Source organism: Paenibacillus sacheonensis (genome assembly GCF_009909195.1).
In the GTDB taxonomy this organism is placed as follows: Bacteria; Bacillota; Bacilli; order Paenibacillales; family Paenibacillaceae; genus Paenibacillus_Z; species Paenibacillus_Z sacheonensis.
Genome location: NZ_JAAAMU010000004.1, coordinates 1 through 230686 on the forward strand (window position 1 = coordinate 1; position 230686 = coordinate 230686).

Annotated in this window: 247 protein-coding genes, 1 tRNA gene, 1 pseudogene and 1 riboswitch (1 of these 250 cut by a window edge); of the genes and pseudogenes, 224 read left to right on the forward strand and 25 right to left on the reverse strand. The window is 55.9% G+C overall.

Annotation, left to right across the window (positions count from 1 at the left end; all coding sequences use genetic code 11):
* Positions 1-90: 90 nt before the first annotated feature.
* Entirely contained in the window at positions 91-1059 is a 969-nt protein-coding gene (locus tag GT003_RS07895; protein ID WP_161696243.1) for a helix-turn-helix transcriptional regulator, read from the reverse strand.
* A gap of 36 nt (positions 1060-1095) precedes the next feature.
* Positions 1096-2088: a Gfo/Idh/MocA family protein gene (locus GT003_RS07900; protein ID WP_161696245.1), complete on the reverse strand. Its 993-nt coding sequence runs from the start codon at positions 2086-2088 to the stop codon at positions 1096-1098.
* A gap of 280 nt (positions 2089-2368) precedes the next feature.
* On the opposite strand from GT003_RS07900, the gene yidD reads away from it, so the two are divergent.
* The 6 genes from yidD (at position 2369) to GT003_RS07930 (ending at position 8510) form a co-directional block, all read left to right on the forward strand.
* The gene (yidD, locus tag GT003_RS07905) at positions 2369-2644 is read left to right on the forward strand and encodes a membrane protein insertion efficiency factor YidD (RefSeq protein WP_161696247.1); all 276 of its coding nucleotides are present in this window, start codon (positions 2369-2371) and stop codon (positions 2642-2644) included.
* Positions 2645-3037: 393 nt separating this feature from the next.
* The gene (metG, locus tag GT003_RS07910) at positions 3038-5065 is read left to right on the forward strand and encodes a methionine--tRNA ligase (protein WP_161696249.1); all 2028 of its coding nucleotides are present in this window, start codon (positions 3038-3040) and stop codon (positions 5063-5065) included.
* 168 nt (positions 5066-5233) lie between these two features.
* The gene (locus GT003_RS07915) at positions 5234-6130 is read left to right on the forward strand and encodes a metal ABC transporter solute-binding protein, Zn/Mn family (RefSeq protein ID WP_239565724.1); all 897 of its coding nucleotides are present in this window, start codon (positions 5234-5236) and stop codon (positions 6128-6130) included.
* Positions 6131-6161: 31 nt separating this feature from the next.
* Entirely contained in the window at positions 6162-6968 is an 807-nt protein-coding gene (locus GT003_RS07920; RefSeq protein ID WP_239565725.1) for a metal ABC transporter ATP-binding protein, read from the forward strand.
* 3 nt (positions 6969-6971) lie between these two features.
* Complete coding sequence (locus GT003_RS07925; protein WP_161696253.1) at positions 6972-7778, forward strand: metal ABC transporter permease; 807 nt, start codon at positions 6972-6974, stop codon at positions 7776-7778.
* Between the two features lie 18 nt (positions 7779-7796).
* The gene (locus GT003_RS07930; RefSeq protein WP_161696255.1) at positions 7797-8510 is read left to right on the forward strand and encodes a cytochrome c biogenesis CcdA family protein; all 714 of its coding nucleotides are present in this window, start codon (positions 7797-7799) and stop codon (positions 8508-8510) included.
* 157 nt (positions 8511-8667) lie between these two features.
* Here GT003_RS07930 and splB read toward each other — a convergent pair whose 3' ends face one another.
* Positions 8668-9738, reverse strand: coding sequence for a spore photoproduct lyase (splB, locus tag GT003_RS07935; RefSeq protein WP_161696257.1), 1071 nt, complete (start codon positions 9736-9738; stop codon positions 8668-8670).
* Positions 9739-9952: 214 nt separating this feature from the next.
* Between splB and mntR the strand changes: the two genes are divergently transcribed.
* Positions 9953-10381 (forward strand): transcriptional regulator MntR, encoded by a 429-nt coding sequence (gene mntR, locus GT003_RS07940; RefSeq protein WP_161696259.1) that lies wholly within the window; start codon positions 9953-9955, stop codon positions 10379-10381.
* Positions 10382-10516: 135 nt separating this feature from the next.
* Here the strand turns inward: mntR and GT003_RS07945 are convergent, their stop codons facing one another.
* Positions 10517-10822 carry a hypothetical protein gene (locus tag GT003_RS07945; RefSeq protein ID WP_239565726.1) on the reverse strand — a complete coding sequence of 102 codons (306 nt, stop codon included), beginning with the start codon at positions 10820-10822 and terminating at the stop codon, positions 10517-10519.
* A gap of 45 nt (positions 10823-10867) precedes the next feature.
* Positions 10868-11845, reverse strand: a complete 978-nt coding sequence (locus GT003_RS07950) for a DUF1385 domain-containing protein (RefSeq protein WP_204798882.1) — start codon at positions 11843-11845, stop codon at positions 10868-10870.
* Between the two features lie 160 nt (positions 11846-12005).
* On the opposite strand from GT003_RS07950, the gene GT003_RS07955 reads away from it, so the two are divergent.
* The 5 genes from GT003_RS07955 to GT003_RS07975 all read left to right on the forward strand — a co-directional run bounded on the left by GT003_RS07955 (position 12006) and on the right by GT003_RS07975 (position 16279).
* Complete coding sequence (locus tag GT003_RS07955) at positions 12006-12536, forward strand: YqhR family membrane protein (RefSeq protein WP_161696263.1); 531 nt, start codon at positions 12006-12008, stop codon at positions 12534-12536.
* A gap of 82 nt (positions 12537-12618) precedes the next feature.
* The gene (aroQ, locus tag GT003_RS07960) at positions 12619-13071 is read left to right on the forward strand and encodes a type II 3-dehydroquinate dehydratase (protein WP_161696265.1); all 453 of its coding nucleotides are present in this window, start codon (positions 12619-12621) and stop codon (positions 13069-13071) included.
* 92 nt (positions 13072-13163) lie between these two features.
* Positions 13164-14240, forward strand: coding sequence for a M24 family metallopeptidase (locus GT003_RS07965; RefSeq protein WP_161696267.1), 1077 nt, complete (start codon positions 13164-13166; stop codon positions 14238-14240).
* A gap of 68 nt (positions 14241-14308) precedes the next feature.
* Positions 14309-14866: an elongation factor P gene (efp, locus tag GT003_RS07970; RefSeq protein WP_161696269.1), complete on the forward strand. Its 558-nt coding sequence runs from the start codon at positions 14309-14311 to the stop codon at positions 14864-14866.
* Positions 14867-15025: 159 nt separating this feature from the next.
* The gene (locus GT003_RS07975) at positions 15026-16279 is read left to right on the forward strand and encodes an aspartate kinase (RefSeq protein WP_161696271.1); all 1254 of its coding nucleotides are present in this window, start codon (positions 15026-15028) and stop codon (positions 16277-16279) included.
* A 243-nt stretch (positions 16280-16522) separates the two neighbouring features.
* Here the strand turns inward: GT003_RS07975 and GT003_RS07980 are convergent, their stop codons facing one another.
* The 3 genes from GT003_RS07980 to comA form a co-directional block, all read right to left on the reverse strand.
* Positions 16523-16987 carry a DUF441 domain-containing protein gene (locus GT003_RS07980; RefSeq protein ID WP_161696273.1) on the reverse strand — a complete coding sequence of 155 codons (465 nt, stop codon included), beginning with the start codon at positions 16985-16987 and terminating at the stop codon, positions 16523-16525.
* Between the two features lie 84 nt (positions 16988-17071).
* On the reverse strand, positions 17072-17782 hold the full coding sequence (locus GT003_RS07985) for a 2-phosphosulfolactate phosphatase (protein ID WP_161696275.1): 711 nt from the start codon (positions 17780-17782) through the stop codon (positions 17072-17074).
* Between the two features lie 212 nt (positions 17783-17994).
* A complete protein-coding gene (gene comA / locus GT003_RS07990) occupies positions 17995-18846 on the reverse strand; it encodes a phosphosulfolactate synthase (RefSeq protein ID WP_161696277.1) in 852 nt (283 codons plus the stop codon).
* Between the two features lie 200 nt (positions 18847-19046).
* Between comA and GT003_RS07995 the strand changes: the two genes are divergently transcribed.
* The 34 genes from GT003_RS07995 (at position 19047) to clpP (ending at position 50020) form a co-directional block, all read left to right on the forward strand.
* A complete protein-coding gene (locus GT003_RS07995) occupies positions 19047-19313 on the forward strand; it encodes a YqhV family protein (RefSeq protein ID WP_161696279.1) in 267 nt (88 codons plus the stop codon).
* A gap of 122 nt (positions 19314-19435) precedes the next feature.
* Positions 19436-20446, forward strand: a complete 1011-nt coding sequence (gene spoIIIAA / locus GT003_RS08000) for a stage III sporulation protein AA (RefSeq protein WP_161696281.1) — start codon at positions 19436-19438, stop codon at positions 20444-20446.
* Entirely contained in the window at positions 20439-20957 is a 519-nt protein-coding gene (gene spoIIIAB / locus GT003_RS08005; RefSeq protein ID WP_161696283.1) for a stage III sporulation protein SpoIIIAB, read from the forward strand. The genes spoIIIAA and spoIIIAB overlap by 8 nt, the downstream gene beginning before the upstream one ends.
* A 15-nt stretch (positions 20958-20972) precedes the next feature.
* Positions 20973-21176, forward strand: a complete 204-nt coding sequence (spoIIIAC, locus tag GT003_RS08010) for a stage III sporulation protein AC (RefSeq protein ID WP_161696286.1) — start codon at positions 20973-20975, stop codon at positions 21174-21176.
* Between the two features lie 97 nt (positions 21177-21273).
* Positions 21274-21669, forward strand: a complete 396-nt coding sequence (gene spoIIIAD, locus GT003_RS08015; RefSeq protein WP_161696288.1) for a stage III sporulation protein AD — start codon at positions 21274-21276, stop codon at positions 21667-21669.
* 5 nt (positions 21670-21674) lie between these two features.
* Positions 21675-22943, forward strand: coding sequence for a stage III sporulation protein AE (gene spoIIIAE / locus GT003_RS08020; RefSeq protein WP_239565727.1), 1269 nt, complete (start codon positions 21675-21677; stop codon positions 22941-22943).
* Positions 22944-22956: 13 nt separating this feature from the next.
* The gene (gene spoIIIAF / locus GT003_RS08025; protein ID WP_161696290.1) at positions 22957-23688 is read left to right on the forward strand and encodes a stage III sporulation protein AF; all 732 of its coding nucleotides are present in this window, start codon (positions 22957-22959) and stop codon (positions 23686-23688) included.
* Between the two features lie 17 nt (positions 23689-23705).
* Positions 23706-24344: a stage III sporulation protein AG gene (gene spoIIIAG / locus GT003_RS08030; protein WP_161696292.1), complete on the forward strand. Its 639-nt coding sequence runs from the start codon at positions 23706-23708 to the stop codon at positions 24342-24344.
* 36 nt (positions 24345-24380) lie between these two features.
* Positions 24381-25115, forward strand: a complete 735-nt coding sequence (locus tag GT003_RS08035; protein WP_161696294.1) for a SpoIIIAH-like family protein — start codon at positions 24381-24383, stop codon at positions 25113-25115.
* Between the two features lie 220 nt (positions 25116-25335).
* Positions 25336-25815 (forward strand): acetyl-CoA carboxylase biotin carboxyl carrier protein, encoded by a 480-nt coding sequence (accB, locus tag GT003_RS08040; protein WP_161696296.1) that lies wholly within the window; start codon positions 25336-25338, stop codon positions 25813-25815.
* A 62-nt stretch (positions 25816-25877) separates the two neighbouring features.
* Positions 25878-27248, forward strand: a complete 1371-nt coding sequence (gene accC, locus GT003_RS08045; protein WP_161696298.1) for an acetyl-CoA carboxylase biotin carboxylase subunit — start codon at positions 25878-25880, stop codon at positions 27246-27248.
* Positions 27249-27375: 127 nt separating this feature from the next.
* Entirely contained in the window at positions 27376-27783 is a 408-nt protein-coding gene (locus GT003_RS08050) for an Asp23/Gls24 family envelope stress response protein (RefSeq protein ID WP_161696300.1), read from the forward strand.
* Positions 27784-27890: 107 nt separating this feature from the next.
* On the forward strand, positions 27891-28454 hold the full coding sequence (gene amaP / locus GT003_RS08055) for an alkaline shock response membrane anchor protein AmaP (protein ID WP_161696302.1): 564 nt from the start codon (positions 27891-27893) through the stop codon (positions 28452-28454).
* 11 nt (positions 28455-28465) lie between these two features.
* On the forward strand, positions 28466-28699 hold the full coding sequence (locus tag GT003_RS08060; protein WP_161696304.1) for a DUF2273 domain-containing protein: 234 nt from the start codon (positions 28466-28468) through the stop codon (positions 28697-28699).
* A 103-nt stretch (positions 28700-28802) separates the two neighbouring features.
* Positions 28803-29255, forward strand: coding sequence for a transcription antitermination factor NusB (nusB, locus tag GT003_RS08065; RefSeq protein ID WP_161696306.1), 453 nt, complete (start codon positions 28803-28805; stop codon positions 29253-29255).
* 116 nt (positions 29256-29371) lie between these two features.
* Entirely contained in the window at positions 29372-30232 is an 861-nt protein-coding gene (gene folD / locus GT003_RS08070; RefSeq protein ID WP_161696308.1) for a bifunctional methylenetetrahydrofolate dehydrogenase/methenyltetrahydrofolate cyclohydrolase FolD, read from the forward strand.
* Between the two features lie 8 nt (positions 30233-30240).
* Positions 30241-31593 (forward strand): exodeoxyribonuclease VII large subunit, encoded by a 1353-nt coding sequence (gene xseA, locus GT003_RS08075; RefSeq protein ID WP_161696310.1) that lies wholly within the window; start codon positions 30241-30243, stop codon positions 31591-31593.
* Between the two features lie 2 nt (positions 31594-31595).
* Positions 31596-31868: an exodeoxyribonuclease VII small subunit gene (gene xseB / locus GT003_RS08080; RefSeq protein WP_161696312.1), complete on the forward strand. Its 273-nt coding sequence runs from the start codon at positions 31596-31598 to the stop codon at positions 31866-31868.
* 2 nt (positions 31869-31870) lie between these two features.
* Positions 31871-32782, forward strand: coding sequence for a polyprenyl synthetase family protein (locus GT003_RS08085; RefSeq protein WP_420831418.1), 912 nt, complete (start codon positions 31871-31873; stop codon positions 32780-32782).
* A 103-nt stretch (positions 32783-32885) separates the two neighbouring features.
* Positions 32886-34784, forward strand: a complete 1899-nt coding sequence (dxs, locus tag GT003_RS08090) for a 1-deoxy-D-xylulose-5-phosphate synthase (RefSeq protein WP_161696314.1) — start codon at positions 32886-32888, stop codon at positions 34782-34784.
* Positions 34785-34805: 21 nt separating this feature from the next.
* Entirely contained in the window at positions 34806-35624 is an 819-nt protein-coding gene (locus tag GT003_RS08095) for a TlyA family RNA methyltransferase (protein ID WP_161696316.1), read from the forward strand.
* A 232-nt stretch (positions 35625-35856) separates the two neighbouring features.
* Positions 35857-36318 carry a hypothetical protein gene (locus GT003_RS08100; protein WP_161696318.1) on the forward strand — a complete coding sequence of 154 codons (462 nt, stop codon included), beginning with the start codon at positions 35857-35859 and terminating at the stop codon, positions 36316-36318.
* A gap of 15 nt (positions 36319-36333) precedes the next feature.
* Positions 36334-36783, forward strand: a complete 450-nt coding sequence (ahrC, locus tag GT003_RS08105; protein WP_161696320.1) for a transcriptional regulator AhrC/ArgR — start codon at positions 36334-36336, stop codon at positions 36781-36783.
* A 60-nt stretch (positions 36784-36843) separates the two neighbouring features.
* A complete protein-coding gene (gene recN / locus GT003_RS08110; RefSeq protein WP_161696322.1) occupies positions 36844-38544 on the forward strand; it encodes a DNA repair protein RecN in 1701 nt (566 codons plus the stop codon).
* Positions 38545-38667: 123 nt separating this feature from the next.
* Positions 38668-39993, forward strand: coding sequence for a SpoIVB peptidase (gene spoIVB, locus GT003_RS08115; RefSeq protein WP_170312181.1), 1326 nt, complete (start codon positions 38668-38670; stop codon positions 39991-39993).
* Between the two features lie 290 nt (positions 39994-40283).
* Positions 40284-41102 (forward strand): sporulation transcription factor Spo0A, encoded by an 819-nt coding sequence (gene spo0A, locus GT003_RS08120; RefSeq protein WP_161696326.1) that lies wholly within the window; start codon positions 40284-40286, stop codon positions 41100-41102.
* A gap of 204 nt (positions 41103-41306) precedes the next feature.
* Positions 41307-41903, forward strand: a complete 597-nt coding sequence (locus GT003_RS08125; protein ID WP_161696328.1) for a TetR/AcrR family transcriptional regulator — start codon at positions 41307-41309, stop codon at positions 41901-41903.
* An 80-nt stretch (positions 41904-41983) separates the two neighbouring features.
* Positions 41984-43693, forward strand: a complete 1710-nt coding sequence (locus tag GT003_RS08130) for an ABC transporter ATP-binding protein (RefSeq protein ID WP_338045886.1) — start codon at positions 41984-41986, stop codon at positions 43691-43693.
* Between the two features lie 76 nt (positions 43694-43769).
* A complete protein-coding gene (locus tag GT003_RS08135) occupies positions 43770-45470 on the forward strand; it encodes an ABC transporter ATP-binding protein (RefSeq protein ID WP_161696332.1) in 1701 nt (566 codons plus the stop codon).
* A 141-nt stretch (positions 45471-45611) separates the two neighbouring features.
* On the forward strand, positions 45612-46130 hold the full coding sequence (gene msrA / locus GT003_RS08140) for a peptide-methionine (S)-S-oxide reductase MsrA (protein WP_161696334.1): 519 nt from the start codon (positions 45612-45614) through the stop codon (positions 46128-46130).
* A 178-nt stretch (positions 46131-46308) separates the two neighbouring features.
* Positions 46309-47142, forward strand: a complete 834-nt coding sequence (locus GT003_RS08145) for a sugar phosphate isomerase/epimerase family protein (protein WP_161696336.1) — start codon at positions 46309-46311, stop codon at positions 47140-47142.
* Positions 47143-47412: 270 nt separating this feature from the next.
* The gene (locus GT003_RS08150; protein WP_204798883.1) at positions 47413-48615 is read left to right on the forward strand and encodes an MFS transporter; all 1203 of its coding nucleotides are present in this window, start codon (positions 47413-47415) and stop codon (positions 48613-48615) included.
* An 81-nt stretch (positions 48616-48696) separates the two neighbouring features.
* Positions 48697-49416, forward strand: coding sequence for an RNA polymerase sigma factor (locus tag GT003_RS08155; protein ID WP_161696339.1), 720 nt, complete (start codon positions 48697-48699; stop codon positions 49414-49416).
* Positions 49409-50020, forward strand: coding sequence for an ATP-dependent Clp endopeptidase proteolytic subunit ClpP (gene clpP, locus GT003_RS08160; protein ID WP_275589147.1), 612 nt, complete (start codon positions 49409-49411; stop codon positions 50018-50020). The genes GT003_RS08155 and clpP overlap by 8 nt, the downstream gene beginning before the upstream one ends.
* 200 nt (positions 50021-50220) lie before the next feature.
* On the opposite strand, the gene GT003_RS08165 is transcribed toward clpP, so the two are convergent.
* Entirely contained in the window at positions 50221-50514 is a 294-nt protein-coding gene (locus GT003_RS08165; RefSeq protein ID WP_161696343.1) for a DUF2627 domain-containing protein, read from the reverse strand.
* A 167-nt stretch (positions 50515-50681) separates the two neighbouring features.
* Between GT003_RS08165 and lpdA the strand changes: the two genes are divergently transcribed.
* The 5 genes from lpdA (at position 50682) to lipB (ending at position 56443) form a co-directional block, all read left to right on the forward strand.
* Complete coding sequence (lpdA, locus tag GT003_RS08170) at positions 50682-52106, forward strand: dihydrolipoyl dehydrogenase (RefSeq protein WP_161696345.1); 1425 nt, start codon at positions 50682-50684, stop codon at positions 52104-52106.
* A gap of 129 nt (positions 52107-52235) precedes the next feature.
* On the forward strand, positions 52236-53270 hold the full coding sequence (locus GT003_RS08175) for a thiamine pyrophosphate-dependent dehydrogenase E1 component subunit alpha (RefSeq protein WP_161696347.1): 1035 nt from the start codon (positions 52236-52238) through the stop codon (positions 53268-53270).
* 1 nt (position 53271) lies between these two features.
* Positions 53272-54255, forward strand: a complete 984-nt coding sequence (locus GT003_RS08180) for an alpha-ketoacid dehydrogenase subunit beta (RefSeq protein ID WP_161696349.1) — start codon at positions 53272-53274, stop codon at positions 54253-54255.
* Positions 54256-54344: 89 nt separating this feature from the next.
* Positions 54345-55730 carry a dihydrolipoamide acetyltransferase family protein gene (locus tag GT003_RS08185; protein ID WP_204798884.1) on the forward strand — a complete coding sequence of 462 codons (1386 nt, stop codon included), beginning with the start codon at positions 54345-54347 and terminating at the stop codon, positions 55728-55730.
* 17 nt (positions 55731-55747) lie between these two features.
* Positions 55748-56443: a lipoyl(octanoyl) transferase LipB gene (gene lipB, locus GT003_RS08190; RefSeq protein ID WP_161696352.1), complete on the forward strand. Its 696-nt coding sequence runs from the start codon at positions 55748-55750 to the stop codon at positions 56441-56443.
* A 2-nt stretch (positions 56444-56445) separates the two neighbouring features.
* On the opposite strand, the gene prli42 is transcribed toward lipB, so the two are convergent.
* A complete protein-coding gene (prli42, locus tag GT003_RS08195) occupies positions 56446-56544 on the reverse strand; it encodes a stressosome-associated protein Prli42 (protein ID WP_161696354.1) in 99 nt (32 codons plus the stop codon).
* 72 nt (positions 56545-56616) lie between these two features.
* Between prli42 and GT003_RS08200 the strand changes: the two genes are divergently transcribed.
* On the forward strand, positions 56617-57753 hold the full coding sequence (locus GT003_RS08200) for a M20/M25/M40 family metallo-hydrolase (RefSeq protein WP_161696356.1): 1137 nt from the start codon (positions 56617-56619) through the stop codon (positions 57751-57753).
* Between the two features lie 108 nt (positions 57754-57861).
* Here GT003_RS08200 and mciZ read toward each other — a convergent pair whose 3' ends face one another.
* Complete coding sequence (gene mciZ / locus GT003_RS08205) at positions 57862-58020, reverse strand: Z-ring formation inhibitor MciZ (RefSeq protein WP_161696358.1); 159 nt, start codon at positions 58018-58020, stop codon at positions 57862-57864.
* A 160-nt stretch (positions 58021-58180) separates the two neighbouring features.
* On the opposite strand from mciZ, the gene GT003_RS08210 reads away from it, so the two are divergent.
* The 4 genes from GT003_RS08210 to fur all read left to right on the forward strand — a co-directional run bounded on the left by GT003_RS08210 (position 58181) and on the right by fur (position 61304).
* The gene (locus GT003_RS08210; RefSeq protein WP_161696360.1) at positions 58181-58738 is read left to right on the forward strand and encodes an NUDIX domain-containing protein; all 558 of its coding nucleotides are present in this window, start codon (positions 58181-58183) and stop codon (positions 58736-58738) included.
* A gap of 4 nt (positions 58739-58742) precedes the next feature.
* Positions 58743-60005, forward strand: coding sequence for an endonuclease Q family protein (locus GT003_RS08215; protein ID WP_239565728.1), 1263 nt, complete (start codon positions 58743-58745; stop codon positions 60003-60005).
* A 77-nt stretch (positions 60006-60082) separates the two neighbouring features.
* On the forward strand, positions 60083-60736 hold the full coding sequence (gene spoIIM / locus GT003_RS08220; RefSeq protein ID WP_161696362.1) for a stage II sporulation protein M: 654 nt from the start codon (positions 60083-60085) through the stop codon (positions 60734-60736).
* A 91-nt stretch (positions 60737-60827) separates the two neighbouring features.
* Entirely contained in the window at positions 60828-61304 is a 477-nt protein-coding gene (gene fur, locus GT003_RS08225) for a ferric iron uptake transcriptional regulator (RefSeq protein ID WP_161696364.1), read from the forward strand.
* 64 nt (positions 61305-61368) lie between these two features.
* On the opposite strand, the gene GT003_RS08230 is transcribed toward fur, so the two are convergent.
* Positions 61369-62781, reverse strand: a complete 1413-nt coding sequence (locus tag GT003_RS08230; protein WP_338045887.1) for a S8 family peptidase — start codon at positions 62779-62781, stop codon at positions 61369-61371.
* Positions 62782-62999: 218 nt separating this feature from the next.
* Here GT003_RS08230 and ald point away from each other — a divergent pair, with 218 nt between their 5' ends.
* The 37 genes and pseudogenes from ald (at position 63000) to GT003_RS08415 (ending at position 98128) form a co-directional block, all read left to right on the forward strand.
* A complete protein-coding gene (gene ald / locus GT003_RS08235; protein ID WP_161697261.1) occupies positions 63000-64142 on the forward strand; it encodes an alanine dehydrogenase in 1143 nt (380 codons plus the stop codon).
* A gap of 182 nt (positions 64143-64324) precedes the next feature.
* A complete protein-coding gene (locus GT003_RS08240) occupies positions 64325-64561 on the forward strand; it encodes a DUF4227 family protein (protein ID WP_161696368.1) in 237 nt (78 codons plus the stop codon).
* 129 nt (positions 64562-64690) lie between these two features.
* Positions 64691-65590, forward strand: a complete 900-nt coding sequence (locus tag GT003_RS08245) for a site-specific tyrosine recombinase (protein WP_161696383.1) — start codon at positions 64691-64693, stop codon at positions 65588-65590.
* A gap of 38 nt (positions 65591-65628) precedes the next feature.
* Positions 65629-66804: a phosphopentomutase gene (locus GT003_RS08250; RefSeq protein ID WP_161696385.1), complete on the forward strand. Its 1176-nt coding sequence runs from the start codon at positions 65629-65631 to the stop codon at positions 66802-66804.
* A gap of 76 nt (positions 66805-66880) precedes the next feature.
* The gene (locus tag GT003_RS08255; RefSeq protein WP_161696387.1) at positions 66881-67702 is read left to right on the forward strand and encodes a purine-nucleoside phosphorylase; all 822 of its coding nucleotides are present in this window, start codon (positions 66881-66883) and stop codon (positions 67700-67702) included.
* Positions 67703-67820: 118 nt separating this feature from the next.
* Complete coding sequence (locus tag GT003_RS08260; RefSeq protein ID WP_161696389.1) at positions 67821-67997, forward strand: aspartyl-phosphate phosphatase Spo0E family protein; 177 nt, start codon at positions 67821-67823, stop codon at positions 67995-67997.
* 48 nt (positions 67998-68045) lie between these two features.
* A complete protein-coding gene (locus GT003_RS08265; RefSeq protein ID WP_161696391.1) occupies positions 68046-69374 on the forward strand; it encodes a pyrimidine-nucleoside phosphorylase in 1329 nt (442 codons plus the stop codon).
* A 324-nt stretch (positions 69375-69698) separates the two neighbouring features.
* On the forward strand, positions 69699-70850 hold the full coding sequence (locus GT003_RS08270) for a D-alanyl-D-alanine carboxypeptidase family protein (RefSeq protein ID WP_420831428.1): 1152 nt from the start codon (positions 69699-69701) through the stop codon (positions 70848-70850).
* Between the two features lie 206 nt (positions 70851-71056).
* On the forward strand, positions 71057-71410 hold the full coding sequence (gene spoIIAA / locus GT003_RS08275; RefSeq protein ID WP_161696395.1) for an anti-sigma F factor antagonist: 354 nt from the start codon (positions 71057-71059) through the stop codon (positions 71408-71410).
* A complete protein-coding gene (spoIIAB, locus tag GT003_RS08280) occupies positions 71407-71853 on the forward strand; it encodes an anti-sigma F factor (protein WP_161696397.1) in 447 nt (148 codons plus the stop codon). Before spoIIAA ends, spoIIAB begins: the two co-directional genes overlap by 4 nt.
* 20 nt (positions 71854-71873) lie before the next feature.
* Positions 71874-72629 carry an RNA polymerase sporulation sigma factor SigF gene (gene sigF / locus GT003_RS08285; protein ID WP_161696399.1) on the forward strand — a complete coding sequence of 252 codons (756 nt, stop codon included), beginning with the start codon at positions 71874-71876 and terminating at the stop codon, positions 72627-72629.
* Between the two features lie 214 nt (positions 72630-72843).
* The gene (locus tag GT003_RS08290) at positions 72844-73530 is read left to right on the forward strand and encodes a stage V sporulation protein AA (RefSeq protein WP_161696401.1); all 687 of its coding nucleotides are present in this window, start codon (positions 72844-72846) and stop codon (positions 73528-73530) included.
* Complete coding sequence (locus tag GT003_RS08295) at positions 73523-73960, forward strand: stage V sporulation protein AB (RefSeq protein WP_161696403.1); 438 nt, start codon at positions 73523-73525, stop codon at positions 73958-73960. Before GT003_RS08290 ends, GT003_RS08295 begins: the two co-directional genes overlap by 8 nt.
* A 37-nt stretch (positions 73961-73997) precedes the next feature.
* Entirely contained in the window at positions 73998-75686 is a 1689-nt protein-coding gene (locus tag GT003_RS08300) for a spore germination protein (RefSeq protein WP_161696405.1), read from the forward strand.
* A 131-nt stretch (positions 75687-75817) separates the two neighbouring features.
* Entirely contained in the window at positions 75818-77146 is a 1329-nt protein-coding gene (lysA, locus tag GT003_RS08305) for a diaminopimelate decarboxylase (protein ID WP_161696407.1), read from the forward strand.
* Positions 77147-77172: 26 nt separating this feature from the next.
* The gene (locus GT003_RS08310) at positions 77173-77604 is read left to right on the forward strand and encodes a peptidylprolyl isomerase (protein WP_161696409.1); all 432 of its coding nucleotides are present in this window, start codon (positions 77173-77175) and stop codon (positions 77602-77604) included.
* Between the two features lie 137 nt (positions 77605-77741).
* The gene (locus tag GT003_RS33010; protein ID WP_204798885.1) at positions 77742-78455 is read left to right on the forward strand and encodes a response regulator; all 714 of its coding nucleotides are present in this window, start codon (positions 77742-77744) and stop codon (positions 78453-78455) included.
* Positions 78449-79861 carry an ATP-binding protein gene (locus GT003_RS08320; RefSeq protein WP_161696411.1) on the forward strand — a complete coding sequence of 471 codons (1413 nt, stop codon included), beginning with the start codon at positions 78449-78451 and terminating at the stop codon, positions 79859-79861. Before GT003_RS33010 ends, GT003_RS08320 begins: the two co-directional genes overlap by 7 nt.
* A 59-nt stretch (positions 79862-79920) precedes the next feature.
* Positions 79921-80469 (forward strand): hypothetical protein, encoded by a 549-nt coding sequence (locus GT003_RS08325; RefSeq protein ID WP_161696413.1) that lies wholly within the window; start codon positions 79921-79923, stop codon positions 80467-80469.
* A 230-nt stretch (positions 80470-80699) separates the two neighbouring features.
* A complete protein-coding gene (locus tag GT003_RS08330; protein WP_161696415.1) occupies positions 80700-81197 on the forward strand; it encodes a hypothetical protein in 498 nt (165 codons plus the stop codon).
* Positions 81198-81742: 545 nt separating this feature from the next.
* Positions 81743-81944, forward strand: a riboswitch (FMN riboswitch).
* Positions 81945-82134: 190 nt separating this feature from the next.
* Positions 82135-83250: a bifunctional diaminohydroxyphosphoribosylaminopyrimidine deaminase/5-amino-6-(5-phosphoribosylamino)uracil reductase RibD gene (gene ribD / locus GT003_RS08335; protein WP_161697266.1), complete on the forward strand. Its 1116-nt coding sequence runs from the start codon at positions 82135-82137 to the stop codon at positions 83248-83250.
* A gap of 41 nt (positions 83251-83291) precedes the next feature.
* Positions 83292-83975: a riboflavin synthase gene (ribE, locus tag GT003_RS08340; RefSeq protein WP_161696417.1), complete on the forward strand. Its 684-nt coding sequence runs from the start codon at positions 83292-83294 to the stop codon at positions 83973-83975.
* A gap of 44 nt (positions 83976-84019) precedes the next feature.
* A complete protein-coding gene (locus GT003_RS08345) occupies positions 84020-85276 on the forward strand; it encodes a bifunctional 3,4-dihydroxy-2-butanone-4-phosphate synthase/GTP cyclohydrolase II (protein ID WP_161696419.1) in 1257 nt (418 codons plus the stop codon).
* Positions 85277-85377: 101 nt separating this feature from the next.
* Complete coding sequence (ribH, locus tag GT003_RS08350) at positions 85378-85848, forward strand: 6,7-dimethyl-8-ribityllumazine synthase (protein WP_161696421.1); 471 nt, start codon at positions 85378-85380, stop codon at positions 85846-85848.
* A 69-nt stretch (positions 85849-85917) separates the two neighbouring features.
* Positions 85918-86697, forward strand: coding sequence for a segregation and condensation protein A (locus GT003_RS08355; protein WP_161696423.1), 780 nt, complete (start codon positions 85918-85920; stop codon positions 86695-86697).
* Positions 86663-87259 (forward strand): annotated as a pseudogene (gene scpB, locus GT003_RS08360) (SMC-Scp complex subunit ScpB); the annotation flags it as partial. The gene GT003_RS08355 and the pseudogene scpB, both read left to right, overlap by 35 nt.
* Positions 87260-87530: 271 nt before the next feature.
* Entirely contained in the window at positions 87531-88229 is a 699-nt protein-coding gene (locus tag GT003_RS08365; protein WP_161696427.1) for a DUF2953 domain-containing protein, read from the forward strand.
* An 86-nt stretch (positions 88230-88315) separates the two neighbouring features.
* Positions 88316-88768: a GerW family sporulation protein gene (gene ytfJ / locus GT003_RS08370; RefSeq protein WP_161696429.1), complete on the forward strand. Its 453-nt coding sequence runs from the start codon at positions 88316-88318 to the stop codon at positions 88766-88768.
* Positions 88769-89069: 301 nt separating this feature from the next.
* The gene (locus GT003_RS08375; RefSeq protein WP_239565756.1) at positions 89070-90134 is read left to right on the forward strand and encodes a D-alanyl-D-alanine carboxypeptidase family protein; all 1065 of its coding nucleotides are present in this window, start codon (positions 89070-89072) and stop codon (positions 90132-90134) included.
* An 87-nt stretch (positions 90135-90221) separates the two neighbouring features.
* Positions 90222-90902: a nucleoside recognition domain-containing protein gene (locus tag GT003_RS08380; protein WP_161696433.1), complete on the forward strand. Its 681-nt coding sequence runs from the start codon at positions 90222-90224 to the stop codon at positions 90900-90902.
* Positions 90903-90912: 10 nt separating this feature from the next.
* On the forward strand, positions 90913-91431 hold the full coding sequence (locus tag GT003_RS08385) for a spore maturation protein (RefSeq protein ID WP_204798891.1): 519 nt from the start codon (positions 90913-90915) through the stop codon (positions 91429-91431).
* Between the two features lie 153 nt (positions 91432-91584).
* Positions 91585-92325 carry a pseudouridine synthase gene (locus tag GT003_RS08390; protein ID WP_161696437.1) on the forward strand — a complete coding sequence of 247 codons (741 nt, stop codon included), beginning with the start codon at positions 91585-91587 and terminating at the stop codon, positions 92323-92325.
* Between the two features lie 95 nt (positions 92326-92420).
* Positions 92421-92948, forward strand: a complete 528-nt coding sequence (locus GT003_RS08395; RefSeq protein WP_161696439.1) for a redoxin family protein — start codon at positions 92421-92423, stop codon at positions 92946-92948.
* Positions 92949-92967: 19 nt separating this feature from the next.
* Positions 92968-94632, forward strand: coding sequence for a cytochrome c biogenesis protein ResB (gene resB, locus GT003_RS08400; protein WP_161696441.1), 1665 nt, complete (start codon positions 92968-92970; stop codon positions 94630-94632).
* Positions 94629-95888 carry a cytochrome c biogenesis protein CcsA gene (ccsA, locus tag GT003_RS08405; RefSeq protein ID WP_161696443.1) on the forward strand — a complete coding sequence of 420 codons (1260 nt, stop codon included), beginning with the start codon at positions 94629-94631 and terminating at the stop codon, positions 95886-95888. Before resB ends, ccsA begins: the two co-directional genes overlap by 4 nt.
* A gap of 92 nt (positions 95889-95980) precedes the next feature.
* Positions 95981-96697 (forward strand): response regulator transcription factor, encoded by a 717-nt coding sequence (locus GT003_RS08410; RefSeq protein ID WP_161696445.1) that lies wholly within the window; start codon positions 95981-95983, stop codon positions 96695-96697.
* Entirely contained in the window at positions 96698-98128 is a 1431-nt protein-coding gene (locus tag GT003_RS08415; RefSeq protein WP_161696447.1) for an ATP-binding protein, read from the forward strand.
* Between the two features lie 220 nt (positions 98129-98348).
* Here GT003_RS08415 and serA read toward each other — a convergent pair whose 3' ends face one another.
* A complete protein-coding gene (serA, locus tag GT003_RS08420) occupies positions 98349-99941 on the reverse strand; it encodes a phosphoglycerate dehydrogenase (RefSeq protein WP_161696449.1) in 1593 nt (530 codons plus the stop codon).
* A 268-nt stretch (positions 99942-100209) separates the two neighbouring features.
* Here serA and GT003_RS08425 point away from each other — a divergent pair, with 268 nt between their 5' ends.
* Complete coding sequence (locus tag GT003_RS08425) at positions 100210-100536, forward strand: rhodanese-like domain-containing protein (RefSeq protein WP_239565729.1); 327 nt, start codon at positions 100210-100212, stop codon at positions 100534-100536.
* Here the strand turns inward: GT003_RS08425 and GT003_RS08430 are convergent, their stop codons facing one another.
* Positions 100537-101460 (reverse strand): hypothetical protein, encoded by a 924-nt coding sequence (locus GT003_RS08430; RefSeq protein WP_161696451.1) that lies wholly within the window; start codon positions 101458-101460, stop codon positions 100537-100539.
* Between the two features lie 106 nt (positions 101461-101566).
* Here GT003_RS08430 and GT003_RS08435 point away from each other — a divergent pair, with 106 nt between their 5' ends.
* From GT003_RS08435 to GT003_RS08445, 3 genes are read left to right on the forward strand one after another with little or no spacing between them, the layout of a single operon-like run.
* Positions 101567-102160: a CPBP family intramembrane glutamic endopeptidase gene (locus tag GT003_RS08435; protein WP_161696453.1), complete on the forward strand. Its 594-nt coding sequence runs from the start codon at positions 101567-101569 to the stop codon at positions 102158-102160.
* Positions 102157-102423 (forward strand): hypothetical protein, encoded by a 267-nt coding sequence (locus GT003_RS08440; RefSeq protein WP_239565730.1) that lies wholly within the window; start codon positions 102157-102159, stop codon positions 102421-102423. The genes GT003_RS08435 and GT003_RS08440 overlap by 4 nt, the downstream gene beginning before the upstream one ends.
* A 30-nt stretch (positions 102424-102453) precedes the next feature.
* Positions 102454-103293, forward strand: coding sequence for a metallophosphoesterase (locus GT003_RS08445; RefSeq protein WP_161696455.1), 840 nt, complete (start codon positions 102454-102456; stop codon positions 103291-103293).
* On the opposite strand, the gene GT003_RS08450 is transcribed toward GT003_RS08445, so the two are convergent.
* Entirely contained in the window at positions 103259-104233 is a 975-nt protein-coding gene (locus tag GT003_RS08450) for a polysaccharide deacetylase family protein (protein ID WP_161696457.1), read from the reverse strand. The genes GT003_RS08445 and GT003_RS08450 overlap by 35 nt on opposite strands.
* Before the next feature lie 186 nt (positions 104234-104419).
* On the opposite strand from GT003_RS08450, the gene GT003_RS08455 reads away from it, so the two are divergent.
* From GT003_RS08455 to GT003_RS08735, 59 genes are all read left to right on the forward strand, one after another.
* Positions 104420-104737: a hypothetical protein gene (locus GT003_RS08455; RefSeq protein WP_161696459.1), complete on the forward strand. Its 318-nt coding sequence runs from the start codon at positions 104420-104422 to the stop codon at positions 104735-104737.
* A gap of 258 nt (positions 104738-104995) precedes the next feature.
* A complete protein-coding gene (locus tag GT003_RS08460) occupies positions 104996-105601 on the forward strand; it encodes a genetic competence negative regulator (protein WP_161696461.1) in 606 nt (201 codons plus the stop codon).
* A gap of 153 nt (positions 105602-105754) precedes the next feature.
* A complete protein-coding gene (locus tag GT003_RS08465; RefSeq protein WP_161697272.1) occupies positions 105755-106996 on the forward strand; it encodes a Glu/Leu/Phe/Val family dehydrogenase in 1242 nt (413 codons plus the stop codon).
* A gap of 65 nt (positions 106997-107061) precedes the next feature.
* Entirely contained in the window at positions 107062-107760 is a 699-nt protein-coding gene (prsW, locus tag GT003_RS08470) for a glutamic-type intramembrane protease PrsW (RefSeq protein ID WP_161696463.1), read from the forward strand.
* A gap of 109 nt (positions 107761-107869) precedes the next feature.
* Positions 107870-108031, forward strand: a complete 162-nt coding sequence (locus tag GT003_RS32115) for a hypothetical protein (protein WP_170312166.1) — start codon at positions 107870-107872, stop codon at positions 108029-108031.
* Between the two features lie 99 nt (positions 108032-108130).
* Positions 108131-109471 (forward strand): germination protein YpeB, encoded by a 1341-nt coding sequence (gene ypeB, locus GT003_RS08475; protein ID WP_161696465.1) that lies wholly within the window; start codon positions 108131-108133, stop codon positions 109469-109471.
* Between the two features lie 294 nt (positions 109472-109765).
* Entirely contained in the window at positions 109766-110419 is a 654-nt protein-coding gene (locus GT003_RS08480) for a flagellar brake protein (RefSeq protein WP_161696468.1), read from the forward strand.
* 127 nt (positions 110420-110546) lie between these two features.
* On the forward strand, positions 110547-110720 hold the full coding sequence (locus tag GT003_RS08485; RefSeq protein ID WP_161696470.1) for a hypothetical protein: 174 nt from the start codon (positions 110547-110549) through the stop codon (positions 110718-110720).
* A 236-nt stretch (positions 110721-110956) separates the two neighbouring features.
* Positions 110957-111652 carry a (d)CMP kinase gene (gene cmk, locus GT003_RS08490; RefSeq protein WP_161697274.1) on the forward strand — a complete coding sequence of 232 codons (696 nt, stop codon included), beginning with the start codon at positions 110957-110959 and terminating at the stop codon, positions 111650-111652.
* 3 nt (positions 111653-111655) lie between these two features.
* Positions 111656-112231: a lysophospholipid acyltransferase family protein gene (locus GT003_RS08495; RefSeq protein ID WP_161696472.1), complete on the forward strand. Its 576-nt coding sequence runs from the start codon at positions 111656-111658 to the stop codon at positions 112229-112231.
* 108 nt (positions 112232-112339) lie between these two features.
* Positions 112340-113599, forward strand: coding sequence for a 30S ribosomal protein S1 (gene rpsA, locus GT003_RS08500; protein ID WP_161696474.1), 1260 nt, complete (start codon positions 112340-112342; stop codon positions 113597-113599).
* A 163-nt stretch (positions 113600-113762) separates the two neighbouring features.
* Positions 113763-114392: a YphA family membrane protein gene (locus tag GT003_RS08505; RefSeq protein ID WP_161696476.1), complete on the forward strand. Its 630-nt coding sequence runs from the start codon at positions 113763-113765 to the stop codon at positions 114390-114392.
* A gap of 2 nt (positions 114393-114394) precedes the next feature.
* A complete protein-coding gene (locus GT003_RS08510; RefSeq protein WP_161696478.1) occupies positions 114395-115333 on the forward strand; it encodes a YIEGIA family protein in 939 nt (312 codons plus the stop codon).
* A complete protein-coding gene (locus GT003_RS08515; protein WP_161696480.1) occupies positions 115326-115511 on the forward strand; it encodes a capping complex subunit for YIEGIA in 186 nt (61 codons plus the stop codon). Before GT003_RS08510 ends, GT003_RS08515 begins: the two co-directional genes overlap by 8 nt.
* 149 nt (positions 115512-115660) lie before the next feature.
* Complete coding sequence (gene der / locus GT003_RS08520; RefSeq protein WP_161696482.1) at positions 115661-116983, forward strand: ribosome biogenesis GTPase Der; 1323 nt, start codon at positions 115661-115663, stop codon at positions 116981-116983.
* Between the two features lie 161 nt (positions 116984-117144).
* Complete coding sequence (plsY, locus tag GT003_RS08525) at positions 117145-117741, forward strand: glycerol-3-phosphate 1-O-acyltransferase PlsY (RefSeq protein WP_161696484.1); 597 nt, start codon at positions 117145-117147, stop codon at positions 117739-117741.
* A gap of 13 nt (positions 117742-117754) precedes the next feature.
* The gene (locus GT003_RS08530; RefSeq protein ID WP_161696486.1) at positions 117755-118777 is read left to right on the forward strand and encodes an NAD(P)H-dependent glycerol-3-phosphate dehydrogenase; all 1023 of its coding nucleotides are present in this window, start codon (positions 117755-117757) and stop codon (positions 118775-118777) included.
* A gap of 161 nt (positions 118778-118938) precedes the next feature.
* A complete protein-coding gene (locus GT003_RS08535) occupies positions 118939-119220 on the forward strand; it encodes a stage VI sporulation protein F (protein ID WP_161696488.1) in 282 nt (93 codons plus the stop codon).
* A 288-nt stretch (positions 119221-119508) separates the two neighbouring features.
* A complete protein-coding gene (locus tag GT003_RS08540; protein WP_161696490.1) occupies positions 119509-119688 on the forward strand; it encodes a DUF2768 family protein in 180 nt (59 codons plus the stop codon).
* 42 nt (positions 119689-119730) lie between these two features.
* Positions 119731-120027: a 2Fe-2S iron-sulfur cluster-binding protein gene (locus GT003_RS08545; RefSeq protein ID WP_161696492.1), complete on the forward strand. Its 297-nt coding sequence runs from the start codon at positions 119731-119733 to the stop codon at positions 120025-120027.
* Between the two features lie 17 nt (positions 120028-120044).
* The gene (locus tag GT003_RS08550; protein ID WP_161696494.1) at positions 120045-120626 is read left to right on the forward strand and encodes a nucleotidyltransferase family protein; all 582 of its coding nucleotides are present in this window, start codon (positions 120045-120047) and stop codon (positions 120624-120626) included.
* 25 nt (positions 120627-120651) lie between these two features.
* Positions 120652-120999: a 2Fe-2S iron-sulfur cluster-binding protein gene (locus tag GT003_RS08555; RefSeq protein ID WP_161696496.1), complete on the forward strand. Its 348-nt coding sequence runs from the start codon at positions 120652-120654 to the stop codon at positions 120997-120999.
* Positions 121000-121059: 60 nt separating this feature from the next.
* A complete protein-coding gene (locus GT003_RS08560; RefSeq protein ID WP_161696498.1) occupies positions 121060-121791 on the forward strand; it encodes a hypothetical protein in 732 nt (243 codons plus the stop codon).
* Positions 121792-122127: 336 nt separating this feature from the next.
* Complete coding sequence (gene spoIVA, locus GT003_RS08565) at positions 122128-123606, forward strand: stage IV sporulation protein A (RefSeq protein ID WP_161696500.1); 1479 nt, start codon at positions 122128-122130, stop codon at positions 123604-123606.
* A 333-nt stretch (positions 123607-123939) separates the two neighbouring features.
* Positions 123940-124215: an HU family DNA-binding protein gene (locus GT003_RS08570; RefSeq protein ID WP_090976740.1), complete on the forward strand. Its 276-nt coding sequence runs from the start codon at positions 123940-123942 to the stop codon at positions 124213-124215.
* 162 nt (positions 124216-124377) lie between these two features.
* Positions 124378-124454 (forward strand) — tRNA-Pro (locus GT003_RS08575).
* Positions 124455-124598: 144 nt separating this feature from the next.
* Positions 124599-124820 (forward strand): trp RNA-binding attenuation protein MtrB, encoded by a 222-nt coding sequence (mtrB, locus tag GT003_RS08580; RefSeq protein ID WP_161697276.1) that lies wholly within the window; start codon positions 124599-124601, stop codon positions 124818-124820.
* A 77-nt stretch (positions 124821-124897) separates the two neighbouring features.
* Positions 124898-125431 (forward strand): hypothetical protein, encoded by a 534-nt coding sequence (locus GT003_RS08585; protein WP_161696502.1) that lies wholly within the window; start codon positions 124898-124900, stop codon positions 125429-125431.
* 179 nt (positions 125432-125610) lie between these two features.
* Entirely contained in the window at positions 125611-126477 is an 867-nt protein-coding gene (locus GT003_RS08590; RefSeq protein ID WP_161696504.1) for a heptaprenyl diphosphate synthase component 1, read from the forward strand.
* Positions 126478-126488: 11 nt separating this feature from the next.
* A complete protein-coding gene (locus GT003_RS08595) occupies positions 126489-127205 on the forward strand; it encodes a demethylmenaquinone methyltransferase (protein WP_161696507.1) in 717 nt (238 codons plus the stop codon).
* Positions 127202-128077 (forward strand): UbiA-like polyprenyltransferase, encoded by an 876-nt coding sequence (locus tag GT003_RS08600; protein ID WP_161696509.1) that lies wholly within the window; start codon positions 127202-127204, stop codon positions 128075-128077. Before GT003_RS08595 ends, GT003_RS08600 begins: the two co-directional genes overlap by 4 nt.
* Positions 128071-128706 carry a UbiX family flavin prenyltransferase gene (locus GT003_RS08605; protein WP_170312168.1) on the forward strand — a complete coding sequence of 212 codons (636 nt, stop codon included), beginning with the start codon at positions 128071-128073 and terminating at the stop codon, positions 128704-128706. The genes GT003_RS08600 and GT003_RS08605 overlap by 7 nt, the downstream gene beginning before the upstream one ends.
* Positions 128696-129565, forward strand: coding sequence for a menaquinone biosynthesis protein (locus tag GT003_RS08610; protein WP_161696511.1), 870 nt, complete (start codon positions 128696-128698; stop codon positions 129563-129565). Before GT003_RS08605 ends, GT003_RS08610 begins: the two co-directional genes overlap by 11 nt.
* Positions 129562-130536 carry a polyprenyl synthetase family protein gene (locus GT003_RS08615; RefSeq protein ID WP_161696513.1) on the forward strand — a complete coding sequence of 325 codons (975 nt, stop codon included), beginning with the start codon at positions 129562-129564 and terminating at the stop codon, positions 130534-130536. Before GT003_RS08610 ends, GT003_RS08615 begins: the two co-directional genes overlap by 4 nt.
* A 22-nt stretch (positions 130537-130558) precedes the next feature.
* Positions 130559-131002, forward strand: coding sequence for a nucleoside-diphosphate kinase (gene ndk, locus GT003_RS08620; RefSeq protein WP_161696516.1), 444 nt, complete (start codon positions 130559-130561; stop codon positions 131000-131002).
* Positions 131003-131041: 39 nt separating this feature from the next.
* Positions 131042-131824, forward strand: a complete 783-nt coding sequence (locus GT003_RS08625) for a CheR family methyltransferase (protein ID WP_161696518.1) — start codon at positions 131042-131044, stop codon at positions 131822-131824.
* 141 nt (positions 131825-131965) lie between these two features.
* The gene (locus GT003_RS32120) at positions 131966-132133 is read left to right on the forward strand and encodes a hypothetical protein (RefSeq protein WP_170312169.1); all 168 of its coding nucleotides are present in this window, start codon (positions 131966-131968) and stop codon (positions 132131-132133) included.
* Positions 132134-132439: 306 nt separating this feature from the next.
* Positions 132440-133609, forward strand: coding sequence for a chorismate synthase (gene aroC / locus GT003_RS08630; protein ID WP_161696520.1), 1170 nt, complete (start codon positions 132440-132442; stop codon positions 133607-133609).
* Positions 133609-134715: a 3-dehydroquinate synthase gene (aroB, locus tag GT003_RS08635; RefSeq protein WP_161696522.1), complete on the forward strand. Its 1107-nt coding sequence runs from the start codon at positions 133609-133611 to the stop codon at positions 134713-134715. Before aroC ends, aroB begins: the two co-directional genes overlap by 1 nt.
* Positions 134716-134717: 2 nt before the next feature.
* The gene (gene aroH, locus GT003_RS08640; RefSeq protein WP_161696524.1) at positions 134718-135086 is read left to right on the forward strand and encodes a chorismate mutase; all 369 of its coding nucleotides are present in this window, start codon (positions 134718-134720) and stop codon (positions 135084-135086) included.
* A 315-nt stretch (positions 135087-135401) separates the two neighbouring features.
* Positions 135402-136952 (forward strand): anthranilate synthase component I, encoded by a 1551-nt coding sequence (gene trpE, locus GT003_RS08645; protein ID WP_161696526.1) that lies wholly within the window; start codon positions 135402-135404, stop codon positions 136950-136952.
* A gap of 8 nt (positions 136953-136960) precedes the next feature.
* The gene (gene trpD / locus GT003_RS08650; RefSeq protein WP_170312170.1) at positions 136961-138016 is read left to right on the forward strand and encodes an anthranilate phosphoribosyltransferase; all 1056 of its coding nucleotides are present in this window, start codon (positions 136961-136963) and stop codon (positions 138014-138016) included.
* Entirely contained in the window at positions 138003-138797 is a 795-nt protein-coding gene (gene trpC / locus GT003_RS08655) for an indole-3-glycerol phosphate synthase TrpC (RefSeq protein ID WP_161696528.1), read from the forward strand. The genes trpD and trpC overlap by 14 nt, the downstream gene beginning before the upstream one ends.
* Positions 138797-139495 carry a phosphoribosylanthranilate isomerase gene (locus GT003_RS08660; RefSeq protein ID WP_161696530.1) on the forward strand — a complete coding sequence of 233 codons (699 nt, stop codon included), beginning with the start codon at positions 138797-138799 and terminating at the stop codon, positions 139493-139495. The genes trpC and GT003_RS08660 overlap by 1 nt, the downstream gene beginning before the upstream one ends.
* On the forward strand, positions 139492-140685 hold the full coding sequence (gene trpB, locus GT003_RS08665; protein ID WP_161696533.1) for a tryptophan synthase subunit beta: 1194 nt from the start codon (positions 139492-139494) through the stop codon (positions 140683-140685). The genes GT003_RS08660 and trpB overlap by 4 nt, the downstream gene beginning before the upstream one ends.
* A gap of 4 nt (positions 140686-140689) precedes the next feature.
* Positions 140690-141511 (forward strand): tryptophan synthase subunit alpha, encoded by an 822-nt coding sequence (gene trpA / locus GT003_RS08670; protein ID WP_161696535.1) that lies wholly within the window; start codon positions 140690-140692, stop codon positions 141509-141511.
* Between the two features lie 338 nt (positions 141512-141849).
* Complete coding sequence (gene hisC / locus GT003_RS08675; protein WP_161696537.1) at positions 141850-142950, forward strand: histidinol-phosphate transaminase; 1101 nt, start codon at positions 141850-141852, stop codon at positions 142948-142950.
* Between the two features lie 4 nt (positions 142951-142954).
* Positions 142955-144046, forward strand: coding sequence for a prephenate dehydrogenase (locus tag GT003_RS08680; protein WP_161696539.1), 1092 nt, complete (start codon positions 142955-142957; stop codon positions 144044-144046).
* A 449-nt stretch (positions 144047-144495) separates the two neighbouring features.
* Positions 144496-145092: an RNA polymerase sigma factor gene (locus GT003_RS08685; RefSeq protein ID WP_161696541.1), complete on the forward strand. Its 597-nt coding sequence runs from the start codon at positions 144496-144498 to the stop codon at positions 145090-145092.
* Positions 145089-145691, forward strand: coding sequence for an anti-sigma factor family protein (locus GT003_RS08690; RefSeq protein WP_161696544.1), 603 nt, complete (start codon positions 145089-145091; stop codon positions 145689-145691). The genes GT003_RS08685 and GT003_RS08690 overlap by 4 nt, the downstream gene beginning before the upstream one ends.
* A 77-nt stretch (positions 145692-145768) precedes the next feature.
* Positions 145769-146356: a histidine phosphatase family protein gene (locus GT003_RS08695; RefSeq protein WP_161696546.1), complete on the forward strand. Its 588-nt coding sequence runs from the start codon at positions 145769-145771 to the stop codon at positions 146354-146356.
* Positions 146357-146529: 173 nt separating this feature from the next.
* A complete protein-coding gene (locus GT003_RS08700; RefSeq protein ID WP_161696548.1) occupies positions 146530-147777 on the forward strand; it encodes a hypothetical protein in 1248 nt (415 codons plus the stop codon).
* Positions 147778-148062: 285 nt separating this feature from the next.
* On the forward strand, positions 148063-148248 hold the full coding sequence (locus tag GT003_RS08705; RefSeq protein WP_161696550.1) for an IDEAL domain-containing protein: 186 nt from the start codon (positions 148063-148065) through the stop codon (positions 148246-148248).
* Between the two features lie 188 nt (positions 148249-148436).
* The gene (locus GT003_RS08710; RefSeq protein ID WP_161696552.1) at positions 148437-148856 is read left to right on the forward strand and encodes a DUF2487 family protein; all 420 of its coding nucleotides are present in this window, start codon (positions 148437-148439) and stop codon (positions 148854-148856) included.
* Between the two features lie 255 nt (positions 148857-149111).
* Positions 149112-149642, forward strand: coding sequence for a Rieske (2Fe-2S) protein (locus tag GT003_RS08715; RefSeq protein WP_161696554.1), 531 nt, complete (start codon positions 149112-149114; stop codon positions 149640-149642).
* Positions 149643-149657: 15 nt separating this feature from the next.
* Positions 149658-150329, forward strand: coding sequence for a menaquinol-cytochrome c reductase cytochrome b subunit (gene qcrB, locus GT003_RS08720; protein ID WP_161696556.1), 672 nt, complete (start codon positions 149658-149660; stop codon positions 150327-150329).
* 22 nt (positions 150330-150351) lie between these two features.
* Positions 150352-151239 (forward strand): menaquinol-cytochrome c reductase cytochrome b/c subunit, encoded by an 888-nt coding sequence (locus GT003_RS08725; protein ID WP_161696558.1) that lies wholly within the window; start codon positions 150352-150354, stop codon positions 151237-151239.
* An 83-nt stretch (positions 151240-151322) separates the two neighbouring features.
* Positions 151323-151958: a DUF1405 domain-containing protein gene (locus GT003_RS08730; protein WP_161696560.1), complete on the forward strand. Its 636-nt coding sequence runs from the start codon at positions 151323-151325 to the stop codon at positions 151956-151958.
* 42 nt (positions 151959-152000) lie between these two features.
* On the forward strand, positions 152001-152927 hold the full coding sequence (locus tag GT003_RS08735) for a sporulation protein YpjB (RefSeq protein ID WP_161696562.1): 927 nt from the start codon (positions 152001-152003) through the stop codon (positions 152925-152927).
* A gap of 26 nt (positions 152928-152953) precedes the next feature.
* Here the strand turns inward: GT003_RS08735 and GT003_RS08740 are convergent, their stop codons facing one another.
* Complete coding sequence (locus GT003_RS08740) at positions 152954-153775, reverse strand: YitT family protein (RefSeq protein WP_239565759.1); 822 nt, start codon at positions 153773-153775, stop codon at positions 152954-152956.
* A gap of 194 nt (positions 153776-153969) precedes the next feature.
* On the opposite strand from GT003_RS08740, the gene GT003_RS08745 reads away from it, so the two are divergent.
* The 30 genes from GT003_RS08745 to GT003_RS08890 all read left to right on the forward strand — a co-directional run bounded on the left by GT003_RS08745 (position 153970) and on the right by GT003_RS08890 (position 183243).
* Positions 153970-154305, forward strand: a complete 336-nt coding sequence (locus GT003_RS08745; protein ID WP_239565731.1) for a nucleotide pyrophosphohydrolase — start codon at positions 153970-153972, stop codon at positions 154303-154305.
* Between the two features lie 54 nt (positions 154306-154359).
* Positions 154360-154908 carry a tetratricopeptide repeat protein gene (locus GT003_RS08750; protein WP_161696568.1) on the forward strand — a complete coding sequence of 183 codons (549 nt, stop codon included), beginning with the start codon at positions 154360-154362 and terminating at the stop codon, positions 154906-154908.
* Between the two features lie 5 nt (positions 154909-154913).
* Positions 154914-155720, forward strand: coding sequence for a 4-hydroxy-tetrahydrodipicolinate reductase (dapB, locus tag GT003_RS08755; RefSeq protein ID WP_161696570.1), 807 nt, complete (start codon positions 154914-154916; stop codon positions 155718-155720).
* Between the two features lie 62 nt (positions 155721-155782).
* The gene (mgsA, locus tag GT003_RS08760; protein ID WP_161696572.1) at positions 155783-156199 is read left to right on the forward strand and encodes a methylglyoxal synthase; all 417 of its coding nucleotides are present in this window, start codon (positions 155783-155785) and stop codon (positions 156197-156199) included.
* Positions 156199-156897, forward strand: coding sequence for a bacillithiol biosynthesis deacetylase BshB1 (bshB1, locus tag GT003_RS08765; RefSeq protein WP_161696574.1), 699 nt, complete (start codon positions 156199-156201; stop codon positions 156895-156897). Before mgsA ends, bshB1 begins: the two co-directional genes overlap by 1 nt.
* An 82-nt stretch (positions 156898-156979) precedes the next feature.
* Entirely contained in the window at positions 156980-158140 is a 1161-nt protein-coding gene (gene bshA, locus GT003_RS08770; protein ID WP_161696576.1) for an N-acetyl-alpha-D-glucosaminyl L-malate synthase BshA, read from the forward strand.
* 24 nt (positions 158141-158164) lie between these two features.
* The gene (locus tag GT003_RS08775; RefSeq protein ID WP_161696578.1) at positions 158165-159565 is read left to right on the forward strand and encodes a CCA tRNA nucleotidyltransferase; all 1401 of its coding nucleotides are present in this window, start codon (positions 158165-158167) and stop codon (positions 159563-159565) included.
* A 25-nt stretch (positions 159566-159590) separates the two neighbouring features.
* The gene (locus GT003_RS08780; RefSeq protein WP_161696580.1) at positions 159591-160580 is read left to right on the forward strand and encodes a biotin--[acetyl-CoA-carboxylase] ligase; all 990 of its coding nucleotides are present in this window, start codon (positions 159591-159593) and stop codon (positions 160578-160580) included.
* Positions 160581-161113: 533 nt separating this feature from the next.
* Positions 161114-162061 (forward strand): 3-methyl-2-oxobutanoate hydroxymethyltransferase, encoded by a 948-nt coding sequence (gene panB / locus GT003_RS08785; RefSeq protein WP_161696582.1) that lies wholly within the window; start codon positions 161114-161116, stop codon positions 162059-162061.
* Positions 162058-162990: a pantoate--beta-alanine ligase gene (gene panC, locus GT003_RS08790; RefSeq protein ID WP_161696584.1), complete on the forward strand. Its 933-nt coding sequence runs from the start codon at positions 162058-162060 to the stop codon at positions 162988-162990. Before panB ends, panC begins: the two co-directional genes overlap by 4 nt.
* On the forward strand, positions 162941-163324 hold the full coding sequence (gene panD / locus GT003_RS08795; protein WP_161696586.1) for an aspartate 1-decarboxylase: 384 nt from the start codon (positions 162941-162943) through the stop codon (positions 163322-163324). Before panC ends, panD begins: the two co-directional genes overlap by 50 nt.
* Before the next feature lie 134 nt (positions 163325-163458).
* Positions 163459-164226, forward strand: a complete 768-nt coding sequence (locus GT003_RS08800) for a tetratricopeptide repeat protein (protein WP_161696588.1) — start codon at positions 163459-163461, stop codon at positions 164224-164226.
* Positions 164227-164400: 174 nt separating this feature from the next.
* On the forward strand, positions 164401-167304 hold the full coding sequence (gene dinG / locus GT003_RS08805; RefSeq protein ID WP_161696590.1) for an ATP-dependent DNA helicase DinG: 2904 nt from the start codon (positions 164401-164403) through the stop codon (positions 167302-167304).
* Positions 167301-167960: a redox-sensing transcriptional repressor Rex gene (locus GT003_RS08810; protein ID WP_161696592.1), complete on the forward strand. Its 660-nt coding sequence runs from the start codon at positions 167301-167303 to the stop codon at positions 167958-167960. Before dinG ends, GT003_RS08810 begins: the two co-directional genes overlap by 4 nt.
* Complete coding sequence (locus GT003_RS08815) at positions 167941-169242, forward strand: amidohydrolase (protein ID WP_161696594.1); 1302 nt, start codon at positions 167941-167943, stop codon at positions 169240-169242. Before GT003_RS08810 ends, GT003_RS08815 begins: the two co-directional genes overlap by 20 nt.
* Positions 169242-169763 (forward strand): cell wall elongation regulator TseB-like domain-containing protein, encoded by a 522-nt coding sequence (locus GT003_RS08820; protein WP_161696596.1) that lies wholly within the window; start codon positions 169242-169244, stop codon positions 169761-169763. The genes GT003_RS08815 and GT003_RS08820 overlap by 1 nt, the downstream gene beginning before the upstream one ends.
* Positions 169764-169922: 159 nt before the next feature.
* Entirely contained in the window at positions 169923-170459 is a 537-nt protein-coding gene (locus GT003_RS08825) for a hypothetical protein (protein WP_161696598.1), read from the forward strand.
* Positions 170452-171972 carry an AAA family ATPase gene (locus GT003_RS08830; RefSeq protein ID WP_161696600.1) on the forward strand — a complete coding sequence of 507 codons (1521 nt, stop codon included), beginning with the start codon at positions 170452-170454 and terminating at the stop codon, positions 171970-171972. The genes GT003_RS08825 and GT003_RS08830 overlap by 8 nt, the downstream gene beginning before the upstream one ends.
* An 88-nt stretch (positions 171973-172060) precedes the next feature.
* Positions 172061-172936, forward strand: coding sequence for a 3-hydroxyacyl-CoA dehydrogenase family protein (locus tag GT003_RS08835; protein ID WP_275589144.1), 876 nt, complete (start codon positions 172061-172063; stop codon positions 172934-172936).
* Positions 172933-174138, forward strand: a complete 1206-nt coding sequence (locus tag GT003_RS08840) for an acetate kinase (protein ID WP_161696602.1) — start codon at positions 172933-172935, stop codon at positions 174136-174138. Before GT003_RS08835 ends, GT003_RS08840 begins: the two co-directional genes overlap by 4 nt.
* A 30-nt stretch (positions 174139-174168) precedes the next feature.
* Positions 174169-175464, forward strand: a complete 1296-nt coding sequence (gene asnS, locus GT003_RS08845; RefSeq protein WP_161696604.1) for an asparagine--tRNA ligase — start codon at positions 174169-174171, stop codon at positions 175462-175464.
* Positions 175465-175512: 48 nt separating this feature from the next.
* Positions 175513-176229: a DnaD domain protein gene (locus GT003_RS08850; RefSeq protein WP_161696606.1), complete on the forward strand. Its 717-nt coding sequence runs from the start codon at positions 175513-175515 to the stop codon at positions 176227-176229.
* Between the two features lie 197 nt (positions 176230-176426).
* Entirely contained in the window at positions 176427-177572 is a 1146-nt protein-coding gene (gene rfbG / locus GT003_RS08855; RefSeq protein ID WP_161696608.1) for a CDP-glucose 4,6-dehydratase, read from the forward strand.
* A 459-nt stretch (positions 177573-178031) separates the two neighbouring features.
* Positions 178032-179096, forward strand: a complete 1065-nt coding sequence (locus tag GT003_RS08860) for an ABC transporter substrate-binding protein (protein WP_204798886.1) — start codon at positions 178032-178034, stop codon at positions 179094-179096.
* Between the two features lie 5 nt (positions 179097-179101).
* Positions 179102-179404 (forward strand): thiamine-binding protein, encoded by a 303-nt coding sequence (locus tag GT003_RS08865; RefSeq protein WP_161696610.1) that lies wholly within the window; start codon positions 179102-179104, stop codon positions 179402-179404.
* Entirely contained in the window at positions 179394-180170 is a 777-nt protein-coding gene (locus GT003_RS08870) for an ABC transporter permease (protein WP_161696612.1), read from the forward strand. Before GT003_RS08865 ends, GT003_RS08870 begins: the two co-directional genes overlap by 11 nt.
* Entirely contained in the window at positions 180167-180940 is a 774-nt protein-coding gene (locus GT003_RS08875) for an ABC transporter ATP-binding protein (RefSeq protein ID WP_161696614.1), read from the forward strand. The genes GT003_RS08870 and GT003_RS08875 overlap by 4 nt, the downstream gene beginning before the upstream one ends.
* Before the next feature lie 35 nt (positions 180941-180975).
* Positions 180976-181791 (forward strand): TatD family hydrolase, encoded by an 816-nt coding sequence (locus GT003_RS08880; RefSeq protein ID WP_239565734.1) that lies wholly within the window; start codon positions 180976-180978, stop codon positions 181789-181791.
* A 396-nt stretch (positions 181792-182187) separates the two neighbouring features.
* The gene (locus GT003_RS08885; RefSeq protein ID WP_161696616.1) at positions 182188-182625 is read left to right on the forward strand and encodes a Fur family transcriptional regulator; all 438 of its coding nucleotides are present in this window, start codon (positions 182188-182190) and stop codon (positions 182623-182625) included.
* A gap of 147 nt (positions 182626-182772) precedes the next feature.
* Positions 182773-183243 carry a hypothetical protein gene (locus tag GT003_RS08890; RefSeq protein WP_161696618.1) on the forward strand — a complete coding sequence of 157 codons (471 nt, stop codon included), beginning with the start codon at positions 182773-182775 and terminating at the stop codon, positions 183241-183243.
* A gap of 93 nt (positions 183244-183336) precedes the next feature.
* On the opposite strand, the gene GT003_RS08895 is transcribed toward GT003_RS08890, so the two are convergent.
* On the reverse strand, positions 183337-184092 hold the full coding sequence (locus GT003_RS08895) for an MBL fold metallo-hydrolase (RefSeq protein ID WP_161696620.1): 756 nt from the start codon (positions 184090-184092) through the stop codon (positions 183337-183339).
* Between the two features lie 243 nt (positions 184093-184335).
* Positions 184336-185733, reverse strand: a complete 1398-nt coding sequence (locus tag GT003_RS08900; protein ID WP_161696622.1) for a hypothetical protein — start codon at positions 185731-185733, stop codon at positions 184336-184338.
* A 323-nt stretch (positions 185734-186056) separates the two neighbouring features.
* Here GT003_RS08900 and GT003_RS08905 point away from each other — a divergent pair, with 323 nt between their 5' ends.
* The gene (locus tag GT003_RS08905; RefSeq protein ID WP_239565735.1) at positions 186057-186686 is read left to right on the forward strand and encodes a glucosaminidase domain-containing protein; all 630 of its coding nucleotides are present in this window, start codon (positions 186057-186059) and stop codon (positions 186684-186686) included.
* Between the two features lie 133 nt (positions 186687-186819).
* Here GT003_RS08905 and GT003_RS08910 read toward each other — a convergent pair whose 3' ends face one another.
* Positions 186820-188067, reverse strand: coding sequence for an MFS transporter (locus GT003_RS08910; protein WP_161696624.1), 1248 nt, complete (start codon positions 188065-188067; stop codon positions 186820-186822).
* Positions 188068-188116: 49 nt separating this feature from the next.
* Entirely contained in the window at positions 188117-189790 is a 1674-nt protein-coding gene (locus GT003_RS08915; RefSeq protein WP_161696626.1) for a ribonuclease J, read from the reverse strand.
* 199 nt (positions 189791-189989) lie between these two features.
* Between GT003_RS08915 and GT003_RS08920 the strand changes: the two genes are divergently transcribed.
* Positions 189990-190844: a manganese catalase family protein gene (locus GT003_RS08920; protein WP_161696628.1), complete on the forward strand. Its 855-nt coding sequence runs from the start codon at positions 189990-189992 to the stop codon at positions 190842-190844.
* A gap of 119 nt (positions 190845-190963) precedes the next feature.
* Here the strand turns inward: GT003_RS08920 and GT003_RS08925 are convergent, their stop codons facing one another.
* Positions 190964-191893: a hypothetical protein gene (locus GT003_RS08925; RefSeq protein ID WP_161696630.1), complete on the reverse strand. Its 930-nt coding sequence runs from the start codon at positions 191891-191893 to the stop codon at positions 190964-190966.
* Positions 191894-192064: 171 nt separating this feature from the next.
* Complete coding sequence (locus tag GT003_RS08930) at positions 192065-192352, reverse strand: hypothetical protein (protein WP_161696632.1); 288 nt, start codon at positions 192350-192352, stop codon at positions 192065-192067.
* Positions 192353-192813: 461 nt separating this feature from the next.
* On the opposite strand from GT003_RS08930, the gene GT003_RS08935 reads away from it, so the two are divergent.
* The 11 genes from GT003_RS08935 (at position 192814) to coaD (ending at position 203232) form a co-directional block, all read left to right on the forward strand.
* The gene (locus GT003_RS08935) at positions 192814-193770 is read left to right on the forward strand and encodes a D-2-hydroxyacid dehydrogenase (protein WP_161696634.1); all 957 of its coding nucleotides are present in this window, start codon (positions 192814-192816) and stop codon (positions 193768-193770) included.
* 4 nt (positions 193771-193774) lie between these two features.
* The gene (locus GT003_RS08940) at positions 193775-194134 is read left to right on the forward strand and encodes a CidA/LrgA family protein (RefSeq protein ID WP_161696636.1); all 360 of its coding nucleotides are present in this window, start codon (positions 193775-193777) and stop codon (positions 194132-194134) included.
* Positions 194124-194813, forward strand: coding sequence for an LrgB family protein (locus GT003_RS08945; protein ID WP_161696638.1), 690 nt, complete (start codon positions 194124-194126; stop codon positions 194811-194813). Before GT003_RS08940 ends, GT003_RS08945 begins: the two co-directional genes overlap by 11 nt.
* Positions 194814-194927: 114 nt before the next feature.
* Positions 194928-196127 carry a peptidylprolyl isomerase gene (locus GT003_RS08950; RefSeq protein WP_170312171.1) on the forward strand — a complete coding sequence of 400 codons (1200 nt, stop codon included), beginning with the start codon at positions 194928-194930 and terminating at the stop codon, positions 196125-196127.
* Positions 196128-196398: 271 nt separating this feature from the next.
* On the forward strand, positions 196399-198021 hold the full coding sequence (locus tag GT003_RS08955; protein ID WP_161696640.1) for a peptide ABC transporter substrate-binding protein: 1623 nt from the start codon (positions 196399-196401) through the stop codon (positions 198019-198021).
* Between the two features lie 82 nt (positions 198022-198103).
* The gene (locus GT003_RS08960; RefSeq protein ID WP_161696642.1) at positions 198104-199039 is read left to right on the forward strand and encodes an ABC transporter permease; all 936 of its coding nucleotides are present in this window, start codon (positions 198104-198106) and stop codon (positions 199037-199039) included.
* On the forward strand, positions 199036-199953 hold the full coding sequence (locus GT003_RS08965) for an ABC transporter permease (RefSeq protein WP_161696644.1): 918 nt from the start codon (positions 199036-199038) through the stop codon (positions 199951-199953). The genes GT003_RS08960 and GT003_RS08965 overlap by 4 nt, the downstream gene beginning before the upstream one ends.
* A 20-nt stretch (positions 199954-199973) precedes the next feature.
* Entirely contained in the window at positions 199974-200975 is a 1002-nt protein-coding gene (locus GT003_RS08970; protein WP_161696646.1) for an ABC transporter ATP-binding protein, read from the forward strand.
* Complete coding sequence (locus tag GT003_RS08975; protein ID WP_161696648.1) at positions 200972-201940, forward strand: ABC transporter ATP-binding protein; 969 nt, start codon at positions 200972-200974, stop codon at positions 201938-201940. The genes GT003_RS08970 and GT003_RS08975 overlap by 4 nt, the downstream gene beginning before the upstream one ends.
* 192 nt (positions 201941-202132) lie before the next feature.
* Entirely contained in the window at positions 202133-202714 is a 582-nt protein-coding gene (gene rsmD / locus GT003_RS08980; protein ID WP_161696650.1) for a 16S rRNA (guanine(966)-N(2))-methyltransferase RsmD, read from the forward strand.
* A 2-nt stretch (positions 202715-202716) separates the two neighbouring features.
* The gene (gene coaD, locus GT003_RS08985) at positions 202717-203232 is read left to right on the forward strand and encodes a pantetheine-phosphate adenylyltransferase (RefSeq protein ID WP_161696652.1); all 516 of its coding nucleotides are present in this window, start codon (positions 202717-202719) and stop codon (positions 203230-203232) included.
* 2 nt (positions 203233-203234) lie between these two features.
* Here coaD and GT003_RS08990 read toward each other — a convergent pair whose 3' ends face one another.
* Both GT003_RS08990 and GT003_RS08995 read right to left on the reverse strand, forming a co-directional pair.
* Positions 203235-204428 (reverse strand): nucleoside recognition domain-containing protein, encoded by a 1194-nt coding sequence (locus tag GT003_RS08990; protein ID WP_161696654.1) that lies wholly within the window; start codon positions 204426-204428, stop codon positions 203235-203237.
* 106 nt (positions 204429-204534) lie between these two features.
* Positions 204535-205779, reverse strand: coding sequence for a nucleotidyltransferase (locus GT003_RS08995; protein ID WP_161696657.1), 1245 nt, complete (start codon positions 205777-205779; stop codon positions 204535-204537).
* A 113-nt stretch (positions 205780-205892) separates the two neighbouring features.
* Here GT003_RS08995 and GT003_RS09000 point away from each other — a divergent pair, with 113 nt between their 5' ends.
* The 25 genes from GT003_RS09000 (at position 205893) to GT003_RS09120 (ending at position 229212) form a co-directional block, all read left to right on the forward strand.
* Positions 205893-206405 carry a YceD family protein gene (locus GT003_RS09000; protein WP_161696659.1) on the forward strand — a complete coding sequence of 171 codons (513 nt, stop codon included), beginning with the start codon at positions 205893-205895 and terminating at the stop codon, positions 206403-206405.
* Positions 206406-206459: 54 nt separating this feature from the next.
* On the forward strand, positions 206460-206633 hold the full coding sequence (gene rpmF, locus GT003_RS09005) for a 50S ribosomal protein L32 (RefSeq protein ID WP_090637702.1): 174 nt from the start codon (positions 206460-206462) through the stop codon (positions 206631-206633).
* Positions 206634-206938: 305 nt separating this feature from the next.
* A complete protein-coding gene (gene fapR / locus GT003_RS09010; protein ID WP_170312172.1) occupies positions 206939-207565 on the forward strand; it encodes a transcription factor FapR in 627 nt (208 codons plus the stop codon).
* Positions 207549-208538 carry a phosphate acyltransferase PlsX gene (gene plsX, locus GT003_RS09015; RefSeq protein ID WP_161696661.1) on the forward strand — a complete coding sequence of 330 codons (990 nt, stop codon included), beginning with the start codon at positions 207549-207551 and terminating at the stop codon, positions 208536-208538. The genes fapR and plsX overlap by 17 nt, the downstream gene beginning before the upstream one ends.
* Positions 208539-208546: 8 nt before the next feature.
* Positions 208547-209533, forward strand: a complete 987-nt coding sequence (locus tag GT003_RS09020; RefSeq protein WP_161696663.1) for a beta-ketoacyl-ACP synthase III — start codon at positions 208547-208549, stop codon at positions 209531-209533.
* Between the two features lie 55 nt (positions 209534-209588).
* Complete coding sequence (gene fabD / locus GT003_RS09025) at positions 209589-210515, forward strand: ACP S-malonyltransferase (RefSeq protein WP_161696665.1); 927 nt, start codon at positions 209589-209591, stop codon at positions 210513-210515.
* 656 nt (positions 210516-211171) lie between these two features.
* Complete coding sequence (fabG, locus tag GT003_RS09030) at positions 211172-211921, forward strand: 3-oxoacyl-[acyl-carrier-protein] reductase (protein ID WP_161697292.1); 750 nt, start codon at positions 211172-211174, stop codon at positions 211919-211921.
* 93 nt (positions 211922-212014) lie between these two features.
* The gene (gene acpP / locus GT003_RS09035; RefSeq protein ID WP_161696667.1) at positions 212015-212251 is read left to right on the forward strand and encodes an acyl carrier protein; all 237 of its coding nucleotides are present in this window, start codon (positions 212015-212017) and stop codon (positions 212249-212251) included.
* A gap of 147 nt (positions 212252-212398) precedes the next feature.
* Positions 212399-213640 carry a beta-ketoacyl-ACP synthase II gene (gene fabF, locus GT003_RS09040; RefSeq protein ID WP_161696669.1) on the forward strand — a complete coding sequence of 414 codons (1242 nt, stop codon included), beginning with the start codon at positions 212399-212401 and terminating at the stop codon, positions 213638-213640.
* Entirely contained in the window at positions 213630-214322 is a 693-nt protein-coding gene (gene rnc, locus GT003_RS09045) for a ribonuclease III (RefSeq protein WP_161696671.1), read from the forward strand. The genes fabF and rnc overlap by 11 nt, the downstream gene beginning before the upstream one ends.
* 227 nt (positions 214323-214549) lie before the next feature.
* Complete coding sequence (gene smc / locus GT003_RS09050; protein WP_161696674.1) at positions 214550-218125, forward strand: chromosome segregation protein SMC; 3576 nt, start codon at positions 214550-214552, stop codon at positions 218123-218125.
* A 206-nt stretch (positions 218126-218331) separates the two neighbouring features.
* Positions 218332-219333, forward strand: a complete 1002-nt coding sequence (gene ftsY, locus GT003_RS09055; RefSeq protein ID WP_161696676.1) for a signal recognition particle-docking protein FtsY — start codon at positions 218332-218334, stop codon at positions 219331-219333.
* 105 nt (positions 219334-219438) lie between these two features.
* Positions 219439-219813 (forward strand): putative DNA-binding protein, encoded by a 375-nt coding sequence (locus GT003_RS09060; protein WP_161696678.1) that lies wholly within the window; start codon positions 219439-219441, stop codon positions 219811-219813.
* 29 nt (positions 219814-219842) lie between these two features.
* Positions 219843-221216 (forward strand): signal recognition particle protein, encoded by a 1374-nt coding sequence (ffh, locus tag GT003_RS09065; protein WP_161696680.1) that lies wholly within the window; start codon positions 219843-219845, stop codon positions 221214-221216.
* A gap of 66 nt (positions 221217-221282) precedes the next feature.
* The gene (rpsP, locus tag GT003_RS09070; RefSeq protein WP_126016297.1) at positions 221283-221555 is read left to right on the forward strand and encodes a 30S ribosomal protein S16; all 273 of its coding nucleotides are present in this window, start codon (positions 221283-221285) and stop codon (positions 221553-221555) included.
* Positions 221556-221582: 27 nt separating this feature from the next.
* Positions 221583-221813: a KH domain-containing protein gene (locus GT003_RS09075; protein ID WP_161696682.1), complete on the forward strand. Its 231-nt coding sequence runs from the start codon at positions 221583-221585 to the stop codon at positions 221811-221813.
* Between the two features lie 181 nt (positions 221814-221994).
* On the forward strand, positions 221995-222513 hold the full coding sequence (gene rimM, locus GT003_RS09080; protein ID WP_161696684.1) for a ribosome maturation factor RimM: 519 nt from the start codon (positions 221995-221997) through the stop codon (positions 222511-222513).
* A 3-nt stretch (positions 222514-222516) separates the two neighbouring features.
* Complete coding sequence (trmD, locus tag GT003_RS09085) at positions 222517-223269, forward strand: tRNA (guanosine(37)-N1)-methyltransferase TrmD (RefSeq protein WP_161696687.1); 753 nt, start codon at positions 222517-222519, stop codon at positions 223267-223269.
* A 160-nt stretch (positions 223270-223429) separates the two neighbouring features.
* A complete protein-coding gene (gene rplS / locus GT003_RS09090; protein WP_161696689.1) occupies positions 223430-223771 on the forward strand; it encodes a 50S ribosomal protein L19 in 342 nt (113 codons plus the stop codon).
* 117 nt (positions 223772-223888) lie between these two features.
* Positions 223889-224599 (forward strand): signal peptidase I, encoded by a 711-nt coding sequence (gene lepB / locus GT003_RS09095; protein ID WP_161696691.1) that lies wholly within the window; start codon positions 223889-223891, stop codon positions 224597-224599.
* A 13-nt stretch (positions 224600-224612) separates the two neighbouring features.
* Positions 224613-225473 carry a ribosome biogenesis GTPase YlqF gene (ylqF, locus tag GT003_RS09100; protein ID WP_161696693.1) on the forward strand — a complete coding sequence of 287 codons (861 nt, stop codon included), beginning with the start codon at positions 224613-224615 and terminating at the stop codon, positions 225471-225473.
* A gap of 173 nt (positions 225474-225646) precedes the next feature.
* Positions 225647-226261, forward strand: coding sequence for a ribonuclease HII (locus tag GT003_RS09105; RefSeq protein WP_161696695.1), 615 nt, complete (start codon positions 225647-225649; stop codon positions 226259-226261).
* Between the two features lie 214 nt (positions 226262-226475).
* Positions 226476-228491, forward strand: coding sequence for a flagellar hook-length control protein FliK (gene fliK / locus GT003_RS09110; RefSeq protein ID WP_161696697.1), 2016 nt, complete (start codon positions 226476-226478; stop codon positions 228489-228491).
* Positions 228488-228808 carry an EscU/YscU/HrcU family type III secretion system export apparatus switch protein gene (locus GT003_RS09115; protein WP_161696699.1) on the forward strand — a complete coding sequence of 107 codons (321 nt, stop codon included), beginning with the start codon at positions 228488-228490 and terminating at the stop codon, positions 228806-228808. The genes fliK and GT003_RS09115 overlap by 4 nt, the downstream gene beginning before the upstream one ends.
* 2 nt (positions 228809-228810) lie before the next feature.
* Positions 228811-229212: a YraN family protein gene (locus GT003_RS09120; RefSeq protein ID WP_161697294.1), complete on the forward strand. Its 402-nt coding sequence runs from the start codon at positions 228811-228813 to the stop codon at positions 229210-229212.
* Positions 229213-229346: 134 nt separating this feature from the next.
* Here the strand turns inward: GT003_RS09120 and GT003_RS09125 are convergent, their stop codons facing one another.
* Positions 229347-230686: the 3' portion of a YifB family Mg chelatase-like AAA ATPase gene (locus GT003_RS09125; protein ID WP_161696701.1), read on the reverse strand. 223 nt of this gene lie beyond the right edge of the window; 1340 of the gene's 1563 nt are visible here — the last part of the coding sequence; the start codon falls outside the window, past its right edge; its stop codon occupies positions 229347-229349.

The following is a 230686-nucleotide window of genomic DNA, read 5'->3' on the forward strand; positions in this document are numbered from 1 at the left end:
CGGTCGCATGACCGAGGCCTTCTCTATTTATGTCGATGCGCATGAACGGTAACGCACGGACTCGCGCAGACGAAGTTTGGAGCTCCGTTCCTATACGTGAGCGGGAACAGCTGTACCCAGCTCTTCTTCCGAACCCGCGTGCTTCTTTCGGAATTGCTTCGGCGTCATGCTAAACCGCTTCTTGAATACATAGTACAAATAGTTGCTGCTCGCAAACCCGTGCTCCAGCGCGATCTGCTCGATGGGCCGGCTTCCTTCGACGATGGCCGAGCAGATCTGAGAGAGCCGATAGTTCTCCAGATAAGCGGTGAAGGAGTCCTCGCCCTGCTCGCGGAATACGCGCTGCAGCTGGCGCGCGCTGATCGGAATCCGTTCGGCGACTTCCTGCAGCGTGAGCGGCTGCGCATAGTTGTCGTGGATAAACTGCGTCGCGATCCGGAACCGATGCTCGTTGATATTGCGCGATGGCGGTTCGAAGGTGGCATTCGGCGCAGCGGACATCCTTGCGGCGCGCAGCAAGATCTGAATGATCGCCTGCTTGATCGTCGAGAACGCGCCGGGCTGGCCTTCGTTCCATGCGCGGTAAGCGGTCAGAAACCATGCCATCGCATTGAATTGGTCGATATGCGGCTTAAGCGGCAAATTGTCCAACGCCCGCACGCAAGCTTCCGCTTCGTGACGCTCCCATGGATCGCCCCAATTGCCATCGGCTTCCGTTTCCTTGATCGGCACGATGTCGATGTGGAGGCAGAGCTCGTCCATGGCTTCGCGGGTGTCGGCCTCCTGCTGGTGAATGACGTTCGGACCGGTCAGGTAGAACAGGCCATCGTGGAGCGGGTAAACCGCATCCTCCAGGATAACCGTGCCTTTGCCGCGCGGAATGAAATGGAACTCGTATTCCGAGTGTTTATGGAAGCGGACGATTTTGCCGGGAGAGAAGGAGGTTAAGTGGCAGCGAAGTACGCGAAACCCATAACCGCCCCAGCGGAACTGTATATCGAGCCGGTCGATCGCATCGTTGCGCTCGGCCATTAATGTGTATGCGAACGGCTTTGCCATGTTTAATGCCTCCTTATTCTCCTTGGGCAGTTTCAACTAGTTTTGAAGCTCGGACAAAGCAACGGCGCGCTGCTCGGCATTGGAGATCGTGGCAGCTTCCATCAGCTTCGTCAGATCGATTGCCAATCCAACGTTCTCTTCCGCTTCCGTGCCATTCAGCACATGGCCGACCCATTGGTCGTACGCGGAGATCCGCAGCGCCGGCTGTTCGATCGTTACCCATTCCTTAGCATCCAGCTTGTTGCTGCGAACGCGAACGACATCATCCGGCAGTCCGTACAGCAGCGTGCCTTCCGTGCCGTGGATTTCCACGCAGAACGGGGAATGCGCGTTCACGAAGCCTGCTTCGACGATGCCGATCGCGCCGTTCTCGTAGCGAAGCGTGGCAACCGCATTGTCTTCGACTTCTTTGCCCGTTACGTAACCGAACGCGGCGCTTACGGTTTGCGGCATGCCCAGGAAGAGGCGGGTCAGGTACATCGGATGGCAGCCAAGATCGATCAGCGCGCCACCGCCGCATTGCTCCAGGTTGTAGAAATGCTGCGGCAGCCAGTCGGCCAGCGCGCCGTTATGGGAGAGGCGAACGCGAGCCTGCGTCAGCTCGCCGAGCAAGCCTTGGTTCAGCACTTCTTGTGCCGCAAGCGTATAACGGTCGTTGAGGCGCGGCAGCGATACGGTCAGCTTTACGCCTGCTTCGCGAACGGCGGCTACGATTTCGTTGACTTCGCGCAGCGTAGGCGCGATAACTTTTTCCGTGAAAATATGTTTGCCGGCGCGCGCGGCTTTCACCATGACGTCACGGTGGATATTCGTAGGCGTATCGACGACGACCGCATCGATGTCCGTACGGGCGAGCAGCTCGTCCAAATCGGCGATGAACGATACGCCGAGCTTAGCGGCGGCTTCTTGGCCGCGAGCCGGAAGCTCGTCCCATACGGCGACGATCTCGGAGTTCGGGTTTTCTTGCACTTGTTTGGTGTAGTCCCAGGCATGAACATGCCAATAGCTGAGCATTGCAACGCGGATCATAGTATGATTCCTCCTAATAGTGGGTAGATTGCTTCGATATCTACATTCATGGCGCATCATTAGAGTTTTACATGCTCTAATTATGCGACACTTGTATACGGTAACACAAATAAAATCGCTCTATAATATGTTTCCATGCCAATAAACATGCAAAATTACGACAAAGCGGTTGTCGCTATTTTGAAAGCCGCTTGAAAATTGACGCGGACGTTCAATTGCGTCATGATAGAGAGCAAATACTTCATGCGAGAAGCCGATTCCGGCAGAGAGGAGAACCGACATGCGTACGGTTATCAAAGCGCCTATTCACGCCTATCGACGTTATATATCGCCGCTCAAACCGCCGACATGCCGGTTCTACCCGAGCTGCTCCGCCTATGCGCTTGAAGCCATCGACAAGCATGGACCGCTTCGCGGCAGCTGGCTGGCGATCCGGCGGATTAGCCGCTGCCATCCGTTTCATCCCGGCGGAATCGACTTCGTTCCGCCTACGCGCGAAGAGCTGGCGAACCAGGCGAATGGCGCCCTTGACAGCGCATCGAAGGATTCGGTATAGTTTCAGCAAGAGCTTACTTATTAATATCATGGTTCGATGAACGGATAAGTACAGGAGCGATGACCTTACCAGAGAGCCGGGGCAGCTGGAAACCGGCAAGGAACAGCTTGTGGAAAATGGTCCCGGAGATCCGCTTCCGAGCAGCAGCAGAGGCTGCGGCAAGGCTGCGGCGATTGACCTCGTTACCGGTCGACTGCTCATCCCGATAAGGGTGAGCCGAATGAAGCTTTCTTCCGGAGCGGCGGACGAGTTCGCGCGCAGCGCTTGACGGAGAGAGGAATTTGGGTGGTACCACGTGAGCGGCAAGCTCTCGTCCCATAGCGGACGGGGGCTTTTTTTGTTGTCCGAACGTTCTGGAGACTTGCCAAGACACAGGAAAGAGGAGTGTTTTCGATGAGCGAAACGAATGAAACCAAACCTGCGTTTTACATTACGACGCCGATTTACTATCCGAGCGACAAGCTTCACATCGGTCATGCGTATACGACGGTGGCGGGCGATGCCATGGCTCGCTATAAGCGGCTGCGCGGCTACGACGTTTGGTACCTGACGGGAACCGACGAGCACGGACAGAAGATCGAGCGCAAGGCGGCGGAGAAGGGCAAGACGCCGCAGCAATTCGTCGACGACATCGTCGTCCTGATCAAGGATCTGTGGAAGAAGCTCGACATTTCCAACGACGATTTCATCCGGACGACGCAGGAGCGCCATAAGGTAGTCGTCGAGGCGATCTTCGATCAGCTCCTTCAGCAGGGCGACATTTATAAGGGCAACTACGAAGGCTGGTACTGTACGCCTTGCGAGTCGTTCTTCCTGGAGCGCCAGCTGGTGGACGGCAATTGCCCGGATTGCGGACGCCCCGTGGAGCTTGTAAAGGAAGAGAGCTATTTCTTCCGGATGAGCAAATACGCCGATCGTCTGCTGCAGTTCTACGAAGAGAATCCGGAGTTTATCCAGCCGGAGTCGCGCAAGAACGAGATGATCAACAACTTCATTAAGCCGGGTCTCGAAGATTTGGCGGTCTCCCGCACGACGTTCGATTGGGGCATCAAGGTGAAGGGCGATCCGAAGCATGTCGTGTACGTGTGGATCGATGCCTTGTCGAACTATATCACGGCGCTCGGTTACGGCTCGGACGACAGCGGCCGCTTCGACAAGTTCTGGCCTGCGGACGTTCATCTCGTAGGCAAGGAGATCGTTCGTTTCCATACGATTTATTGGCCGATCATGCTGATGGCGCTCGGTCTGCCGCTGCCGAAGAAGGTATTCGCGCACGGCTGGCTGCTGATGAAGGACGGCAAGATGTCCAAGTCCAAAGGCAATGTCGTGGACCCGGTAACGTTGATCGACCGGTACGGCCTGGATGCGCTTCGGTACTACCTGCTTCGCGAGGTGCCGTTCGGTGCGGACGGCACGTTCACGCCGGAGAACTTCGTCGAGCGGATCAACTTCGATCTGGCCAACGACCTCGGCAATCTGCTGAACCGGACCGTCGCGATGATCGACAAGTACTTCGCCGGCGAAATCCCGGGTTACGACGGTCCCGTAACCGCGTTCGACGAGAAGCTGTCCTCGCTCGCCCAAAGCACGTCGGAGCTCGTGGAATCGGCAATGGAGCGGATGGAGTTCTCCGTCGCGCTTACGGCGATCTGGCAGCTGGTCAGCCGGACGAACAAATACATCGACGAAACGCAGCCGTGGACGCTTGCCAAGAACGAAGAGAAGCGGGGCGAGCTCGCATCCGTCATGCATCATCTGGCGGAGTCGCTGCGCATCATCTCGATCCTGCTTCAGCCGTTCCTGACCAACGCGCCGCTCAAGATCCGCGCGCAGCTGGGCCTTTCGGAAGGCGAACTGACCGCATGGGAGAGCACGAAGCGCTTCGGACAGCTGCCGGGCGGCACGCGCGTCGCGAAGGGCGAGCCGATCTTCCCGCGTCTCGACGTCGCGGAAGAGACGGCGTTCATCGCCGTATCCATGAACGGCGGAGCGGCTCCGGCCGAGGCCGAAGCGGTTCAATCGGATCCAGCGCTGCAAGGAGCGGAAGCCGCTTCAGCTGCTGTCGCGCCTGAGGATGCAAAGCCTGCGGATGCCAAAGAGGAGATCGGCATTGACGAATTCGGCAAGGTGGAGCTTCGGGTAGCGCAGGTAATTGCCGCCGAGCCGATCCCGAAAGCCGATAAACTGCTGAAGCTGCAGCTGGATATGGGCTTCGAGCAGCGCCAGGTCGTATCCGGCATCGCCAAATTTTACAAGCCGGAGGAACTGGTCGGACGCAAAGTCATCTGCGTCGTGAACCTCAAGCCGGTTAAGCTGCGCGGCGAACTGTCGCAAGGGATGATTCTCGCGGCTTCCCACGGCGACCAGCTGACGCTTGCAACCGTGCCGGAAGACATGCCGAACGGCGCAATTGTGAAATAAGCATGAACCTTGACCGCCGGAGCGCGCAGCTCCGGCGGTTGTTTGTTGACAGTGCCTATACCCCTCTATATAATCATAATAGTAATGTTTACGATTATGTAGGATGATAGAATTGAGGGTGCGCGCATGTTTCGAGCAGCAAAATTTCGTATGCCAGCCGGTATGTTCATGGCTGTAATCTTGATTGCAATCACCGCGGGATGCGGCTCTTCAAGCCAGAGCAAGCTGGTCGAAGGGAAGATGAACGTGGTGACGAGCTTTTATCCGCTCTATTTCCTGGCTCAGCAAATCGGCGGTCCGGACGCGAATGTCATCAACATGATTCCCGCGGGCGTCGAGCCGCATGACTGGAGCCCGAAGAGCCGCGATCTGGATACGGCTTCGAAAGCGCAGTTGTTTCTATATAATGGCGCAGGTTTGGAAGCCTGGGTAGACGACTTCTTGGAAGGCTTGCCGGGCGACTCCAAGCTGACGACGGTGGAAGTAAGCCAAGGCATTACGAAACTAGCCGGAAATCCCGAGGACAAAAGTCCGGACAAAAATCATGTCGACCCCCATACATGGGTGAGTCCCAAGTCGATGCAAGTGATGGCCGGCACGGTCCTCCATTATTACGTGGCGGCCGATCCGGTCCACAAGGCAGCTTACGAGGCGAATTTCCATCTACTCGAAGGGAAGCTGTCCGCGCTCGACAAGGCATACACGGACGCGTTATCCGGCGTCACGCGCAAAGACATCGTCACGTCCCACCAGGCCTTCGGGTATTTGGCCCGTGATTACGGGCTGAAGCAAGTGGCTATAATGGGGTTGTCGCCCGATGCGGAACCGAAGGCGCAGGATTTGCTGCGCATCACGAAGTTCGTGAAGGCGAACGGAATCAAAACCATCTTCTTCGAAGAGCTGGTGTCCGACGAAATCGCCAAGACGCTTGCCAACGAGGCCAAAGTCAGCACGATGGTGCTGAACCCGCTTGAAGGCTTGACTCCCGAGCAGGAGTCCAAAGGGGAAGATTATTTCTCCTTAATGAAAGCGAATTTGAAAAATCTCGTGCAGGCTCTGCAATGATAGAGGCTTGCATTGCCCGGGAGGGAAGTTTATGTTAGCGGAGAAACAGATGCAGAGATCGGAGTCTTTCTGCCATGCGCCGATCATCGAGCTGGACGGCGTGTCATTCGCTTACGAGAATCGGCCCGTTATCGATTGCGTTTCCTTTGCCGTGCAGGAGCGCGACTTCGTCGGTTTGATCGGTTCGAACGGCGCGGGCAAGACGACGATGCTGCGCATGATCGTCGGGCTGCTCAAACCAACGAGCGGATCCATCAAGCTGTTCGGCCAGTCCATCGGGCAATTTCGCGATTGGGACAGAATCGGCTACGTGCCGCAGAAGAACTCCTTTAACCCGTTGTTTCCGGCAACGGTTCGGGAGGTCGTGCTGTCCGGCTTGTATAACCGCAACAAGCTGTTCAAACGCGTATCCAAAGCGGATGCGGTCAAATGCGAAGAAGCGCTGCATGCCATGAAGATCGAGGATTTGGCCGACAAACGGATCGGTCAGCTGTCAGGGGGGCAGCAGCAGCGGGCTTTTCTAGCGCGAGCACTCATTAATAATCCCGCGCTGCTTATCTTGGACGAGCCGACGGTCGGCATCGACGCGGAGACGCAGGAAGGGTTCTTCCATCTCATCAAGCATATGCATCAGCACCATAACATCACGTTCCTGATGGTATCGCATGACATGGAGATGATCCGTTCTTACTTGGGCCGCGAGCCGAAGCAGCAAGCAGGCAAGATCAATTTGTACGTGAAGCATTCCCACGATCTGGAGGATTGTGTGGAGACGAATCTGACGCACAGCCTTCGCGAGCTGCGTCATGCCATGGAGAGCGGGAAAGTAGGCGTATAGCGGTTGGATATTTTACAATTGGAATTTTTTCAACGGGCATTGATCGGAGGCGTGCTGATCGGCATAACGGCGCCTCTGATGGGACTGTTTCTCGTGCTGCGCAGGCTGTCCATGATCGGGGACACGCTCGCGCACGTGTCCATCGCCGGGGTGGCCCTCGGGTTTCTGATCGGGGTCTATCCGGTCGTGGTCGGACTCGTGTTCGCGATCGCCGCGACGTTCGCGATCGAGAAGCTGCGCAAGGCCTATAAGACGTACGCCGAGCTGTCTATCGCGATTATCATGTCCGGCGGGGTGGCACTGGCATCGCTGCTGTTTACGATGGGGAAGGGCTTCAACGTCAGCGTGAGCGGCTACCTGTTCGGGAGTATTTATACGCTGGATTCCATTGACTTGATTCTCATCGGCAGCGTGACCGTCGTCGTGCTGCTTGCCGTCGGCTTGCATGCCAAAGAGCTGTTCCTGCTCACCTTCGACGAGGATGCGGCTGCGGTCAGCGGCTTGCCAACGCGATATTTTAATTTTATGATCAGCATACTGACGGCGCTTGTAATCAGCGTCTCCATCAAAATCGTCGGCGCGCTGCTCGTATCGGCGTTGCTGACGATACCGGCGGCCTGCAGCCTTGCGATTGCGCGGAGCTTCCGTCAGTCCGTCGTAACCGTCGTCGTGATTGCGGAATTGGCTGTCGTCATCGGCTTGATCACCGCAGGCATCTGGAATCTGGCGCCGGGCGGGACCATCGTTATGCTGCTGATCGTTATTTTACTGCTTCTGCTTTCGCTCAGAAGAACCGGCAGAAGCAGCTAGAAGTGGAGGGATTCATGCATGTCTGACGTAACGGTTTGGGCAGCGTTCGGGGCTGGTATCGCTTCGTTTATATCGCCTTGCTGCCTGCCGCTTTATCCGTCGTATTTATCTTACATAACCGGCGTATCGGTAGCGGATTTGAAGAGCGAGCATCCCGGCAGGGAAATACGGATCCGCACCATGACCCACACGTTGTTCTTCATTCTCGGTTTCTCGATCGTCTATTACACGCTTGGCTACGGCACGAACGCGTTCGCGGAGCAATTCTCGAAATACCAGGATCTGATCCGGCAGCTGTCCGCGGTCCTGATCATTCTCATGGGGCTCATCCTTATGGGCTTGATTCAGCCCAAAGTGCTGTTAAGGGAAATGAAAATGCCCCTGCGGCTCAAAAAGTCAGGGTATCTGGCATCGTTTATTTTCGGTATCGGCTTCTCAGCAGGGTGGTCGCCTTGCACGGGACCGATCCTGGCAAGCATTCTCTTGATGGCAGCCTCGCATCCGGGTACCTGGTTCGAGCTGACGACCGCGTATGCGCTTGGATTCGCCATACCATTCTTCGTGCTTGCGTTCTTCATCGGCTCGACTCGCTGGATCGTGCGTTATTCCGGCATCATGATGAAAATCGGCGGAGCGGTCATGCTGCTCATGGGCATCCTGCTGTTCACGGACCAAATGACGAAGATCACGATCTGGTTGAATTCGATTACGCCTGAATTTATGAAGTTCTAAGTTCGTATGGTTGTGACCGGAGGTCGGCAAGGAGTCGGAAAAGCTTCAGCGGTCGCCTTTGTAGTCTGATTTCTACATCTACTTGCTTAGATAATCAAAGAAATCAGAACTACAACAGCGATTGGAGACCCTTACCGGCCGCAGGTCATGAACCTAACTACGTGAAGTATTCAATCTTCGCATCTTCAAAATGTTCAAAGATGCGCTCCGAGATGAACATCCGGAGCGCTTGCGCCTGCTCGTCGGGGTAAACGTATTTGCCCTGACCCCAGCGGCCCCATTTGTACTTGCGCTGCTCGATATCCATCTCGAGCTTCGTGCGGGGGTAGCGCTTCTCGATGACGTTCTTGGCGGTCTTCGTGAAGCGGTGCTGGATAAGCTCGAACGTCAGATTGCGCGATGCGTCCTTCGGGAGCGCGGCTGCCAGCGACGACAATAATTCGGCATAGCCGTCCTGCCAACCTTCATGCCATATGATCGGGGCAATGATGAAGCCGAGCGGATAGCCGGCGCGCGCGATCTTGGCAGCGGCCTCGATGCGTTCCTCGAACGGAGAAGTGGCCGGCTCGAAATTTTTGATCACGTATTTGGCGTTGACGCTGAACCGAATGCGCGTATGCCCGTTATGCTTGATATCGAGCAGAGAGTCGACGTAATGGAATTTGGTCACGAAGCGAAGCCGGCCGTATTCCTGGTCCGCCATGAACGTAATGAGCTCCTTCAAGCTGCCCGTAATGGGCTCGAGTCCGACGGGGTCGGATGTACAAGCGGCCTCAAAGCGGGTGATTTCGGGAATTCGCTCGTCGATATACCCTTTGGCGGCGCCTAGAATGTCGTCCATATTCACGTAGACGCGGATATACGGTTTCGCGCCGAGCGTCGTTTGCAGGTAACAATAATGGCAGTGGCCCATGCAGCCGGTGGCGATCGGTATTGCGTATTCCGCGGACGGTTTGGACGTGTCGAATTTCAACGTTTTGCGAATGCCGACGACGAGCGTGCGCTTCGCGATTTTGTATTGTTCGAGCTCCGTTTCGCCGGGCAGGTTCATGATACGGTTATGGGAAGTCGTCATCCGGTACGGGATGTTCAAGGATTTGACCCAGTCCATAATTTGACGGCCTTTCGGGTAATCCAGCGATGCCGGTTCGAAATAAACAAGCTCGGGGATGAACGAATCATGCACCTTTCTTTTCGGTTTGGGACGATCCTGCGTCGTAGTGCTCATGCCTGTCGGGCCTCCTTGGCTGATAACGGACTTGCCGTTAGTTTGAGAACGGAAGCCCTTCCGCAAACATGGAAAGTTAAGTGTGCACCGCGGTTGCGGCTGAGGGGCGGGCGGTGTATGATACTAAGAGTAAGCGCGGGGGCTAGGACGCCTGGGGCCTGCTGCGCACAATAGTCCGTACCTTACGGGATGCTGGTGAAATGGAGGTTGTACGATGCCGACTCCAAGTATGGAGGATTATTTGGAACGCATTTATAAATTAATCGACGAGAAGGGCTATGCCCGCGTCTCTGATATTGCGGAAGGACTTGAAGTGCATCCTTCTTCCGTAACGAAGATGATTCAGAAGCTTGATAAAGACCAGTATTTGATTTATGAGAAGTACCGGGGTCTGGTGCTGACGAATAAAGGGAAGAAAATGGGCAAGCGCCTCATGGATCGCCATGAGCTGCTGGAATCGTTCCTGACCGTGATCGGCGTGCAGGAGGAGAACATTTACAAGGATGTCGAAGGAATCGAGCACCATCTAAGCTGGGATTCCATTACGTGCATCGAGACGCTGGTGGAGTATTTCCGCCGGGATCCGGAGAGGCTCGAAGCCTTCAGGACTGTCCATGCCGATTTAAATACCGAAGAGACCTAAGGGTTGCTGGCGTTTCCGTTGAAATGCTGAACAAGGGGTACATACAGAGAAGGGGCTTTCCAAGCGAGCATGGCGACCATGCGCTGGGAAAGCCCCTTCTTGCATTGGCCGTTTTGCCGGCCGGCATACAATCCATTAATGATATTTTGGTAAGTCGTCGTCGTCTTTGCCGCCTTCGATGACGCGGAAAGGTGAGTTTTTGCGCGTCTTGCCGCGGTTGGACGGCTGCGAATCTTTGCGCGTATTCGACGCTTTGTACCGAGGCTGCCTCGTTCTTGACCGTGCGGCCGCACCCGGCGGGAACTTGTAGAGCAAGTAAATGACGCCGAAGACGCCGACGGGAATGAGAAGCTGATAGGGATTGCTGATCGTTTGCGAAACAAGTCCAATGACGACGAGCACCAGGATGATGATGGTTGGCAGACTCATTTTACGAGGCATGGCGCACTCACCCTTTCCCGAATCCTGAATGTAATGACCATTGCGTTACGATTGTACGCCTTGACGGTCCAGCTCCAGCACGCGATTAAACGAGGCGATGGAGACGGCGACCTGATCGTCCGTCGGTTCTTTCGTAGTCAGCTTCTGGAGCCACAAGCCCGGATAACCGAGGAAACGAAGGACCGGCAGCTCGCGCATTGAGTTCGTGAGACGAAGCGCCTCGTAAGAGAAGCCGAGCACGACCGGGAGCAGGAGGACGCGCAGGTAAACTCTCTCCCACAGGGAGTCCCAATGGAAGAAGGAATACACGACGATGCCCACGAGCACGGAGAATACGATGAAGCTGCTGCCGCAGCGATAATGAAGACGGGTAAAGCGTTGAACGTTGGAGACGGTCAATTCCGCGCCGGCCTCATACGCGCTGATGACTTTATGCTCCGCGCCGTGATATTGGAAGAGGCGCTTGATCAGCGGCGTCAGCGAGATGATATACAGGTAGGAGAGCAGGAACAAGATCTTGATCGCACCCTCGAGTAGGTTGTGTACTATTATATTCTTGAACGCATGTCCAAAGATCAATTGTTCGATTAATGCGGGTACGACGGTGAAAACAAGTTTCCCGGCGATGAACGAGATGATGCCCGCAACGGCTACGCCGACGATCATGCTGAGGCTCCAGCCTTTTTTCTCCTCGGTCTTGGCGGCTGCACTCTCGTCCTTGCCTTCTTCGAGCTCGTCCTCCGCATACGATTCCATCGAAAAGTTCAAATGCTGGGAGCCTTTCGCGCTCGATTCGAGTATGGCGACGACGCCGCGCACGAGCGGGATTTTTTTAAGCTTTTGAATCCATGGCGTCGTTTTGCGAGGAACTTCGTAAAACTTGATTTCGTTATTTTTGCGGCGTACGGCAGTAACGTTCGCGTTGCGGCCGGCAAACATGACGCCCTCAATGACGGCTTGTCCGCCGTAAATATTTTGCGTGCTTTGCGACAAGGGCGAATCACCATCCTTCAATATTGGCATCAGTATAGATTCTCTATGAACGATCTCTATCCTATTGTACTTGATTATACAAGACATTGCGAGCGGGATCCTTTCTCAGATCCGGCTGGCGTTGATTTGGGGATTCGACCTTTGTGCATACTAAACGAAGGATAGAGAGGTCAATGAACGTAACGGAGGAATGACGGTGCGCAAAACATTAAAAGACCGCAAACGCAAGGAAAACCGCACGGAATATAACGGAACGACCAATACGAATCCGTTCTGGTACTGCCTGCAGCTGGGTTTCTTTGCCGGCTTGATTTGGGGGGTGATGCGCTGGCTCCTGTACTTGATCCATTTCACGAAAGTGCTCCCGGGCTTTATGGCGGATCCGTTCTTCCGGCAGTCGTTCCTGAAGACGGCATGGGGACATTTGCTGGGACTCGCTTTCTTCATCGTATTCTCGATTATCGCGGCCTTATTGTACAAGGCCGTGCTCGGCAGGTTCAGGGGACCGTGGGCGGGGTTGTTCTATGGCCTGTTCTGGTGGATCATCCTGTTCGTGATGGCAGGACCGGCGATGGGCCTGTTCGAACCGGTCACCAAGATCGGTTACGATACGAATTTTACCGAATGCGCGTTGTTTCTTGTATGGGGCCTGTTTATCGGATACACGATTGCCTTCGAATATACCGATGAAGCGTCCCGGGAACCGATCGGCGCGCACTAGGAGCGGAGGCTCCCCGGCACTTCTCAAAGCATAGGTCTTTGTGGTAGAATGGCTAATGATCTATGCGCCGGGAGGATTCTCCATGACTTCGATACTTGTATTAAACGGACCGAATCTCAACATGCTCGGCATTCGCGAGCCAGGCGTTTATGGCTCGATGTCGCTGGAAGCGATTGAGTCGCTGCTCAAGAAGACGGCGGATGAGTTAGGGGTCCGCATTTCCTTCTTTCAATCCAATCATGAAGGTGCTCTGATCGACCGGATTCATGAGGCCTACGGGAAAGAAGACGGCATCGTCATCAATCCAGGGGCATTTACGCACTACAGCTATGCCCTGCGCGATGCGTTCAGCACCGTAGGTTTGCCTGTCATCGAAGTGCACATCTCGAACATTCATAAGCGGGAAGCGTTCCGCCATGTTTCCGTCATTGCACCGGTGGCCCTCGGCCAAATCGCCGGGTTCGGCGCGCAAAGCTACGTGCTTGGCTTAACCGCGCTCGCGCAGCATTTGAAAGATAACGAACCGAACGGCTGACGCCGTGCGAAGGCTGCATGATCCTTCGCCATGACCGGCGATGGATTATGCGGCCCGAACCTTGTTAGCCGTCTTAAGGAAAGGGTGAGTGTATGACGACTACACGTATTGCGGGATTACGGGAGAAGCTGCAGCAGATCGGCGTCGACGCGTTTCTGGTCACCAATGCCGTGAACCGCAGGTACATAAGCGCTTTTACCGGTTCGTCCGGCGTTCTGCTCGTCTCGCAGAAGGACAGCTGGTTGTTGACCGATTTCCGCTATATGACGCAGGCTCCCGAGCAGGCGGTCGATTTCGCCGTCGTGCAGCATGCGCCGAAGTGGATCGACACCGTCAAAGAACTAGCCGTTTCCGCAGGCATCAAGAGGCTGGCCTTCGAGCAGGATACCGTCGTGTTCAGCGAGTATACCGCATGGAAGTCGACGCTTGGAGATGCGGTCGAGTTAGTGCCCGTTTCCGGCGTGATCGAAGAGCTGAGGCTGTACAAGGACGAGTCCGAGCTGGCGATCATGCGGGATGCCTGCAAGCTGGCGGACGATACGTTCCAGCACATGCTCACCTTCATCAAGCCTGGCCTTCGCGAACGCGAAGTCGCGCTGGAGATGGAAATGTTCATGCGAAGCAGGGGAGCGACCTCGTCGTCGTTCGACACGATCGTCGCTTCAGGCGAACGATCCGCGCTTCCGCACGGCGTCGCAAGCGAACGGGTCATCGGCAGCAACGAATTCGTGAAGCTTGATTTCGGTGCGTATTACAATGGGTACTGCTCGGATTTGACGCGTACCGTCGTCGTCGGCAAACCGACCGACCGCCACCGCCAAATTTACGAAATCGTTCTGGAAGCGCAGCTTGCTGCGCTGGCGGGCATCAAACCCGGCATGACGGGCAAGGAAGCCGACGCGCTCGCGCGCGACATTATCACGAAGCATGGCTTTGGCGATAAATTCGGCCACGGAACCGGACATGGCCTCGGCATGGAAATCCATGAAGCCCCGCGGCTCTCGATCGGCGGCACGACCGTCCTGGAGCCGGGCATGACCGTTACGGTCGAGCCGGGCATCTATCTGCCGGGCTTCGGCGGCGTTCGAATCGAGGACGACATCGTCATAACGGCAACCGGCAACTCGTTGTTAACCTCATCTCCGAAGACCTTATTCATTTTGGAATGAGTGAAACTTATAAAATCTCGCCCGCGATGCGTTGAAGCTTAGGGCAACTACTTTAGGAGGAATCTGCAGTGATTTCAGTAAATGATTTTAAAACAGGCGTTACCGTCGAAGTAGACGGCGATATCTTCACCGTCATCGATTTTCAACACGTTAAACCGGGCAAAGGCGCGGCATTCGTGCGTTCCAAGCTTAAAAACCTTCGCAACGGCAACACGGTCGAAAGAACGTTCCGTGCCGGCGAGAACATCGGCAAAGCGAACATCGAGAACCGCGCGGTTCAATACCTGTACAATTCCGGTTCGGAATATTCCTTCATGGATAACGAGACGTACGATCAATTCACGCTCGAGAAGAAACAACTGGAGTGGGAGATCAACTTCCTGAAAGAAAACATGACGGTAAACATCTCCAGCTACAACACCGAAATCCTCGGCATCCAACTGCCGAACAGCGTGGATCTGAAAGTAACGGAAACCGAGCCGGGCGTAAAAGGCAACACGGCGCAAGGCGCGACGAAGAACGCAACGCTCGAGACGGGCCTGAACGTTCAAGTGCCGCTGTTCATCAACGAAGGCGACGTGCTTCTGATCGATACGCGCGACGGACATTACATCTCCCGCGCATAGTCTCGGCCATGTGCAAGCACCCAAAAAACCGCTCGGCGACTAGCGCCGGGCGGTTTTTGTCGTATTCAAAACATGGCGTGTATGCTATAATCTTGTTTTGATGAAACATTACAACCTAAGACTTTTACACTAGAACTTTCGTTGGGGAGTGGATGAGCGGTGTCGTTGATAGTAATGAAGTTCGGCGGCAGTTCCGTGGGCTCGACAGAGCGGATGCAGCGGGTTGCAAGACGAATTGCCGATTATAGAGAGGCCGGCAACGATGTAGTCGTCGTTGTATCGGCCATGGGGGATACGACAGACGAACTAATCGATCAATCCAAGCTTCTTAACGCGAATCCGCCGGCACGCGAGATGGATATGCTGCTGACGGTTGGCGAACAAATATCGGTTGCGCTGTTATCGATGACGATTGATTCGCTCGGCTTCAAAGCCAAGTCGCTCACGGGCTGGCAAGCAGGCATCGAGACGGAAGACGTGCACGGGAAAGCGCGGATAACGGACATTGAGCCGAAACGGATTTTCGAGGCGATCGAAAGCGGTTATGCGGTGATCGTCGCCGGCTTCCAAGGCGCAACGGATGGCGGCGAGATCACGACGCTCGGACGCGGCGGTTCCGATACGACGGCCGTGGCGCTTGCGGCGGCGATCAAAGCCGATGTCTGCGAGATCTATACGGATGTCGACGGCATTTACTCCACCGACCCGCGAATCGTCAAATGCGCGCGCAAGCTGGATGAGATTTCGTACGACGAAATGCTGGAGCTTGCTAACCTGGGCGCTGCGGTGCTTCATCCGCGCGCGGTCGAATACGCGAAGAATTATAACGTAAAGCTCGTAGTCCGTTCCAGCTTTACGCAAAACGAAGGCACGAGTGTAAAGGAGGAAGCGGTCATGGAGCAGGGAATGGTCGTTCGCGGCATCGCATATGACAAAAACGTAGCACGTATCAGTATTTTGGGTGTAGAAGACGTTCCGGGCGTGTTGGCTAACGTATTCGGCGCGCTTGCCTCCAGCGGCATCGACGTGGATATCATCGTTCAGAGCGGAACGATGGAAGGCAAAGCCGATTTTGCCTTCACGGTCTCGTTATCGGATAAAGACAGAGCGATTGCCGTTGTAGAGAGCATCCGCGGCGACGTGCCTTATCGCGAAGTCACTTCGGAAGAGAACCTCGTGAAAGTATCCATCGTGGGAGCGGGCATGGTCAGCAATCCGGGCGTCGCAGCGAAAATGTTCAAAGCGATCTATGACCTGGGCATCAGCATCAAGATGGTGACGACCTCCGAAATTCGCTTGTCCGTGATCATTGCGGCTGAGCCTGCGCAGGCTGTCGTTCGCGCGCTTCACAGCGCATACGGCCTCGATACGGCGGAACAGGCATTCGTCGGCGGTCCGCAGGATCGTCGTTAAGAAGTCGCGCATCGGCGCGACCTTGAACAACGCTATCCCGTTTAATTCAAAGAAGCCTCTCAACCGCAGCCGATGCGTCGAGAGGCTTCTTTTTCTTTATCGTCCTGCTCACTTTGTAGACATAGCCCTGCATTGCTCGCTATGACGTTATAATCTAGCTGGACTTATCGTTGTTCGCTTTCGGCCTTTGGCGGTTGTCGTCCAAGCTCGTACGGCGGGCATGCTGCAGCCGTCAGGGCAGCGCTAGAAGAAGCGGCTGCCGATAAAGCTGAACAGCTTGAACAGGATAGCGGTTATGCCCGCCGCCATAAGCGGCCCGACGGGAATGCCCTTCAGGAAGACGATGCCGAAGATCGAGCCGATCACCAAGCCGACGATCAGCTGCGGATCGAGCTTCAGCATTTCAAGCCCTTTCCCGTTCACGAAGGTGGCGATCGCGCCTCCGGACAAGGCAAGAATGCCCGGCCATGAGGTGACGACGGCGATGATGTCCTTGGAGCCGATCCGCTCGGAAGCGAAGGGGACGAGCACGCTGAACGTTAAGAACAGCAGCCCGAGCTCGAGCCCTCTCCGTTCGATGGTCGGCAGAAACCGCTCCAGATGAATCAGCTTCACGATCAGCAGCACGCAGCCCGCCGTGGAAATAATCGGGGACCGGCCGATTAACCCGATAATGATCAGAATGACAAGTACAACTTCCCCGCTCATGCTTCTTGACTCCTTCAATGGTCGTCACCGCCTCCACGAGAGATGGAGCGTTCGTACTACCATTGTATGGAACAAGCCTCCCCGTTATGTCTGGCAGAGCGAATCGCCCTGCAGCCGCGGAACGATGCTGCTGGTATTGATCCGGCAGCAATGATCCACATCCCGCGCATTGCCGTTCTTAATGAGCTTGCGACCGGTCGTGCTTCCGAGCAGCATGTCGCGCAGCCGCTCGCCGCTGCTTCTATAATAGCCCAGCATTGCCGCTCCGAGATCGTTCATTTCGATGACGGTGGGGCTGATGCGCCGAAGCTCGCTAATGAGTAGACCTGCGCAGAGTCCGTCTTCCAGCGCAAACTCATTGTGGCTTCCCGCGCACAGCAGCACGATGTCCCGGCGCAGCTCGGCAGCGGCGGCCGCGCAGGCGGCAGCGTTGTTGAGCGAACCGGCCAGCACGTAATCCGCGCGCATCGCTTTATGCAGCGCACGGGTGCCGTTCGTGGTCGTCAATACGACGCGCTTGCCGCCAACGGCGGCGGGCGTAAATTCTTCCGGAGAATTGCCCAAATCGAATCCGGGGATTTTGCGGCAGAACCGTTCTCCCGCCAGCACATGCTCGCCGCATTGCAGCGCCCGAGCTTCCAGTACGGTTTCGACAGGCAGAATGCTAGCAGCGCCCGCTTCAAGAGCGGCGACGATCGTGCTGGTCGCCCGAAGCACGTCGATGACGATGACGGTCCGATGGGTGAACCGATCGGCTTGCGCCTCGTTGACGCTGGATATGACTTCGATTTGCATGCGTGTTACGCTTCCTTCCTTATACTAAATCCCATGTATAGGATTTCAAATTTTGCGCTTACGGCGAAGCAGGCGGAAACAGTCTGAAGAAGCGGCAGCGTTCGCCTTTGTACCCCGAATTTCACCTAATGGAACTCCAATTCAAAGATTCAGGGGTACAACAGCGATCGGAAGACGTATCCGCCCGGCGGAGCCAGCTTTTCGCCAAACCTTTAAATCATATACACAAACGGCTCTACCCGCTCCCCAAAGTGAAACGTATCCGAACGAAGGCCGCGCCGCATCGTTTCCAGGGACAGCACCTCGGACGGCTGGATATTGCCGAGATTCGCTTCCGCGCCGAACGATTTGAGCATCTGCACCTGCTGCTGCTTCAGCGGCGTCTCCCACATGATCCGACTGACATCGCCAAGCGTATGGCTGACGGAGTCGAGCACGCTTTGCGCGCAGTCGCCGTTGCCGTCGAACAGGCCGACGCCGACGCCGGATTCCCGCGCCTCGATCGTCACCATTTCCGCGCCGGCTTCCCAATCGGCCAAAGCCGTCTGCAGCAGCTCGTTCGCATCCACTAGCGATCCGGTCAGCTTCTTCCCGTATTCCGTGACGACCCGAAGCCCGTTCCGAACGCCTTCTTGAATCAGTTCGGTGCGGAGCCTCCGGTTCAACTCGATCGTACCGTCGGACACTTCGATGCCATTAAAGCCCATTCTGCACACCGTGCGGAAGAAGGCAGGCACGACGTTTTGCTGAACGGCCGTTTCCAGCAGCGTGCCTCCGGGCATGACGGACAGGCCGCAGCGTTTGGCCAGCTCGATTTTGGCAAGCAGCAGGTCCGTTGGATAGAGGGGGGCGGTTCCGAAACCGAACTTAACGCAATCGATGTAGCCGCCCGCGGTTTCCATCAAATCGGAGAACGCATGCCGTCCCAGTCCTTTGTCGATCACCATCGTTTGCCCGCGTACTTGCGTCGATCCCATCCCGTTATCGGGTCTGCCGGACAGTTCACGTTGACCGCTCGGATCCTGCAGAGCCGCAGGCCAAGCCGCCTGAGAAATTGATTTCATTCGATCTCCTCGCTATCCATTCGTTTCCTTGTTACCCGAGCAATATATGCAGTTCGCCCAGGGTCGGTGCCGCGGGTGTCGGGTAACCGCCTATATTTATAAGAATGAAAGAGAGACAAGCACGCATAGGCTGTACAAGCGAGTCTATTTGCTATGGATGCGAAGAAAGGATTCGGAAACATAGGAAGAGAGGGATAAGGATGCTTAATAAAATCGTCCTCAGCATGGCGACGCTTCGAATGTTCTCCGGTACGCTCGAAATCATGGCGGCGCTCCTTATGCTGCGGCTGAATCAGATCGACAAGGCGCTTGTCGTGAATTCCTCGCTGGCTCTGGTGGGGCCGCTCGTGCTCATTTCCACGACGACGATCGGGCTCGTGGGACTGTCGGACAAACTGTCATACGGCAAGATGTTGTGGATCGTCGGAGGCGTAGCGTGCATTTTGATAGGCGCGCTGAAGAAGTAGATTAGGCATAAGCGGCAGCATGTCCGCATACAATGGGAACAAAGATGGACAATCCATCCTTCTATGAAACTAGCAAGGTCGCCATCCACACAGCCGACAAACAAAGCCGGGAGGAATGCCGGATGCTTAAAGGAGTGCAGCATTTGCTGCCTGCCGAGCTTGCCGAAGTGATGAGCCGTTTGCCAGAGCGACTGAAAGACGAATTGGAAGAAATCCGCATTCGCGAAAGCCGGCCGCTGGAGATCGGAACGTCCGGCGGGTTTTGGTTCCTATCGCCGGCAGGACAGCCGCTCTCGCGTCCTGACGAAGCGTACAAGCCGTCGCCGGAAGTCTGCCGCAAGATGCTGGAGCGGGTGACGAACCATTCGTTGTACGCGATGGAAGAAGAATTGAAGCGAGGCTACATTACCGTCGCCGGCGGCCATCGGATCGGCTTGGCCGGAAGGACCGTGCTCGAAGGCGGGAGCGTAAGAGGGATACGCGATATCGCGGCATTCAACGTGCGGATCGCGCGCGAAGTCATCGGCGCGGCCGGAAGTCTGCTGCCTAAGCTGCTGGATCATAAGCGGCGGACGGTACACTCCACGCTGGTTCTTGCACCGCCGCAGCAGGGCAAGACGACGCTGGTGCGGGATTTGGCCCGGGCGGCAAGCAGCGGTGCATGGGGGCATCCATCGGCAGCCGGGTGGCCGGGGCGGAAGGTCGGCATCGTCGACGAGCGTTCGGAGATTGCCGCCTGCGTCAGGGGCGTGCCGACCTTCGACGTCGGGCCGAGAACCGACGTGCTGGACGCCTGTCCCAAGGCGGAAGGCATGATGATGATGCTTCGTTCCATGTCGCCGGAGATTCTGATCGTGGACGAGATTGGCCGCGAAGAGGACGCAGCCGCCATCCTGGATGCGAGCCATGCGGGCGTAGCGGTCATCGCGACCGCGCACGCGATCGATCTCGAAGATGCTCGCGCCAGGCCCGTTATCGGGAGACTGCTTGCGGCAGGCGCATTCCAGCTTTGCGCCCAGCTCCAGCGCACGGCCGGCGGCCTGGCTGGCCAGGTGTTCCAGGCTTCATCCGCCTTTCGAGCGCCCGCCGCCCGCGAGCCTACATCGCTGAAGGGAGGCGGGGGCTATGGTTAAACTCATCGGAGCGGCGCTAATTCTCTTCGCCGGCACCATGATCGGCTGGCAGCAAGCCGCTCGCTACGCCGCGCGCCCGAAACAGATCCGCCAGCTTATCCATGCGCTGCAGCGGCTGGAAACCGAAATCGGCTACGGCTTCACGCCGCTGCCGGAAGCGGTCGCCAGGTGCGCGGCGCATGTGCCGGAACCGGCGGCCTCGCTGCTCAGAGCCGTGAACGAACGGCTCGCGGAAGGCGGGGAGCTCACCTTCAGGGAAAGCTGGGAAGCCGCGGTTATGGACGCTTGGCCGCACACGGCCATGCGGCAGCCGGAGCAGGCGGCGCTTGTCCGCCTCGGCCATAACCTCGGCATCAGCGATCGCGAGGATCAGATGAAGCATCTGAAGCTTGCCGTGCAGCAGCTGAAATTCGAGGAAGACACGGCGCGGCAGGATGGCGTGCGGTACGTGAAAATGTGGCGAAGCTTAGGAGTTCTCACGGCCGCGCTGATCGTCATTTTGATTCTTTAGTGGGGTGCCGGAAGCATGAACATTGATGTCAGCGCTATTTTCCAAATTGCCGGAATCGGCATCATCACGGCCATGATCCATACCGTGCTGAAGCAGATGGGCAAAGAAGACATGGCGCAATGGGTAACGCTGATCGGCTTCGTCGTCGTCTTGTTTATGGTCATCCGGCTCTTGAACGACCTGTTTCAAGAGATCAAAACGATCTTCCTGTTTCAATGACAACGGCGAATTCAGCGGAATGCTGCATGTCCAGTCCTACGGTTGTACGCCTAAACCAAGCCGCATCAGACGCTTTAGGCAAGGCAGGTGAATAAGCATGGAAATCATCCAGATCGTCGGCCTTGGCCTCGTCGCAACCGTGCTCACGCTCGTCGTCCGCGAACAGAAGCCGATGTTCGCCTTCCTGCTCGCGACTTTCACGGGATTGTTCATTTTCCTGTATGTCATCGGCAAAATCGAAACGGTCATCGGCGTGCTGGAACAGCTCGCGGACCGTTCCGGCATACCGTCCATTTATTTGAAGACCGTGCTCAAGATCATCGGAATTGCGTACATCGCGGAATTCGGTTCCCAGATCGTCCGGGATGCCGGTCAGGAGAGCATCGCATCCAAGATCGAGTTTGCGGGAAAAATTCTCATTCTCGTCATGGCCGTTCCGATTATCAGCGTCATCGTTGAAACCGTACTAGGCCTTCTGCCGATAGGGAGTTGATGATCATGCGGCAGCGTTTCGTCCGTTGCTTGGTTTTATCGGCCGCGTTGTTCTGGGGCTTTCTGTTATTCCTGCCGGCAGCAGCGGCGGCGGATCCTGCTTCTGCCGACATGCCGGCCTCCGGACAACGGCAGGGGAATGATGCCGCTTCGGATCGGGGCGGTCAGCAGGCGGACGCCGTGAACAAGCAAGTATCGGACGAGCAGCTGCAAGGGATCGACACGGATGCGGTGGAGAAGTATTGGAACCAGCTGATGAACGATTACGGCGGCTTTTTCCCCGACCATAACGTGCCGAGCTTTATCCAAATGATCATGCCGGGCGGCGAAGGGCTCAAGCTGACGACCGTCCTGACGGGGCTCCTGAAGTACGCGCTTCACGAAGTGATGTACAACGGCAAGCTGCTCGTGACGATCGTTATCCTGACCGTATTCAGCATGATGCTGCAGACGATGCAGACGGCATTCGAACGCAATGCCGTCAGCAAGGTCGCGTACAGCATCACCTACATGGTAATGATCGTGCTTGCAGTGAACAGCTTCAATGTCGCGATCGGCTACGCGAAGGATGCCATTACCGGGATGATTCAGTTCATGATGGCGATGGTGCCGCTGCTGCTGACGCTGCTGGCGACAATGGGGAGCGTCGTGACGGTATCGGTCATGCATCCCTTGATCGTGTTCATGATTCACGCGGTGGGAACGGTCATCTATACGATCGTGTTTCCGATGCTGTTCTTCTCCGCTGTCCTGCATATCGCCAGCTCGCTGTCGGACAGGTTCAAGGTGACCCAGCTGGCCAACGTGCTCCGCAACGTCGCTGTCGGACTGATGGGCGTCATGCTGACGGTCTTCCTGGGGGTCATCTCCGTTCAGGGCGCTACAGGTTCCGTGACGGACGGCGTGACGATGCGGACCGCCAAATTCGTCACCGGCAATTTCGTCCCCGTCATCGGGCGAACGTTCTCCGATGCGGCGGATACGGTCATGTCGGCCTCGCTGCTCGTGAAGAACGCGATCGGCATCGCCGGCGTCGTGATCATTCTGTTCCTGTGTGCGTTCCCGGCGGTCAAAATCATCACGCTCGCTTTGATTTACAACGTGTCCGCGGCGGTCATGCAGCCGCTCGGCGACAGTCCCATCGTCGGCTGCCTGCAGACGATCGGGAAGACGCTCATCTACGTTTTCGCCGCGCTCGCGGCGGTCGGCCTCATGTTTTTCCTGGCCATCACCATCATCCTGACGGCGGGCAATGCGGCCGTCATGATGAAGTAGCGGAGGCGATGACATGCTGAACTGGCTGGCCGTATGGCTTCAGCAGATCATAGCGGTCGTGCTGCTGGCCGGGTTCATCGACCTGCTGCTGCCGAACAAGTCGATGCAGCGCTATGTCAGGCTGGTAGCCGGACTCATCGTTCTGCTGACCATCCTGACGCCGATCATTCGGGTGCTCCAGGGTGATTTCAGCGCCAAGCTTGATAGCGAAGTCGAGCATTGGTTCAACGCGGATCCGGCCAAGGAGCTGCATATGCCGACGCTGCAGGATATTCAGGAGAATGCCGCCGTGCTGAAGCAGCGGGAGGCCGCATCGGCTTCGGCGCTGGCCGAGAAACAAATCGAAGACGCGATGACGGCGGGCATCGAGCAGGCAACCGGTCTTCGGGCGGCAGCGGTCGAGGTGAGGATGAAGGCGGCGGGGAAAGGGCAGCCCGCCCAGATCGCCAGCGTAAGCGTTACGCTGGCGCGAGCCGAACCGCCGGAGTCCGAACCGCAAGAAGAGGGAAGCGCTGCGGCAAGCGGCGGCGGGGATAACGCGGCTGTAGATGAAGTGCAGACGGTGCAAGTGAACATTGATCCGCTGCCTTCAGAAGCATCCCCGAACAGCGGGGAGTCGCAGGTTAAGCCCGTATCCGGCACGATCGCGGAAGCGGTCAAATCCGTGCTGCGGGAAGGCTGGTCCGTCAACCCGGCGCTCGTGGAAGTGCTGGAGCTTGTGCCGGACGGGGCATCCGCAAGGTAAGAAAGGGGAGAACGACGTTGGCCAAATGGCTGGAGGGGCTGGAGACGACGCTCGGCAAAGGAAACGGAGGACCGAAGCGTGTGCGCACGCTGCGCTGGCTGCTCGTGATCGGCGGAATCGGCGCGGCGCTGATGCTCATGAATTCGTTTCTATCGTTTCAGAGAGTTCCTCCGCCGCAGGATCAGACCCAGCAGACGGGCGCTCCCCCGGACGATCAGACCGCGTTGGCTGGAACCAAATCGGGCAGTTCGTTCGACGACATCGAACGGCCGCTCGAAAGCAGGCTGAAGGAGATTTTGCAAACCATCGTCGGGGTCGGTCCGCTCGACGTGATGGTCATGGTCGATTCGACGGAAGAAGTCGTCACGGCGATCGACGAGAAGGAATCGCAGCAGATTACGAACGAGACGGATAAGAACGGCGGCAAGAGGAGCATTACTTCCATTACGAAAGAGGGCCAAGTCGTCCTTTACGATACAGATGGAGAACGTTCACCGATCATCGTCAAGCGGATACAACCGAAGATCAGAGGCGTGCTTATCGTCGCGCAGGGCGCGGAGAACGGCACGGTGCGAAGGCTCATCATCGATGCCGTCGAGAAAGGTCTTAACGTTGCGGTCAACCGAATCTCGGTTATTCCCCGCAAGCAACAATAAACCCATTGGGACAATGAAAAGGGAGGCAACAAAACGATGAACAACAAAAGGCAAACGATTTGGCTCGTGTCGATGCTCAGCTTGATGGTGATTTTGTCGGCGTATTACTTGTTCACGGAAGACGTCACCACGCCATCGAGCGATATCGTGACGACGGACGGCACGCAGCAGCAGAGCGCGAACAGCGACGCGACGGAAGCTTCGGGAGCGGCAGACGGCGGCAATGCCATCATTGCGGACGAAGTAACGGGAGACGAAGGCGACAATGCGGCGAACGACAGCGCGGCGGCCGACAACGGAGGAACTTCGAAGGACGCGGGCGATACAGCCGATAATACGGCGGACGTATCGGGCGACAGCGCGAATGCAGGCAAGACGGACGAAGAACTGCTGGATGAAATCGCGAAGGCCGGCGGGGTCGCTTCCAGCGTGTTCAGCCAGCTTCAGGAAGAGCGCGACCAGAACTATTTCGAGGAATATAACGAGCTTATGGGCAAAGTGTCCGATACGAAATTGGCTCCGAAGGACGCCGCAAGCTCCATGGACCAAGTGAATTTGCTGGAAGACAAGAACGCGAAGATCACGGGCTTCGAAGAGGAACTGTCCAAGCAATACGGCAATGCGGCCGTCGTGCCGGACGAGTCCGGCAGATACAAAATCGTCGTGCAAAGCGACAAGCTGGAACGCAGCCAAGCCGACAGCATCCTGACCGCGGCGATTGCCGAATTGGGCCTGACGCCCGACCAACTGACGATTCAGTACGTGAAGTAATCGAACCAGCCCCGCAGCCGATTCACGGCTCCGGGGCTTTTTCCAACCGGGACGCATAAAATGGGGGTTCGTGTTCCGGCGCATTTATGGTATAATGAGTTCTGCTATGTGCAGGTTTGGAAATCTGTACCGCTTTTGTATGGTTGCAAACACAGCGCTTACAATCAAGCGATCGCGAGCGTCCCGCAAAGAGGATGCAAAAACTTTTAGGAGTGAAACGATGTTTAAGCTGAGCGAGATTAAAGAATTGATCAAGCTGGTTGACGGAACTTCCGTCCATGAACTTGAAATTGAAAACGACGGCGCACGCCTCATGATCCGTAAGCCCGGCAAAACCGAAGTGGTGAACATTCAGCAAGCCGCGCCAATCGTTCCTACATATACGCAGGCTTCCCAACCTCAAGCGGAAGTTCAGACGGCACCGGCTGCGCCCGCTCCGCAGGCAGCTCCCCAAAACAACTACCACCCGATCGTCTCGCCGATGGTCGGCACGTTCTACCGCGCGTCCTCTCCGGACAAGCCCGCATTCGTCAACGTGGGCGACCGCATCAACGACAAGTCCATCGTCTGCATACTCGAAGCGATGAAGCTGATGAACGAGCTGGAAGCCGAAGTGCGCGGCGAAATCGTCGAAATTCTCGTCGAGAACGGACAACTGGTCGAATACGGACAGCCGTTGTTCCTTGTGAAACCGGAATAATCCGCTTCTAGGCGTTAGGCGAAGACGGAACCGGAACCAACGGACACGAGAGGAGTTTTACCGTGAAATTCAATAAAATTTTGATCGCCAACCGCGGCGAAATCGCCGTTCGCATCATTCGCGCCTGCCGCGAGCTGGGCATCGAGACCGTCGCCGTCTACTCCGAGGCCGACCGCGAATCGCTGCACGTTCGACTTGCGGACGAGGCTTACTGCATCGGACCTGTCGCTTCCAAGGACAGCTACTTGAACTTAACGAATATCATGAGCGTCGCGACGCTGACGAACTGCGATGCCATTCACCCCGGGTATGGATTCCTGGCGGAAAACGCGGATTTCGCGGAAATCTGCGAATCGTGCGGCGTGACCTTCATCGGTCCTTCCCCGCAGGCCATCAGCAAGATGGGCGATAAATCCGTCGCGAAATCGACGATGAAGCAAGCGGACGTGCCGATCATTCCAGGCTCGGACGGATTGGTCGAGGACATGGACGATGCGATCCGCGTCGCGCGCGAAATCGGTTATCCGGTTATCATTAAAGCGACTGCCGGAGGCGGCGGCAAAGGAATCCGGATCGCCGAGAACGAGGAGTCGCTCATCTCGCAGATTACGACGGCGCAGCAGGAAGCGCAGAAAGCGTTCGGCAACGCCGGCGTCTACCTCGAGAAGTATTTGACGGGCATGAAGCACGTCGAGATTCAAATCATGGCCGACAAGCATGGCAATGCGGTGCATCTGTTCGAGCGGGACTGCTCGATTCAACGCCGCCGCCAGAAGCTGCTCGAAGAAGCGCCTTGCCCGGTTCTCAGTCCGGCGCTCCGCGAACGGATGGGACAGGCTGCGGTACGCGCGGCGCAGGCCGTGAATTATGCGGGGGCCGGCACGCTGGAGTTCCTGCTTGGTCCGGACGGCAAGTTCTACTTCATGGAAATGAACACCCGGATCCAGGTCGAGCATCCGGTCACCGAGCTCATTACGGGCGTCGACTTGATCAAAGAGATGATCTCCGTCGCCGAAGGCAATCCGTTGTCCATCGCGCAGGAAGATTTGAAGATCAACGGCTGGTCCATCGAATGCCGGATCAACGCGGAGGATTCCGAACGCGGCTTCCTGCCTTCGCCGGGGCAGATCCAGTTTTACCTGCCGCCAGGAGGCTTGGGCGTTCGCGTGGACAGCGCCGCTTACCCGGGCTACGTTATCTCGCCGCACTATGATTCCATGATCGCGAAGCTGATCGTGTGGGGAGCCACGCGGGAAGACGCCATCGCACGGATGAAGCGGGCGCTTTCGGAGTTTGCGATCGAAGGAATCCGCACGACGATTCCTTTCCACCTCAAGCTGCTGAACCATCCGACGTTCATCAAGGGCAATTTCGATATCAAGTTCCTCGAGGAGCACGACATCAATAATCCGGATGAATTCGTGCAGGAATAGCGACTGAAACAAGTTCTGCGCGGTTTGTCATATTTCCGGCGGAATGCTATAGTATAGGAATAAGAAGCGGATAAGCTATCGGTTTGCGGCTGAAGGCACGCAACTTTACGGGAGGTGTAGGATAACCATGAGTACGCTGGCAGCGGACTATGAGAGAACAGACATGGGCACTATTCAAATCGCACCCGAAGTCATTGAAATCATTGCTGGTCTTGCGACGATTGAGATTCAGGGCGTAGCGGGCATGAGCGGCGGATTCGCCGGCGGCATTGCCGAGCTTCTGGGTCGCAAAAACTTGTCGAAGGGCGTTAAAGTCGAAGTCGGGCAGCGCGAGGCGGCCGTAGACGTTTCCATTATCGTGGAATACGGCAACCGAATTCCGGAGATTGCCTCCGAAATCCAACGCAATGTCAAGCGATCGATCGAAACGATGACCGGACTCCAAGTCATCGAAGTGAACGTTCATATCCACGACGTTCATTTCAAGTCGACGGAGAAACCGGAAGCGGAGGATGTCTTGCTTCGCGTCAAATAAACCTTCACGTAGAAACGAATGACTCATACCCCCTAGTGGTTGGGCTTGCCGCTCGGCGCTAGGGGGTTTTATCTAGTCTTCTCATCCGCTTCAAGGAGGTATGGTCGTTGATAAGAGTGTTGGACAAGCTGCTGTTATTCATTTACAGCCTGGCAATCGGAGCCGCGGCCGCCATCGCGTTCAGCGCGGGGGTCTATTGGTTTCCGGAAGAATGGCTGAGCAATCTCGTACATAATTTGTACAGCGGTGACATGCGCTGGCTGCAGCTGACGGTCGTCACGACGGCAGTGGTCGTGTTCCTCATCAGTCTTCGCTTCTTCTACGTATCGCTTCGGCGCAGCAATGCTTCCGCTCCTTCTATCGATCAGCGGACGGAGTTTGGCGATATCCGCATTTCGCTGGAGACGGTCGAGAACTTGGCGCTCAAGGCCGCTGCGCGTCAGCGCGGCGTCAAGGATTTGAAAGCGCGGATTCGCATCGGCGAGACGGGGATCGAAGTTTCGCTGCGTGCCGTCGCGGACGGCGAGACCTCCATTCCGACATTGACGGAGGACATCCAACGGTCGGTTAAGACGCATGTCGAGGAAATCACCGGCATTCCTGTAGCGAATGTGTCCGTTTACGTCGCGAACATCATCCAAACCGCGAACTTTAAAAGCCGTGTAGAATAGGGGTGATGCCGATGTTGTGGAGGGAAATCTGGACAACCTATGGGGGACGGATCGCCGGCGTTACCGTTGGCGTCGTTCTTGGACTTCTTTATTTTATTGTTGGATTTTGGGATATGCTGTTTTTCGGCCTGCTGCTGTGGGTCGGTTATGCAATCGGCAAGATGAAGGACGAGCATAGCGGCCCTATCTTCCCTTGGCAGCGCATGCTGGAATGGCTGACGGAGCGGTGGCGCCCGTTCAAATAGCACTATGGTCTCCTCCGTACCCCGGACGCAGCGGCATTCGTTCGGGGCAGGGAGGAGATCATATTTTGATGAAGCATTTTTTTAAGGAGCGGACAGATCACATATGAAACGAAGGTTAGCACGCGAAATCGTGGTACAAAGCTTGTACCAAATGGAAATGAACGAAGAGGCGACGACCGCCTCCGCGGTGGACATGCTGGTCGACGAGGTGCATGCCGAGAATGAAATCGAGGCGGATGCCGCAGACGTCGGCAAAGTCGATGATTATATTCGCAGCCTGCTTCAAGGCGTCATCGAGCATAAAGCGGCGATCGACGATATGCTGCAGCATTATTTGACGGGCTGGCAGGTGGACCGGCTTTCGCGCGTGGACCGTCAAATTCTAAGGCTTGCGTGCTACGAGCTCGTATTCCGCGATGATGCCCCGCCAAAAGCGATCATTAACGAAGCTATCGAGCTGGCCAAGCATTTCGGAACGGACGAGTCCGGCAGATTCGTCAACGGCGTTCTGGGACGCCTGCTGCATGCGCTCGACGAGCTTAAACCGAAAGCATAGGCGTCGGTCCACAACCTGGCGTCTTCGGCGATTCAGACTAGCCCCTTGCGGCCTCATGGCGTAAGGGGCTTCCCGATAATCAAGCCCTGCGGGGACTTATATGAGGAGCGATTGAAGTGACAGCACAACGTATCGAAGGAAAAGCAATCTCGGATGCCATTCGAATCGAAATCGGCGAAGAAACGGCGAAACTAGCCGCGCAGGGCATCGTACCAGGCCTTGCCGTCGTCCTCGTCGGAGAAGACCCGGCATCGAAAGTATACGTGGGAAGCAAAGAAAAGGCTTGTCAGCAACTAGGCTTCTATTCCGAAGTGCATAAGCTGGCCGCAGAGACATCGCAAGAAGAGCTTCTCGCCCTTATCGACCGCCTCAACCGGCAAGATACGATCCACGGCATACTCGTGCAGCTGCCGCTGCCCAAACATATCGACGAAAAATCGGTTATCGATGCCATCAGCGCCGCGAAAGACGTGGATGGCTTCCATCCCGTCAGCGTCGGCAATCTCGTCATCGGCGACGATAGCCTTCTTCCTTGTACGCCAGCGGGCGTTATCGAGTTGATTAAACGGACGGGGATTGAAATCGCAGGCAAGCATGCCGTCGTTATCGGCCGCAGCAACATTGTCGGCAAACCCGTGTCGATGCTGCTTCTTCGCGAGCATGCGACCGTGACCATTTGCCACTCTCGTACGGCGAACATGGCCGATCTTGCGAAAACGGCGGATATTTTGGTCGTTGCGATCGGCAAAGCGAATGCGATCGGACGCGAATTCGTGAAGCCAGGCGCCGTCGTCATCGACGTGGGCATCAACCGACTCGAGAACGGCAAGCTTGCCGGAGACGTGAATTACGAGGATGTTCTGGATACGGCCGGCTACATTACCCCGGTTCCGGGCGGCGTAGGCCCGATGACCATTACGATGCTCATGCAAAACACGCTGAAAGCGGCGAAACAACAACAAGCAGCGAAGGAGTGAGATCCGCCATGGCTGACCGAACGCGCGTATTTTCGATCAAAGAAATCAACCGCTACATCGGGATGAAGTTGGAATCGGACGGCCTCTTGAGCGACGTGTGGCTGCGCGGCGAAATATCGAATTTCACGCACCACTCCAGCGGGCATATGTATTTTACGCTGAAGGACAAGGACAGCCGGCTGAAATGCATCATGTTCGCCTCTCATAATCAGCGTCTTCCGTTTATTCCGAAGGAAGGCGCGAAGGTGCTGGCACGCGGCAATGTTTCCGTGTACGAGCGGGACGGGAATTACCAGTTCTATTGCACGTCCATGCAGCCCGACGGCGTCGGCAGTCTCTATCTCGCTTACGAGCAATTGAAGCGCAAGCTGCAGGACGAAGGGCTGTTCGATGCCGTGCGCAAGCGCCCGATCCCCAAGTTCCCGAAGGCGATCGGTGTCATTACGTCCGCTACGGGAGCCGCCGTGCGGGATATATTGATCACGCTGCAGCGCCGACACCCTTCCGTGCCGGTGCTGCTTTTTCCTGTATCCGTGCAGGGAACGGGAGCTGCACCTTCGATTGTCAAGGCCATTGAAAACATGAACCGTTTGGGCGAAGTCGACGTATTAATAATTGGCCGGGGCGGCGGTTCGTTAGAAGAGCTATGGGCTTTTAACGAGGAAGCCGTCGCCCGGAGCATCGCGGCTTCGCGCATTCCGGTTATATCGGCGGTCGGTCACGAGACCGATTTTACGATCGCCGATTTTGTAGCGGACTTAAGGGCCGCTACGCCCACGGCGGCAGCCGAATTGGCAGTGACGAGCGTGCAAGAGCTGCAAGCGAAGCTGGCTCATATGGAGTCCAGGCTTACGCAGATGCTTCGCATGACGCTCCAAGGGCGACAGGAAAGGCTGGCCCGGCTTCGCCGGTCTCCCGTATTCTTGAATCCGCGTAAATACGTCCTTCAACAAACGCAGCTGCTTGACGTGATGCGGGAGCGCCTTCGGAATCGCGCATTAAGGCTTGCGGAGCGCAATCGCGTAAACTATCGGAACCTTCATAGCGCGCTGAGCCGGGCTCATCCCGGCGCTAGAGCCGCGCTAGCGTCGAAGCAGCTGCACCTGACTTCGGCTCGCCTTGAAGCCAGCATGGCAGCAGGCATGAAGGGAAAACGCCTGCAGCTGCTTTCTTCGATGCGGCAACTAGATGCGTTGAGCCCGCTTAAAGTCATGTCGAGAGGGTATAGTTTAGTATATGACGAGCACGGAAATAAATTGGTTAAGTCCGTATCGGACGTCCAGCTTGGCGACTTGATCCACGTGAAAGTGTCGGATGGTCAGCTGGAATGCCAGGTATGGGGATTGAAAGGGGAGGCGTAAGCATGGCGGCGAAGGAGAAAGAAAAAGAGAAGGCAGCTGAAGAAATCAGCTTCGAAACGGCTATGGAACGTCTCGAAGACATCGTCGGCAAGCTGGAAAGCGGCGACGTTCCGCTGGAAACGGCGATCGAGCTGTTCCAGGAAGGCATGAAGCTCTCGCAGCTATGCGGCTCCAAGCTCGAGCAGGTCGAACGGAAGATCGAAGTGTTGATCGAGTCCGAGAACGGCCTGCAACGAAAACCGTTTGCGCCCGCGAACGAGGATAAAGGGGATTAAGCGTGAAAACGTCGATTTCGCTATCAGACTATTTAAACCGCTCCGTCTTGGAGATCGAAGAGGCGCTGCGCGCTTCCATTCCGCAGGAATGGGATATCCCGCCGGCGCTTCGGGAGTCTATGATGTATTCCTTGGAGGCCGGAGGCAAGCGGCTGCGGCCGATTCTCGTCCTTAGCGCGGCGGAGGCTGTCAGCCGGAATGCGAATGCACGAAACATCGCGATGCCGATCGCATGCGCAATCGAAATGATTCATACGTACTCTCTCATCCACGACGATTTGCCTGCGATGGATAACGACGATTATCGGCGGGGCAAGCCGACGAATCATAAAGTTTATGGCGAAGCGATGGCGATTTTAGCCGGTGACGGGCTGCTGACGCATGCCTTTTACGCCGTCACCCGATCTGCCGCGCTGGGCGCTACGCCAGAGACGGCGCTTGCGATCGTGTCGGATTTGTCCAGACTCGCCGGCGCGCCCGGGATGGTCGGCGGACAGGCGGCGGACATGCTTGGCGAGCAGGGCGTAACTTCGCTCGAAGAGCTGGAATACATTCATCTGCATAAGACAAGCGACCTCGTCGTCTTCTCTGTGCTGGCCGGCGCGCGTATCGGCGGGGCTTCGCCCACTCAGCTGGAATCGATGCAGACTTTCGCGCGCAAGCTCGGGCTGGCCTTCCAAATCCAAGACGATATTTTGGATTTGATCGGAGACGAAGCCAAGCTGGGCAAACCGGTTCAAAGCGACGTGGAAGAACAAAAGGTCACCTATCCGTATTTGATCGGCATGGAAGCCAGCGAGAAGCTCGTCGAACGCCTGACCCAGGAAGCGAAGCAGGCACTGGAGGAAGCGAAGCTGGCCATGCCGGATAGGCTGCATGCGATAGCCGATTATTTGATGCGCAGAGACCATTAGCTACCCCGATCGTGGGCTTCTGCCGCGAACTATGATATAATCTAGCCAAGTTTGACGAAAGTTGGACAACGGGAACTGTAAGCCGGGAAAGCGAGGAACGATCGTGTTGCTTGAACATATTAACGAGCCCAAAGATTTGAAGTCCTTGTCGATCGCGCAGCTGGAGCAGCTGGCGGCCGAGATTCGCACGTTTCTGATCGAGAAACTGTCGTCGACGGGCGGACATCTTGCTCCCAATTTGGGAGTTGTCGAGCTTACCTTAGCGCTGCATTATTTATTCGACAGCCCGCAGGATAAGTTTATTTTCGATGTGGGCCATCAATCATACGTCCATAAAATGTTGACTGGCCGCAGGGACCAGTTCGATACATTGCGTCAATATAAAGGGCTGTGCGGTTTCGTGAAGCGCGCCGAAAGCCCGCATGACGTCTGGGAAGCCGGGCACAGCAGCACTTCGCTCTCCGCTGCGATGGGCATGGCGCTTGCCCGCGATCTGAAAGGCGACAAGAATAAAGTCGTCGCGGTGATCGGGGACGGCGCGCTGACGGGCGGGATGGCGCTAGAAGCGCTTAATCACATCGGCCATGAGAAGAAGAATCTGATGGTCATCCTGAACGACAATGAAATGTCGATCGCGCCGAACGTCGGAGCCTTGCATCACTATCTTGGCAAAATCCGTACGGATCGCCACTATCAGAAGGCCAAAGAAGAGTTGAATCAGTTCTTGAACAAAATCCCCGCGATCGGCGGCAAGCTGGCCAAAACCGCGGAACGGCTCAAGGACAGCATCAAATACCTGCTGATGAGCGGCATTTTGTTCGAACAGTTCGGCTTCACCTATCTGGGGCCGGTCGACGGACACGACCTGACGCAGCTGACCGAGCTGCTCGATCAGGCAAGCCGCGTGCCGGGTCCGGTACTCGTGCACGTGCTGACCGTCAAAGGCAAAGGCTATTCGCCGGCCGAAGCGGATTCGTTCAAATGGCACGGCGCTTCGCCGTACAAGATCGAATCGGGCCAGATGCTGAAAGCCGTCGGACCTCCGATGTATACGGAAGTATTCAGCGAGGCGCTGATGGAATTAGCGGAGCAGGACAAACGGATCGTCGCCGTCACGCCTGCCATGCCCGGCGGATCCGGATTGCTGAAGTTCGCCGAACGTTATCCCGACCGCATGATCGACGTCGGCATCGCGGAGCAGCATGCGGCTACGATGTGCGCCGCGCTTGCCATGGAAGGCTTGAAGCCGGTCTATGCCGTATACTCCACGTTCCTGCAGCGCGCCTACGATCAAGTCGTGCATGACATCTGCCGGCAGAACGCTAACGTGGTATTCGCGATCGACCGTGCCGGATTCGTCGGCGCGGACGGCGAGACGCATCAAGGCGTCTATGACATACCGTTCCTGCGCCATATTCCGAATATGGCCATCATGATGCCGAAGGATGAGAACGAGCTCCGCCGCATGATGAAGACGGCCGTGGATTACGACGACGGTCCGATCGCGATTCGTTATCCGCGGATAAGCGGTCTTGGCGTGACGATCGAGAAAGAGATGAAACCGATTCCGTTCGGCACGTGGGAAACGCTGCGTGACGGCGATTCGGCGGTCATCGCGGCGATCGGTCCGATGATTCCGGTAGCCGAGGAAGCGGCTGAGCTGTTGAAACGCGAAGGCTTGAATGTCCGCGTCATCAATGCGCGGTTCATTAAACCGTTGGACGAAGCGATGCTTCTGAAGATCGCGGACGAAGGCCTGCCGATGCTGGTGCTGGAAGAAGGCTCGGAGCAGGGCGGTCTGGGCAGTGCCATCATGGAGTTCTATTCGCTGCAGCACAAAGACGACATGCGCGTCCGTATCGTCGGGGTTCCCGATCTATTCGTCGAGCATGGCTCGGTGAAAGAACAGCGCCTTGAAGTCGGATTGACGCCTGATCGCGTCGCAGGCGAATTGATTACGCTGCTTCCGCGCCTACGCAAACGCGTACCCGGTCAGGTATAAGAAACAGGAGATTCCGAACAGATGACGATTGCAAAAGAACGAATAGACGTGCTGCTCGTGGAGCAAGGATATTACGACAGCCGCGTCAAAGCAAAAGCGGCGTTAATGGCAGGCCTCGTCATCGTTGACGGCGAGCGAATCGAGAAAAGCGGGATGAAGGTGCCGAGAACCGCGTCAATCACCGTCAAAGGCGCGCTGCACCCATACGTCAGCCGCGGCGGACTGAAGCTGGAGAAAGCGATCAAAGCATTCGGCTTGGAACTTGAGGGTGCCGTCATGCTGGATATCGGCGCATCGACCGGAGGCTTCACGGATTGCGCGCTTCAGCATGGTGCCGTGTACGTATATGCATTAGACGTGGGATACAACCAGCTGGACTGGTCCCTTCGTCAGGATGACCGCGTCAACGTGATGGAGCGGACGAATTTTCGCTACACCGTTCCGGAGGATTTGAAAGGTCCGGAGCCGACGTTTGCGACGATAGATGTATCGTTCATATCATTGAAGCTGATCCTGCCGGCGCTCGGAACGCTGCTGAGGCCGGGTTCCGGAATTGTCGCCTTAATCAAGCCGCAGTTCGAAGCGGGACGGGAGAAGGTCGGTAAGTCGGGCGTCGTGCGTGAAGCATCGACGCATAGGGAAGTGCTTCACCAAGTGCTCGGCTTCGCGGCCGGTCAAGGATATGCACTGAAGCAGCTGACATTCTCCCCGATCACGGGCGGAGAAGGAAACATTGAATTTCTGGCTTATTGGCAATGGGAACCGGGCACGGATATTGCTGCCCCGGACGATGCGTTGATTTCGGCGGTCGTCGAAGGTGCCGCTCAAACGTTTTCTTAGCCTTCGTTTCGTTTAGAATGCGATGTATGGGATAAATGAAGTCTTTTCTGCAGACGATCTCGTCGGCCGGAAAGGCTTTTTTTGTCTCCCCCTTTGCATTCGGCGAAATATTTGGTAAGATAAGTACGAAAGCAAACAAGTGTTCGGTGTTTGCGAAAGAAGCATCGAAGAGGAAATAATACCCGAGACGCGAAATGATTAGAGGGATTCTTTCTAGCGCGGGAGGGAGCTTATGGGAAACTTCGGTGACTGGCTGGTTATGATCGTTGCCGGCGGACTGTTGGTCTATTGGCTGTATCGGGGGTTCTATCGTTGGCTGCATGAACCGCCGGGCATGAATACGAAGCTGCTGCTCAGCGATGCAGAGGATGTCAAGGAAGACGACGTGAACGTGCAGTTTTTGGAGAAGGCCGGCTACGAAGTAACGCATGGCAAGTATCGGGTGCCGTTAACGATTGATCTGGATGGGACGATTTTACAGAGCCGATTATTCATCGACTTAATTGCCGAGAAAGACGGTAAGCATTATATAGTGAAGACTGCGCGCGAGCGGATGCCCATAGATTGGACAGGCAGCGGGGTCAGGGACCGGCTGCTCGTCTATGCGCTCCTATTGCCGAATTGCGAAGGCGTTTTGTTCGTGGACCATAAGGAATCCGTTATTCGGACGATTACGTTCCGGCTCGGATCCTAACTCGAGGAGGATAACATGAAGAGCGTTCGTCAAATGAAAATTCGCGAACTGATTACGAGCCAAATCATCGAGACGCAGGATGACTTGGTTGAATCGCTGAGAAAGGCCGGGCTTCAAGTGACGCAAGCGACCGTTTCCCGCGACATCAAAGAAATGCAGCTCATCAAGGTGCCGATCGAGGACGGGAAATACAAGTATTCCATTCCGCAGGAAACCCGCGTCCATTCGATATCTAAGCTGAAGCGCACCTTGTCCGATCATTTCCTGCATATCGATTTCACCAATAATTTGGTGGTCATGAAGTGCTTGCCGGGCACTGCGAACGCCATATGCGCCATGATCGATAATATGGAGTGGGTCGAGGTCATGGGGACGATTTGCGGAGACGACACGATTCTTATTATTTGCCGGACGCAGACCCAAAGCGGAGAAATCGTGGATCGTTTGCTTGGTCTGATGAATTAAAGATTGGCTGGTTATCAACGTTGAAAGACGCATATTAACATGCTAAGGAGGAGAAATTCTATGCTTCGCGAGCTGTCTATTCGGAATTTGGCAGTCATTGAGCAAGTATCCGTGAAATTTCACGATGGGTTTCATGTCTTGACAGGTGAGACGGGTGCCGGCAAATCGATACTGATTGACGCACTCAGCCTTGTCGTCGGCGGCAGAGGCGCTTCGGACATGGTTCGATACGGCTGCGATAAAGCCGAGATCGAGGCGATGTTCGAACTGTCAGTTGCTCATCCGATCTGGTCCATTTTGAATACGTTCGGGATACAGGCTTCGCCCGAAGAGGGGCTTGTCATTCGCCGCGAGCTTTCCACGCAGGGTAAAAGCGTCAGCCGCGTGAATGGACATATCGTCACCTTATCGATGCTTCGCGAAGCAGGAGAATGCCTCGTTAATATTCATGGCCAGCATGAACATCAATCGCTGCTTCGAACGGAGAAGCACTTGGAATGGCTCGATTCTTATGCTGGGGATGCCGTCCTCGGGACGCTGGAGTCGTACCGTCTTGTTTACAAGCAATATGAGAAAGTGCGTGCCGAATTGAAGAATTTGGAGGAATCGTCCAGACAAAATATGCAGATGCTGGACTTATACCGATTCCAGATCGAAGAGATCGCCTCCGCTCGGTTAAAGCCGGGCGAAGACGAAGCATTAGCGGAAGAAAGACAGAAGCTCATGTCGGCTGTCAAGCGCCGTGACTCGGCCGCTGAGGCATATAGTCTGCTTCACGGCCCGAAAGGGCTGGACGCGATCAGCAAAGCCGTCATCAAAGTGACCGACATCCGTGATTACGATCCGCAAGTCGTCGATCCGCTGCTGGAGCAATTGCAATCGGCCTTTTACCAACTGGAAGACGCCGTATTCCAACTGCGCGATTATCGCGACGGCGTGGAGTCGGATCCGGAACGGCTGACGGACATCGAAGATCGTATCGATCTTATCAACAACCTGAAACGGAAATACGGGGAAACCATCCCCGATATTATAGCCTACTTGGGCAGCATTGAGTCGGAAGCGGACAAAATCGAAAACCGCGATGCGCATTTGGCTCGTCTCCAACGGGAGCTCTCCGCGCTGCTGACGGATTGTACGGCTCTCGGATTGCAGCTATCGTCGCTTCGCCGCAAAGCAGCGGACCGGCTTGCTTCCGCGATCGAGAGCGAGCTGCGCCAGCTTCAGATGGAACGCACGACATTCCGCGTACGGCTGGAGCAGCAGCCGATCGGAGACAATTACAAGCTCCACGCCAACGGAATCGACGAGGCTGCATTCCTTATCGCGCCGAATCCGGGGGAGCCGCTTAAACCGATCAGCAAGATCGCTTCCGGCGGAGAAATGTCCCGTATTATGCTCGCCTTGAAAACCATCTTCGCTTCCATTGATAAAGTGCCGGTACTCGTGTTCGACGAGGTCGACACCGGCGTCAGCGGCCGGGCTGCGCAGGCGATCGCGGAGAAAATGGCCCGTTTGTCGAGTCAATGCCAGGTATTCTCGATCACGCATCTGCCTCAGGTGGCATGCATGGCGGAGCATCATTATGAAATCAAGAAAACCATTATCGCTGAACGTACGTCGACGCGCGTCACGGAGCTGAACGCATTAAATCGGATCGAAGAGCTTGCCCGTATGTTAGGCGGGGTGGAAGTGACGGAAAAAACTCGCCATCATGCGCAAGAAATGCTTGACTTGGCTTATAAGCAGAAGGGGGCTTAATGGAACCCATTCAGGGAATGTTTTTGGCGACATAAAACAATAAGGGCAGGGATACCTTATAGGTACGCAAATGGCGAACCACCTTTCTCGTCAAGCGATTCAGCAGCAGGGAGCGTGAAGTCATTGAATGCCTATCAGCGGAAGCGGTGGCTGGGTTTACTCCTCGTCATCATCGTCTGCATGCTTGGTCTCTCCACTCCGATACAGCATTTCGCCGCATTTCCGAATGAAGTTCGATTATTTTCAGGCCAGTTGAAGCAGTTGGATTACGGTATGCCCGTTCATGCGCAAGTGACGTCGGATTCGCAGCTGCTGCAGATCAATGGCTCAAGCGATCGGTCCACATCCATTAATCTGAACAAACCGCTGACGATTCAATCAATGCATAGCGGCGAGACGACCTTGAAATTGAAATTATTCGGCAAAATCCCCTTCAAGACGGTGAAAGTGAACGTCGTGCCTGACTTACGCGTGATTCCAGGTGGACAAACCATCGGAGTCAAAGTGAAATCAGCCGGAATTATGGTTGTCGGTCATCATCAGGTCGTCAATGGCAAGGGAACGAAAGTATCACCCGGAGAAACGGCAAAATTGCAATTAGGCGATTTGATCGTCCGAATCAATGGCCATTATGTCAATGAGGTTTATAAAGTAGCCAAGCTGGCCGAGGAAGCGGGCACTGCTAATCGACCGCTTAATTTGACGGTAAAGCGCGGTACGCGCATGTTTGAAACGAAGCTTTCTCCGGTATTCGATGCTGAGGATCGCGCTTGGCGGCTAGGATTGTACATTCGCGACTCCGCAGCCGGCGTCGGAACGTTAACGTTCTATGCGCCAGATCAAGGGGTATACGGCGCTCTGGGACATGTTATAACGGACATGGATACTCAAACGCCGATCGAGGTAGGCGAAGGTCAGATCTTGCAGTCCAATGTGACCTCGATCAATAAGAGCCAGAATGGCGAACCCGGAGAGAAACGCGCCCATTTCATTAAAGAAAGCAAAGTATTGGGGAGCATTGAGCGGAACACGCCATTCGGCATATTCGGTAAAATGCAGGAGCTTCCGGCGCACAGCTACGATCAGCAATCGATGCCGGTTGCGTTTGCGGAGGAAGTGAAGGAAGGACCAGCGCAGCTGTTAACTGTCGTGAACGGTCAGAAGGTGGAGCGATTCAACGTCGAAATCGTCCACGTGACGAGACAGCAATCGCCTGCAACCAAAGGGATGGTTATCAAGATCACGGATCGTCGATTATTAGAGCAAACCGGCGGTATCGTGCAAGGCATGTCGGGAAGCCCGATCATTCAAGATGGGAAGCTCATCGGCGCTGTCACGCACGTATTCGTGAATGACCCCACCTCTGGATATGGGTGCTTTATCGAATGGATGCTGCAGGATGCGGGGGTATTGTTAAAACAAGCAAGCTTGAATCTTAAGGCGGCCTAAGCCCCTTAAGATTTTTGTTTTATTGGTACATTTAGTTTCAAGCGCACGGGGTTTGGTTATTAAGAAAAGTCAAAGATCTGTCGACGTTTTTGTCGAAAGAGAACGAAAGAGACCGGATCATGTAATAAATTATTCATTATAAAGCACATTGAATTAAAAATAAAGAAAAATATTATTCGACAGAAGGAATTTAAACGCACCTGTCGAAAATGTTTTAGTAAGCAGGATAAACGTAAAGATACTGCGTCACAACCATTACAGACGCGATAAAGTCTAAGGAGGATTTTACCTTGCAAAGAATTGAAGTATTGTTGGCTGATGACAACCGTGAATTTACGACACTGCTTTCTGAGTACATTTCGGAACAAAACGATATGGAAGTAACAGGAGTCGCCTATAACGGAGAAGAAGTACTGCGGCTGCTGGAAGAAACGCGTCCGGATATTTTGATCTTGGATATCATTATGCCTCATCTGGATGGTTTGGGCGTTCTGGAACGCTTGCGTGAAATGAATTTACCTTCTATGCCGAAAATCATCATGTTGACTGCGTTCGGTCAAGAGAATATTACTCAAAAGGCTGTTCAACTCGGAGCCTCTTACTACATATTAAAGCCTTTCGACATGGAAATTCTTGCCAACCGGATTCGCCAGCTCGTCGGGAATCCAACCGTGATTTCCTCATCTTCGACTTATATGAGCACGGGTTCTTCGATGGGAATGAACAAATCCAATGTGGTGCCGATTGCGAAAGGCAAAAATTTAGACGCGAATATTACGAGCATTATTCACGAAATCGGTGTGCCGGCTCATATCAAAGGGTATCAATATTTGCGCGAAGCGATTACGATGGTGTACAACAATATTGAGATTTTGGGTGCAATAACGAAAACGCTCTATCCGGCAATTGCCGAAAAATTCAAAACAACGCCATCCCGCGTCGAACGCGCGATCCGTCATGCAATCGAAGTGGCCTGGACGCGCGGTAACATCGACAGCATCTCGCATCTCTTCGGTTACACGATCAACATCAGCAAATCAAAACCGACCAACAGCGAATTTATTGCCATGGTGGCGGATAAGCTGAGAATCGAACATAAAGTAAGCTGAAGATAGATTCTATTCTTTATTAAACAAAGCAAAAGCACGTTAATCATTACGCCGCTTTATGCTCTGGTTGTCCAAACAACCGGCATAAAGCGGTTTTTTGTTGCGTTTTAAAATATCGATTGACTTTCCATCGCCTTCCATATAACATACGTTATATAACGATTGTTATATAACGTATGTTATCAATGAATAGGAGACGATTACTTGCCCCCTAAATCCGAGCTATCGAAGGAATTGATCCTTGCCGCCGCATTCGCCATCGTGCAAGAAGAAGGGCTTGATGCCGTGACGGCAAGAAGCATCGCCGGCAGACTGAAATGTTCCACGCAGCCCATATATAGTCTGTACGAGAATATGGACGCGTTAAAAGAAGCGCTTTACGGTGTTGCAATCGACGAGACATTGAACCGGATCAAGTCGTATGAAGATGCGAATAATTCGAGCGCCATGAATTTAACAAACGGTATTCTCCTGTTGGCGCATAACGAGAAGAACCTGTTCAAGATGGTTTTCTTGACGGAGCAAAAGAATTATTACTTGAAAGCCAATCGAAACAAACTTCGAGAAGAACTCATGACCGCACTCGTGCAAGTCGACGAACGGCTGCTCGGACTCGACAGTCGAACGATCGAGCAGTTGTTCTTAAAGCTTTCCATTTATATCGTCGGCATCGGTACGATGATCAACATCAACACGTTCCAGTTGGATATCGGTGAAGCGGAACGGATGGTCATCGAAATGTTTGATCTGCTTCTGGCCAAGGAAGGCATCCTCAATAAACCCGAGTCGACGGAGGAGTGACGAAAGTGAATGCCATTCCCTTTTCCGCATCTTCCGCACGGCGCAAACTGTTCTCTTATGTACAACCTTACCGGTTTTGGGTGGGGATTAAATTACTCAGTACGACGTTAAATGCAGGGAATGACATTTTTCTAGTTTACATTTTGAATATATTGGTCAATGCCTCGCTGGCGGGAGATCGTCCGGACGTTATAAAATCAATCGTTTATATGTTCGCGTCGGTTATGATCGGCCTCGCAGTCCATTACTTCGACACCTACGCTGCGGGACGTTATAGCGCTTATGCTGCGCGGGATATGAAGAACTCCCTCGCAAATCAGATCGATCGTCTGCCCGTCTCTTATCTGGATACGCATCACTCCGGGGAGTTGAATACTCGGATGACCGCCAGTATTACGACGATTGAAAATTTCTTAAGCGGCGACCTGGCGGCCCTTCTGTTTCATCTCATCCGAATCGGTGTCAGCCTAACCCTGATGTTATTTATGAATGTCCCCCTCACGTTGTTCTGCATCGTTATGCTTCCGCTCGCGGCGCTCTTCACCAACGCCATCGGCAAGCCGCTAAATAGTTATTCCTCCCGGCTTCAACAAAGCATCGCGCGAACGAACCATGTCGCTCAAGATACGATCAACGGCATCCACGTCGTCAAATCCAACAATCTGCTTCCAGTCTTGCTGCGAAAGTTCACTGCCTCGCTTGATCAAATGCTCGCCGATGCCCTGCGAATCGAGAAGCGAAATGCGCTAATGGGTTCGGTGAGCGTATTTGTCCAACTGGCGCCGTTTCTCGCGTTTTTCTTATTTGGCGCTTATTTGGTGACGCAAGGTTTATTTACGGGAGGGGGCTTGGTCGCATTTGCGCTGCTGCTGAGTTACCTCGTTCAGGGACTCAGCGCGCTGCCGAACGGGATCAGCAATTACAAGGTAACGATCGGCGTTGCCGAGCATTTATTCGCCGTCCTTGACCTCGATGCCGAACGGACCGGCACGATGCATCCGGAGCTGTCGTCAGGGGTACCGGCATTGGCGTTCGAGCAGGTATCGTTCTCTTACGACGGACAGAAACAATTGTTGAATGGGGTTAGTTTCGTGCTGGAACAAGGGAAGAAGACAGCCGTGGTCGGAGCGAGCGGTTCCGGGAAATCGACATTATTTAAGCTGATTGCCGGTTACTACGCGCAACAAAGCGGGAGCTTGAAAATGTTCGATGAGCCGTTGTCGTCATGGGAGCTCTCGCATGCACGCTCGAAGGTCGCGCTCGTGTCGCAGGATACATTTCTATTCTCCGGAACGATCGCGGACAACATCAGCTGCGGGGATACCGGCTTCACGAGATTGGATGTGGAACGAGCTGCTCAATCGGCGAACATCCATGTGTACATTCAATCCCTTCCGGCCGGTTATGATACGCTCGTCGGCGAACGGGGCGTGAAGCTGTCGGGCGGCCAAAGGCAGCGGATATCGATTGCGAGGGCGATCTTGAAGGATGCGCCTATTCTTCTCTTGGACGAGGCGACATCCGCGCTGGATACGGAATCGGAGATGCTCGTTCAAGATGCGATTAACCGCAGCATGAAAGGTAAATCCGTGCTGGTCATCGCGCACCGGCTATCGACGATCATCGATGCGGATGAAGTGCTCGTGCTCGATAATGGCGCGATCGCGGAGAGAGGCACGCACGCCGAACTGCTCATGAGAGACGGTGTGTATAAGCGTTTGTACAACCATCAACTGATCCAGCAGCAAGCTGACGGCGCGGATTCCTTGATGGAAAGCAAGGAGGCGTAGCGGATGGCGAATCAAAGTCTTATGGAGCTTCGACGCTTGTTCGGGTGCATCCATTCGCGAAAAACTTCCTATTGGGTTGAACTTAGCAGGCGTATGTCTCATCGAGGCGCTCGTACCCCTCGTCCTGCCGATGCTGATTAAATTCGTACTGGATGCCATTACGAACCACGATATGAAGGCTGTTTGGAAAGTGAGCTTCCTGTTCGCGGGCGTAACCGCGATACTTTGCCTGCTGCTGCCAGTCTTCAGCTATATGTTCGGCAAAGCGGTAAAGAAGGTCATGGCCGATCTGCGGCTGCGGTTGTTCGAACATGTGGGAAAGCTCCCGATGGGGTACTTCGAGAACACGCACAGCGGAGAAAGCATGTCCCGGATGACGAATGATCTGGGCGTCGTGGAGCAGGCGTTTAACGGAAGCATCCGATCGCTTATCGCGATGATTATGACTGGAGGATATGCAGCCGTATTCATGTTTCTGCTGGACTGGCGATTTGCGCTCGCGATGATCCTGCTTGGTTTCTTCATTACCTATGTGAATACACGATTTGCGAGGCCGATCCGCCGCATAAGCACGGATATACAAGCGTTGACCGGCAAGCAGCTGGAAATGTTGACGGAAAGCATCGCGGGGACGCAGGTCATTCGTATGTTCCAAATGTCGAACCGGCTGTTGAGGCGGTACATGTCTTCCAACGACCAAATGACCGCGCTGTCGGTCAAACGTTCGGCCAAAAATGCTTCTCTCAGTAGCGCGAATTACGGGCTCATGTGGATCAATAACGGCGGCGTGTTCATAGCCGGCTCGATCATGATGATCAACGGCTATATGACGCTCGGGACGATGCTGTCGCTGATTCTGCTATTGGCGGAAGTGACGAACCTCTTCCGCATGCTGGGCTCGTTATGGGTCGACATGCAGGCTTCCTTGGCAGGCGCCGCTCGCGTGTTCGAATTGCTCGATTCGGAAGAAGAGCCGTCCCGCTATGCATGCCCTGCGGATCCCGTTGACTATGATCCATCAAACGGGATTATGGAGCTTTGCAACGGAACGTTCGGCTATGCCGAAGAAGAGCGGTCGCTCGATGCCATACAATTCAATGTTCATCAAGGGCAGGTCGTTGCGCTCGTAGGCCCAAGCGGAGGCGGAAAAAGCACGCTGCTCAAGCTGCTGCTCGGCTTCTACCCGCTTCGGCAGGGCGAGATCCGCCTGCAAGGCAAAGGAATGGCGGAGTATACGCTATCCGAATTTAGGGACCGTATCGCTTACGTACCGCAGGAGTCCTACTTGTTCGACGGGACGATCGCGGAAAATATCCGGTATGGGCGAATGGACGCCACGATAGAAGAAGTCGAGGCGGCAGCCCGCGCGGCGCATGCGCATCCGTTCATTATGGAGCAGCCGGACGGATACGAGACAAGGGTGGGCGACAGAGGCGCAAGGCTGTCCGGCGGGCAAAAGCAGCGGATCGCAATCGCCAGAGCAATCTTGAAGGATGCGCCGGTCTTGCTGTTGGATGAGGCAACGGCGTCCTTGGACGCGGAATCGGAGCTAGCCGTTCACCAGGGGCTCCAACGATTGATGGCAGGAAGAACGACGATCGCCGTCGCCCATCGGCTGTCCACGATCAGACACGCGGATGTCATTTGCGTCATCGATCAAGGGAAGATCGCCGAGCAAGGGACGCATGATCAATTATTGGCGCTGGGCGGCGTTTACAAGTCTCTGCATGACATACAGGCACGAAATCAAGGAGCGGGGTTAGGCGAAGGAGCGTAGAGGGAGCCGATAAGAGAAATTCATATTGCGCCGCATTGCAGGGGCTTTATTCAGGCGACCAGCGTAGGATTGCATCCGGATATGTGGTACTATTTCTGGTGAGCGGCATCTGGCTAGGTTTCATGGAGGAGGAATGAGCACATGCAAAAAGCGACGTTTGCCGGCGGTTGTTTCTGGTGTATGGTTACGCCGTTCGAAGATCTGCCCGGTATCGAGGGCATCGTATCCGGGTATACGGGGGGTTCGAAGGAAAACCCCACGTACGAAGAGGTCAAAACAGGCGAGACAGGTCATCTCGAAGCGGTGCAGATTACCTTTGACCCCGAGCGATTCCCTTACGAAAAGCTGTTGGAGCTCTATTGGCCGCAAATCGATCCCACGGATGCATTCGGGCAATTCCAGGATCGGGGAACGCAATATGCGGCCGCGATCTTCTATCACGACGAGCAGCAATTGGCGGCGGCCCTTCGGTCGAAACAAGCCCTGGAGGCAAGCGGCCGATTCGATAAACCGATCGTAACGAAAATTTTGCCGGCGTCGACGTTCTACGAAGCCGAGGAATATCATCAAGACTACCATAAGAAGAATCCGAAACATTACAAGGAAGACCGCGAACAGTCCGGCCGCGATCGGTTTATCAGAGAAAACTGGTCCGAATAGACGTTACACGAATGATGAGGCACCAGGCAGCCGGTCGATAAGAACCGGTTGCCTTTTTTTGTCGGAGGCCGCCGGGCTGGTGGATTCGCTGCCAGGTGATCCATATCATTTGTTTGCCGGACGGAGGAAACCGAGCCGCGCAAATGGAATAGGTAACGTAAGGACGGGAGGGATAGCAATGAAAATCAGTATTTGTTCGTTCAGTTTTCACCGGATGTTAGCGGCGGGACAGCAGGATATTTTCCAATATATTCAGGATTGCAAGCAACTCGGATGCACGCAGCTCGATCCTTGGAACGCGCATCTAGCCCAGTTGAACGACGGCGCGGATGCGCTGCACGCCGGGGCCAACCCCGGCCAATCCCAGCATCTGAAGGCCGTGGACGACGAGTTTCTGGCACGCGTCAAGCTCGCCGCCGACGAAGCGGGATTGCCGTTCGGCTGTATCGCCGTAGACGGGGCGCATATTTACGAGGCATCCGAAGAAGCCCGAACAAGCAACCGGCAGCGCGCCTATCGTTGGATCGCCATCGCGGAGCAGCTCGGAGCAACCTCGGTTCGTATCGATGCCGGCGGACCGCAGCAGTGGTCCGAAGAAGTGTTCGGCATTATCGTGGAAGGCTATAAGGATGTCATCGAACATGCCCGCAATGCCGGCATTCAGGTACTCGTGGAAAATCACTGGGGTCCGACCGTTCTTCCCGACAATACGATTCGGCTTCTCGAAGCGGTTCCGGGGCTGGGCTTGCTGCTGGATTCATGGAATTGGGCGCATGGGAAGCAGGCGGAAGGCTGGTTGAAGTGCGCGAAATACGCAGCGGCCACGCACATCAAATCGTTCCATTTCACGGAGGATGGGCAGGAGCTGACGCAGAACGTGCCCGCCTTCTGCAAGCTCATGCTGGAGAACGGATTCCAAGGCACTTGGGGCGTCGAAAGCGTGCCTGCCGACGGCAACGAGATCGAAGGCGCGCGCAAGACGATTCAGCTGATTCGGCAGTCGGTTCAATAGCGCGTTGGCATTTGCCGCGTAGGCGGCTTCAAGCGGTTAAAGCTTGAGGTCGTCTTTTTCAGCATCACGCGGCCAGCCGCTTGAACGGACCAATTTGATCCATGCTCTTGTTCGAAGGCAGCAGAGATGCTACTGTATACGATAGCAGAGATCGAAGACGCAGCAAGAATGGACGACCAAAACTTCATTTCGCTTGGAATGAAACGCCAACTTCCGTGCCGCCATGGGAGCTGGCGTTTCATCTGTTTTGATTAACGGGAGGAAATTATTTTGACGACAACGACGACCCGCACGAAGGCTCCTTCTTGGACGCGACTGACGATTTTGTTATCCGTGACACTCATTGCCGGGTTCAATCAAGGGCTGCTCCTGCCGCTGCTGGCCATCATGCTGGATCACCGCGGCATTGCCTCCGATTTGAACGGATTGAATTCCATGGCGCTATATATCGGCACGTTCGGCATGATGTTTTTTATCGAGAAGCCGGTGCGGAAGTTGGGCTACAAGACCGGGATCTTGGCAGGCATCGTGCTTGCCGGAGCAGCTACGACGCTATTTCCGATCTGCTCGGCCTTGTGGGTATGGTTCATTCTGCGCATCGTTGTCGGCATCGGCGACAGCGCGCTTCACTATTGCACGCAGCTGTGGATCGTGAGCAGCAGCCCGCCGGAGCGGCGCGGCCGGTTTATTTCCTTGTACGGAATGGCTTACGGCCTCGGCTTCAGCTTAGGGCCGATCGGCATTAATTTGACGAATCTGGGCGATTGGATTCCCTTCGCTCTTAATGCGTTGTTGTTCACGATCGTCGCAATGTTCGTACTGAAGTTGAAGCCGGAATATCCCGAAGCGGCGCAGTCGGCCGCGGTGAAAGGCAACCGGTTTGCGTTTACGTACAAGGTTGCTTGGTTTGCGCTGCTGCCTGCGGTCTTATACGGCTTGCTGGAGTCGACGATGAACAGTAATTTCCCGCTCTATGGCTTGCGGGTTCATCTAAGCGAAGCGGAGATCTCGCTGCTGCTGCCTTCGCTCGGCGTCGGCAGTTTGCTGGTCATGTTCCCGCTGGGCAGCTTGAGCGACCGCCTCGGACGCAAGAGCGTGCTGACGTTCTGCGCGTTCTCGGCCGCCCTGTTGTTCTTTGCCGTCCCGCTAGCCGAGGATAAGGTCGCTTGGTTGTTCGTGCTGCTGACGCTGATCGGCGGACTGGTCGGATCGTTCTTCTCGCTCGGTCTGGCCTATGCGGCGGATCTTCTGCCGAAGAACGTGCTGCCGTCCGCCAACGTCATCGCTTCGATTCACTTCAGCATCGGCAGCCTGCTCGGCCCCAGCATAGGCGGTTACAGCATGCACAATATTGCGGCGAGCAGCCCCTTCATCATTCTGGGCACGGCTTTTCTGCTGTTCTCGGCCGCGGGCCTCTTTTTCCGAAAATCGAGAGGAGCGGAAGCATCGGAGTCGAATTCTTTCGTAATATAAGCATCGGCTGCGTATCCTTTTAACGGGGCCGTTCGTTTACAAAGTGAAAGCAAACCACATGGATGAGGAGGTGCTCATCGAATGACGAATCCAAAGCCGGCGGCAGTCGAAGAAATGCGGTTCGTGCTCTACCGGTACTGTTTGTCGCTGACGCGTTCGACCTGGGACGCGGAGGATCTGGTGCAGGAAACCTGCCTGCGGGCGCTGCCGGTCATGAACGGCGCGCTCGCGCATCCCAATCCGACGGCGTATCTCATGCGGACGGCGAAGAACATCGCGGTGGATCAATCCCGGCGCAAGCAGCGCGCAGGCCGTATGCTGGAAGCCTTGCAAGCGAACGAAAAGGTACTCAACCGCCTGTACGAAGAATCGCCCGAAATGGAAGAGATGCTTCAATTGCTGATTCGGCATTTGTCCCCGCTGCAGCGGACGGTCTTTCTGCTGAAGGAACTGTTCGGTTTCAAAAATGCCGAAACGGCCGCCAAGCTGTCAACGTCCGAAGGCGCGGTCAAAGCGGCGCTTCACAGGGCGAGGTCGGCGGTCGACAAGCTTATTCAACGCGCGGGCTTCGGCAAGCCGAATACGGATTCGGCCGGAATGCCGGCGGAGAATGCCGCATTGCTTCAAGCCTATGTCAACGCCGTGCGGGCAGGCGATCCGCAAGCTTTGATCGTGCTCGCCAATGCCGAAGATCAACGCATCGATACCGTTCAAGCGATCGGCCAGCTGAACCGGCTCGGCCAGCGATTTGCCGCTGCGGGTACCGGCTCCTCGTCCATCAGCATGTGTTTTGCTGCATAATGCGAACGAGGAGGATTACGCGATGAATTTAACGCCTTATGTCATTGAATCTACCAACCGGGGCGAGCGAAGCTACGATATCTATTCGCGGCTGCTCAAGGATCGGATCGTCATGGTCAGCGGGGAAATCGAGGATCACATGGCGAACGCGATCGTGGCGCAGCTGTTGTTCCTGGCCGCCGATGATCCGGAGAAAGATATCCAATTGTACATTAACAGCCCGGGAGGCTCCGTTACGGCGGGATTCTCCATCTTCGATACGATGCAGTTCATCAAGCCGGACGTGTCGACGATCTGCACGGGCTTTGCCGCGAGCTTCGGAGCGATTCTGCTGGCGGGAGGCGCGAAGGGCAAACGATTCGTGCTTCCGAACAGCGAAGTGATGATTCACCAACCGCTTGGCGGGGCGAGAGGCCAGGCGTCGGATATTCAGATTCACGCGCACTGGATCTTAAAGACGCGCGAGAAAATCAACGGCTTGCTGGCGCATCATACCGGGCAGTCGGTCGAACAAATCGAGAAGGACTCCGATCGCGACCGTTTCATGAGCGCGGCGGACGCCGTCGCTTACGGGATCGTCGATAAGGTCATCCAGCCGGCGTAATCGGTTTTCAGCCAAAACGCAAAACTCAAAACGAAAAACGTAAAACGTGAATCGTAAACGTAAAACGCAAATCGCATAACGCAGATCACAAACGTAAAACCAAAAGGCAGGCTCACCATCGAGGTGAGCCTGCCTTTTGGTTGTTGTGATGCTGCGCTGCCGTGTTCCCTGCGCTGCCCCGCGCCGCGCCGCGGCAAGGTTTAAGCCTGCGGCCGTGGCGGCCGCGGCCGTTTCTTGCGGTACCGAGGCGCGACGTAATTGCGTTTGCGATCGCGGAAGAACGTCCAGCCGCCGATAAACCCGACGCCGATCAAGAAGAGCACGAGTCCGGCAATGAAGCGCCACCATTCGAAGTTATGCACGGAGGCATCGTCCCCGAAGGAAGCGAAGTAGTGGAAAATGGCGTCTTTCATAAGCAGAAATCCGTAAGTGGCGCCGAGCCCCGGAATGACGAGCAGCAGCACCGCAATGAATCGAATGAAAACCTGCTTCATAACGTGATTGTTCCCCCTGACAGCCTGGCAAAGAATGCGCTTATACGGTAACCATCATACCTTTTCTGCGCGGGACTGTCCATTTCGAAAGCGGCGATGTTTTCCCCGGCTTCGAAAAAAGGTACAATAGGAATGGACCAGCTTTAGGAATGGAGAGGAGATCGACCATGACGATTGGGTGCGATATTGCCATCATCGGCGGAGGCATTGCCGGATATACAGCGGCAATCCGAGCGGCGCAGGCCGGGAAGAAAGTCGTAATCGTGGAGAAAGATAAGCTCGGCGGAACTTGTTTACATAAAGGGTGCATCCCAAGCAAGGCGCTGCTTCGCAGCGCGGAAGTGTTCGCGACACTGCGCAAAGCGGATACGTACGGCGTCCTGGTGGACGGAGCGGTAACGCTGGATTTTGCGAAGGTGCAGCAGCGCAAGGAGAGCACAGTCGAGAATTTGTATAAAGGCTTGCAGTATTTGATGCGCAAGCATGATATTACGGTCCTGCAGGGGAGCGGCACGGTCATCGGACCATCGATCTTCTCGCCGAAGAGCGGGAGCGTCGCGGTCGAATTCCCGGACGGAGACATGGATACGGTCGTACCGGCACATCTGATCATCGCCACGGGCTCGCGTCCGCGCGTGCTCAAAGGACTGGAGCCGACGGCCGGGCAAATCATGTCCAGCGACGAAGCGCTCGAGATGGACCGACTGCCGAAGTCCATTTTGATTATCGGCGGCGGAGTCATCGGCGTGGAATGGGCTTCCATGCTGATCGATTTCGGCATCGAGGTCACGCTCGCGGAGTCTGCTTCGCGTCTGCTTCCCGGCGAAGACCCGGAGGCATCTGCCGAATTGACGAAGCAATTGCGGCGCAGAGGGGTGCGCATATTGACGAGCATCCAATTGAAGCTGGATACGTATGCCTATAACAACGGACAAGCATCCATTACGGCGGACACGGCAGACGGACCCGTCATTCTAAGCGCGGAGCGTCTTCTCGTATCCGTCGGGCGGCAGGGGAATACCGAAAACATCGGCCTCGAAAATACGGATGTACGGATCGAACAGGGCGCGATTAAAGTCAATGCTTATTTCCAAACGAACGAATCGCATATCTATGCCGTCGGCGACGTGAACGGCGGATTGCAGCTGGCCCATGCCGCGGCGCATGAAGCATTGGTCGCGGTGGATCATATCCTCGGCAGCAAGGAACAGGCGCCTGATCATTCGCGCATCCCGCGGGCGATCTATTCCAAACCGGAAATCGCGTCCATCGGGTTAACGGAAGACGAGGCCAGCAAGAAGGGACATGCGGTCAAGGTCGGGAAAGTTCCGTTCCAGGCGATCGGCAAAGCGCATGTGATCGGGGAGGCGGAAGGCTTCGCCAAAGTAATCGCGGACGCGAAGACGATGGACGTGCTTGGCGTTCATATCGTCGGACCGCATGCGACCGATCTGCTGTCGGAAGCGTCACTGGCCATGCTGCTGAACGCTACGCCGTGGGAAGTCTCCCAGGTTATCCATCCGCATCCGACGCTGTCCGAGGTGCTGGGAGAAGCGATGCTGGCGCTCGAGGGCAAGTCGCTGGCGTTCTGATCAGCGGCCCGAAAGAAGCCAGCCCGGCAATTTCAGGCAGCATTTCCTTTTCCGAATAAGTCGGTTATAATGGGTATAGGCAAGTCTTAGTACCTGGTTATAATAGCAGCTAAAAGGAGGGTAATCCTCATGTCGCAATCCGAATCCGCCGTAGGGCAAACGAAGCATGCTTCCCTTGGGCTTACGGATGAACAAGTGCTGGAAATGTACAAACTGATGGTTACTGCGCGCCGTTACGACGAACGCTGTCTGCTGCTCCAGCGCGCAGGTAAAATTAAATTTCACGTCTCCGGTATCGGTCAAGAAGCCGCCCAAGTCGGCGCGGCATTCGCGCTCGACCGCAATCAAGATTACTACCTGCCCTATTACCGCGATTACGCGTTCGTACTCTCGGTCGGCATGACGCTGCGCGAGCTGATGCTCTGCCTCTTCTCCAAGATCGACGATCCCAACAGCGGCGGCCGGCAAATGCCCGGTCACTTCGGCTCCAAGCGCCTGCGCATCGTGACGGGGTCAAGTCCCGTGACGACCCAGGTGCCGCATGCCGTAGGCTTCGCGCTCGCGGCCAAGATGAAGCGGAAGGAATTCGTCACGTTCGTCACGTTCGGCGACGGTTCCAGCAATCAAGGCGACTTCCATGAAGGCGCGAATATGGCAGGCGTACACAAGCTCCCGGTGATCTTCATGTGCGAGAACAACCAGTACGCCATCTCGGTTCCGCTGCATAAGCAGGTGGCCGGCCGGATAGCCGACCGTGCGCTCGGTTACGGATTCCCTGGCGTTGCCGTCGACGGGAACGATCCGCTCGAAGTGTACCGCGTCATGAAAGAAGCGCGCGAGCGCGCCGTTCGAGGCGAAGGTCCGACCTTGGTCGAAGCCGTCATGTACAGGCTGTCGCCGCACTCCACGTCGGATGAAGACCTCGCGTATCGTACGAAGGAAGAAGTCGACGCGAACCGCGACAAGGACGGCATTCCGAAATTCAAGGCGTACCTGGTCGAATGCGGCATTTGGAACGAAGAGCTCGAGGCTTCCATGCTGCAAGAGATTAAGGCTGCGCTGGACGACGCGACGAGCTTCGGCGACAAAGCGCCGTTCCCGGAGCCGGAAGACATTCTCTACCATGTCTACGATGGCGACGATGCCGGCAGGGGGGGACGCTGATATGCCGAAAATGGATTATATCGATGCTATTCGTCTGGCGATGAAGGAAGAAATGGAGCGCGACGAGGACGTCTTCGTGCTCGGCGAGGATGTCGGCTACAAAGGCGGCGTGTTCACGACGACCAAGGGTCTTATCGACCAGTTCGGCGAAGAGCGCGTCATGGATACGCCGCTTGCGGAATCCGCTATCGTCGGGGCGGCCATCGGCGCTGCGATGTACGGCATGAAGCCGATCGCGGAGATGCAATACTCCGATTTTATGTTCCCGGCCACGAATCAAATTATTAGCGAGGCGGCCAAAATCCGCTATCGTTCCAATAACGACTGGAATTGTCCGCTCGTCGTGCGGGCGCCGATGGGCGGCGGCATCTTCGGCGGCCTGTACCATTCCCAGTCTCCGGAGTCGGTCTTCTTCGGTACTCCTGGCCTGAAGATCGTGGCGCCTTACACGGCTTACGACGCGAAGGGCCTGCTGAAAGCGGCCGTGCGCGACCCGGATCCCGTGCTGTACTTCGAGAACAAGAAATGCTACAAGCTCGTGAACGGCGATGTTCCGGAGGGCGATTACATCGTTCCGATCGGCAAGTCGAACGTGCTTCGCGAAGGCGACGACATTACGGTCATCAGCTACAGCCTGCCGCTGCACTTCATTATGGAAGCCGCCGCGGAGCTCGAAGAAGAAGGCATTCATGCGCATGTGCTGGATCTGCGTACCCTGCAGCCGCTGGACAAGGACGGGGTACTGGAGGCTGCGCGCCGTACCGGTAAAGTGCTGATCGTGCATGAGGACAATAAGTTCGGCGGCATCGGCGGCGAGGTAGCCGCGATCATCGCCGAAGAGATGCTCTACGAACTGGATGCGCCGGTCATGCGGCTGTGCGGTCCAGACGTTCCGGCCATGCCGATCAATCCGCCCGGCGAGAAATTCTTCATGCTGAACAAAGATAAAGTGAAAGAAGCTATGAAGCGTTTGGCTGTTTTTTGATTCGACGTACGGCCCGCTTAGATAAGCCGGTAAGAGCGTTTGCGTGCCTTATGCTTCGCTAGCAGTATAATGTTTAGGAGTTGGTCGGAATGAAAAAAGTGACGGAAATCGTCATGCCGCAGCTCGCTGAATCACTTGTTTCCGCGACAATTGACCGATGGCTGAAGCAGCCAGGCGACGTCATCGACATGTACGAGCCAATCTGCGAAATCTTGACGGATAAAGTAAACGCGGAGCTCCCTTCAACCATTCAAGGAACGATGATCAAAATATTGGTCGGAGCCGGCGAGACGGTACCTGTCGGTACGCCGGTCTGTCTCATTGAATTCGAGGAAGAGGGCGTCGAAGACGCTTCTCACGCTCCTTCGGCGGGAGGCGCAGCGGGGGCGGCATTCGCGGCCGCATCGCCAGGTGCAGGCAGCGGCGAGCGCGCGGCCGTACGCATGCAGGGCGCGGCGGGTCAGACGCAGGGAGACGGCGACGACAGCATGCGCCATCGCTTCTCGCCTGCCGTGCAGCAGCTTGCCGTGCAGCATAACGTTAACCTGTCGTATGTGAACGGCACGGGGCTCGGCGGTCGCATCACGCGCAAAGACGTGCTGGCCTACGTTGAATCCAGCCGCAGCGCCAAGCCGGCTTCCTCCGGAGCGGCTTCGCCTTCTGCAACGGGCATGCCGGCGATGAATTCCAAGGAGCCTGTCCGTTCCACCGGACTTCACTTGTCGGAGTCGCCGCGCATTCCGAAGGTCGAAATCGAAGGACAGCAGCTGCCGGGGCGCAGCGAATATTTCATCGACGTAACGCCGGTGCGCAATGCCATCGCGCGCAATATGCGCCAAAGCGTGACGGAAATTCCGCATGCCTGGATGATGATGGAGGTCGACGTGACGAACCTCGTCACGCTGCGTAACAAGCTGAAGGAAGATTTCATGAAGCGCGAAGGCGTTAACCTCACTTATCTGGCTTTCTGGGTGAAGGCGGTCGTCAATGCGATCAAGGATTTCCCGATCATGAACTCCGTTTGGGCCGTCGACAAGATCATCGTGAAGCGGGATATTCATATCGGCCTGGCCGTCGGCACGGAAGACGCGGTAAAGGTGCCGGTCATCAAGAACGCGGACCAGAAGAACATCGCCGGACTTGCCCGCGAAATCGAAGATCTCGCACGCAAGACGCGCGAAGGCAAGCTGACGCTGGCGGACATGGACGGCGGTACGTTCACGGTCAACAACACCGGCTCGTTCGGATCCATATTGTCTTATCCCATTATCAATTACCCGCAGGCGGCGATCGTGACGTTCGAATCCATCGTCAAGCGCCCCGTGGTCATCAACGACATGATCGCGGTCCGTTCCATGGCGAACATTTGCTTGTCGTTGGACCACCGGATACTTGACGGCGTCATTTGCGGCCGGTTCCTGCAGCGGGTAAAAGAAAACCTGGAAGGCTTCACGCTAGAGACGAAGCTGTACTGAAACGAGGCGAACAAGCAGTGACAACGAACATAAGGGCGATCGATGTGCACTATACGCCGATGATCGGATATGCCGAAGCTTGGGAGCTGCAGAAAGCGTACGTCAAAGGGATCGATAAGGAGGAGCGGCGCGAATCGCTGCTCCTTCTTCAGCATCCGCCGACGTACACGGTCGGCTCCCAGAAGCATCCCGAGCATTTGCTCTATTCCGAGGAAGAGCTCGCGGAGCGCGGCATCGGCGTGTTCCAAATCGACCGCGGCGGCGACATTACGTACCACGGACCCGGCCAACTCGTCGGCTACCCGCTGCTTTACCTGGACAGCATGAACTTGGATCTGCATCAGTACCTTCGGGATCTGGAGCAGGTCATTATCGATTGGCTGGACTCGTACGGCATCAAAGGCGGAAGAAAGCCGGAGTATACGGGGGTATGGGTGGGCAACATGAAGATCGCGGCGATTGGCGTGAAGTTCAATAAAGCCAGAACCCGCCGCGGATTCATAACGAGTCACGGCTTCGCGCTGAACGTGAAGGCCGGCATCGCGCAGGACGGCTTCCGGGGCATTATTCCGTGCGGCATCCAGGAATACGCAGTGACGTCTTTTGCGGATGTGACCGGCATACATCTAACGGTAGAACAGGCAGCGGCAGAGCTGCTGCCTTACTTCTGCCGCCAGTTCGGCTGCGCGGTGGAGCATCGGGAGGGACTGTAGCCTTATTCCAGCATCCAGCCGACTCCGATCAGCAGCGTGGAAATAAGCATGGAAGCAATCAAGACCCAAATAAAAACTTTCATCATGGCATTGCGACGCATGGGAGGAAGCTCCTTTCGTGCAAAATAATCTTGTCCCTATTGTAAACGATAACGATGGACGGAGGGAAGCCGATGATCGACCGGAACCGGTTAATCGAGGAATTCATGGCGCTTGTCCGCGTGGACAGCGAGACGAAGAACGAGCGGAACATTTGCGACGTGCTGACGAAGAAATTCACCGCGCTCGGATTGACGGTCGAAGAGGACGGCGCCGCGGCGATTACGGGCCATGGCGCGGGGAACTTGATCGTGAAGCTGGAGGCCAACGGTGCGGAACGGGCGCCGACGATCTACTTTACATCACATATGGATACCGTTACGCCTGGCAACGGCATTCAGCCGCGCCTTGACGAGGACGGCTACATACGCAGCGACGGCACGACGATTCTCGGCAGCGACGACAAAGCAGGACTTGCGGCCATGTTCGAAGCCGTGCGCGTGCTGAAGGAAAACAATCTCCCGCATGGCGCGGTGCAATTCATCATCACGGTCGGAGAAGAGAGCGGTCTCGTCGGAGCCGCGGCTCTGGACCCGTCGAAGCTGGAAGCGGAGTACGGCTATGCGCTGGATTCCAACGGCGAGATCGGCGCGATTGCGGTCGCTGCGCCGGCTCAAGCCAAAATCACGATCAAGATTTACGGCAAGTCCGCGCATGCCGGCGTGAATCCGGAAGACGGGATCAGCGCGATTCAAGTGGCAAGCAAGGCGGTAGCCAAAATGCCGCTTGGCCGCGTCGACCATGAGACGACCGCGAACATTGGCCGGTTCGAGGGAGGCGGCGCAACGAACATTGTCTGCGATTACGTCAAGCTCGATTCCGAGGCGCGCAGCATCGTGAATGAGAAGCTGGAGAAGCAGATCGAGGCAATGCGGGAAGCCGTGGAGTCCGTAACCCAATCGTTCGGCGCGAAAGCGGAGTTCGAGAGCAGACTGGCCTATCCCGCTTTCAATCACAACGACGATGCGCCGGTGGTGGAGCTTGCCAAAGAAGCAATCGCGAGAATCGGCGCCGTACCGCGGACGTTCCATTCCGGCGGCGGCAGCGACGCGAATATCTTTAACGGCTTCGGCGTGCCGACCGCCAATCTCGCCGTCGGTTACGAGCACATTCATACGAAGAACGAGCAGATCAAAGCGGCCGATCTGGTGAAAGTCGCCGAGCTCGTCGTGGCGATCATCGCGTTGACGGCAGAACGGCAAGCGAAGTAAACCGAAGCAAACAGCAGGCACATCAGAAAGGGGCACCCGAGAGGCGGTAGAGTTCTTCTACGCTTCGAGCTGCCCCTTGTTTATGGACGATGGATGGAGTTGCGGCATTCAGTGCGAAACCGCTTGCCGCGTATATTCTCGCAGCGTCTGCGCGGAATGTGCCGTTCCCGACTTCAAAGCAGGCTTGCCGAGCAGCTTCAGCTGATGGCGAATTTCCCACGCTTTGCCCACAAGGATCAATTGGCCGTTATCGATATATTGTTTCATTATACCCGCGCCCCTTCTAAGTTACCGTTATGATAGAGGTTATGCAGGAGCGGGACGAGCTATGCCAAGCAGATTGGTTTGCGTGTACGACCGGAGGTTGGACATGCAGCATTCTGCTGCAAGAAGCAGATGAAGCTGCACAAAAGGGAGAGAATCGCGGATGCTGGAAAAAACCGATGCGTATCAAGAAATAACCGTTAAGACGGAACCGATTTTTCAAGGTAAAATCATTTCGCTGCAAGTAGACACGGTCATGCTTCCGAACGGCTCGACGGCGACGCGCGAAATCGTCCGTCATCCCGGCGCCGCGGCGGTGCTGGCGCTGATCGACGGCAAGATGCTGGTCGTGGAGCAGTATCGGAAGCCGATGGAGAAATTTCAAATCGAAATCCCGGCAGGCAAGCTGGATGCCGGCGAAGATCCCATGGAAGCCGCTGCGCGCGAGCTGGAAGAAGAGACAGGCTACCGCGCGGGCAAGCTTCGTCCTCTCAGCGCATTCTATACGTCGCCGGGCTTTGCCGACGAGAAGCTGTATCTCTATATCGCGGAGGAGCTGACGAAAGGGGAAAGCGCGCCGGACGAAGACGAATTCCTGGCCGTGGAAGCCATTACGTTCGAGCAGGCACGGCAGTATATCGCGGAAGAACGGATCAGCGACGCGAAGACGGTGCTCGCGGTCTACGCCTGGCAGGCCTATCGCCTGACGGGAGAGATCTAAAGCGATGGCCGATAAAGCGATGGCCGATAAAGCGATGGCCGATAAAGCGAAGGCCGATAAAGCGAAGGCCGAGAGAGAAATCGCGCCGGCGCGGGTGTTCGCCGATCTTCACCTGCATATCGGGCGCACGGAGAGGGGCGAGCCGGTTAAGATCAGCGGCAGCCGCGATCTGACCTTCCGCAATATCGCCCATGAAGCCGCGGTGCGTAAAGGAATCAGCCTGCTCGGCGTAATCGACTGCCATTCACCGGGCGTGCAGCGGGACATCGAGGAGCTGCTGACGCGCGGCGAAATGACGGAGGAGGCCGGTGGCGGCATCCGCTACCGGGACACCGTGATTCTGCTTGGCGCCGAGATCGAAGTGAAGGACGCCGGTTTCGGAATCGCGCATCATCTGGCTTATTTGCCGGACTTCGCGGCCATGCGGGATTTCACGGGTTGGCTGGCGAAGCATATGCGCAATGTGCAGCTTAGCTCCCAGCGGCTCTACGCGCCGGCACGCGAGCTCCAGGCGGAGGTCAAGGGCAGGGGAGGACTGTTCATACCCGCCCATATCTTCACGCCGCATAGAAGCTTGTTCGGCAGCTGTTCTGACCGCCTGGGCGACACGCTGGACCCCGGCATGGTCGATGCCGTCGAGCTGGGATTAAGCTCGGACAGCCGGATGGCCGGGTATATTCCGGACTTGGACGGCTTGCCGTTCGTGACGAACTCGGACGCGCACTCGCTGGCGAAGATCGGCCGCGAATATAATGAGCTGCGACTGGCGGAACCGTCCTTCAAGGAGCTTTCGCTCGCGCTGAGAGGCGCCGACGGCAGGGAGATTACGGCCAACTACGGGCTGAATCCCGTACTTGGCAAATACCATCGCACGTATTGCTTGAGCTGCGGTTCGCTCGCCGAAGCCGAGGATCAGGAACGATGCGTCCAGTGCGGCAGCCCGAAGCAGGTGCGGGGCGTACTGGACCGGATCATGGAGCTCGGGGAACAAGCCGGGCGGCAAACGCCGTTCGTGCCGGATAATCGGCCGCGGTACGTGTATCAGGTGCCGTTGGAGTTCGTGCCCGGCATCGGGCGCAAGACGCTGGACAAGCTGCTGGATCAATTCGGCACGGAGATGTCCATTCTTCACGATGTCCCCGCCGAGGCGATCGCCGAGACGGCGGGGGAAGCGGCGGCCGCCATGATTGCTTCGGCCCGCCTCGGCACGCTTGCGCTTCAAACCGGAGGCGGAGGCAAATACGGCAAGGTCGCGCCTCGCCAATAGCGTCGTTTGCCGTTCCGGCGTCATAGCGGAGGCAGCTTGGACATACACTGTACCAACCTGTGTTGGAGGAGTGTGCCATGCGAACATCCGCGCTTCAATCGTCCGCGAAGGATCAACTGTCGCTGTACGTGTTTGTTTTCGTGCTCTTCGTCGTCGGCGTCGTATTCGGCGCGCTGATGATCAATGCGCTCACGCTGGGTCAGCAGCAGGATTTGTCGGACGACGTGCAGCAGTTTATTTTGCATATCCAGAACGGCACGCTGCAGCAGGGAAGCGATACGTTCGCGGACCGGGCTTGGTTCCAGGCCAAATGGCTGCTGCTCGTCTGGGTGCTCGGCCTGACCGTCGTGGGCATGCCGTTCGTGCTGGCGCTTGATTTCTTGAAGGGCGTGCTGGTCGGGTTCGCCATCGGCATGCTGGTGCGGGAATTCGCATGGAAAGGGCTGGTGTTCTCCTTGGCTTCCGTGGCACCCGTCAATCTGATCGCCGTGCCGGCCTTTTTGATCGCGAGCGTAGCCGCCGTCACTTTCGCCGCGCATGTCGTCAAAAGCCGATTCCTCGGCCGCTTCGGATCGCTTGGCCGGCCGCTGCTGACGTTTACGGCGACGGCAGCCGTTATGCTGGTCCTATTGATTGCCGCCGCGCTGATAGAGTCGTATTTGACGCCGATCTTGCTGAGATGGGCCGCCCCGCTTGTAGACGGCGCTGCGCCCGGATTGGAATCATTCTAAAAAAAATTGACTTTCCTCGATAACAGCACCTATAATTATAGCTGAAACCAAACCGGTTCCGGCGGTAAGTCGAGTTGCGAGGGGGAAAGCCATGAAATCCCGGATTGATAAAATCAAGCAGCAGCTGCAGTCGCAGGGGTACAAGCTTACTCCGCAGCGGGAAGCTACGGTTCGCGTGCTGTTAGAGAACGAAGAGGACCATCTGAGCGCCGAAGACGTGTTCATGCTGGTGAAAGATATAGCGCCCGAGATCGGGCTTGCAACTGTGTATCGCACGCTGGAGCTCCTAAGCGAGCTGCATGTCGTGGAGAAGATGAATTTCGGGGACGGGGTAGCGCGGTATGACCTGCGGACCGATAACAACAAACATCATCACCATCACCTCATCTGCGTGCAGTGCGGCACGATGAGCGAAATATTAGAAGATTGGCTCGGGCCGCTCGAAGAACGGCTAGAGCGGGAATATGGCTTCATGGTCGTCGATCATCGACTGGATTTCCAAGGCGTTTGCAAGAATTGCAGGCTGAAGAACAATATTGCCAAGCCGGATCAACCGGAACAACAGTAACTCCCTTCCGCAGGGTGCGCAGTCGCATGACTGGGCGCCGCTGTAAAAGGGAGTTTTTTGTCTCTTATTTCTTGGAAGCGAACGGTGACTTCCCCCGGCGCTTCGAATGGGCGGATAACGATACTTTCTGCTTCTTAATGGTCTTGCGGCCGGCGCGGGCGACTTGGACCGGTTCATTGTCCCCGCCTGCGCCCGAACCTCTGCTTCCGTTGCTGGTCAGGCCCGAAGCCGTGTGAAATTGGACCATGCCGTAACCCTGCGAACGGGTACCGTAGCTGGACAGCTTCTTGGCCGTCGCCCGCAGCCGCTTCTTGACCGCGTAGGGCGTCAGACTCGGCTGGAGTGTTTTCAACAGCGCCGCTCCGCCGGCCACATGCGGACTCGACATGCTGGTGCCGGACATCATCGTATAGCCGCCGCCCGGCCGCGTGGATTTGATGCAGCTCCCCGGTGCCGTTATGTCGATGCCGGAGCCTCTGCTGCTGTAGTCGGCGATACTGCCGCCTCGCGTTGAAGCCGCAACGGCGATGGCATCCGAATAGCGGGCCGGCTGATCGATGCCTTGTTCGTTAAAAGGGCCGTCGTTGCCCGCGGAGGCGACGACGATGATCCCGCTCTTCCGCGCGCGCTGAACGGCTTCTTTCAGGGCGGAGCTGGTCTCGCCCGCAAGGCCGAGGCTCATATTTATAACCGGGATTTTCTTCTTGATGCACCACTCGATGCCTTTGATCAAATCGGAGACGTAGCCGGCGCCGTTCGCGTCCAGCGCTTTAACGGCATACAGCTTGGCGCGCGGAGCGACGCCGGCAATCATGCCGTTCTTGCCGAGCCCCGAAGCGATGCCGGCCACATGGGTGCCGTGACCGTTGTCATCCGCATAGGAGGAGCCGCCCATCGTATTGATGCCGCCGGTAACGTACAGATTGGGGTGCTTGCCGATGCCCGTGTCGATGATTCCGATGGCGGCGCTCCCCCGCGTCGTTGGCCATATCCTCGGGGCCTGAACATGTTTGACGTTCCACGGAATGTTTGACGGGATCTGGGGCTGATTGTTCCCGGAATCCGAATGGATGAAGGCCTTATTCGTTCGCAGTCGCAGCTTCTTGCGGCTTACGTAAGGCGCGGACGATTTGCGGCTTTTGGACTTGTCTGATCCTGTTCCCGAGGTTATGCCCGGGCGAGAGCCGATTCTCGTCCTGCCCTCGGACAAGAACCCGTGTGCGTGAACTTTATAGTCGGGCTCGACATAACGGATGTCGGGATGATGGGAGAGCTTCTTCAGTTTGTCGCCGCGGCGGCTGTCGATGTGACAGGCGATGACGCGTCCCCGATGGATGCTCTTAAGCGGCTTGATGCCGAAGCTCTCGAGTTGACGTACGCATTTCTCATAGTGATCCTGCCGTTTGAAGCCGATCAGCTTCCTCGTCGTATGCGTGGACGGCCGGGCTGACGAGCAGCTGAGCAGCAGCTTCTCCACCTTTGGCAATGCTGTTCCTCCTTTGGGCAATAAACAAACTATGGTGAAACATCGCGGAGCCGTTCCTACAGTGTATGGAGGCATATGTACAAGGGCTTGGGCGTCCGCCTGAGAGGGTACATATTTTATGACAGCCGAGGAAAAGGTATCAGCGAGGACTGTCAACCCGTCCTCTGCCTGTATATGATGAAAGAAAAGAACAGGAGAGGGAGATGCATATGATCATTGGCGTGCCGAAAGAGATCAAAGCAAGCGAGTACCGGGTCGCGCTGACTCCCGCCGGAGCGGCGACGTTGAAATCGGCCGGCCACGAGGTCGTGGTGCAAAGCGGGGCGGGGGAAGGAAGCAGCTTTACGGACGAGGCGTATGCGGCCGAAGGGGCGGCGATCCTGCCTGATGCCGGAGAGGTATGGGCTCGCGCGGATATGATCATGAAGGTGAAAGAGCCGCTGCCCGAGGAGTTCGGCTACTTCCGCGAAGGGCTGCTGCTGTTCACGTATCTGCATCTCGCGGCGGCGCCTGATCTGACCAAGGCGCTGGTAGAGAAGCAGGTATCGGGCGTCGCTTACGAAACGATCCAGCTGGCGAACGGCAGTCTGCCGCTGCTGACGCCCATGAGCGAAGTTGCGGGACGCATGGCCGTGCAAGTCGGCTCGCAGTTTCTGGAGGCCTTTTACGGCGGCCGCGGCATCCTGCTCGGCGGCGTGCCGGGCGTGCCTCCGGCGGAAGTCATTATCCTCGGCGGGGGAATCGTCGGGACGAATGCCGCGCGAATCGCGCTCGGCATGGGCGCGAGCGTCGTCATCCTGGAGCGCAGCGCCGAACGGATGCGCTACATCGACGAAGTGTTCAGCGGCCGGATCCGCACGCTGATGTCCAACTCGTACAATATTGCCAGCGCGGTCAAGAAAGCGGATCTGCTCATCGGCGCCGTATTGATCCCCGGTGCCCGCGCGCCTCATCTCGTGACGGAGGACATGGTCAAGACGATGAAGAAAGGCGCCGTCATCGTTGACGTGGCCGTGGATCAAGGCGGAACGATAGCGACCATCGATCGCGTCACGACGCATAAGGATCCGGTTTACGAGAAGCACGGCGTCCTTCATTATGCGGTCGCGAACATGCCCGGCGCCGTGCCCCGCACGTCTACGCTGGCGCTGACGAACGTTACGATGCCGTACGCGCTCGAGCTGGCGGGCAAGGGCCTGCCCGGCGCCGTGTCGAACAATGAGCCGCTGCGCAAAGGCGTCAATACGTTCCGAGGGCGCGTAACGCATCCCCAAGTCGCCGAAGCGGTCGGTTTGCCGTATACCAGCGTCGAGCAAATGCTGGACAGCGTATCCTTTGATAAAATAAACTAGCAATGGCGATAAACGGAATCCGTACAGCCGCTGCGTTCGTTGATCGGCCTGGCAAGCAGGCCGGCGGCTCGCAGGCATGAATCGATTTCCCCTCTCATAAGGTGTGTAAAGGACAACCTGGGCGCTTATTCGCTAAGCATCCGGACGATCGTCCGTTACCCGGAGAAAGGGGACGCTGATGTATGGTGGTATCGGTGCGCAGATGGCTGCGACGGCTCTTATTCGTCTTGCTGCTCTGCCTCTTCACGGTCTCGATGTATGGCGGCTGCAGGCTGCTGGCGGTTTGGATCGCGCCGGACGATCCGTATCGCGTGCCGCAAGGGCATGCGCTCAAAGTGTTTAAAGCGGCGGATCAGCAGCAGGGCGAGAACGGCAGCATCGCCGAGCGGCTGCGGCTGTTTTATTGGTACGGCGAGTAAGACCGCCGTGCCGGGCAGCTGACGGTTACGACAAGCAGGGCGTCCTGATGCAGGAATACAGCGGCATGCCGTGGAAGTAAGCATTCGTTAGGCCGAACGGCGGCCGCAGAAGCCGGAAAGGAACGCGTGATGAACGAATATGTAACGGCATTTATCGGCTCGCTGCAGACGGCCGGCCGCAGGCGCTCCCCGCTTACGCTGGAGTCGTACGAGCGGGATTTGACGCAGCTGCTGGCGTATGTGAAGGCCGAAGGAATCGAGCGCGTGCAAGATATTCAGAAGCATCATTTATCTTATTATTTTCTGCGCTTGAAGCAGCAGGGAAGGTCTTCCGCGACCATATCCAGGCAAATGGTTTCCGCGCGCGCCTTTTTTCACTATTTGCTTGCCGGCGGAAGCATAGCGGCCGATCCGGCGCAGCATCTGGAAGCTCCGAAGCAGGAGAAGCGCGTGCCGGAGGCGCTCACCCTGGACGAGGTCGAGCGGCTTCTTGCCGCGCCGGACCGCACGTCCCAGGCAGGCATGCGCGACATAGCGATGCTGGAGCTGCTCTATGCGACAGGCATGCGCGTATCCGAACTTATTTCATTGGATCTTGAGCATGTCCAGCTGATGCTGGGTTTCATTCGCTGCATCGACGCCAAGGCGAAGGAGCGGATCATACCGCTCGGCGGAGCCGCGTCCGAAGCCTTGAAGGCGTATTTGACGGACATCCGGCCGCGGCTGGCGAAGGACGGCGGACAAGCGCTGTTCGTCAACCTGCAGGGCAGCCGGATGACCCGCCAAGGCTTCTGGAAGATCATCAAGAAGCATGCGCGGGAAGCGGGCATCGAATCCGATCTCGCCCCGCACTCGCTGCGCCATGCGTTCGCGTCCCACCTGCTGCAGAACGGGGCGGACCTTCATTCCGTTCAGGAAATGATGGGCCATGCCGGGTTGCAGACGACGCAGTTGTATGTCCAGCAGACGAAGACGCGAATCAAGGACGTATACGATCTCGCCCACCCGCGAGCCAAACGGCAGATCTGATTCATCAGCAACACGATACGGAAACGGAGTGAAGCCATATGCGATTTAACCGCATTGCAGTCATCGTGCTCGACAGCGTCGGCATCGGCGAGCTGCCGGATGCGCCGGCGTTCGGAGACGCGGATTCCCATACGCTGGGACATATCTTACGCGAAGTTCCCGAGATGAGCCTGCCGAATATGAGAAAATGGGGACTTGACCGGATCGAGCAGCTGGGAAGCTGGAAACCGGAGGGCGAACCGACCGCGTATTATGGTAAAATGGCCGAGGTATCCTCGGGTAAAGATACGATGACGGGCCACTGGGAAATCGCCGGTCTCAAAATCACCGTCCCGTTCCAAACCTTCACGGAAGGCTTCCCGGCAGAGCTGATACAGGCTTTCGAGGAACGGACGGGCCGAGGCGTGCTCGGCAATAAATCGGCCAGCGGCACGGAGATTATGGACGAGCTGGGCGAAGAGCAGCTCAAGACGGGCAAATGGATCGTGTATACGTCCGCCGACAGCGTCTTCCAGATCGCGGCCAACGAAGACTTGATTCCGCTGGGCGAGCTGTACCGCGCCTGCGAGATCGCGCGCGAGCTGACCATGGACGAGCGGTATGCGGTCGGCCGCGTCATCGCGCGTCCTTTCGTCGGCAAGCCGGGCTCCTTCAAGCGAACCTCGAACCGGCATGATTACGCCGTCAAGCCGCCGGAGCCAACCGTGCTGAATGCGCTGCAGGACGGCGGCTTCGACGTCATCGCGGTCGGCAAGATCAACGATATTTTCTGCGGGGAAGGCATCACGGAGGCGACGCCGACCAAGAGCAACGCGGACGGCATCGTCAAGACGCTGGAGGCGCTGGACAAGCCGTTCCGTGGTCTGCTCTTCACGAACTTGGTCGATTTCGACTCGTTGTTCGGCCATCGCCGCGACCCGCAAGGCTACGCCGGCGCGCTGGAGGAGTTCGATCGGGCGGTTCCGGACCTGATGCGGCGGCTGGGCGATCGAGATCTGCTCATCGTAACGGCCGATCATGGCAATGATCCGACCTACCGGGGAACCGACCACACGCGCGAATACGTGCCGCTGTTGGCATACGGTCCAGGACTTGCGAAGCCCGGCTCCTTGGGCGTGCGTGCGACCTATGCCGACGTTGCCGCTACGATCGCGGATAATTTCGGCGTGAAGCATCCGGCTAACGGGACGTCCTTCCTGCATGAATTGAAGTAACCGCACGGGAGAGAGAGACCAACGCGCGGGGAGTCAAGGCGCCGGCGCAACCAGACCACATTGGAGGCATGTTCGAATGACATTGAAAGCTGCGCAAATCCGCGAAGCCGCGGAATATATTTTGGGGAAAATCGAAGTGAAGCCGGAGATCGGGCTGATCATGGGCTCGGGCTTGGGTATTTTGGGGGATTACATAGAGAAGGCCGTCGTGATTCCCTATGCGGACATCCCGCATTTTCCGCTCTCGACGGTGGAAGGCCATGCGGGGGAATTGCTGATCGGCACGCTGTCCGGCCGGCCCGTCGTGCTCATGCGCGGAAGGTTCCATATGTACGAGGGCTATGGTCCTGATTTGACGGCATTTCCCGTCCGCGTCATGAAAGCGATCGGTGCGGACAAGCTGGTGGTCACGAATGCGGCCGGCGGCGTGAACATGGCTTACGAGCCAGGCGATCTGATGCTGATCAGCGACCATATCAATTTCCAAGGACAGAATCCGCTCGTCGGTCCGAACGACATCGAGCTCGGCGTCCGCTTTCCGGACATGTCGCAGCCGTACAGCAAGCGCCTGCGCGGACTGGCCGCCGATGTCGCGAAGGAACAGGGCTTCTCGCTGCAGGAAGGCGTCTACATCGCCGTGCTGGGGCCCTCCTACGAAACGCCGGCGGAAATCCGCATGATGCGCATCCTTGGAGCGGATGCTGTCGGCATGTCGACGGTCTCGGAGGTCATCGCGGCGAATCATTCCGGCGTGGAAGTTCTTGGTATTTCGTGCATAAGCAACATGGCATCGGGCATTTTGGACCAGCCGTTGTCCCACGATGAAGTCATGGAAACGACAGAACGCGTCAAATCCCGGTTCCTTGGACTCGTGCAGGGACTGATTCCTTTGATGTAGGCTGTAACAAAAATGTAACAATTGGGTCGACTCATTGTGACATTCTTTCTTGAATCATCGTCGTATAATGTCCGTGATAATCATTACACCATCCTTCATAAAGTGGGGAATTTTTTTCATGGACAAGCAAAGCTATCATTTACTTGAGCGCCTTCGCGGGCAGCTGGTCGCTGCCGCCATGAGGCAGGAGTCGTTTCTTGATCGGGACGTGCTCCAGCTCAGCCAGACGCTCGACCAGCTGATCGTGAAAGCGCAGCGAGAGAAAATGCGGAATCCGGGTACGGCTCAAGGATGAATTCCGGGCAGCGCGCATCCCGGGGTAACGCTTAGGAGGCCAACAGATTTGCGAGCGGTCGACATCATTCAAAAGAAACGAAACGGCGGATCATTGACGAACGAAGAGCTGTCGTTTCTTATTCAAGGCTATAGCCGCGGGGAGATTCCGGACTATCAGATGTCCGCCTGGGCGATGGCTGTTTTTTTTCGCGGCATGAATGCAGGCGAGACGGCTGCGTTGACGATGGCGATGGCAGAGTCGGGAGATCTGGTCGATCTGACGCCCATTCGCGGCATTAAAGTGGACAAGCACAGCACGGGCGGCGTGGGGGATAAGACGAGTCTCGTTATCGGCCCCCTTGTGGCGTCCTGCGGCGTACCCGTCGCCAAAATGTCGGGGAGAGGCCTCGGCCACACCGGCGGGACGATCGACAAAATGGAATCCATGGCGGGCTTTCGGTCCGAGCTGTCGCGCGAGGACTTCATTGCGCAGGTCAACGATATCGGCGTCGCCATTATCGGCCAAAGCGGCAATCTGGCGCCGGCGGACAAGAAGCTGTATGCGCTGCGGGACGTGACCGCCACTGTGGAATCGATTCCACTTATTGCAAGCTCCGTCATGAGCAAGAAGATCGCGGCCGGCGCGGACGCCATCGTCTTGGACGTGAAGACCGGCAGCGGCGCGTTCATGAAGACGCTGGACGATTCCGAGAAGCTGGCGATGGCCATGGTCGAGATCGGCACGCAGGTCGGCCGGCGGACGGCGGCGCTCATCAGCGACATGGATCAGCCGCTCGGCTTCGCGATCGGGAACGCCCTCGAGGTGCGTGAGGCGATCGATACGCTTCACGGCCGCGGACCGGACGATCTGACGTCGCTGTGCATCGCGCTGGCTTCCCACATGGTCGTGCTCGGCGGGCAAGCCGGAAGCTTGGAGGAAGCGGAAGCAATGCTTCGCGAGAAACTCCGCTCGGGCGAGGCGCTGGCCAAGTTCAAGCAGTTCGTAGCCGCGCAGGGGGGCAATCCCGACGTTGCGGACGATGCGACCTTACTGCCGCAAGCCCCGCATATCGTGGAGGTGCCCGCGCCGAAGAGCGGCCATGTGCACGCGATTCAGGCGGAGGAGCTGGGGCTGGCGGCAATGCTGCTGGGAGCGGGACGCGAGACCAAGGACTCCGTCATCGATTACGCGGTCGGCATCACGCTGCAGCGAAAGGTTGGCGAGGAAGTTCGCGAGGGCCAGACGATTGCCCTGCTGCATGTGAGGGAAGAAGGCGCTGCCGTGCAAGCCGTATTGAAGCGGGTGCAGGAGGCCTATACCATCGACGAGGCAGCGGTGTTGCCGTCGCCGCTGCTGCTCTCGATCGTAACGGAGCAGGGAGTGAAGCGGTTCTAGTCCGCATCGTTCAGGAAAGATAAAGGAGCTGTCCGATAAGCCGTCAGGCTTAGGACGGCTCCTTTTCATTTTCACGGGCCGGATTGGAATATTTTAGTCCGTTCAGGTGCACAATAGGAATGAGATTTTAGCCGGTTTGCGGCCTTGCTTACCTTATCGAACGTATAAGTTTCACGCTTATACCTTTCCATAAGGTTTTCGGAATGAAACGCGAATCGCCGAAGAAGGTCGGCGACAACCGTATCACCTATGCCGCGGGCATCACTCAGGAGGAGAACATCGATGAAAAACAACTGGAAACATCTCGTCGTCGCAGGAATGACGATGGTTATGGCACTTTCTGTACCCGTATCGGCCCGGGCCGAAGAGAAACCGGCATCGCCGGCTCCGCAAAGCGCGGGAGTTGCCGACTTGGCGCCGTCCGCACGCTCGGCGATCCTTATGGATGCGGACAGCGGGACGATCGTTTACGAGAAGAACAGCCATGCGAAGCTGCCACCGGCCAGCATCACGAAGGTCATGACGATGCTGCTCATCATGGAAGCCATCGACCAAGGGCGCATCAAGCTAACGGATAAAGTTCCGACGAGTGAGTACGCGGCCTCCATGGGCGGCTCGCAGATCTTCCTGGAGCCCGGCGAACAGATGACGGTCGACGAGATGCTGAAGGGCATCGCCATGGCCTCGGGCAACGATGCCTCCGTCGCCATGGCAGAGAAAATCGCGGGCACCGAGTCGGCCTTCGTCGACATGATGAACAAGCGCGCAGGCGAGCTGGGTCTGAAGAACACCCATTTCATGAACTGCAACGGTCTTCCTGCGTCGGAACATTATACGTCCGCGCATGACATTGCCGTCATGTCGAGAGAACTGCTGAAGCATAACGAAATTACGAAATACACGGGCGCGTACCAAGATTACCTGCGCAAATCGAGCGAGAAGCCATTCTGGCTCGTGAATACGAACAAGCTGGTCCGTTTTTATACCGGCGCGGACGGGCTGAAAACCGGGTTTACGAACGAGGCCAAATTCTGCCTCACCGCGACGGCGCACCGGGATACCCTGCGCGTGATCGCCGTCGTCATGGGCGAGCCGAACACGAAGACGCGCAATGCCGAAGTATCCCAAATGCTGGATTATTCGTTCGCCCAATATATGAACCACACCATCTTCAAGAAGGGCGAAGCGATGGGCAGCGTCAAGATCGAGAAAGGCATGCAGCCGGTACTTCCGCTCACGGCTAAGCATTCGTACAGCGTGCTGCTGAAGAAAGGCAGCTCCGTCAAGGATATCCGTTACGAGCTGCGCATCAACCCGCTGAAAGCGCCGGTCAAGATTAATGCGCCGATCGGGAAACTGATCGTCTTCCAAGGCGACCAAGTGCTGACGGAATTCGCCGTCGATGCCCCGGTCTCCGTGGACCGCGCAGGCTGGTGGACGCTGTTCAAGCGTTCCATGGGCAGTCTGTTCGGCTGAATCGCCGAGCCTCGTGCGGCGGGAATCGCGTCCCGCCGCGCGCAATTTGTCTGCTTGTAGCACTCTGCTTCTAGTTTTGTCGGGGGGCAGGAAACGACGTGCGAAGCGTAGAATCCTCCTACAACACGAAAGCGATCGCCGAATGCCGAAGGCCGGTTCGGGGTGGCTCGTGCTCCGCAAATTAGACGTTAGGAGTGGACAAGAGGATGAGCTTGCAGGTTGAATTGGAACATTACCGTAACGTGCTTATCGTCAGGCTGCGCGGCGAGCTGGATCACCACACCGCCGATGTCGTCCGGTTCAAGATGGAAGAAGCGATTCTTCGCGGCAACAGCGACCATGTCATTCTCAGCCTGAAGGAGCTGCTGTTCATGGACAGCTCCGGTCTGGGCGTCATTCTCGGCCGCTACAAGCAGCTCAAGGCCAGAGGCGGCAAGATGGTCGTCTGCGACGTGAACCAAGGCGTCTACCGGCTGTTCGAACTGTCGGGCTTGTTCAAAATATTGCCGATTCACGATAACGAGCGGTTAGCGCTCACGAGTTTGGAGGTCGTTTCATGAACGCGAGAAATGAGATGACACTTACCTTCTCCGCCCGGTCGGAGAACGAGGCTTTCGCGCGCGTCACGGTGGCGGCGTTCGTCTCCCAGCTGGACCCGACGCTCGAGGAACTGAACGACCTGAAGACGGCGGTGTCCGAAGCGGTCACCAATGCGATCATTCACGGCTACGAAGGCGATTCCAGCGGCATGGTCACAATCGAAGGCATCATCGAGGGCGACGTCGTCCGGTTGATCGTGAAGGACAAGGGGCGGGGAATCGAGGATGTCGAGCTGGCCCGCCAGCCGCTCTATACCTCCAAGCCGGAGATGGAACGCTCCGGCATGGGGTTTACGATTATGGAAAACTTCATGGATGGTTTCGACGTATCGAGCGAGCCCGGCAACGGAACTGCCATCGCAATGACGAAGCGCATCGAATCGAAAAAAGCGCTCTTCAATTAGGCGCATAGGGGTTGGACCGCATGGATGTTCATATGAAACAAACGGCGCAGCCTTATTTGGATGATTCCGAGGTGAAGCGGCTCATTGCGCTCAGCCAGGCCGGAGACACGCTGGCGCGCGACACGCTGGTGCAGTGCAATATCCGTCTTGTTTGGTCCGTCGTGCAGCGGTTCATGGGACGCGGCTACGAGCCGGAGGATTTGTTCCAAATCGGTTGTATCGGCTTGCTGAAATCGGTCGATAAATTCGATCTGTCCTACGAGGTCAAGTTCTCCACCTATGCGGTGCCGATGATCATCGGCGAGATCCAGCGCTTCCTCCGCGACGACGGCACGCTGAAGGTCAGCCGCTCCTTGAAGGAGACGGCCAACAAGGTGCGCAAATCGAAGGACGAGCTTTCGAAGGTGCTGGGACGCCTGCCGACGATCAAGGAAGTCGCCGAACATCTTGGCATCACGCCGGAGGATGTCGTCTTCGCGCAGGAAGCGAACAAGCCGCCGACCTCGATCCACGAGACCGTGTTCGAGAACGACGGCGACCCGATCACGCTGATGGATCAGATCGCCGACGATTCGCAGGAACGTTGGTTCGATAAGCTGGCGCTGAACGAAGCGATCGGCGGCCTGTCGGAGCGCGAGCGCCTGATCGTCTTCCTCCGCTATTACCGGGATCAGACGCAGTCGGAGGTCGCTGCCCGGCTCGGCATCTCCCAGGTGCAGGTATCGCGGCTGGAGAAGAAAATATTGCAGCTCATTCGCGACCAGATCGCGCAATGAACGGCGGCTAACGAAAAGCCGATTGCCCGGCAGGGGCGGTCGGCTTTTTTGTCGCGCTGCCGATTCGGCCGCCTCGTTCTTTCGACGATTCGATGGGCGTTTCCATGGATGACACTCGGTTATTTTATCTTTGGCAGCGTTGCCCTGATTATCCTTCCGCTCCTTTTCTCATACTAACGGGGAGTTCATGACGATGAGGAGGTGAAGGAGGACGATGAATCCCGACACGACGCCGAACGTATATCTGCGCCTTCGCAAGCGGATCGGCATCCGGCCCGAGGGAATCGTCGCGCTCGGTCAGGCGGCACGCTTATTCGCAAGCGATCCGGAGCTCGAGACGAGGCTGGAGTCGCTTGTCCTGCACCGCCATACGCTGAAGGACGGCAACCGCGTCGTCATCGACCTGCTGCAGATCGTCCGGCTGATTCGCGAGGAAGCCCCGGGAGCCGTCGTGGACGCATACGGCGATCCGCAGGTGCTGGTCATCGTCGCGGATGCGCCCCGCGAGCCGCTCAAGCCCGTCCTGTTCGTGACCTGGCTGCTGCTGTTCTTCGGATCGGGGCTTGCCATCATGAATTTCCATACGGACGTCAGCATGAAGGATGTGCATGAGCGGATCACGGAGCTGGTCACGGGCAAGAAGACGGAGCATCCGCTGTGGTTCCAGATTCCCTATTCCATCGGAATCGGAATCGGCATGCTCGTGTTTTTCAACCATTTGTTCCGCAAACGGTTCAACGAAGAACCTAACCCGCTCGAAGTAGAGCTGTATATGTACGAGGAGAGCGTCAATGCTTACGTCATCGCCGACGAGATGCGCAAGAAGAACGAACCGGGCGAGGAGGCGCATCCGCGTCAGAAGCGGCGAAAGCAGCCCGAAGCAGGAATAGACGATGGTTAGCGCCTGCGGATCTCTGTTCGTGGCGCTGCTGGGCTTCGCCGGGGGACTGGGCGTCGGCAGCGCGCTTGCGGCCTTGCTGATCGTGCTCGACATCATTCCCCGGCTGGCGCAGCTGGGCTTCGCGTACCGCAAGTCGATCTGGTTCGAGACGGCCGTCGTGAGCGGCGCGGTCTTCTGGTCGCTGGCCGATTTCCTGGAATGGCGGCTATGGCTGCCCCATATCGTCTCTATGGTCACCATCGGGACATTTGACGGTATATTCGTCGGCATGCTCGGTGCGGCGTTGACGGAGGTCATGAACGTGCTTCCGATACTGGCCAAACGCGTCAGGCTCAGCCGTTATCTCGTCAGCCTCGTGTATGCGATGGTGCTCGGGAAAGTAACGGGCTCCTTATTCGACTGGCTGGTATTTCAATATATGGACCCCTGACCGCAGCGGGATTTGACAAAAGAGAGAGGGTTTGAAGATGCGCGACAGCGAGAATGGCGAGAAAGAACAAGGAGCGACGGAATTCAAGAAGCCGGTTCACGTGTTCTGGCGCGAGGACGGGCAAGGCTTCTCGGTCGATACGAGACCTGAGAACGCCGATTCCGAACAGGAGGAACCCCGGCAGGCTGCGGAGGACGGCGATCTCGCGTCCGAACCTATCATCGTTCACCGCAAGCCGATGCATGAGGAGAAGAAAAACGTCCCGATCCCGGAGTCGCTCGAAGAATTCAAGCATAAACTGGAGGAGGAAGTCGGCTACAAGACAACCTTCGACATCGTCCTGCGGGAGATGACGTTCGGCGAACGCCGCGTGGCCTTCTTCTTCTTCAACGGCTTCGCCAAGGATACCATTCTGACCGAAATTCTCAAGCGGCTCACCTACTTGCAAGCCGATGAATATCGAACAACCTCCTTCCACGACTTCTTCCGTCTCTACGTTCCCGCGATCCAGGTCGTGGAGGAGCCGGACTGGGATAACATGATGACGGGCGTGCTCTCCGGCGGCACGGCCATGTTCATCGAAGGCGATTCGAAGGTGCTGCTGATCGACGCGAAGGCCTTCCCGGGCCGCAATCCGGAAGAGCCTTCATTGGAGCGGGTCGTGCGCGGCGCGCGCGACGGTTTCGTCGAGACCATGCTGACCAACGTGACGCTCGTCAGGCGCCGGCTCAGAGACAAGCAGCTCCGTTATGAGATTCTCAGAGTCGGCGAACGTACGCAGACGGACATCTGTATCGCCTACATCGATGATATCGTCGACAAAGAAATGCTGAAGTCGATCCGCGACAAAATCAAGCAGGTCAAAATCGACGGCCTGCCGCTGGCGGACAAGCAGCTGGAGGAGGCAACGGTGAAACGAGGCTGGAATCCGTTCCCGCTCGTCCGCTATTCCGAACGGCCGGACACCGTCGCCGTCCATCTCATGGAAGGCAACATCGCGGTCTTCGTCGATACGGCGCCGAGCGTCATGATTCTGCCGACGACTTACTTCGATCTCCTCCAGCATGCGGAAGAGAACCGCCAAACCCCGTTCATCGGCACGTACCTGCGCTGGGTGCGGTTCATCGGCATTGCCGCTTCGCTCTTCCTGCTGCCGCTATGGTTTCTGTTCACGCTGAAGCCGGAGCTGAAGCCGCCGGCGCTCGACTTCATCGGCGTGCAGAAGGCAGGCCGCCTGCCGATGGTCGCGCAGTTCCTCATCGCCGAAATCGGGGTGGATCTGCTGCGGATGGCGGCTATCCATACGCCGACGCCGCTCGCGACCGCCATGTCCTTGATCGCCGCGATCTTGATCGGCGACATTGCCGTCAAGACGGGGCTGTTCGTCAACGAGGTCGTGCTGTATATGGCGGTTGCGGCCATCGGCATGTTCGCCACGCCGAGCTACGAGCTGGGCCTTGCCAACCGTATTATCCGGCTCGTGCTGATTGTGGCCGTCGCTTCGTTCAAAGTCGAAGGCTTCGTGGTCGCGACGACGGCCTTCTTCATCCTGCTCTGCATGGAGCGTTCCTTCAACCGTCCCTACATGTGGCCGTTTATTCCGTTCGACGCCAAGGGCATGCTCGGCATCCTGCTGAGAGTGCCGGTGCTTCAGAATCGCAAGCGCCCGAACTATTTGAAGCCGCAGCAGGGGGACAGAATGCCTAACGGAGAGGAATCCAGGTAGCTCTTCAGAAAGAAATGCAAATGAAATGTGAAATTATCCATTTCGGCGGGGAACCGAATGCGCTATACTGGTGTAAATGGTGCAAATAACACTTTTGGGTAATTTCTTTGGAGAATGCGGAGGGGAAACGAATGTACTTACATGGAACCAGCAAAATCAATGCGCAAGGGCATTTGGAAATCGGCGGGTGCGATACGACGGAATTGGCAAAGCAATTCGGCACGCCGCTATACATCGTAGATGAAGGCCTCGTTCGCCAGAGAGCCCGCGAATACGTGGAATCGTTCCGCGCGTCGGGATTGAAATTCCAAGTCGCATACGCCAGCAAAGCGTTCAGCGTCATGGCCATGTGCTCCATCGCCGAGCAAGAGAACTTGTCGCTTGACGTCGTCTCCGACGGAGAGCTGTACACGGCGCTGAAAGCCGGCTTCCCGGCTGCGCGCATCCATTTCCACGGCAACAACAAGACGCCGGACGAAATCAACATGGCGCTCGATGCGAACATCGGCTGCTTCGTCGTGGACAATTTCAACGAGATGTACCTGCTGAACGCGCTCGCTGCCGATAAAGGCAAGCGCGTCAACGTTCTCCTGCGCATTACGCCAGGGGTAGAAGCGCATACGCATGACTACATTTCTACGGGCCAAACGGACTCCAAGTTCGGCTTTGACCTTGGCAACGGCACGGCATACAAGGCGATTCAAGAAGCGGTCGCGCAATCGAACCTGGAGCTGCTCGGCGTTCACTCGCATATCGGCTCGCAAATCTTCGAAGTCGAAGGCTTCGCGATGGCTGTCGACAAAGTAGCCGGCTTCGCCGTTCAAGTGAAGAACGAGCTCGACGTGACGTTCCGCGTCATCAACCTCGGCGGAGGCTTCGGCATCCGTTACGTGGAAGGCGACACGCCGCTTCCGATCTCGCAATACGTCAAGGCTATCACGGATTCGATCAAGTCCAACTTCTCCGCGGCGAACTATCCGCTGCCCGAAATCTGGGTTGAGCCCGGCCGCAGCATGGTCGGCGATGCGGGAACGACGCTGTACACGGTTGGGACAAGCAAAGATATTCCCGGTGTACGTAAATATATCGCGGTCGACGGCGGCATGACGGACAATCCGCGTCCTGCGCTTTACGAGTCCAAGTATGAGGCCGTCCTGGCGAACCGCGCCAACGACGCGCTCGAAGAAACCGTAACCGTAGCGGGCAAGTGCTGCGAAAGCGGCGATAAGCTGATCATCGATTTGGAGCTTCCGAAAGCCAATAGCGGCGACCTGCTTGCCGTCTTCTGCACGGGCGCGTACAATTATGCCATGGCGAGCAATTACAATCGTATCCGCCGTCCGGCGGTCGTCTTTGTCAAAGACGGTGCCGCAGACGTTGCCGTTAAGCGCGAATCGCTTGACGATATCATCGGCAACGACGTTATTCCGGCGCGTCTGCAGACGTCCGCAGTTAAATAACCGATTCGACAGGAGGCAATTTATCAATGGCAAAACAAGCGAAAATCACCATGGCAAACGGATCCGAGGTCTTGATCGATCTGTTTGAAAACGACGCGCCGAACACGGTTGCGAATTTCGAGAAGCTGGTTAACGAGGGCTTCTACAACGGCCTTTCTTTCCACCGCGTCATCCCTGGCTTCGTAGCGCAAGGCGGATGCCCGAACGGTACGGGCACCGGCGGCCCCGGCTACACGATCAACTGCGAAATCAACCCGAACAAACACGAGCGCGGAGCGCTCGCGATGGCGCATGCCGGCCGTAACACGGGCGGAAGCCAATTCTATATCGTGTACCAGCCGCAGCCGCATCTGGACGGTCAGCACACGGTATTCGGCAAAGTCGCGCAAGGCATGGAGCATGTCGATGCCTTCCAAGGCCGCGACAAAATGGAAAAAGTCGAAATCGTCGAAGTCTAAAACCCTCGAACCGCAGCAGGTGGATCCCTATCCGCCCGACTGCGGTTTTTTCGTCCCATCGGCGAGTCGTAAGCCGCTCTCCATAGGAGGGCGGCTTATTGCATAATGAATCCTATACGCGACTTGGGGAGTAGGAGGTGAAGACCATTTCGGGACGCATTCTTGTCGTCGATGACGATTCTTCGATCGTCAAAATTACGAAGCTGTATTTAACGAAGCACGGCTACGAGGTCGACGTGGCGTACGACGGTCGAACGGCCTTGGACAGCATCCGGAGCGGCGGGAATTACGCGCTAAACGTGCTCGATCTGATGCTGCCCCGCGTCGATGGATGGGCGGTCTGCAGAGAACTGCGGCAAAGCGGCGACTACACGCCGATCATCATGCTGACGGCACGGGGAGAGGTGCAGGAGCGAATTGAAGGCATCCGCATGGGAGCGGACGATTATTTGGTCAAACCGTTCGATCCGAACGAACTGCTGGCGCGCGTGGAAGCCGTGCTGCGGCGAACGCGCGCTGCGGATAGCGATCGCTTATCCGAGGGGAATACGCTTGTTGTAGGTAATCTGCTGCTTCGTCTGGATGCTTACGCCGTATACGCCGACGGGGAGTTTATTAATTTGACGAAGCGGGAGTTCGACCTGCTCGCCTGGTTCGCGAGGCGACCGGAGAAGGTATTTTCCCGCGAGGATTTGATCGCGCAGCTTTGGGGCTGGGATTATGATGGCGAGAATCGGGTCGTGGACTTATATATCCAGCGCATTCGGCGGAAGCTCGGAACAGCTAGAGGCTGGAATCTGACCACGGTTTGGGGAGTCGGATACAAGTTCGAGGTGAACGTGCCGTGCTGAATTCGATCTTTCGCAAGTGGCTGTTCGCCTCCGTATGCATTTCGCTGGTCATGGTGCTCGTTATGAGCCTTTCCATTAGCTGGGTCGTCCAGCGCAACTATTACCGGCAAGGCATCGATCGGTTGAACGGACAGACCGGTGCCGTAGAAGAGGCGTTCCAGCAGCGGCTGTCGGACGAGATGACGGCGGCGGACTTCCGCAAGAGGCTGAAACGGATCGAGCAGGAGAACAAGATAAACATCAGCTTGGTCGGCAAGAAGGTAAAGTTTCTGAAGCAGGACTTGTATGAGGTCGGCGTTCGTCCCGACATCAAAGGCTGGATCGATACCGTGTCGTCCGGCAATCATATCTCGCGCATCTCGAAATTCAGCAAGCAGGATAACGAGACGATGCTCGTCGTAGGCTTTCCCCTCATGAAGAAAGGTCAAGTCGCGGCGGCCGCCTTTATCTATTCCAAGGCAGCCGATGCGCGGGCGCTCGCGTCGCCGATACGCAAGATGATATGGCCGATTGCGCTCGTCTGCGCCGGTCCGCTTGTTGCGCTGCTGTGGCTGGCGACACGCAGGTTCGTGCGGCCGATCCTTCAGCTTAACCATGCGGCAGGGGCGATTGCGGGCGGCGATTTTTCAAGCCGGGTCGCGGTTGAAGGGGGCGATGAGCTTGCTAAGCTCGGCGGCGCCTTCAATACGATGGCCGGGCGAATGGAGCGGGTCGAGGAGCAGCGAAGACGGCTGATGATGGAGATCGCGCACGAATTGCGAACGCCGCTTACGAGTATTCGCGGTACGCTTCAAGCGTTAAAGGATGGCATTTTGACCGATAAGGAACAGGGTGAATTCGTGGAGCTGTCGTTCGGGGAAGCGGGAAGACTCGGGCGGCTCATCGATTCTATCCATGAATTGTCGGCTTTCGAAGAGCATCAGATTCGGTTCGAGTGGGAAGAGGTAGATCTTACGGAGCTGGTACAGCAGACCCTGCAGCAGCTCCGGGCTAAGGCGGCTTCGACCGGCATGCATCTTCACGGGGAAACGGAAGCGGGGATTACGCTGCGCGGCGATCCAGCGAGGCTGCGCCAGGTGCTGTTGAACGTCATCGGGAATGCGCTGGAGCACAATCCCGCGGGAACCGAAGTATTCGTAAGTCTGATGCGGTCCGGCGTGAACGTATTCATTGCGGTTCGCGATAAAGGCCTCGGGATTGCCGAGGAGCATGTCCCGCATGTGTTCGAACGGTTGTACAAAGCCGAATCCAGCCGCTCTGCCCGCGGATCGGGACTCGGGCTTACCATTGCGCGCTACATCGTGCAGGCTCACGGAGGTACGATGACGGTCGTCTCCGAGCTGGGAAAAGGAACGGAGTTCAAGGTGGAGCTGCCGCTGTTGCGTTCGACCGTGACAAACTTTTGATACATTTTTCCTATACAGTAGGTTGTGCAGGACATCATGTATTGAAGGAGGCGTTCATCATGTTGAAAAAAAGCGCGGCGGTCGCGGTGATCGGACTCGCTTTGCTGGCGGGTTCGGCTCAAGCCGTATTCGCTTCCGGCGCGGATACGGGCACGGCGTCCGCGGACGCGACGACGACGGCAGCAGGTAAGCATGCGGTTTGGAAGGCGCAGACGGCCGGACTCAAGAACCAGCTTATCTCTCTGCGTGCCGATCAGAAGAATCTGCAAACGCAGATCAAGACGGTTCGTCAAACGATCAAGTCTACGGCAAAGTCGCTTTCGAAGCAGCAGCGAGCTGAGATTAAAGCTAATTCGCAAGCCTTAAAGGCGCAGCTGGCTGCGCAGCGTTCCTCGATCGAGTCGCTTCGTGCGCAGAAGCAGGCGTTGTGGACCCAGGTGAAAACCGCGAAGAAAAGCGGCGATCCTGCGTCGGGCGGTGCCGAGCTTACGCAAATCATCGCGTTAAAAGAGCAAATCATACAAGCGAAGCAGCAAGTTTTAGCGTTGCAGCAAGAATTGATATCGCTTCTTGACTCTGCGGCTGCAGCTGCGGGGGCAGGCGTATAAATCGCCTGCGGCAAAGCGCTGGAAACCGATTCCGATGATACATCGGGATCGGTTTTTTTGTATTTGAAGTCGAATCGATTTGAATTAATTTATCCAAAAAGACAATTTCAAAACTGTTAACCGATGTGAAAGCGATCTTCGGCGGCTGCGAGGGTGTCATTTGACACTATTAGTCGCATAGAAGGGATTTTCTTCCTTTGTAACGAATTGTTCGATAAGGAGGAGATGAAATGATGCTGAGAAAGAGAATGAATAATTTTATAGAAGCGGTAAAGTTATCTTTGGAAACTCAGAACTGGTACTCCGCTTTAATATTGGGACTAACGCTTCCAGATATTTGCGGGAGACTGAAATCCCCTGATAAAGGAAGCAAAGAGAGATACATAGATTGGTTTGATACTTATATAAAAGATAACTTCACTTTTAAAAGGCCTCATCTTCATTATAGTTTTAAAGCAGACATATTTATTGAAATTCCCCATGATGTCATATCATTAACCGGTAACGATTGTTATGCATTAAGATGCTCATATTTACATGAAGATAGAGAAGAGATTGAGCAGCAAAAAAGCGTCGCATTAGACAGTGCCGCCGCATTACAATTGCAAATAGATTTATTTTGTTTGTTAATTATCGAGGGCGTAGATAAATGGATTGATGATTATGAACAAGACCCCGATATTCAAGCAAGAGCTGAATCCCTTTTACATATTAAGGAATTCAATTAGCGCTCCCATGGGGGGCTTTTTTCATGAAAAAACACTACTATATAATTTACCAACGCTATCGTTCGGGAAACGTTGTATGCGCTTTTAGAGGGTTAGACGGACATTCGGATGTAGATGGCCTAAATCAGCCTAGGCGTAAGAGGAGTTGTTCGCGAGCTGCAGGCAGGCAACTTCGTGAAGCGGTTTCGAAACTAAACTTCGCGATCATGCGGTTGCATAATGGCAATCCGCCCGGTCAGGCATGGATAGTGTTTAAGTTTAAAGCAATCATAAAGACGGCCATGAGAGGCGTTAGACGTACGAGTGTCAGAAGAGTTCTTATGTTCTTGCTAAACGAATAGGAAGTCGTAGTATCCTAAATGTTTCCAAACAGCTTTTACAATCGGCCTCCGGACAATGGCAGGGATGAAAATCCTTGCTTTTTTCATTTTGCAGTGGTACTATTTCAATCAATATAATGGCGAGTGAAGTTGTAGGGTTTCGGCATGTTGTCTACGGGCACTACAAGCAGCTAAAAGTCATTATCGAACAGAACTAATATTGCGACTTTCCTTCGGGGTAGGGTGAAATTCCCAACCGGCGGTGATCAGAGGCATTCAGTCCGCTAGGCTTCATGCGGCGGCAGCCTTTGTCAGTCCGTGACCCGGCTCGCAAGCGTACGACTCCTTCGGGACGGTATGGCTGCTTGACGGTGGACCTGGTGAGAATCCGGGACCGACAGTATAGTCTGGATGGGAGAAGGAAAGGACGCGTGAATGCCATTTTTTACATCTCTCGACAACCTTGTTCTTTTTTTCACAAGGTTGCTGAGTTTGTTTGAATGTGTCTTCGAACGCGTCCTTCAACCTGTGCACCTCCGATCACCCCGTTGGCATGATTCAGCCGAGGGGTGATTTTTATTTTGTCGACGAACGATGTTTTGAATGACGAGGCTTATATGCGGCTTGCGCTCGATATGGCGTCGAAGGCCAAGGGACAGACGGACATCAATCCTGTTGTCGGCTGCGTCGTCGTAAAGGAGGGTCGCATCGTCGGACTCGGGGCTCACTTGCGCCGCGGCGAAGGCCATGCGGAGGTCCATGCGCTGCGCATGGCGGGCGGCGAGGCGGAAGGCGCGACAGCCTACGTCACGCTGGAGCCTTGCAGTCATCACGGACGTACGCCACCCTGCTGCGAACGGCTCATCGAGGCGAAGGTCGCGAGAGTGGTCGTCGCCTGCGAGGATCCGAATCCGCAGGTAGCCGGGCGAGGAATAGCGCGGCTTCGCGAAGCGGGCATCGCCGTCGAGGTCGGCCTGCTGGGGCAGGAATCGCAGCTCATGAACGAAATGTTCAACAAGTTCATCGTCACGAGGCTTCCGTTCGTTACGATGAAATCCGCGATGACCCTGGACGGCAAGCTGGCGGCGAAGACGGGCGACAGCCGGTACGTCAGCGGACCGCAGGCCAGGGAAATGGTGCATACGCTCCGGCATAGGCACATGGGCATCATGGTCGGCGTCGAAACGGCGCTGATCGACGATCCGGAGCTGACGACGCGGCTGTCGGTGCCGGCCATCCATCCCATTCGAATCGTCGTCGATTCGCGGCTTCGTCTTCCGGCGGAGTCCCGCATGCTGCAAGAGCGTTCCGCGCCTGTCATCGTGCTGACGGTCGAGAGCGCCGATCGGGACAAACGCGCCGCATTGGAAGCCGCGGGAGCGGAAGTCATCGTGTGCGGCTCGGAGAGCAGAGTGGATCTGAATATCGCCATGCGGAAGCTTGGCGAGCGCGAAATCGGCTCCATCCTGCTGGAAGGCGGCGGCAAGCTGAACGGTGCGATGCTGGAGCTCGGATTGATCGACAAGGTGCTGCTGTTCATCGCTCCCAAAGTGATCGGCGGGCAAGCGGCGCCTGGCGTCTTTCAGTTCGAAGGCTTCGAGAAGATGGCGCATGCGATTCTGTTCCGGGACGTGCAAGTCGAGCAAATCGGGGGCGACCTCTTCATGAGCGGTTATCCCGAGCACGCGGCAGGCGACCGCGCGAGCGGAGCAGGAACTGACCGGCACGCATAGGGGCAGCTCGTTCGGATATCGGGGGAGAGGAGGAACCTGTCATGTTTACAGGCCTTATTGAAGAAATCGGGACGCTGAAGCGTTCGTATAAACAGGGCGAAGCGATGGTGCTCGCGATCGGGGCGCAGCGCGTTCTGGAAGGCGTCGCGATTGGCGACAGCATCTCGGTGAACGGCGTCTGCTTGACGGTGACGGCATACGACGGCCGCTCCTTTACGGTCGACGTCATGCCGCAGACGTACCGGCATACGAATCTGAAAGACATTCGACCGGGCGAACCGCTCAACCTGGAGCGGGCCATGCAGGCGGGAGGACGCTTCGGCGGCCATATCGTGCAGGGCCATGCCGACGGCACCGGAGAGATCGTATCCCGCCGCAGCGACGCGAATGCGATTGTATTCCAGATACGGCCACTTGATGCGAGACTGATGCGATATGTCATTTCGCAAGGCTCCGTGACGCTTGATGGAATCAGTTTGACCGTCTCCGATGCGGGCCGGGACGGATTTACCGTATCCATCATTCCGCACACGCTGAAGGAAACCGCGCTGCAGTTCAAGGATGCCGGCAGCGTCATCAACATCGAATGCGACGTGCTTGGCAAGTATGTCGATCACTTGCTTCATTACAAGCAGGCGGACGGCGTGGATGAGAAGAAGGCCGGCAAGCCGGGGAGCGGCAGCAGATTGACCGCCGCGTTTCTAGCGGAGAACGGGTTTTTCTAACAGAGACATAGGCAGACAGTCGGCCTACAAAGGAGCGGATAGCGATGAGTAACCAACTAGGTGCAAGGAAATTGTCGGACGATCAGCCCATATTCAATACGATCGAAGAAGCTTTGGACGATCTGATTAGCGGCAAAGCCATCATCGTCGTCGACGATGAGGACCGCGAGAACGAAGGCGATTTGATCGCGCTGGCGAGCAAGGCGACGCCGGAAATCATCAATTTCATGATTACCGAGGCACGCGGTCTGGTCTGCGTACCGATTACGCAGGAGCGCGCGGAAGAGCTGGAGCTGCCGCCGATGGTGCAGCGCAATACCGATTACCACGGTACAGCGTTCACGGTATCGGTCGACCACGTCTCGACGTCGACGGGCATCTCGGCGTACGAACGTTCGCAGACGGTCCAAGCGCTGATCGATCCGAGCACGAAGGCGGGCGACTTCCGCCGTCCCGGTCATATTTTTCCGCTGATCGGGAAGAAGGGCGGCGTCCTGCAGCGCGCGGGACATACCGAGGCGGCGATCGACCTGGCGAGCATGTGCGGTTCCGAACCCGCGGGCGTGATATGCGAAGTCATCAAGGAAGACGGCTCCATGGCCCGCTTGCCGGACCTGATCGAATTCAAGAAGAAGCATGACCTGAAGCTGATCTCCATTCAAGCGCTCATCCACTACCGCAACTCGAAAGAGAATCTCGTGGAGCGGGTCGTCGAAGTAAAGATGCCTACGGATTTCGGCGTATTCCGGGCGGTGGCCTATACGAACGAGGTGGATAACAAGGAGCATGTCGCGCTTGTCAAAGGCGAGATCGATCCTTCCAAGCCGACGCTCGTACGCGTGCACTCCGAATGTCTCACGGGCGACGTATTCCATAGTCACCGCTGCGACTGCGGACCTCAGCTCGAGGCGGCGCTGCGCCAGATCGACGAAGCCGGCAACGGCGTGCTGCTCTATATGCGCCAGGAAGGGCGAGGCATCGGCCTGATCAACAAATTGAAGGCCTATCAGCTGCAGGAGCAGGGATTGGATACCGTGGACGCGAATATTAAACTGGGCTTTGCCCCGGATTTGCGCAATTACGGCATCGGCGCCCAGATCCTGAAGGATCTCGGCGTACGCCAAATGAAGCTGATGACGAACAATCCGCGCAAGATTCGCGGTCTGGAGGGTTACGGCCTCGAGGTCGTGGAGCGGGTTCCGATCCAAATGACCTCGAATGCGGACAATGATCAGTATCTGCATACGAAGAAGGACAAATTGGGCCATTTGCTCAAATTCGACGATAACCAAGCTAACTAACCAATAACGCACCAACAAATAAATAACTTCTAAGTTAAAGACATGCAACGAACCACTTACTCCTGCATCAGGCAGGCCAATTCAGAGAGGATGACTAATCAATGCCGAACGTATTCGAAGGACATTTAATTTCCGAAGGTTTAAAATATGGCGTCGTCGTGGGACGCTTTAATGAGTTTATCAGCAGCAAGCTGCTTGGCGGCGCGCTGGATGCGTTCAAGCGCCATGGCGCGCTGGACGAAGAAGTGGATATCGCTTGGGTGCCGGGCGCCTTCGAAATTCCGCTGATCGCGCAGAAAATGGCCGAGAGCGGCAAATACGACGCCGTCATTACCCTTGGCGCCGTTATCAGAGGGTCCACGCCGCATTTTGACTACGTCTGCAACGAAGCGGCCAAAGGCGTTGCTTCCGTGGGATTGAAGACTGGCGTACCGACCGTATTCGGCGTATTGACGGTCGATTCGATCGAGCAAGCGATCGAGCGCGCGGGCACGAAAGCCGGCAATAAAGGCTGGGAAGCCGCGGTTACGGCAATCGAGATGGCGAATTTGACGAAAGTGCTCCAAGGCTAAGCAGCAAGTCGGAGCTGGGCCAAGGCACGAATAAGCACATCATTACTTTTCTGGGAGTGGGCCTGCACCATGGCGGTGACGTACAAATTGGAATCGTTCGAAGGACCGCTCGATCTGCTCCTTCATCTCATCGATAAGGCCGAAATCGACATTCACGAGATTTCCGTCAGCGAGATTACGGACCAATATATGGATTATTTGAATGCGATGCAGGAGCTGGAGCTTGAGGTCACGAGCGAGTTCCTCGTCATGGCGGCAACGCTGCTGTCGATGAAGAGCAAGCAGCTGCTCCCGAAACCGCCGATCATCGAGGATGATTACGAGGAATGGCCGGACGACGGGCTTGACCCGCGCGACGAGCTGATCGCGAAGCTCGTGGAGTATCGCAAATACAAACAGATCGCCGAACAGCTGCGGGAGCAGGAATTCGAGCGGAGCCTCGTGTATACGAAGGAACCGGAGGATATGTCGCCTTTTATGAAGGCCGTGCCGGACAATCCTGTCAAGGGACTCAGCGTCAACGACCTCATCGCGGCATTCCAGAAGGCACTCCGCAAAGCAACGCGGCGCAATGTCATCGCGACTATCCACCGGGACGAAATTTCCGTCAAGGATCGGATCCGCGATATCATCGACGTGCTGCGCGAATTCGAAACCGTCCGCTTCTCGAAGCTGATCCGCGACGACATGAGCAGGCATGAAATCGTCGTTACCTTCCTGGCGCTGCTCGAGCTGATGAAGATGAAGCATATTCGTTGTTTTCAGCACAGCTTGTTTGACGATATCGTCGTGCATTGGAGGGGGGAGACGACCGATGGCGGATTATTCGAAGCTGAAGTCGATTATTGAGGGACTGCTGTTCATGGCAGGGGACGAAGGACTGACAGCCAGGCAGCTGTCGGATATCCTGCAGATGGATGCAGCGGTGGCGGCGGATATGGCCAAGGATCTGATGAAGGATTTGAAGTCGAAGAAGCGCGGCATTCAGATGTCGCTCGTCGCCGGCGCTTACCGGTTGACGACGAATCCGGATCATACGGTGTATTTCGAACGGATGGCCTATTCGCCGACGCGCTCGAGCCTGTCTCAGGCGGCGCTCGAAACGTTGTCCATCGTTGCCTACCGGCAGCCGATCACGCGCGTCGAGATCGAGGAGATCCGCGGCGTCAAATGCGACCGCGCGCTCCAGTCGTTGGTCAGCAAGGATTTGATCGAGGAGGTCGGCCGCGCCGAACAGATCGGGCGTCCGATTCTATACGGCACGACCAAATCCTTCCTGGATTATTTCGGTTTGGCAAGCCTCGATGCGCTGCCGGAGCCGTCGTCCCATCTGGATGACGACCTGGAGGATCAGACCCAGCTGCTCTTCGAGCGCCTGGAAGGCCGCCAAATGACCATCGAAGAAATGTCGTTCGCCGATCTCGAGTCCGAGCTTGGCGGCGATCGGCAGGACAAGCGTGGCGGGGATCCGATATCGGATCCGGAAGCCGACGACGAGGAATTCGACGACGAACCGGAAACCGAATCGGAATCCGACACGGAAACAGAGCTGGAAACGGAAACGAGATCAGCGCGCGTTCCGGTCCCGGAGAACGAATAACTTCGCATGAAATTAATCGAATGAGATTTGCTCGCAAGGTCATACTATATCCGACCAACTCAGGGAAATGAGGGGATACGCCATGCTTGGCTACCCGTTCGGATGGATGATCGCGGCAGGTCTCATTTTTTTGCTGTTGCTGGCCATTGCCTTGTCGCCTGTCGTGATTCGAGGGCGTATCAAGCGAGTCGGGGAAGACGACGATGCCGAACTGCGCATTCGGGCATTATTCGGCGTCGTCCACTACCACTGGCAGCTGCCCGAGATGAAGGTCCAAGGCTTAGGCATGGAGCTGAAGCGGGAGTTGACGGCCGAGAACATCGGCGGCAGCGATTCGAGCGTGAAGAAGAGCAGCGTCAATGCGAGCAGCATCGTTCAATCGATCAATTGGACGCATGCGCTGCTAAGGCATACGGATGACTTGCTGGGATGGGTCCGCAGAACGCTGAATCACATTCGGATAACCGAATGGAAATGGACGAGCGCCGTCGGCACCGGCGACGCCATGTGGACGGCCATGCTGACCGGCATGGCCTGGTCGGCGAAGACGACCGTCATCGGCGTGCTTTCGCAGCTGATCCGCCTCCAAACGGATCCGGAGATGACCGTTCAGCCGGTTTACCAACAGGCATACTTCTCCACGGAAGGCCAGTTCACCGCGAAGGTGTCCTTCGGTTACGCTATTTTCGCAGGCATTATGCTGGCCGTGAAAATGAAGCATGCGGCCAAAGGGTTGCCAAATGGCATCGTCGGCTGGCAGCGGATTTTGCTTCGCGGCTGATTACATAATGACCTCCGGCAGGGGGAACGCTAGAAACGGCAAGGCGCAGTATTTGACCGATTTTGATTTGAGGAGGACTTAATTTGATGACAGACCATCCGATTCAAGGCCTGATGCAAACCGCTATGGAAAACATCAAGGAAATGGTGGATGTCAACACCATCGTCGGCGATCCGGTCCAAACCCCGGACGGCAGCGTCATTATGCCGATCTCCAAAGTGGGCTTCGGGTTCGTGGCGGGCGGCAGCGATATCCGCATGGATGATCACGCCAAGAACGGCGCGGACGCGCATAATGCTTCCGTCCAACTGCCGTTCGGCGGCGGCAGCGGCGGCGGCGTCTCCATCACGCCAATCGCGTTTCTGGTCGTGGGCACCCACGGCGTTCGCATCGTGCCGCTCGACAATCAGACGCATCTGATGGAGCGCGTAATCGATTCCGCTCCGCAGGTGTTCGACAAGATTCAAAGCATGTTCAAAAAAGACCAGTCATCGGCCGATATCGATTCCGTGCTCATCGACAGCATGGACGTCCGTTAACGACGACGGTAAGCTCGCGCATGACCGTAACCGTCCAATCGAGGACGGTTTCTTTTTTTAGGACGGGTTGGGATATATCCCGATCCGATTCATATACTTGAAATACAACGTCGTATAAGGTTTGCCTTCTACGCCGGCTTGTATTTCTTCGGAATGGGATGCGCCGCGCCGTCAGCAGGACGGGGACAGCTCGTTTCGCCCTTGAACAAGACGAGTAACGACATCATGAAGGAGGACAACTATGAGGCTCGCCCGCTTGAGGAATCGATGGACCGTAATGGCCGTTTCGGCGCTGCTTTTGATGACTGGTTTGGCGGAAACAGCGGCAGCGAAGCCGGCGGCGATAAGCACCGGAGCGGTAGGTGCCGCATTGGTCGACGTGGAATCCGGCCGGATTTTGTACAGCCATAATGGAGACAAGCCGATGCTGATTGCCAGCCTGACGAAGATTATGACGGCGATTGTTGCCATTGAGCACGGGAAGCTGTCCGATATGGTCGAGACGAGCGCTCGTGCGGCAGGCAAGGAAGGCTCTTCGATTTATTTGCGTCGCGGGGAGAAAATGAGCCTGCATAATATGCTTTACGGACTGATGCTTCGCTCCGGCAACGACGCGGCTACGGCAATCGCGGAACATGTCGGCGGATCGGAGGAAGGCTTCGTTCACATGATGAACGCCAAAGCCGAGCTTCTGGGACTGGCGAATACGCAATTCATGAATCCGAGCGGCTTGGATGCGAACGGGCATTATTCTTCGGCGAACGATTTGGCCAAGCTCACCGCTTACGCGTTGAAGAATCCCGTATTCAAGGAAATCGTCAAGACGAAGAGCAAATCGGCACCGAACCCCAATGATCCGTGGGACTACGTATGGAAAAACAAAAACAAAATGCTCGCCATGTACGAAGGCGCCGATGGCGTCAAGACCGGCTATACGAAGAAGTCGCTTCGCTGTCTCGTCAGCTCGGCGACACGGAGCGGACAGCAGCTGGTCGCGGTTACGATCAATGATCGCAATGACTGGAACGATCACATGCACATGCTCAATTATGGCTTTACTTATTTCCCGCTCAGCGAGATCGCGCATAAAGGACAACCTGTGAGCGGTTATCCGTTTGCCGTCGGGCGCACGCTCCGTTATCCGTTCGCGGAAGGCGAGAAGGAGCAGCTGCAATCCAAGCTGAAGCTGCTGAATACGCGTTCCACGGCATATTTGTTGGGCGAGCGAGGTACGATGGAATGGTTCGTAGGAGATGACAAAGTAGGCAGCGCTCCGGTCTATGAATCCCAAGACGCGCGAGTCGGAGTGAACAAGCCGGCCGGAGCTTCGGGAGGACGGGCCGGGGCAGGTTCGAACGGCAAGTAGCGCCATACGGACTCGACGTTAATTATCGGAATCAGGAATGGCAGCTGCGATCAGTTGGCGTATTTCAATAAGGAAGGAGGAGGCGGGATGGTAAATTTCATTTGGCTCTTCTTCATCGCGGTGAGCTTCGTTGCCGCGATCCTGAACGGACGCATGGAGGCGCTCACCGAAGCTGCCTTCGAAGGCGCCAAAAGCGGCGTGACCGTCAGCTTCGGCTTGATTAGCGTAATGGTGTTTTGGCTCGGGCTGATGAGGATCGGCGAGGATGCGGGATTGCTCCGCAAAATCGCCGTCCTGCTTCAACCCGCCGTCCGTTTTCTGTTTCCGGACGTTCCGAAGGGTCATCCGGCGCTCGGCTACATCATGAGCAATATGAGCGCGAATATTCTCGGCCTCGGCAATGCGGCAACGCCGATGGGGATCAAGGCGATGCAGGAGCTGCAGAAGCTGAATCCGCACAAGGAAACGGCATCCGCCGCCATGTGCACGCTGCTCGCGCTCAACACCTCCAGCATTACCCTCGTCCCGACGACGCTTATTGCGATCCGGATGACTTACGGCTCCGTCAATCCGGCCGAAATCGTCGGTACGACATTGGCGGCGACGCTGGTGGCCACGGCAGCAGCAATCCTGGCCGATCGTTGGTACAGGCATCGGTACAACCGCAGGCCGCCGAAAGACATAGGCCGGGATGGGACCATGGCGCAAGGACCGCCGGGTTCGGATGCCGGAGGCTTCGGTCAGGGAAAGGGTGAGGCCGTTGTATGAATGGGTAACGATGATCTCTGCCTGGCTCATTCCGTTCATGATCGTGTTCATTCCCTTGTACGCCGCCTTCAAACGGGTCCCCGTATACGAAACCTTCATCGACGGCGCCAAGGACGGCTTCGGCACGGCGATCAATATCATTCCGCATCTTGTCGGCATGATGGTCGCCATCAGCATGTTCCGGGCATCCGGGGCAATGGATATGCTGGCAAGCCTTATTCGCCCGTTGTTCGACAGCTTTGGCATTCCGAGCGAGGTGCTTCCGCTTGGCCTGCTGCGGCCGCTCACGGGAGCCGGTTCGCTGGCTTTCACGACGGAGCTGATCAAGACCTACGGTCCGGACTCCATGATCGGTCGAATCTCCTCCACGGTACAAGGCAGCACCGATACGACGCTGTACGTCCTGACGGTATATTTCGGCGCGGTCGGCATCCGCAAGAGCAAATATGCCCTTAAAGTCGGGTTGTTCTCCGACTTGGTCGGTTTTTTTGCAGCTATTATCATTTGTTTATTCGTTTTCGGCACTTAGCTTACATAGTACCGGAGCCCCGCCGTCCGTATCGACCTCCCATGGCCGAAGCGGACGGGCAGGGCTTTTTGCTTATTGCATGGAACGTTTGCCTGCCCGCGCACTTTCTTTCATATGTCGATTTAGGGTATGATGGGGGGTGAGGTGAAAACATTGGAACGTTTACAGAAAATTTTAGCGCAGGCCGGCGTTGCGTCGCGCCGCAAATGCGAGGAGCTAATTCTCGCCGGAAAGGTACAGGTCAACGAGGAGACCGTTACGACCTTGGGAGCCAAAGCCGATCCGGCAGTGGACGTTATATCCGTGAATGGACGCGTAATCAGAGGGGAAAGCAAGCTGTACTTGATGCTGCACAAACCGAAGGGCGTCATTACGAGCGCGAGCGATCCGCAGGGACGCAAGATCGTCTCCGATTATCTGCCCGGCATCAAGGAGCGGGTATATCCCGTGGGCCGATTGGATTACGATACCGAAGGTTTGCTTTTGCTGACCAACGACGGAGAGTTCGCCAATCTGCTGACGCATCCGAGCCATCACGTGCCGAAGACGTACTGGGCAACGGTGAAAGGAGTGCCGCACGGTACGTCGCTGGAGAAGCTGAAGCAGGGCATTCTGCTTGAGGACGGAATGACGGCTCCCGCCGAAGTGGAATACCACGACGTAAATACGGAGAAGAATCAGGCTACGATCACGATCACGATTTACGAAGGCCGTAACCGCCAAGTGCGCCGTATGTTCGATGCCATCAATCATCCCGTCATCCTGCTTCGAAGGGTTCGTTTCGGCGAACTGGGCCTGCACGGTCTGGCCCGCGGCAAGTTTCGTCATTTGACGCCGAGAGAGGTGCAAGATCTTCGCTCCGCAGCCGTCAAGACACATAAAATTCAAAAATAACAAGCGGCGGCAACCTCAATTGCCGTCCGATTTTCGTTATAATGAAGGTACGGAATTTAGCAGCATGGCAGCTTACGAACAGGCGGTGTATAGCTATGAAATCAAACCGCAGACTCATTCAAGTGCTGATCTTCCTCGGCGTTATCGTTCTCGGCGGTTATGCCATCGGCAATTCGTTGTTTGCCGACGGCGGCGGTCTTCCGCGCAAAGGCTCGAAACCGCCCGCATTCGCGCTTCTCGACGCGGACGGCAAGACGCATCGTCTCGAGGACTATAAAGGCAAGGCGCTCGTCATCAATTTCTGGGGCAGCTTCTGCCCGGGATGCGTGACCGAAACGCCGGATTTGGAAGCGCAGTACAAGAAGCATGGTGACAAGCCGTTTGAAATCGTCGGGATCAATCTAAGCGAGGATCGTTTAACGATTAACAATTTCATTAAACAGTATGGCGTCAGCTATACGATTCTGCAGGACAACAATCGGCAAGTCGAAAGCGCATATGGGCTTAAGTCGTATCCAACCACCTTCTTCGTGAAGCCAGACGGTACGATCATGGACGTCTTTATCGGACCGATGGGCGAACAAGACATGGACGAGCGCATCACGAAACTGTTGGCGTCCTAGTCCGGGGAGGTTTTTTGCTTTGTCAGCTTTTGAAAACACGAAATGCGAATGCGGTCATCAGAATCCGACCGGCACGGTGCTGTGCGAGAACTGCGGATATCCCCTCGATCCGGAGGAGGAGAGCAGCGAAGCTCCGCTGGAGATGCGTTACGACGGCATCGCGCGGCGCTCGCAGAAGGCGAATCCGAATCCGATCGACCGGGTGTGGAATTTCTTCTCGTCCGTGAAGGTCGCCGTTCGATTGATCGTCATCACGCTTATCGCGGCAATGATCGGCACGATTTTCACGCAGGAAAATGCTTTTATCTCCTTCGATCCGACTACCTACTACGAAGGCAAGTACGGCTGGATCGGCAAATGGTATTATAAGCTTGGTTTCTCCAATACTTACGAATCCTGGTGGTTCATCGGCCTGCTCGTTATGATCGGCACCTCGCTTGTCATTTGCAGCCTGGACCGCGTCCTGCCGCTGTACCGGGCGCTCAACAAGCAGCAAATTCGCAAGCATGAACAGTTCCTGGTCCGTCAGAAAACGGTGTATACGGGCGAGATCGAAGGTCCGGAAGATGTATGGACGGACAACATGGCCAAACAGCTGAAGCGCAAGCACTACAAGGTTCATATGGAAGGCGGCGCGCTGCTAGCCGAGAAGAACCGTTTCAGCCGCTGGGGTCCTTACGTCAATCATATCGGCTTGATCATCTTCCTGCTAGCGGTGCTGCTTCGCACGCTGCCCGGCTGGTCGATCGACAACTATGTGACGGTTGCGGAAGGGGACACGGTGAAGGTTCCGGAGACGAAGTATTACGTCAAGAACGAGAAATTCACGATCGATTACTACACGGACGCCGAACTGCCGAAGGAATTGAAAGGCACGGCGCGAGCGAAGCTTTACGAGACGCAGGCCATCCTCTACACGTGCGCGGCGGACTGCGACGATCCGTCCAAGGAGCCGAAGCTTACGGAAGTGAAGCGGCATAACATTATCGTGAATGATCCGCTCTCTTATAACGGCATTAAAGCCTACCAGTTCGGCTTCGATGACACGCCGAAGCTGAAGGCGGTCAATCCTGTGCTGATCGACAAGAAAACAGGTAAATCCTACGGTCCGTTCAAGCTCGATATGCGCAATCCGCAGCTTAATTTCGAGCTTGGGCCGTATTCGCTGGAGCTTCGTCAATCGTATATGGATTTCGCCCTGAATTCGGACGGCAAGCCGACGACGAAGTCGCGCGAGCCGAATGCGCCGGCATTCGTGTTCCTGTTGAAGGGACCCGGCCTATCCGACAAAGGCGAGCCGTACATGTACTTCCCGAAACAAAACGATAAGGCACGCTTTAGCCAGGACGTCATCAACGGCGAGCTGGCCGAACGCTTCGAGCTGAAAGTGCCGGCAATGGAAGGCGTCGAATTCACGCCGGTGGAAACCTCGCTTAACATCCGCTATGACCGGGCGATGCCATATATTTGGGTCGGAGCGGGCATATCCATGTTCGGCCTCCTGCTGGGTTCCTATTGGCAGCACCGCCGGATATGGCTGCGTCTTGACAACGGCCGCGTGACGCTCGGCGCCCATACGAACAAGAATAATTACGGCATGCGTGCCGAGGTCACGTCCGCGCTGCGCGGTATAGGCATCGTCGTAGAGCCGAAGTCGCTCGATAACGGGAGGAACAAATCGTGAGTTTGCTTGATTTCAGCAGCGACGCGTTTATCGTCGCATTCTTTCTATACTGCTTCGGATTTTTGTTTTACGGGGTATCCGCTCTCGGCAGGAAATGGAGCAAGCGCAGTCCGGAGGAGCATATCAGAAGGTGGGGCCGCGTCGCTTATATCGTGTCCTTACTTGGCTTCATCGCCCATCTGACGTTCTTCTTCACGCGTTGGTCCGGCGGCGGCCACATTCCGACGAGCAACATGTACGAATTCATGTCGTTTCTCGCGATGGCGATCATGGCGGCGTTCATCGTGGTCGACGCGATCTATCGCAAACCGCTGCTCGGACTGTTCACGCTTCCGCTCGTGGTCATCATCGTCGCTTATGCGGCCGTGTTTCCGCAAGAAGTGCAGCCGCTCATTCCGGCCCTGCAGTCCTATTGGCTGAAGATTCACGTGACGACGGCTGCGACGGGCGAAGCGTTCTTCGCGGTGGGTTTCGCCGCAGGACTGATGTATCTGCTTCGCACGGTTGATTTCAAGAAAACGGATCAACGCGCAAGACGCGAACAACGCTGGGTAGAGTTTACGCTCTACGTGATCATCGTCATCATTGCATTTATCGGATCCGTCTTCGGATTCCGCGGTGCGGGCTACGAAGCGAATTTCAAACAGGAGACGGTCGAGATCGACGACAGCGGCGCAGAGAATTCGACGGTCAACACGGTCGAGTACTCCCTGCCGCCGATCTTCAAGCCTTATAACAGCCAGGTCGTGACGATGGATTCGTTCCTTGGCATCGACAAGCCGTTGTTCGAGACGCCGCACTGGATGCATGGCGTCGATGCGGCGCGCAAGCTCAACACGATTACATGGTCGATCGTCAACGGCTCTATTCTGTACGGTTTACTTCGTCTTGCGCTTCGCAAACGAATCGGTGCCGCTATCCATCCGCTGATGGATGGCATCGACGAGGATGACATCGACGAGATCAGTTATCGCGCTATCGCGATCGGTTATCCGATCTTCATGCTCGGCGCTCTGATCTTCGCGATGATATGGGCGTACATTGCCTGGTCGCGTTTCTGGGGCTGGGATCCGAAGGAAGTATGGGCCCTTATAACGTGGCTCTATTATACGGCCTATCTGCATTTCCGTTTGTCGCGCGGCTGGCACGGTTCCAAGTCCGCTTGGCTTGCCGTCATCGGCTTCGTCGTCGTCATGTTTACGCTGATCGGGGTCAATCTCGTCCTCGTCGGCCTGCACTCGTACGCGGGTGTATAATTGAAATTGTGACCTGCAGGCAGGCGCGCGTCTCATGAGGCGTGCGCCTGCCGTGCAGTATGGAATTCGATTCCCGAGAGGAGACATGCCAGATGTCCGAAGAACTTCACCGCATTCTCGTCGTTGACGACGAAGAACGAATCCGCAGGCTGCTCAAAATGTATCTGGAGAAGGAAGGCTATATCATCGAGGAAGCGGAGGACGGCGAGTCCGCGCTGCGGATGGCGACTATCGGCGAATTCGATCTGATCCTGCTCGACGTGATGCTTCCGGGCATGGACGGCATCGAGGTATGCACGCGTCTGCGTCAAGTGAAAGCGACGCCGGTCATCATGCTCACCGCGAAAGGCGAGGAGATGAACCGCGTGCAAGGTTTCGAGGTCGGCGCGGATGATTACGTCGTCAAGCCGTTCAGTCCCCGCGAGGTCATTTATCGCGTCAAGGCTATTCTGCGACGCTCGTCGGCTACTGCTTTCCTGACGAAGGAAGCGTTGACGAGCAACAATATCGTATTCCCGCATCTCATCATCGAGCATGATGCGCACCGTGTCATGGCTGGCGGCCAAGAAGTAAGCCTGACGCCGAAGGAATACGAGCTGCTGCATTATTTGGCCATCTCGCCGGATAAAGTATTTTCCCGCGAAGAGCTGTTGAAGGACGTGTGGAACTACGAGTTTTTCGGCGACCTTCGTACGGTGGATACGCATGTCAAACGGCTCCGCGAGAAGCTGAACAAGGTGTCACCGGAAGCGGCTATGATGATTACGACGGTATGGGGCGTCGGCTATAAGCTCGAGGTGTCCAAATAAGTGGTTATTTGGCGCAGCGTAGTCGGCAAGCTTTGGCTTACCATCATTGCTCTCGTGGCAGCCGTTTTGCTGATTCTCGGCATGTTCCTGCTGCAGTACATCGACATCGCTTTCAGTAAATCGAATTCCCATGCCGTTAAGGTGCTGTTCGTCTATACGGCGATCATCGGATTCTTGTTATCTACGTTCTTCGCGTTCTTCCTCTCTACCAAGATCACCCAGCCGCTGCTGCAAATGAAGAAAGCGGCCGATCTGATCTCGCAGGGCGAATACCGCACTCGCGTGCCGATTCGATCGACGGACGAGATCGGGGATTTGGCGAATACGTTCAACAATATGGCTGTCGAGCTGGAGACCCTGATTCGCGACTTGAATCATGAGAAAGAGCATCTGGCTAGCGTGCATCGCAGCATGGCGGATGCCGTCGTCACGTTCGATACGTCCGGGCAGGTCATTCTCTCCAATCCGAGCGGCCAGCAGTTGGTCGACCGTTGGCTGGAGCTGGAATGGACAGAGGAATCCCGCATGCGTTCGCAGGTTCCGGGCCCGTTGTTCGACCTTTATCTGAAAGTGCTTCGCGAGGGGAGAGACTTGACGGACAAGGTGCATGTGCAAAGCGCCGTATGGTCGGTCGTCATGGCCCCGCTGAAATCCAACGATGCCGTCCGCGGCGCAGTAGCCGTCATGCGCAACGTCACCGAAGAATCGAAGCTGGAGAAGCTGCGGCGCGATTTCGTCGCCAATGTCTCCCATGAGCTCCGCACGCCTTTATCGATGCTGCAGGGCTACAGCGAAGCACTGCTGGACGATATTGCGGCTTCGCCGGAAGAGCGGAGGGAACTCGCGCAGGTCATTAACGAAGAGTCGCTCCGCATGGGACGGCTGGTGAAGGATCTGCTGGACTTGGCCCGTATGGAAGCAGGCCACTTAGAGATCAACCTGGAACCGACGGATCTCACGATGCTGCTGAAGCGCGTGCACCGCAAATTCCAAGGCTTGGCGAAGGAACAGAACATTCAGTTGGACATCGAGCTTGCCGACGAGCCGCTCATGATCGCCGAAGGGGACGAAGACCGTCTGGAGCAGGTGCTGACGAATCTGCTCAGCAATGCCGTTCGCCATACCCCGCAGGAAGCGCATATTGCGCTTTGCGCCCAACCGGTAATCGTCAATCGCCAAGCATATGTGGAGATTCGGGTGCGGGATGAAGGAGAAGGGATTCCGAGCGAAGACCTGCCTTACATCTTCGAACGGTTCTACAAGGCCGACAAAGCGCGGACGCGCGGGGCTTCTTCCGGCGGCACGGGGCTCGGCCTCGCGATCGTGAAGAACATCATCGAGTCGCATCACGGTCAAATCCGAGCCGAAAGCACGGTCGGCGTCGGTACGGTCTTCACCGTGCTGCTGCCGGTCGATCCCATTGTCGCCTAACAAGAGCGCTCCGAACTTCGGAGCGCTCTTGTTGTGTATCGCCGGCATAACGGGGATGAATGTCGGAGAGAGCCGCGCGGAAGTCGTATCTTGTTGAAGGAAGTAGACAAATCTTGTTGGTCGTGAAACATTTTCTGGGCATAATCGCCCCATAGGTATAAAAAGAACGCCTTTCCCCGAAGGGAAAGGCGCTCTTTGTCTGTAAATAGGGGTACCAGGCTTAATAAAGAATGATTTCTTTCGCTTTATTAAGATCAGGCAGTTTGACGAGCTCGGTGATGACATCCTTGGAGACGCCTTTGTCGACAGTCAGCACCATGATAGCCGATCCGCCTTCCAGTTCGCGGCCAACCTGCATCGCCGCGATGTTGACGCCGTTGTTGCCAAGCAGCATGCCGACGCTGCCGATAATGCCTGGCTTGTCGTTGTGCGAGATGAGAATCAGGTTGCCCTCAGGCGCGACGTCTACCGGGAAGCGGTCGATTTGCACGATCCGCGGACCGTAACCGGTCAGCATCGTGCCTGTTACGATACGCGTGGCCACTTTCGAACGAAGCGTAACCGTAATGGAGTTCGTGAAGTCGCGGGCCGCATGCGAGTTGTTCACGACGATGTTCACATGACGTTCTTTGGCCAAATGCATCGAGTTGACGACATTGACGTGGTCCGAACCGAGGTGGTGGGCAAGCACGCCGCGTACGATGTAACGCGTCAACGGCTGCGTATCCACTTCTGCCAGTTCGCCGGCAAAGTTGACCGTGATTTCATCAACCGCGCCTTCCGTCAGCTGGGAGACGAAGCTGCCCAGCTTCTCGCCGAGCGTGAAGTAAGGCTGCAGAATGCTCAGGACGTTCGCTGGAATCGGAGGCATGTTCACGGCGTTCATGAACGGTTTGTCGCGCAAAATGTTCAATACTTGCTCGGAAACGTCGATCGCTACGTTCTCCTGCGCTTCGACAGTGGAGGCGCCGAGATGCGGCGTGACGATGATTTTCGGATGCTTTAGGAACGGGTGATCCGCCTCAGGCGGCTCGACCTCGAATACGTCGAACGCCGCGCCTGCCACGATGCCTTGATCCGCTGCTTCCACGAGCGCAAGCTCATCGATAATGCCGCCGCGGGCACAGTTGACGATGCGCATGCCTTTCTTCATGACCTCGAATTGAGGACGGGAAATCATGTGGCGAGTCTCGGGCGTAAGCGGCGTATGAACCGTCATGAAGTCCGCGTTGCGGACGATGTCGTCTACGCTCGAGAGACGAATGCCGAGCTTCTCCGCGCGCTCTTCCGTCAGGAAGGGGTCATAGCCCCAGATATCCATGCCGAATGCTTTGGCGCGCTTAGCTACTTCACTGCCGATCCGGCCCATGCCCATGACGCCCAGGATTTTGCCGCGAAGCTCGACGCCCAGGAACGATTTGCGGTCCCATTCGCCGCCGACCGTTTTCAAATAAGCTTGGGGAATATGGCGGGCAACCGCCATCATCATAGCAAACGTATGCTCGCAAGTCGTAATGGTGTTGCCGTCCGGCGCATTAATGACGATAATGCCGCGTTGGGTTGCTGCTTCCAAATCAATGTTATCGACGCCGACGCCCGCGCGTCCGACGACTTTAAGCTGTTTGCCGGCTTCCATAATACGGGCGGTCACGCGGGTCTGGCTGCGAACGAGCAGCGCATCGTATTCCCCGATGATGGCGACGAGCTCGTCTTCGCTAAGACCCGTTTTTTTGTCAACGGCGACATCCTCCGCATCCACGAGCTTTTGAATGCCTAAATCGCTGATGGGATCTGAGACCAATACTTTAAACATGTTGGATTGCCTCCTGAGCGTTTGTATGATGGGTGTATAGTAGAAGTGAAAGACCCTCGTCCATCCCGCCGCACAGCGCAGCGTCGTAGGCGAGAGTCTGTTCACACGATCACACGTCTAGCTTATGATTGAAACCTGTGGAGCCAGCTATTTTCAGGCTGCTTTAATGTTTCTCCTATTATAGCAAGAACAACTATAAATGCAATGCTTAAAACTTGCTCAAATGTGAAAATTTCGTTATGATCGACCGTAAACGGGAGGGATTGAATTGGAACGCTGGAACCAAATGGAGCCGGATGTTTTCTGGCAATTGCTGCGAGAAAGCAAGCTTGATCCGGAGCAAATCATAGATGTCCGTGAGCCGCAGGAATGGGACTATTATCATCTGCGGGGAAGCACGCTGATGCCGCTGTCGACGTTCCAGGATACATGGGAACGGGTGCCGGAGGACAAGCCGGTTTATGTCATCTGCGCGCATGGCGTCCGGAGTCAGGCCGTTTGCCGATACTTGAACGAAAAAGGATACGGAAGCATTACCAACGTCGTTGGCGGAATGGCTGCCGTATCCCACTATGATGGATTCCAATATGATTGATTATTCATTCTCCGGATAGAAGAACGGGAGCTGCGGAAGCAGCTCTTTGCCGTATAACACGGCTTTGCTTTCGCCGAAATCGCCAGCTCGCACGGCCTCCGTATTGACGAGCAGATCGACGACGGAATCGACGGTCCGCATCTTCATGGAAGCGGCTTGCCCGGATTGGATGAACTGATCGATACGTGAAGTCAGGTCCTGCGGATAGAAGGAAGCCAGCGTCTTTCGGGCGTTCAGCTGGTTGGCCGCGAGCTTGTTTTTGACCGTGAGCGGCAATGTTTTCCACTGCGCGATGCCGACGTCGGCCGTTTTTGCATAATCGCCAGGGATAGCGGGGTTGACGGACGAGCTCCATTTCAGCATGGCTGCGTAATAGTCCTGCTGCCCGCCAAGCGCGTATTTGACGCCGTCCACGTAGTAAGCATCCTTCGAAAGCGCCTTGACCAGTTTGTCTGCGGTCATGTTTTTCGAGGAGCCTGCTGCCCGCTGGGCCGCCTCCTTGAACATGCGCAGACTCTTGAGCAGCTGCAGTTGGGCGGATTCGAGAAGCGGCGAGTTCCGCGACACGGAAGCGAGTTCAGCTTCCGCATAGGTTTGCTTCGCGGAACCCGAAAGTTCCTTCATGGTCGAGCTGACGTCGTTCAATTGACCCGTAGTCAGCTTGCGCATGGTAGAGAACCATTCGTTTTGAAATTCACGATAAGGCAAAAATACGGTATGATAGAAGGATACGAGATCCTGCTGTTGATATGCGGCCGCAACGCCTTTATTGCTGCTAAGATGTTTCGTGTTTTCGACCAATTTCGCTTCCGTTCTGTCGGAACCGACTTTGACGCCGTAGAAAAAAGCGCCGACTGCGAAAACAAGCATGAACAGAAACCCAAGACTATAGAGCATTTCAGAATGTGTGAGTCGTTTCTCCATGTTTCTCCCCTTCGAACCTTTTTTCGACAATTTTCCGGAATGTCCCACTAGTATAGGATATAACCCATGAAAAGGAAATATCAACCTTGGATGGCAGGAGCAGGACATGAAAAAATTCGATATTCGTAAAATCAAGCTGAAAACGCTGCGCATCGACGAAATCGATGACCGGATGCTGCTCATTAATTTGTACGCGACGCAAGCGATTACTTTTGTTATCGGTTTTATTTGGTTGTTATTTCAGAGCCGCAATCCTTTTTATTTATTTAAACCCGGCGATACGCCCGATTTCGCGTATTGGGGATTCGGTCTGGCCGCAGCCGTCATCGCGGTCGACATGCTCGCCGCGCGGTTCGTGCCGGAGGAAGCCAACGATGACGGCGGCGTGAACGACCGGATTTTCCGCAATCGTCCGGTATGGCATATAGCCGTGTTGTCCCTGATCGTGGCCATCTGCGAGGAAACGCTGTTCAGAGGAGCCGTGCAATACCATATCGGTCCGTACTGGACGAGTATTATATTTGCGGCTATCCACGTCCGATATCTAAGACATTGGATCCCAACGGGGCTCGTGTTCTGCATCAGTTACGCGCTCGGTTGGATCTACATCAAGACAGGCACTTTATTGGCGCCCATTCTCGCGCATTTCATCATCGACTTGGTCATGGGGCTTGTCATTCGTTTTCGGAGGGAAGCATGAGCAGAGTTCAGAAATTCGGCAAGAAAAAAGGCGCGTCGCAGGACGCTGCCGTGGATGAGAGCGCTGCGGCGCTGGAAGCGGAGTGGGGGCTGGAGACGAACGGGGAGGAGGCATCGCCGCTTCCATCCAGAAGGCGAACGCACCCTTCGAATAAACAGCAGGTGACCCGGTGGTTCTACAGGCTGCTGATCGTGCTGTTTATCGCGCTGCTTGTCGGTTTGCTGTGGTGGGGAAGGCAATTCGAATACGGTCTCAACAACTAGGGCGACAAAGTCCGGCGAGGAGGAATTCGAATGCTGTTGGCGGTTATCGTAATCATTGCTGCAGCCGTGGCTGCCGCGATATTGGCTTATATGGTGTGGCTCGCTTACCGGTATCGATTGGATGAACAGGTCGTTGCGTGCGACCGGCTCCCGGATGCGTTCGACGGTACGACGCTGCTGTTCATCAGCGATGTGCACCGCAGGGCGATTCCGCAGGAATTGCTCGAGGCGGTTAAAGCCGCGGGCGGCGCAGACTTGGTCTTGATCGGGGGAGACTTGCGCGAGAAGGGGGTACCGGCTTCCCGCATCCGCGGCAACATCAGGCGGCTTCTGCAAATCGCTCCGATTTATATGGTTCATGGCAATCATGATTATGATGAAGATATTCGAGGGTTCGAAGTGCTCCTGGAGGAGGAGAGGGTCCGCCTGCTGGCGAACGAATCGGTCATTTTGGAGAAGCGGGACGGCAGCAGAATCCGCCTGGCGGGGGTCGACGATCCGCGAACCAACCATGATAAGCCGGAGCTTGCGCTGGCCGATATGGAAGACGGGCGCGGGAAGCTGTTCACCATCCTTCTCGCGCATGATCCTATAATTGCAAAAAGGCTCAACGGCGACGAATACGTCGATCTAATTCTCTCCGGCCATACGCATGGCGGGCAGGTCGCGCTGCCGATAATCGGACCGGCTTGGCGGGGCGAGGACGATTCCGGTTATTGGCGGGGATGGTTCCAATTGGCCGGGAAAGCGACGAAGCCGCAGCTGTTCGTCAGCTCCGGCTTCGGCACCTCGAGACTTCCGATCCGGCTGGGAACGGAAGCGCAGCTCCACCGTATCATTTTGCGGTCGGCGCATTCGAGCCGGAATTGATGTCGATCGCTGCCGGATCAATGAATCCGTAGCCTTTCGCTTCCAGCTTCGTCAGAAGCGAATCCAGCGCCTCTATCGTCCAGGGCAGCTCGTGCATGAGAATGTTGACGCCCGGATGCAGCTGATCCAGCACGTTGGCAATCACTTTATCCGGCTTGTTCTTCGTGCTGCCGTCCCAATCCAGCGACCCGTTGGACCAGGTCATATAGAGCATGCCCCGGCTGCGAACGAAGCTCTTTACCTTGTCGTTGCCCGAACCGAACGGGGGACGGAAGAATACGGGCGATGAGCCGGTTACGCGCTTCACGATCTCCTGGACGTCGCCGACCTGTTTTTTGACGGTTTCTTCCGTTTCCTTCTTCAGATCGATATGGTCCCAGGAGTGATTGCCGATCGTCTGTCCGCGAGCGGCGATTTTCTCGAGCAATTCCGGATGCTGCTTCACGCGATAGCCGTTCACGAAGAAGATCGCTTTCGCTTTATGTTTGTCCAGGATATCGAGCAGTGCGGTGACCGTCTTGTCGGCTTTGGGGCCGTCGTCGAAGGTCAGCAGCACGACCTTGCCGCTCGTGGTTTCTTTATTAATAGGAACGAAGCTGTATACGCTGTTCATGCGGTACAGCTTTTTGTCGTTTTTCTTCGGTGGAGCGGCAGGGACGGGCGTATTCGCAGGCTTGGAACCGACAGTGCCGCTTCCGGCCGAAGCAGGCTTTTCCGGCTTCGCGGCGGCAGGTTGATTAGAGCCGGCCTTCGGAACGGTCTCCTCAACCGAAGCATCGGCTGCCGAGCGGTCGTTATTGCCTTTATTTTCAGTGCCGAGGCTGCTTTCCGGAACGGCATGATCCGGTTTTGTCTCATTTTTGGCGGAAGCGCATCCTGCGATTACCGTCAGTACCAATATAATCGTCGCGGTCGTTCGTAATGTCTTGCCCAGCTGCATGTCCTTCGACCTCCTGATTGCACAGCCATGAGCTGCGAAGTTGGCTTTCATTGTACCTTATTATACCAGTCCTCTTCGCATCCGAACCTTCCACTTCCTAAATTTGTGCTGGAATGACCGTGGCGAGGCGAGGCAAGACTAACTTCGAATCGGAGTGCACCAGCATTTTGGAGGAGGATAATCCCGATGAAATGGTCCGTATTTCTGCTTGGAGGTCTGGCCGGCGCCGCTGCCGCGTCGTATATGGCTAAGAAAAGACCGGGAATGTTTGCATGGGCGACGAGCGCTGCAGGGCAGGCGATGACGAGCGCGTCGAGAAAAGCGATGGGCGCGGTGGTCAGCCGAAAGTTCGGCGGCGAGATGATGTCATCGTCCCCAAAGCATTCAAACGCGCAGGCCAAAGATTCCTCGAACTCATGGGGACAAATTGAGCTGATGCTCAACAGCGATCCTGGCTTGAAGCGGCAGGTCGACGAGATCAAGGCGGAAGCGAAGACGCATTAATGATCTGCGAAAAAAACGAATCGTTTCCTTTCCAGCTGCGTATATACAGTAGCGGGAAGGCGGCGATTCTTTTTTTTGCGCAGTAGTGCATTCCTTTCCCAGACATGCTAACATAGCAATAAGAACAAATTATTCACCAAAACACAGCTTCTACATACGCTGTGTATAACAGATGCAACCCGCGTTCAGCGCGCTTTCGAAGACGGTTTTTGCTCCGCAACCACGAAGCAGATGCTATTCGAAAAGGAGGATCCATTCATGAAAATCGAACGGCTCAATCAAGACAAAATCCGAATCTTCCTGACGTTCGACGACTTGCTGGAGCGTGGGATCCAGAAGGAAGACATGTGGCGCGAAATTCCGAAAGTGCATGAGCTTTTCAGCGAGATGATGGATCAAGCCTACAGCGAGCTCGGCTTTGACGCAAGCGGCCCGCTGGCCGTCGAAGTGTTTGCGCTTCCTGCACAAGGCATGGTCGTTATCGTTACGCGCGGCAAGGTGGGCGGAAAATCGGACGACCACTTGCAAGAAGAAGAGAATGACGAAGACGTCTATGAGATGGAAGTTACGCTGGAACAAAGCGACATCGTGCTTTATTCGTTCCGGGACATCGAGGATGTCATCTCCGTCTGCAAACAGCTTAAAGCAGTGGATTTGATTGAAGATGGACGTCTCTATGCCTACAATGGCAAATATATGCTCGCCTTCGAGCCGGTCGGCTTCGAGCTTCCCCGTTATCATGCCATGATTGCTTTGCTGGCTGAATACGGCGAAGCGGCATCCGTAACGACCGCAGTGCTTGAAGAATACGGCAAAGTGATTGTGCCCGCCAAAGCGGTGCTTGAAATTTGCACTCATTTTTGATCGGCGTTTTCCCGTGAAAGCATCGGCAGCGGATTTTCCGCCTCGCTGGTGCTTTTTTGTTCTCTTTCGAATAACGTTGTTTCCAAAGTCGCATAGTTGGCGTAATGACCGTTCATACTGAAGGAAAAGGTGGTGAACATTCCTTTGACTGGAATGGATAACAACAACGTGCTTACCTCGACGCAGATCGTCATCGAAGAAGCGCTTCGGAAGCTGGGCTACGGCGACGATATGATCGAACTGCTGAAAGAACCGATGCGATTGCTGACGGTGCGCATCCCGGTGCGCATGGATGACGGCAAGACCCGCGTATTCATCGGATACCGCGCGCAGCATAACGATGCCGTCGGACCGACGAAGGGCGGCGTACGTTTCCATCCGGACGTCAACGAGATCGAAGTGAAGGCGCTGTCGATCTGGATGAGTCTTAAATGCGGCATTGCGAATCTGCCCTATGGCGGCGGTAAAGGCGGCATCATATGCGATCCCCGGAAAATGTCCTTCCGCGAGCTGGAGAGGCTGAGCCGCGGCTATGTCAGAGCGATCAGCCAAATCGTCGGACCGACGAAGGATATTCCTGCGCCTGACGTAATGACGAACGCGCAGATCATGGCCTGGATGATGGATGAATACAGCCGGATCCGCGAATTCGATTCCCCCGGTTTTATTACGGGCAAACCGCTCGTGCTGGGCGGCTCGTTAGGCCGGGAAAGCGCGACAGCCAAAGGCGTCGCCATCATGATCGACGAAGCCATGTCGAAGAAAGGCATTGCCGTCGCGGGCTCCCGCGTCGTCATCCAAGGCTTCGGGAACGCTGGCAGCTTCCTCGCCAAATTCATGCATGATGCGGGTGCCAAAGTAATCGCTATTTCCGATGTGAACGGAGCGTTGTATAATGAACAAGGATTGGACATCGAAGATTTAATGGACCGGCGTGATTCGTTCGGTACGGTGACCAATTTGTTCAAGGATACGATATCCAATGAAGAACTTCTGGCATTGGAATGCGACGTGCTTGTGCCGGCCGCGATCGAGAACCAAATAACGGCAAGCAATGCGGACTCGATTCGTGCTAAAATCATTGTAGAGGCCGCCAATGGCCCGACTACGCTTGAAGCGACCCGCATGGTTACGGACAAGGGGATTTTGCTTATTCCCGATGTGCTCGCAAGTGCCGGCGGCGTCATCGTTTCGTATTTCGAATGGGTGCAGAACAATCAAGGCTATTATTGGACGGAAGCGGAAGTGGACGACAAGCTGCGGGAAATGATGGTCCGCGGATTCAATAATGTCTACGAACTTCATACGCTCAAAAAAGTTGATATGCGGCTGGCTGCTTATATGGTCGGCGTGCGTAAAATGGCGGAAGCGGTCCGCCTGCGGGGATGGGTATAAGGAAACGGCGTTAGCGTTTCCCCGCGGACGCGAACGCTTCCCTTCTGGATGGTGACAATCATACGATGCTGCTTTTCTCTATTATTACGGCCGCCGTCGCACCCGGCGTGGCGCTGCTCACTTATTTCTATTTAAAGGACCGTTATGAGGCTGAACCGATCCATATGGTGCTGCGGGTATTTCTGATGGGCGTACTGATCGTCCTTCCCATTATGGTCATTCAGCGGGGGCTTGAGCTTTGGCTCGGCAACGGGCCTGTCGTTTTCTCGTTCGCGGTGTCCGCGGGAGCCGAAGAGCTCGTCAAATGGTTTGTGATCTACCATATCATTTACAAGCATAAGGAATTCAACGAACCTTACGACGGCATCGTCTACGCGGCCGCCATTTCCCTTGGCTTCGCGACCGTCGAGAACGTCCTGTACGCCGTGTATCAGCCGATGACGGTCGGTTCTCTGCTGATCCGGGCGCTGCTGCCGGTATCCGGTCATGCGCTGTTCGGCGTCACGATGGGGTATTACCTTGGCAAGGCCAAATTCGCCTCGGCGCAGAAGGCGAAGCGCCGCTTCCTGATCCTCGCTGCAGCGGTACCGCTGCTGGAGCATGGCTTATATGACTACATCATGGGTTCCGGCTCGACGTATTGGGCGTGGTTCATCGTGCCGCTCATGGTCTACTTGTGGTTCAAGGGAGTCCGAAGAATCAACCGCGCGAACGCGCGCTCGCCTTTCAGGCTCATCGGCCGGGAAGAAGAGATTAAGCTGTGACATTTCCGTCCATAATAGTGAGAAAATGCCTTTATGCATGGCCGATATCGGTTCGCGGTACTTGAAGTGCCGCCGCCGGTCTCGCTCACAACTTATTTAGGAGGAAACGATGGAAACAGCAGCTCGCATCAAAGTCGCGATCCGCTGCAATCACTGCGGAGAGAAGTTCGTGCTGCGCGGACGCAGGGACAAAGACAGGATCGACACGGGATTCAAGCAATGCCTATGCAACAACATCCAGGATTTCGATATTGAAGAATTAGCGCTCTAAACCGCTGGTGCGGGGCAGGAAATCTTCCCAAAAATGCATAAAGCTCCTTTCGGCAAACCAAACTAACGTCAGGGTTTGCATACGAAAGGAGCTTTTGCTATGTATCGTCGCTTAAGCGCTGTGCTGTTTCCGGTCATGACGCTGTTTTTTATCGGTTCCATCTACTGGGGTTATCAGGAGCATCAGGAGAAAAATTCGATTTTGATCAAGGCCGAGAATCAGTATCAGCGCGCCTTTCACGATTTGTCGTACCACGTGGACCAGCTTCACCACCAGCTCGGCAATACGCTTGCCGTCAACAGCGCGTCTCAAGGTTTTCAACGCAAAGGTCTCGTCAATTCCTGGCGGCTGACGAGCGAGGCGCAGAGCGAGATCAATCAGCTGCCGCTGACGCTTCTTCCGTTCAGCAAGACGGAAGAGTTTCTGTCCAAGATCGCCAATTTCTCGTACAAGACGTCCGTCCGGGATTTAACCAAGCAGCCGCTTAGTCCGGATGAGTTCAAGACGCTCAAGACGCTTTATGCGGATTCGGCCGAGATCTCCAAATCGCTTTACGGCGTGCAGGATAAGGTTATCGCGAACAATCTGCGCTGGATGGACGTCGAAGTTGCGTTGGCGACGGAGAAGTCGACGCTCGACAATACGATCATTGACGGTTTCAAGACGGTAGACAAGAAAGTCAGCGAATACCCCGAGATCAATTGGGGACCCTCGGTGGCCAGCATGTATCAGAAGCGAACCGTCAAAATGCTGGGCGGTCATATGAGCACGCCCGAGGAAGTCCGGCGCCTTGCCGCCAAGTTCCTCAAGCTCGATGAAGCGAAGGCCAAAGACATTCGCGTCGTGGAGAATGGCAAAGGAACCGAATATTCCTCCTTCTCCGCAACGTATCGAGCGAATAAAGCGGACAATCCCATCGAAATGGACTTCACGCAGAAAGGCGCGCAGCTGATCTGGTTCGAGAACCCGCGCGATATCGGAAAAGCGGCCCTCAGCATCGAAGAGTCGAAGCGTAAAGCAGCTGATTTCTTGGCCCGCCACGGTTATCCCGATATGAAGGCCGTCTCCTACGATGACGGGAATCAAACGGCGGCCTTTACCTTTGTCATGAGCCAGGATGGCGTGCTTATTTATCCGGCGAAGCTGACGGTGAAGATCGCTCGGGATAACGGGGAGGCGGTAGCGATTCAAGCCGCAGATTACGTGTACGAGCACCGCAAACGGAAGCTGCCGAAGCCGAGGCTGATGAGCGCGGAAGCGCGAGCGGCGCTGAATCCGGACTTTAAAGTGAACCGGGAGCAGCTGGCGCTGATCGACAACGATGCGGATCAGGAAGTGCTCTGTTACGAGTTTGTCGGCAGCATTAACGGATCGGGCTATAAAATTTATGTTAACGCGGACAGCGGCATCGAGGAATCCATCGAGCAGCTGCCGGATTGAACGAGCGAGGCGAAAGCACCAAGTGTGCTTGTCGCCTCTTTTTTTGGTCGAATGCGGCGTACTCTCCCGAGTTCGCAAACCAATCTTCTTATGGAAGAATGCTGTGGACCCTGCCGGGTCCCCAAACCAATCTTCCTTCCCTGGACGAATGCTGCGTACTCTCCCGAGTTCGCAAACCAATCTTCTTATGGAAGAATGCTGTGGACCCTGCCGGGTCCCCAAACCAATCTTCCTTCCCTCCTCCAAATTTCGACACGCTGTGCTATAATCAAAAAAATGGGGGAGGGAAGCCAATTGCTGCCATTCATTAATCAAATTTTATACCTGCAAGTTGCTTCGTCCGACGAAGAAGAGGCTGCCTTGGAATTTAAAGCGAGAATCGCGGACAGTACCGACGATGAGCTGTTGATCGAGGTCCCGATCCTCGAAGGAACAGGACGGTTGAAACGGCTCTTCCTCGGCGACGAACTCTCCGCGTATTTTTTGACGCAAGAAGGCGTGAAGAGCTATTTCAATACGCATGTGCTCGGATTTAAAGATGATATCGTGAGATTGGTCCGCATCCGCAAGCCGGAGCCGGAATCCATTACGAAGATTCAGCGGCGGCATTTCCTGCGCGTCTCCGCCGAGCTGGAAATCGCGATTCAATTATCCGGCAACATTCGGTTTATCGGCGTGACCGATGACGTGGGCGGCGGCGGCATTTCCTTCATGACGGATGCCAAATGGCCGATCGCGCAGGGGACGCTGCTTGATTGCTGGCTGCTCGTTCCTTACCGGAACGGCTCCGTCGACCATGCCCAGTTCAAAGCGGAGGTCGTTAGAGTAAGCACGCTCGATAACGGCAAGCATCAGGTGATGGCTAAATTCGCCAAGATCTTGGACAGCGAGCGGCAGCGGATCATCCGATTCTGTTTCGAACGGCAGCTGGATTACCGCAAACGTTAATTCCCGCCTCTTGAATGAATAAGGATTCCTTTCGTGGAAAAACTAGCCTTATTCAAGGCTCGATCTCCAATCCTCGCCAGCATGCGGCGCAAAGCCGGGACGAGCCTGCAGGGAGGCATAGTTCGCGTTGCAAAAGTCGCAGAGATCCTACATCGAGGCAGCCGATCAGGTGACGAAGGTTCTGAAATGGATCGTCATCGGGCTGCTCATCGCGATCGCAGCAAGTCAGCTTGCGCTTCAAATTCCACAAGTCCGGATGTGGGTGACGGGCGTGGACAGGTTAGAAGGAACCCCTTTCTGAATCGAGGGAAGTCTATTCGCTTCTCTTCCGTTGTTCCGTAAACGAGGGTCAAGCCTGTTCCGCCGCCTTCGCGAGAGGGTGTCAGCCGCTTCTTCCGCGCGTCTGCATTCTTTGCACTTCCTAGTCTACTGTGGTATAATTTTTACTATCGCAGGCAAAGCCTGCTTTTTTAATGACGATTAGAGCAAGGTGGCAGCCGCTGCCCGAATTTCAAGGAGGTCAAACACCGCTTGGGCATGAATGGGGGAAGCATCAGCGGCCGTATTAATGTGGCAATCGACGGACCGGCAGGTGCCGGCAAGAGTACCGTCGCCCGCAAAGTCGCTGAACAACTTGGTTACATCTACATTGATACGGGTGCAATGTACAGAGCCGTTGCTTATGCTGCAATCGGTGCGGGCATCACCCCTGACGATTCGGACAGGCTGGGCAAGCTCGTTCAAACGTTAAAGATCGTGCTGGCACCCGGCGGTGAAGGACAGACGGTTTGGCTGAATGGTGAGAATATCACGGCGGCCATCCGAACTCGCGAAGTGACACTGATCGTATCGCAAATCGCTTCCCACGAGCCCGTCAGGCTCAAGCTGGTCGAGCTGCAACGGGGACTGGCCGACGCCAAGGGCATCGTCATGGACGGACGCGATATCGGCACGCATGTGCTGCCAAGCGCGGAGGTAAAGGTTTTTCTGATGGCCAGCGTGAAGGTGCGCGCGCTAAGACGTTTCCAGGAGCTGAGCGGGAACGCGCAAGTGCCCCTGCAGCAGCTGGAACGAGAGATCGCTGAGCGCGACCGAAGCGACGAGCGCAGGGAAATTTCGCCTTTGATTTGTGCGAAGGACGCGGAAGTAATCGACAGCACGGAGCTCTCGATTGACCAAGTCGTTGCACTTATTCTAGACTTATGCCGAACCAAAACGGTGGAGGCGAAGTAAACTATGCTATACGGCATTTGCCGCAGTCTGCTGCGCATCATTTACGCCTTCCTATTCCGCTTTGAAGCGAGCGGCTTGGAGAACATTCCGTCTTCAGGTCCTGTCGTACTCTGTTCCAATCATCTCAGCCTGCTTGATCCGACGACCGTCGGCACTAAAGTGGACCGCAAGGTTCATTACATGGCCAAAGCGGAGTTGTTCAACGTCCCGCTGTTCGGCCCGTTCATCCGTTCGCTCGGCGCATTCCCGGTCAAACGCGGAGGCGTCAGCAAAGAGGCCATTCGCACGGCAATCAACCTGCTGAAAGAAGGCAAGGTGATGGGAATCTTCCCGGAAGGTTCCAGATCAGCCGGTGACAGCGCTGGCAAGAAGGGTGCAGCGATGATCGCGCTGAGAAGCGGCGCTACGGTAATTCCGGTCGCGATTATCGGAAAGTACAAAATCTTCAGCAAGATGCGCATCAAGTATGGCAAGCCCATTGATTTATCGGACTTCATTCAAGATTCTTCATCCGATGTGCTGGAGAGAGTGACGGAAACCATCATGGCCAATATTCGCAGGATGGTGAAGGAAGGGTAATCATTTACACGTTATTCATGTTTTAAACGGTGGGCCCGCCCCCGGTGATTCAACAGGCGGCTTCACGTTTAAATAAAGTTGGGGTATGAATTGAGGAGGTTATTTCAAATGTCAGAAGAAACAAAAGTTCAAGAATCCGCAGCGGCGGAAGTAATCAGCCAGGATGCTTTGGATAATTTCGTGTCCTTGAAAAAAGGGGACATCGTGAATGGTACGATCGTCAAAATCGAAGATAACCAAGCGACTGTTAGCCTTGGATATAAATATGACGGCGTTATTCCACTTCGTGAACTTTCCTCGGTTCAACTCGAGAACGCGGCTGAAGCCGTGCAAGTGGGTCAAGAAGTGCAATTGAAAGTCGTCAGCATCGATGACGAGAAAGCAAAACTCGTTCTTTCGAAAAAAGCGATCGACAACGAGAAAGCATGGGATGTCCTACAAAGCCAATTCGAAGCCGGCGAAGTTCTGGAAGTTACGGTAGCCGACGTCGTTAAAGGCGGTTTGGTTGCTGACATCGGCGTGCGCGGATTCATCCCCGCCTCCATGGTCGAGCGTCATTTCGTAGAAGATTTCAGCGATTACAAGGGCCGCAAGATCCGCGTAAAAGTGAAAGAAATCGACCGCGAAAACAATAAAGTCATCTTGTCCGCGAAAGAAGTGCTGGATCAAGAGTTTGAACAAAACAAACAATCGATCATCGGCAACCTGCAAATCGGCCAAGAAATCGACGGTACGGTTCAACGCTTGACGCCATTCGGCGCGTTCGTGGATATCGGCGGCATCGATGGTCTTGTTCACGTGTCCGAATTGTCCTGGCAGCATGTTGCGCATCCGAAGGATGTCGTAGCTGAAGGCCAAGCGGTTCGGGTGAAAGTATTGAAAGTCGATCCGGCTGCCGGCAAAATCAGCCTCAGCATCAAAGCGGCTCAACCAGGTCCTTGGGAAAGCGCGACAGGCAGCTTCAACGTGGGCGACATCGTAACGGGTACGGTTCGCCGTATCGTTAGCTTCGGCGTATTCGTTGAAATCGCTCCGGGCGTAGAAGGTCTTGTTCATATCTCGCAGCTGGCTCACCGCCACGTTGCGACGCCTAACGAAGTCGTTCAAGAAGGCCAAGAAGTACAAGCGAAAATTCTTGACTTCAACCCGGCCGAGAAACGCGTTAGCCTGAGCATCAAAGAAACGGAAGAAGCTCCGGAGCAACCGGCTCGTCCTGAAAGAGAACGCAGCGAACGCGGCGAGCGCGGAGATCGTGGATCCCGCGGTCCTAAAGTCGAGCTGAACAATCCGAACGTAAGCCTCAGCAACGAGAGCATGAGCTTCACGCTGGCTGAGCGCTTCGGCGACAAGCTGAGCAAATTGAAATAATCGATTCCCACAAGGAATCATAGAAATAGTAAAGCCGTTTATGTCGCGGGTCTCCGCGAATAAACGGCTTTTTTATGTGTTCAAAACGCAAGACGAAGCGGATGGCGGGGATAAGGGGAATGGGCTAAGGCGCATAATAAGGGCAATATAGGGGGGAGAAGACATGAATGATGGTTTCATAGCGCTGTGGCTGATGACGATGGCGGCGATTCTTTATTTTACGGGATGGGAACAGGCCGTCGCGGACAGATTGCCGATTCGCGTCATCGGTACGTTTCTCGCCGTTGCCTGCGCGCTTCAATTCATCCGGTTATCTCTCATGGATGATATCGCGGCGACCGGGAGCGCGGTGTTCATCCTCGGAACGGCCATCGTGCTATTGTTTTCCATTCGTCAGCCGGGCAGCATGCTCTTCGTATTGTTTTCCGCACTGCTGACCGGATTTATGTGGACATGGATGAGCTACATTTATGCGATGGATCCCGTATTCGTCATCATTCATCCGCGCTGGGACGGGCCCGTACTCGCGGGACTATTTGCAGGTCTCCTCGCCGATCGCTTCAGATCGCATATGACGATTGTTGTCCTTAGCGGATTCATCGCGCTGAGCAGTCGGTATTTGGGACCGGCCGCCCCCTCTTCGCCGCTGTTGATCGGCACGCTGGCATGGTGGGATGGAATTGCGATTGCGCTGACGGCTGCGAGAATAATGAGCAGCTTCAAGATATGGGTCAAAGAACGGACACTCGGATTTGTCGAAAGACGTTCGGGCGAAGAGGGAGGAAGGTCGTAGTTATGTGGGATCATCTATGGGCGCACTTGAAGGCAGGCGAGCCTCATCATGTACTATACGGGATTATGCTCGGCGTGGCATTTGGACTAGGTTCCCGATTAATGATGCTTCGAACCGACTACCGCCAATATCCTACCTACCCGCATGGGCGCATCATTCACATCTCGCTTGGCGTCATCGCAGCCGCGCTGGGGGCCGTGGCGATCCCCGCATTATATAAGAAAGACTTCACGGCCATCACGTTTCTTACGCTTGCCGCGCAGCAATTCCGAGATGTGCGGAACATGGAGCGCCAGACGTTATCCAAAATCGACAGCATGGAGCTTGTGTCTCGAGGATCGACGTATATTGAAGGGATCGCGATGGTATTCGAAGGCCGTAATTATCTAGTCATCTTAACGTCGCTGCTGACAAGCTTGGCCTCTTTGGCGCTCGGCCTGCCGTTTGGCCTTATCATGGGCGTGTTAGCGTTGGTGCTCGTCAATTCGCTCAAGTCCGGCAAGTCGATATCGCATATCGCGAAAGCCGAGATTGCCGAAGTCGTGCAAGACGGCCCCGATATCTATGTCGGCGATATTTATATCATGAACATCGGCTTATCGTCGAACCAACAGATCATCGCCGAGCGGGGACTCGGGATTATCCTGTCGCCGTTCAACCCGAACGGGAAAGCGACGCTCAGCAATTTGGGTCAGCGGCAGGCGATTCTCTTCGATCTGTCTACGATACTCGGCGTTTATCGCGATGATGGCGAACCGGCGCTCGTTCCGATGGCCAAGCTGGATATGAAGGATGGCAGGCTGGCTATTTTTCTGATCCCGCAGGAACAAGATGCTGCGAAGGCGAGGGCCGTCGTCTTGAAGGTCCCGATTCTTGAATCCGCCGTTAGAATGCCGACCGAAGCTAGCGTCAATAAGGGAGAGGGGAAACAGCATGGCTAAAATCGTGGCGATCGTAACGAATGCGCATGAGCGCGTGGGCGGCGGAGCCCCGATATTCGTCGAACCCGACACGGAGAAACGCGAATCGACAGCATTCCTCCTCGAAAAAATATTGGATGCGATTGCGCACGACATGAAAAACGGAAGCTTCATTCTCGTCGACCACCGCCAAGAATGAAAAGTTAGCCAATCCCGCTGTTTTTTGCTATGATGGTAGGCGTGAGTGTGGAGCAAGCCCCTTCATGGTTCGTCTAAGCATGTCAGGGATCTATCAAGTCCCGCTTATTAAAACGGCGCAAAGCCGTTTCTATATTGAGGAGTGAAACTATGTCTAAACCCATTATCGCCATCGTTGGGCGGCCAAACGTGGGTAAGTCTACGATCTTTAACCGCGTCATCGGCGACCGGTTGGCAATCGTAGAAGACAAGCCAGGCGTTACGCGGGACCGACTGTACGGTACCGGGGAATGGAACGGCCGGGCTTTCAGTATCGTGGATACTGGTGGCATCGAAATCGACGGCGAGGACGAGATCATGAAATCCGTCCGGATGCAGGCTGAATTGGCCGTCGAAGAAGCCGATGTCATTATTTTCATGGTCGACGCCAAGGCCGGACTAACCCACGCGGATGACGAAGTTGCCCAAATGCTGCTTCGTTCGCGCAAACCGATCGTCGTCGCGGTCAACAAGGTCGACAACCTGAACCGCAGGGACGATATTTACGAGTTTTACAATCTCGGCTTCGGCGATCCAATCGCCATTTCCGGCGCTCACGGCATGGGAGTCGGCGATTTGCTGGATGCAGCCGTCGAGAAGCTGCCCGAGATCGAGGAAGAGCAGTACGACGACGACGTGATCCGCGTTGCGCTCATCGGCCGTCCGAACGTAGGGAAGTCCTCGCTCGTGAATGCGCTGCTCGGCGAAGAACGCGTCATCGTCAGCAACGTAGCCGGTACGACGCGGGACGCGATCGATACGCCGTTCGAACGGGACGGACAAAAGTACGTGCTGATCGATACGGCCGGTATGCGAAAACGCGGCAAGGTGTACGAAACGACGGAGAAATACAGCGTCATGCGTGCGCTGAAGGCGATCGAACGCGCCGACGTCGTGCTCGTGCTCATTAATGGCGAGGAAGGCATCATCGAGCAGGACAAGCACATTGCCGGTTACGCGCATGAAGCGGGCAAAGCGGCGATCTTCGTCGTTAACAAGTGGGACGTCGTCGAGAAAGACGACAAGACGATGCATCAGTTCGAACAGAAAATCAGAGATCATTTCCTGTTCATGACGTATGCACCGGTCATATTCCTCTCGGCATTGACCAAATCGCGTCTTCATAAGCTTCTGCCGGTCGTCGTTAATGTGTCGGAACAGCACGCGATGCGCATTCCGACTCATCTGCTGAACGACGTGGTCTCGGATGCGATTGCGATTAACCCTCCGCCGTCCGACAAAGGCAAACGGCTGCGCATTAACTATGCAACTCAGGTAGCGGTAAAACCGCCAACGATCGTGTTGTTCGCGAACGATCCCGACATGATGCATTTCTCGTATGAACGCTACCTGGAGAACAAAATCCGCGCCGCGTTCCAATTCGAAGGGACGCCGGTTCGTATCTTTACCCGTAAAAAATCAGACGAAGACTAAGCCCAGTCGCGCATTCAGCGCACGGAGCAAAGTCTTCGGAAGCGAAGCTGGTGCCCTTGCTTAGAGGGCACCAGTTTCCCTGTCAACACAAGCGGACTGGTCCGACTCCTAGCTGCGGCGGCTGTCCGGGATATGACTTATTCGAAAGAGGCGAGCGAAACGTGGTCACCGTGCTTACAGTTCTCATCAGTTATTTATTAGGTTCGATTTCATTCAGCATTTTGATTGCCAAATGGGTCAAGGGGATCGACATTCGTAATTTCGGAAGCGGCAACGCCGGAGCGACGAATACGATGCGCGTGCTTGGCAAAGGACCCGGCATCACGGTATTTTTACTGGATATCGCTAAGGGGATCGTTGCGGTCATCTTGGGCATTTATGCAGCCGGCGGCGACTGGGGACCGGTGTTATGCGGTTTAGCGGCGATTGCCGGACATAACTGGCCGGTATGGTTTGGCTTCAAAGGCGGTAAAGGCATCGCGACCACCGTCGGCGTCATGGCTTCATTGGCCATCGTTCCGACGCTGATCGCAGGCGTGATAGCCATCATATCGATTGCCGTTACGCGTTTCGTCTCGCTCGGCTCTTTGATCTTCGCGCTGCTGGTGCCGATTTTCATTTGGAATTTCGGAGATAAGCCGCCTTCTTACGTATGGGCGGCACTTGTCATCTGCCTGCTGGCATTCATTCGCCATCGGACGAATATCGTGAAACTGGTACAAGGGAAAGAGAATAAACTTGGCGCCAGAAAAGGGTAAGGAGGCACGTTACATGAACAAACGTAAAGCGGCCGTGCTCGTGGCCGGCAGCTGGGGAACCGCGCTGGCTGCCGTGCTCGCCGATAACGGCTTCGATGTTGCTCTGTGGTCACGAAACGAAGCGCAGGTCGAGGAAATCAATAGGCTTCGCACGAATAGCCGGTATTTGAATGAAGCGGTTCTGCCCGAACGAATTGTCGCGACGACGGATATGGAACAAGCCGTTCGCGGAGCTGAATTGCTGTTGTTCGTGGCGCCTTCCGCCGCTATGCGCGACGTGGCCAAGCAAGCTGCTCCTTACCTGCATGAAGAAGCGATCGTCGTGCATGCAACGAAAGGCTTTGAATCGGGCACGTTCAAACGAATGACGACCGTGCTTGCCGAAGAACTGGTCATCGGAGCGGAGCGGCTTGTCGTCTTGTCCGGACCGAGCCATGCCGAAGAGGTCGTTCGTAAGCTGCCCACGACCGTCGTCGTCGCTTCGTCCAGCATGGAGTCCGCTGAACGGGCGCAGGACGCGTTCATTACGAATTATTTTCGGGTATATACCAATAAAGACGTCGTGGGCGTCGAGGTGGCCGGTGCGATCAAGAACATTATCGCGCTTGGAGCAGGCCTGACAGACGGGCTTGGCTTCGGCGACAACGCCAAAGCGGCGCTGCTGACGCGAGGGCTTGCGGAGATCAGCCGGCTGGGCAACGCCATGGGCGCCAATCCGTTGACGTTTGCGGGCCTTGCCGGGGTCGGAGACCTCGTCGTGACGTGCACCAGTAAGCACAGCCGCAACTGGCGTGCGGGCGCCATGCTGGCCGAAGGACTTTCTCTGGATGCGGTGCTGGACCGGATGGGGATGGTCGTCGAAGGCGTGCGGACGACGAGCGCCGCGCGCGAGCTTTCCCGGCAGTTCGACGTCGAGATGCCGATCACGGAGCAGCTGTATCAAGTGCTGTTCCAGCAGAAATCGCCTCGGAGCGCGGTAGAATCGCTCATGGGCAGAGGCCGTACGCACGAAACGGAAGAAATCGCCGACATTTAGGCTGGTCGAACCCCTGCGAGTTCTCTTTCGCATGGATTGTACGGCTCGCCTCGTGCATCCTGGCCCGCACCAACATTGGCCCTCTTTCATAAACTGCTAGCAGCCCCTTTAAAGGTGGCTGTAGTACATGTGACGCCGTCAAAGGGCGGAGGAGGGAAACGATGAGCGGCAATAAGGATTTATCCAAGGACGTTCTGAACGCCGTCAACAAAAAAACCGGCAAGCCGGTATCCGAGACTGCGGTTAAAAAGCTTGCAAGCGGCGTGAATCAAAATACGATGCAGGACGAAGATGAGCTTCGCAAGCTGATTCAATCCGTCTCCGCAATGGCGAAGGTGCCCGTTACGGAGAAAACGATCAACGATATCGTTGGCGCCGTCAAAAAAAGCGGCATGAATATGAACAACATGGAAATGCTGCTGAAGATGATGCTTAAGAAGTAACGGGAACGACTTCCGCCTAAGGCGACCGGCATTGCTGATGCAATGTCAGATCGCGTTATCCGGGAGTCTTTTTCTAAATATAAGGAAGCATAGGTCGGTGTCTCGCGTCTTGATCGCCGACTGCTTCCTTGTATGTTGCCCGCGGCGGAAATGGACGAACGCTGGCTTGGCCGCGTGCTTCCTTCACAGCCTCTTGCAGGCCGATAGATACGGTGCAAAAGTAGCCCAATAATCGACACTAGTGTATAATAAAACGAATATCGGATGTACAAGGTGGTAGAAGTCGGCATGGATCCAATGATGAAGATGTGGGTGTCCTTCGTGGGCATCGGCTTGATGGCGCTGGCGGCCGTTTTGATCTCGCTGGCACGATTCAAGACCAAAGGTTTTTTGCGGCTCGCGTTGTCATTGACCGCGTTCGTGTTTCTTGTAATCGGCGGATTTCTCGGACTCATCTCCATCATGTAAAGGTACCCTGCGAACATTGAATGGAGAAAGGACGAGAGACCGATGCTGGAACTGAAAAGCCGCACGAAAAGCATAACGGTTGAAGCGGAAGCGGGCTTGTCCCTGCTGGATGCGGCGATCAAGCATAACTTGGACTGGGCATTCTCTTGCACGCGAGGAACATGCGCGAGATGCCGCTGTCTGATTGAAGAAGGCGCGGAGTTTTTGGAGGAAGTCACGGACGAGGAATGGGACCGGATGGAACCCGAGGAATTCGATGAAGGCTACCGATTGGCCTGCCAAGCCATCATGAAGCCCGGCGCAGGCAGCATAAAAGCTGCCAACCGGCCTTATTTCTGATGAAGGGGCATGCATCGATGCCGATACCGGATCAGCTGAATCGCGCGCTGGAACGCATAGCGGCCGCCGTTTCGCCCAGCGGGGCGAAATGGCTGGTAGGCGGCAGTACGGGTCTGCTGCTGCGAGGGCTTGAATTGTCCGCGCCTCCGCGTGACTTGGATATTTATGCGGATGACGAAGCTGCCCGAACGATTCATGCGGCGCTTGCTTCGTACGCGGTCGACGATCAAGGGCTGAGCGTCAGCCCGATTTATCGCTCGCTGCTCAGCCATTATGACATCCATGGCGTACAAGTCGAGCTTGTCGGCGGATTTGTCGTCGAATCGGGCCCGGACCGGTATGCCGTTGAAGTCGAGGCTGTGCTGGAGCCGCTTAAGCTCACCGTCGAGGCCGGCGCTTATGCCGTCGGCGTCGTGCCGCTGGCGCATGAGCTTTGGTTCAATGTGCTGCGGGCAAGGCCGGACCGGACGGAACCCATCGGCCGCCGCATTCGCGAGGAGCGCGAGCTTCACCTAGATGCCGTGAGGCTGATCGCCGAACGGAATCGCTTCTCCGCAGCCTTGCAGGAACAAGCAGCGCAATGGTTGACGGTAAACTAGATGAACGATGGAAGCAGGGGTTCCCGTGAATGTGGAAATAACGTTTCTTCCTTCCGGACGCAGCGCCGTGGTGCGCGCAGGGACGACCGTGCTGGATGCCGCGAGAAGAGCCGGCGTTCCGATCCGCACGCGCTGTGACGGCAAGGCGTCATGTCTCATGTGCAAGGTGACCATGCCCCACAGCTCCGCTGGGCTGTCGCCGCTGAACGATAACGAACGCCGCAAGCTGGCGGGGCTGGACCGCTCGGGCACCAGGCTCGCCTGCCAAGCGCGAATATTCGGCCGGGCCGTCGTCGAGGTGCCCGAAGATCCGTATCGCGCCGCTGTCCGCAAACAGATGATGCGCCAAGCGGAAGAAGATGAATTATGGTAGGCCGGTCGTTTCGCTGACGCGGAACGGCTTGCCTATGCAGCCTAGGAGGATAATCGTATCATGAAAGGCTTTAGAAGCGCGGCTGCAGTTATTGTGCTGGTTTTCATGGCAGCACTGCTGTCCGGATGTCTGTATCCGAAGGACCAGATGGGACAATTCCAGAAGCCGCCGAAAGACGCGATTCTAACCGTACAAACGGTCATCGATCAATTTCAGAAGGACACGGGACTTCTTCCGATTCAGAACAGCGAGGCGGATACGCCGGTTTACGAGAAATTCAAGGTCGATTTCGATAAGCTGCAGCGAATGAATTACGTGTCGACGATTCCCGAGTCTGCTTACGAGAAAGGCGGAAGCTACTATTATCTCGTAATCAACGAAGAGAAGGATCCTACCGTTAAGCTGATGAATCTCGTGGTCTATCAGAAAATGAACGATCTCGAAGCTTCGGTGAAGGCATATTCGGATACGCATAACGGCAAATTGCCGGCCGGCAAGGAGATGTATCCGTCGTTTACGGCGATCGATTACGATGCCTTGGACGTCAAGGAGCCGGAGCTGCGCAGCGTCTTCACGGGCAGCCTGCTGACGGCCATGATGGATCCGACGGGCAAAGTCTACTTGGACTACGGGCCGGACATCATGCAGCAGAAGAGCAAGCTGCCGAGCGGGAATGAGCTGGATCCCAACGCCGATCTGCGTTCGCTGCTGGTCGACGCCTCGGATTTCGTTCCCGTCAAATCCCCGGCCTACAGGCTCGTGAATGGAGACCCGCAAGCCGTTCTGAAATAATTCCGGCATTGAATATCGCTCATCAAGCTCCTGCCCATGGCAGGAGTTTTTTTATCGTTCAGGCATAGCGGGGCCCTTTCTCTCATATATCTCAATCTTGGAAGGCGTAATGGAACGAAGCTCTCTTGGAAATCGAAAGATTTCCTCTCTCCGGTCGTCATAAACATGAGACAAACGCAATAAGCTATTACTAGTCCAAAATCATGTACGAGTTGCGTCGCTTGCATGTCTCGCGGCAGGCGGGTAGCGGCGAAACCTGACGACACGCAGCAGGAGGAAAGCAGCAGTTACGGTACGTCCATGTACAGGCGAAATACGATTGGGAGGGGATATTCAGTGGAGAAAGTGGACATTTTCAAGGACATTGCCGAACGAACCGGCGGGGATATTTACCTCGGCGTCGTTGGTGCAGTCCGCACGGGCAAATCAACCTTCATCAAGCGGTTCATGGAGACGGTTGTGCTGCCGAACATCACGAACGATGCCGATCGGGTGAGAGCTATCGATGAACTGCCTCAGAGCGCTGCAGGCAAAACGATCATGACCACGGAGCCGAAGTTCGTGCCGAATCAAGCGGTGCAGCTGCGCGTAGCCGAGGGGCTTGACGTTAACATCAGACTGGTTGACTGCGTCGGATACGCCGTCGTTGGCGCGAAAGGCTACGAGGACGAAAACGGCCCGCGCATGATTACGACCCCGTGGTTCGAAGAGCCGATCCCGTTTCAAGAAGCAGCCGAGATCGGCACGCGCAAAGTCATCCAGGAGCATTCTACGCTCGGCGTCGTCGTCACGACCGACGGCACGATCGCCGAAATACCCCGCAGTTCGTACGTTGAAGCCGAGGAACGCGTCGTAAGCGAGCTGAAGGAGGTCGGCAAGCCGTTCGTGCTGATCGTCAACTCTACGCGTCCTAAGAGCGAAGAGGCGCTTCAGCTGCGCAGCGAGCTGCAGGCGAAATACGATATTCCGGTCATCACGCTCAGCGTCGCAACGATGGGCGAGGAAGAAGTCATGTCCGTGCTGCGCGAGGTGCTCTACGAGTTCCCAGTACACGAGGTGAACGTCAATCTTCCGAGCTGGGTCATGGTGTTGAACGACAATCACTGGCTGCGGAGCAACTACGAGAACTCCGTCCGCGACACGGTGAAGGATATCCGCCGTCTGCGCGACGTCGACCGGGTCGTATCGCAGTTCATGGAATACGAGTTTATCGCAAGGGCCGGCCTCAGCGGCATGAACATGGGGCAGGGCGTGGCGGAGATCGATCTCTACGCGCCGGATGAACTGTACGACCAAATCCTGATGGAAGTGGTCGGCGTCGAGATCCGCGGCAAGGATCACCTCCTTCAGCTCATGCAGGACTTCTCCCACGCGAAGCGGGAATACGACCGGTTCGCGGAAGCGCTGGAAATGGTCAAGACGACCGGCTACGGCATCGCCGCGCCTTCCCTCGCGGAAATGGCGCTCGACGAGCCGGAGCTCATCCGCCAAGGGTCGCGCTTCGGCGTCCGCCTGAAAGCGACGGCTCCGTCCATCCACATGATCCGCGTCGACGTCGAGTCCGAATTCGCGCCGATCATCGGCACGGAGAAGCAAAGCGAGGAGCTCGTCCGATACTTAATGCAGGATTTCGAGAACGACCCCATCAAGATCTGGGAATCCGATATTTTCGGCCGCTCGCTTCATTCCATCGTAAGGGAAGGCATCCAAGGCAAAATCGCCATGATGCCGGACAATGCCCGTTACAAGCTGCAGGAAACGCTGGGCAGGATCATCAACGAGGGCTCCGGCGGCCTGATCGCGATTATTCTGTAACGGCCGCAGAGATACGCAAGAGGCACGCATCCGCGTGCCTCTTTTTATATTTATCGGAATCCTCGCACCCAAAGGATGGATAAATTGTGCCCAACTATCGCCAAATAGGGAAAAAAGCGTTGAAAAACAGCGATTCTTCTGCGAAAACGCATCCTCCCTCTTGAAATCGTATAGCCAACTGTATTACTATAAATCTGTTCTAGGTTCAGTATGCAGGAATTGCACATACCGGAATTTCTTCTCACCGGAGCCGTCAGGTATAAATTCCGGGGTTTCGGTAACACAGAATGATATTGATGTGCCTTTTAACTGCCGTCAGGGGAGGTGAAAGAAATGAACAAAACGGAACTGATTGCGAAAGTAGCCGAATTGACTGACCTTTCCAAGAAAGATGCTTCCAAAGCGGTTGATGCCGTATTTGATGCCATCTCCGACTCGCTGCAAGGCGGCGATAAAGTACAATTGGTGGGCTTCGGTAACTTCGAGGTGAAAAGCCGCGAGGCGCGCAAGGGCCGCAACCCGCAAACGGGCGAAGAGATCGACATCCCGGCCAGCAAGATCCCGTCTTTCAAAGCTGGTAAATCGCTGAAAGATTTGGTCTCCAAATAAGAAGCGGCATTGCCGTTTGATAACGTCCGGATGCGACTCGCATCCGGGCGTTTTTCGATTGACGGCCGCTTGTTGCACTGGGTTTGCCTCTATTGACAACCGTAAGCAATTCCAGTAGACTTTTGTTTGCGGTTCCGGCTGCTGCAGTTGTATATCGCATGTCGGGTGTTAGCTCAGCTTGGTAGAGCGCTACCTTGGGGTGGTAGAGGTCGCCAGTTCAAATCCGGTACACCCGACCAGTTCTAGCATTTTACGGCTGCTATCTCGATAAAGGAATTTCGGGGGGCAGTTTTTTAAATATCAGGACGACGTGATGCTTTACCCGAAGCGGCGTGCTGGTCGAACAATCCGATTTCGATCTCATGAGGAGGGCATCGCACATGATGGACCAGAATGGTGAATACATAATCGTGAAAGCCAAAGCGCAGGGCGTACAGGTCATTGGCTTGACGCGCGGACAGGATACGAAGTTCCATCACACCGAGAAGCTCGATAAAGGCGAATTGCTCATCTGTCAATTTACGGATCATACGTCGGCCATCAAAATCCGCGGCAAAGCGACCGTAATGACGAAATACGGGACCATCGATACGGAGGTTGAATGAAAAGCAGGCATAGCCTGCTTTTTTAGTTTGTACACTAAGAGAAGCAGGACATTCTGTGCGCGAAAGAAGGATGCTTCATGCCGCATTGGAAAGGGCTTCTCTATGCCAGCACCATCACGCTTGCCGTCACGCTGCTCATTACCGTGCTGCCGCTCGCGAACGATCGGATGAACGAGGGGGCGCGCGACGTAGCCGTCTTCCATCCCGTTCCCATCAAGCGGCTTAGCTCGGATACGGTCGTCGATTCCATGCTCGGTTTGAATTTGACTTTGAAGGTGAAGAAGGTAGCATGGAACGGGTCCGTGCTGAGCGTGGATTTATCGAATGAGGAATATGGGAATGCTGTAGACAGATGGATGGACGATCTGCGCCGGCTGTTCGAGTTCGCATTCGTCCGTACGGATAACGTAAACCGTGTGCTCGTCAGGTTCGTTGCGCCGCTGCAGCCGCAAGCGGAAGACGTGCGCAGCGACGTTCGAATGCTGGCCGCGGTCGACGTCAGGCGGAGCGATGCCTGGTTGGCCACAGAACTGTCAAACTTAGGCGCCGCGAAGCCTTTTCAAGAGGAAATATGGCGTCAGCGCTTGCGTTTGTCCGCCTCTCCGTTGTAGCGAAACGTCAAACATAGTGCTATAATTATTGAGATTATAAAGCAGCTAACCTTGAAATATAAGAAAGTCCGATTGCTTCCGATCGATCTTTGCTTAACTATTTGGGGGAAGAAACCGCTCCGCGGGTGCATGACGGTGTCCCGTTTCTTCAAAAGCTGAACTGTCCGGAGGCTAGGCCAATGAAACCATACAGAATCCCCGAGATCGCTAAAAAGTACGTGGAGTACGATATGATTCAAGCCCATACAGAGTTGCCGGATTTCCCCGACGCGCGGGCCCGGCTGCTCTTTGCTTTTCTATCGAATCAACGTACGCCGCTGCTTCACAGCGAGCTCTACGCGTTGGTCGTTTCGCTTGTACAGCTAGGCATGGATACCCATGACATGATCGACGAATCGGGACGCCTTGCCGAGAAGGAAATGCGTTCGCGGCAGCTGAAGATCCTCGCTGGCGATTATTACAGCAGCCGCTTCTACCAGCTGCTTGCGCAGGCGGGGCAAGTGGGCATGATCAAGCGGATCAGCAACGGCGTTTGCGAAGTCAACAAACTGAAAGTTAATTTTTACATGAGAATGAAACAGCTGAAGCTGAACGCCGAGGATTACTTGAATCAGTGCGTTCAGTTGAAAACGGAGCTCTTCACGGTATTCACGGAAATCATGGACGAGAAGATGACGCGCATCTGGACGGAACTGCTTCAGGGACTCGGCCGTTGCGAGGTCCTCATGGACGAGCTGATTCGCAGCGACAAGCCGGAACGTTTCAGTCACAGCTGGGGGTATTGGCATGTGCTTGGCGTTGGGACGGACGAAGAGAAGCGCAAGTTGGAAGGGAAGCCGTTGGAGCCTTCGTTCGCTGCCGCGCTGCTGTCGGCCTACGACATTCGCGGCCAGCTGTCCGCGAAGATCAGCCAGTCCGTATCCCAAGTGCAAGCCATCGCTGCGCGTCTGGATTCCGAGAAGCTTATGCGCGAACTGCAACAGATCGGAGAGACGTTCCTGCGTCCGCTCCTCCCGGCGGCTTCCGCCCTCAACGACAGAAGGTAAGGTGACAGATCTTGCAATCCAAATCGAAAGAAGAATATGTGCATGACGTATTTGAAAGCATAGCACCGAAATACGACTTAATGAACGACCTGATCAGTTTTCGCAGGCACAAGGCATGGCGTGCGTTCACGATGCGCAAAATGAACATGCAGCCGGGCCAAACGGCGATCGATCTATGCTGCGGCACTTGCGATTGGACGATTGCCCTGGCGCGGGCAAGCAAGACCGGCGAAGTCGTCGGACTGGACTTCAGCCATAACATGCTGGAAGTCGGCAAGCAGAAGGTACACCGGGAAGGGCTCGATCAGCAGATTTCCCTGCATCAAGGCAATGCAATGGCGCTGCCTTTCGAGGACAACCGGTTTGATTTCGCGACTATCGGCTTCGGGTTGCGGAACGTTCCGGATCTGGAACAGGTTTTACGCGAGATGATGCGCGTAGTGAAGCCGGGCGGACAGGTCGTCTGCCTGGAAACGTCCAAGCCCATGTGGCAGCCGTTCAAAGCGATTTATTACTTGTACTTCGAGCGGATCATGCCGACGTTGGGCAAGCTGTTCGGCAAGTACGAGCAGTACAAGTGGCTTCCGGAGTCGCTGAAGGCATTCCCGGATTCCAATCAGCTGGCAGAAAAGTTCCGTGAAATCGGTCTTCGTAACGTGCATGCTTATCCGCTGTTCGGAGGCGTCGCGGCTTTACACACGGGGACGAAGGGAACGGACAAAAAATGATACGCAAAACTCGCATTATCTTAGAAATGATCAAAGTAGAACATACGGTTTTTGCGCTGCCGTTCGCGTTTATGGGCGCGATGATCGGCGCCGTCATGCAGGAGCAGCGGCTGCCGGACTGGGCGGAGATCGGATGGATTCTGCTTGCGATGATCGGCGCGCGCAGCGCCGCCATGGGCTTGAACCGGGTTATCGACCGCGTCATGGACGCCAAGAATCCGCGCACCGCGAAACGGGCGATTCCGGCAGGGCTGCTGAAAGCCGGCGAAGTCGTCGTGTTCATTGCGGTGTCCTTTGTCGTGCTGTTTATCGCGGCTTCGCAGTTGGACCCGATCTGCATGATGCTGATGCCGGTCGCCGTCTTCTTCCTCGTTCTTTATTCCTACTCGAAACGTTTCACTTGGCTTTGCCATGTCGTGCTCGGCATTACGATCGGTCTTGCTCCGCTCGGCGGCTGGATCGCCGTCACGGGACATCTGAATGCCGCGGCATGGGTATTGTACGGTTCCGTCGTCTTCTGGCTTGCGGGCTTCGACACCATATATGCGTGCCAGGATTTCGAGTTCGACCGCCGCGAACGGGTGCATTCCATTCCGGCCCGGTTCGGGCTTGCGGGCGGTCTTCGCATCGCGCGCGTGTTCCACTTGCTGACCGCAATCGGCTTCATATCGCTATATTGGATGACGGATTTGAGCTGGCTTTATTTGATCGGCGCCATCGCTTCGGTCGGATTTCTCGGTTACCAGCATCTGCTCGTGAAGCCGAACGATATCAGCCGGGTGCAGACGGCATTCTTCACGATGAACGGCGCGTTGAGCATCACCTTGTTTGCCTTCACGCTGCTTGATCTGGTGGTGCTGCACGAATGGTAGGGGAATCAATCGGCGCGGCGCGCAGGCGCTGGGTCGTCGGCATTACGGGAGCGAGCGGTTCCGCGTATGGCGTTCGGTTGATCGAAAGCCTGCTGGGCAGCGGCATGGATGTTCATCTTGTCGTGACGGACGCCGGCTGGCGAGTGCTGAAGGAAGAGCTCGGCTGGGAGGTAACGAAGCGCCAGGCCGCGCTTGCTGGTCATTTCGAAGAAGCGCTGGCGCAGAACAGGCTGACGCTGCATCCCAACGGCGATATCGGCGCTTCGATCGCAAGCGGCTCATTCCGCGTGGAGGGCATGATCATCATGCCTTGCTCGATGGGGACGCTGGCGTCGATCGCGCACGGCATTTCCGACGATTTGATGACGCGGGCCGCGGATGTTATGCTGAAGGAAGGGCGCAAGCTGCTTATCGTTCCGAGAGAAACGCCGCTGCATGCGATTCACCTGGAGAACATGCTTACGCTTGCCAGGCTGGGGGTCCGAATCGTCCCGGCCATGCCGGCTTTTTATTACGGCCCGCAGAGCATGGCAGACATGGTCGATTTCATGGTAGGGAAAGTGCTTGATCAGCTTCCGCTGGAGCATGATTTGTACAGAAGATGGGGAGATGAACAGCATGGGAACTAATCGCCCGATTACGGTCGGCCGCATTGACTATGCGAATGTTTGGCCTATTTTTCATTATGCGGAGCAGCAGCTGCCGGAGGACCGGTTTCGCATCGAGAAGCGCGTGCCGGCCGCCCTTAACCGGGCGCTGAGGCAAGGCGAGATCGACATCACGTCGATGTCTTCGTTCGCCTATGCGGAGAACGCCGATAACTATTTGGTGCTCCCGGATTTGTCCGTAAGTGCGAAGGGCCGCGTCAATTCCATTCTTCTGTTTATGAAAAAGCCGCTTGATCAGGTGCTGAGAGGGCGAATCGCGATGACGACGACATCTGCCACTTCCGTCAATCTACTGAAGATTCTGATGAAGCTCTATTATCAAGCCGAGCCTTCCTATGTCACGATGGAGCCTTCCCTGGATGACATGCTTGCCGAAGCGGACGCGGCGCTGCTGATTGGAGACACGGCGATTCATGCATCGTGGGCCAATCGGCATAAGGGACTTGCCGTCATCGATCTAGGCGAATTATGGCGCAGCTGGACCGGTTACGGGATGACGTTCGCTTTGGTCGCGGTCCGCAGGGAAGTCGCCGAACGCGATCCCGAAGCCGTGTCCGATGTCCTGCATGCTTTAACGGAAAGCAAAGAGCGAAGTCTGCGCGATTTGAATCCTTTGATCGCCAAAGCGTGTGCCCAGCTGGGCGGAGAACCTTCATATTGGCATCGTTATTTTCATGAGCTACACTACAATTTCGGATCGGACGAGCAGGCGGGCCTGTCGCTGTACTTCGACTATGCGCATCAGCTGGGATTGCTGCCGCATGAGGTGCATATGCGATTCTTCGAGGACCATGCAGCTCTTAAGGTGAAGAACGAATGAAACTACTTGATATTTACGCCAAAATGAAAAGCGACTTGGATGCGATCGAAGGGCAGCTGGCGCGCAGCGTCACTACCGATCACGCGCTGCTAAGCGATGCTTCGACGCATTTGCTGAAAGCTGGCGGGAAGCGGATACGCCCGGTATTCGTACTGCTGTCCGGCAAGTTCGGCACCTACGACCTGAGCGTTCTTCAATTGGTCGCAGTCCCCCTGGAGCTGATTCACATGGCTTCGCTCGTGCATGACGACGTCATCGATAACGCGGAAACGCGGCGGGGTCAGTTGACCGTGAAGTCCAAATGGGACAATCGGATCGCCATGTACACGGGGGATTACATATACGGTAAAGCGCTAGCGATGGTGACGGAGCTCGAGAATCCGGAAATTCATCAGATTTTGGCTAAAGCGATGGTGCAGATGTGCATCGGCGAAATGGAACAAATCCGCGATTTCTTCAATACCAAGCAAACCGTTCGCAATTATCTGCTGCGCATTCGCCGCAAGACGGCGCTCCTCATCGCGGTCAGCTGCCAGCTCGGGGCGATCGCGGGAGGCGCGGACCGGAAGACGGCGAACCGGTTGTACCGCTTCGGTTACAATGTCGGCATGGCGTTCCAGATCCGGGACGATCTGCTCGACTTGCTCGGAACGGAGAAGCAGATCGGCAAGCCGCCGGGCTCCGATATTCGCCAAGGCAACATCACGCTTCCCGTGCTGCTGGCGCTGCGGGAGACGGCCTCTGCCGTGGAGCTGCAGGAGCACATTCAACAGATTCAGGCATCGAACGGTGCAGGAGATACGAAGCGCGCGTTGAACATCATACGTAAGAGCGCCGGCATAGGCATCGCCGAGGAGATGGCCACGAGGTACATCGACAAAGCGATTGCGGCCCTGGGCGATCTGCCGAATATCCCGGCGAAGAAGAATTTGACGGATATCGCGCATTTCATAGCCAAACGAAACTACTAAACGCGTCTAGGAGGGAACTCGAATGGAAAGAACATTTCTAATGGTAAAGCCTGACGGCGTGCAGCGCGGGTTGATCGGAGAAATCGTATCGCGATTTGAACGCAAAGGATTAAAACTGGTTGCGGCAAAATTCATGCGGATTACGCCGGAAATCGCAGAGCGCCATTATGCGGAACATATCGGGCAGCCCTTTTATCCGCCGCTTGTAGCATTTGTGACGTCAAGTCCCGTGTTTGCCATGGTATGGCAGGGGGATAACGTGATCGGGCTAACGCGTGCCATGATCGGCAAGACGAACGCGATCGATGCGGCACCGGGAACGATTCGTTCCGATTATGCGGTTCATACGAATTTCAATTTGATCCACGGTTCCGATTCGCCCGAAAGCGCCAAAAGGGAAATCGGCATTTTCTTCACCCCCGACGAGTTAATGGATTACACCCAATCGATCGGGCAGTGGATTTAATTATTTAGCGACCAAGCGTCTGCTGCGGGGGATACCGACTTGGAAGACAAAGATTTCACCTTCTTTATCGAGCGGATCAAAGAGAAGACGGCCATCGATCTGTCTCAGTACAAGGAAGCGCAGATGAAGCGCCGATTGACGACGCTCCGCGAGAAATACGGTTATGATACGTTTGCATCTTACTACGAGCAGTTGAACCGGGATTCGAAGCTGATGAACGAGTTTTTGGATCGGATGACCATCAATGTGTCCGAGTTTTGGCGAAATCCGAGCCGTTGGGAAGCGATGGAGAAGAAATTTCTGCCGGATGTCCTGAACGCCGGAGGCCGGGTGAAGATATGGAGCGCCGCTTGTTCGACCGGCGAAGAACCCTATACGCTTTCGATGATCGTGCATGCGCTCGGCGCGCAGGACAGGGTCTCCATTCTCGCGACGGATTTGGACGGGCTCGTGCTGCAGAAGGCCGCTCAAGGTATCTATCAGGAACGCTCGATTCGCGACGTACCCCGTAATTATTTATCCGATTACTTCGTTCGGCAGGGCAGCGGAGAGGTTGCCGTTGCGGATAAGCTGAAGCGGATCATTACCTTCAAGCAGCAGAATTTGCTTCATGATACGTTCGACGATGGATTCGATATCATCGTTTGCCGTAACGTGATGATTTACTTCACGGAAGAAGCGAAGCAAGTCTTATACCGCAAGTTCTCCAAGGCGCTTAAGCCTGGAGGACTGCTGTTCGTGGGCAGCACGGAGCAGATCTTCTCGCCGGCCCAGTACGAATTCGAATCGGCGGAGACCTTCTTCTATCGCCGCAAAGCTTAGCCGCAGCCTGTAATGGGCACATAGGGCCGCCGCATCACCGGATTTCAGGGTGGTCGCAGCGGCCCTTTGCATGGTATGTATAGGAACTACCGGCATCTCCAATACTGAGCATAGAAGGACATCACGCATTGGAGGTGCAGCATGGACAAACGCAAAGTGATCGCGGCGTATAAGCGGGGATTTATCAGCGTCCAAGAATGCGCTCAAATCCTTGGCATCGATACGAGTCAAATGAACGGCCTGATGAACGATCCCCAATTGACCGCGGACTCGCCGCTATTGCGCGGCAGACAATCCGTCAACGGATAAATAAACCTTGCTGCGGCTGCTCGAACCGCCTTCCCGGAAGGCGGCTCGGGCAGCTTCTTTTTCTTGGCCGGGACGTTCACGGAAGGCTTGCATTTTCTTGTCAAACCGTTGACGCTATACTATAATGAGCAAAGATATTTGAGGCAGACATACATAACCGATAGCATAGTTTGACCTTATACCGGCAATAGGCTCCGTGCCTATGACAGTCCATAAGGTTTAAGGGAAGGCAATGGCACTGCTGCCATGAGCGCGGCGGCGGTCATTTCTTCCTACGGTGTTCGGACATGAAGGAGGAGCTTTACTGTGAGTTTACGTTATTTAACAGCAGGAGAAACACATGGTCCACAGTTGACGGCTATTATCGAAGGTCTGCCGAGCAACCTGCAGCTTGATTTCGAGGAATTGAATTTCCAGCTGCATCGTAGGCAGAAAGGCCATGGACGCGGCCGCCGGATGCAGATCGAGAAGGATACGGCGGACATCGTCGGCGGCGTCCGTCACGGCAAAACGACAGGTGCGCCCGTCGCGCTTGTAGTCGCGAACAACGACTGGAAGCACTGGACAACCGTCATGAACATCGAACCGATCGAGGGCAGCGACGAAGAGAAGCGCCGCGTGAACCGTCCTCGTCCAGGCCATGCCGACTTGAACGGCGGCTTGAAATACAATTTGAAGGATCTCCGCAATGTGCTGGAGCGGTCCAGTGCGCGCGAGACGGCCGCCCGCGTCGCGGTCGGCGCGGTGGCACGCCAATTTCTGGCCGCTTTCGGCATCAAGGTCGGCGGCCAAGTGATCCGTATCGGCGAGATCGAAGCACCCGCGAACCAGCTTCCGCTCGATGAACTGATCCGTCTGACGGAAGAATCGTCCGTGCGCGTCGTGGACAAAGAAACCGAAGAGAAAATGACCGCTTACATCGATCAAATCAAAGCGGAAGGCGACTCGATCGGCGGCATCGTCGAATGCATCGTGGAAGGCGTACCCATCGGACTCGGCAGCCACGTACAGTACGATCGCAAGCTGGATGGCCGCATCGCGCAGGCCGTCATGTCGATCAATGCGTTCAAGGGCTGCGAGATCGGCATCGGCTTCGAAGCAGGAACGATCCGCGGTTCCCAAGTCCATGACGAGATCATGTACAGCGAGGAACGCGGCTACTATCGCGCGACGAACCGTTTGGGCGGCTTCGAAGGCGGCATGACGAACGGCGAGCAGATCGTGGTCCGCGGCGTCATGAAACCGATCCCGACGCTGTACAAGCCGCTTCAAAGCGTGGACATCGATACGAAAGAGCCGTTCACGGCGCAAGTAGAACGTTCCGACAGCTGCGCGGTGCCTGCGGCAAGCGTCGTTATGGAGCATGTCGTTGCCTGGGAAGTAGCCAAAGCGTTCCTCGAGAAGTTCGGCGGGGATTCCATGGAAGAGATTCGCACGAATTACAACAACTATCTCGAGCAATTGAGGAGCTACTAATGGTCGGCGTCCGCGAGTTGACCGTGGATCTCGGCGAGCGTTCTTATCCGATCTATATCGGAGAAGGACTGCTGGATGAAGCCGGCAAGCGGCTGGCCGAGCACGGAATCAGCAAGAAATCGCCCTTGATGATCATTACGGATACGAATATCGCCGATAAGCATCTGGCTCATCTGGAAACCGTTCTTCGTGACGAAGGATTCGCCATGGCGAGCGCCGTCATTCCGTCCGGGGAAGCGTCCAAGTCGCTGGCTCAGCTGGAGAAGCTCGTGGGAATGGCGCTGGAGAACGGGCTCGACCGCAAATCCGCCATCGTGGCGCTGGGAGGCGGCGTCGTCGGCGACTTGGCCGGGTTTGTTGCGGCTTCCTATATGCGCGGCATCAAATTCGTTCAAATTCCGACGACGATTCTCGCCCATGACAGCAGCGTCGGCGGAAAAGTAGCGGTCAACCATCCGATGGCGAAGAACATCATCGGCGCTTTTCATCAGCCGGAACTTGTCCTCTATGACCTGAAGACCCTTCAGACGCTTCCGGAGCGCGAAGTGAAAGCCGGTTTGTCGGAAGTCGTCAAGCACGGGCTGATTTGGGATGCCTCGTTCGTGGACTGGTGCGACGAGAATGCCGAGCGGCTGCTGGCTTTGGAACCCGAAGCATTAGGTTATGCGCTATACAAAGGCTGCAGCGTCAAAGCGGCGGTCGTCTCTCAGGATGAGCGGGAGAACGATCTTCGCGCCATCCTCAACCTGGGTCACACGATCGGCCATGCGCTTGAAGCGGTCGCCGGGTATGGCGAGCTGCTTCACGGCGAAGCGATCTCTATCGGCATGGTTGGCTCGGCCCGCCTTGCGGTTAGGTTGGGCGCGCCGGAAGAGGTTTACCGGATAACGAAACGCGTTCTATCGCGCGTGGGACTGCCGGTCAAGCTTCCCGAGCACCTGGATACGGATGCGATCATGCGCGCGCTCATGCACGACAAGAAATTCCAGGAAGGCACGACGACGTTCATCGTGCCGCTGGCGATCGGTAAAGTGGAAATTAATAAATCGGTATCGACCGCGCTCATTAGAGAGATCGTGGAAGAACTGAAACAGGAGGCCGTTTAGGAATGAATGTACGGGGCATACGCGGCGCCATTACAGTCGACGTCAATGAAGAACAACCGATTTTGCAAGCGACCGTTGAATTGTTGAACGGCATCGTGAACGCGAACGGGATCGTGCCTGGCGATATCGCCAGCGTATTCGTTACCGTGACCGGCGATTTGGACGCTACCTTTCCGGCAAGAGCAATCCGCGCCATGGCCGGCTGGGACTTAGTCCCGCTGATGTGCGCGCTTGAAGTGCCGGTCAAGGGCAGTCTAGCCAAATGCATCCGCCTGATGGTGCTGGTCAATACGGAGAAGACGCAGGAGCAGGTCGAGCATGTGTACCTGGCCGGCGCGAAGGCGCTGCGTCCGGATTTGGCGAAGGCATAACGCTGCGCACGCGGCGGACAATCGGGATTGACGAATGCAATTATGCTATTGTATAGTGAGTTATAGTTAAAGGCTGTTTGAAGAAGCAGCCGAGAAGAGACGAGCAGCAGTATGAGGTTAGAAGAGATGAGCAGAGCCGAGATGAGTGGAAGTTTTAATTGCAACGCGAAGAGGTTGTGACAGTATGCAGCGGTAGATCCCTGCGCACTGCTATTTCCCCTTATCGTTCATACTCATTTTTCATCTTTCTAACACATAATGCTCCTGCTGCGGCAGGAGCTTTTTATTTATCCACTAGAGAGGGAGAGATGCAGTATGAACCAGGAGCTCCAAGGCATTATCCGGCAAGCCGGTACGTATAACCTAATTCCGATCGTGAGGCATGTGATGGCGGATACGGAGACGCCGATCCGCATCTTCCAGCATTTCTACCGCGAACGCCGCGCATTCCTGCTCGAAAGCGTGGAGGGCGGGGTCAAATGGGCTCGTTATTCCTTCATCGGCACGGACCCGTTCATGCTCATCCGCGGCAAGAACGGCGAGATGGTCATTGAAAAGAACGGACAAGAAACGGTGCTGCACGATAAACCGATCGAACTGCTGAAGGCGCATCTGCGTTCCTACCGCAGTCCGGCAATCGCGGATCTGCCTCCGTTTACGGGAGGGGCGATCGGATTTTTCGGCTACGACCTCCTTCAATATTATGAGAAACTTCCGGCCCACCGCATCGATGACTTGCAAATGAACGATCTGCAGTTTATGTTCTGCGACCAAGTCATCGTGTTCGATCACTTCAAGCAGCAGGTACAGGTAATCGGAAACGTTCATATCCCGGAAGCCGCGACGGACGCCGTCATTCAAGAATCGTACGAACGAACGCTCGGCAAGATCGAAGCGACCATCGAACGGCTGCAGCAGCCGACGCCGACGACGCTCATGACGGGCGGCAGCATTCCTTCCGATCCGGAGCTCGGCGAGGTTTCCTCTAACTTGACGAAAGAACAATTTCTCGCGAACGTCGAGCAGTCGAAGGAATATATTCGCGCCGGCGATATTTTTCAAGTGGTGCTGTCCCAGCGTTTCAGCATTGACACCGACGTTGATCCGCTTCACGTCTACCGCGTGCTGCGGACGATGAACCCGTCGCCGTACATGTATTGTTTGAAAATGGACGATGAAGTCATCGTCGGCACGTCGCCGGAAGCGCTCGTGAAGGTGGATGGCGAGCGCGTCGAGACCCGCCCGATCGCCGGTACGCGTCCGCGCGGCAAGACGCCGGAGCAGGACCTTGCGCTCGAGAAAGAGCTGCTGGCCGACGAGAAGGAACGTGCCGAGCATCTCATGCTGGTCGACCTGGGCCGCAACGATATCGGCCGCGTAGCGGAATTCGGTTCCGTACGCTGCGATTCGTATATGGAAATCGAACGCTATTCTCACGTCATGCACATCGTGTCCAACGTTTCCGGCAAGCTGCGCGAAGATAAGGATTTCTTCGATGCGTTCGTATCCTGCATGCCGGCGGGCACCGTATCGGGAGCGCCCAAACTGCGGGCGATGGAAATCATCGCGGAGCTGGAGAACGAAGCGCGCGGCGCCTATGCCGGCGCGATCGGTTATCTCGGCTTTAACGGGAGCCTGAACACGTGCATCACGATTCGGACGATGATATTCAAGAACGGCAAAGCGTACGTGCAATCCGGCGCGGGTATCGTTTGGGACTCCGTGCCGGAGAATGAATATACGGAGACCGTCAACAAAGCGATGGCGCTGCTCAAAGCGGTACGGGTAGCGGAAGCGGCATTCGCGCAGCCGGAGCGGGGAAGCAGCATGATCAATATGGACTATTTTGCAGACGTGAAAGGGTGAGCGGGACGATGACGGTGATAAACGAAATCATGACGATGCAGCGAGCGCTGAATCTGTTGATTGGCGGTACCAGCTTGTCCCGCGAAGAAGCGCGCAGCGTCATGGATATTATTATGAGCGGCGAAGCGACGCCGGCCCAAATCGGCGGCGTTGCCGCCGTGCTCCGGATGAAGGGCGAGACGCGCGAGGAGATCACGGGCTTTGCCGAAGCGATGCGGGCGCATTCCAATCACGTCGTTACGGAGCGAAGCGGCTTGCTCGATACATGCGGTACGGGCGGATCCGGCATTCATAAGTTCAATATTTCCACGGCTTCGGCCATCATTGCCGCCGCGGCCGGCGTCCGCGTTGCCAAGCATGGCAACCGCGCCATGTCCGGCAAGTCCGGAAGTGCCGATACGCTTGAAGCGCTCGGCGTGAACATAACGCTGAACGCCGAGCAGGCGTCCCAATGCCTAGAGGCGATCGGCATTTGCTTCATGTTCGCGCAGCTGTACCATCCTTCGCTGAAGCATGCGGCGGTTCCCCGCCGCGAGCTGGGCGTTCGTACCATCTTCAACATGCTTGGACCGCTGACCAATCCGGCTGGGGCGGATCGCCAGCTGCTCGGTATCTATGACCGCACGAAGACGGAAACGATCGCGTCCGTGCTCGGCGATCTGGGGCTGAAACGCGCCATGGTCGTCAGCAGCTTCGATGGGCTGGACGAGATCAGCATTTCGTCTCCGACGCAAATTTCCGAGCTGCAGGGAGGCAGCGTGACGACGTACACGCTGACGCCGGAACAATTGGGGCTTCGCACGCATGCGTTGTCCGACATCATCGGCGGCGACGCTGCCGAGAATGCCCGCATTATTCATTCCGTCTTCGACCGGAACGAATTCGGCGCTTATCGCGATATCGTGCTTGCCAACGCCGGTGCCTGCATCTTCGTCGGCGGTGCGGCCAGTTCGCTGATCGAAGGCGTCGAAACCGCTAGAACGGTGATTGATTCAGGACTTGCGGCCGCCAAGCTGGCCCAGTTGATTGAAACGACAGGAGAGTTGAGCCATGTTTCTAGATAAAATCGTAGCGACGAAAAATCGTGAAGTCGATCAGTTAGCCGAACATTTCCACCTGGCGGATGCCGAGCGCCGGATCGCGGAGCTTCCGCCTTGCCGAGGCTTCGAGAAGACCCTGGCTGGCAGGACCAACCGGCCCGTGGGCCTGATCGCGGAAGTGAAGAAGGCATCGCCTTCGAAAGGCCTTATTCGCGCGGATTTCGATCCCGTCGAATTAGCGCGGACATACGAGCAGGCCGGAGCGGACTGCATTTCCGTGCTGACGGACGAGGATTATTTCCAAGGGAAAAACGCGTATTTGACTGCCGTGTCGGAAGCGGTGAAGCTGCCGCTGCTGCGGAAGGATTTCACGGTGGACTACCGCCAGATCTATGAAGCGAGGTTGATCGGCGCGGACGCTATCCTGCTTATCGCCTCCATCCTGCGTCCGTCCAAGCTCGCCGAATTTTACGATATCGCGAAATCGATCGGATTGGATGTTCTGATCGAAGTCCACGATGAGGAAGAGATGCAGGACGTGCTCGGCCTTGGCAAAGCGACGCTGGTCGGCATCAACAATCGGAATCTTCAGACGTTCGTAACGGATTTGAAGACGACCGAACGCCTGATCGGGATCGTTCCGCCCTGCGTGACGGTGATAAGCGAGAGCTCTATCGCGACGCCGGAAGATATTGCTTACGTGCAGTCATGCGGTGCCAAAGGCGTGCTCGTCGGGGAATCGCTAATGCGTCAGCCTGATGTCGGCGCGGCAGTCGAACAGCTGATGGGTCCGGTGAAGCCGTAATGGCTTCTCTACAGGAAGGTACGGACGGCGATCGCCAGGTCAGAGTCAAAATATGCGGACTGCGCGATGCCGAGACGATTCGATCGATGAACGGCTTGCCGGTTCACGAGGTCGGCTTTATCTTCGCGAAGAGCCGCAGGCAAATCTCGCCGGCGCTGGCGTCGGAGCTTGTCGCGGAAGTGCACAAGCTTCGGAACCCTGAGGGACATGCCCCGCGCACGGTCGGCGTGTTCGTTAATCCGACGATCGATGTGCTTCGCGAGACGCTGCAGGCGGCTCCCCTGGACGTGATTCAGCTGCATGGAGAAGAGACGCCGCAGTTCTGCGAGGAAGTCAGAAGGACGTTCGGCACGGCGGTATGGAAAGTGTTTTCGGTGACCGACAGCGATGCCGATGATTCGAAGTCGTCCGGACCTGACAGGCTGGAGCCTTATCGCGGCAGCGTGGATGCCTTTCTCGTCGATACGGCGGGGGGCGGCACCGGGAAGACGTTTGCATGGCATGTCATTGACCGTTACGCGGAAGCGGCGGCCGGAATCCCGCTCTATGTCGCGGGAGGGCTGCATCCCGATAATGTCGGCGAGCTGCTGTCCCAATATTCGCCGGATGGCGTCGACGTATCGAGCGGCGTGGAGACGGACGGCGTAAAGGATCGTACGAAAATCAAGGTTTTTGCGGAAAGGGTGCAAGGTTTATGACGCAAGTCCCGGACGAAAACGGGCGTTTCGGCAAGTTCGGCGGACGATACGTGCCTGAGACGTTGATGAACGCGCTGATGGAGCTGGAGGAAGCTTATCAGCATTATTCCAAAGATCCCGAATTTATCGCAGAGGTTCGCTACTTATTGACGAAGTATTCGGGCCGCCCGACTTCGCTTTATTATGCAGAGCGGCTGTCCCAGCACCTGGGGGGCGCGAAAATCTATTTGAAGCGCGAGGATTTGAACCATACCGGCGCGCATAAAATCAACAATACGATCGGGCAGGGCCTGCTCGCCAAACGGATGGGCAAGACCAAGATTATCGCCGAGACCGGCGCGGGTCAGCACGGGGTAGCTTCGGCTACGGTTGCGGCCCTGCTCGGCCTGGAATGCAAAGTGTTCATGGGCGAAGAGGATACGAAGCGTCAAGAATTGAACGTGTTCCGCATGCAGCTGCTCGGTGCCGAAGTCGTTCCCGTCATGTCCGGGACGCGTACGCTGAAGGATGCGTGCAACGAAACGCTTCGTTACTGGGTAAGCCATGTCGACGATACGTATTACATTCTTGGTTCGGTTACGGGACCGCATCCATATCCGATGATGGTCCGCGACTTTCAACGGATCATCGGCGATGAGTCGCGAGAGCAGATTCAGAAGGAAGCCGGACGTCTGCCGGACTACGTCGTAGCTGCGGTAGGCGGCGGCAGCAATGCCATCGGCATGTTCTATCCGTTCATCAACGATGAATCCGTGAAATTGATCGGCGTGGAAGCGGCGGGACACGGCGTCGATACCGAAGAACACGCGGCAACGATGACGAAAGGCCGTCACGGCGTGTTCCAGGGATCGCTCAGCTACGTCCTGCAGGACGAGCATGGTCAAGTGCAGCCGGCGCATTCCATCTCCGCGGGCCTCGACTATCCGGGCATCGGTCCGGAGCACGCGTATTTGAAAGATACGGAGCGCGCGGCTTATTTACCGATTACGGATGCGGAGGCACTCGAAGCTTTACAGCTGCTGTCGCGCACGGAAGGCATTATTCCGGCATTGGAATCGGCGCATGCGATCGCTCAAGTCATGAAGCTGGCACCGACGCTAAGCTCCGATCAAATCATCGTCGTCAGCTTGTCAGGCCGCGGAGACAAAGACGTACAAGCGATCATGGGTTATTTGGAAGGGGGCATGTAAGCGTATGGGAAACCAAGTCAACGCAATCGATGCAGCCTTTCAACGCCTGCGTGGGGAAGGCCGCACCGCGCTGATCCCCTTTCTGACGATCGGCGATCCCGATCTGGCGACTTCCGTCGAAATCATCGGTGCGCTGGAACAGGCCGGGGCCGACATGGTCGAGCTGGGCGTCCCGTATTCGGATCCCCTCGCGGACGGACCTGTCATTCAACGGGCATCGGAACGCGCGCTTAGCAACGCACGCGTCACGCTTGTGGATTGCATCGAAGTGGCCGAGCAATCCCGGAATGCCGGCATAAAGCTGCCTTTCATACTTTTCACTTACTATAATCCAGTTCTGCAATACGGGCTTGAGCGCTTCTTCGAGCTCGTGACGGCGAAAGGGATCAGCGGCCTTATTATTCCGGATCTCCCGATCGAAGAAGATGCGGAACTCCGCGCCATGGCCGAGGAAGCGGGCATTCATCTCATTCCGCTCGTCGCGCCGACGTCCAACGACCGCGTCAAGCGCATTGCAGCGAAAGCGCGCGGCTTCGTATACTGCGTCTCTTCGCTTGGCGTAACCGGCGTCCGCGCTGATTTTCACCAAGGGATCGACGAGTTTCTGGCGACCGTGCGCAGCGCGACGGACACGCCGATTGCCGTCGGTTTCGGCATTTCCAGCCGCGAGCAAGTCGAACGCTTCAGCAAACAGGTAGACGGCGTTATCGTCGGCAGCGCGATCGTGCGCAAGATCGAAGAGGCCGTTCCGCTGCTGCAGTCGCCGGATAAGAAGCAGGAAGGACTTGCGCAGATTCGCGCGTTCGTCAGCGAACTGAGAGGCTGAGCGCAAGCAAGCCGCTTTAAAACATGGAAACCTTCGAAGGCCCTGGCCGCGAAGGTTTTTGTGCTTCCGCTATGCAAGGCCGGTCCCCTCGGCACGTCAGCCATGCGCGTGCTTTTGTTCCGGCATATCCGCTGTATCTCTGCATATCTTCTCCCTTGAATTGACGGTGCATCTGTAACTATGTTTCTGCGCATCTGTCGTGCTTTCGTTACGCTTTTGCGCTTAAAAGCATAAAAGCATGAAAGAAATTATAGACGTTGCTCTTTAAAATAAGATCGACATATGAGACAATGTTGGAATAGCAATCGAGCAATGAACCATTTTATGAGGTGATCCGTATGCAACCAAAACAAAGTATTGTCAGCCTGCCGGTGTATCAACCTGGCAAACCGATCGAAGAAGTCAAACGCGAATTAGGTCTGAAAGAAGTCATTAAGCTGGCATCGAACGAAAATCCGTTCGGCAGCTCGGAGCAAGCGAAAGCGGCCGTTCTTAAAGAAATGGAAAACATAAGCATATATCCCGACAGCTTCAGCACGGAGCTGACAGCGGAAGTGGCCAAGTTTCTAGGCGTCGAGCGCGACCAAATCATCTTCGGCGCAGGTTCCGACGAAGTCATTCTGATGCTTGCCCGCGCATTCCTGGTGCCCGGAGACGAGACGGTCATGGCGGACGAGACTTTCTCGCAATATCGCCATAACGCCGTCATCGAAGGCGCGACGATCGTCGAAGTGCCGCTTAAGAACGGCGTTCATGATCTTCCTGCCATGCTGAACAAAATTACGGACCTGACCAAGATCGTCTGGGTATGCAATCCGAACAATCCGACGGGTACGATCGTGGGAAGAGAAGAGCTGAAGTCCTTTATCAGCCAGGTTCCTTCCCATGTCATCGTCGTATTGGACGAAGCGTACATCGAATATATTACCGACGAATCGGCGCTTCCCGATAGCGTGGCTTTGATCGGCGAATATAAGAATGTCATCCTGCTTCGCACCTTCTCCAAAATTCACGGCTTGGCTTCGCTGCGCATCGGGTACGGCGCTGCCCATGTCGATCTGATCCGCATGGTGAACCAAGTCCGCGAGCCGTTCAACACGACGAGAATCGCGCAGGCTGCCGCCATCGCATCCCTTGCCGACCAAGACTTCGTGAAGAGCTGCAGGGAACGTAATGCGGAAGGCAAAGCATACATGTACAAGCAGTTCGATCGTCTCGGACTCCCGTATTTCGAAGCACACGGTAATTTCGTCATGGTCGACGTGAAGATGCCATCCGGCCAAGCATTCGACGGCTTGCTCCGCAGAGGCATTATCTCTCGCGCGAGATGGAAGCACTACCCGAATCACATCCGGATTACGATCGGCAGCCAAGATCAGAACGAAGCCTTCATCGCTGCCCTGGAGTCCGTACTAACAGAAGCGGCGGTGCTAGGCTGACATCATGACTAAAATAGCGATATTCGGCGTCGGGTTGATCGGCGGCTCGCTGGCGCTTTGCTTTAAAGGCAAGCCGGGCATTACCGTCGTCGGTCATTCCGTTCGCGAATCATCCGCTGCCAAATACCTCGAGCGGGGCGTCGTCGATCATGCGACGACGTCTCTTCGCGAGGCTGCAGAGGGCGCGGATTTTATTTTCTTGTGCGTACCTGTCGGTTCGCTTTCGCAATACGTGCATGATCTCGGCCAGCTTTCGCTGAAGCCGGGCTGCATCATCACGGATGTCGGCAGCACCAAGGCTTCCGTTGCAGCGTGCGCAAGACAAGCCCGCCTGGGCGAAGCGGTATTCATTGGCGGCCATCCAATGGCTGGCTCCGAGCGTTCCGGCGTGGAAGCGGCGTCTTTATACTTATTCGAGAATGCCTTCTACGTGCTGACGCCCGAAGCGTCTACGCCGCAGCATTACGTTGATAAGCTGACCTCGCTGCTCGCCTATACCAAAGCGAATATCGTCCATGTTCATCCCGAAGAGCATGACGAGATCGTCGGGGCGATCAGTCATCTTCCTCATATCATCGCGGTCGCGCTCGTTAATCTCGTCCGCGGCTACAATGATGACAATGCATTCTACGGCCTGCTTGCCGCGGGCGGATTCCGGGATATTACCCGCATCGCTTCCAGCGATCCGGTGGTGTGGCGCGATATTCTCGTCAACAACCGGGACGTGCTGCTGAAGCTGTTGAGACAGTGGCAGTCGGGCATGGCCTCGTTTGTCGACATGCTGGAGGGAGAGGACGGCGAAGCGGTGGAGGCTGCCTTCAGGGAAGCCGGCCAGTTCCGCAGCCAGCTGCCTGAGCGCCGCAAGGGAATGATACATTCCATCTACGAATGCTATATCGACGTACCCGATCATCCGGGGATCATCGGTAAAGTCGCAACGGAGCTTGGCAACAGCGCCATTAACCTGAGCAATGTTCAAATCATCGAGAGCAGGGAAGACGTGCCCGGCGTGCTTCGCCTGAGCTTCAGGAAGCAGGACGACTTGGACCGCGCGGTCGATCGGCTGGGAGAAATCGGATACGCCGTTCATTTTTAAATTCGTGTACTCATTTTGAAAACGCTTATTGACAAAATGAAAACGTATACATATAATAAAAGTACAGTATGGTTTCTCTCCACTCCTATCCAAATCCATCGCAGTTATTTGCGGGACCGCCTTTATAGGCGGTCTTTTTTTTGTTTATTGAAACATTTCGGCCATTTCGTACGTCCGAACATTCGGAGACACCGTAAATGCTTGGGTTCTTTGTGAAATATTTACCCCAAGCAGAAGCGACCCGTGTTACAATCGATGTAGATTATGTAAAAATGTGGGTTCTCGCTATCTGTCGAACGAAGAAGGAATTTGATACTATATCTCGAATTCATATAGTTCGAAGCGAGGAACATTTTATTTTTTATGATCGCGCAACTTTTCTCTCCCGAGTCGGTACAATGTTAAAACCGATTCGTGAGCACTCCTAAGGCCAAGGAGGGTCGCCCGCGATGACGGATTCCCAGCTTATACGCGAAATCAAGGATGGAAACATACAGCTGTATTCGGAGTTGATGCGGCGTTACCAACGTAAAATCCTAGCCTTTATCTTCCACATGCTGAAGAGCGCCAAGCTCGAGCTGCTGGCAGAGGATTTGTGCTCGGAAACCTTTTACAAAGCGTATCGCAGCCTTCACTCTTTCAGGGAAGTCGATGCTTCCTTTTCAACATGGCTGTACACGATAGCTAGAAATACGGTACTTAGCGAGCTGCGCAAGCAGAAAGCCGGCAACGTGTCGTTTGACGAAGTCGGTTTCGTCCCGATCGCCCCGCCCGAAGCCGTCCCCGAACAGCGGTTGTTGCAGAACGAACGGATGTCCATGGTTCGCGAAGCGATCAACAGTCTTCCGGAGAAACAGCGTTCCGCGCTTATCTTACGTGAGTACGACCAATTGGATTATCAAGAAATCGCCAATATTCTCGGTCAAACCGTAAGCTCCGTGAAATCGCTATTGTTTCGTGCGCGCAGCAGCGTGAAGGTTCAGCTTGAACCGTATTTCGGCGAATCGCCTATGCTGGAAGAGTACGAGGGGATGAAAATGCGATGAACTGCCAAGACGTGCAGCAGTCGTTCGGTGTTTATTGGGATTTAGCTGAAGATGACAGCGAACGCAAACTAGTGGATGAACATCTCCGGACCTGCGAGACTTGCAGGGAGGAATTTCGAATTTGGGAAGAGAGCGAACAGCTCATTCGTTCGTTTTCCGACGATACCGATGAGATCGGCCCCATCGACCATGTGAATCACGGCGTGATGGACCGGATCTATGCCGAGCAATCTTGGTTCATGCCGGTCGCGAGCAGAAGCTATCAATTCTCCAGGACGTTTCGCCGGAACGTGACGGCGATTATCGCTTGCTGCCTGGCGATGTTCGTGGTAGGTTTGTTTTATGTCGTTACGGGGAATCATGGCTCTTCGGCAACGGATGTAGCCAAGCTGACCGGATTGATCGAAACGGCTGACGCGGCTAGCGACGACGGCATTATACCCGCTTCCTTCTATGCGGATGTGCCCGTAGCCAGCATAAGCGATCCGATCGTCCTGAATATGGTGCCTACGATTCCGCAATACTATGTTGCGTTATCGCTTCTCGGAATCATCATGACGCTGCTTATTTTGAATTGGTTCTCACGAACGCGTAACTGACACATACATAATAGAGGGCTGAACGAACGACTCCGGCTGTCATGCTGGAGATTTTCTATTGAAAGAAGGTTGTTGGATTGCGGATCGGACTTATTCGCCATGGGCAGACGGAATGGAACGAGCTTGGCAAAATTCAAGGTCAAACCGACATTCCCTTAAACCCGGAAGGCATCAGGCAGGCGCAGGCGCTCGCTCATCGGTTGGTTCGGGAGCCGCTCCAATGGGATGCAGTCATTTCCAGCGACCTGCAGCGTGCCATGCAAACCGCCGAACTGATTGCCAAGACGCTCGGTATTCCGCAGCTGCACCCGGATACGCGTTTGCGCGAACGATTCTACGGCGAAGTGGAAGGCACGACGGAGCAGGAACGGCTTGCGCGCTGGGGACCGGAGTGGAAGAAACGCGACAACGGTCAAGAGAACGACGTACAGGTTCGGACGCGGGCGCTGTCTTTCGTCGAAGAAGCCGCTGCATCGTTTCCGAAACGCAATCTGCTCGTGGTTACGCACGGCAGCCTGCTCGCGCAGCTGCTTCAAGCCATGTGTGCCGAATTGAGCGACGCGCCGATTCGCAATCTTTCCTTCTCGATCATGGAACGCCAAGGGAGCGGCTGGAATCCGCTTCTGCATAATTGCACGCTTCATTTGGAACAGCTTCAGAACTAATCATTCCTTGCGCAATCAGCCGCCACCCTTGCATTCCTGCAAGGGTGGCGGCTTTTCTCTTACTCCCGTTCGCATAGCCATTGAAGTTTTTCTCGTAGCAAGGGTTATAAAAATCGCCAATGTTCCCATAATGATAGTAAACCTTCAAGAGGGATCGGGAACGGAGGCGGCGTATGAAACTAGCGGACATGCTCAGCTATGCGGACATTGGTCAGCTGAGCCGCATTGCGACAACCTATCAATGCGAATGCAATGGAAATTCGAAGAACGAGCTCATCCAGTCGATTTTGTCGACGGTCAACCGCAAAGAAGTATTCGAGGCGCAGATCGGCGCGCTGAAGCTCGAGGATCTGCGCTTCATGAATTCGCTGCTATTCGATGCCAGAGAGGCGTTCAGTCTCGAGGAACTGATTGCGCGGGTACAGCAGAGCAAGTTTGGAAGTTCCGGCGGCCAGCAAAATGTCGCAGCGGAGTCCCCGGCGGGCGTCGGTTCCGGCACGGCACCTCCGGCAAGGAAAAGCGGCACCAAAGCGCAAGCCCCCAAACGCGCGGCTAAATCGAAAGCGGCCAAAGATCGGCCGGAACCCGAAAGTGGACCAAGGGAAACCATTTCGCGCTTCAAGCAATACGGCTGGTTGTTCAACGGCTATGCGGGTCCTGAACGGTACCTGTTCCAAGTGCCGAGCGATCTGAAGGAACGATTCAAACAGTCGATGGAGCGCAGGTTGTCAGCGGAGGTGGTGTATGCCGACGAAGAGCCTTTCGCTTATCGTGACGAGCAGATGCTGATCGGCGAGGATATAGGCCATCTCCTGACATACATCCATCTCAACGAGGTACCGTTGACATCGGAAGGAACGATGTACAAGAGAAGTATCGTTCAGCTTCTCGAGATGTTCGGCGTCAAGGAGCCTCTCCCGGGCAAAGGCGAATGGAGATTCGGTTATGGGCGTAAGATCAAGGACTATCCGAATCGGTTCTCTCTCTTGTATGACTATTGTTACTACAAGGGCTGGATCGCCGAGCATGACGAGCTTCTTGAATTAACCGCATCGGGCAAGGAGCGTCAAGCGCTGCGGACTACGGAGGCACCGGACAAGCTGTACCAATTCTGGCTTCGTCTCTATAAAGGGCCGATACCGAATATCCGCTCGCTGGTGTATTGGATCGATAAGCTGGGGGCCAAGTGGGTCAAGGCGGAGACCGTGATGGGAACGTTGACCCCATACGTAAAGCCATTCTTTTACGACCAATCGGAGACGATTTTGGAGCAGCGCCTGATCGGCATGATGATGCACTTGGGGATGCTCCGAATCGGGGAGCACGCCGAGCATGGCCAAGTGATCCGGATGACGCCGCTTGGCCGAACGATCGTGGCCGGGCTCAGCTTGGACGACGAAGCGATCGTGTTGAACAGCTGAAGCCGCAGCAAGCTTGGGCATCTGCACATTCAGCGCTCGATGCGGGCCAACGTACTGCGCTTCTTGTAAACGGATGAATATAATTTAGTAGAACCCTTTCACTCAGTCTCGGAAAGAACAGAACACGTACCTAGGTCCCACCTATATGCTTTCACTTATTCGCCAGCGGGAGTCGTCGACATGGACAGAAGACGATTGGCATGGAGAAACGAAGACGATCAGGAAGCAAGTGGCGTAAGGAAAGGAATATAGGATCTCTGAAACGCTCAGTTGGAGGTGTATCCTATGGATAAAATGAAAGTATCTTATGAAGTGATGCTCGGACTTGCCGCGGAGATGATGCTCGATGAAGCCGTGTTGAAGTTTCGGACGGATAAGCTGTATGCCGCGATCGATAAGGCGCTGGCCACGGGCGACAAGGATACATTTCAACGCTTGACCGACGAATTGAAGTCGCTGCACGTTTCGTGACGCAGCCGATGCGGCACCACATACCGACAGACGATCCTTGCTGCCAGGACGACGGGATTCATTCCTGATCGTCTTGGTTTTTTTGTGTGTCGAATTTTCATTCAATAAGCTGCAGACGTTGTGGTATATTAATAGAATGGATTCAGGTACATATACACATGCTAATGGTTGGAGGAGAAGAGAGAAGTATGAAATTCAGCGAACTTAGCGCGGAGCAATGGGCAGAGCTCCAGCCTTATCTCGATACGGCGATTCTCCCCGTGACGGGATTGACGGGAGCCGAAATGCCGCATGAAGCGACGCGGCAGCTGGAACGGCTGCGGGATGTTCTCGCAACGATCGAGGTGCCATTCAAAGGCCGCGTCGTCACTTATCCTGCCCTGCAGTACGGACAGTGGTCGGATGCATTCGCGCAGCAAGTGAAGCAATTGAGTCTTAAACTCCGGTCGACGGGATATAAGTACGTGTTCCTCGCCTCGGCGATTCCGCTGCCGGCAGCCGAGGAAACAGGAGCGGATCTTGTCGTTTGCCCGACCATGGACAACCAGCTGCCCGAAGCGGGAGCCGTGAATGAAGACGTTCGCCGGATTTGGCTTGGCCGGGCGTGACGGTCGTCCCGATGAGCTGGCATGCATTTGCATAAGGTGACAGCGGATGGGGAAAAACAAATCCCAGGCAAGGTCAATTGTGACAAAATGATAACAAATTTGATCTCCCATTTTGAACTGTCCAGCAAATTGATTGCCATATTCTTGACGCTCCAAATCACCTAGGCTATTATAAGTAATGTCCTAGTTCATCGTATGTTTTGCCTTCTCCGGCAGAACACAAGATATGGCTCAGCAAAGGGGGTAGAACAGAAGATGAGTAACCATGAACAACACGAAAACACGCACGGTCCTGTGAAACGGAACGGTATGTCCCGGCGTCAATTTTTGTCGTATACGCTCGGAGGCGCTGGCGCTTTCATGGCAGCGGGCATGTCACTTCCGATGATTCGGTTCGCGGTTGATCCGATTTTGCAGAAAAAAGCAGCCGGGACGTGGATTAAAGTCGTCGAGGAATCGAAACTTACCAATGAACCGCAAGAATTCAAATTCAAAATCCACCAGGTGGATGGATGGTACGTGAGCGACCCTGAACTGACGGCCTGGATCTCCAAGGACGACCAGGGTAAAGCGTTTGCCCTTTCTCCGGTTTGTAAGCATCTCGGATGTACGATCGGATGGAACACGGAGAAGAACGAGGAGTACGTTTGCCCATGTCACGGCGCGCATTACACCAAGGACGGCAAAAACTTGGTCGTGGCACCTAAACCATTGGACGAGTATGACCTGAAGATCGAGAATAACTGGGTGTACCTCGGTCCGATCAAAGCAAACACACGGGTATAAGGAGGCGTAAATCAGATGTTTAAAGGTGTATACAACTGGATCGACGAACGTCTCGACATTACGCCGATGTGGAGGGACGTGGCGGACCACGAGGTGCCTGAGCACGTTAACCCTGCTCATCACTTCTCCGCATTCGTGTACTGCTTCGGCGGATTGACGTTTTTCATCACGGTTATTCAAATTCTGTCGGGGATGTTCCTGACGATGTACTTCGTGCCGGATATCATCAATGCCTACAAGAGCGTTGACTTCCTTCAGCATAAAGTCGCATTCGGCGGCATCGTCCGCGGCATGCATCACTGGGGCGCGAGTCTCGTTATCGTAATGATGTTCCTTCACACCCTTCGCGTTTTCTTCACGGGTTCCTACAAGGCGCCTCGCGAGATGAACTGGGTTGTCGGCATGCTGATTTTCTTCATCATGCTGGGTCTAGGCTTCACGGGCTACCTGCTTCCATGGGATAACAAAGCCTACTTCGCGACGAAGGTCGGTATTCAAATCGCTGAATCGGTGCCGTATATCGGTACATACATCAAAGAATTGATGCAAGGCGGCGAGATCGTAGGCGCTGAGACGTTGACCCGTTTCTTCGCGATTCACGTCTTCTTCCTCCCAGGCGCGCTGCTTGCGCTGCTGGCGGCTCACTTCTTTATGATCCGGAAGCAAGGTATTTCGGGCCCACTATAAGCCGAAAGGAGGCATTTTGCGAATGGCACACGGCCACAAATCGAACGAGAAAGTCGTATTCGTCGGTGACTCCCGGGTTCGTAAAAAAGCGTCTACAGGTCCTGTGACCCCACCAGACTATTCTGCTTACCCAGGCAAATCGGAAGCGTTCATTCCGAACTTCCTGCTGAAAGAATGGATGGTTGGCGTCGTCGTTCTCGTCGGGTTCCTCGTACTGACGATTTCCGAAGCGGCTCCGCTCGGATACCCGGCCGACCCTACGAATGCGTCTTTTATTCCGATGCCGGACTGGTACTTCCTGTTCCTGTATCAATTCCTTAAATTGCAATACGTGTCCAAGGATTACGTCGTACTCGGTACGGTCGGCATTCCGGGCGTAGCGTTCGGCGCTCTCCTGCTTGCACCATTCCTGGATACGGGCAAAGAGCGTCGTTTCTACAGACGTCCGATCACTTCGATCCTGATGTTCATGTCGCTGATCTCGGTGTTCTACCTGACGAAGCAGTCATGGGATCACTACGAGCACGAGCTGAAGATCACGAACTCGGTTCCGGAGCATATTACCCGGGAAGAGAAAGCGCGCGAGGCAGCGGAAGAGGCGGCCAAAGCCGGCTTGCCTGCCGGATCGCCACCGCCGGAAATTCCGCTTGTTGAAGCGAAGGATCCTACTGCTACGGCGATCATTGAGAAAGCAAAGTGCGTTCAATGTCACGGCACTGATCTCAAAGGCAACGATGCCGCAGGTATTCCGTCGTTCCATGGCATTGGGGACAAATTCAGCAAAGAAGAGCTTGTCGATATCGTGACGAACGGCAAAGACAACATGCCTTCCTTCAAGGATACGCTGTCCGCCGAAGAAATCGATCAATTGACGACTTGGCTCTCGAAGCAAAAAGCTCCTGCCAAATAAGCATAGCAGCACATGACAAAAACCTGATCGCTACAGACGATCAGGTTTTTTCCACATCGGACTCTTTCTAAGGAGGGTATACGTTGAAAGCAGCCGCATTACCGTGGCATCGAGATTGGCTAGCCAACCGTACGATTATATGGCTTTTGTTCATCGTTAACACGCTGGGTACTGTATACGGTTACATCTGGTATGGCTCGCAGATGGAATATACCGTGGAGAGGCAATCCGCCTGGCAGGTAATCTTTGTACCTGACAGCCCGACGGCAAGCTTGTTTTTTACATTGTCATTGTTGTTCCTGCTGTTTCCCCGGCTAGTCAAGCCCAACCTGATCGGTATCGGCATCCGCTCCATTATCGAAGCGCTTGGCGTCGTTACTTCCATTAAGTACGGCATTTGGGCAGTTACGATGATTATGGCCGGCGCCGCGCAAGGCGACCATTTGCAATGGGAGCATTATATGCTGATGGTTTCGCACCTTGGCATGGCGGTTGAGGCGGTATTATTCGTGCGGTATATGGTATTCGGACGGTTCATGGCCTTTCTTGCGCTTTGCTGGTTGTTAGTGAACGATACGATCGACTATACCTACTTCGTATTTCCTTGGCTTCCGGACGTGCTCGAAAACGATTTGTCGGCGATCCAGTCCTTTACCATGGGTCTGTCCGTGCTTAGCCTGCTCCTGACCTGGCTGTTTATCTCCTTGCGCAAGGTCTAAGTTGGGACATCCCTCCATACGATGTTAGGGGAGGGATGTTGCATGAAGGCATCGTCAATTTACGCGCTGGCCTGCGTCGGCGTAATCCTTGTTCTCGTTTCAAGCTGCAGCTTGAACGACAAGCCGAACTTTACCATCGTGAAATCGGCAATCGGGGCAGCGGCAGAACCGTCGGAGTCCGCCGCGCTGGAACAGCTGAGCAGCTGGTCGGATGCCTTGTATGCAGCCGCGAATCAATCCAATCGCCAAGAAGCCTATTTGCTGTTGCAGCGCATAGAGGAATTGGCAGCGACCGACGACGTTCGCAAGACGGGAACGCCAGCGGGATGGCATGCTTTCGATCTCAGCTTGCAAGCCGCTAAGAAAGCGATGTCCGAGAAAGGGACAACCACGCTCTGGTATACGGAAGCCGCCAGGCTGAAGCTTGCGAGCGATGCCGTGAATCGGCCGGAAGCTCCGTTATGGCTGCAGTACGAAGGCGTGCTTCGGGATGATTCCCAGCGGATTCTGACAGCCTGGCAGTCGCAGATCGAAGACCGCGCCATGGCGGCGGAAGCGGCGATCGGCATATACGGTGAGCACCTTGACCGTCTGGAAGTCGCCGCGCTGATGCAGCGGGATGCCGGTGAGCTGGAAGCCGTCAGGGAACGGCTCGACTATATGAAAGAAGTCGTGAAGGCCGTGGGCTCAGGTCAACTGCGCCACGAGACCGTGAATTCCGCTCTGGATCGCGTCAATGCCTCAGCCAGCGCGTTGTTCAAGGATCCGAGCGATGAAGGGGAACCGGCCGTTGCGGAAGCGATACCGCCCGGGGTAACCGTCGGGCAGCGCAGGGAAGGCAGCATGCAGCTTGCGGAGATGTTCATCGCGGCATTCGTAATGGGGGTTCTCGGCTTCGCCGGATGGCGCAAATACCGTGGCGGCCAGGAGAAAGGCATTCCGATCTCGCGGAATAAATTCAACGGATAAAATGAAATAACCGGCCCTTGGGCCGGTTATTCTTCTTTAAAGCCTTCTCCAAGGACCTCGTGCACGTCATTGATGATGACGAATGCCCGGGGATCGATGCTGCGTACGATAAACTTGAGCATTCTGATCTCATGGCGTGCGACGACGCAGTAGACTACTTGCTTGGGCTTGCCCGAGAAGGCGCCTTTAGCGGGAAAGATCGTGACGCCCCGGTCCATTTCCTTCGTAATCTTCAGCCCCATCTCGTCGCCGAATTCCGTGACGATCGAGAATTCCTTCGCAGCATAGGCGCCTTCCTGGATAAAGTCGATCAGCTTCGAGGCGATGAATACAGCGACGAGCGTATAGAGCACTTTCTCCTTCGGAATGTAGAGCAGCGACAAGCCGATAATGACGATATCAAGCGTCAGTATAACTTGTCCCATGCTCCAGCCCTTGAGCTTGGTGGCGATGCGCGCGATGATATCGACGCCGCCGGTCGTGCCGCCGAAGCGAAATACGATGCCGAGCCCGATGCCAAGCGTAACGCCGGCATATAGAACGGCCAGTATGTAATCGTTGGAGGTGCGAAACGGCACAATCCAGCCGATCGCGATCAGTTTCTCCATGAGTGCTAGAAAGACCGAAAGGGATACTGCGCCGAACACCGTATAGCCAGTTTGGGATTTACCGAGTATGCGCCATCCCACGAGGAACAGAGGAATGTTAAGCACGAGCGTCGATATCGACAATGGCCAGCCGAGCGAATAATTAAGCAGGATGGCGATACCCGTAACGCCGCCTTCCATTAACTGATTGGGGAGCAGGAAATAATGGAGACCAAAAGCATAAATCGCGGTTCCGAGCATGACGGGAATTAAGTTGCGCAACGTTTGCAGCGTAATGATTTTCAAAGGGATAAGCTCCTTTCGTATGTCGCTGGCGTAAATGAGAGCTACAACATAGTATGTCTCTTTACCCGGAAAGTCAAAAGCATTGTTTTCAGATACGGTTTGATATAACATATGAAGGGAAACCTCATGGACGGAGAGGAGCTGGAATCTTGTCGCAAAAGTCGCTCGCAGACATACAAAAAGAGGTTGACGCCTACATATCGCAATTCAAAGAAGGCTATTTCAGCCCGCTCTCGATGCTGGCCCGCATGAGCGAGGAGGTCGGGGAACTCGCCCGCGAAGTGAATCATCATTACGGCGAGAAACCGAAAAAGACGGACGAGGCGGACAACTCCATCGAGATGGAATTGGGCGATATCCTTTTTATCGTCATTTGTTTCGCCAATTCTTTGGGCATTGACTTGACCGAAGCGCATGATCAGGTCATGAATAAATTCAATACCCGGGACGCGAACCGCTGGACGAGAAAAAACGTCGAACCGTAAGCCGAGTTTCTACATATGCTGTACCATCAACCTGTGTACAAGGAGGATGGGCGGATGGAAATAGAAAGCAGCATCAAAAAAGCTTACGAAGCCATCCTGAGCGGCGATTTTGAACTGGCGATCCAACGGTTCGAGGAAGCAATCGAGCTGGAACCGGACAACGGAGCGGTCTATTATAAATGCTCGATAACCTGTGCGCGCAGCGGTAAATGGCAAAAGGCGCTTCACTACGCGGAACAGGCCGTGCTGCTGGACTCGGGACATGAAGAATACGACTATCATCTCCAAACGGTCAGAGCGAAAGCAATGGTCAGCGAAGCGGAACAGCTGCTGTCGCAGTCGTCGCCCGTCAAAACGGATCAAGCGCTGTCGATGTTAATCGAGGCGTCTCGCATGGATCCGTTGAATATGGAGGCGCTGCTGCTGCTTGGCACGATCTATGCTTCGCTGCGAAGATACGATGAGGGCGCTGCCTACGCGAGGGAAGCCGTCAGGCTCGAGCCCGAGCATGCCGCGGCGCGCAGCTTATATATGGAGCTGAAACGCAAGAGCAGAGCGCTCCGCGCATACGGCCAGCGAAGTAAACGGAAAAGGAACAGGTGACAACGATGGCGGGAGAACAAATTCGAGTTGCAGTAACAGGAGCCAGCGGGCGCATGGGCCGAGAGGTCGTCAAAATGGTCCTTCAAGACGAAGGCCTTGCGCTAGCTGCAGCAATCAGCCCTTCCGCAGGACCGGTCGATGCGGGAACGCTCGTCGGTCTTGCGCCATGCGGCGTGACGGTACAAGCCGACCTTGAAACCGCTTTGAAAGAAGCAAGCGCGGATGTTCTGGTCGACTTTACCGTGCCGCATACCGCTTATGACAATACGAGCTTGTCCATAACCTACGGCGTGCGTCCCATTATCGGAACGACCGGCTTGACGCCGGAACAGATGTCCGAGCTGGACGAGCTGTGCAAACAGAAAGGCATTGGATGCTTGGTGGCGCCGAATTTCTCGATCGGGGCTATTCTAATGATGAAATTCGCCGCTCAGGCTGCCAAATATATGCCGCATGTTGAAATTATCGAATATCACGGCGATCAGAAGCTGGATGCGCCGTCGGGCACGTCCATCAAAACAGCCGAACTGATCTCCGAAGCCCGTCAAGAGCTGCGTCAAGGCAATCCCAACGAGAAAGAAATCATCGAAGGCGCCCGCGGGGGTTATTATGACGGATTCCGTATACATAGCGTAAGGCTGCCGGGCGTATTCGCCCAGCAGGAAGTCGTCTTTGGCGGTTACGGCCAAACCTTGAAAATTCGCCATGATTCCTATGAGCGCGCGGGTTATATGCCTGGCGTAAGCGCAGCTTGCAAGAAAGTAATGACTTATACCGGACTTATTTACGGGTTTGAGCATTTGATGGACTAGCTGTCCGAACAGCCTGCCAATCGAGAGAGCTTGCGGACGATCAAGAGAGGAGTGCGGCGAGGTTGAACATCGCGTTTATTGCACATGATCGAAAAAAAGATGAAATGGTAAACTTTGTTACGGCTTACGAACATGTTTTTGAAGGGCATCAGTTATATTCCACGGGCACGACGGGACTTCGAATCATGGAGCAGACCAAGCTGAATCTGCATCGTTTCATGTCCGGACCGCTCGGGGGCGACCAGCAGATTGGCGCGCTCGTGGCGCAAAATGAAATGGATTTGATCATCTTCCTGCGGGATCCGCTGATGGCGCAGCCGCATGAGCCGGACATCATCGCGCTGCTTCGTTTGTGCGACGTGCAGGGCATTCCCGTGGCGACGAACGTGGCGACGGGCGAGCTGCTCGTCAGAGCGCTCCAGCGCGGCGATTTTGCATGGCGGGAGCTTGTACATAAATATAAACCGGGTGAAGCGTAATGATGGAAACCGTTGATTTTCTAGCTTTCGGCGCGCATCCCGACGACGTGGAAATCGGCATGGGCGGTACGATCGCCAAGCATGCGGTGCAAGGTTACCGCATCGCGGTCTGTGACTTGACCGAAGCTGAGATGTCCTCCAACGGCACCGTGGAAACGAGGCGGCAAGAAGCCGCTGAAGCTTCCGCGGTGCTTGGTCTATCGCACCGATCCGTCCTGCGTCTGCCGGACAGAGGGCTGACCGGCTCCGAGGAACAACTGCAGGCGATCGTTCGTGAAATTCGCCGTCTGCGGCCGCGAATCGTATTTGCGCCTTATTGGGATGACCGCCATCCGGATCATGTTGCTTGCAGCAGGCTGATCGAGGAAGCGGTCTTCAATGCGAAGCTGCGCAATTATTTGCCGGGCGTTCCGCCTGTACAAGTCGAGCAGCTGTACTATTATTTTATTAACGACAGCGGAAATGTCAGCCTTATTACGGATATCAGCGATCAGATCGGCACGAAGCTTGAGGCGCTGAAAGCTTACCGTTCGCAATTCGCGCCTCCCGCGCCAGGCGAAGACCGCGTGCAAACCCCGCTTACGGACCGTTATATCCAACGGGTCGAAGCTCGGGACATGCTGCTGGGTCAAACGCGCGGTTGGGCGCATGCGGAAGGATTTGCAATTCGGCGCCCGCATGCGGTAACGTTGTTTTAGAGCCGCCCGATAACGGGAGGCGTTGTAGAGTCAGCCGATCGCCGCATAGACATAGGTAGTGAACGAACTGGAGGTGTAACGCATGACTAGACGACTGAAAATCGGAATCACGTGCTATCCCACGCTTGGAGGCTCCGGCGTCGTAGCTACGGAGCTCGGCAAGCTTCTTGCGGAGAAAGGGCATGAGATTCACTTTATTACGCACAGCGTTCCTTTCAGGCTGGGCCAATTTCAAAAAAACATTTTTTATCATGAAGTCGAAGTCAACGATTATTACGTGTTCAAATATCCGCCGTACGACTTGTCGCTTGCCAGCAAGATGGCGCAGGTCGTCAAGATGCAGAATCTCGACATTCTCCACGTGCATTACGCCATTCCGCATGCCGTCTGCGCTTTCTTGGCGAAGGAGATGGTCGGCGGCAACCTGCGTACGGTGACAACGCTGCACGGTACGGACATCACGGTGCTGGCGCAGGACGAGTCGATCAAGGATCTCATTCGGATGGGCATTAACAAAAGCGATGCCGTTACCGCCGTGTCGAAAGACCTGATCCGCGAAACGCGAGAACTGCTCGATATCGAGAAGCCGATCGAGCTGACGTATAACTTCGTCGACAAACGGGTTTACTTCCCGCGGGAGTGCAGCTCGCTGCGCAGCGACTTTGCAACGAAGGACGAGAAGATCCTGATGCATATCTCTAACTTCAGACCGGTCAAACGGCTTCAGGACGTCGTCGATGTCTTCGCCAAAGTAGTGAAAGAGGTGCCGAGCAAGCTGCTGCTCGTCGGGGAAGGACCGGATCTGCCGAAAGTGCAGGCACGGATTCGTCAACTGGGGCTTCAGGACCGCGTCCATTTCCTTGGCAAGCAGGACGATGTCGCGCAAGTGATTTCCATAGCTGATGTCATGCTCCTTCCATCCGAGAAGGAGAGCTTCGGCTTGGTAGCGCTCGAAGCGATGGCTTGCGGCGTTCCTACGATCGGCTCGATCGCCGGAGGAATACCGGAACTGGTGACTCACGGAGAGACGGGATACCTGTCGACGATCGGCGATACGGATGATATGGCTTACAATGCCATTAAGCTGCTTCGCAACGATGTTCTCTACCGCCAAGTTCGCGAGGCATGCCTGAACCGGGCGCGGCGCCAGTTCTGCAACGACCTCATCACGGCCGAATACGAACGGATTTACTATAAGACGCTCGGCATCGAAGCGGATATTCCCGAGCCGGTATGCGAATAAAGCCATAGATAGGAGGGAGAGCCGATGTCGATGAGCGAAGCGCTGACAAAGGCGCTCCCTTTGCTGTATAAGCTCGAAGAACTCGGTTACGAAACGGTATTCGTCGGCGGCTGCGTTCGCGATACGCTGCTCGGGAAAAAGCTCAAGGATGTAGACATCGCAACGGCAGCGACTCCGGAGCAGGTGATCGCGGCCTTCCCCCATACCGTGCCGACCGGTCTGCAGCATGGGACGGTCACGGTCGTATATGAAGGCGAAACCTATGAAGTAACGACGTTCCGGACGGAATCGGAGTACGAGAAGTTCAGGCGGCCTTCGCAGGTTCGGTTCGTGACCAGCCTGCGGGAAGATTTGCAGCGCAGGGATTTCACGATGAACAGCATGGCCATGCGCGCGGATGGTACGCTTGTCGATCCGTTCGGCGGTCAAGACGATCTTCGGCGCGGGCTGCTTCGCTGCGTCGGCGAAGCGGATGACAGGTTGCGGGAAGACGCGCTTCGAATCTTAAGGGCTGTACGGTTCGCCGCCGCCTACGAGCTTCGCATTGCGCCGGCCACTTGGCGGGCCATATTGCGTCATCGGCATCAGCTGGCACATATCGCGATGGAGCGGGTAGGTCTGGAATGCGACAAAATGATCGGCGGAAACAAGCCGCATCATGCGGCCGCGCTTCTGGCCAGAGGCGGGCTGCTGTCTTGCACGAAAGACCCGCTGCCGGCAGAACTGGTCGAGGCTGCATCGTTGTATGGGGATTCAGTTCGGTTGGCGAGAGCAAGCGATAAGCAGCAGCAACGACAAAATCAGCAGCAAAATCAGCAGCTGGCGTATTCGATAAGCCAGCTGCATCGGTTGCCCGACGGCGATGATCGCTGGGCAGCCGCATGCGGCGCATTAGGACTTCGGGCCGGACAAGCCGTCGAACTATTCGGTTTGCTTAAATATTCGACCGCGAGAAGCGAGCGTCTGGCAGCTATTCTAGGCGTGCTTGAGGCAATGGCTCCACGGTTTATCTATTTCCGGGAGAAGCATGCTTCCTCCGCGCAAGAATGGCCGGCAGAAGAGCATCGCCACTGGATATTGACGATTTTACGGTTCGGTCAACCCGCCGCGAAGAGCTGGTGCGACATTACGATCGCCGTACCTTCTTTGCTATCGGTGCGTGCGGAAGCCGACGAACAACCTACGGCGGTCGACACTTACATCGATTTCCTGCGCAGTGCGCTGCAATCGATGGCCGCAGGAACCATCAAGGATTTGGCCGTCAAGGGCAAAGAGCTGATGAAGATGGCGGACTTGCAGCCGGGACCATGGCTGGGGCGGCTGCTTCAGCGGCTGTTAGAAACGGTTGCATTAGGCGAGATAACGAACGAGAAAGGCCCCCTCATGGCCAAGGCAGCCGCAATATTGGAAACGAACGAAGTTTAGCTGTACGAATCGAGGTGTATGGGCCATGAATAATCATCGTATTCTTGAACTGCTGGAGCAGCAGGGCGGTGAAGATTATATATCCGGCGAGCTGCTTAGCCAAGAGCTGCAAATCAGCCGAACGGCGATTTGGAAGCAAATCAAGAAGCTGGAGGCCGCGGGTTACCGCATTGAAGCGTCCCGGAGGCTCGGCTACCGCTTGGTCGGCCGGCCCTCCAAGCTGACGGCGCAGGAGCTCGGCCTGAAGCTGCAGGAGAAGAACGTAACGATGATCAGCGGCATTCGGCTGTTCGACGAGGTGGACTCGACGCAGAACATAGCGCAGCGACTGGCAGAAGACGGCGCTCCCGACGGAACGCTGGTCATTGCGGAACAGCAAACGAACGGCCGAGGAAGGATGGGCCGCAAATGGGTATCGCCCTCCGGCAAAGGGATCTGGATGAGCTTCGTGCTGCGTCCCGGCATGTCGATCCAATTCGCTCCTCAATTGACGTTATTGACAGCCGTGGCATTATGCCGGGCGCTTCGCGCGATTGCGCCGCCGCTGGATATCGGTATCAAATGGCCGAATGATCTATTGATCGCGGGCAAGAAAATCAGCGGGATTCTGCTGGAATCGACGGCGGAAGAAGAGCGGCTGCGTTACGTGATCGCCGGCGTCGGCATCAGCCTAAATCTGACGGCGGAGGATTATCCGCCAGAGCTGCTCGATATCGCGACCTCGCTTCGAATCGAGCTGGGCAAGCCGCTGGACAGAAGCGAGGTCATTGCCGGCTTCTTCTCGCAATATCAACAGTTGTATGCGATCTATCAGCGGGAAGGCTTCGCGCCGATTCAAACGTTGTGGGAAGCCTTGTCGGTGACGCTCCATAAGCCGACCCGTCTGATCATCGGCGGGGCGGAGACGATCGCGATGCCGATCGGGCTTAATGAACAGGGAGCCCTGCTCGTCCGGAAGGACGACGGCACGGTCGTTCCATTGTTTTCCGCGGAACAGGTGCCCCCGTCTGGGTAACCGTTCATAGACGAAAGACCGTTTTTTTGATATACTCCCCTTAATAACCATGCTCGTTAGTGGGGCGGTATCGTGTCCGCGAACCGCACCCTCGACCACGGGGATGGCGACGACCGTCATTTGAAAGGCAGTGCGCATTCTGCTCTGAGCCGTCAGGGACCGAGACAGAAGGAAGCCCGCTTTATAATACAAGATCGTATTGGAAACGATACGGAACTTGTATTTCTCCGAAGTGAAACTAGCCGCATCGCCTGCAATTCGGCGACAGTCGTTTCACCTTGGCCAGGATGTTCCTTTTTGGAAATATAAGACCGTATAGCGATCGGATTATACGCTGCTTGTATTTCATCGGAATGAAACTGCGTGGGCCGCCAGCAAGAGGGCAGCGTCGTTTCACCTTGATCGGAACCTTTTTAGCGGCGGCTAGAAGGTTTTTTTGTGTTGATCACATAGGACGAACGCCGATCGTGAAAGCTTAAACTAGGCAAGACGAACCTCGCGGACGCCCATCCCATGTCAGGAGGACGAAACCCATGAAGCAAGCGCTGACCATTACCAAGCTGAAGAAAATGAAACAGAACGGCGAACCCATCTCGATGCTTACGGCATACGATTACCCTTCCGCCAAGCTGGCGGAGGAAGCTGAAATCGACATCATTCTCGTCGGGGATTCGCTCGGCAATGTCGTATTAGGCTACGATACGACGATTCCCGTTACGTTAGACGATATGGTTTATCACACAAGGTCGGTCGCCCGCGGAGCCAGAAGCACGTTCATCGTCGCGGATTTGCCATTCATGACGTACCGTCTCGGCAAAGAAACGACGCTGCGGAATGCGGGGAGACTGCTGCAGGAAGGCTATGCGCATGCCGTCAAGCTTGAAGGCGGAGCGGACATAGCGGATGAAGTATCCGCGCTCGTTCGTGCGGGCATACCCGTTATGGGACATATCGGGCTGACGCCGCAATCGGTGCATCAGCTCGGCGGTTATAAGGTACAGGGCAAGCTGGAGAAGGAAGCGCAGCAGCTGATCGACGACGCGAAGGCGTTGGAAGCGGCCGGGGCGTTCGCCATCGTGCTGGAGCTTGTGACCGAGCCGCTTGCCGAAGCGATCAGTTCGGCCTTAAGCATCCCGACGATCGGGATCGGAGCCGGCCGCGGCTGCGATGGCCAGGTGCTGGTCTATCACGATATATTGCAATATGCATCGCCTTATTATGAGAAGCGCTTCGTCAAAACGTATGCCGACCTGGGAACGACGATTCGCGATGCCATCGGCGCTTACGTCAGCGATGTGAAGACCCGCGCGTTTCCATCGCAGGCACATGCATTCCCGATGGAACAGGAAGTGCTCCGCAAGCTGTACGGAGGCGGGCAGGATGCCGAACCGTCAGCCGCTTCGCAGAAGCAGAAACAGAAGCAGCAAGATAACGACGCTTCGGCTGCCGCGGCTCCCGTCAAAGGAGGCAGCCCATTATGATCGTTTGTACGACGATAAGCGAATTGAAAGCCGCGCTTGCACGTCAGCGAAGCAAATCGCCGAACGGTTTCATCGGACTCGTGCCGACCATGGGTTATCTGCATGAAGGACATGCGAGCTTGATGCGGCGCGCCGGCAGCGAGTGCGAATTCACCGTCGTGTCCGTCTTCGTCAACCCGCTTCAATTCGGACCGAACGAGGATTTCGACAAGTATCCGCGCGATCTGGAACGAGATGCCGCGTTGGCGGAGAAGAACGGCGTCGCCTTGCTGTTCGCGCCGTCCGTCAAGGAAATGTATCCGACGAAGCCGCTCACGAGAGTACTCATCAGCGAAGTGACGGAGTCGTTATGCGGCGCCTCCAGGCCGGGACATTTCGATGGCGTCGGTACGGTTGTCAGCAAGCTGTTTAATCTGATTCAACCGAACCGCGCATACTTCGGCATGAAAGACGCCCAGCAAGTGGCCGTCATCCAGCAAATGGTGGATGATCTCAATATGCCGGTGGACATCATTCCTTGCGAGACGGTGCGCGAACCAGACGGCCTTGCGATGAGCTCGCGTAACGTCTATCTGACCCCGGAGCAGCGCCGTCAGGCACTCGTGCTGTCCGAGACGCTTCAGCAGGCAGGAGAGCTGATTCAATCGCCGGAGATGACCGCAAGCAAGCTGACGGCCTTGGCGTCCGCCAATGTTCTTACCGCTCCGCTCGCTGTCATCGATTATGTGGAACTGCTGCATTATCCATCCTTGCAGCCGCTTGACCCCGTTCTGAAGTTGGCAGATCGCAGCGATAAGCTAATACTCGCGCTTGCCGTCAAATTCGGCAGCACGCGCCTGATCGATAATCGTTTATTTCAACCGGCCGGAGGTGACCCGAATGTTCAGAACCATGATGAAATCCAAGCTTCACCGAGCTACAGTCACTGAAGCGAACTTGAATTACGTCGGCAGCATTACCATCGATGAAGATCTGATGGAGATGGCGGATATTTGGCCGAACGAGAAAGTCCAAATCGTCAACAACCATAATGGCGCCCGGCTGGAAACTTACGTCATCACGGGGCCGCGCGGGACCGGCGTCATCTGCTTGAACGGCGCTGCCGCAAGATTGGTGCAGCCCGGAGATAACGTCATCATTATCGCTTACGGCGTCATGACCGAAGAGGAAGCGCGTACCTATAAACCGAAAGTCGTTATTTTGGATGCCGCCAACAAACCGGTTCAAATCATGAATGAAGAAGTGCATGCAACAATCATCTAAAATGACTCGTCATACCGTAATACCAGCGCTGTGAAACGGTTGGGATGGAGTATGAAAAGCGATGCCCGCGCAAAGAATGAGCATAACAAATCGCTTCATTCTCTACGACTACGGCGTGAAGGCGGGTGCGCACCATGTTTAAGCATGTATTTGCTACGATGCAAGATATTCTTCATGACATTATGATTCATTATCCGCATGCCAACGACACCGAACGCAAACGACTCGACGAGCAGCTAGGCAAATTGAAGCATTTCAGCGATCAATTCATTGAAGAATGGCTGCAATTCGAAGAACAGATGGCCGATTTCCGTGATCTGCAGCAGCAAGCCTTTAAGCCGAAGAACGGGATACCGAATGCCGCTCAGCCCCAGTCGCAGGCGCAAACGAAGGCAGCGGCGGGCTATCCGAAGGTAATCTCAACGGTTCCCAAAACGGCCCCAAAGCCGACGAACGCCGTGTCGGAGAAAAGCGGGGAGCATGAAGAACGGGAAGCGGCCGAAGAGTTGTGCCAGGCAATGACGAAGGGACAGGGCTATTTCAAGTTGTTCATGTTTCGCGACGCGGCCAAACATTTTCAAGCGGCCGTTGCTCTGTCTCCCGACGATAACCAGGCGCGATTATTTCTGGGCATGACATTCATGCATCTGCAGGAGTGGCAGGAGGCGCAGCGGCATTTTCAACTGTTGGTCGAAGTGACGGAACACCCGAAATGGAGAGCGCTCGGATTGAACGCGCTGGGCTGCATACAAGCGGTCCGCATGAATCTGGAGCAAGCGGCGACTTATTTCGCCAGGGCGCATGAGGCCGATCCGAATTTTACCGACCCGCTGGCGAATATGAAATCATGCGAGCAGCATGCGGGTCAATTGTCGCTGTATTTCGGAAGCGGCCAGCTGTAGCGTGCAATGGAAGCACCGCCCTGCGCGCGGTTAAGGGAAGAACGGGGAAAAGAAGAACATGGCTCTTGCCGAACCGTATTTTCTGAATCGACGCGCAAGACGGGGAGAAACGTGCTTGCCGCATGGTATACTAGCGGCAGCCGTTTCTTCATTATTGGGGAGGATAAGTACCGGATGAACTATGCCGTACTGGATTTGGAGACGACCGGCCATGGCGCCGGCGATGAAATTATACAAGTTGGTCTTGTCCTTCTGGACGAGGAATTGAAGGTGGAGCGGACGTACAGTTCGTTCGTGAAGCCGAGCATTCCGATCCCTGCTTTCATTACGGGGCTGACCGGCATCGACGAATCGATGGTGGAGAACGCGCCGGAGCTGGAAGAAGTACTGCTCGAGATCGTGCCGTTATTAAGCGATTCCGTGCTCGTCGCGCATAATGTCGCGTTCGATTCCGGCTTCCTGAATTCGGCGCTTGATCGCTGCGGCTACATGTCCTTCGATGGCCGTCGTTTGGATACGATCGACCTGCTTCGCATCCTGTATCCGGCACTGACGACTTATCAGCTCGGCGCCGTAACGGAGCTGTTCGGCATCGAGCATGATCAGCACCATCGCGCGGACAGCGACGCCCTGGCAACGGCGGAGCTGTTCGCCGCGTGCTGCCGCAAATTGGAGAGCCTTCCGCTTCTGACCTTGCAGCGGTTAGTGCAGCTGCTCGGCGACGATATTGACGATTTGGGCTGGTTTATGTCCCAATTCGCACTGAAGAAGGAAATGCAAACCTCCATCGACGTGGATGCCTATGCGTATTTCCGTCAATTCGCCATGAAAGCGGGCGATTGGACGGAAGAGCAGCATCCGCGCAGCGAAGAGGAGCAGGCTTCTACGGTGTCCGATTGGACATTCCCGTCCTTTCTCGCCCATATCAAAGCCGAGATCGCTGCCGTCGTATCCGGCTACGAAGAGCGGGAACCGCAGAACATGATGTTCCAGGAAGTCATCGATGCCTTCGACGAAGAGCGGCATCTATTGATCGAAGCAGGGACGGGCACGGGAAAATCGCTCGGCTATCTCATTCCGGCTCTTTTCTATGGTGTCCAGCATAATAAGAAGATAGTCGTAAGCACGCATACGATCAATTTGCAGGAGCAGCTTCGTTCACGGGATTTGCCTTTGCTGCTCGCCGTCATGCCCTATCCGTTCAAAGCCGCGATCTTCAAGGGACGCGGCAATTATTTGTGCCTGCGCAAATTCGAGGGCAAAGTGAACGCGAGAGATTTCCAAGCGCCGGCCGAAGACCGGATCACGGCTTCGCAGATGGTCGTATGGCTCAGCGAGACGGAGCATGGCGATCAGGAGGAGCTTAATTTCGGCAACCGAGGCGCAGACTTCTGGAGCGCGGTCTCAAGCGACGCGGATTCCTGTTTGAATCGCAGCTGTCCGTGGTTCAAACGCTGCTACTATCACCGCGCGAAGCAGGAAGCGAACATCGCCGATGTCGTCATTACGAATCATTCCATGCTCTTCACCGACATTCGCGCCGACCATCGCCTGCTGCCCGGTTACGAGCATTTGATCCTGGATGAAGCGCATCATCTAGAGGAAGTCGCGGGCAAGCATCTGGGAACGCAGCTGTCGTATTATTCCATTCAACAGCCGGTCTTCCGATTGTGCAAGGACGCCCGCAACGGCCAATTGATTGCGCTCAATAGCAGGTTGGCTCATGAGGATATGGAGAAGACGCAGAAATGGCGCGAAGAAATCGACGAGGTCGTGCCTGTCTTCGGCGAGCTTCGCGATGAATGGGAGCGGTTGTTCGAACTCTTATACGCCTTCGCGAGCGCGGGCAGCGGCACGTTCAGGAACGCTGCCGCCTCCGCGGACGGTCAAGGCGGCGAATCGGGACAATACGTCCTGCGGCTGCGGGGAGGCAAACTCCCGGATCTGTGGAACGAAGCGCAATTGATCGAGGAAGCGGTTCACGGCTACTTGAGTCAAATCATCCGTCCGCTCGAGAAGGTTTTTGCCGCGGTGAAAGAAGAGATCGACGATCCTGCGATTGCCGCGCTCGTCACTGATTTGAGCGGTACGGTCAAGGATCTGGCGCGGGCCAGGGACGACCTGCGGCAGTTTATCAAAGCCGATCGGTCCGATACGGTCTACTGGCTTGAAGCCAACGGCAATTCCCGTTCCAAATCCGTTCAAATGTACGCGGTGCCCGCGGATGTCAGCAATCAGCTGCGAACGTATTTCTTCGAAACGAAACGCAGCGTCATCATGACATCGGCAACGTTGTCGGTTCAGAAGTCCTTCCAATATGCCTGCGAACAGCTCGGCTTGGCGGGCGAAGAGGAAGCCGGCAGGCTGAAAACCGTTCAACTGCCTTCGCCGTTCAATTATCGCGATCAGGCGCTCGTCATCATTCCGCGCAACATTCCGGTGTTGAAGGGTGCCGCGGGAGATCCGCTGTTCAATGAAATGCTCGTCAAGTCGCTAACGGACGCGGCCATTGAAACCAAAGGCCGAATGCTCGTCCTGTTCACTTCGTACAAGATGCTGAAGCAGGTCTATGATCCGCTCAAGGAAGCGTTGGCGCAGCGTGCCATCCAAGTGCTCGGGCAAGGGATCGACAGCAGCAACCGCAGCAAGCTTACCCGCAGGTTTCAGCAGCAGGCGGCTTCCGTTCTTCTCGGAACGAGCAGTTTCTGGGAAGGCGTCGATATACCGGGCGACGCGTTGACCTGCCTTGCCATCGTGCGGCTGCCGTTCCAGCCGCCGAACCATCCGCTCGTCGAGGCCAAATCGGAATTGCTTCAGGAGCAGAAACAGAATCCGTTCATGAAGCTGTCCGTGCCGCAGGCCGTCATTCGGTTCAAGCAGGGCTTCGGAAGACTGGTACGAACGGGGAAAGACCGCGGAATCGTCCTTATATACGATACTCGCGTAATCGAAACGTATTACGGCAAATATTTTCTGTACTCCCTGCCGGGGCCGAAGATCGAAACGATGCATTTGGATCAAATCGTACCGCGCATGCATGAATGGCTGTCACCAAGCGAAGGAGGCGTAGAAGCATGAAACCGATGAAAATATCCGAAGCGGTCGTTCGCAGGCTTCCCGTGTATCTGCAAGTTTTGAACGACTTGAGCATGCGGGATGTGCAGACGGTTTCATCGCAGGAGCTTGGCAACAGGCTGGATCTGAATCCTGCTCAAATTCGTAAGGACCTTGCGTATTTCGGGGATTTCGGCCGGAAAGGCATCGGGTACGATGTCACGTATTTGATTGAGAAAATCAGGCAAATTCTCAAGCTCGACCAGCCGCTTAACGTGGCCCTCGTCGGAGCAGGGAATTTGGGCCGCGCCTTGTGCAACTATAATATGTACTTGAAGGACAATATGAAAATCACCGCCGTCTTCGACATCCATCCGTCGATGATCGGTACGACCATCAACGGTTTGACCGTGTTGCCGATGGATAAGCTGAAGGAAACGATTCTCGAGCGGCATATCCGCATCGGCATCATAACCGTACCCGCAACCGAAGCGCAGCATGTGGCGGATCAATTCGTCGAAGCGGGCATCGACGGCATACTGAACTTCGCGCCGACGATTCTGCGCGTTCAGGATCAAGTGCGCATTCATTATGCGAATTTCACGTCCCAGCTCATGAGCTTGGCGTATTATTTGGACGAAGAAGGAGAAGAGGGCGACAATGAATCGGATTTGGATTAAAGGCGGCACCTTCGTCACGATGGATGATGACCGTCCCGTGTTGAAGGGGCATATGGTCGTCGAAGGCGATACTATTCTGTATTTGAGCGAAGCGACCCCGGACCCGGCGCCGGAAGGCGCGCGCATCATCGACGGGCAGGGACTCGTGTTTATGCCTGGGCTTATCAATACGCACGGCCATGCGGCGATGTCTCTTCTTCGCGGCTACTCCGACGATGAAGCGCTCCAAGTTTGGCTGGAGCAGAAAATGTGGCCGATGGAAGGCAAATACACGGACGAAGACGCTCGCTGGGGAACGGCGCTGGCCGTCAGCGAGATGCTCCGTTCCGGCACGACAACCTTCGTCGACATGTACGATCGGATGCACATCGTAGCGGAAGTGGTCGAGCAATCGGGCATGCGGGGGCTCTTGACGCGCGGCGTTATCGGGCTCTGCCCGCCGGATGTTCAGACGGCCAAGCTCGAAGAAGCAAAGCAGTTCGCCAAGGATTGGAACGGCCGCGCCAACGGACGCATTCGGACGATGCTGTCCCCGCATGCTCCTTATACGTGCCCGCCCGATTATATCGCGCTCATCGTGGAAGCCGCGCAGGAGCTCGACCTTCCGCTGCATACGCACATGTCCGAATCGGCGGCGGAAGTGCAGCAGAACGTCAACGATTACGGCTGCCGTCCCGTCGAGCACCTCGATAAGCTCGGTTTCTTCTCGCGTCCCGCGCTTGTCGCGCACGCCGTGCATTTGACGGATGAGGAAATCGCGCTGCTCGCTGAACGCGGCGTAAGCGTGTCGCATAACCCGGCGAGCAACTTGAAGCTGGCCAGCGGCATCGCGCGCGTGCCTGCGATGATCGAAGCGGGCGTTACCGTATCGCTCGGGACCGACAGCGCGGCAAGCAACAATAACCTGGATCTATTCGACGAGATCCGCCTTGCGGCGCTCATTCACAAGGGCATCTCCGGCGATCCGACGGCGGTCCCCGCATGGGAAGCGCTCAAGCTCGGAACCGTCTACGGCGCGCGCGCCATCTGGCAGGAAGACCGGATCGGCAAGCTGAAAGAAGGCATGAAGGCCGATTTCATCGCGATCGACGCCGAGCAGCCGCATTTCTACCCGAGGACGGAGATCGTCTCCCATCTCGTATACTCCGGCTCCGGCCGGGACGTCCGGCATGTATGGATTGACGGCGTGCAGGTCGTCGAAGACGGCGCATGCGTGTTCCTCGACGATGCCCGAATCCGTGCGGAGGCGCAGCGCTGCTTTGAAAGGCTGCTATCCAGCTGATGCGCGTCAACCGATTCAAGAGAGATCCGGTCATGTCGCCGGGACGCTGGATTGTTCTGGGCATCGTCATCGCCGCGCTGCTGTTGGTCTCGTTCAATATGTATTACCGTTACGTGCAGTCGCCGGTATGGAAGGAACAGAAGGCCGCCGAGTCGGATGCCAAGCAGCGCGGCGGCTTGAAGGAAATCGATGATTCCTATGCGTACACCTGGGATGAGCCGATATGGGTCGTGAGCGGAAGAGACGAGAACGGCGCAGATACATACGTGTGGCTGAAGAAGGATTCGTCGATTACGATCAAAGCGAGCGACGGGTTGACGAAGGATGCGGTGAAAGCAAAGTTATTGCAAGCAAAGCCCGATGCGGACATCGCGCATATCCGTCTCGGCTTGTTCGGGGGAGAGCCGGTATGGGAGATCTTCTATTCCCGCAAGCAAGCCGGGCGGACGAATCATTTTTATGATTTCTACCGTTTCCGTGACGGATCGCTGATCGTCATGTACAAGCTGCCTTCCCAATAAGGAGCGGCCATTGCAAGCCGCCTAGCAAGCCATGCAGGTTCAGCCATTGTTCCCTGTAATTACAGGCTCCTGGAAGCCGCGGTCTATGATATACTTTCGTATAGCGCAGTTGATAGACGAAAGTGCAGCATAATCCATGGATGAAGGGAGCTTTTTGCTATGAAAATACGTCCTTTGCCGATCGTCCTGACCGCCGTTATTACGGCAGCATTGCTGGTCGGCGGCTGGTTCCTATATCGCAATGAAGCCGACCTGAAGCCCTTGGACCGCATCGCGACGAGCACGCCGGGCGTTATCGACGCCAAGCCCGTCATCGGTCGCAGCTCGGTCACGCTCGATCTGACGCTTAACCGGGATGCGAATCTCCGGAACGTTTACGATACCATCGCCACGGAGGGCGACGATATCATTGGCTCCAAAGAGCTGAAGCTGAACATTACGGAATCCGAAGCGTCCGGCAAGCTGGAGGATGTATGGGCCTCCATGCTGTTCGAGGTCGCCCAAGCGATGGATCACCGCAGCTATGCCGATATTCCGAAGGCCATGCAGGAAGCGCAAAGCAAATACCCGGGCATTCAAGCGTCCTCGGAGATGGATGATACGAACGTCTACATTACGTTGAAAGACGACAAGGCGGTTAAATACGTCGTGCTGCCTCGCGCGTCCAATACGATTGGGGTGTGGCCGAATGCTTAAATACGGAAAAGAAATCCTGATCGGCTTCGTGTCGGTCTTCCTCTTATTTCTTCAGATTGCCATTGGCATTAATGTCATACCGTTCGTGCTGCTGGCCGTCATCGTTGGCGGCTTGGTTTATATGGCGAAATCCCGCGGTCACTTGGCTACCGTCGGCGGCGAGCGCAAAGGCAAGCCGCGCCCGCTGCAGCCGTTGTCGTTCGAGGAGATCGGCGGGCAGGATCGGGCGAAGCGGGAATTGATCGAAGCGCTTGATTTTCTCGTGCATGTCGATCAAATCTCGAAGTTCGGCATTCGTCCGTTGAAAGGGATTCTGCTGACGGGTCCTCCGGGAACCGGGAAGACGCTGCTCGCGAAAGCGGCGGCGAACTATACCGACTCCATCTACCTCGGCGCCTCCGGCTCCGAATTCGTCGAGATGTACGTCGGCGTCGGCGCGAGCCGCATCCGCGAGCTGTTCAAGGATGCGCGGCAGAAGGCGGCGAAGCAGGGCAAGAACAGCGCGGTCATCTTCATCGACGAGATTGACGTCATCGGCGGCAAACGCGACGGCGGACAACAGCGCGAATATGATCAAACGCTGAACCAGTTACTTACGGAGCTGGACGGCATCCATACGACGGATTCGCCGCGTATCCTGTTGATCGGCGCGACGAACCGCAAGGAAATGCTCGACAGCGCGCTGCTTCGGCCGGGCCGATTCGACCGGCATATCTCCGTTGATCTGCCGGATAAGAAGGGCCGCGAGCATATTCTTAATCTGCATGCGCGCAACAAGCCGATTGACGCAGACGACGTCAGTCTGGAGAAGATCGCGGAGGAGTCGTTCGGCTTCTCCGGCGCCCAGCTGGAGAGCGTCATGAACGAAGCAGCCATCTACGCGATGCGCGAGGAAGGCGAGGCGATCAGCCAGCGGCATCTGTCGATGGCGATCGATAAGGTCATGATGGGCGAGCGCACGGACCGCGAAGCGACGCATGAAGAACGCGAGCGGGTCGCGCTCCATGAGCTTGGCCATGCCATCGCGGCAGAGCTCGTCCGTCCTGGCAGCGTGTCGCAGGTAGCCCTGCTGCCGCGCGGCGGGGCGCTGGGCTACGTCAGACATAACCCGCAGCAGGATAAATATTTGTACACGAAGCCGTTCTTGGAAAGCCAAATCATCATCGCACTGGGCGGAGCCGCGGCTGAGGAAATGTTCTACGGCGAGCGCAGCACCGGCTCCCGGGGAGACTTCGAGCAAGCGATGAACATCGTCCGTTCCATGGTCGAGTCCGGACTTACGGAACTTGGCATCATCGACAGCTCGATGATGACGCCGGACAAATGGGCTGCCGTTACCGGCAGCATCCTGAACGAGCTTATGCATCATGCCAAATCGATGCTGGAGGAGAACCGCGGCGTATTTCTATCCGCGCTGGACGTCTTGATCCAAGAAGAAACGCTGAGCGGCGACAGGTTCCGCACGCTGCTGCAGGAGTTGACGGCGAGTCGGCAGGAAGCCATCGCGCAATAGCATCGAACCGGAAGGCGGACGATCGGTCCGCCTTCTTATTTGCGTTCAAAAACGGTATAATAAAAGATGAAATTTGGAGGTGTGGAAGTTGACAGCAGTGCGTAAAGTCGGCGTCGTTGGCGCCGGAACGATGGGGCAGGGCATATGCGAAATGCTTGCCGCCAGCGGGCTGGATGTATATATGGCCGAGCAAAGCGAAGAACGCCTATCCCATGCGATCGGCATGATCGAACAGAGCTTGGACAAACAAATGGAACGGTGGGCCGTCACGGCGGCGGAGAAGAAGCTGGTTATGAACCGGATCCATCCCAAAGCGACCTTAAGCGAGCTGCAGGACTGCGAGCTCGTCATCGAAACGATAACGGAGGACCTGGACAACAAGCTGGCGATCTTCAAGGAGCTGGATGCCATCTGCCCGCCAGAGGTCATTCTGGCCAGCAATACGTCGACGCTCAGTTTGACGGAGCTGGCGAGCGTGACGGCTAATCCGGACCGGGTCATCGGCATGCACTTCGTCTATCCGGTGAACAAGGCAGACCTCGTGGAAATCGTCCGGGGTTTGAAGACGAGCGATGAGGTCTTCGAACGGACGAAGCGTTTCGTGGAGACGACGATACATAAGAAGGGCGTCATGGTGTTCGAATCTCCGGGGTTCGTGACGACGCGGCTGATCTGCCTGTTCATTAACGAGGCGCTTCATGTGCTGGAGGAAGGGGTTGCTTCGGCGGACGATATCGACAGCGCGATGCGCATCGGTTATTCGTTCCAACATGGCCCGTTCGAGATGGCGGACCGCTTCGGGCTCGATTCGGTACTGGCCGCGCTCGAGCGGATGTTCCGCGATTACGGGGAGCTGAAGTATCGGCCATCGTTCATATTGAAGAAGATGGTGCGCGGCGGTCAATTGGGCGTCAAGAGCGGCAGCGGCTTCTTCGAGTACGATAAGGACGGGGGCCGGGTATGATTATTCTCGTCATGAACGCAGGCAGCTCCTCATTGAAATATCAGCTGTACAACATGGAAGACGAGTCCGTTCTCGCGCAGGGACGGGTGGAGCGAATCGGGATGGATGCCTCGATCCTCGTGCACGAGCCGGCGGGGAAGGCCGAAGTGAATGAAGTCAGCGAGATTTTGGACCATAATACGGCTGTCCGCAGGCTGATCGACATGATCACGCATAAGGAGCACGGCGTATTGGAATCCATGAAGGAAATTCATGCCGTCGGCCACCGGGTCGTGCATGGCGGCGAGAGCTTCAAGCAATCGACCATCGTCACCGATGACGTGAAGAAGGAAATCCGCCGGCTGTTCGACCTGGCGCCGCTTCATAATCCGCCGGCCATGATGGGCATAACGGCCGTCGAATACAATCTGCCCGAAGTACCGCAGGTCGTCGTATTCGATACGGCCTTCCATCAATCGATGCCGCAGGAGACGTTCTTGTATCCCATTCCGATGGTCTTGTACCGCCGTCACAAAATCAGACGCTACGGCTTTCACGGCACGTCGCATGATTACGTGAGCAAGCTGGCGGCCAAGACGCTCGGGATGCCGTTGGAGTCGCTTAAATTGGTCACCTGCCATATCGGCAACGGCGCCAGCTGCGCGGCGATCATGAACGGTCGATCGTTCGACACCAGCATGGGACTTACGCCGCTGGAGGGCTTGATGATGGGCACGCGAAGCGGGGATCTGGATCCGGCGATCGTGCCGTTCACGATGAACAAGGAGGAACTGACGCTGAACGAAGTCAACTCCATGCTGAACAAGCACAGCGGACTGCTGGCCATCAGCGGCATCGGCAGCGACATGCGGGAGATCGTCGAAGCGATGGATGCGGGAGATAAGCAGGCGAAGCTGGCATTCGATATGTATACGTATCGGCTGCGCAAATACATCGGCGCTTATGCGGCAGGGATGAACGGGCTGGATGCGATCGTCTTCACGGCAGGCGTGGGCGAGAATTCGGTCGCGGTGCGCAAGGCGGTCTGCGAGAATCTGTCGTTCCTCGGCATCGAGCTGGACGACGCGCGGAACGAAGTCCGCTCCAAGGAACCGAGGTCGATTACGACCGACGCTTCCCGCGTCAAGGCATTGGTCGTGCCGACCAACGAAGAGCTGCTTATTGCCCGCGATACGGATCGGTTAGTGAAGGGCATCGTATAAAGCTTGATATGAACGGAGGATGAATCGAACATGAGAACATTAACGACGATCGGTCAATTGAAAGCATCCGTCGGACAGTCCGTATGGATGGGCTGCTGGCTAAACGGCAAGCGCTCCAGCGGGAAAATCCAGTTTCTGCAGCTGCGCGACGGCACGGGGTACGTGCAGGGCGTTGTGGTAAAGAGCGAGGTCACGGAATCGGTATGGGACGCGGCCAAGGAGCTGACCCAGGAAAGTTCCCTCTACGTGAAAGGCATCGTGCGCGAAGAGCCGCGCAGCCAGTCCGGCTTCGAGCTGACGGTGGAAGAAATCGAGATCATTCAAATTACGCAGGAATATCCGATTACGCCGAAGGAACACGGCGTCGACTTCCTGATGGACCGCCGTCATCTATGGCTCCGTGCGCCGAAGCAGCGGGCGATCTTGGTGGTCCGGGCGGAAATTATCCGCTCGATCCAGCAGTTCTTCGACGAGCGCGACTTCACGCTCGTGGATCCGCCGATTCTGACGCCGTCCTCGTGCGAAGGCACGACCAACCTGTTCCACACGAAATATTTCGACGAGGATGCCTATCTCACCCAGAGCGGGCAGCTCTACATGGAAGCGGCCGCGATGGCGCTCGGCAAGGTGTATTCGTTCGGGCCGACGTTCCGGGCGGAGAAGTCGAAGACGCGCCGGCATCTGATCGAATTCTGGATGATCGAGCCGGAGATGGCGTTCGTCGATCACGAGGAGAATTTGCGCGTGCAGGAGCAGTTCATCTCGTTCGTCGTGCAGAACGTGCTGAAGAACTGCCGCAAGGAATTGGAGACGATCGGCCGGGATATCACGAAGCTGGAGGCGATCCAGGGATCGTTCCCGCGGATTACCTACGACGAGGCGATCGCATTCCTGCAGGAGAACGGGCACGAGATTCAGTGGGGCGAGGACTTCGGCGCGCCGCATGAAACCGCGATCGCCGAGAAATACGACCGTCCGGTGTTCATTACGCATTACCCGGCGTCGTTCAAAGCATTCTATATGAAGCCGGATCCGAACCGTCCGGAAGTGGTGCTTTGCGCGGACATGATCGCGCCTGAGGGCTACGGGGAGATTATCGGCGGCTCGCAGCGGATCGACGATCCGGAGCTGCTCGCGGAACGCTTCTCCGAGCATGAGCTGTCGACGGAAGCGTACCAATGGTACCTCGATCTGCGCAAATACGGCACGGTGCCGCATTCCGGCTTCGGGCTGGGATTGGAGCGCACGGTGGCTTGGATCTGCGGTTTGGATCACGTGCGCGAGACGATTCCGTTTCCGCGGATGCTGTATCGTTTATATCCGTAAGATCGCTTAAGAACGGTTGATTGGGCAAGGCAATGGGAGGGTTGACCGGTGAAAAATGAAATGTGGAAGGCGTATGCGCGCGGGATGGCGGCTGCAATGAACGGCGGCAGCGTCGCTGTCCCCGCCGGTCTGCTTCGCGCTTATCGCAGTATCGGACTGTCCGACACGGAAATGATGCTGATGCTCCAGCTGATGCAGTACCGTCAGGTGGAGGGGGTTGATTTTCCAACGCCGGAGCAGCTGGCGGACCGGCTCGGCATACTTCCGAAGGCGGCGCACGGCCTGCTTGGCCGCTTGATGAAGGAAGGACTGCTCGCCATCGACGAAGAGGTCGATCCGATCAGCGGCATCGGCATCGAGCGTTATAATTGGACCGGCTTCATGATCCGCAGCGCCGAGTGGCTGGCGGAGGAAGCGAAGCGCGCCATGGAGCTCGAGCGGGAGACGCAGGCTCAGGCGGTGCGGCCCGCGATCCCTGCGCAAAGCGGAGGGGATTGGACGCGGCCGTCGGATCTGTTCACGGCGTTCGAGCAGGAATTCGGACGGCCGCTATCGCCGATGGAATGCGAAACGATCAGCGCCTGGGTCGACCAGGACCGTTATCCGGACGAGCTGATCCGCTTCGCGCTGAAGGAGTCGGTATTCGCAGGGAAGCTGCATTTCCGGTATATCGACCGGATCTTGATCGAATGGAGCCGGAATCGGGTCACGAACACCGACGAGGCGAAAGCTCATACGCAGAAATTCAGGAACGGCCGGGGGTGAAACCCCCCGGTTTTTTTTGTTTGTTCATGGATGCGGCGGCATTCATCCGGATAAATGGGGCGATCGCACGGTGGCAGCGGGCCGGCAGGTTACGAGGCTGCCCGCGCCTAGTTCGAAGCGGGGTACGGACAGGACGGGAGTATGCCGCATACGTTGTAGGCAATAGCACTGATTGTATCGCATTCCAACGGGAGAGGATGAAGCCGACCGCAATGGTGGACGACATGTTTTGGCGGGGAAGGCGGGTAATGGTTACGGGACATACCGGCTTTGTCGGCAGTTGGCTGACGTTATGGCTGGAGCGGCTTGGCGCCGTCGTGACAGGCTATAGCGACGGCTTGCCGACATCGGTGTCCATGTATAGGCTTTGCGGGCTCGAAGCGCATGTGCCTTGGATTCGCGGCGATATTCGCGACGGCATGAGCTTGACGGCTGCTTTGCAGCAGGCAAAGCCCGAGATCGTGTTTCATTTGGCGGGGGCGAGCGCTTCCAAATCCGAATCCGAAACCGATTCCGAGCATGGGAATGGGTCGTCGTTGGCCCGTCTGTTCGACGTCGAGGTCGTCGGCACGGCGGCGCTGCTGGACGCGGTGCGGCTCGTCAGCCGCGACTGCCCGATTCGCGCGGTCGTCGCGCTGACCTCGGACGATTGCTATGCCCCGCGTCCGTGGGGAGCCGGCCTGCGCGAGAGCGATCCGCTTGGCGGCGATACGCCTGCGGCCGCCAGCAAGGCCTGCGCCGAGCTGGCCGCGGCTGCGTTCCGGCAGGCGTATTTCGCCGGCGGCGCAGGGCCCGCGGTCGCGACGGTCCGCGCGGGCGGTTTGATCGGCGGCGGCGATTTCGGCGCCGGCCGCCTCGCCGCGGACTGCGTGCGCGCTGCAGCGCAGGGGCGCGCCGCGCAGCTGCCAGCCCGGCCGGACGAAGCGCGGCCATGGCTGCACGTGCTTGACGCGCTCGCGGGCTGCCTCGCGCTCGCGCAGCGGCTGTTCCCGCCCGGCGGCGAAGCCTACGCCGAGGCGTGGAACCTGGGTCCGCGCGCTGGCGATGCGCGGACATCGGCTTGGCTGGCCGAGACGCTATGCGCCGGCCTCGGCAGCCCTTGGGCTGCGCCGGCGGGCGGCAGCGCCGGCGAGAGCGAGCAGAGGCGCCGGCAGGCCGCGGCGCCCCTGCTCGATACAGCCAAGGCCGCGGAGCGGCTTGGCTGGCATCCCCGCCTGGAGGCGAGCCAGGCGGTCCGGTGGGCCGCGGAGTGGTACGCGGCCTGGATGAAAGGCCTGCCGCTGCGCGAGGCGGCGGCTGCGCAAATCGCGTGCTACGAGCGGCTGTCGGCGGAACAGGGCTAGCTGGCAGGGAAAGGCGGCTTCGGCGGGACTTTTCATAAAAAGGCTGTCATTCCGCACAATGTCTGCTATAATTAGCAACGTTGCGATTGAATTGAATAGTTGACGGGGAGCTGGGCATGGCCGGCTGAGAGGAGATCCCTTACGATCTCGACCTTGACCTGATCTGGATAATGCCAGCGTAGGAGTCGAGTAACCGCTAAGCATGCGCCTTTTTTAAGGTGCGTTCGCCAGCCGTTAAAGCCGATAGAGGCATCTTCCGACAGGGGGATGTCTTTTTGTTCGTATAAGCGGAAGCTCGCTTCGCGAACGGTTGGACAGTCCTGCATAACCAGCGAAGACTCCCTGGCTGTTAAATTGTGGTCCGCGGGGAAACCTACGTGTCAACAGGTCCAGATTCATGCCGATACGGCTCGCACACCATACGTTTTTTGATTAGGCACACGAGGGGAGAAACAAAGGATGAACACCGTGAAACATCGATGGGGATTGAAAGCTGGCATGGCGGTACTGCTGGTACTAGCGCTGGCATTGTCGGGCTGCGGCTCAAAGGACGGAAACGGGAACGGGAATGCATCGAACTCGGCTTCGAATACGGATGGCGCGGCTTCGCCGGATAAGCTCAAGGAAATCAAGGTCGTGCTGGACTGGACGCCGAATACGAATCATACGGGGCTGTACGTCGCGCGCGATAACGGGTACTTCGAGAAACACGGTCTGAAAGTCGACATTATCCAGCCGGGGGAAGCCGGAGCGGATACGATGATCGCCTCGGGCGCGGCCGATTTTGGCGTCAGTTACCAAGAAGGCGTCACGCAGGCGAGAATCCAAGGCGTGCCGCTCGTCTCGCTCGCCGCGGTGATTCAGCATAACACGTCCGGCTTCGCCTCTCCGGCGGAGAAGGACATTACGTCGCCCAAGGCGTTCGAAGGCAAAACCTATGGCGGCTGGGGCTCTCCCGCCGAGCCTGCCGTCATCGAGTCGCTCATGCAGGAGGATCAAGGCGATGCCAAGAAAGTCAAAATCGTCAATATCGGCGACGCCGATTTCTTCACCGCAACGAAGAAAAGCATCGATTTCGCGTGGATTTTCTACGGTTGGACGGGTGTCGAGGCGGAGCTGAAAGGGCAAAAGATCAATATGGTCTATCTGACCGATTACAGCAAGAAGCTCGATTATTATACGCCGGTCTTGGCGACGAACGAGAAGATGATCGCCGAGCACAAGGATACGGTGGAAGCGTTCATGGCCGCGGCATCCGAAGGGTACCGGTTCGCGATCGACCATCCGGACGAAGCGGCTGAACTATTGATCAAAGCCGTCCCGGACTTGAATGCCGATCTTGTTCGCGCCAGTCAAAAATGGCTCAGTCCGCGCTATCAAGACGACGCGCCGCGCTGGGGCGAGCAGAAGCTCTCGGTATGGACCGATTATGCCGGCTGGATGTACGACCATAAGCTGCTCGATAAACAGCTGGACGCGGAGAAAGCCTTTACCAACGATTTTCTACCGAAGAAGGAGAACTGACCAAGATGGCAAACGCACTCGTAAGCATTCAAATTATTCCTCGCACGCCGAACGGTGAGAGCGTGATCCCTTACGTCGACCGGGCGATCGAGATCATCAAGGCGGCCGGCGTCCCCTATCGCGTGGCGCCGCTGGAGACGACGATGGAAGGCGATCTTAACTTATTGCTAGGCGTCGTTCAGGATATGAACGCGGCGATGGCCGAAATGGGCTGCCCTTCGATTATCTCGCAAATCAAAGTCTACTATGTTCCGGCGGGCACGGCGTCGATGGACGTTCTGCTCGAGAAATATCCGGATGGGCAGTAAACGCACGGGGCTGCTTCCGCCGGTGATTGTCCTGGCAGCCGTTCTGCTGTTGTGGCAGGCCGCGGTGTGGCTCTTGAATACCGATGCGTATATCCTGCCTTCTCCGACGGCCATCGCGAAGCAGGCGTACGATTCGGCGCCGCAGCTTGCGCATCATATGCGTTCAACGCTCGTCATGACGCTGATCGGCTTCGTCGTGGGGGCATCGCTTGGCTTTCTTATCGCCGCACTGCTCCACGTAATTCCATGGGTGAAATCGGGGTTCTACCCCTTGCTCGTCTTAAGTCAAAACGTTCCGATTATGGCGCTCGGCCCGCTGCTCGTCCTGTGGTTCGGCTTCGGCATGCTGCCCCGCGTCATTCTCATTACGCTCGTGACGTTCTTTCCCGTTGCCGTCGCCATGATGACGGGACTCTCGAAGAGCGACGGCGGCTTGTACAATTACATGCGGATGATCGGCGCCACGCAAAGCCAGCTCTTCTGGCGGATGGAGCTTCCCGGTTCCATGCCGCATCTGTTCTCAGGTCTGAAGATCGCGGCATCCTACAGCGTAATCAGCGCGATCTACGCGGAATCGATCGGTTCGGACAGCGGACTAGGTTATTTCATCCTGCTCGCCCAGCATGGGTTCGAGACCGCGAAGGTGTTCGCGGCGATTGCGGTCATCGTGCTGCTCAGCCTCGCGCTGTTCGGCGTCATTGCACTGGCGGAGCGGATGTTCGTTCGCGGGTCGGCGTCATCGAGAAGGGAAGGGAAACAGTCATGAGCGCCGTGTTGGAAGTCAGCCATTTGACGAAGATTTTCAAAAATGACCGTAAGACGCATGAGAAAAGCGTGCTCGACGATATCTCCTTCCATGTCGACGAAGGCGAATTCGTGACGTTGATCGGCCCTTCAGGCAGCGGCAAGACGACGCTGTTTCATTTGATCGGCGGCCTTGAATTGCCGACCTCCGGGGATATCTCGATTCATGGGGTCAGCACGGTCGGCTCGCGGGGCCACATCGCCTATATGCCGCAGCAGGCTTCTTTAATGCCCTGGTTGACGATCGAGGCCAACATCGTGCTGTCGCTGACGATTGCCGGCATCGGGCAGCGCGAAGCGCGCGAGCTGGCCCGCGAATGGCTGGGCCGCGTCGGCCTGGAAGGGGTGGCGGACAGTTATCCGGACGTCCTCTCAGGAGGCATGCAGCAGCGAGTTTCCTTCTTGCGGGCGCTGCTGTCGCCGCAGAAGCTCATGTGTCTCGACGAGCCGTTCAGCGCGCTGGACGCGTTGACCCGGCAGCATATGCAGGCATGGCTGCTCTCCCTGTGGGAAAGCAACCGCCGGTCCGTCCTGTTCGTCACGCACAGTATCGAGGAGGCGCTGCTGTTGTCGGACCGGATACTCGTTCTTTCGGCCGCTCCGGCGGCTATCGTCCGCGAAGTGAGGGTTCCTTTTGCAAGGCCGCGCTCGGAGACGTTATGGGGCGACCCGGCCTTTATCGGTCTCAAACAGGAGCTATACGAGATGCTGCGGCCCGCTTCGGCGCTTTGAGCGGGTATGCACGTGGATCGGGAGGGAGTGCAAGCATGAATGACGTGATGCGCGGACGATGGATCGATGCGCATATCCATTTGGATCTGTATGAAGAAGAGGAGCGCGACATGCTGCTCGAGCGGGCTTTGGAACAAGACGGCGTGGCCGCGGTCATTGCCGTTTCGATGCATTTGAATTCTTCCCGCGCGAATCGGGAGCTGGCTCGGCGCTTTCCGGGCCGCGTCCATCCCGCTTACGGCTTTCATCCCGAGCAGGATATTCCGTCCGAAGCCGAATCGGAGGCATTGATTCGCTGGATCGGGGAGCGGGCCGCAGCGGGTGAAGCTTTTGCGATCGGGGAAGTCGGACTTCCTTACTATACGAGGACGGAGGCGGAGACGGCCGGCAGACCTTTCGACGAAGCGCCTTACGTGGCCTTGCTTGAACGGTTCGTTAAGCTGGCGGCCGAATTGGATGCGCCGATCGTGCTGCATGCGGTCTACGAAGACGGTGACAAAGCTTGCGACTTACTGGAACGTTACGGCGTCAGACGGGCTCATTTTCATTGGTTCAAGGGGGCGGAGGAGACGATTCGGCGAATGGCTGCAAACGGGTATAGCATCTCCGTCACGCCGGACGTGTGCTATGAAGAGGAGATTCGAGCGCTTGTCCGGCAGTATCCCATCGCCCTCATGATGACGGAAACCGACGGGCCTTGGCCTTTCGAAGGACCGTTTGCCGGCTTGCCGACTATTCCCGGTATGGTGCGTCGGGTTGCCGAGGCGATTGCGGAGATTAAAGGTCTCCCGCTTCAGGCTGCGGAAGAACAACTGCTGGACAATGCGAAGCGTTTTTATGGCTTGGACTAGCTTCGGATGATCGAGAGATGGGGGGAGCGTTCTAGTTGCCGTGAAAAGACGAAAGGATAGAGTACCTGTCGCGGGGTGGACGGGGTGCTCTATCCTTTTTTAAGCGGTCTGGCGTGCTCGCAGCAGTTCAAGTCAGTCGATTCATCGACCCTATGGCAGAGCGATTTACGCGCTTCTTGGAAGGTTTCTTCCTTCATCTTATGGAAGTTTTGCTCCATTCATGATGAATCTTCAACGAAATATGCTAAACTAGAGAAGATAGGTTTCGCTTTAACTGGAGCCGGCATGCTGCCGATAGATGCTGCAAGCTTGCTCCAACATACGAATGGAACATAGGGACAGAGGATCAACGGCAGTGCCGTTCGAACGATAACAGCTACAGGAAGGGCGAGTGGGATGGCTGATTCACATGGTCATGATACCGTGAAGCAAATGATCGGGGTCATGACCGCCAACGGTTGGCGGATCACGGAGCAGCGCAGGGAAATGGCCGAGATTTTCTCGAAGTCGGAAGGCTACTTATCTCCCAAGGATGTTTACGATCAAATGGCGGTCGCCTATCCTGGCGTGAGCTTCGATACGGTGTACAGGAATCTTCGTCTGCTTAGCGAGATGGGGGCGTTGGAGCAGTTTTATTTCATGGAGGGCGGATTGAAATTCCGCGCCAGCTGCCTCGACCATCACCATCATCATTTAATTTGCGTCAATTGCGAGAAGACGCTGACGTTCGAATATTGTCCGATGGAGCAGAAGCTCGATTTGCCGGGGAATTTCAAAATCATGAATCACCGGTTTGAAGTGTTTGGCGTTTGCGAGGCATGTCAGAAAGAATAAACGGAATGAAATCGATAAGAAACCCTATCGAACGCCACTGCTGTTTCGTACGACGAAGCGGCCGTGGCGCTATTTGCATGGAATGCAAACTGAAACTTATTCCAACCGATGGTCGTCGAAAGGGAAACGATCGGAACGGGGGATGGTATGAAAGTTCTGCTGTCAATTCTGCTGTTTGCTTTGCTGATCGGCTGTACGGATCGCAGAGATACACCCCGAGACCAGCTCGAGAACAAACGTTTTCTCGAAAATAAAGGGTATCATGTCATTTCGTACGAAGGACGGGCGGATCGTTACGAATTAACGAGACAGAAATTAGTGGCGCTGCCTTATATGATGCATTGGGCTTTGCAGCCGGTTGATCCCGGCGACTATCTGGGGAAAACCGTCGACGTCGAACAGTTCATCGTCGATGATCACCCGCTTGCTGAAGGGAAAGTGGACGTGTACGTCTACGTCGTCGATCGTAGACCGATCGGGGGGAATTCCTATCCGCATGGCGATGCGTCGGATGGCGGTTATTGGTCGCTTGAAGGGAAAACGTTAGAAGAGATTCAACCGAAGTCGAAGTCGTACCAAGAATGGCGCAAAGATTGGGTGGACCGCTATAGCGAATAAGTGAAAAGGGCGCGGCGAACCGCGTCCTTTTCTCATTGTAAGCCTTATCCGAGCACTTCACGCATTCGCTTCCCACATGGGGTTCGCCGGAGCCTATTCGCCTTCCGCCACAAGCTCAAGGATACGGGCACGCGCACCATCCTGATAGTAGCCGCCGTGATAACAGATGACGCCGCTGATATCTAGCTCACATAACGCCCGAATAGATCGAAGAGCCCGCGCATGGTCGTAATTCGTATTGACGTTCGCCAGTTGGAGCTGACCATCTTGAATGACGAGCGCGTCGCCGGCAATTAACGTTTTGCTCGCTTGATGATAGAGACTGATATGTCCTGGCGTATGACCGGGCGTATCCACTACGATAAGGCCGTCGATCGGTGCTTCGGCTTGTCCATAACCGATCAATCGGTCGACCGGAGCATGGGGCGGGTTCAGCAGCGTATGCCGAAATGCGCGGCGCGTTTCCTCTGACACGGACGGCGGGAGCGAAGCGATCGCGCGGTCGACACCTTCCGGAGTAACTTTAATGAGCAGTCGTTCTCCTTGAATATACGGCTGTTCGAGCTCCGATGCCCATACGGCAGGGCGAGGCCGCACGTGGTCCAGCAACATGGGAAGGCTGCCGATATGGTCGATATCCTGATGGGTGATGATAATATCGGTAATCGTTTCAAGCGAATGTCTGGCTTCATTCATGGCCGTTTGAATGAGAGGAAGCTGTCCCGGATAACCCGTATCGACGAGCACGACGCGCTCCTCGTTCCACAACAGCGTGGGGTGAATGACATTCGGATTACCCATAATGACAGCCTGGATTTCGAGCATGGCGATGCCTGCAGCGATGTTCATGGTATCCCTCCGCAATCTAGATTCGCAACCATCATAATCGAGAAGGAATAGCTCAGTCAATTTAAAAAAATTAATATTATATCACAAAAATAATTATTTGTCAATAGACGAAATTGATTTTCGAGAGGCTGTCCTAACGTGGCAGTGGAGCATAATCGAGAACAATCCCATAGCAAAACAAAACCCGGGGTCAGCAAGCTGCTTCCCGGGTTTTACAGTTTCTCTAGCGATAGTGCCAGTCGGCTATACGAGAAACATGGCAACAATCGTCGTGGCCGCCAGACCGATCATGACGGGCTTCAGGTTGCGGCGCGCCAACTCGAAAGGGCTGACGCCGCAAATCGCTGCTGCCGGGATAAGCGCCCATGGAATCAACGTGCCGCCGCCGACCCAGATCGCAGCGACTTGACCCAGAGCGGTAAGCGTCGCGGCGCCGCTGCCGATTGCGGTGGCGAAGAGGTGGGCGATGGAGCCGGCCAGCGAAATGCCCGAGAATCCGGAGCCGTCGAGACCGGTGATCGCGCCCGTTACGGTCAAGGTGACCGAGGCGACCGCTTGGTTAAGCGGGACATGATTGGCGAGCGCAACGCCGAGGTCGTTGACGATCCCTTGCGAGCCTTCCGGAAGCGTATTGCCGAATAACGTCGTGAAAGCGGAATCGCCCAAGTAGAAGAAGGCGGCGATCGGTATGACCGGGCCGAACACTTTGAAGCCGAACTGAAAGCCTTCGATCAAGTATTCCGTCGTCTGCTCCAGACCTTTGCTGCGATGAGCGAGCATCGTCACGAGCAGGAGAATGAAGATGGCCGTACCGCCGACGAGCGCCGTGGCATCGCCGCCTTGCAAGTCAAGCACGAACATGCCGATGACATCGACGATGAAGAGAAGCGGGATGAACACGGCGAGCGTTTGCTTCCAGCGGTGCGGGAGATGGAGTCGATCCTCTTCCGTAGGAGCGGTAAGCGCAGGTCCGGCAACGAGGCCGTCGCGCCAGGTTCCTTTCTTGATATCGCTGCGCATCATCCAGAAAGCGGCAACGGTGGTGACGAGGCCCATGACGATGACGAGCGGGATGCTGGCTTCCATGACGCTGGCTACCGGCAGTCCGGCTGCATCGGCAGTCAACTTGGGAGCGCCTTGAATAATATAATCGCCGGACAAAGCAATGCCGTGGCCGAACAGGTTCATCGCCATCGCCGCTCCCAACGCGGGCAAGCCGACTCGAACCGCAACGGGCAGCAGAACGGCGCCGATGAGGGCGACGCCGGGCGACGGCCAGAAGAACCAGGATGTCACCATCATGATGAGACCTATCCCCCAGAATGCGAGAGCGGGCGTCCGCATGAACCGCGTCAACGGCTCGACCATGATTTCGTTAATGCCCGTGCGAATCAGAATTCGGCTCATCGCCACGATGATGGATATGATGAAGATCGTGCCGATGAGTTCCTGCGTGGCATAGATAAAGCTGTTGAATATGCCGCTGACCGAGCCGCTTAAGCTGTCGGTCGCGATCAAGCCGAGGGCGAAGATACCGACGACGCAGACGAGCGTCGTATCCCGCCTTTTGATCAGCACGCCAAGAATAAGCACGATAAAAGCGAGGTATACCCAATGCAGCGGAACCAACTGTAATTCCACTCGAAATCCTCCCCTTCGGAACACGCTCCAATGTGATGCTACATGGTATGCAGCATCTGGAATAGGCGTTCGTCCTGACTTGAAGGGTTCAGGGCATGTGCGGTTTCGCCCTCGGGGGTTCCGGCATATAGATGTGACAAGTCCGGCTTGTTCTCTATCTATTGATGAAGCGGGGGGTGTAAGAGGTGGACAAACAATCGTTCTTCGCACGGCTCGGCGAACTGGCGCAGCGGCTCTATGCCGAAGGCTCCCCGATCTATCCATCCGTTCGACTGGCGCAGAGCTAGCTGGAGACCGGAGGGACTATTCCTGCGTGGAATAACTTGGGCGGCTATAAGGCGAGCGGAGGCATACCGAACGGTTATTGGAAAGGGGCGGTCGTCAACAAGGCGACCTGGGAAGTCATCAATGGGCAACGCGTTCGTGTCGTTGCGGCTTTTCGAGCCTACGACAGCATGTATGAATTCTATAAAGACCAGGATTTACTGTACGCGCGGAGCCGCTACCTAGCGGTCAGGAGCGCGCTGTCGCCGATCGAACAGGCACGCATGCTGCAGGCAAGCGGTTACGCGACAGATCCGGACTATGCCAACAAACTCATAACCATCATGAATTCGAATCACCTGTCAAGTTACGATACAAGGGAAGAGAGGGAGGAACCAATGACAGCAGAGGAAAAGTCGGCTTTTGCCGCCCTTCAAGCTGCGGTAGCAAGGCTCTCGACCGATAACGAGACGCTCAAGGCCGAGCTGGACAGCCAGCAAGCTGCCATGCAGGCGCTGCAAGTAGAGGCAGCGCAGCTGGAGACGCTGCACGACATGAAGGAAATACCCGAGTGGGCGAAAGAGGCCGTAGCCGCGGCCGTTAAGAAACACCTCATTGATACGCCGAACGGCGGGAGCTACGATTTTTACCGTCTCTTGTCGGTGCTGTACCGCGCGAAGCTGATTTGAAGCCGGAATCGCAACGGTGCTTATGACATCCCGAAGAGAAGTTGTTTATCTGTTACTGCCGGACAACCTATGAAATAAAGCAACACGCCGATCACCGGGAGGCGCGGTGATCGGCGTGCGTCGGTTAACATGATCATGCAGCGGACTTTTTTTGATCGTCCTGTGCGGGTTCCTTGCTCGGTTTGATCGCGAAGAGCGCCAGCAAGGAACAAAGCAGCGCACACCCCGAGAATAGATAAAACAACCCGGTTTCCTGCTTCAGCATGACCGAAGCGATCAGCGGCCCGAGCGCAACGCCGATAAACCGGGCGCTGCTGTATAACGCGGTAATCGTGCCGCGCTCTTTCTTATCAATGCCTTCTGTAATCAAGGCATCCAGGCTGGGGAGTACGGCCCCGATCCCGACCCCGCTGGCGAACATGAGGCTAATGAGGAACCAAAGGTTATCGGAATCGACCAGCCCGCAAGTCAGCATGGCGGCCGTCAGCAGGAACAAACCGACGACGCTGAACATTTTCATTCTTCGTTTATTCTCGCCGACGATTTTGCCCGCGATATAGGAAGATAGACAAATGGCGCTTAGCGGGATCGCCAGCAGCAGCCCCTTATAGATGCCATGGATACGGTATCGGTTCTCCAGCACGGACGACAGGTCATACAGAAACCCGAACATGATAAACATGGCCAGGCAGCCGATCGCGAAGATGGCGTACAGCCAGCGTCCTTTCTCCGACAATAAGGATGCTACCTCGTGGACGAATGCACGAAAGCCTTTCGTTTCTTCGGCACCGCCCGAGCCGGAAGCGGGGGGGACCTTCACGAAGCACAGCACCGCAACGATGGATATAGCCGAAATGACCGGAATGACGGCGAGCGGCAGAAACCACACGACCAAAGCGAGCGCGGAGCCCAATACCGGGCTTAACACCTTGCCGAACGTGTTGGAGGTCTCGATCATGCCTAGGCCGCTGCTGACTTCTTCTTTGCTGTCGAACATGTCCCCGACTAGGGGGAGCACGACCGGGAACGCGCCGGCCGCCCCGACTCCTTGAATGAAACGGCCAAGCAAGATGACGCCATAGCCATGGGCATTCATTAGCCAGGCGGCCAATCCCGATACGACACCGCCTACCGCAACGATGGAGAGACCGATGACGATAACTCGCTTGCGGCCGAATCGATCCGATAGATAGCCGGCAACGGGGATGCATACGATCGAGACGGCGGCATACACCGTAATGATTAAGCTGGTTTGCATCTCGGATATCTTCAGCTCCCGCTGCATCAGGGGGAGAATCGGGATGAGCATGGAATTCGCGAGCGTCATGATGAGCGGAATGGAGGATAACGCTGCCAAATCCAACTTCTTCTTCGCTTTCACCGTGTATGAAGGTCTCCTTTCATGTATCCTTGCTGCCCAAGCATTCGAATCAAACTTGAATGATGATCGGAATAATCATGGGCCTTCTCTTCGTATGGGTAAACAGAAACTTGCCGAGCGCATCCCGAAGGGCTTGTTTATATTCGCCCCATTGATTGCTATTCGCTTCCTGCAGCTTCGTAATCGTCGATACCGCTATGCGCTGCACTTCTTCCATGAGGCCTTCGGATTCCCTCACGTAGACGAAACCGCGCGAGATGACGTCCGGCCCGGATACGATTTTCGCGTCGGACTTGGCGATCGAGACGACGAGGATGACGATCCCGTCCTCGGACAGCACTTTTCGGTCGCGCAAGACGATTTGCCCGACATCTCCGATGCCGAGGCCGTCGACAAGGGTATTTCCGCTTGGGATTTTGCGATCCTGGCGTGCTGCGGATCCCGTAATATCCACGACGTCCCCATTGTTAACGATGAAGATGTTGTCGGATTCTACGCCTACCGCTTCCGCCAGCAGACGGTGCTGATGGAGCATCCGGTATTCCCCGTGTATCGGAATGAAGTATTTGGGCTTCATCAATGCCAGCATAAGCTTCAGCTCTTCCTGGCTGGCGTGTCCGGAGACATGCATGCCCGTCACGTTTCCGGATCCATAAACGACCTTCGCCCGCCGCTCGAACAAATTATTCACGATCTGCCCGACGTTGCGTTCATTCCCGGGAATCGGGGACGCCGCCAGGATGACCGTATCGCCGGGATCGACACGGATTTGACGGTGATTGCCGCTGGCCAGTCTGGCAAGCGCGGCCATCGGTTCGCCTTGACTTCCCGTACAGAGGATAACCAGCTCATTTGGGGAATACCGGTTGCAATCCGAAGGCTCCACCAGCATCCCCTCTGGAAGCCGCAAGTATCCGAGCGAGGAGGCGATGTCGACTACGTTGACCATGCTTCGCCCAAGGAGAACGAGCTTCCGGTCAGTCTTCTCCGCTGCGTCGATCACCTGTTGGACGCGATGCACGTTGGACGCGAACGTCGCAAGGAAAATTTTCTTGTCGGCCTTCTGGAAGGCTTCGAGAATATGCTCCCCGACGCTTCTTTCCGAAGGCGTAAAGCCGGGACGTTCCGCGTTGGTGCTCTCCGAGAGCAGCGCCAACACGCCGTTTTGCCCGATTTCGGCCATTTTATGAATATCGGCGTACTGGGCATTCACCGGCGTCAAGTCGAACTTGAAATCGCCCGTATGCACCACAACGCCCTGCGGTGTATGGAACACGACGCCGAGACAATCGGGAATGCTATGGTTCGTGCTGAAGAAACGCACCGACATGGCGCCGAGCGCAAGCGTCGTATTGGAATCGATCTCATGCAATTTGGTGCTGCCAAGGAGCCCGTGCTCCTTGAGTTTCGCTCTGATCAGCCCGAGCGTGAGACGCGTCGCGTATACCGGCATGTTCAATTGTTTGATGACATAGGGGATAGCCCCGATGTGGTCTTCATGGCCGTGCGTGACGATCAGCCCTTTGACCTGCTTTTGATTCTCGAGCAAGTACGCGATGTCCGGGATGATGACGTCAATTCCGGGCAGGCTCTCATCCGGGAATTTGGAGCCGCAATCGATAACGATAATGTCTTCGTTATATTGAACGATGTACATATTTTTGCCGATTTCATGCACGCCGCCGAGAGCGGCGATCGATAGTCTGTCTGTCTTCGGACTCATACTGGAAGCGCCCCTTCATAAGCTTTGGTTGGTTCTCGTCCACTCCTGCAGAATGACGTTAATGTTTCTCGCCGGAGAGACGTTTATCCATGACGACGATTGGCAGAAACCGTATCCGGACTGCCTAATATTGCTTCGAATAGCGGCTTGTGGAGCAGGAAAGATAAAGAGGTTAACCAGCCTAGGAGGAGGAATCCGCTTGTACTACTACAAGGAAGAATTGATTAATAAAATCGAAGTCGATCGACCGGATCCCGGCGCGGCAAGGGTGCTGCAGGAGGCACTTGGCGGGCAGTTCGGCGAGATGCGGACGATGATGCAGTACTCGTTCCAAAGCGCCAACTTCAGGGGGAAAGCCAAACAGTACCGGGATTTGCTGCGCGGCGTCTTTCTCGAAGAAATCGCGCATGTGGAGCTCGTCCAGAACACCATCAACCAGCTGCTTAACGAAGCAGGAGGTTCGATGCCGGGCAATTCGGGCGCCGACGGCGCGCCGTTGGACGAGGCGATCAAGCACGGGAATCCGCATCATTTCATTATGGGTGCGAAAAGTTCCCTGCCCGTCGATGCCGGCGGCAATCCCTGGAACGGATCCTGGGTGTACAGTCACGGCAACCTGATTGCGGACCTGCTCAACAACGTCGTTCTGGAATCAACCGGCGTCTTGCAGAAGACGAGAATTTATGAGATGAGCTCCAACAAGGCCCTTCGCGAAACGCTCGGTTTTCTCATCGTCCGCGACAACGCGCATCAGAATGCATTTGCGAAAGCGCTGGAGACGCTCGGCGTCGAATGGGGAAAGCTGTTTCCCGTACCGAACTACGATATCAACAAGTATCCGGAATGCCGGAAATTCGTGGACATGGGCTACCATAACATGCAATTCAACTTCAGATTGGACCAGACTCGGATCGGCGAGATCTACCAAGGGAAGTCGCCCAGCCGCAACGGAGGCGAGCTTACCGTCACGCCGCCCCCGGTTGGATTCCCGGTGCCGCAGCTTCCGGATATGCCGAATGAGCATAGTCCGGGACTTACGGACATGAACCGATAAGCGGGTCGCATATTTCGATGAATGATTACAGCAGCGCACCAATAGAGCCTGGCGCAATCGCCCGGCTCTATTGGTCGTGCAAGGATGATTCTAACAAGGCCCTATTGAGGAAAATGGAATTAATCGGTGCGTTTAAATTCGGCATGAAGACGCGGATCGATTTTCATATAGCCGGCATACACCTTCATGCGGTCCGCGAAGGCGGGATCATCCGAAATATAGACGGTTTTGACGCCTGCCGCCATCGACTTGACTTCGTGTTCAATCCGGTTTTTCAAATCGGCCTTCATCGGGCGCGCGACTGCCAGCGGGCGAACGGAAGGTGCGCCGTTCCTATCCGAGGGAGAGAACATTTGACTCGAGAATTGCGTCAGCGCCTTGCCGATATTCTTGGATGACCGCGTCATGCCGTATGGGTGGTCCAATGCCAAGCTGTCGATTCTGCGGACGGCGTCGTTCGAACGAATGCCGTTCATGCCCTTCGACGCTTTGGTGCCGTACATGCTAGGACCACTGGTTCCATACATGCCGGTCATGCCGTAGTTGCCGCTTGTTCCGAGATTCCCGTCCAGACCATAAGTGTTCTTCGTCTTCGCAAGATGGGCATCTGCCGAGCCGGCGGACCGATGGGACGGATTGCCGGAGCCCGAGGTCGAGCGGTTAGGCTGAGGCTGGCGGGAATTCGGCGCCGTAATTATGTTATCCGAACGGCCGGCGTCCGCGGATTCATGCGTAATCGCCACATAAGCTTTGTCGCCGACCGTCAAGACATATGCGTTCCCCATGCCTTCGATGCTCGCGATACGATCGGCGATGTTTTTGTTCATTCCGTAAGCGTTCGGCTGCCGGATGCCGGGCCCGTTCACGGGACCGCGATCGTGCAAAGCATTCATCAATGCGGCGTTTCCGTTCTTGTACATGGAAACATCATTGTCATTATTGCTGCGAATCGATTCGGAATGGTACCGTTCGCCGGCGTTTTCCGCACAGCCCGCAAGCATCGTCGTTATTAACGTTCCTGCCGCGAGCAAGGACCACTTATGCTGCATGTGTTCATCCTCCGTTTCAGCTTCCGGCCCAATTGGAGCTCAGGCCTACGTTTAGGCTTAGCCGAACGGACAGGGGCTATGCCTGACAAATAAAGAAGCCCGGACCGTATGGCCCGGGCTTGCTGTATGCTTCGGCGCGACGCAGATCTATGGATCGCGTGCCGAGTATCCTCATGAATAATAAACCGCCCATGCGCCTGCCGCCGCCAACGCGGCGCAAGCCCAGAAGAGGCGGTAGCCGATTCGGAAGGATCGATGTTGAAACGCTTGTTTCCGGATCATGAACTCATTCGCAACGAAGACGCTGATACCGATCAGCGCATAGCCGCCGTAGATTGCAAGAATCGTCGCTTTCGGCTCGCCCGTATCGTTAAAGGCGAAGGCAACCGGCAGCAGCAGCAGAAAGCCGAGTGCCGCAAGAATGGATAACACTCGAATAACGTTAGGCAATATATTCATGGCGTACCTCCTGGATGGTTATACATCGTGGTTAGTCCACCTTTATTACCCCGTTATCTATGATGTAATCTTCTTGATCGGCGTAAAAAATCCCCCATTCTTGCTAGGAAAGCAAGGACAGGGGATTAGAATTCAGGCACCTATAGGGCAGCGGGCAGCTCCGCTCGAACTTCCTTGAAGCAGCTGGTTTATGCCGGAAAAAAATCCGGGGCCTACATTTCTGTAGGCCCCTTTCATGGGAGAGGAGAAACCGGACGAAGAACTTATGGGGAAACGTAAGTCTTCTCCGCGGTTGTCTACGGCATCTCGCGACGCCGATATCTTAAGAATGCCCACATTGCGGCGTTCTATACCTCCAGAGCAAATTTCTTCCGAATTGTTTGTTACGAGCATCGCGGCCTTGGTGTATGATCGACTTATTGGCAATCCATACCTGGAAGCGAGAGGAGCAGGATCACAGCATGAAAATCGTAGTTTTGGATGGGTACACGTTGAATCCCGGGGACATGAGCTGGGACGAAATCGGAAAGCTTGGGGAACTGACCGTATACGATCGGACTCCGCAAGAGGAGATCATCGGCCGAGCGCGCGGCGCCGAGATCGTGCTGACGAACAAGACGCCGCTCACGGCAGCGACGATCGCGGAGCTGCCGGAGCTTCTGTATGTCGGTGTCCTGGCGACCGGCTACAATATCGTCGACATCGAAGCCGCGGCGAAGCGGGGCATCATCGTGACGAACGTGCCCGATTACAGCAACGGCTCCGTTGCGCAGCTCGTATTCGCGTTTCTGCTGGCCCAAGCTTCGCAGGTGAGCGCGCATAGCGAAGCTGCCCGCGGCGGCCGCTGGGCGGCAGGGCCGGATTTTTCGTTCTCGCTTAATCCGCTGCATGAGCTATCCGGCCAGACGCTTGGACTCGTAGGATTCGGCAGCATCGGTCAGCAAGTTGCTCGCATCGCGTTGGCCTTTGGCATGCGGGTTATCGTCCATACGAGAACGGTGAAGTCGATTCCGGGACTGGAAGCGGTGCGGTTCGTCTCGTTGGAGGCGTTATTCCGGGAAGCGGATGCCGTGTCGCTGCATTGTCCGTTGACGCCGGATACGCAAGGCCTCATTAACGCGCATACGCTTGCGAAGATGAAGAGGGGCGCGATGTTGATCAACACTGCCCGCGGCGGCCACGTCGTCGAACAGGATCTGGCCGAAGCGCTGCAGGCAGGGACGATCGCCGCCGCCGGTTTGGACGTGCTGGGCACCGAGCCGCCTTCTGCGGATAATCCGCTGCTGTCGGCGGCGAACTGTTGGATTACGCCGCATATCGGCTGGGCAACTGTCGAAGCGAGAAGACGGCTGTTGGGCATTGCCGCCGGTAACCTGCGTGCTTTCTTGCAAGGCGGCACCGTCAATCAGGTGAATTAAGGGGATGCGCGGGTTTTGCATCATCATGGGGTTTGACGGCGCGGGCTTCTTGCTCCACAGCCTTGCCGGCGTGCCGCTTCCTTCGCATGTATTGGGACTGCTGCTCCTGACGGCTGCTTTGTTTCTGGGTATCGTCAAGCTGGAGTGGGTAGAGGCAAGCGCCGCATTCCTGACCAAGCATATGATGCTGTTCTTCGTTCCGCTGCTGGCGGGAGCTGCCGGGTTCCTGCCCGCGCTTGGCGATTCATGGCTTGCCGCGGCGGTCAGTCTCACCTTGGGCACAGCTGTGATCATGCTGACGTCGGGACTCGCGACCCGCTGGCTGCTCCGCAAGCGGAAGGAGAGAACGGCCGATGAAGGATAGTCTGCTTGCAGATCCGCTTCTCGGGACGACGCTGACGCTGGCGGCTTACGCGGCAGGCATGCTGCTCTACCGTAAATTCGCTTGGCTGCATCCGCTCATCAGCGCGCCGCTGCTCGTCTATCTGTGCCTCCGCTTAAGCTCGATCTCGTGGGAGACATATCAGATCGGCGGGGGCATGGTCTCTTTCTTCCTAGGTCCGGCAACGGTTGCGATGGCTGTCCCGTTATACAAGCATGCCATGCGTCTTAGGCGGATGCTTCCCTCCTTGCTGCTCGGCGCGCTCGTCGGCAGTGCTGCGGGGCTGATCGTGAACGCGTCATGCGTGCTGTTATTTGGAGGCACGAGCGAATTTCTTCGATCGGCCTTGCCGAAATCGGTAACCGCTGCCGTAGCCGTCGACCTATCGGGCTGGCTCGGCGGTTCTCCCGGCTTAACGGCGGCGCTGACCGTCTTGACCGGCCTGTTCGGAAGCGTAACGGGTCCATGGCTGCTGCGTATGTGCGGCGTGTCGGACATCGCCGCTTCTTCGATTGCGATCGGTGCGGCGGCGCACGGCATAGGTTCGGCGCGGTTAATGTCGGATTCGGAAGAACAGGGCGGTCTAAGCGGCTTTTCCATGGCGGCAAGCGCCGTGTTCACGCCGATTTTGCTGCTTCCCGTCCATGCTTGGTTGTTGTAACGACAATTTTTTATTTTCATCTTTTATCTTTTCTTAAGGTTTGGAGAAACTAGATCTGATATAGTGACACAGAAGAGTAATGATGACTGCCAAAGCCGGAAGGGAGATTTCAAGTTGAACGAGAAAGAGAAAGATTTGAAGCCTAACAACGAGCATTCGCTCGAGCAAGACGATCAAGCGGGTGCCGATACAGAAGAAACGAACCGGACGCTTGAGCAAGAACGCGAAGACGCCGATCATGATTTCGCTGATGCGGGTGCTTCCGAGCAAGTCATTGAAGAAGAGGAAGAAGAGCGCGAACGGGACCAAGCAGCGCATGCAGCGGCAGGTGTCGGTCCAATGGCTGCCCAACCAGCCCGCAGTGGCGGTAAAGCGTGGATGTACATTTCGCTTGGTTTGGCGCTTATTCTGATCGTTGTATTGATCAAGCCTCCGTTCGGCGGCGGTTCGGACAAGACGGCAATCGGTTCCGTCAACGGCGTTTCCATCACCAAAGAAAAGCTGTATGACCAAATGGTCAAGCTGGGCGGCGCCCAAACGATGGACAACCTGATTCAAGAAGAACTCATTAAGCAAGAAGCCGATAAAGCTAAGATCGTTGTCACCGATGCGGATGTCGACAGCGAAATCGCAAGAATCAAGAAGCAGTTCCCGACGGAAGCCGATTTCGACAATGCGCTGACGCAAAGCGGCATGACGCTCGACGATCTGAAAGCACAAACGCCGATGCAGCTGCAAATCCGCAAAATCCTTGAGCCGCAGGCGAAAGTCACGGACAAGGACGTCGAAGATTATTACAATACGAACAAAGCGCAATACGATACGCCAGAGCAATGGAAGGCTTCGCATATTCTCGTCGCAACCAAAGAAGAAGCGGACGCGATTCTGAAGCAGCTCAAGGGCGGAGCGGACTTCGCGACGTTGGCGAAGGAGAAATCCACGGATCCGGGCAGCAAGGACAAAGGCGGCGATCTTGGCTTCTTTGGCAAAGGCGCCATGGATCCTGAGTTCGAGAAAGCGACATTGGCCCTTAAAGTCGGCGAAACGACGACGGCGCCGGTCAAATCCTCGTTCGGCTACCATATTATCAAATTGACCGACCACCATGATGCTAAGCAAGCGACGCTGGCCGAGAAGAAAGACGAAATCAAGGACCAGCTCATACAATCTAAGGTTTCGGATCTGTCGACCGCATGGTTGGAAGACCTGAAGAGCAAAGCGAAAATCACGAACTCGCTCGCGGATGATGCCGCGGCAGGCACGCCTGCTCCGACGAATACGGGCGCAGTGAATAACGCGCCGACGGCTCAATAAAGAGACGATTCATAGTAGCTCACAAAGCACCGCTGTCCATAAATTGGACGGCGGTGCTTTTTTGTTTCATGGTTATACTGAATAAGGTAATTATGAAGGCAAACAAGCGCAGAAGCTCCTTAGTTACATAAATGTGAGGTAACATGACATATAGGGATAGAAAATCTTTACAAGTGTGCAAATTATGTTTTACAAATTGTAAAAGTCGTTGTATGATTGGCTACAGGTTTAAAAATTTACACATTTGCAACAAGGAGGCGGGCTCTGAAGAATGAAAAAGAAAATGTTGTTAATGGCTTCACTCATGTTGGTCCTTACGGGGGTATTATCTGCCTGCGGAAAGAGCGGATCGGGCGATGATCAAACGTTCCGGATGAACCTTACATCCGAACCGCCTAGTCTGGACGTTGCGCAGGCGCAAGACCAAGTATCCTTTACGGTGCTTAACGGCCTGTTCGAAGGTCTGACTCGCATGGACGACAAAGGTAACATCGTTCCGGGCGTTGCAGAGAAATGGGACATTTCCGAAGATGGCAAGACGTATACGTTCCATCTGCGCGACAATGCCAAATGGTCGAATGGCCAACCGGTTAAAGCAGGAGATTTCGAGTACTCCTGGAAACGCACGCTGGATCCGAAACTGAATCCTCCGGCGCCTTACGCTTACCAGCTCTATTACATCAAAAATGCTCAAAACTATAACATCGAGCAGGATAACCCTGATCATATCTCGGATCCTAGCCAAGTCGGCGTAAAAGCGCTCGATGACAAAACGTTGGAAGTTCAACTTGAGAACCCGACGCCTTACTTCCTGAACATCGCGGCGTTCTTCACGGCTTACCCGGTTCTGAAGGATACGCAATTCGCAGAAGCGAAGGACTACGTCGGTAACGGTCCTTTCAAGATGAAATCGTGGAAACACGGCGATTCCATCGAGCTTGTTCCGAACGAAAACTATTGGGATAAAGACGCGATCAAATTGACCGATGTTAAATTCCTGATGATCAAAGATCCGAACACCGAGTTCAACATGTACAAAACCGGCCAACTCGACTGGGCAGGCGCTCCTACGGGCAGCATCCCGCCGGCGCAATTGGACAAATACAAAGCCGATAAGAGCCCTGAGCTTTCCATTAAAGGGATCGCAAGCACGTACTACTACAACTTCAACAACACGAAGAAACCGTTCGACAACGCGAAAGTACGCCGTGCGCTTTCGATGGCGATCAACCGTCAAGATATCGTAGACAAAGTTACGAAAGCCGGACAAGTTCCTGCGTACGGATTCGTATCGACCGGTATTCACGGCGTGAACGGCGAGTTCCGCGATGAAGTGAAGGACGATTACTTCAAAGAGGACGTTACGGAAGCGAAGAAATTGCTTGCCGAAGGCCTGGCCGAAGAAGGCATGACGAAAATGCCTGCATTCTCGCTCTCGTTCAACGAAGGTCTGCATAAAACGGTTGCGGAAGCAATCGCGAACATGTGGAAAGAAAACCTCGGCATCGACGCGAAGCTTGAGCTTCAGGAATGGAAAGTCTTCCTGAAGAACCGTCAAAGCCTGAACTATGACGTTGCCCGCGCTGGCTGGGGCGCCGACTACAATGATCCGATGACGTTCATCGACATGTTCACGTCCAAAGGCGGCAACAACGACATCGGCTTCAAAAACGCGGATTACGATGCACTCGTTAAAGAAGCATACAGCACGAACGATCAACAAAAACGCGTAGACGCAATGGCGAAAGCCGAGAAAATCCTGATCGGCGACAATACGGCGCTGATGCCGATTTACTACTACTCGTCCACGCAATTGATCAAGCCGTATGTGAAAAACTACGTCGTTGATTACAGCGGCAACATCGATTACACGCACATCACGATTGAAAAATAATACGCAGTAAGAATACAGGGGACATCGGGATATATGTGGCACACCCATATATATCCCTTCTCTATGATTGGAGAGTGCTTAGATGGTTCGGTACTTGGGTGGTAAACTTATCAACATCGTGTTTTCCCTTCTAATTCTAGCCACCGCAACCTTCTTCTTAATGAAAGCAGTCCCTGGGGACCCTTTCACCCAAGAGAAGGCTATTCCACCGGAAATTAAAGCTCAAATTATGGCGCATTACGGTTTTGATAAACCGCTGGGCGAACAATATTTGAATTACATGAAGAAGCTGTTCCAATTCGACTTGGGCATTTCGATGAAAAGCTCGGATCGGAGCGTATCGAGCATTATCGCGCAATCTTTCGGCACCTCCGCGAAGGTAGGGGCGATGGCCATCGTTGTGTCCGTCATAATCGGGATTTACCTGGGGATGATGGCGGCGCTGCGGCATCGCAAATTTATCGATAACGGTGCCATGTTCCTGGCGGTAATCGGCATATCGGTACCGAACTTCGTTATTGGATCGATGATCCAATATTTTTTGGCCGTTAAATTTCCTATTTTTCACGTTGCCGGTCTGGAAAGCCCGATGGACTACGTGCTCCCTACGATCGCGCTGTCTACGCTTCCCATTGCATTTATCGCACGTCTTACGCGTTCCACCATGCTTGAAGTACTGACTTCCGATTATATTCGTACCGCCAAAGCCAAAGGATTGACGCCAAGGGCGATTCTGTGGCAGCACGGCCTGCGTAACGGCATTTTACCGGTCGTTACCTATTTGGGACCGATGACGGCCAACATCATTACGGGCTCAGTCGTCGTGGAACAAATTTTCGGCCTTCCGGGATTGGGTGCCTATTTCGTCGAGAGCGTTACGAACCGGGATTACACGCTTATCATGGGCATTACGATATTCTACGCCGTCATTTTGATGGCAGCGCGCTTCGTTACGGATGTTCTGTACATCTTCGTTGATCCGCGTATCAAATTGAGCGGAGGTGTAGTTAAATCATGAGTCAAACTGCTCCGTCTCCATTTGAACGCTTGGAACACAAACATCAAGAGGCCGAGGTTATCGCAACCGAGAGCCGATCAACTTGGCAAATTACTTGGGCACGGCTTCGCAGCAACCGCTGGGCCATGACCGGTTTGTATATTTTGATTGTCATCGCCGTGCTTTCCATCGTTTGTCCGATCTTGTCGCCTTACACGTCGTACACCAATAATTTGGACAATACGTACGCGGCTCCATCGTCTAAACACTGGTTCGGAACGGACAACTTGGGCCGTGATTTGTTCACGCGAACATGGCTTGGCGTCCGCATTTCCTTGACCGTCGGCATCGCTGCCGCATTGTTCGATTTGATCATCGGCATTATCTACGGCGGCATCATGGGCTACGCGGGCAAACGCCTGGGTGGCGCCATGAACAAAATCGCCGAAATGCTGTACGCGATTCCGCATCTGCTTGTCGTTATCCTCCTGAGCGTTGTCATGGGGTCCTCGCTGACGACGATCATTATCGCGTTGTCGATTACAGGATGGATCACGATGTCGTGGATCGTCCGCGGACAGATCCTTCAATTGAAAAACCAGGAGTACGTGCTGGCCGCCCAATCCATGGGCGCAAGCAACTCCCGTATTTTGTTCAAGCATCTCATTCCGAACACGCTCGGTCCGATTATCGTTACGGTTACCTTGTCTGTGCCGTCGGCGATCTTCGCCGAAGCGTTCCTAAGCTTCTTGGGCCTTGGCGTACAATCGCCGGCAGCTTCTCTCGGTACGTTGATCGGCGAAGCGTTGTCTTCGTGGACGATTTATCCGTGGATGATGTTTATTCCGGCCTCGCTGCTCAGTATCACGATGCTTGCCTTTAATATTTTCGGTGACGGTCTGCAGGACGCATTCGATCCGAAAATGAAAAAATAACAGCGCTGGGAGTGAGCTCTATGAACGATCCGATTTTACGCATCAACGATTTGCATATCTCGTTTCATGTGCGCGGTGGAGAAGTACAGGCGGTTCGCGGCGTTAACCTTGAAGTGAAGCGCGGCGAATCCGTGGCGATCGTCGGCGAGTCCGGCAGCGGCAAGAGCGTTACCGCGCAGTCGATTCTTCGCTTGATTCCGACCCCTCCGGGCGAATATAAGCAGGGCTCCATCGAATTCATGGGCCAGGATTTGCTTTCGAAGTCCGAGAAGGAAATGGAAGCCATCCGCGGTCATGAGATCGGCATGATTTTCCAAGATCCGATGACGTCGCTTAACCCGACGCTGACGGTCGGCCGCCAAATTTCCGAAGTGCTGATCAAGCATCAGAACCTGACGAAATCGAAAGCGACGGACCGCGCGGCGGAGCTGCTGACGCTGGTCGGCATCCCGAACGCGAAGGACCGCGTCAAGCAATATCCGCATCAATTCTCCGGCGGCATGCGCCAACGGGTCATGATCGCGATCGCGCTGGCATGCAATCCGGCGCTGCTTATCGCCGATGAGCCGACGACGGCGCTCGACGTGACGATTCAAGCGCAAATCATGCAGCTGATGAAAGAACTGCAGGAGAAGACGGGCACGTCCATTATTCTGATCACGCATGACCTCGGCATCGTTGCCGAGATGTGCGATCGCGTCGTCGTTATGTATGCGGGTAAAGTAGTGGAAACGGGCACGAAACGCGAAATTTTCAAAAACCCGCAGCATCCGTATACCCGCGGCTTGCTGCGTTCCCTGCCGCGGCTGGATCACAGCAAGAGCGAGCCGCTCGTCCCGATCGTCGGCACGCCGCCGGATATGTCGGCTCCGCCGAGGGGCTGCGCCTTCTGCGCGCGCTGCGACGAAGCGATGCGTATCTGCGTGGACAACGATCCGGTGGATTACACGATCAGCGAGACGCAAGCAGCCAGATGCTGGCTGCACGACCCGGCCTGCAAGAAGGAGGGCGCTAGCGCATGATTAGCAAAAACAACGACGTGTTGATCGAAGTCGATCACCTCAAGAAATATTTCCAAGTCGGCGGCAATCAAACGCTGAAAGCCGTCAATGACCTCAGCTTCGGCATTCGCCAAGGCGAGACGCTCGGCATGGTAGGCGAGTCGGGCTGCGGGAAGTCGACGGCGGGACGCACGATTCTCCGTTTGTACGAGCCGACCGCGGGAGCCGTGAATTTCCAAGGCACGAACATCATGAAGGCGAAGGGCTCGAAACTGAAGGCGCTGCGCCGCGAGATGCAAATGGTCTTCCAGGATCCGTATGCCTCGCTGAATCCGCGCTGGACGGTCGAGAATCTGATTGCCGAGCCGCTCGATATTCATGGTTTGGCGAGCGGAAGCAAGGATCGCAGACTGCAGGTTGAGCGTCTGCTTGACCGCGTAGGCTTGCGTTCGGAACATGCTTCCCGCTATCCGCATGAATTTTCCGGCGGTCAGCGGCAGCGGATCGGGATCGCGCGCGCGCTCGCGGTCAACCCGAAATTCATCGTTTGCGATGAGCCGATCTCAGCGCTTGACGTATCGATCCAAGCGCAGGTCGTTAACCTGCTGCAGGATTTGCAGCGTGATTTTGGCCTGACGTACTTGTTCATCGCGCATGACCTGGCGATGGTCAAGCATATCTCGGACCGCGTTGCCGTGATGTACTTGGGGAAAATGGTGGAGCTTGCCGAAAGCGAAGAGCTCTATTCCAATCCGAAGCATCCATATACGAAGGCGTTAATGTCGGCGATTCCGGTTCCGGATCTCGACGTGGTCGACCCGAAAGAAAAGATCGTTTTGTCCGGCGATCTGCCGAGTCCGATCAATCCGCCAAGCGGTTGTCCGTTCCGCACGCGCTGTCCGTTCGCGACAGAGAAGTGCGCGGCGGAAGTGCCGGCTTTCCGCGAAGTGGAGCCGAATCACTGGGCAGCCTGCCATTATGCGTAATTAATAGAAGAAAGGCGTTCCGTCCTGGCGGCGGAGCGCTTTTTTTGCGCTGTTCGGAACCGTTCGTTTCCGGCCGTGCAGCGGCTCCATCGGGCACGGCGAAGCAACCGCATCTTTAATTTGACGGGCGAATTGTGTTACGATATTGACCATGTGCTACATGGTCGAAGCGAAAGGGGCAGCAGAGAGGCATTGAGAGTCATTGCAGGCACGGCCAAAGGCCGTTCATTAAAAGCGGTGCCGGGCAAAAACACCCGTCCGACGACCGATAAAGTGAAAGAAGCGATATTCAGCATGATCGGTCCTTATTTCGAGGGCGGGCTGGTGCTCGATCTGTTCGCCGGAACGGGCGGACTCGGCATCGAGGCGCTGAGCAGGGGGATGGACAAAGCGGTGTTCATCGATCTGGAAGGCGCCAGCATCGAGGTCATCAAGCAGAACGTTCAGGCTGCCGGAATGGCGGGCGCTGCCGAAATTTATCGAACGGAAGCGGTCAGGGCAGTCAAAGCGCTGGCGAAACGCGATCTCAAGTTCGCGCTGGTGTTTCTGGATCCGCCTTATCGCATGACGGACATGGATGAATTGATGGCTGAGCTATTGGAACGCGGTTTGCTCGAAGAAGACGCGACGATCGTCGTCGAGCATGATGCGTACCATCGCTACCCGCAAGCGTTCGCGCAGTATAGGCAGATCAAACGTTCGGAGTACGGCGATACCGCGGTTACCGTCTACCGCTTCGTAGCGGAGCAAGAGGAAGAAGCATCGGAGGATTAACTATGTCAGCATCGATATCAACGGCAGGTACAGGAAAACGCGTCGCGGTCTATCCCGGCAGCTTCGATCCCGTTACCTGCGGACATTTGGATATTATTCGCCGCGCGGCGAAGCAATTCGACCATCTGATCGTGGCGGTACTGAACAATACCAGCAAGAAGCCGCTGTTCAGCGTCGATGAACGCAAACAGCTGCTTGCCGAGGTGACGCAGGATCTGCCTAACGTGTCGATCGACAGCTTCCGCGATCTGCTGGTCAACTTCATAAGGGCGAAGGAAGCGCATGTCATCGTTCGCGGCATCCGTTCGGTTACCGATTTCGAATACGAGCTGCAGATGGCTTCGACCAATCATCAGCTGGACGAGGACATCGAGACGATTTTCATGATGACGAATCCGAAGTATTCCTACTTAAGCTCCAGCATCGTCAAGGAAATTGCCATGTTTCATGGAAACGTGCAGGACTTGGTTCCCCCTGAAGTGCAGCAAGCGTTGATTGCCAAATACAAGCCCGAATGAAGCTAGCGAAGCCGAAGCCTCGCGGAAATAACCGATACGGCTGCAAGCAGCGTTATGCCGCAGGTGAAAATAAGCAGCAAGGCGGGCGCATAGGGCCAAAGGGAGAGTAAATCGCCTGCACGTATGGCGCCGATCCCGGAAGTATAGGTTTCGTCATGCTGCCAAGCGAAGGCGGAAGCTGCCGGAGTGACGCCGTTCATGAGCCACGTGAGCGGTTTCCAGCACAGGAGCATGAGCAGGAAGGCGACGGCGCTCTGAAGGATGCGGGCGATTGCCAGCGAGCGCAGGGATAGCCCGGTGCCCGCGATCGCCGATCCGGCTTGCAGCAAGGCGCTTATTCCTCCCCAGCTGAGAACGGCAGCGATGGCAGCCGCCTTCCACGGCACGCCGCCTGCGAACGAGAACGCGGATACGGCATACGTGCCGATATGGCTCTCGATCAGTCCGGAGAGGACGAACGGCGGAATCGAGCTTGGCAGCAGCGGTTCCATCAGCTTTACGAGTACGGCGCAGAAGATCATAAACCCGCCGATGGCCATCAGCTTATAGACGGCAACGGATACGGCGTCTCCGAGCAGCTTGCCGAATGTGCGGCCATCGCGTTCGCGCGCCTCCCTCATTGCCTTGGCCGCCTGGCGGAAGATTCCTGCAGCGGGTCGATCGACGGCGGCTTGACCGGTTTGGACGGGTTCGCGTCGCGTGAATCTTGCCGCTACGAGGGCAGGCAGGAGAGCGGACAGCCAAACGATCAGCGCGATCGCGATGCCCAGTTCGGGCCGATGCAGGAATCCCGTTCCGACGACGAGCAGCATGAAGAGCGGGCTGGGCAGATGGGACAGCGCGAGCAGGCGATTGCCCTGCTTTGCGGTCAAGGTATTGCTCTTGCGCAGGGCCGCGGCCGTCTCGGCTCCGCAGGGGAACCCGCCTGTCCAGCCGATGACCATGGCGACGCCGGTTTCGCCCGGCAGTCGGAACAGCTTGCGCATCAGCGGGTGGAGGAGCGTTCCGAGCGCGTGAACGGCGCCGAAGGCCAGCATCAGCTCGAGCAGCGTCAGGAAGGGAAGCAGTCCCGGGAAGACGATATTCCACCACACGGTTAACCCTTGCAGGGAAGCTTGGAAGGCTGCATCCGGCTTGGTGATAATCGAAGCGACAAGCAGTATGGATAAGCAGGCGAGCAGAATCGTTCTTATCATCGCACTTCACTCCAGGCGTAGGGTAGGGCCCGTCGGACAAACCGGGGCCACTACATGTTTACGCTTGTCTGCTTGCGAGTAGACCTGCATTTAATCGGAGCGAAGCTTATTCGATGGAGATAGGCTTCTCATAATAATCGCGGAAGAGATCCCTTGGCGCTGCGTCGGGCCAACCGAGCGCGTAGATGGACGTGGCTTGGACATCCAATGCGAGGTATGGATATTCTTTCGCGGCCCGCGCCGCGCTCTGCAGCACCGGAAGCTTGGCGGACTTGCGCATCCGCTTCAGCAGTTCTCTGCCGCGAGGACTGCAGCCGAGCACGCGTATATATTGAACGCCGGTGCGCAGCCGGTCGGGCGAGAGCAGCTCCTTGTCATGCCCGAGCAGGATCGACAGCAGCGCCCGTTGCAGCTTCGTGCGCGTGTAGCGCTTCGTCTTCAAACGCTCCAGCAGCGGCTCGAACGCCAGGCTCTCCAGCTCGGGCAGCGCGTTCTTGATCCGGTGTTCCAGTCCCTCGCTCATTTCGTGATAGCGGCCAAGCGCTTCCGCCGATTCCGAGACGAGCTTGTGGAATAATGGCGCTGCATAATGTTCCCAGCTCCCGCGGGCGCGTCCAATCGCATGGTCCCGGAGCAGCAGCTCCATCGTGGACGGCGGGACGAAGGGAGCGGCGCCTTCCGGCGCAAGCGATTCCGCCACGAGCTTGCGGATAGCCGTTGCGCTCGCGATCTGCGCATCGGTGATGCTGGTCTGCGCGTAGCCGGCTTTCTCCCGGCGAAGCGAGAACGGCTCGATGGCGCTGCCCAGCCGCTCCAGCGCGAGCAGGTAATGCAGCCCAAGCGTATTGTTGGGCTGCTCGAACGGGAACGCCGCGGCTTCCTCGTCGCCTGCCTCGGCCATGAACCGCCGGACGGCCCCGCTGTAGGCGGCGGGGTAGCTGCGGCCTGTCCGAAGCTCATCCGCCATGAGCGGCCCGAACGACGACGGCTCATGAGCGAGCAGCCGCGCGACGCGGCGGAGCGGCGCGATATCGCCCGCCTCGCTGCCGAAGCAGAGCGCGTCTACGACGCCGGTCGCGTCCAAGAGCGCCGCGGCGCCGTAGGCGAACCATTCCGCCGCCTGCGTGGAATAGGCGACGGGCAGCTCGATCACGACGTCGCAGCCGCCGCGCAGCGCCATTTCGGTCCGCGTCCATTTGTTAAGCAGCGCGGGTTCTCCGCGCTGCAGGAATTGGCCGCTCATGACGGCGACGACCGCATCGCTTTTCGTTATTTTAAGCGATTGCTGTAAATGATATAGATGTCCATTATGGAACGGGTTATACTCGACAATGATCCCGACTGTGCGCATGGGCAGACCTCCGTACGATGAATCGTATATTTTTCACTATATCACGGCGTGAAAATGTTGACAAAACGAATCGATAATCGATATAATAAACTTTGTTTGTTTGGAGTGATACCATGGAGATTCATGTACGTGAATTAGCGGCCAAAGGGACGAAAACAACATTCAAGTCCAGCTTGAATACCGATTGGCTGAAGCAAGTGCGCAAGGATGTCCTGAACGCGAGTCCGATGGAAGTGAACATGACGGCTTGGGGCGAAGACGGCGTTGCCCATGTGGAGGGCGAGTTGACCATCGACGTGGAACTGTCCTGCTCCCGCTGTCTGGAACCAACCTCGGAACACGTCGTGTTGCCGTTTCACGAACGCTTCAAGAATGCTGCCGAAGTGGACGGATCGGAACCGGAAGACACCATCCCGGTCGACGAGGACAAGCTGGAGCTCGAGCCGATGCTGGAAGAGATGCTGATGCTCGAACTGCCATTCGTGCCGCTGTGCAGCGAAGACTGCAAAGGACTTTGCCACACGTGCGGAAGCAACCTAAATGAGCAAAGTTGCGGCTGCTCTAACGAGCGGATCGATCCGAGGCTTGCCGCTTTGAAAGACTTGTTTAAAGACTCGAAGGAATAGAAGCGCTGCATCGATCAGCACGCTTCATGCAATTCTGTTAAGGAGGTGGGAAACATGGCAGTACCACAACGTAGAACATCCAAGACGCGTCGTGACAAACGCCGCACGCACTTCAAACTGGCTGTGCCAGGTATGGTAAAATGCGATCAATGCGGAGAATTGAAATTGGCTCACCGCGTTTGCAAAGTGTGCGGAACTTACAAATCGAGAGAGATCATCAAACAATAGTTTGACGCCACGAATAGGACTTCATCTTCGGATGGAGTCCTATTGTATTTCCCGGACGCATAATCTTTTATTTCGAACGAGTACTCTTACATATCCCGCACAGTCAGTCATCGTATATATTCATCAGCGCATAAAACGGTTTTTATACCTGAATCTGCCTTCGACGTTGCGCGGAGCGGCTTTCTTCTATATACTTGTTAGTACCTGGTTATAATAGCTGATTGTAACGTAGCTGTCTTGGCTCAGGTTCAGCCGCTTGTCCGGCACTGCCGCGTATGAACTGCAGCTGAGCATATACTAGAACCATGGCAAAGGTGGTGCGGACCATCGAACGGCTTCCGAAACGAGAACGTCATCAGCTGCTCGGCTCGCTGATCGACGATAATCCTTTTATAACGGATCAAGAGCTGACAAGACAGCTGAAAGTCAGCATTCAAACGGTGCGCCTTGACCGGCTGGAGCTCGGCATTCCCGAATTGCGGGAGCGCATGAAACTAATGGCGGAGCGTTCGTACGACCCGGTCCGATCATTGCCGCTGGATGAAGTTATCGGAGACATCGTGGATCTGCAGCTGGACCACAGCGGCATTTCCCTTTTTGAAATCAAGGAAGAGCATGTATTTTCCAGAACCGGCATCGCCCGCGGCCACCATGTTTTCGCGCAAGCCAATTCACTGGCGGTAGCGGTCATTAACGATGAAATCGCTCTGACGGCGACGGCGGATATCCGCTTCGTCCGTCAAGTGAAGCTAGGCGAGAAATGCATAGCCAAAGCCTACGTAAGATCGATCTCCGGCGGACGCAGCAAAGCCAAAGTCGAGGTCTTTTCTTATGTAAGCGATGAAATGGTGTTTCAGGGCAGCTTTCTTATTTATCGTTCCGCAGGCGAGACGGTCATCGAAGGAGGTATGGATGGTGCGGATCGCAATTGACGCGATGGGGGGCGACCATGCCCCTTCGCAAATCGTAAAAGGCGCGTTGGAAGCAGCGCTCGAAAGTCCGGAGGTTTCCATCATTCTGGTGGGCGACGAGGCGCAGATCAAGACGCATCTCGGCGCCAAGGTTCCGTCGAATATCGAAATCGTCCATGCGGACGATGTCATCGGACCTGACGACGAGCCGGTCAAAGCGGTTCGGCGCAAGAAAGGGTCATCGATGGTGATGGCCGGGCAATTGGTGCGCGACGGCCGGGCCGAAGCCATGCTGTCGGCCGGCAATACAGGCGCGCTGATGACGACCGGACTGCTCGTCGTCGGTAGGCTGGAAGGAATCGAGCGTCCGGCGCTCGTCACGATGCTGCCGACGATGGACGATATCGGCGTGCTCGCCCTTGACTTAGGCGCGAACATGGACGCCAAGCCGGAGCATCTTCTGCAGTATGCGATCATGGGCAGCATCTATCGCGCGCGAATGAACGGGCAGTCCCAGCCGCGCGTCGGCTTGCTCAACGTAGGCACGGAAGCCATGAAAGGAAACGAGCTGACGAAAGCGGCGTACGATCTGCTCGAGGCGGCGCCGATTCATTTTATCGGCAACGTGGAGGCGCGCGACGTCTTGATGCGCAACTGCGACGTGCTGATTTGCGACGGTTTCGCGGGCAACATTATGCTGAAGGCGATGGAAGGGACGGCGGGCACGCTGTTCAAGACGATCCGGGACATTTTCTCGAGCTCGCTCTTATCTAAAGTGGCCGCGGCCATCGTCATGCCCAAGCTTCGCATGCTGCGCAAAAAAATGGACTACAACGAGCACGGCGGCGCTCCGCTGCTGGGCATTAACGGACTCGTATTCAAATGTCATGGCTCCTCCGACGTGAAAGCCATCAAAAGCACGGTACGTCAAGCCAAACTGGCGATCCAGAGCAACTTGGTATCTTCTATCGCAGCGGAAATTAGCAGGAAGTGAGTGGGAGCATGCAGCTACATCCCGTAGGTATTATCGGCACCGGCAAATACGTGCCTGAACGAATTTTGACGAATAAAGACCTGGAACAGATGGTCGAAACGAACGACGAATGGATCGTCACGCGCACGGGCATGCGGGAACGCCGCATCGCCGCGCCGGAGCAGGCGACTTCGGACCTGGCTTACCAAGCATCCTTGAAAGCGATCGAAGCCGCTGGTTTGACCGCGGAAGACATTGATCTGATCATCGTCGCGACGATTACGCCGGATATGTTCTTCCCGTCGACGGCCTGCCTGCTGCAGGATAAGCTGGGCGCCCGGAAAGCGGCGGCGTTCGACTTGTCGGCTGCCTGTTCCGGGTTCATCTACGGCCTCGCGACGGCATCCAGCATGATTGCGAACGGCATGTACAAACACGTGCTCGTTGTCGGGGCGGAATGCCTGTCCCGCATCACGGATTATACCGACCGCAATACCTGCATTCTGTTCGGCGACGGCGCAGGCGCCGTCGTCCTCGGCCAAGTGCCCGAAGGCCGCGGCTTCCGCTCCTTCGAACTCGGCGCCGACGGCTCCGGCGGCGAATTGCTCCGCGTTTGCGGCGGCGGCTCGCGCATGCCATCCTCGGCGGACACCATTGCGGATAAACAGCATTTTATCTATATGGCCGGCAACGAAGTGTACAAGTTCGCTGTCCGGATCATGGGGAACGCCGCGGAAGAAGCGCTGCGCAAAGCGGGCATCGACAAGAAAGACATCGATCTGCTCGTCCCGCATCAAGCCAATATCCGCATCATTCAATCCGCGCTGAACCGGTTGGATCTGCCGCAGGAGAAGTGCATGATCAACTTGGATAAGTACGGCAACGTATCGGCGGCTTCGATTCCGATCGCGCTGGCCGAAGCCGTGGAGCAAAACCGCGTGAACGAAGGCGACCGCATCGTGCTGGTCGGTTTCGGCGGCGGATTGACCTGGGGCGCTTCCGTGTTGGTTTGGTAATCATTCATAATCTACCTTAATGTGTAATGTAATCGTGTCGGAGGTGCTGATCTCAATGGGCAAGACCGCATTCGTATTTCCCGGCCAAGGCGCGCAGGCAGTCGGCATGGGCCAAGATATTTATGAAGCGTTCCCGGCATCGCGGGCTATCATCGATGCCGCGGACGAAGCGCTCGGCTTCAAATTAAGCGATATTATTTTTCAAGGCCCGGAAGACGTCCTGAAACAAACCGTCAACACGCAGCCTGCGCTTCTGACCGTCAGCATGGCGTACATGGAAGCGCTCCGCGAAAGCGGGCTTACAGCCGATTATGTGGCAGGCCATTCGCTCGGCGAATACAGCGCGCTTGTCGCAGCAGGGTCGTTGTCCTTCCAGGATGCCGTGCGAACGGTTCGCTCCCGCGGCGAATTCATGGAGCAGGCCGTTCCGAGCGGCCAAGGCGCCATGGCTGCCGTTCTCGGCGCAGAACGCGAAGCACTGGCTGCGCTCTGCGCGTCCGCATCCGCCGACGCCGGCGCGGTAGAACTGGCTAACGTTAACTGCCCCGGACAGATCGTCGTATCCGGTACGGCTGCTGGCGTGCAAGCCATCGTCGAACGCGGAAAAGAAGCCGGCGCGAAGCGGGTTATCCCGCTCGAAGTCAGCGGACCCTTCCACTCTTCGCTCATGAAACCGGCCGCTGATCGTCTGAAAGACGTCTTGGCAGCCGTCAACATGCAGGATGCGTCGATCCCGGTCATCGCGAACGTAACGGCCAAGCCCGTCACGGAAAGCGGCGAAATTCGCAAATTGCTCGAAGAACAGGTATACTCGCCTGTATTGTGGGAAGACAGCGTACGGTACTTGGTCGAGCAAGGGGTCGACACGTTCGTCGAAATCGGATCGGGCACGGTTCTCGCCGGCCTGATCAAAAAAATCGACAAATCCGTCAAGGTCGTCTCGATCAACAGCCTGGAGGCGCTGAAAGCGGCTACGCTTTAAGAATACGGTGGAAAACCGTGGCCTCCGATCGGTTTGGGTCTTCGCTCGCTGTTGTAGTTCTGATTCCCTTGATTATATAAGTAATTAGAGGTAGGAATCAGACTACAAAGGCGAACGCTGACGCTGCTACGACTCCAATCCGACTCTCCGGCCAATCTCCACCGCTGCTTCAAAAGCTTGCGATGCCTTCGCTTCCACTAAGGGCAACGCAAAACCTTGGCAGCGATGTATGGGCTGCCTCTACGGCAGTATTAAGCTGCCAAAAAGCAGCTGCCCCAGGCAGCTGTAACGCCAACTTCGGCGGCGGGAACCTGCCGCCTCCGGCAAGCCAGCCGAAGGCGGCGGCTTGCAACCCGCTCCAGCATAAAGCGTGTCCCGCGAGGGACGAAAGCGAGGACAAGCACGCAGAGGCTCGCTAAGCGCCTCTGCGGCGCAGAACGTTCCCATGGTCCCGCAAGGGACAGCAGGTAACTCGCGAGCGCCAAAGGTGAAGTGTGTCCCGCAAGGGACGAAAACGAGGTCAGGTAGAACGGATCTCGAGAGCGGTACTCTGTGGCACCAACGTTCTCCTTCCGGGTGTCCAGAGGGCCGGGGCCCTTGGGGTCCCCCTGGAGAGGGGATTTAGGGGGTCAGACCCATTGAGAGGAGAAATGAAAATGTTCGCGGATCTATCTGGTAAAGTCGCGCTCGTCACAGGAGCATCCCGCGGCATCGGCCGCGCGATCGCGATTGCGCTCGCCGAGGCCGGCGCCGACGTCGCGATCAATTATTCCGGCAGCGAACAGGCTGCCGCGGAGACGGCCGAAGCGGTTCAAGCGCTTGGCCGCCGCACGCTCGTGCTGAAAGCCAACGTCGGCAAAACCGACGAGTTTGACGCGATGGTGAAGCAAGTGGTCGAAGCATTTGGCGTAATTGATATTTTAGTGAATAACGCGGGCATCACGCGTGACAATCTAATCATGCGCATGAAGGAAGAAGAATTCGATCAAGTCATCGAAACGAACCTGAAAGGCGTGTTCAACGGGGTGAAAGCCGTGACGCGTCAAATGATGAAGCAGCGCTCGGGCCGCATCATTAACATTTCATCGGTCGTGGGCGTGCTCGGCAACCCGGGACAAGCCAACTATGTCGCTGCCAAAGCCGGCGTCATCGGTCTGACCAAGGCTTCGGCTCGCGAACTGGCTTCACGTGGCATCACGGTCAATTGCGTGGCGCCGGGCTTTATTCAAACGGATATGACGGACAAGCTGCCGCAAGAAATGCGCGATAAGCTGGCCGCCGACATTCCGCTGGCACGCCTCGGCGATCCGAAGGATATCGCTGGCGCCGTTCGTTTCTTGGCGTCTGATGCCGCCGGCTATATGACCGGTCAAACGATCCACGTCGATGGCGGCATGTACATGTAACTGCGTTCCGGACCGGGCCAGTATGGCGGCAAGCCGTTTGATATGGCATTTTGTCCGTAATTCTCGTATAATACCATGGAGGAGGTGAACCGGATGTCCGATGTATATGATCGTGTAAAGCGCATCGTTGTCGACCGCCTTGGCGTTGACGAATCGGAAGTTACGCTAGAAGCTTCGTTTAAAGAAGATCTTGGAGCGGACTCTCTTGATGTCGTTGAATTGGTCATGGAACTGGAAGATGAATTCGATATGGAAATCTCTGATGAAGATGCAGAGAAAATTACGAGTGTAGGAGAAGTCGTAAATTACATAGCTTCTCTAGCGAAGTAATACAAACAATGACAAGTCCCGTTGCACAAGCGGGACTTATCTCCGTATTGGACGAATTTGGGCTTTTTGCATGACGAACAGCTGAAAGCGCATTAGCGTTTTATCAAATAGAGCATGGATCAGAGTTCCCATTAGAGGTGAATAGAGATGAAGCAGAGAGTAGTCGTTACGGGCATGGGGGTTATGACTTCGCTCGGTTCCGAACTGGAGACGTTTTGGGGTAATTTAATGGAAGGAAAGTCCGGCGTTTCCTTGGTTGAAGCATTTGACGTTTCCGAATATCCGACCCGCATTGCGGCTGAAATAAAAAATTTTAACCCGGAAGATTACGAGATCGACAAGAAAGAAGCGCGTCGGATGGACCGTTTCGTGCAGTTCGCAGTTGTGGCCAGTCAGCTCGCCGTCAAAGATGCAGGCATTCATATCGGATCGGACGTGGACGCGGAACGCGTAGGCGTCATGATCGGTTCCGGCATCGGCGGTTTGGGCACTTGGGAAGACCAGCATAATATTTTGCTGGAGAAAGGTCCGAAGCGCGTAAGCCCGTTCTTCATCCCGATGATGATCGCGAACATGGCGTCCGGACAAGTTTCGATGGCCACTGGCGCGAAAGGTCCGAACAGTACAGCCGTTACAGCTTGCGCGACAGGCACGCATTCCATCGGCGATTCGTATAAGCTGATTCAGCGCGGCGACGCCGACCTGATGATTTGCGGCGGCGCGGAAGCGACGATCCGTCCGACAGGCATGGCGGGCTTCTGCTCCATGCGGGCGATGTCGACAAGAAACGACGAGCCTCATAAAGCATCCCGTCCGTTCGATACGGATCGCGATGGGTTCGTAATGGGCGAAGGTTCCGGCGTTCTGGTATTGGAATCGCTGGAGCATGCGCAGCAGCGCGGAGCGCACATCTATGCGGAAATCGTTGGTTACGGCATGAGCGGCGACGCGCATCACATGACCGAACCGGATCCGGATGGCGCAGCGCGCTGCATGGTGAAAGCGCTCCGGGACGGCGGCCTCGAGCCGACGCAGATCGATTACATCAACGCGCACGGAACGTCGACGCCCGTTGGTGACCGTTCGGAGACGACGGCGATCAAGAAAACGTTTGGCGACCACGCCTACAAGCTGGCGGTCAGCTCCACCAAATCGATGACGGGCCACCTGCTGGGCGCGGCCGGCGGCGTAGAAGCGGTTATTCTTGGTTTGACGCTTCAGAACGGCATCATCCCGCCGACCATTAATTTGGATAATCCAGATCCGGAATGCGATCTCGATTATGTCCCGAACGTTCCGCGCAAAGCGGATGTTCAATACGCGTTGTCGAATTCCTTCGGCTTCGGCGGACATAATGCGACGATCGTGATGAAGAAATATGAAGCATGATTCATTTGACGAGCTGCAGCAGCGACTGCAGCTTCGTTTTCGTGCGATAAAGCTGCTTCGGCAAGCGTTCACGCATACGTCGTACGTTAACGAGCATCGTCAAAGCGCAACGGAGCATAATGAACGTCTTGAATTTCTGGGCGACGCGATTTTGCAGCTGACGGTATCCGAATTTTTGTACCGCACGTTTCCGGAACGGCCCGAGGGGCAGCTGACGCGCATGCGGGCATCGATCGTATGCGAAGCTTCGCTCGCCAGATTCGCGGAAATGCTCGATCTCGGTGCGCATGTGCTGCTCGGACGCGGAGAAGAACAGCTTGGCGGAAGACAGCGTCCCGCGTTGCTGGCCGATTTGTTCGAGGCGTTCGTCGGGGCGATCTACCTGGATCAAGGGCTGGAAGCCGTTAAGTCGTTCCTGGCTTCCTATATGTTCCCGCATATCGACAATGACGGCGTAATGGTAGGCAAAGACTTCAAATCGACCTTGCAGGAGAAGGCGCAGCAAGCCGGCATGGGCCCGATCGAATATCGGATCGTCGAAGAGCGCGGCCCCGCGCATGATCGGGAGTTCGTCGTGGCGGTGTACATCGGCGACACCTCGTATGGCTCGGGCAACGGCCGCACGAAGAAAGAAGCAGAGCAGCAAGCGGCGGCGGAAGCATGGCGCAAGCTGCCGAAGTAATGGAATACGCAGCATGACGAAAATTCTGGTCGCCTTAGGTAACCGGGATTTTTTCATTTCATGAAAGTTCGATAGGTGGTCACGGGATGAAAAACGAGTGGAAACCTGTCCCATTTATGGGCATGGAGTCGATTGCTCAACGCGCATTTTTGACGAGTTTCGACGTATTTCGACCCTGTCCTTTTTTAGCAATTATGGTACAATAGTCGTTGAGGTGAAGGTAAGCGATGTTCCTGAAAAGGATTGAATTAGCTGGTTTTAAATCGTTTGCCGACAAGACGGAGCTGGAATTCGTTCGCGGTATAACGGCGGTCGTTGGCCCGAATGGCAGCGGCAAAAGCAACATCAGCGACAGCATCCGCTGGGTACTAGGCGAGCAGAGCGCCAAGAGCCTGCGGGGCGGCAAAATGGAAGATATTATATTCGCGGGAAGCGACGCGCGCAAAGCGGTCAATTTCGGCGAAGTTTCGCTCACCCTGGATAATGGAGACGGCGCGCTGCCGCTCGATTACAACGAAGTCACGGTCACGCGGCGCGTTCACCGCAGCGGAGAGAGCGAATACTTAATCAACAAGCAGTCTTGCAGACTGAAGGATATAACGGAGTTGTTCATGGATACGGGGATCGGCAAGGAAGCGTATTCGATTATTGGACAAGGACGTATCGAAGAAATATTGAGCACGCGCTCGGAAGACCGCCGCGGTATCTTTGAAGAGGCCTCGGGTATCGTGAAGTATAAGTCGCGCAAGCGCGAAGCTCAGAAGAAGCTCGAGGATACCGAGTCCAATTTGCTTCGGATTCACGACTTGGTGACGGAGCTCGAGGATCAGGTCGAACCGCTGCGGGTGCAGTCGGAGAAGGCGATCCAGTTCAAGCAGCTTCGGGATCAGCTGAAATCCGGCGAAATCGCCATGTACGTACATAACATTCAAACCGTGCACCAATCATGGACGGACTCCAATACCCGCATGACGAAACTGCAGGCGGAGCAGTTGACCTTGTCCACCGTGGTCAGCAAGCATGATGCGATGCTCGAGAAGGACCGTCAGAAGCTCCGTGAATTGGAGGAAGCGCTGGACCGACTCCATGAAGGCATGCTTCAGTACAGCGAAGAGTACGAGAAGTGCGAAGGCTACGGCGAAGTCTTAAAGGAGCGTAAGCGCAATCTGGAGCAGAATCGCATGCAGCTCGAAGCATCGATGACCGCGCAGAACGAGCGCATTACGGCGCTGACCAAAGAAGAAGCGGAATTCCGCAGCAAAGCGGCGCTGCTCGATAATGAGCTCGAGTCTCTCCGGAAGAAGCTGGCCGAGGAAGAAGCGCAGCTGATCGGCACGAATGCGTCCGCTTCGGGTGACGCGGAAGAATCGCTTAAGGGCGAGCTTCTTGACGTGCTAAGCACGATGGCGCAGCTCCGCAACGAGATTCGTTACGCGCTTCAGCAAGAAGAAGCCCTTCAGCGCCGGATGGAACGGCTCGGGGACGAGCACGCCAAATGGCAGGAGCAGCATGAACGGTTTACCGCCAGAAGAGCGGAGCTGCAGCAGAAGCTGGAGCAGACGCTTGAAGATATCAATAAGATGCGTAATCGTTACATCAACGAGGCCGAAGGGCTGCAGAACGGTCAGAAGCTGCTCGAAGAAACGCAGTCGGCCGTTCGCAAGTGGGAGCAGAAGCTCGAGGCGCTCACTTCACGCCGGGATACGATGAAGGAAATGCAGGACGATCTCGACGGATTCATGCACGGCGTCAAAGAAGTATTGAAAGCTTCCAGACGTACGACGGGCGGCATTGAAGGCGTGCATGGCGCGGTCGCAGAGCTCGTTCGCGTGCCGGAGAAAGTGGAGCTTGCGATCGAAACGGCGCTTGGCGGCGCTTTGCAGCATGTCGTCATGAACGATGAACGCAGCGCGCGGGCGGCAATTGCCTTCTTGAAATCCCGTCAGCTCGGACGTGCGACGTTCCTGCCGCTCGACGTTATTCGCGGCCGGAACATTCCCGATCACGAGCGCAGAACGGTGGCCGGACTCGAGGGCTTCGTCGGCATCGCATCCGAACTCGTAACTTGCGATTCCAAGTACGCGCATATCGTCGAGAACCTGCTCGGCAACGTGCTTATCGCCGAAACGCTGGAGCAAGCGAACCGAATCGCCTCGCGAATCCAGTACCGCTTCCGGGTGGTCACGTTGGAAGGCGACGTCGTCAATGCCGGCGGTTCCATGACCGGGGGCAGCCTGCAGAAGAAAGGCGCCAATCTGCTCGGGCGTCAGCGCCAGATCGAGCAGCTGGACGGCGAGATCAAATCGACGGACGAGCAGCTGGGCAAGCTTCGCGACAAAATCAGCGATCTGCGGAAAGAGCAGTCCATTCGTAACCAGAAGGTCGACGAGCTGCGCGCATTAGGCGAGAAGCAGCGGATCGACGAGCAGCATCTTCGCGCCGAGCTGCAGCAGCTGGACAAAGAGAAGCGGCATTTGGACGATCAGGCGCAGCTGTTCCAAGCGGACAGCGCGGGCCACAAAACGGAACAGCAGCAAATCAGCCAGTCCGCCAAGGATGCAGAGGAACGGCTCGCGGTGCTGACGAAGGAAGAGGCGCGGCTGCAAGAAGCGATTCGCTTAGCGGAGGAACGCAGGAAAGCGGGCGAATCTGCCAAGGAGCAGCTGCAGGACCAGCTGACGGATCTGAAGATCGCGCTGGCGAAGACGGATCAGGAGAAAATGTCCTTCGAGGATCAGGCGTCCCGAGTCCGCTCCGACATCGGCAGGGCCAAGCAGGAGCTGGCCGGCATCCGCGATATGCTTCAGCGTCAGGAAGAGGACACGCGGCAGCTTGCGGAAGAGAGCGCCAAGCAGACGGAGCAGCTGAACGCCCTGAAGCTGAAGAAGGACGGCTGCGCGGAGCAAACGGACTTGAAGCGTTCCGCGCGGGCCGACCTGACGCGCGAGCTGGAGCAGGGAGAGAGCGAGACCAAGGATCAGCGCGCACAGCTTCGTTCGGTCGAAGATCAGCTGCGTCAGATCGAAATCGCCGTTAACCGGCTGGACGTCGAGCTGGACAACCTGCTGCGCAAGCTGAGCGAAGAGTACGAGCTTAGCTTCGAGCTGGCGAAGGAGCGTTACCCGGTACCGGAGGACGTGCTTGCGCTTCAAAGCGAGGTGCGCGATTTGAAACGGCGCATCTCCGGCTTGGGCGAAGTAAATCTCGGCGCGATCGACGAATATGAGCGCGTCAAGGAACGGTACACCTTCCTGAACGACCAGAAGAACGATCTCATCGAAGCGAAGACGACGCTCTATCAAGTCATCCGGGAGATGGACGACGAGATGGGCCGCCGTTTCCGTACGACATTCGAAGCGATACGCGGACATTTCGTCGTCGTCTTCTCGAAGCTGTTCGGCGGCGGACGCGCGGATCTCATCATGGTCGAGCCCGACCGGGTGCTCGACAGCGGCATCGATATCGTCGCCCAGCCGCCCGGCAAGAAGCTGCAGAACCTGCAGCTGCTCTCGGGAGGCGAGCGCGCTTTGACGGCGATTGCGCTGTTGTTTGCCATTCTGCAGGTCAAGCCGGTTCCGTTCTGCGTGCTCGATGAAGTCGAGGCTGCGCTCGACGAGGCGAACGTTGCCCGCTTTGCGCAATATTTGCGCGAGTTCTCGGAGCTGACGCAATTTATCGTCGTCACGCACCGCAAGGGTACGATGGAAGAGGCGGATGTTCTCTACGGGGTAACGATGGAGGAAGGCGGCGTGTCCAAGCTGGTGTCCGTCCGTCTGGAGGACGAAGAAGCGGTATCCGCATAATCGGTTGAACCTGAATCGCCGAAACCAACGTAGAAGAGAAGCCGGAGCTTGGCGCAGATCGCAATCGCAGCCTGGCCCGGCTTCTGTACCCTGATCGCATTTTACGGGTTCGCGCCTCCGAAAAATGTCTATAAGGTCTAATGAAAGCTGCATCGTGAATGTCGGCGGGAGCCGTTCTTCTTGATTAAAATGATGGAGGTCCGACCATGAGTTTTTTTAAACGCTTGAAAGAAAGCATCGCCCAGAAGACAGAAGCGGTCACGTCCATATTCAAGGAAGGCCTGACGAAGACGCGTACCGCATTCGTCGGCAAGATCGAAGAGTTAATCCTGCGCCGCAAGAAGATCGACGAGGCGTTCTATGAAGAGCTGGAAGAAATCCTGATCGGCGCCGATGTCGGCGTCAATACGGTCATGCAGCTCATCGACGACCTTCGCGCGGAAGTGAAGAAGCGGAAAATCGAAGAAGCGGCCGAACTGCAGCCGATTTTATCCGAGAAGCTCGTCGAGCTGCTGCGCGGCGACGCGAAATCCGAGCTGCGTATGGCGGAATCGGGTATGACCGTCATTCTCTTCGTCGGCGTGAACGGCGTAGGCAAGACGACGACGATCGGCAAGCTTGCGCATAAATTCAAGAGCGAAGGCAAGTCCGTCTTGCTCGCGGCAGGCGATACGTTCCGCGCAGGCGCCATCGAGCAGCTTGAAGTATGGGGCAAGCGCGTCGGCGTTGACGTCATCAAGCAAGAATCCGGCGCGGATCCGGCAGCGGTCATGTACGATGCGGTCCATGCGGCGAAGCAGCGCAATGCTGACGTCCTGCTGTGCGATACGGCCGGCCGTTTGCAGAACAAGCACAATCTGATGGAAGAGCTGAACAAAATCTTCCGCGTCATTCAACGCGAAGTGCCGACCGCGCCTCATGAAGTACTGCTCGTGCTCGACGCGACGACAGGCCAGAACGCACTCAGCCAAGCGAAGCTGTTCGGCGAGAAGAGCGGCGTTACGGGACTCGTGTTGACGAAGCTGGACGGCACGGCCAAAGGCGGCATCGTTATTGCGATCCGCAACGAGCTGGACTTGCCGGTCAAGCTTGTTGGACTCGGCGAGAAGATGGAGGATTTACAGGAATTCGATTCCGAGCAATTCGTTCACGCGCTGTTCGGCGGTCTGCTGCAGGCCGCGGAAGACGAGAGCGATTCCGCGCAATAACAGGTGACAAGTAAAACAGCTTGACAGTGCATAGGCCGCTGCGCTATGATAGTCGTCGTGGATATGGTGTAAAGGTAATTGCCTTGACGCAAAGGAGCGGATCGCATGACGGTACATGAAACCGACGCCCTGGCGAAGACGACGCGAATTAATATGCTGTTTGATTTCTACGAGCATTTGCTGACGGAGAAACAGCAAACCTTTCTAAAGTATTACTTCCATGACGATTATTCACTCGGGGAAATTGCTGCCGAGTTCGATATTAGCAGGCAAGCGGTCTATGAACACGTGAAACGGGCGGAAGCCGTGCTCGAATCCTGCGAAAGCAAGCTGAAGCTTCTCGTTAAGCATGAAGAAGCCGAACGATGGCTGAGCAGGCTGGAAGAAATGGCGGAACGTCTCGCGGATCACAGCGGCATTGGCGCCGAGCTTCGGGAGATCGCGCAGGGCCTGCGGAACGACGGAAAGAGCGGTACATAACCAACACTTGAATTCAGGAGGTGACGATCATGGCATTTGAAGGTTTGTCTAACAGACTGCAGAATGTATTCGGCAAATTGCGCGGCAAAGGCAAAGTGTCCGAGGATGATGTTAACGAGGCGATGCGCGAGGTGCGATTGGCGCTTCTCGAAGCCGATGTTAACTTCAAGGTCGTCAAGGATTTCATCGCGAAGGTGAAAGAACGGACAATCGGGCTCGAAGTCTCGAAGAGCTTTACGCCCGGCATGGTCGTCGTCGATATCGTAAACAAGGAATTAACCGAACTGATGGGCGGCACGAACGCGAAGCTCGCCAAGTCGAACAAGCCGCCGACGGTAATCCTGATGGCAGGCTTGCAGGGTGCCGGTAAAACGACCTCGTCCGCGAAGCTGGCGAAATCGCTGCTCAAGGATAAGCATAAGCCGCTTCTCGTCGCGGGCGATATTTACCGCCCTGCCGCAATCAAACAGCTCCAGGTGCTTGGAGAGCAGATCGGCGTGCCGGTATTCACGATGGGCGATCAAACATCGCCGGTCGAAATCGCCCGCCAAGGCCTCCAGCTGGCCAAAGACAACGGTCATGACTACGTCATTATCGATACGGCTGGCCGGCTGCATATCGACGAGGCGCTGATGGGGGAGCTTCGTCAAATTCATGAAGTTACGAAACCGGATGAAGTCCTGCTTGTCGTTGATGCGATGACGGGTCAAGAAGCGGTTAACGTGGCGCAAAGCTTCCACAGCCAGCTCGAGCTGACCGGCGTGGTTCTGACGAAGCTGGACGGCGATACCCGCGGCGGCGCGGCTTTGTCGGTCAAAGCCGTTACGGGCTGCCCGATCAAGTTCGCGGCAACGGGCGAGAAGATCGAACCGCTCGAGCCGTTCCATCCGGAACGGATGGCATCGCGGATTCTCGGCATGGGCGACATGCTGTCGCTGATCGAGAAGGCGCAGTCCAGCATCGATGCCGAGAAGGCAGCGGAGATGGAACGCAAGATGCGCACTGCTGAATTCACGTTCGAGGATTTTCTGGATCAGATGGAGCAGGTGCGCAAGCTTGGACCGCTCGATCAGCTGCTCGACATGATGCCCGGCATGGGCAAGATGAAGGATATGAAGAATCTCAAGGTGGACGATAAGCAGATCAACCGGGTGGAAGCGATCGTCAGATCGATGACCAAGGACGAGAAGCGCAAACCGGAGATTCTCAATCATAGCAGACGCAAACGAATTGCGGCGGGCAGCGGAACTTCGATCACCGAAGTCAACCGGCTCATCAAACAGTTCGACGACATGAAGAAAATGATGAAGCAGTTCTCGTCCATGATGGGTCCGAAAGGTCCGAAGGGCGGCATGAAAGGCCTCAAGGGCATGCTTCCCAAAGGCATGAAGTTCCCGTTTTAACGTTAGACTGCCCTGCTGGATTGGGCATTCAGATAGATCGATATTTATTGAAGGAGGTGAATTCTCATGGCAGTACGTATTCGTTTGAAACGTATCGGTGCGCATAAAGCGCCTTTCTACCGTGTGGTAGTTTCCGATTCCCGTTCCCCGCGTGACGGTCGCTTTATTGAAGAAATCGGTACTTATAACCCGGTTGCTCAACCGGCACAAGTGAACATCGATGAAGAGAAAGCTCTTAAATGGCTTCAAAACGGAGCGCAAGCTTCCGACACCGTCCGCAACCTGCTTTCCAAAGCAGGCGTAATGACGAAGCTTCACGAGTCGAAACTTCAAAAATAATCTGCTCGGTGCGGGGGGCCTATTGTGATGAAAGATTTGATTCTTGTCATAGCGAAGGCTTTAGTGGATAACCCGGAGGATGTGCGCGTCGAAGTGAAAGAAGACGACCGCGGCACCGTCTATCAGCTGTCCGTCAATCCCGACGATGTCGGTAAAGTGATCGGCAAACAGGGACGGATCGCAAAAGCGCTTCGAACGGTGGTCGCATCGGCCGCCGTCAAATCGCAAAAGCGCGTCATGGTCGACATCATTTCGTAGACGATCGCACATTGGAAAGGGCTAGGATGAATATCCTAGCTCTTTTTCGATGATAAATAAGAAGGTATACGTTTCCTTCATACTTTGCTTCTATTTTGCGGGAAGAAGCTTGTACAAGCGCCGACAAGGACGGTATAGGCCGGTTCTTCTTAGCAAATACGATAAAGGCAGGAGACCACGCATGGATCAACAATGGCTATCTGTAGGCAAGCTTGTTAATACGCATGGCATTCGCGGCGAAGTAAAGGTCTTCTCGCAGACCGATTTTCCCGAGGAACGGTTTGCGCCCAAATCCGTGCTGACGCTCTTGAACGAAGAGAACGGGCAGCAGCTGAAAGTCGAAGTGCTGAGCGCGCGCGAACATAAAGGGATGTTCATCCTGAAGCTGAAAGGCTTCGATAACATTAACGAAGTCGAGAAATACAAGGGCTGGTCGCTGAAGGTTTCCAGAGAAGACTTGGTCGATTTGGAAGAAGGCGAGTATTACCAGCATCAGATCATCGGCTGCAAAGCCGTGTCCGACGAAGGCGTGGAGCTTGGCGTCATTACGGAGATTCTCGTGCCCGGCGCCAATGACGTATGGGTCATTCAACAGCCGAAAGGCAAGCAGCTGCTCATCCCGGTCATCGATCAGGTCGTGCTCGATGTGGACATTCCGAACAAAACGGTGAAGGTCCATCTGATGGAAGGGCTGATCTAGCCCATGCGCATCGATGTATTGACATTGTTTCCGGACATGTTCCATGGCGTCTTCGGCGCCAGCATTCTGGGTAAGGCACGGGACAAGGGCATCGTGGACTTGAATGCGATTAACTTCCGGGATTACGCGAATAATAAACATAATACGGTAGACGACTACCCTTACGGCGGGGGCGGCGGCATGGTGCTGAAACCGGAACCGCTGTTCGCGGCCGTGGAGGATCTGATGCCCGAGGGCGGAACGCAGCCGCGGGTCATCCTGCTTTGTCCGCAGGGCGAGCCCTATACGCAGAAGAAGGCGGAGCAATTGTCGGCACATGCCCATTTGATCTTCGTATGCGGTCACTATGAGGGCTATGACGAGCGCATTCGCCAGCATCTGGTGACGGACGAAATCTCGCTTGGCGATTATGTGCTCACGGGCGGCGAGCTGCCTGCGATGGTGATGATCGACAGTATCGTGCGCCTGCTGCCGGGCGTACTCGGCAATGAAACGTCCGCAGTGACGGATTCATTCAGCACCGGGATGCTGGAGCATCCTCATTACACGCGTCCGCAGGTCTTCCGAGGCTGGGAAGTGCCCGAAGTACTCATGTCCGGCCATCATGCGAACGTGGAGGTCTGGAGACGCCAGCAGTCGATTCTGCGAACGCTGGAACGCCGCCCGGAGCTGCTCGAGCATGCCGATTTGACCAAGAAAGAACGGCTGTGGCTGGCCGAACAAATACGCATTCGTGAACAAGCCGAGCGGCATTAACGGTTCGTACGATTCTGTTATTGTATTCTAGGCAGGATTATGTTAAAATTGCTGATGTTGCTTTGTTAACTCGGACGGTCCGCTATAAAGCAAAGACCCGGTATCTCTTGTGATTCCGGCAGCTTATAAGAACGTCTATGGTGGAAGGAGTTGAAACTAAATGAATCTTTTGCAAACTATTGCTCTAGAAAATCTTCGTACTGACCTTCCTAGCTTTCGCCCAGGCGACACGCTTAAGGTACATGTAAAAGTAATCGAGGGATCCCGTGAACGGATCCAGCTGTTCGAAGGCGTCGTTATCAAACGTCGCGGCGGCGGTATCAGTGCTACTTTTACGGTGCGTAAAATTTCGTACGGCGTTGGCGTCGAAAGAACGTTCCCAGTGAACTCGCCGAAAATCGAGAAGATCGAAGTTGCACGCCGCGGTAAAGTCCGTCGCGCGAAACTGTACTATCTTCGCGAACTGCGCGGTAAAGCTGCGAGAATTAAAGAAATTCGTTAATGTTCGACAAGAGGGGGACTTGCGCAAACAAGTCCCTTTTCGCTTTTCTATACATAGATTTTCAGGGGCCGAATCGGTGAATCCGAGCATTATTTCTGCATAGAAGAGGGTGGAATCATGGATCAACAGCATCGCAATGACGAACAACTAACGGAGCAGGACGAAATAAAGCCGGCGGAAAAGCCGGCGGAAAAGCCGGCGGACGCGGACGGATCGGATGCTCCTGAATCGCCAAGCCATCCACCTGCCAAACGCGCGCAGAAAGAAGTGTTCGAATGGGTCAAGGCGCTTGCGATTGCCGCGATTCTCGTTCTGGTGATCCGATACTTCCTGTTCGCGCCGTTTATCGTGGATGGGCCTTCCATGGAGCCGAATTTCTATACGGGCGAGCGTCTGATCGTCGATAAGGCGATCTACGAAATCCGTAAGCCGAAACGCGGCGAAGTGATCGTATTCCACGTGCCTGACGAGGGCAAAGACTTCATCAAGCGCGTCATCGGGGTGCCTGGCGACACGATCAAATACCAGGATGACAACTTGTATATCAACGGCAAGCTTTACGAAGAACCGTATCTTAAGGAATCGATTGCGGCTGCGAAGGCGAACGGCGAGATTTTCAATAACAACGGCGGCCCGGAACGAAACTTCCCGAATGCGAACTTCGATACGGATGTCGTCCCTGAAGGTCATGTGCTTGCTTTCGGCGACAACCGCCCGAACAGCAAGGACAGCCGGATGATCGGCTTTGTCGATGACAAGGAAATCGTCGGGCGGGCGGATATCATTTTCTGGCCAATGAGCAAAATGTCTTTCGTGAAACACGGATGAGGTGAATGACAGCATGACGATTCAATGGTTTCCCGGCCATATGACGCGGGCGAGAAGGGAAATTCAAGAGAAGCTGAAGCTGATCGATATCGCGATCGAGCTCCTGGATGCCCGCGTACCGCTTTCGAGCCGAAACCCGATGGTGGATGAAATACTGAAAGGCAAGCCGAGGCTGATCCTGCTGAATAAAGCGGATTTGGCGGATGCGCGCACGACGGAGAAATGGCGGGCGTATTTTGCCGACATGGGCATTCCCAGCTTGGCCATCGACGCGTCGACCGGCAACCGGGTGGGCGAAATTCCGGTGAAGGTAAGAGAACTGCTCCACGACAAGATCGCCCGGCAGATCGCCAAAGGCATGACTCCGCGTCCCGTACGCGGGTTAATCGTGGGCATACCGAACGTCGGCAAGTCGACGCTGATTAATCGGCTGGCAGGCCGCAATATCGCAGCGACCGGCGACCGTCCGGGCGTTACGAAGGGCCAGCAGTGGATTAAGGTCGGAACGGAGATGGAGCTGCTCGATACGCCTGGGATTTTATGGCCGAAGTTCGAGGATCAATTGGTCGGCTTCAAGCTGGCGATGACCGGCGCCATTCGCGAACAGGTGCTGAACGTCGAGGACGTCGCGTACTTTGCCATCAAAGAACTCGCGGTCCATTATTGGGACGAGCTCGCGGAGCGATTCGGCTTGACCGAGCCGCCGCGCGATCCGGAAGACAACAATGAGCTCGTGCGCGTGATGGAAGACATCGGACGCAAGCGGGGCTGCCTCGTCAGCGGCGGACGCGTGGACTTGGAGAAGGCTTCCGGCATTATTTTGCGTGAACTGCGCGCGGGCAACTTGGGGCGCATTACGCTTGAGTCGCCGTAAGAAGGAAGGAATGAGGAACGGCTGCCTGTTCGTAGGCGGTCGTTTTTATTTATTTTCGCCTATCGAAGCATGACAGAATTCGATAGAATTGCGATAATAGCATGGATGATAGGTTCACGGTACATATCGCTGTCGCAGGCATGACATAGAAGAAGAGAAGCGGGGAATTTCCGATGTTGCAAGAATTCGAGATCCCTTTATGGGAGCAAGGTTATCGCAGTTTGGCCGGCATTGACGAGGTCGGAAGAGGGTGTTTGTTCGGCGACGTGGTCGCGGCGGCCGTTATTTTGCCTGAGGGCTTGGTCCTGGACGGCATCAACGACTCCAAGAAGCTGTCGGAGAAGAAACGCGAAGAGCTGTATTGGCAAATCGTGGAATGCGCCGAGGCTTGGGCCGTCTCTCGCGTCGATGCGGCAACGGTGGATGAGATTAATATCAAACAAGCTGCCAGACTCGCGATGAAACAGGCGGTGGAGATGCTTGGCATGGAGCCGTCGTATCTCCTCGTCGACGCGGAGAAGGTCGACATCGAGCTTCCTCAGCTGGCGATTATCAAAGGCGATGCGAGAAGTCAGTCCATTGCGGCGGCTTCCATTCTGGCTAAGGTCACGCGCGATCGGCTGTGCTGCGACGAATGGGAGAAGCTCTATCCCGCATACGGCATTGCCATACATAAGGGTTATGCGACGAAGCTGCATCGCGAGAAGCTGTTGGAGCACGGGCCCAGTCCGATGCACCGTCGGAGTTTCCTGGGGAAGTTGTTTGCCGAGCAGCAGGTGTTGTTCTAGGGAAAGGATTGGACAGGAGGTTAGCAGGGCAATGTTGGGCGAGCAGGTCTGCCAAACGAACTGCGAGGCAATAACGGGTTGAGCGGGGCTCCAAGGTGGACAAGGCAGCGGCATTCGAGATTGAACGAACTGGCCGTGATCAGGGGTTCAAGCGCAGCGCTGCGGAACCGATAGTATGGGTATAGGTTCGTTCGAGTGGAAGGAAGTGCGACAGATGTCGATGTCGATCGGACAATTGATGAAAGGCCTTGTCGGCGATGCTCAGCCAGGCGACGGCAAGGCACTGGAGCTGAAGGTCGGCCAGACGGTTCGCGGCGTATTGGTGAAGATGACGGGCGACAACGAAGGCATCGTGCAGATCAATGGAACGCCTGTGCGGGCGAAGCTGGAGACGCCGCTCGAGCCAGGGCAGGCAGCGCTGCTGCAGGTTCAGCCTGAATCCGCGGACGGCGCGCTCGTATTGAAGCAGGCCGATCCGAGATCGGCGGGCGTTCCGGAGGCGAGCGTGAAGGAATGGATCAAGGCGCTGGGCCTGCCGGATACGCAGGCTTCCGCAAGTCTGGTCCGCGACTTGCGGGGCGGAGGCGCTGAATTGACTCGCGAACTGGTGAGTCAATTCAAGGTTGCGCTTGCCGCCATGCCCGAAGGCGGCGATGCGGAGTCTTGGATGCGGGCGGCCGCGCTGGCGGTACGGCGCGGCCTGCCGATGACGGGCGCGACGATCGGCGCGCTTCAGCAGGTTCTTGCCGGTCCGCCGGCGCATGCCCTGCTGGATGCGCTGGAGGCGGGTCTTGCCGCTTGGAGCGGCTCGCCCGCGGGTCAGGGCGCGGGCGGTGCCGCGGCGCCGTCAGGGACGGCGCAAGCGGCCGCAGCGAAGCTGCAGGCGCTGCTAGCTGAAGGCGCAGCGCTTATGCGGGCGAGCAGCGGGGAGCAGCCGCCCGCCGGCGCCGCAGGCGCCGGGGCTGGGGGCACGAAGGCGCAGCCGGTGCCCGGAGGCGCGGCCAGCGCCGTTCCGCGAGCGGCGGCAGGCATGCCGCAAGCGAACGCCGCGCCGCAAGCCGGAGGCGCGGCGCAGACGGCCGTCGCCGACAATGCGGCTGCAAGGTTCATTGTCAACGGCGCCGGAGGGGGACTTCAGACGGCTGATGATCGAGTGGAAGCAGGGATGGGAGGGCGGCCAGCCGCAGGACCTGCTAGCGCGGAACACGCGCGCTTAACGACCAGTCAATCAGGAGGAAATCTTCGGTCAGCACAAGCAGTTTCAACGATGCAGGAACAGACTGCCTCCTCGACGGAGACCGGTCCTCGGCTAGTGCAAACATCGTCAGGTCATGGACAGATTCCAGGCGCGCCAATTGCCCGAGCGCTGCCGCAGCCGACTGCCGGCAGCAGCTGGGTAGGTCAATTGATGAAATGGATGGGTGTCGACCACGAGCGTTTGCTAGCGACGGCGACGATTCAAGCGCCGCCTCAACCAGCTTCAACAGGTGGGCAAACGAATAAACCGGCGACTGAACCGAAGGCTGCTCCGGATCCGGCTGCGACCATGGCAGGTCAAGCACGCGCGACAGCTGCTCTGCCCGATCGGAATCAACAGCAAGCGGCAGTATGGGCGACTGCATTGCAAAGTCAAACTCCGCTGACTGAAGAGGGGGCTAAGTCTCATTCTGCGGAAACGTTAAAAAGCGCTTTGATGGCCATAGCTTCGAGTGACGAATTGCCCCAGCAGCTTCGGGACACGGCTCAGCAGCTTGTTGCGCATATAACCGGTCAGCAGCTGCTGATGTCACCCGAGAAGAACGGCGCGATGTTCTCGCATGTGACGATGTTCGTTCCGATGAAAGGGCAGGACGGCAGTCAAACGGCGTCCGTCCATATTCAGACAAGACGAGGCCGCAAAGGCGAATTGGATGGGGAAAATTGCAGATTGGTCTTTGATTTGCGCATGAAGACGCTCGGCGATACAGTTGTCGATGTGCAGGTCGTCAATAAAATCGTCAACCTTCAGGTGTGGAACGACCATCCCGCTGCAGCGCAGCTCGTTGAATCTTCAAGAAGCGAGCTGAACGATGCTATGACCAATGCCGGCTATCAGCTTCTAACGCTTCGCGTCGAAGCGATGCCTGAGCGTATCGTCGAAAGATTGAACGGGAGCGACGGTCTGGCCGGTACGGCAGAAGGTCAGGAATGGTCCGAGCAGAAGTACAGGGGAGTGGATCTGCGGATATGAGTAATTCGAAAAACCGCAGGAAGCAGGCAAAGACGGAAACCTACGAGCCCTCCAAGAAAGCGGTCGCGCTCAAATACGAGCCTGGCGAGAATACGGCTCCGGTCGTCGTAGCGAAAGGCAAAGGCAAGCTGGCTGAAGCCATTATGGAGAAGGCGGCCGAAAGCGGAGTCCCGGTACAGCAGGATTCGTCGCTTGTCGAAGTGTTGTCCAAGCTGGACGTAGATCAGGAAATTCCGCCTGAATTGTATACGCTCGTAGCGGAGATTCTTTCCTTCGTTTATCGATCCGATCAACGTGCTGGAGGAAACGCGCATTGAACATGAATAAACCTTCCGGCAAACCGGATGCCAGGCGGTCGATCGGGATTTACGGCGAATCGGAAGCTGCGGCGTACCTACTCGATCTTGGTTATGCCATTCTCGATCGGAATTGGCGGTGCCGAATAGGAGAACTGGATATTGTCGCTAGACAAGACTCTGTCATTGTCGTCATTGAGGTCCGCACGCGCAGGGCCGGTGGCAGATTCGGGACAGCCGTAGAATCCGTCGATTACAAGAAGCAGTTTCGAGTGCGCTCGATTGCGGAGGTTTACCTTTCGATGAACAAGCTGCACGGTTCGCGCATTCGTTTCGATGTCATCGCTATCACGGTGAAGCAAGCCGATTCGGAGACGAGTGCGTTTGAAGTCGTTGAACGCCGACATGTGGAAGCGGCCTTTTGAACAGCGTAGATAGGTGTGCGGCAAAAAGAGCTGCGTTTAACCGCCTTGCGGTGACATCGCAGCTCTTTTCTGTTTCGTAATGTTCGTCTCGGTTAACCTGATGCAAATTCGGCCTGTTCGCTGACGTACAGGGTTTAAGACAGGGATACCAGTTTTCGGTCCAGGCTTCTGTAGCCGATTGCTTCGGCGACGTGCGGACTGTCGACGCGTTCTTGGTCCTCAAGATCGGCGATGGTTCTGGCGAGCTTCAGGATACGATCATGCGCGCGCAGGCTGACGCCTAACGAATCGAAAGCGATTCGCAGCATGCTTTCGGCTTCTTTGGTCATCGTGATCGCCTTGCGCAGGGAGGCTCCGGCCAGTTCGTTCAAAGAGCGGCTTCCGATGCTGCGTTCCAGCCGGCGATCTGCAGCCTTCAAAACCAATTCCCGCATTTGCTCCGTCGTCATTCCGCTCGTCAACCCTTCGGAAGAGAGGGGCCGCGGTACCTCGATGTGCATATCGATGCGGTCCAGAAGCGGCCCCGATATTTTGGCCCGGTACCTTGCGATTTGAATTTCCGAACAGACGCAGCGTTGGTCATCGGAGTCATGTCCGTAATACCCGCACGGGCAAGGATTCATGGACGCCGCGAGAAGGAAGGAGGCCGGAAAGCGGAATACAGCGCGCGAACGGGCAATGGTCACTTCACGATCCTCCAACGGTTGGCGGAGCACCTCGAGCGCCGCTCTCGAGAATTCAGGCAGTTCGTCCAGGAATAAGACGCCTCGATGAGCAAGAGTCACCTCTCCGGGGCGGGGGATAGATCCGCCGCCGATCAGGCCTGCCGAGGAGATCGTATGATGCGGGCTTCGAAACTGCCTATCCTGCATCAAGGAGGGAATACCGCCTGGCAGCTTGCCGGCCGCGCTGTAAATTTTCGTCACCTGCAGCGCCTCCTCTTCCCGCAGGGGCGGCATGATGCCGGGAAGCCGCTTGGCCAGCATCGTCTTCCCTGTTCCGGGAGGTCCGGCTAACAAAACGTTATGGTTTCCTGCTGCTGCAATCAACAATGCCCGTTTCGCATGATGCTGACCCAATACGTCTCCGTAATCTCCCTGCAGGGTCAAGCTGCTCCTGTCAGCTTGTAAGTCCGAGAAACCTGCCCGCTCGGATCTTGCGATAAACCGTAGAGGTTCCCAGGAATGTTCGGCTGCCTTGGGGTTTCCGAGATCGCGAAGATGTGAGACGCCGAAAAGTTCCATGCCTTCTATACATGCGGCTTCGGCTGCATTGCCAAGCGGCAGCAGTACCTTCGTCATACCTCGGAGCTTAGCCTGCTCGACCATGGCCAGCACGCCGGGAACAGCTCTTAATTCTCCATTTAAGGCCAACTCGCCGAGCACGAGAAACTCTTGAAACAATGCGCTTCGCAGCTGATTGCTCGCAGCCAATATCCCGGCGGCAATAGCCAAATCGAAGGCCGTACCTTCCT

Excerpts from the sequence above, each read along its gene's own strand:
- GT003_RS07895 (WP_161696243.1), bottom strand. The coding sequence starts at position 1,059 with ATGGCAAAGCCGTTCGCATACACATTAATGGCCGAGCGCAACGATGCG.
- GT003_RS07900 (WP_161696245.1), bottom strand. The coding sequence starts at position 2,088 with ATGATCCGCGTTGCAATGCTCAGCTATTGGCATGTTCATGCCTGGGAC.
- yidD (WP_161696247.1), top strand. The coding sequence starts at position 2,369 with ATGCGTACGGTTATCAAAGCGCCTATTCACGCCTATCGACGTTATATA.
- metG (WP_161696249.1), top strand. The coding sequence starts at position 3,038 with ATGAGCGAAACGAATGAAACCAAACCTGCGTTTTACATTACGACGCCG.
- GT003_RS07915 (WP_239565724.1), top strand. The coding sequence starts at position 5,234 with ATGGCTGTAATCTTGATTGCAATCACCGCGGGATGCGGCTCTTCAAGC.
- GT003_RS07920 (WP_239565725.1), top strand. The coding sequence starts at position 6,162 with ATGTTAGCGGAGAAACAGATGCAGAGATCGGAGTCTTTCTGCCATGCG.
- GT003_RS07930 (WP_161696255.1), top strand. The coding sequence starts at position 7,797 with ATGTCTGACGTAACGGTTTGGGCAGCGTTCGGGGCTGGTATCGCTTCG.
- splB (WP_161696257.1), bottom strand. The coding sequence starts at position 9,738 with ATGAGCACTACGACGCAGGATCGTCCCAAACCGAAAAGAAAGGTGCAT.
- mntR (WP_161696259.1), top strand. The coding sequence starts at position 9,953 with ATGCCGACTCCAAGTATGGAGGATTATTTGGAACGCATTTATAAATTA.
- GT003_RS07945 (WP_239565726.1), bottom strand. The coding sequence starts at position 10,822 with ATGCCTCGTAAAATGAGTCTGCCAACCATCATCATCCTGGTGCTCGTC.
- GT003_RS07950 (WP_204798882.1), bottom strand. The coding sequence starts at position 11,845 with ATGCCAATATTGAAGGATGGTGATTCGCCCTTGTCGCAAAGCACGCAA.
- GT003_RS07955 (WP_161696263.1), top strand. The coding sequence starts at position 12,006 with ATGACGGTGCGCAAAACATTAAAAGACCGCAAACGCAAGGAAAACCGC.
- aroQ (WP_161696265.1), top strand. The coding sequence starts at position 12,619 with ATGACTTCGATACTTGTATTAAACGGACCGAATCTCAACATGCTCGGC.
- GT003_RS07965 (WP_161696267.1), top strand. The coding sequence starts at position 13,164 with ATGACGACTACACGTATTGCGGGATTACGGGAGAAGCTGCAGCAGATC.
- GT003_RS07980 (WP_161696273.1), bottom strand. The coding sequence starts at position 16,987 with ATGAGCGGGGAAGTTGTACTTGTCATTCTGATCATTATCGGGTTAATC.
- GT003_RS07985 (WP_161696275.1), bottom strand. The coding sequence starts at position 17,782 with ATGCAAATCGAAGTCATATCCAGCGTCAACGAGGCGCAAGCCGATCGG.
- comA (WP_161696277.1), bottom strand. The coding sequence starts at position 18,846 with ATGAAATCAATTTCTCAGGCGGCTTGGCCTGCGGCTCTGCAGGATCCG.
- GT003_RS07995 (WP_161696279.1), top strand. The coding sequence starts at position 19,047 with ATGCTTAATAAAATCGTCCTCAGCATGGCGACGCTTCGAATGTTCTCC.
- spoIIIAA (WP_161696281.1), top strand. The coding sequence starts at position 19,436 with ATGCTTAAAGGAGTGCAGCATTTGCTGCCTGCCGAGCTTGCCGAAGTG.
- spoIIIAB (WP_161696283.1), top strand. The coding sequence starts at position 20,439 with ATGGTTAAACTCATCGGAGCGGCGCTAATTCTCTTCGCCGGCACCATG.
- spoIIIAC (WP_161696286.1), top strand. The coding sequence starts at position 20,973 with ATGAACATTGATGTCAGCGCTATTTTCCAAATTGCCGGAATCGGCATC.
- spoIIIAD (WP_161696288.1), top strand. The coding sequence starts at position 21,274 with ATGGAAATCATCCAGATCGTCGGCCTTGGCCTCGTCGCAACCGTGCTC.
- spoIIIAE (WP_239565727.1), top strand. The coding sequence starts at position 21,675 with ATGCGGCAGCGTTTCGTCCGTTGCTTGGTTTTATCGGCCGCGTTGTTC.
- spoIIIAF (WP_161696290.1), top strand. The coding sequence starts at position 22,957 with ATGCTGAACTGGCTGGCCGTATGGCTTCAGCAGATCATAGCGGTCGTG.
- GT003_RS08035 (WP_161696294.1), top strand. The coding sequence starts at position 24,381 with ATGAACAACAAAAGGCAAACGATTTGGCTCGTGTCGATGCTCAGCTTG.
- accB (WP_161696296.1), top strand. The coding sequence starts at position 25,336 with ATGTTTAAGCTGAGCGAGATTAAAGAATTGATCAAGCTGGTTGACGGA.
- GT003_RS08050 (WP_161696300.1), top strand. The coding sequence starts at position 27,376 with ATGAGTACGCTGGCAGCGGACTATGAGAGAACAGACATGGGCACTATT.
- GT003_RS08060 (WP_161696304.1), top strand. The coding sequence starts at position 28,466 with ATGTTGTGGAGGGAAATCTGGACAACCTATGGGGGACGGATCGCCGGC.
- nusB (WP_161696306.1), top strand. The coding sequence starts at position 28,803 with ATGAAACGAAGGTTAGCACGCGAAATCGTGGTACAAAGCTTGTACCAA.
- xseA (WP_161696310.1), top strand. The coding sequence starts at position 30,241 with ATGGCTGACCGAACGCGCGTATTTTCGATCAAAGAAATCAACCGCTAC.
- xseB (WP_161696312.1), top strand. The coding sequence starts at position 31,596 with ATGGCGGCGAAGGAGAAAGAAAAAGAGAAGGCAGCTGAAGAAATCAGC.
- GT003_RS08095 (WP_161696316.1), top strand. The coding sequence starts at position 34,806 with ATGACGATTGCAAAAGAACGAATAGACGTGCTGCTCGTGGAGCAAGGA.
- GT003_RS08100 (WP_161696318.1), top strand. The coding sequence starts at position 35,857 with ATGGGAAACTTCGGTGACTGGCTGGTTATGATCGTTGCCGGCGGACTG.
- ahrC (WP_161696320.1), top strand. The coding sequence starts at position 36,334 with ATGAAGAGCGTTCGTCAAATGAAAATTCGCGAACTGATTACGAGCCAA.
- recN (WP_161696322.1), top strand. The coding sequence starts at position 36,844 with ATGCTTCGCGAGCTGTCTATTCGGAATTTGGCAGTCATTGAGCAAGTA.
- msrA (WP_161696334.1), top strand. The coding sequence starts at position 45,612 with ATGCAAAAAGCGACGTTTGCCGGCGGTTGTTTCTGGTGTATGGTTACG.
- GT003_RS08145 (WP_161696336.1), top strand. The coding sequence starts at position 46,309 with ATGAAAATCAGTATTTGTTCGTTCAGTTTTCACCGGATGTTAGCGGCG.
- GT003_RS08155 (WP_161696339.1), top strand. The coding sequence starts at position 48,697 with ATGACGAATCCAAAGCCGGCGGCAGTCGAAGAAATGCGGTTCGTGCTC.
- GT003_RS08165 (WP_161696343.1), bottom strand. The coding sequence starts at position 50,514 with ATGAAGCAGGTTTTCATTCGATTCATTGCGGTGCTGCTGCTCGTCATT.
- lpdA (WP_161696345.1), top strand. The coding sequence starts at position 50,682 with ATGACGATTGGGTGCGATATTGCCATCATCGGCGGAGGCATTGCCGGA.
- GT003_RS08175 (WP_161696347.1), top strand. The coding sequence starts at position 52,236 with ATGTCGCAATCCGAATCCGCCGTAGGGCAAACGAAGCATGCTTCCCTT.
- GT003_RS08180 (WP_161696349.1), top strand. The coding sequence starts at position 53,272 with ATGCCGAAAATGGATTATATCGATGCTATTCGTCTGGCGATGAAGGAA.
- GT003_RS08185 (WP_204798884.1), top strand. The coding sequence starts at position 54,345 with ATGAAAAAAGTGACGGAAATCGTCATGCCGCAGCTCGCTGAATCACTT.
- prli42 (WP_161696354.1), bottom strand. The coding sequence starts at position 56,544 with ATGCGTCGCAATGCCATGATGAAAGTTTTTATTTGGGTCTTGATTGCT.
- GT003_RS08200 (WP_161696356.1), top strand. The coding sequence starts at position 56,617 with ATGATCGACCGGAACCGGTTAATCGAGGAATTCATGGCGCTTGTCCGC.
- mciZ (WP_161696358.1), bottom strand. The coding sequence starts at position 58,020 with ATGAAACAATATATCGATAACGGCCAATTGATCCTTGTGGGCAAAGCG.
- GT003_RS08210 (WP_161696360.1), top strand. The coding sequence starts at position 58,181 with ATGCTGGAAAAAACCGATGCGTATCAAGAAATAACCGTTAAGACGGAA.
- GT003_RS08215 (WP_239565728.1), top strand. The coding sequence starts at position 58,743 with ATGGCCGATAAAGCGATGGCCGATAAAGCGATGGCCGATAAAGCGAAG.
- spoIIM (WP_161696362.1), top strand. The coding sequence starts at position 60,083 with ATGCGAACATCCGCGCTTCAATCGTCCGCGAAGGATCAACTGTCGCTG.
- fur (WP_161696364.1), top strand. The coding sequence starts at position 60,828 with ATGAAATCCCGGATTGATAAAATCAAGCAGCAGCTGCAGTCGCAGGGG.
- ald (WP_161697261.1), top strand. The coding sequence starts at position 63,000 with ATGATCATTGGCGTGCCGAAAGAGATCAAAGCAAGCGAGTACCGGGTC.
- GT003_RS08240 (WP_161696368.1), top strand. The coding sequence starts at position 64,325 with ATGGTGGTATCGGTGCGCAGATGGCTGCGACGGCTCTTATTCGTCTTG.
- GT003_RS08245 (WP_161696383.1), top strand. The coding sequence starts at position 64,691 with ATGAACGAATATGTAACGGCATTTATCGGCTCGCTGCAGACGGCCGGC.
- GT003_RS08250 (WP_161696385.1), top strand. The coding sequence starts at position 65,629 with ATGCGATTTAACCGCATTGCAGTCATCGTGCTCGACAGCGTCGGCATC.
- GT003_RS08255 (WP_161696387.1), top strand. The coding sequence starts at position 66,881 with ATGACATTGAAAGCTGCGCAAATCCGCGAAGCCGCGGAATATATTTTG.
- GT003_RS08260 (WP_161696389.1), top strand. The coding sequence starts at position 67,821 with ATGGACAAGCAAAGCTATCATTTACTTGAGCGCCTTCGCGGGCAGCTG.
- GT003_RS08270 (WP_420831428.1), top strand. The coding sequence starts at position 69,699 with ATGGTTATGGCACTTTCTGTACCCGTATCGGCCCGGGCCGAAGAGAAA.
- spoIIAA (WP_161696395.1), top strand. The coding sequence starts at position 71,057 with ATGAGCTTGCAGGTTGAATTGGAACATTACCGTAACGTGCTTATCGTC.
- spoIIAB (WP_161696397.1), top strand. The coding sequence starts at position 71,407 with ATGAACGCGAGAAATGAGATGACACTTACCTTCTCCGCCCGGTCGGAG.
- sigF (WP_161696399.1), top strand. The coding sequence starts at position 71,874 with ATGGATGTTCATATGAAACAAACGGCGCAGCCTTATTTGGATGATTCC.
- GT003_RS08290 (WP_161696401.1), top strand. The coding sequence starts at position 72,844 with ATGAATCCCGACACGACGCCGAACGTATATCTGCGCCTTCGCAAGCGG.
- GT003_RS08295 (WP_161696403.1), top strand. The coding sequence starts at position 73,523 with ATGGTTAGCGCCTGCGGATCTCTGTTCGTGGCGCTGCTGGGCTTCGCC.
- GT003_RS08300 (WP_161696405.1), top strand. The coding sequence starts at position 73,998 with ATGCGCGACAGCGAGAATGGCGAGAAAGAACAAGGAGCGACGGAATTC.
- lysA (WP_161696407.1), top strand. The coding sequence starts at position 75,818 with ATGTACTTACATGGAACCAGCAAAATCAATGCGCAAGGGCATTTGGAA.
- GT003_RS08310 (WP_161696409.1), top strand. The coding sequence starts at position 77,173 with ATGGCAAAACAAGCGAAAATCACCATGGCAAACGGATCCGAGGTCTTG.
- GT003_RS08325 (WP_161696413.1), top strand. The coding sequence starts at position 79,921 with ATGTTGAAAAAAAGCGCGGCGGTCGCGGTGATCGGACTCGCTTTGCTG.
- GT003_RS08330 (WP_161696415.1), top strand. The coding sequence starts at position 80,700 with ATGATGCTGAGAAAGAGAATGAATAATTTTATAGAAGCGGTAAAGTTA.
- ribD (WP_161697266.1), top strand. The coding sequence starts at position 82,135 with ATGCGGCTTGCGCTCGATATGGCGTCGAAGGCCAAGGGACAGACGGAC.
- ribE (WP_161696417.1), top strand. The coding sequence starts at position 83,292 with ATGTTTACAGGCCTTATTGAAGAAATCGGGACGCTGAAGCGTTCGTAT.
- GT003_RS08345 (WP_161696419.1), top strand. The coding sequence starts at position 84,020 with ATGAGTAACCAACTAGGTGCAAGGAAATTGTCGGACGATCAGCCCATA.
- ribH (WP_161696421.1), top strand. The coding sequence starts at position 85,378 with ATGCCGAACGTATTCGAAGGACATTTAATTTCCGAAGGTTTAAAATAT.
- GT003_RS08355 (WP_161696423.1), top strand. The coding sequence starts at position 85,918 with ATGGCGGTGACGTACAAATTGGAATCGTTCGAAGGACCGCTCGATCTG.
- GT003_RS08365 (WP_161696427.1), top strand. The coding sequence starts at position 87,531 with ATGCTTGGCTACCCGTTCGGATGGATGATCGCGGCAGGTCTCATTTTT.
- ytfJ (WP_161696429.1), top strand. The coding sequence starts at position 88,316 with ATGACAGACCATCCGATTCAAGGCCTGATGCAAACCGCTATGGAAAAC.
- GT003_RS08375 (WP_239565756.1), top strand. The coding sequence starts at position 89,070 with ATGACTGGTTTGGCGGAAACAGCGGCAGCGAAGCCGGCGGCGATAAGC.
- GT003_RS08380 (WP_161696433.1), top strand. The coding sequence starts at position 90,222 with ATGGTAAATTTCATTTGGCTCTTCTTCATCGCGGTGAGCTTCGTTGCC.
- GT003_RS08385 (WP_204798891.1), top strand. The coding sequence starts at position 90,913 with ATGATCTCTGCCTGGCTCATTCCGTTCATGATCGTGTTCATTCCCTTG.
- GT003_RS08395 (WP_161696439.1), top strand. The coding sequence starts at position 92,421 with ATGAAATCAAACCGCAGACTCATTCAAGTGCTGATCTTCCTCGGCGTT.
- GT003_RS08410 (WP_161696445.1), top strand. The coding sequence starts at position 95,981 with ATGTCCGAAGAACTTCACCGCATTCTCGTCGTTGACGACGAAGAACGA.
- serA (WP_161696449.1), bottom strand. The coding sequence starts at position 99,941 with ATGTTTAAAGTATTGGTCTCAGATCCCATCAGCGATTTAGGCATTCAA.
- GT003_RS08430 (WP_161696451.1), bottom strand. The coding sequence starts at position 101,460 with ATGGAGAAACGACTCACACATTCTGAAATGCTCTATAGTCTTGGGTTT.
- GT003_RS08435 (WP_161696453.1), top strand. The coding sequence starts at position 101,567 with ATGAAAAAATTCGATATTCGTAAAATCAAGCTGAAAACGCTGCGCATC.
- GT003_RS08440 (WP_239565730.1), top strand. The coding sequence starts at position 102,157 with ATGAGCAGAGTTCAGAAATTCGGCAAGAAAAAAGGCGCGTCGCAGGAC.
- GT003_RS08445 (WP_161696455.1), top strand. The coding sequence starts at position 102,454 with ATGCTGTTGGCGGTTATCGTAATCATTGCTGCAGCCGTGGCTGCCGCG.
- GT003_RS08450 (WP_161696457.1), bottom strand. The coding sequence starts at position 104,233 with ATGCAGCTGGGCAAGACATTACGAACGACCGCGACGATTATATTGGTA.
- GT003_RS08455 (WP_161696459.1), top strand. The coding sequence starts at position 104,420 with ATGAAATGGTCCGTATTTCTGCTTGGAGGTCTGGCCGGCGCCGCTGCC.
- GT003_RS08460 (WP_161696461.1), top strand. The coding sequence starts at position 104,996 with ATGAAAATCGAACGGCTCAATCAAGACAAAATCCGAATCTTCCTGACG.
- GT003_RS08465 (WP_161697272.1), top strand. The coding sequence starts at position 105,755 with ATGGATAACAACAACGTGCTTACCTCGACGCAGATCGTCATCGAAGAA.
- prsW (WP_161696463.1), top strand. The coding sequence starts at position 107,062 with ATGCTGCTTTTCTCTATTATTACGGCCGCCGTCGCACCCGGCGTGGCG.
- GT003_RS32115 (WP_170312166.1), top strand. The coding sequence starts at position 107,870 with ATGGAAACAGCAGCTCGCATCAAAGTCGCGATCCGCTGCAATCACTGC.
- ypeB (WP_161696465.1), top strand. The coding sequence starts at position 108,131 with ATGTATCGTCGCTTAAGCGCTGTGCTGTTTCCGGTCATGACGCTGTTT.
- cmk (WP_161697274.1), top strand. The coding sequence starts at position 110,957 with ATGAATGGGGGAAGCATCAGCGGCCGTATTAATGTGGCAATCGACGGA.
- GT003_RS08495 (WP_161696472.1), top strand. The coding sequence starts at position 111,656 with ATGCTATACGGCATTTGCCGCAGTCTGCTGCGCATCATTTACGCCTTC.
- rpsA (WP_161696474.1), top strand. The coding sequence starts at position 112,340 with ATGTCAGAAGAAACAAAAGTTCAAGAATCCGCAGCGGCGGAAGTAATC.
- GT003_RS08505 (WP_161696476.1), top strand. The coding sequence starts at position 113,763 with ATGAATGATGGTTTCATAGCGCTGTGGCTGATGACGATGGCGGCGATT.
- GT003_RS08510 (WP_161696478.1), top strand. The coding sequence starts at position 114,395 with ATGTGGGATCATCTATGGGCGCACTTGAAGGCAGGCGAGCCTCATCAT.
- GT003_RS08515 (WP_161696480.1), top strand. The coding sequence starts at position 115,326 with ATGGCTAAAATCGTGGCGATCGTAACGAATGCGCATGAGCGCGTGGGC.
- der (WP_161696482.1), top strand. The coding sequence starts at position 115,661 with ATGTCTAAACCCATTATCGCCATCGTTGGGCGGCCAAACGTGGGTAAG.
- GT003_RS08530 (WP_161696486.1), top strand. The coding sequence starts at position 117,755 with ATGAACAAACGTAAAGCGGCCGTGCTCGTGGCCGGCAGCTGGGGAACC.
- GT003_RS08535 (WP_161696488.1), top strand. The coding sequence starts at position 118,939 with ATGAGCGGCAATAAGGATTTATCCAAGGACGTTCTGAACGCCGTCAAC.
- GT003_RS08540 (WP_161696490.1), top strand. The coding sequence starts at position 119,509 with ATGGATCCAATGATGAAGATGTGGGTGTCCTTCGTGGGCATCGGCTTG.
- GT003_RS08545 (WP_161696492.1), top strand. The coding sequence starts at position 119,731 with ATGCTGGAACTGAAAAGCCGCACGAAAAGCATAACGGTTGAAGCGGAA.
- GT003_RS08550 (WP_161696494.1), top strand. The coding sequence starts at position 120,045 with ATGCCGATACCGGATCAGCTGAATCGCGCGCTGGAACGCATAGCGGCC.
- GT003_RS08560 (WP_161696498.1), top strand. The coding sequence starts at position 121,060 with ATGAAAGGCTTTAGAAGCGCGGCTGCAGTTATTGTGCTGGTTTTCATG.
- GT003_RS08570 (WP_090976740.1), top strand. The coding sequence starts at position 123,940 with ATGAACAAAACGGAACTGATTGCGAAAGTAGCCGAATTGACTGACCTT.
- mtrB (WP_161697276.1), top strand. The coding sequence starts at position 124,599 with ATGGACCAGAATGGTGAATACATAATCGTGAAAGCCAAAGCGCAGGGC.
- GT003_RS08585 (WP_161696502.1), top strand. The coding sequence starts at position 124,898 with ATGCCGCATTGGAAAGGGCTTCTCTATGCCAGCACCATCACGCTTGCC.
- GT003_RS08590 (WP_161696504.1), top strand. The coding sequence starts at position 125,611 with ATGAAACCATACAGAATCCCCGAGATCGCTAAAAAGTACGTGGAGTAC.
- GT003_RS08600 (WP_161696509.1), top strand. The coding sequence starts at position 127,202 with ATGATACGCAAAACTCGCATTATCTTAGAAATGATCAAAGTAGAACAT.
- GT003_RS08605 (WP_170312168.1), top strand. The coding sequence starts at position 128,071 with ATGGTAGGGGAATCAATCGGCGCGGCGCGCAGGCGCTGGGTCGTCGGC.
- GT003_RS08610 (WP_161696511.1), top strand. The coding sequence starts at position 128,696 with ATGGGAACTAATCGCCCGATTACGGTCGGCCGCATTGACTATGCGAAT.
- GT003_RS08615 (WP_161696513.1), top strand. The coding sequence starts at position 129,562 with ATGAAACTACTTGATATTTACGCCAAAATGAAAAGCGACTTGGATGCG.
- ndk (WP_161696516.1), top strand. The coding sequence starts at position 130,559 with ATGGAAAGAACATTTCTAATGGTAAAGCCTGACGGCGTGCAGCGCGGG.
- GT003_RS32120 (WP_170312169.1), top strand. The coding sequence starts at position 131,966 with ATGGACAAACGCAAAGTGATCGCGGCGTATAAGCGGGGATTTATCAGC.
- aroB (WP_161696522.1), top strand. The coding sequence starts at position 133,609 with ATGGTCGGCGTCCGCGAGTTGACCGTGGATCTCGGCGAGCGTTCTTAT.
- aroH (WP_161696524.1), top strand. The coding sequence starts at position 134,718 with ATGAATGTACGGGGCATACGCGGCGCCATTACAGTCGACGTCAATGAA.
- trpE (WP_161696526.1), top strand. The coding sequence starts at position 135,402 with ATGAACCAGGAGCTCCAAGGCATTATCCGGCAAGCCGGTACGTATAAC.
- trpD (WP_170312170.1), top strand. The coding sequence starts at position 136,961 with ATGACGGTGATAAACGAAATCATGACGATGCAGCGAGCGCTGAATCTG.
- trpC (WP_161696528.1), top strand. The coding sequence starts at position 138,003 with ATGTTTCTAGATAAAATCGTAGCGACGAAAAATCGTGAAGTCGATCAG.
- GT003_RS08660 (WP_161696530.1), top strand. The coding sequence starts at position 138,797 with ATGGCTTCTCTACAGGAAGGTACGGACGGCGATCGCCAGGTCAGAGTC.
- trpB (WP_161696533.1), top strand. The coding sequence starts at position 139,492 with ATGACGCAAGTCCCGGACGAAAACGGGCGTTTCGGCAAGTTCGGCGGA.
- trpA (WP_161696535.1), top strand. The coding sequence starts at position 140,690 with ATGGGAAACCAAGTCAACGCAATCGATGCAGCCTTTCAACGCCTGCGT.
- hisC (WP_161696537.1), top strand. The coding sequence starts at position 141,850 with ATGCAACCAAAACAAAGTATTGTCAGCCTGCCGGTGTATCAACCTGGC.
- GT003_RS08680 (WP_161696539.1), top strand. The coding sequence starts at position 142,955 with ATGACTAAAATAGCGATATTCGGCGTCGGGTTGATCGGCGGCTCGCTG.
- GT003_RS08685 (WP_161696541.1), top strand. The coding sequence starts at position 144,496 with ATGACGGATTCCCAGCTTATACGCGAAATCAAGGATGGAAACATACAG.
- GT003_RS08690 (WP_161696544.1), top strand. The coding sequence starts at position 145,089 with ATGAACTGCCAAGACGTGCAGCAGTCGTTCGGTGTTTATTGGGATTTA.
- GT003_RS08700 (WP_161696548.1), top strand. The coding sequence starts at position 146,530 with ATGAAACTAGCGGACATGCTCAGCTATGCGGACATTGGTCAGCTGAGC.
- GT003_RS08705 (WP_161696550.1), top strand. The coding sequence starts at position 148,063 with ATGGATAAAATGAAAGTATCTTATGAAGTGATGCTCGGACTTGCCGCG.
- GT003_RS08710 (WP_161696552.1), top strand. The coding sequence starts at position 148,437 with ATGAAATTCAGCGAACTTAGCGCGGAGCAATGGGCAGAGCTCCAGCCT.
- GT003_RS08715 (WP_161696554.1), top strand. The coding sequence starts at position 149,112 with ATGAGTAACCATGAACAACACGAAAACACGCACGGTCCTGTGAAACGG.
- qcrB (WP_161696556.1), top strand. The coding sequence starts at position 149,658 with ATGTTTAAAGGTGTATACAACTGGATCGACGAACGTCTCGACATTACG.
- GT003_RS08725 (WP_161696558.1), top strand. The coding sequence starts at position 150,352 with ATGGCACACGGCCACAAATCGAACGAGAAAGTCGTATTCGTCGGTGAC.
- GT003_RS08735 (WP_161696562.1), top strand. The coding sequence starts at position 152,001 with ATGAAGGCATCGTCAATTTACGCGCTGGCCTGCGTCGGCGTAATCCTT.
- GT003_RS08740 (WP_239565759.1), bottom strand. The coding sequence starts at position 153,775 with ATGCTCGGAACCGCGATTTATGCTTTTGGTCTCCATTATTTCCTGCTC.
- GT003_RS08750 (WP_161696568.1), top strand. The coding sequence starts at position 154,360 with ATGGAAATAGAAAGCAGCATCAAAAAAGCTTACGAAGCCATCCTGAGC.
- dapB (WP_161696570.1), top strand. The coding sequence starts at position 154,914 with ATGGCGGGAGAACAAATTCGAGTTGCAGTAACAGGAGCCAGCGGGCGC.
- bshB1 (WP_161696574.1), top strand. The coding sequence starts at position 156,199 with ATGATGGAAACCGTTGATTTTCTAGCTTTCGGCGCGCATCCCGACGAC.
- bshA (WP_161696576.1), top strand. The coding sequence starts at position 156,980 with ATGACTAGACGACTGAAAATCGGAATCACGTGCTATCCCACGCTTGGA.
- GT003_RS08775 (WP_161696578.1), top strand. The coding sequence starts at position 158,165 with ATGTCGATGAGCGAAGCGCTGACAAAGGCGCTCCCTTTGCTGTATAAG.
- GT003_RS08780 (WP_161696580.1), top strand. The coding sequence starts at position 159,591 with ATGAATAATCATCGTATTCTTGAACTGCTGGAGCAGCAGGGCGGTGAA.
- panB (WP_161696582.1), top strand. The coding sequence starts at position 161,114 with ATGAAGCAAGCGCTGACCATTACCAAGCTGAAGAAAATGAAACAGAAC.
- panC (WP_161696584.1), top strand. The coding sequence starts at position 162,058 with ATGATCGTTTGTACGACGATAAGCGAATTGAAAGCCGCGCTTGCACGT.
- panD (WP_161696586.1), top strand. The coding sequence starts at position 162,941 with ATGTTCAGAACCATGATGAAATCCAAGCTTCACCGAGCTACAGTCACT.
- GT003_RS08800 (WP_161696588.1), top strand. The coding sequence starts at position 163,459 with ATGTTTAAGCATGTATTTGCTACGATGCAAGATATTCTTCATGACATT.
- dinG (WP_161696590.1), top strand. The coding sequence starts at position 164,401 with ATGAACTATGCCGTACTGGATTTGGAGACGACCGGCCATGGCGCCGGC.
- GT003_RS08810 (WP_161696592.1), top strand. The coding sequence starts at position 167,301 with ATGAAACCGATGAAAATATCCGAAGCGGTCGTTCGCAGGCTTCCCGTG.
- GT003_RS08815 (WP_161696594.1), top strand. The coding sequence starts at position 167,941 with ATGAATCGGATTTGGATTAAAGGCGGCACCTTCGTCACGATGGATGAT.
- GT003_RS08820 (WP_161696596.1), top strand. The coding sequence starts at position 169,242 with ATGCGCGTCAACCGATTCAAGAGAGATCCGGTCATGTCGCCGGGACGC.
- GT003_RS08825 (WP_161696598.1), top strand. The coding sequence starts at position 169,923 with ATGAAAATACGTCCTTTGCCGATCGTCCTGACCGCCGTTATTACGGCA.
- GT003_RS08830 (WP_161696600.1), top strand. The coding sequence starts at position 170,452 with ATGCTTAAATACGGAAAAGAAATCCTGATCGGCTTCGTGTCGGTCTTC.
- GT003_RS08840 (WP_161696602.1), top strand. The coding sequence starts at position 172,933 with ATGATTATTCTCGTCATGAACGCAGGCAGCTCCTCATTGAAATATCAG.
- asnS (WP_161696604.1), top strand. The coding sequence starts at position 174,169 with ATGAGAACATTAACGACGATCGGTCAATTGAAAGCATCCGTCGGACAG.
- rfbG (WP_161696608.1), top strand. The coding sequence starts at position 176,427 with ATGAAGCCGACCGCAATGGTGGACGACATGTTTTGGCGGGGAAGGCGG.
- GT003_RS08860 (WP_204798886.1), top strand. The coding sequence starts at position 178,032 with ATGAACACCGTGAAACATCGATGGGGATTGAAAGCTGGCATGGCGGTA.
- GT003_RS08865 (WP_161696610.1), top strand. The coding sequence starts at position 179,102 with ATGGCAAACGCACTCGTAAGCATTCAAATTATTCCTCGCACGCCGAAC.
- GT003_RS08870 (WP_161696612.1), top strand. The coding sequence starts at position 179,394 with ATGGGCAGTAAACGCACGGGGCTGCTTCCGCCGGTGATTGTCCTGGCA.
- GT003_RS08875 (WP_161696614.1), top strand. The coding sequence starts at position 180,167 with ATGAGCGCCGTGTTGGAAGTCAGCCATTTGACGAAGATTTTCAAAAAT.
- GT003_RS08880 (WP_239565734.1), top strand. The coding sequence starts at position 180,976 with ATGAATGACGTGATGCGCGGACGATGGATCGATGCGCATATCCATTTG.
- GT003_RS08885 (WP_161696616.1), top strand. The coding sequence starts at position 182,188 with ATGGCTGATTCACATGGTCATGATACCGTGAAGCAAATGATCGGGGTC.
- GT003_RS08890 (WP_161696618.1), top strand. The coding sequence starts at position 182,773 with ATGAAAGTTCTGCTGTCAATTCTGCTGTTTGCTTTGCTGATCGGCTGT.
- GT003_RS08895 (WP_161696620.1), bottom strand. The coding sequence starts at position 184,092 with ATGAACATCGCTGCAGGCATCGCCATGCTCGAAATCCAGGCTGTCATT.
- GT003_RS08915 (WP_161696626.1), bottom strand. The coding sequence starts at position 189,790 with ATGAGTCCGAAGACAGACAGACTATCGATCGCCGCTCTCGGCGGCGTG.
- GT003_RS08925 (WP_161696630.1), bottom strand. The coding sequence starts at position 191,893 with ATGCAGCATAAGTGGTCCTTGCTCGCGGCAGGAACGTTAATAACGACG.
- GT003_RS08930 (WP_161696632.1), bottom strand. The coding sequence starts at position 192,352 with ATGAATATATTGCCTAACGTTATTCGAGTGTTATCCATTCTTGCGGCA.
- GT003_RS08935 (WP_161696634.1), top strand. The coding sequence starts at position 192,814 with ATGAAAATCGTAGTTTTGGATGGGTACACGTTGAATCCCGGGGACATG.
- GT003_RS08940 (WP_161696636.1), top strand. The coding sequence starts at position 193,775 with ATGCGCGGGTTTTGCATCATCATGGGGTTTGACGGCGCGGGCTTCTTG.
- GT003_RS08945 (WP_161696638.1), top strand. The coding sequence starts at position 194,124 with ATGAAGGATAGTCTGCTTGCAGATCCGCTTCTCGGGACGACGCTGACG.
- GT003_RS08955 (WP_161696640.1), top strand. The coding sequence starts at position 196,399 with ATGAAAAAGAAAATGTTGTTAATGGCTTCACTCATGTTGGTCCTTACG.
- GT003_RS08960 (WP_161696642.1), top strand. The coding sequence starts at position 198,104 with ATGGTTCGGTACTTGGGTGGTAAACTTATCAACATCGTGTTTTCCCTT.
- GT003_RS08965 (WP_161696644.1), top strand. The coding sequence starts at position 199,036 with ATGAGTCAAACTGCTCCGTCTCCATTTGAACGCTTGGAACACAAACAT.
- GT003_RS08970 (WP_161696646.1), top strand. The coding sequence starts at position 199,974 with ATGAACGATCCGATTTTACGCATCAACGATTTGCATATCTCGTTTCAT.
- GT003_RS08975 (WP_161696648.1), top strand. The coding sequence starts at position 200,972 with ATGATTAGCAAAAACAACGACGTGTTGATCGAAGTCGATCACCTCAAG.
- coaD (WP_161696652.1), top strand. The coding sequence starts at position 202,717 with ATGTCAGCATCGATATCAACGGCAGGTACAGGAAAACGCGTCGCGGTC.
- GT003_RS08990 (WP_161696654.1), bottom strand. The coding sequence starts at position 204,428 with ATGATAAGAACGATTCTGCTCGCCTGCTTATCCATACTGCTTGTCGCT.
- GT003_RS08995 (WP_161696657.1), bottom strand. The coding sequence starts at position 205,779 with ATGCGCACAGTCGGGATCATTGTCGAGTATAACCCGTTCCATAATGGA.
- GT003_RS09000 (WP_161696659.1), top strand. The coding sequence starts at position 205,893 with ATGGAGATTCATGTACGTGAATTAGCGGCCAAAGGGACGAAAACAACA.
- rpmF (WP_090637702.1), top strand. The coding sequence starts at position 206,460 with ATGGCAGTACCACAACGTAGAACATCCAAGACGCGTCGTGACAAACGC.
- fapR (WP_170312172.1), top strand. The coding sequence starts at position 206,939 with ATGGCAAAGGTGGTGCGGACCATCGAACGGCTTCCGAAACGAGAACGT.
- GT003_RS09020 (WP_161696663.1), top strand. The coding sequence starts at position 208,547 with ATGCAGCTACATCCCGTAGGTATTATCGGCACCGGCAAATACGTGCCT.
- fabD (WP_161696665.1), top strand. The coding sequence starts at position 209,589 with ATGGGCAAGACCGCATTCGTATTTCCCGGCCAAGGCGCGCAGGCAGTC.
- fabG (WP_161697292.1), top strand. The coding sequence starts at position 211,172 with ATGTTCGCGGATCTATCTGGTAAAGTCGCGCTCGTCACAGGAGCATCC.
- acpP (WP_161696667.1), top strand. The coding sequence starts at position 212,015 with ATGTCCGATGTATATGATCGTGTAAAGCGCATCGTTGTCGACCGCCTT.
- fabF (WP_161696669.1), top strand. The coding sequence starts at position 212,399 with ATGAAGCAGAGAGTAGTCGTTACGGGCATGGGGGTTATGACTTCGCTC.
- rnc (WP_161696671.1), top strand. The coding sequence starts at position 213,630 with ATGAAGCATGATTCATTTGACGAGCTGCAGCAGCGACTGCAGCTTCGT.
- smc (WP_161696674.1), top strand. The coding sequence starts at position 214,550 with ATGTTCCTGAAAAGGATTGAATTAGCTGGTTTTAAATCGTTTGCCGAC.
- ftsY (WP_161696676.1), top strand. The coding sequence starts at position 218,332 with ATGAGTTTTTTTAAACGCTTGAAAGAAAGCATCGCCCAGAAGACAGAA.
- GT003_RS09060 (WP_161696678.1), top strand. The coding sequence starts at position 219,439 with ATGACGGTACATGAAACCGACGCCCTGGCGAAGACGACGCGAATTAAT.
- ffh (WP_161696680.1), top strand. The coding sequence starts at position 219,843 with ATGGCATTTGAAGGTTTGTCTAACAGACTGCAGAATGTATTCGGCAAA.
- rpsP (WP_126016297.1), top strand. The coding sequence starts at position 221,283 with ATGGCAGTACGTATTCGTTTGAAACGTATCGGTGCGCATAAAGCGCCT.
- GT003_RS09075 (WP_161696682.1), top strand. The coding sequence starts at position 221,583 with ATGAAAGATTTGATTCTTGTCATAGCGAAGGCTTTAGTGGATAACCCG.
- rimM (WP_161696684.1), top strand. The coding sequence starts at position 221,995 with ATGGATCAACAATGGCTATCTGTAGGCAAGCTTGTTAATACGCATGGC.
- trmD (WP_161696687.1), top strand. The coding sequence starts at position 222,517 with ATGCGCATCGATGTATTGACATTGTTTCCGGACATGTTCCATGGCGTC.
- rplS (WP_161696689.1), top strand. The coding sequence starts at position 223,430 with ATGAATCTTTTGCAAACTATTGCTCTAGAAAATCTTCGTACTGACCTT.
- lepB (WP_161696691.1), top strand. The coding sequence starts at position 223,889 with ATGGATCAACAGCATCGCAATGACGAACAACTAACGGAGCAGGACGAA.
- ylqF (WP_161696693.1), top strand. The coding sequence starts at position 224,613 with ATGACGATTCAATGGTTTCCCGGCCATATGACGCGGGCGAGAAGGGAA.
- GT003_RS09105 (WP_161696695.1), top strand. The coding sequence starts at position 225,647 with ATGTTGCAAGAATTCGAGATCCCTTTATGGGAGCAAGGTTATCGCAGT.
- fliK (WP_161696697.1), top strand. The coding sequence starts at position 226,476 with ATGTCGATGTCGATCGGACAATTGATGAAAGGCCTTGTCGGCGATGCT.
- GT003_RS09115 (WP_161696699.1), top strand. The coding sequence starts at position 228,488 with ATGAGTAATTCGAAAAACCGCAGGAAGCAGGCAAAGACGGAAACCTAC.
- GT003_RS09120 (WP_161697294.1), top strand. The coding sequence starts at position 228,811 with ATGAATAAACCTTCCGGCAAACCGGATGCCAGGCGGTCGATCGGGATT.